This is a genomic window from Xylophilus sp., from assembly GCA_009914555.1.
In the GTDB taxonomy this organism is placed as follows: Bacteria; Pseudomonadota; Gammaproteobacteria; order Burkholderiales; family Burkholderiaceae_C; genus WNDY01.
Genome location: WNDY01000001.1, coordinates 111139 through 336035, shown reverse-complemented (window position 1 = coordinate 336035; position 224897 = coordinate 111139). Strand labels below are relative to the sequence as shown.

The 224897-nt window shown below is 70.7% G+C and carries 210 protein-coding genes and 10 pseudogenes (2 of these 220 only partly in view); 110 read left to right on the top strand and 110 right to left on the bottom strand.

The genetic code is table 11. The features are described from left to right. Positions 1-561, top strand: the final stretch of a protein-coding gene (locus tag GAK38_RS01635; protein ID WP_325340850.1) for an AMP-binding protein. The gene continues 993 nt to the left of window position 1, outside the view; the window shows 561 of its 1554 coding nt (coding positions 994-1554); its start codon lies off the left edge, out of view; it ends in the stop codon at positions 559-561. Positions 562-587: 26 nt separating this feature from the next. Here the strand turns inward: GAK38_RS01635 and GAK38_RS01630 are convergent, their stop codons facing one another. From GAK38_RS01630 to alr, 5 genes and pseudogenes are all read right to left on the bottom strand, one after another. After that, complete coding sequence (locus GAK38_RS01630) at positions 588-896, bottom strand: HigA family addiction module antitoxin (RefSeq protein WP_325340848.1); 309 nt, start codon at positions 894-896, stop codon at positions 588-590. Between the two features lie 26 nt (positions 897-922). Further along, a pseudogene (locus tag GAK38_RS01625) lies at positions 923-1164 on the bottom strand (type II toxin-antitoxin system RelE/ParE family toxin). A 131-nt stretch (positions 1165-1295) separates the two neighbouring features. After that, positions 1296-1763, bottom strand: coding sequence for a hypothetical protein (locus GAK38_RS01620; RefSeq protein WP_325340847.1), 468 nt, complete (start codon positions 1761-1763; stop codon positions 1296-1298). 86 nt (positions 1764-1849) lie between these two features. Further along, positions 1850-4159: an FAD-dependent oxidoreductase gene (locus tag GAK38_RS01615; protein ID WP_325340846.1), complete on the bottom strand. Its 2310-nt coding sequence runs from the start codon at positions 4157-4159 to the stop codon at positions 1850-1852. A gap of 74 nt (positions 4160-4233) precedes the next feature. Continuing rightward, positions 4234-5352, bottom strand: coding sequence for an alanine racemase (alr, locus tag GAK38_RS01610; protein WP_325340844.1), 1119 nt, complete (start codon positions 5350-5352; stop codon positions 4234-4236). Between the two features lie 140 nt (positions 5353-5492). Here alr and lplT point away from each other — a divergent pair, with 140 nt between their 5' ends. The 4 genes from lplT to GAK38_RS01590 all read left to right on the top strand — a co-directional run bounded on the left by lplT (position 5493) and on the right by GAK38_RS01590 (position 9465). Then, complete coding sequence (gene lplT / locus GAK38_RS01605) at positions 5493-6770, top strand: lysophospholipid transporter LplT (RefSeq protein ID WP_325340842.1); 1278 nt, start codon at positions 5493-5495, stop codon at positions 6768-6770. A gap of 69 nt (positions 6771-6839) precedes the next feature. After that, entirely contained in the window at positions 6840-7712 is an 873-nt protein-coding gene (locus GAK38_RS01600; protein WP_325340840.1) for a DMT family transporter, read from the top strand. 230 nt (positions 7713-7942) lie between these two features. Continuing rightward, positions 7943-8935, top strand: a complete 993-nt coding sequence (locus GAK38_RS01595) for a tripartite tricarboxylate transporter substrate binding protein (protein ID WP_325340838.1) — start codon at positions 7943-7945, stop codon at positions 8933-8935. 2 nt (positions 8936-8937) lie between these two features. Next, positions 8938-9465 carry a glutathione peroxidase gene (locus GAK38_RS01590; protein WP_325340836.1) on the top strand — a complete coding sequence of 176 codons (528 nt, stop codon included), beginning with the start codon at positions 8938-8940 and terminating at the stop codon, positions 9463-9465. A gap of 79 nt (positions 9466-9544) precedes the next feature. Here GAK38_RS01590 and GAK38_RS01585 read toward each other — a convergent pair whose 3' ends face one another. The 11 genes from GAK38_RS01585 to GAK38_RS01535 form a co-directional block, all read right to left on the bottom strand. After that, entirely contained in the window at positions 9545-10387 is an 843-nt protein-coding gene (locus GAK38_RS01585) for a ProQ/FINO family protein (RefSeq protein ID WP_325340835.1), read from the bottom strand. A 70-nt stretch (positions 10388-10457) separates the two neighbouring features. Beyond that, positions 10458-10910 (bottom strand): carboxypeptidase regulatory-like domain-containing protein, encoded by a 453-nt coding sequence (locus GAK38_RS01580; RefSeq protein WP_325340834.1) that lies wholly within the window; start codon positions 10908-10910, stop codon positions 10458-10460. 106 nt (positions 10911-11016) lie between these two features. Next, positions 11017-12261 (bottom strand): glycolate oxidase subunit GlcF, encoded by a 1245-nt coding sequence (gene glcF, locus GAK38_RS01575; protein ID WP_325340832.1) that lies wholly within the window; start codon positions 12259-12261, stop codon positions 11017-11019. A 23-nt stretch (positions 12262-12284) separates the two neighbouring features. Continuing rightward, a complete protein-coding gene (locus GAK38_RS01570; RefSeq protein ID WP_325340831.1) occupies positions 12285-13076 on the bottom strand; it encodes a YoaK family protein in 792 nt (263 codons plus the stop codon). A 15-nt stretch (positions 13077-13091) separates the two neighbouring features. Continuing rightward, positions 13092-14222, bottom strand: a complete 1131-nt coding sequence (gene glcE / locus GAK38_RS01565) for a glycolate oxidase subunit GlcE (RefSeq protein WP_325340829.1) — start codon at positions 14220-14222, stop codon at positions 13092-13094. A gap of 148 nt (positions 14223-14370) precedes the next feature. Further along, positions 14371-14640 (bottom strand): hypothetical protein, encoded by a 270-nt coding sequence (locus GAK38_RS01560; protein WP_325340828.1) that lies wholly within the window; start codon positions 14638-14640, stop codon positions 14371-14373. A 363-nt stretch (positions 14641-15003) separates the two neighbouring features. Continuing rightward, on the bottom strand, positions 15004-15951 hold the full coding sequence (locus GAK38_RS01555; protein ID WP_325340827.1) for an SMP-30/gluconolactonase/LRE family protein: 948 nt from the start codon (positions 15949-15951) through the stop codon (positions 15004-15006). A 77-nt stretch (positions 15952-16028) separates the two neighbouring features. Continuing rightward, on the bottom strand, positions 16029-18416 hold the full coding sequence (locus GAK38_RS01550) for a TonB-dependent receptor plug domain-containing protein (protein ID WP_325340825.1): 2388 nt from the start codon (positions 18414-18416) through the stop codon (positions 16029-16031). Positions 18417-18668: 252 nt separating this feature from the next. After that, positions 18669-20030 (bottom strand): ammonium transporter, encoded by a 1362-nt coding sequence (amt, locus tag GAK38_RS01545; RefSeq protein WP_325340823.1) that lies wholly within the window; start codon positions 20028-20030, stop codon positions 18669-18671. 40 nt (positions 20031-20070) lie between these two features. Continuing rightward, the gene (gene glnK / locus GAK38_RS01540) at positions 20071-20409 is read right to left on the bottom strand and encodes a P-II family nitrogen regulator (protein ID WP_325340822.1); all 339 of its coding nucleotides are present in this window, start codon (positions 20407-20409) and stop codon (positions 20071-20073) included. Positions 20410-20458: 49 nt separating this feature from the next. Then, positions 20459-21205 carry a TorF family putative porin gene (locus tag GAK38_RS01535; protein ID WP_325340820.1) on the bottom strand — a complete coding sequence of 249 codons (747 nt, stop codon included), beginning with the start codon at positions 21203-21205 and terminating at the stop codon, positions 20459-20461. A 205-nt stretch (positions 21206-21410) separates the two neighbouring features. On the opposite strand from GAK38_RS01535, the gene GAK38_RS01530 reads away from it, so the two are divergent. Together GAK38_RS01530 and GAK38_RS01525 are read left to right on the top strand one after the other, a co-directional pair. Further along, positions 21411-22943: a YifB family Mg chelatase-like AAA ATPase gene (locus GAK38_RS01530; RefSeq protein ID WP_325340819.1), complete on the top strand. Its 1533-nt coding sequence runs from the start codon at positions 21411-21413 to the stop codon at positions 22941-22943. A 126-nt stretch (positions 22944-23069) separates the two neighbouring features. Then, positions 23070-24140: a lactonase family protein gene (locus GAK38_RS01525; protein WP_325340817.1), complete on the top strand. Its 1071-nt coding sequence runs from the start codon at positions 23070-23072 to the stop codon at positions 24138-24140. A gap of 21 nt (positions 24141-24161) precedes the next feature. Here GAK38_RS01525 and GAK38_RS01520 read toward each other — a convergent pair whose 3' ends face one another. Genes GAK38_RS01520 through GAK38_RS01495 form a run of 6 tightly spaced genes read right to left on the bottom strand, consistent with a single transcriptional unit; the run spans position 24162 to position 29715 of the window. After that, a complete protein-coding gene (locus tag GAK38_RS01520) occupies positions 24162-25040 on the bottom strand; it encodes a methylglyoxal synthase (RefSeq protein WP_443089141.1) in 879 nt (292 codons plus the stop codon). Beyond that, entirely contained in the window at positions 25034-25723 is a 690-nt protein-coding gene (locus GAK38_RS01515) for a class II aldolase/adducin family protein (protein ID WP_325340813.1), read from the bottom strand. Before GAK38_RS01515 ends, GAK38_RS01520 begins: the two co-directional genes overlap by 7 nt. Then, a complete protein-coding gene (locus GAK38_RS01510) occupies positions 25720-26625 on the bottom strand; it encodes a GntR family transcriptional regulator (protein WP_325340811.1) in 906 nt (301 codons plus the stop codon). Before GAK38_RS01510 ends, GAK38_RS01515 begins: the two co-directional genes overlap by 4 nt. An 11-nt stretch (positions 26626-26636) precedes the next feature. Continuing rightward, on the bottom strand, positions 26637-27923 hold the full coding sequence (otnK, locus tag GAK38_RS01505; protein WP_325340809.1) for a 3-oxo-tetronate kinase: 1287 nt from the start codon (positions 27921-27923) through the stop codon (positions 26637-26639). Between the two features lie 17 nt (positions 27924-27940). Further along, positions 27941-29014 carry an isocitrate/isopropylmalate dehydrogenase family protein gene (locus GAK38_RS01500; protein WP_325340807.1) on the bottom strand — a complete coding sequence of 358 codons (1074 nt, stop codon included), beginning with the start codon at positions 29012-29014 and terminating at the stop codon, positions 27941-27943. 11 nt (positions 29015-29025) lie between these two features. After that, on the bottom strand, positions 29026-29715 hold the full coding sequence (locus GAK38_RS01495; protein ID WP_325340805.1) for an aspartate/glutamate racemase family protein: 690 nt from the start codon (positions 29713-29715) through the stop codon (positions 29026-29028). A gap of 104 nt (positions 29716-29819) precedes the next feature. Here GAK38_RS01495 and GAK38_RS01490 point away from each other — a divergent pair, with 104 nt between their 5' ends. From GAK38_RS01490 to GAK38_RS01470, 5 genes and pseudogenes are all read left to right on the top strand, one after another. Then, positions 29820-30821: a Bug family tripartite tricarboxylate transporter substrate binding protein gene (locus GAK38_RS01490; RefSeq protein ID WP_325340803.1), complete on the top strand. Its 1002-nt coding sequence runs from the start codon at positions 29820-29822 to the stop codon at positions 30819-30821. Positions 30822-30847: 26 nt separating this feature from the next. After that, positions 30848-31897: a porin gene (locus tag GAK38_RS01485; protein WP_325340801.1), complete on the top strand. Its 1050-nt coding sequence runs from the start codon at positions 30848-30850 to the stop codon at positions 31895-31897. A gap of 14 nt (positions 31898-31911) precedes the next feature. Then, positions 31912-32889: a Bug family tripartite tricarboxylate transporter substrate binding protein gene (locus GAK38_RS01480; RefSeq protein WP_325340799.1), complete on the top strand. Its 978-nt coding sequence runs from the start codon at positions 31912-31914 to the stop codon at positions 32887-32889. Between the two features lie 16 nt (positions 32890-32905). Continuing rightward, positions 32906-33751: an amidohydrolase family protein gene (locus tag GAK38_RS01475; protein ID WP_325340797.1), complete on the top strand. Its 846-nt coding sequence runs from the start codon at positions 32906-32908 to the stop codon at positions 33749-33751. 198 nt (positions 33752-33949) lie between these two features. Beyond that, a pseudogene (locus GAK38_RS01470) lies at positions 33950-34507 on the top strand (IS3 family transposase); the annotation flags it as partial. A gap of 7 nt (positions 34508-34514) precedes the next feature. Here GAK38_RS01470 and GAK38_RS01465 read toward each other — a convergent pair. After that, a pseudogene (locus GAK38_RS01465) lies at positions 34515-34676 on the bottom strand (IS30 family transposase); the annotation flags it as partial. On the opposite strand from GAK38_RS01465, the pseudogene GAK38_RS01460 reads away from it, so the two are divergent. Then, positions 34674-34991, top strand: a pseudogene (locus tag GAK38_RS01460) (transposase); the annotation flags it as partial. The pseudogenes GAK38_RS01465 and GAK38_RS01460 overlap by 3 nt on opposite strands. A 161-nt stretch (positions 34992-35152) precedes the next feature. On the opposite strand, the gene GAK38_RS01455 reads toward GAK38_RS01460, so the two are convergent. After that, a complete protein-coding gene (locus tag GAK38_RS01455) occupies positions 35153-35749 on the bottom strand; it encodes a GntR family transcriptional regulator (RefSeq protein ID WP_325340795.1) in 597 nt (198 codons plus the stop codon). Positions 35750-35940: 191 nt separating this feature from the next. Here GAK38_RS01455 and GAK38_RS01450 point away from each other — a divergent pair, with 191 nt between their 5' ends. From GAK38_RS01450 to GAK38_RS01440, 3 genes are read left to right on the top strand one after another with little or no spacing between them, the layout of a single operon-like run. Then, on the top strand, positions 35941-36693 hold the full coding sequence (locus tag GAK38_RS01450) for an SDR family NAD(P)-dependent oxidoreductase (RefSeq protein ID WP_325340794.1): 753 nt from the start codon (positions 35941-35943) through the stop codon (positions 36691-36693). 15 nt (positions 36694-36708) lie between these two features. After that, a complete protein-coding gene (locus tag GAK38_RS01445) occupies positions 36709-37902 on the top strand; it encodes an acyl-CoA dehydrogenase family protein (protein ID WP_325340792.1) in 1194 nt (397 codons plus the stop codon). Next, positions 37895-38953 (top strand): phosphotransferase family protein, encoded by a 1059-nt coding sequence (locus GAK38_RS01440; protein ID WP_325340790.1) that lies wholly within the window; start codon positions 37895-37897, stop codon positions 38951-38953. Before GAK38_RS01445 ends, GAK38_RS01440 begins: the two co-directional genes overlap by 8 nt. 90 nt (positions 38954-39043) lie before the next feature. Here the strand turns inward: GAK38_RS01440 and GAK38_RS01435 are convergent, their stop codons facing one another. The 7 genes from GAK38_RS01435 to GAK38_RS01405 form a co-directional block, all read right to left on the bottom strand. Then, positions 39044-40576 carry a SpoVR family protein gene (locus GAK38_RS01435; protein ID WP_325340788.1) on the bottom strand — a complete coding sequence of 511 codons (1533 nt, stop codon included), beginning with the start codon at positions 40574-40576 and terminating at the stop codon, positions 39044-39046. Further along, positions 40573-41862 (bottom strand): YeaH/YhbH family protein, encoded by a 1290-nt coding sequence (locus GAK38_RS01430; RefSeq protein ID WP_325340786.1) that lies wholly within the window; start codon positions 41860-41862, stop codon positions 40573-40575. The genes GAK38_RS01435 and GAK38_RS01430 overlap by 4 nt, the downstream gene beginning before the upstream one ends. Positions 41863-41886: 24 nt before the next feature. Next, complete coding sequence (locus tag GAK38_RS01425) at positions 41887-43809, bottom strand: PrkA family serine protein kinase (protein ID WP_325340784.1); 1923 nt, start codon at positions 43807-43809, stop codon at positions 41887-41889. Between the two features lie 221 nt (positions 43810-44030). Beyond that, a complete protein-coding gene (locus tag GAK38_RS01420) occupies positions 44031-44765 on the bottom strand; it encodes an ABC transporter ATP-binding protein (RefSeq protein ID WP_325340782.1) in 735 nt (244 codons plus the stop codon). Then, positions 44762-45508, bottom strand: a complete 747-nt coding sequence (locus GAK38_RS01415; protein ID WP_325340780.1) for an ABC transporter ATP-binding protein — start codon at positions 45506-45508, stop codon at positions 44762-44764. Before GAK38_RS01415 ends, GAK38_RS01420 begins: the two co-directional genes overlap by 4 nt. Continuing rightward, positions 45505-47349 carry an ABC transporter permease gene (locus GAK38_RS01410; RefSeq protein ID WP_325340778.1) on the bottom strand — a complete coding sequence of 615 codons (1845 nt, stop codon included), beginning with the start codon at positions 47347-47349 and terminating at the stop codon, positions 45505-45507. The genes GAK38_RS01415 and GAK38_RS01410 overlap by 4 nt, the downstream gene beginning before the upstream one ends. Before the next feature lie 70 nt (positions 47350-47419). Next, a complete protein-coding gene (locus GAK38_RS01405) occupies positions 47420-48580 on the bottom strand; it encodes an ABC transporter substrate-binding protein (RefSeq protein WP_325340891.1) in 1161 nt (386 codons plus the stop codon). 232 nt (positions 48581-48812) lie between these two features. Here GAK38_RS01405 and GAK38_RS01400 point away from each other — a divergent pair, with 232 nt between their 5' ends. The 3 genes from GAK38_RS01400 (at position 48813) to GAK38_RS01390 (ending at position 50415) form a co-directional block, all read left to right on the top strand. Next, the gene (locus tag GAK38_RS01400; protein ID WP_325340776.1) at positions 48813-48989 is read left to right on the top strand and encodes a hypothetical protein; all 177 of its coding nucleotides are present in this window, start codon (positions 48813-48815) and stop codon (positions 48987-48989) included. 98 nt (positions 48990-49087) lie between these two features. Next, positions 49088-49468 (top strand): hypothetical protein, encoded by a 381-nt coding sequence (locus GAK38_RS01395; protein ID WP_325340775.1) that lies wholly within the window; start codon positions 49088-49090, stop codon positions 49466-49468. A gap of 173 nt (positions 49469-49641) precedes the next feature. Next, positions 49642-50415: a ferredoxin--NADP reductase gene (locus GAK38_RS01390; RefSeq protein ID WP_325340774.1), complete on the top strand. Its 774-nt coding sequence runs from the start codon at positions 49642-49644 to the stop codon at positions 50413-50415. A 51-nt stretch (positions 50416-50466) separates the two neighbouring features. Here GAK38_RS01390 and GAK38_RS01385 read toward each other — a convergent pair whose 3' ends face one another. Next, a complete protein-coding gene (locus GAK38_RS01385; RefSeq protein ID WP_325340772.1) occupies positions 50467-51414 on the bottom strand; it encodes a YihY/virulence factor BrkB family protein in 948 nt (315 codons plus the stop codon). A gap of 189 nt (positions 51415-51603) precedes the next feature. On the opposite strand from GAK38_RS01385, the gene rpmH reads away from it, so the two are divergent. From rpmH to mnmE, 5 genes are all read left to right on the top strand, one after another. Then, on the top strand, positions 51604-51738 hold the full coding sequence (gene rpmH, locus GAK38_RS01380) for a 50S ribosomal protein L34 (protein ID WP_006299042.1): 135 nt from the start codon (positions 51604-51606) through the stop codon (positions 51736-51738). Positions 51739-51796: 58 nt separating this feature from the next. Then, entirely contained in the window at positions 51797-52246 is a 450-nt protein-coding gene (locus tag GAK38_RS01375; RefSeq protein WP_325340743.1) for a ribonuclease P protein component, read from the top strand. A 5-nt stretch (positions 52247-52251) separates the two neighbouring features. Beyond that, entirely contained in the window at positions 52252-52551 is a 300-nt protein-coding gene (gene yidD, locus GAK38_RS01370) for a membrane protein insertion efficiency factor YidD (protein ID WP_325340741.1), read from the top strand. Next, positions 52548-54260, top strand: coding sequence for a membrane protein insertase YidC (yidC, locus tag GAK38_RS01365; protein ID WP_325340739.1), 1713 nt, complete (start codon positions 52548-52550; stop codon positions 54258-54260). Before yidD ends, yidC begins: the two co-directional genes overlap by 4 nt. A 69-nt stretch (positions 54261-54329) precedes the next feature. Continuing rightward, on the top strand, positions 54330-55712 hold the full coding sequence (gene mnmE / locus GAK38_RS01360) for a tRNA uridine-5-carboxymethylaminomethyl(34) synthesis GTPase MnmE (RefSeq protein WP_325340738.1): 1383 nt from the start codon (positions 54330-54332) through the stop codon (positions 55710-55712). Between the two features lie 15 nt (positions 55713-55727). On the opposite strand, the gene GAK38_RS01355 is transcribed toward mnmE, so the two are convergent. From GAK38_RS01355 to GAK38_RS01340, 4 genes are all read right to left on the bottom strand, one after another. Further along, the gene (locus GAK38_RS01355) at positions 55728-56099 is read right to left on the bottom strand and encodes a hypothetical protein (protein ID WP_325340736.1); all 372 of its coding nucleotides are present in this window, start codon (positions 56097-56099) and stop codon (positions 55728-55730) included. 116 nt (positions 56100-56215) lie between these two features. Continuing rightward, on the bottom strand, positions 56216-56812 hold the full coding sequence (locus GAK38_RS01350) for a flavin reductase family protein (RefSeq protein ID WP_325340735.1): 597 nt from the start codon (positions 56810-56812) through the stop codon (positions 56216-56218). Positions 56813-56903: 91 nt separating this feature from the next. After that, positions 56904-57419: a hypothetical protein gene (locus tag GAK38_RS01345; RefSeq protein WP_325340733.1), complete on the bottom strand. Its 516-nt coding sequence runs from the start codon at positions 57417-57419 to the stop codon at positions 56904-56906. Positions 57420-57460: 41 nt separating this feature from the next. Beyond that, positions 57461-58882, bottom strand: coding sequence for a hypothetical protein (locus GAK38_RS01340; RefSeq protein ID WP_325340731.1), 1422 nt, complete (start codon positions 58880-58882; stop codon positions 57461-57463). Between the two features lie 167 nt (positions 58883-59049). Between GAK38_RS01340 and GAK38_RS01335 the strand changes: the two genes are divergently transcribed. The 3 genes from GAK38_RS01335 (at position 59050) to GAK38_RS01325 (ending at position 62078) form a co-directional block, all read left to right on the top strand. Beyond that, the gene (locus GAK38_RS01335; RefSeq protein WP_325340889.1) at positions 59050-60303 is read left to right on the top strand and encodes a solute carrier family 23 protein; all 1254 of its coding nucleotides are present in this window, start codon (positions 59050-59052) and stop codon (positions 60301-60303) included. A 135-nt stretch (positions 60304-60438) separates the two neighbouring features. Further along, the gene (locus GAK38_RS01330) at positions 60439-60861 is read left to right on the top strand and encodes a hotdog fold thioesterase (protein WP_325340729.1); all 423 of its coding nucleotides are present in this window, start codon (positions 60439-60441) and stop codon (positions 60859-60861) included. A gap of 272 nt (positions 60862-61133) precedes the next feature. After that, positions 61134-62078 carry a CysB family HTH-type transcriptional regulator gene (locus GAK38_RS01325; protein ID WP_325340727.1) on the top strand — a complete coding sequence of 315 codons (945 nt, stop codon included), beginning with the start codon at positions 61134-61136 and terminating at the stop codon, positions 62076-62078. Positions 62079-62103: 25 nt separating this feature from the next. Here the strand turns inward: GAK38_RS01325 and GAK38_RS01320 are convergent, their stop codons facing one another. Next, positions 62104-62880 (bottom strand): IclR family transcriptional regulator domain-containing protein, encoded by a 777-nt coding sequence (locus GAK38_RS01320; protein WP_325340726.1) that lies wholly within the window; start codon positions 62878-62880, stop codon positions 62104-62106. 131 nt (positions 62881-63011) lie between these two features. On the opposite strand from GAK38_RS01320, the gene pobA reads away from it, so the two are divergent. Next, positions 63012-64187, top strand: coding sequence for a 4-hydroxybenzoate 3-monooxygenase (pobA, locus tag GAK38_RS01315; protein ID WP_325340725.1), 1176 nt, complete (start codon positions 63012-63014; stop codon positions 64185-64187). A 44-nt stretch (positions 64188-64231) separates the two neighbouring features. Further along, positions 64232-65245 carry a Bug family tripartite tricarboxylate transporter substrate binding protein gene (locus tag GAK38_RS01310; protein ID WP_325340723.1) on the top strand — a complete coding sequence of 338 codons (1014 nt, stop codon included), beginning with the start codon at positions 64232-64234 and terminating at the stop codon, positions 65243-65245. Positions 65246-65260: 15 nt separating this feature from the next. Here GAK38_RS01310 and GAK38_RS01305 read toward each other — a convergent pair whose 3' ends face one another. The 6 genes from GAK38_RS01305 to GAK38_RS01280 form a co-directional block, all read right to left on the bottom strand. After that, positions 65261-66571 (bottom strand): HD-GYP domain-containing protein, encoded by a 1311-nt coding sequence (locus GAK38_RS01305; protein WP_325340722.1) that lies wholly within the window; start codon positions 66569-66571, stop codon positions 65261-65263. Between the two features lie 142 nt (positions 66572-66713). Next, positions 66714-68042 (bottom strand): glucarate dehydratase, encoded by a 1329-nt coding sequence (gudD, locus tag GAK38_RS01300; protein ID WP_325340720.1) that lies wholly within the window; start codon positions 68040-68042, stop codon positions 66714-66716. A 102-nt stretch (positions 68043-68144) separates the two neighbouring features. Beyond that, positions 68145-69164 (bottom strand): LacI family DNA-binding transcriptional regulator, encoded by a 1020-nt coding sequence (locus GAK38_RS01295; protein WP_325340718.1) that lies wholly within the window; start codon positions 69162-69164, stop codon positions 68145-68147. Further along, positions 69083-70570 (bottom strand): MFS transporter, encoded by a 1488-nt coding sequence (locus tag GAK38_RS01290; protein WP_325340716.1) that lies wholly within the window; start codon positions 70568-70570, stop codon positions 69083-69085. Before GAK38_RS01290 ends, GAK38_RS01295 begins: the two co-directional genes overlap by 82 nt. Positions 70571-70615: 45 nt before the next feature. Beyond that, positions 70616-71284 carry a hypothetical protein gene (locus tag GAK38_RS01285; protein ID WP_443089140.1) on the bottom strand — a complete coding sequence of 223 codons (669 nt, stop codon included), beginning with the start codon at positions 71282-71284 and terminating at the stop codon, positions 70616-70618. A gap of 122 nt (positions 71285-71406) precedes the next feature. After that, entirely contained in the window at positions 71407-72318 is a 912-nt protein-coding gene (locus GAK38_RS01280; protein WP_325340712.1) for a LysR family transcriptional regulator, read from the bottom strand. Positions 72319-72591: 273 nt separating this feature from the next. Here GAK38_RS01280 and GAK38_RS01275 point away from each other — a divergent pair, with 273 nt between their 5' ends. Together GAK38_RS01275 and GAK38_RS01270 are read left to right on the top strand one after the other, a co-directional pair. Continuing rightward, positions 72592-73278 (top strand): DUF2848 domain-containing protein, encoded by a 687-nt coding sequence (locus GAK38_RS01275; protein WP_325340711.1) that lies wholly within the window; start codon positions 72592-72594, stop codon positions 73276-73278. A gap of 23 nt (positions 73279-73301) precedes the next feature. Next, positions 73302-74651: an amidase gene (locus tag GAK38_RS01270; protein WP_325340709.1), complete on the top strand. Its 1350-nt coding sequence runs from the start codon at positions 73302-73304 to the stop codon at positions 74649-74651. Between the two features lie 24 nt (positions 74652-74675). Here GAK38_RS01270 and GAK38_RS01265 read toward each other — a convergent pair whose 3' ends face one another. The 3 genes from GAK38_RS01265 to GAK38_RS01255 all read right to left on the bottom strand — a co-directional run bounded on the left by GAK38_RS01265 (position 74676) and on the right by GAK38_RS01255 (position 76979). Further along, complete coding sequence (locus GAK38_RS01265; RefSeq protein WP_325340708.1) at positions 74676-75236, bottom strand: cob(I)yrinic acid a,c-diamide adenosyltransferase; 561 nt, start codon at positions 75234-75236, stop codon at positions 74676-74678. Positions 75237-75605: 369 nt separating this feature from the next. After that, positions 75606-76493, bottom strand: a complete 888-nt coding sequence (locus tag GAK38_RS01260; RefSeq protein ID WP_325340706.1) for an OmpA family protein — start codon at positions 76491-76493, stop codon at positions 75606-75608. Between the two features lie 42 nt (positions 76494-76535). Then, positions 76536-76979: a DUF4398 domain-containing protein gene (locus tag GAK38_RS01255; protein ID WP_325340705.1), complete on the bottom strand. Its 444-nt coding sequence runs from the start codon at positions 76977-76979 to the stop codon at positions 76536-76538. A 302-nt stretch (positions 76980-77281) separates the two neighbouring features. Between GAK38_RS01255 and GAK38_RS01250 the strand changes: the two genes are divergently transcribed. Then, on the top strand, positions 77282-77791 hold the full coding sequence (locus GAK38_RS01250; RefSeq protein WP_325340703.1) for a ferritin-like domain-containing protein: 510 nt from the start codon (positions 77282-77284) through the stop codon (positions 77789-77791). Between the two features lie 10 nt (positions 77792-77801). Next, positions 77802-78146, top strand: a complete 345-nt coding sequence (locus GAK38_RS01245; RefSeq protein WP_325340702.1) for a hypothetical protein — start codon at positions 77802-77804, stop codon at positions 78144-78146. Positions 78147-78236: 90 nt separating this feature from the next. Here the strand turns inward: GAK38_RS01245 and GAK38_RS01240 are convergent, their stop codons facing one another. Beyond that, entirely contained in the window at positions 78237-79133 is an 897-nt protein-coding gene (locus GAK38_RS01240; RefSeq protein WP_325340701.1) for a manganese catalase family protein, read from the bottom strand. 214 nt (positions 79134-79347) lie between these two features. On the opposite strand from GAK38_RS01240, the gene GAK38_RS01235 reads away from it, so the two are divergent. Then, positions 79348-80772: an FAD-binding oxidoreductase gene (locus GAK38_RS01235; RefSeq protein WP_325340699.1), complete on the top strand. Its 1425-nt coding sequence runs from the start codon at positions 79348-79350 to the stop codon at positions 80770-80772. Positions 80773-80784: 12 nt separating this feature from the next. On the opposite strand, the gene GAK38_RS01230 is transcribed toward GAK38_RS01235, so the two are convergent. Together GAK38_RS01230 and GAK38_RS01225 are read right to left on the bottom strand one after the other, a co-directional pair. After that, on the bottom strand, positions 80785-81549 hold the full coding sequence (locus GAK38_RS01230) for an SDR family oxidoreductase (protein WP_325340697.1): 765 nt from the start codon (positions 81547-81549) through the stop codon (positions 80785-80787). 30 nt (positions 81550-81579) lie between these two features. Then, on the bottom strand, positions 81580-82773 hold the full coding sequence (locus GAK38_RS01225; protein WP_325340695.1) for an MFS transporter: 1194 nt from the start codon (positions 82771-82773) through the stop codon (positions 81580-81582). 54 nt (positions 82774-82827) lie between these two features. Between GAK38_RS01225 and gcvA the strand changes: the two genes are divergently transcribed. The 7 genes from gcvA (at position 82828) to GAK38_RS01190 (ending at position 90337) form a co-directional block, all read left to right on the top strand. Beyond that, positions 82828-83787 carry a transcriptional regulator GcvA gene (gene gcvA / locus GAK38_RS01220; protein WP_325340693.1) on the top strand — a complete coding sequence of 320 codons (960 nt, stop codon included), beginning with the start codon at positions 82828-82830 and terminating at the stop codon, positions 83785-83787. Positions 83788-84264: 477 nt separating this feature from the next. Further along, on the top strand, positions 84265-84783 hold the full coding sequence (locus tag GAK38_RS01215; protein WP_325340691.1) for a sigma-70 family RNA polymerase sigma factor: 519 nt from the start codon (positions 84265-84267) through the stop codon (positions 84781-84783). Continuing rightward, positions 84780-85760: a FecR family protein gene (locus GAK38_RS01210; RefSeq protein WP_325340689.1), complete on the top strand. Its 981-nt coding sequence runs from the start codon at positions 84780-84782 to the stop codon at positions 85758-85760. Before GAK38_RS01215 ends, GAK38_RS01210 begins: the two co-directional genes overlap by 4 nt. 86 nt (positions 85761-85846) lie before the next feature. Next, complete coding sequence (locus tag GAK38_RS01205) at positions 85847-88324, top strand: TonB-dependent siderophore receptor (RefSeq protein ID WP_325340687.1); 2478 nt, start codon at positions 85847-85849, stop codon at positions 88322-88324. 8 nt (positions 88325-88332) lie between these two features. After that, positions 88333-89457 carry a PepSY-associated TM helix domain-containing protein gene (locus GAK38_RS01200; protein ID WP_325340685.1) on the top strand — a complete coding sequence of 375 codons (1125 nt, stop codon included), beginning with the start codon at positions 88333-88335 and terminating at the stop codon, positions 89455-89457. Then, entirely contained in the window at positions 89451-90131 is a 681-nt protein-coding gene (locus GAK38_RS01195; RefSeq protein ID WP_325340683.1) for a Fe2+-dependent dioxygenase, read from the top strand. Before GAK38_RS01200 ends, GAK38_RS01195 begins: the two co-directional genes overlap by 7 nt. Continuing rightward, complete coding sequence (locus GAK38_RS01190; protein ID WP_325340681.1) at positions 90131-90337, top strand: hypothetical protein; 207 nt, start codon at positions 90131-90133, stop codon at positions 90335-90337. Before GAK38_RS01195 ends, GAK38_RS01190 begins: the two co-directional genes overlap by 1 nt. Positions 90338-90423: 86 nt before the next feature. On the opposite strand, the gene GAK38_RS01185 is transcribed toward GAK38_RS01190, so the two are convergent. Genes GAK38_RS01185 through GAK38_RS01175 form a run of 3 tightly spaced genes read right to left on the bottom strand, consistent with a single transcriptional unit; the run spans position 90424 to position 94496 of the window. Further along, entirely contained in the window at positions 90424-91359 is a 936-nt protein-coding gene (locus GAK38_RS01185; protein WP_325340679.1) for a dihydrodipicolinate synthase family protein, read from the bottom strand. A 27-nt stretch (positions 91360-91386) separates the two neighbouring features. Then, positions 91387-92730, bottom strand: coding sequence for an MFS transporter (locus tag GAK38_RS01180; protein WP_325340677.1), 1344 nt, complete (start codon positions 92728-92730; stop codon positions 91387-91389). A 29-nt stretch (positions 92731-92759) separates the two neighbouring features. Further along, positions 92760-94496: an IlvD/Edd family dehydratase gene (locus tag GAK38_RS01175; RefSeq protein ID WP_325340675.1), complete on the bottom strand. Its 1737-nt coding sequence runs from the start codon at positions 94494-94496 to the stop codon at positions 92760-92762. A gap of 111 nt (positions 94497-94607) precedes the next feature. Here GAK38_RS01175 and GAK38_RS01170 point away from each other — a divergent pair, with 111 nt between their 5' ends. Continuing rightward, positions 94608-95606, top strand: coding sequence for a LysR substrate-binding domain-containing protein (locus GAK38_RS01170; RefSeq protein WP_325340673.1), 999 nt, complete (start codon positions 94608-94610; stop codon positions 95604-95606). Between the two features lie 32 nt (positions 95607-95638). Here the strand turns inward: GAK38_RS01170 and cynR are convergent, their stop codons facing one another. Further along, positions 95639-96535 carry a transcriptional regulator CynR gene (gene cynR / locus GAK38_RS01165; protein WP_325340671.1) on the bottom strand — a complete coding sequence of 299 codons (897 nt, stop codon included), beginning with the start codon at positions 96533-96535 and terminating at the stop codon, positions 95639-95641. A gap of 121 nt (positions 96536-96656) precedes the next feature. Between cynR and GAK38_RS01160 the strand changes: the two genes are divergently transcribed. The 3 genes and pseudogenes from GAK38_RS01160 (at position 96657) to GAK38_RS01150 (ending at position 99197) form a co-directional block, all read left to right on the top strand. Then, complete coding sequence (locus GAK38_RS01160; protein ID WP_325340669.1) at positions 96657-97850, top strand: muconate/chloromuconate family cycloisomerase; 1194 nt, start codon at positions 96657-96659, stop codon at positions 97848-97850. Positions 97851-97877: 27 nt separating this feature from the next. After that, entirely contained in the window at positions 97878-98171 is a 294-nt protein-coding gene (catC, locus tag GAK38_RS01155) for a muconolactone Delta-isomerase (protein ID WP_325340667.1), read from the top strand. A 42-nt stretch (positions 98172-98213) separates the two neighbouring features. After that, positions 98214-99197 (top strand): annotated as a pseudogene (locus GAK38_RS01150) (tripartite tricarboxylate transporter substrate binding protein). 87 nt (positions 99198-99284) lie between these two features. On the opposite strand, the pseudogene rocF reads toward GAK38_RS01150, so the two are convergent. Then, positions 99285-100159, bottom strand: a pseudogene (gene rocF / locus GAK38_RS01145) (arginase). A gap of 412 nt (positions 100160-100571) precedes the next feature. Beyond that, positions 100572-101162 (bottom strand): DNA-3-methyladenine glycosylase I, encoded by a 591-nt coding sequence (locus GAK38_RS01140; RefSeq protein ID WP_325340665.1) that lies wholly within the window; start codon positions 101160-101162, stop codon positions 100572-100574. Between the two features lie 239 nt (positions 101163-101401). Between GAK38_RS01140 and GAK38_RS01135 the strand changes: the two genes are divergently transcribed. Together GAK38_RS01135 and GAK38_RS01130 are read left to right on the top strand one after the other, a co-directional pair. Then, complete coding sequence (locus GAK38_RS01135; RefSeq protein WP_325340663.1) at positions 101402-101722, top strand: DUF1840 domain-containing protein; 321 nt, start codon at positions 101402-101404, stop codon at positions 101720-101722. A 99-nt stretch (positions 101723-101821) separates the two neighbouring features. Further along, positions 101822-102220: a hypothetical protein gene (locus GAK38_RS01130; protein WP_325340662.1), complete on the top strand. Its 399-nt coding sequence runs from the start codon at positions 101822-101824 to the stop codon at positions 102218-102220. Between the two features lie 21 nt (positions 102221-102241). Here the strand turns inward: GAK38_RS01130 and GAK38_RS01125 are convergent, their stop codons facing one another. Beyond that, entirely contained in the window at positions 102242-102514 is a 273-nt protein-coding gene (locus tag GAK38_RS01125) for an isochorismatase family protein (protein WP_325340660.1), read from the bottom strand. A gap of 78 nt (positions 102515-102592) precedes the next feature. Here GAK38_RS01125 and GAK38_RS01120 point away from each other — a divergent pair, with 78 nt between their 5' ends. Genes GAK38_RS01120 through GAK38_RS01110 form a run of 3 tightly spaced genes read left to right on the top strand, consistent with a single transcriptional unit; the run spans position 102593 to position 105832 of the window. Continuing rightward, on the top strand, positions 102593-103564 hold the full coding sequence (locus GAK38_RS01120; protein ID WP_325340658.1) for a c-type cytochrome: 972 nt from the start codon (positions 102593-102595) through the stop codon (positions 103562-103564). A gap of 22 nt (positions 103565-103586) precedes the next feature. After that, the gene (locus tag GAK38_RS01115; protein WP_325340656.1) at positions 103587-104186 is read left to right on the top strand and encodes a sugar dehydrogenase complex small subunit; all 600 of its coding nucleotides are present in this window, start codon (positions 103587-103589) and stop codon (positions 104184-104186) included. A gap of 2 nt (positions 104187-104188) precedes the next feature. After that, positions 104189-105832, top strand: a complete 1644-nt coding sequence (locus GAK38_RS01110; RefSeq protein WP_325340654.1) for a GMC family oxidoreductase — start codon at positions 104189-104191, stop codon at positions 105830-105832. 9 nt (positions 105833-105841) lie between these two features. Here GAK38_RS01110 and GAK38_RS01105 read toward each other — a convergent pair whose 3' ends face one another. Then, entirely contained in the window at positions 105842-106138 is a 297-nt protein-coding gene (locus tag GAK38_RS01105) for a hypothetical protein (RefSeq protein ID WP_325340652.1), read from the bottom strand. A gap of 98 nt (positions 106139-106236) precedes the next feature. On the opposite strand from GAK38_RS01105, the gene GAK38_RS01100 reads away from it, so the two are divergent. Beyond that, positions 106237-106950: a hypothetical protein gene (locus tag GAK38_RS01100; RefSeq protein ID WP_325340651.1), complete on the top strand. Its 714-nt coding sequence runs from the start codon at positions 106237-106239 to the stop codon at positions 106948-106950. A 12-nt stretch (positions 106951-106962) separates the two neighbouring features. Here GAK38_RS01100 and GAK38_RS01095 read toward each other — a convergent pair whose 3' ends face one another. From GAK38_RS01095 to GAK38_RS01080, 4 genes are all read right to left on the bottom strand, one after another. Continuing rightward, positions 106963-107349, bottom strand: a complete 387-nt coding sequence (locus GAK38_RS01095) for a YgiW/YdeI family stress tolerance OB fold protein (RefSeq protein ID WP_325340650.1) — start codon at positions 107347-107349, stop codon at positions 106963-106965. Between the two features lie 102 nt (positions 107350-107451). Continuing rightward, positions 107452-108819 (bottom strand): ATP-binding protein, encoded by a 1368-nt coding sequence (locus tag GAK38_RS01090; RefSeq protein WP_325340648.1) that lies wholly within the window; start codon positions 108817-108819, stop codon positions 107452-107454. Continuing rightward, positions 108816-109478: a response regulator transcription factor gene (locus GAK38_RS01085; RefSeq protein WP_325340647.1), complete on the bottom strand. Its 663-nt coding sequence runs from the start codon at positions 109476-109478 to the stop codon at positions 108816-108818. The genes GAK38_RS01090 and GAK38_RS01085 overlap by 4 nt, the downstream gene beginning before the upstream one ends. An 11-nt stretch (positions 109479-109489) precedes the next feature. Next, on the bottom strand, positions 109490-110440 hold the full coding sequence (locus GAK38_RS01080; protein ID WP_325340645.1) for a ketopantoate reductase family protein: 951 nt from the start codon (positions 110438-110440) through the stop codon (positions 109490-109492). Positions 110441-110609: 169 nt separating this feature from the next. Here GAK38_RS01080 and GAK38_RS01075 point away from each other — a divergent pair, with 169 nt between their 5' ends. After that, positions 110610-111419 (top strand): alpha/beta fold hydrolase, encoded by an 810-nt coding sequence (locus tag GAK38_RS01075; RefSeq protein ID WP_325340644.1) that lies wholly within the window; start codon positions 110610-110612, stop codon positions 111417-111419. On the opposite strand, the gene GAK38_RS01070 is transcribed toward GAK38_RS01075, so the two are convergent. The 8 genes and pseudogenes from GAK38_RS01070 to GAK38_RS01035 all read right to left on the bottom strand — a co-directional run bounded on the left by GAK38_RS01070 (position 111416) and on the right by GAK38_RS01035 (position 119653). Further along, positions 111416-112144: an alpha/beta fold hydrolase gene (locus GAK38_RS01070; protein WP_325340643.1), complete on the bottom strand. Its 729-nt coding sequence runs from the start codon at positions 112142-112144 to the stop codon at positions 111416-111418. The two genes, GAK38_RS01075 and GAK38_RS01070, sit on opposite strands and share 4 nt — an antisense overlap. A 47-nt stretch (positions 112145-112191) precedes the next feature. Further along, complete coding sequence (locus GAK38_RS01065; RefSeq protein ID WP_325340642.1) at positions 112192-113127, bottom strand: hydroxyacid dehydrogenase; 936 nt, start codon at positions 113125-113127, stop codon at positions 112192-112194. Between the two features lie 61 nt (positions 113128-113188). Next, positions 113189-114793 carry a galactarate dehydratase gene (gene garD / locus GAK38_RS01060; protein ID WP_325340641.1) on the bottom strand — a complete coding sequence of 535 codons (1605 nt, stop codon included), beginning with the start codon at positions 114791-114793 and terminating at the stop codon, positions 113189-113191. A gap of 51 nt (positions 114794-114844) precedes the next feature. Next, positions 114845-115870, bottom strand: coding sequence for an Ldh family oxidoreductase (locus tag GAK38_RS01055; RefSeq protein WP_325340640.1), 1026 nt, complete (start codon positions 115868-115870; stop codon positions 114845-114847). A 6-nt stretch (positions 115871-115876) separates the two neighbouring features. Beyond that, positions 115877-116596: pseudogene (locus GAK38_RS01050) on the bottom strand (ribonuclease activity regulator RraA). A 41-nt stretch (positions 116597-116637) separates the two neighbouring features. Next, positions 116638-117675: an alpha/beta fold hydrolase gene (locus GAK38_RS01045; RefSeq protein ID WP_325340638.1), complete on the bottom strand. Its 1038-nt coding sequence runs from the start codon at positions 117673-117675 to the stop codon at positions 116638-116640. Beyond that, positions 117675-118778 carry a Zn-dependent alcohol dehydrogenase gene (locus tag GAK38_RS01040; RefSeq protein WP_325340637.1) on the bottom strand — a complete coding sequence of 368 codons (1104 nt, stop codon included), beginning with the start codon at positions 118776-118778 and terminating at the stop codon, positions 117675-117677. The genes GAK38_RS01045 and GAK38_RS01040 overlap by 1 nt, the downstream gene beginning before the upstream one ends. A gap of 20 nt (positions 118779-118798) precedes the next feature. Continuing rightward, entirely contained in the window at positions 118799-119653 is an 855-nt protein-coding gene (locus GAK38_RS01035; protein ID WP_325340636.1) for a phytanoyl-CoA dioxygenase family protein, read from the bottom strand. A 230-nt stretch (positions 119654-119883) separates the two neighbouring features. Here GAK38_RS01035 and GAK38_RS01030 point away from each other — a divergent pair, with 230 nt between their 5' ends. The 4 genes from GAK38_RS01030 (at position 119884) to GAK38_RS01015 (ending at position 123818) form a co-directional block, all read left to right on the top strand. Next, entirely contained in the window at positions 119884-120870 is a 987-nt protein-coding gene (locus GAK38_RS01030) for a Bug family tripartite tricarboxylate transporter substrate binding protein (RefSeq protein WP_325340634.1), read from the top strand. A 55-nt stretch (positions 120871-120925) separates the two neighbouring features. Continuing rightward, on the top strand, positions 120926-121891 hold the full coding sequence (locus GAK38_RS01025) for a Bug family tripartite tricarboxylate transporter substrate binding protein (RefSeq protein ID WP_325340633.1): 966 nt from the start codon (positions 120926-120928) through the stop codon (positions 121889-121891). A 122-nt stretch (positions 121892-122013) separates the two neighbouring features. Next, the gene (locus tag GAK38_RS01020) at positions 122014-122772 is read left to right on the top strand and encodes a FadR/GntR family transcriptional regulator (protein ID WP_325340631.1); all 759 of its coding nucleotides are present in this window, start codon (positions 122014-122016) and stop codon (positions 122770-122772) included. Positions 122773-122843: 71 nt separating this feature from the next. Continuing rightward, the gene (locus GAK38_RS01015; RefSeq protein WP_325340629.1) at positions 122844-123818 is read left to right on the top strand and encodes a LysR family transcriptional regulator; all 975 of its coding nucleotides are present in this window, start codon (positions 122844-122846) and stop codon (positions 123816-123818) included. On the opposite strand, the gene GAK38_RS01010 is transcribed toward GAK38_RS01015, so the two are convergent. Next, entirely contained in the window at positions 123787-125487 is a 1701-nt protein-coding gene (locus tag GAK38_RS01010; protein ID WP_325340887.1) for a thiamine pyrophosphate-dependent enzyme, read from the bottom strand. The two genes, GAK38_RS01015 and GAK38_RS01010, sit on opposite strands and share 32 nt — an antisense overlap. Before the next feature lie 205 nt (positions 125488-125692). On the opposite strand from GAK38_RS01010, the gene GAK38_RS01005 reads away from it, so the two are divergent. The 3 genes from GAK38_RS01005 to GAK38_RS00995 all read left to right on the top strand — a co-directional run bounded on the left by GAK38_RS01005 (position 125693) and on the right by GAK38_RS00995 (position 129418). Further along, complete coding sequence (locus tag GAK38_RS01005; protein WP_325340627.1) at positions 125693-127291, top strand: aldehyde dehydrogenase (NADP(+)); 1599 nt, start codon at positions 125693-125695, stop codon at positions 127289-127291. A 68-nt stretch (positions 127292-127359) separates the two neighbouring features. Further along, a complete protein-coding gene (locus tag GAK38_RS01000; protein ID WP_325340625.1) occupies positions 127360-128310 on the top strand; it encodes a LysR substrate-binding domain-containing protein in 951 nt (316 codons plus the stop codon). A gap of 145 nt (positions 128311-128455) precedes the next feature. Beyond that, entirely contained in the window at positions 128456-129418 is a 963-nt protein-coding gene (locus GAK38_RS00995; protein WP_325340623.1) for a sulfonate ABC transporter substrate-binding protein, read from the top strand. A gap of 185 nt (positions 129419-129603) precedes the next feature. Here GAK38_RS00995 and GAK38_RS00990 read toward each other — a convergent pair whose 3' ends face one another. The 11 genes and pseudogenes from GAK38_RS00990 to GAK38_RS00940 all read right to left on the bottom strand — a co-directional run bounded on the left by GAK38_RS00990 (position 129604) and on the right by GAK38_RS00940 (position 137664). After that, positions 129604-130206, bottom strand: a complete 603-nt coding sequence (locus GAK38_RS00990) for a DUF937 domain-containing protein (RefSeq protein ID WP_325340621.1) — start codon at positions 130204-130206, stop codon at positions 129604-129606. A gap of 170 nt (positions 130207-130376) precedes the next feature. Then, entirely contained in the window at positions 130377-130631 is a 255-nt protein-coding gene (locus GAK38_RS00985) for a peptidoglycan-binding domain-containing protein (RefSeq protein WP_325340620.1), read from the bottom strand. An 11-nt stretch (positions 130632-130642) separates the two neighbouring features. Next, complete coding sequence (locus tag GAK38_RS00980; RefSeq protein WP_325340618.1) at positions 130643-131404, bottom strand: class I SAM-dependent methyltransferase; 762 nt, start codon at positions 131402-131404, stop codon at positions 130643-130645. Between the two features lie 13 nt (positions 131405-131417). After that, positions 131418-132353: a ParB/RepB/Spo0J family partition protein gene (locus GAK38_RS00975; protein ID WP_325340616.1), complete on the bottom strand. Its 936-nt coding sequence runs from the start codon at positions 132351-132353 to the stop codon at positions 131418-131420. Between the two features lie 19 nt (positions 132354-132372). After that, positions 132373-132900, bottom strand: a pseudogene (locus tag GAK38_RS00970) (RBBP9/YdeN family alpha/beta hydrolase); the annotation flags it as partial. A 29-nt stretch (positions 132901-132929) separates the two neighbouring features. Then, positions 132930-133691, bottom strand: a complete 762-nt coding sequence (locus tag GAK38_RS00965; protein WP_325340614.1) for a ParA family protein — start codon at positions 133689-133691, stop codon at positions 132930-132932. An 11-nt stretch (positions 133692-133702) separates the two neighbouring features. Next, positions 133703-134317 (bottom strand): LysE family translocator, encoded by a 615-nt coding sequence (locus tag GAK38_RS00960; protein ID WP_325340612.1) that lies wholly within the window; start codon positions 134315-134317, stop codon positions 133703-133705. Positions 134318-134387: 70 nt separating this feature from the next. Beyond that, positions 134388-135032, bottom strand: a complete 645-nt coding sequence (gene rsmG / locus GAK38_RS00955; protein WP_325340610.1) for a 16S rRNA (guanine(527)-N(7))-methyltransferase RsmG — start codon at positions 135030-135032, stop codon at positions 134388-134390. Further along, a complete protein-coding gene (gene mnmG / locus GAK38_RS00950; RefSeq protein WP_325340608.1) occupies positions 135029-136999 on the bottom strand; it encodes a tRNA uridine-5-carboxymethylaminomethyl(34) synthesis enzyme MnmG in 1971 nt (656 codons plus the stop codon). Before mnmG ends, rsmG begins: the two co-directional genes overlap by 4 nt. A gap of 213 nt (positions 137000-137212) precedes the next feature. Then, positions 137213-137482: a hypothetical protein gene (locus tag GAK38_RS00945; RefSeq protein WP_325340606.1), complete on the bottom strand. Its 270-nt coding sequence runs from the start codon at positions 137480-137482 to the stop codon at positions 137213-137215. Further along, the gene (locus GAK38_RS00940; protein ID WP_325340604.1) at positions 137479-137664 is read right to left on the bottom strand and encodes a DUF1328 domain-containing protein; all 186 of its coding nucleotides are present in this window, start codon (positions 137662-137664) and stop codon (positions 137479-137481) included. The genes GAK38_RS00945 and GAK38_RS00940 overlap by 4 nt, the downstream gene beginning before the upstream one ends. A gap of 269 nt (positions 137665-137933) precedes the next feature. Between GAK38_RS00940 and gstA the strand changes: the two genes are divergently transcribed. Beyond that, complete coding sequence (gene gstA / locus GAK38_RS00935) at positions 137934-138536, top strand: glutathione transferase GstA (RefSeq protein WP_325340603.1); 603 nt, start codon at positions 137934-137936, stop codon at positions 138534-138536. A 56-nt stretch (positions 138537-138592) separates the two neighbouring features. Here the strand turns inward: gstA and GAK38_RS00930 are convergent, their stop codons facing one another. The 3 genes from GAK38_RS00930 to tauA are packed head-to-tail and all read right to left on the bottom strand — an operon-like array spanning position 138593 to position 141214. Further along, positions 138593-139420, bottom strand: a complete 828-nt coding sequence (locus GAK38_RS00930; protein WP_325340601.1) for an ABC transporter permease subunit — start codon at positions 139418-139420, stop codon at positions 138593-138595. Continuing rightward, positions 139407-140201 (bottom strand): taurine ABC transporter ATP-binding protein, encoded by a 795-nt coding sequence (locus tag GAK38_RS00925; RefSeq protein ID WP_443089139.1) that lies wholly within the window; start codon positions 140199-140201, stop codon positions 139407-139409. The genes GAK38_RS00930 and GAK38_RS00925 overlap by 14 nt, the downstream gene beginning before the upstream one ends. Further along, positions 140198-141214, bottom strand: coding sequence for a taurine ABC transporter substrate-binding protein (gene tauA, locus GAK38_RS00920; protein WP_325340599.1), 1017 nt, complete (start codon positions 141212-141214; stop codon positions 140198-140200). The genes GAK38_RS00925 and tauA overlap by 4 nt, the downstream gene beginning before the upstream one ends. Positions 141215-141448: 234 nt before the next feature. On the opposite strand from tauA, the gene GAK38_RS00915 reads away from it, so the two are divergent. Further along, the gene (locus GAK38_RS00915) at positions 141449-142561 is read left to right on the top strand and encodes an alkene reductase (protein WP_325340597.1); all 1113 of its coding nucleotides are present in this window, start codon (positions 141449-141451) and stop codon (positions 142559-142561) included. A 57-nt stretch (positions 142562-142618) separates the two neighbouring features. Here GAK38_RS00915 and GAK38_RS00910 read toward each other — a convergent pair whose 3' ends face one another. Continuing rightward, a complete protein-coding gene (locus GAK38_RS00910; RefSeq protein ID WP_325340595.1) occupies positions 142619-143266 on the bottom strand; it encodes a hemerythrin domain-containing protein in 648 nt (215 codons plus the stop codon). Positions 143267-143602: 336 nt separating this feature from the next. On the opposite strand from GAK38_RS00910, the gene napE reads away from it, so the two are divergent. The 15 genes and pseudogenes from napE (at position 143603) to GAK38_RS00835 (ending at position 155418) form a co-directional block, all read left to right on the top strand. Continuing rightward, on the top strand, positions 143603-143782 hold the full coding sequence (napE, locus tag GAK38_RS00905) for a periplasmic nitrate reductase, NapE protein (RefSeq protein ID WP_325340594.1): 180 nt from the start codon (positions 143603-143605) through the stop codon (positions 143780-143782). Positions 143783-143784: 2 nt separating this feature from the next. Then, entirely contained in the window at positions 143785-144090 is a 306-nt protein-coding gene (locus tag GAK38_RS00900; RefSeq protein WP_325340592.1) for a chaperone NapD, read from the top strand. Beyond that, positions 144071-146566, top strand: coding sequence for a periplasmic nitrate reductase subunit alpha (gene napA / locus GAK38_RS00895; RefSeq protein ID WP_325340590.1), 2496 nt, complete (start codon positions 144071-144073; stop codon positions 146564-146566). Before GAK38_RS00900 ends, napA begins: the two co-directional genes overlap by 20 nt. Positions 146567-146585: 19 nt before the next feature. After that, complete coding sequence (locus GAK38_RS00890) at positions 146586-147071, top strand: nitrate reductase cytochrome c-type subunit (protein WP_325340588.1); 486 nt, start codon at positions 146586-146588, stop codon at positions 147069-147071. Between the two features lie 7 nt (positions 147072-147078). Continuing rightward, complete coding sequence (locus tag GAK38_RS00885; RefSeq protein WP_325340586.1) at positions 147079-147735, top strand: cytochrome c3 family protein; 657 nt, start codon at positions 147079-147081, stop codon at positions 147733-147735. After that, positions 147719-148417: a cytochrome c biogenesis heme-transporting ATPase CcmA gene (gene ccmA, locus GAK38_RS00880; RefSeq protein ID WP_325340585.1), complete on the top strand. Its 699-nt coding sequence runs from the start codon at positions 147719-147721 to the stop codon at positions 148415-148417. The genes GAK38_RS00885 and ccmA overlap by 17 nt, the downstream gene beginning before the upstream one ends. Further along, positions 148411-149082 carry a heme exporter protein CcmB gene (ccmB, locus tag GAK38_RS00875; RefSeq protein WP_325340583.1) on the top strand — a complete coding sequence of 224 codons (672 nt, stop codon included), beginning with the start codon at positions 148411-148413 and terminating at the stop codon, positions 149080-149082. Before ccmA ends, ccmB begins: the two co-directional genes overlap by 7 nt. Positions 149083-149092: 10 nt before the next feature. Further along, complete coding sequence (gene ccmC / locus GAK38_RS00870) at positions 149093-149857, top strand: heme ABC transporter permease CcmC (RefSeq protein WP_325340581.1); 765 nt, start codon at positions 149093-149095, stop codon at positions 149855-149857. A gap of 112 nt (positions 149858-149969) precedes the next feature. Next, positions 149970-150440: a cytochrome c maturation protein CcmE gene (gene ccmE, locus GAK38_RS00865; protein WP_325340579.1), complete on the top strand. Its 471-nt coding sequence runs from the start codon at positions 149970-149972 to the stop codon at positions 150438-150440. Continuing rightward, positions 150437-152451 (top strand): annotated as a pseudogene (locus GAK38_RS00860) (heme lyase CcmF/NrfE family subunit). The gene ccmE and the pseudogene GAK38_RS00860 overlap by 4 nt, the downstream one beginning before the upstream one ends. After that, complete coding sequence (locus tag GAK38_RS00855; protein ID WP_325340883.1) at positions 152448-152969, top strand: DsbE family thiol:disulfide interchange protein; 522 nt, start codon at positions 152448-152450, stop codon at positions 152967-152969. The pseudogene GAK38_RS00860 and the gene GAK38_RS00855 overlap by 4 nt, the downstream one beginning before the upstream one ends. Before the next feature lie 65 nt (positions 152970-153034). After that, positions 153035-153484: a cytochrome c-type biogenesis protein gene (locus GAK38_RS00850; RefSeq protein ID WP_443089138.1), complete on the top strand. Its 450-nt coding sequence runs from the start codon at positions 153035-153037 to the stop codon at positions 153482-153484. After that, complete coding sequence (gene ccmI / locus GAK38_RS00845; protein WP_325340577.1) at positions 153481-154773, top strand: c-type cytochrome biogenesis protein CcmI; 1293 nt, start codon at positions 153481-153483, stop codon at positions 154771-154773. The genes GAK38_RS00850 and ccmI overlap by 4 nt, the downstream gene beginning before the upstream one ends. A 152-nt stretch (positions 154774-154925) precedes the next feature. Next, positions 154926-155171, top strand: coding sequence for a hypothetical protein (locus GAK38_RS00840; protein WP_325340575.1), 246 nt, complete (start codon positions 154926-154928; stop codon positions 155169-155171). Beyond that, positions 155149-155418 (top strand): CopG family antitoxin, encoded by a 270-nt coding sequence (locus GAK38_RS00835; protein ID WP_325340573.1) that lies wholly within the window; start codon positions 155149-155151, stop codon positions 155416-155418. The genes GAK38_RS00840 and GAK38_RS00835 overlap by 23 nt, the downstream gene beginning before the upstream one ends. A gap of 246 nt (positions 155419-155664) precedes the next feature. On the opposite strand, the gene GAK38_RS00830 is transcribed toward GAK38_RS00835, so the two are convergent. Beyond that, positions 155665-157077 carry a sensor histidine kinase gene (locus GAK38_RS00830; protein WP_325340572.1) on the bottom strand — a complete coding sequence of 471 codons (1413 nt, stop codon included), beginning with the start codon at positions 157075-157077 and terminating at the stop codon, positions 155665-155667. Continuing rightward, the gene (locus GAK38_RS00825; protein WP_325340570.1) at positions 157061-157789 is read right to left on the bottom strand and encodes a response regulator transcription factor; all 729 of its coding nucleotides are present in this window, start codon (positions 157787-157789) and stop codon (positions 157061-157063) included. Before GAK38_RS00825 ends, GAK38_RS00830 begins: the two co-directional genes overlap by 17 nt. 106 nt (positions 157790-157895) lie before the next feature. On the opposite strand from GAK38_RS00825, the gene GAK38_RS00820 reads away from it, so the two are divergent. The 3 genes from GAK38_RS00820 to GAK38_RS00810 are packed head-to-tail and all read left to right on the top strand — an operon-like array spanning position 157896 to position 163593. Beyond that, positions 157896-159233, top strand: coding sequence for a TolC family protein (locus GAK38_RS00820; RefSeq protein ID WP_325340569.1), 1338 nt, complete (start codon positions 157896-157898; stop codon positions 159231-159233). Between the two features lie 29 nt (positions 159234-159262). Next, positions 159263-160486: an efflux RND transporter periplasmic adaptor subunit gene (locus GAK38_RS00815; RefSeq protein ID WP_325340567.1), complete on the top strand. Its 1224-nt coding sequence runs from the start codon at positions 159263-159265 to the stop codon at positions 160484-160486. Continuing rightward, the gene (locus GAK38_RS00810; protein ID WP_325340566.1) at positions 160483-163593 is read left to right on the top strand and encodes an efflux RND transporter permease subunit; all 3111 of its coding nucleotides are present in this window, start codon (positions 160483-160485) and stop codon (positions 163591-163593) included. Before GAK38_RS00815 ends, GAK38_RS00810 begins: the two co-directional genes overlap by 4 nt. 368 nt (positions 163594-163961) lie before the next feature. On the opposite strand, the gene GAK38_RS00805 is transcribed toward GAK38_RS00810, so the two are convergent. Both GAK38_RS00805 and GAK38_RS00800 read right to left on the bottom strand, forming a co-directional pair. Further along, on the bottom strand, positions 163962-165653 hold the full coding sequence (locus GAK38_RS00805) for a methyl-accepting chemotaxis protein (protein WP_325340564.1): 1692 nt from the start codon (positions 165651-165653) through the stop codon (positions 163962-163964). 233 nt (positions 165654-165886) lie between these two features. Continuing rightward, positions 165887-166789: a recombination-associated protein RdgC gene (locus tag GAK38_RS00800; protein ID WP_325340562.1), complete on the bottom strand. Its 903-nt coding sequence runs from the start codon at positions 166787-166789 to the stop codon at positions 165887-165889. 234 nt (positions 166790-167023) lie between these two features. On the opposite strand from GAK38_RS00800, the gene GAK38_RS00795 reads away from it, so the two are divergent. From GAK38_RS00795 to GAK38_RS00775, 5 genes are all read left to right on the top strand, one after another. Beyond that, positions 167024-167632 carry a Spy/CpxP family protein refolding chaperone gene (locus GAK38_RS00795; RefSeq protein WP_325340561.1) on the top strand — a complete coding sequence of 203 codons (609 nt, stop codon included), beginning with the start codon at positions 167024-167026 and terminating at the stop codon, positions 167630-167632. Positions 167633-167890: 258 nt separating this feature from the next. After that, a complete protein-coding gene (locus GAK38_RS00790) occupies positions 167891-168454 on the top strand; it encodes an acyloxyacyl hydrolase (protein ID WP_325340560.1) in 564 nt (187 codons plus the stop codon). Between the two features lie 871 nt (positions 168455-169325). After that, positions 169326-169856, top strand: coding sequence for a DUF4142 domain-containing protein (locus tag GAK38_RS00785; RefSeq protein ID WP_325340557.1), 531 nt, complete (start codon positions 169326-169328; stop codon positions 169854-169856). 196 nt (positions 169857-170052) lie between these two features. Continuing rightward, positions 170053-170934: a hypothetical protein gene (locus GAK38_RS00780; RefSeq protein ID WP_325340555.1), complete on the top strand. Its 882-nt coding sequence runs from the start codon at positions 170053-170055 to the stop codon at positions 170932-170934. 96 nt (positions 170935-171030) lie between these two features. Next, positions 171031-172233, top strand: a complete 1203-nt coding sequence (locus tag GAK38_RS00775; protein ID WP_325340553.1) for a Gfo/Idh/MocA family protein — start codon at positions 171031-171033, stop codon at positions 172231-172233. Between the two features lie 86 nt (positions 172234-172319). Here GAK38_RS00775 and GAK38_RS00770 read toward each other — a convergent pair whose 3' ends face one another. Then, on the bottom strand, positions 172320-173042 hold the full coding sequence (locus GAK38_RS00770) for a pirin family protein (protein ID WP_325340551.1): 723 nt from the start codon (positions 173040-173042) through the stop codon (positions 172320-172322). A 526-nt stretch (positions 173043-173568) separates the two neighbouring features. On the opposite strand from GAK38_RS00770, the gene GAK38_RS00765 reads away from it, so the two are divergent. The 15 genes and pseudogenes from GAK38_RS00765 to GAK38_RS00695 all read left to right on the top strand — a co-directional run bounded on the left by GAK38_RS00765 (position 173569) and on the right by GAK38_RS00695 (position 193099). Next, the gene (locus GAK38_RS00765) at positions 173569-175206 is read left to right on the top strand and encodes an ABC transporter substrate-binding protein (RefSeq protein WP_325340549.1); all 1638 of its coding nucleotides are present in this window, start codon (positions 173569-173571) and stop codon (positions 175204-175206) included. A gap of 127 nt (positions 175207-175333) precedes the next feature. Beyond that, positions 175334-176530 carry an LLM class flavin-dependent oxidoreductase gene (locus tag GAK38_RS00760; RefSeq protein ID WP_325340547.1) on the top strand — a complete coding sequence of 399 codons (1197 nt, stop codon included), beginning with the start codon at positions 175334-175336 and terminating at the stop codon, positions 176528-176530. A 15-nt stretch (positions 176531-176545) separates the two neighbouring features. Continuing rightward, positions 176546-178156: an ABC transporter substrate-binding protein gene (locus GAK38_RS00755; protein WP_325340545.1), complete on the top strand. Its 1611-nt coding sequence runs from the start codon at positions 176546-176548 to the stop codon at positions 178154-178156. Between the two features lie 22 nt (positions 178157-178178). After that, the gene (locus GAK38_RS00750) at positions 178179-179207 is read left to right on the top strand and encodes an ABC transporter permease (protein ID WP_325340543.1); all 1029 of its coding nucleotides are present in this window, start codon (positions 178179-178181) and stop codon (positions 179205-179207) included. Between the two features lie 13 nt (positions 179208-179220). Further along, positions 179221-180216, top strand: coding sequence for an ABC transporter permease (locus tag GAK38_RS00745; RefSeq protein WP_325340541.1), 996 nt, complete (start codon positions 179221-179223; stop codon positions 180214-180216). Next, a complete protein-coding gene (locus tag GAK38_RS00740; protein WP_325340540.1) occupies positions 180213-181982 on the top strand; it encodes an ABC transporter ATP-binding protein in 1770 nt (589 codons plus the stop codon). The genes GAK38_RS00745 and GAK38_RS00740 overlap by 4 nt, the downstream gene beginning before the upstream one ends. Further along, a complete protein-coding gene (locus GAK38_RS00735) occupies positions 181979-183703 on the top strand; it encodes an FAD-dependent oxidoreductase (protein WP_325340538.1) in 1725 nt (574 codons plus the stop codon). The genes GAK38_RS00740 and GAK38_RS00735 overlap by 4 nt, the downstream gene beginning before the upstream one ends. Position 183704: 1 nt before the next feature. Continuing rightward, positions 183705-184061 (top strand): 2Fe-2S iron-sulfur cluster-binding protein, encoded by a 357-nt coding sequence (locus GAK38_RS00730; protein WP_325340537.1) that lies wholly within the window; start codon positions 183705-183707, stop codon positions 184059-184061. Between the two features lie 29 nt (positions 184062-184090). Continuing rightward, the gene (locus tag GAK38_RS00725) at positions 184091-185134 is read left to right on the top strand and encodes an ABC transporter substrate-binding protein (protein WP_325340535.1); all 1044 of its coding nucleotides are present in this window, start codon (positions 184091-184093) and stop codon (positions 185132-185134) included. A 30-nt stretch (positions 185135-185164) separates the two neighbouring features. After that, positions 185165-186223: an aldo/keto reductase gene (locus GAK38_RS00720; protein WP_325340534.1), complete on the top strand. Its 1059-nt coding sequence runs from the start codon at positions 185165-185167 to the stop codon at positions 186221-186223. A 118-nt stretch (positions 186224-186341) separates the two neighbouring features. Beyond that, positions 186342-187244: pseudogene (locus GAK38_RS00715) on the top strand (LLM class flavin-dependent oxidoreductase); the annotation flags it as partial. Further along, positions 187241-188338 carry an LLM class flavin-dependent oxidoreductase gene (locus GAK38_RS00710; protein ID WP_325340533.1) on the top strand — a complete coding sequence of 366 codons (1098 nt, stop codon included), beginning with the start codon at positions 187241-187243 and terminating at the stop codon, positions 188336-188338. The pseudogene GAK38_RS00715 and the gene GAK38_RS00710, both read left to right, overlap by 4 nt. A gap of 70 nt (positions 188339-188408) precedes the next feature. Beyond that, positions 188409-189530: a sigma-54 interaction domain-containing protein gene (locus GAK38_RS00705; RefSeq protein WP_325340531.1), complete on the top strand. Its 1122-nt coding sequence runs from the start codon at positions 188409-188411 to the stop codon at positions 189528-189530. A gap of 160 nt (positions 189531-189690) precedes the next feature. Next, on the top strand, positions 189691-190809 hold the full coding sequence (locus GAK38_RS00700) for a sigma-54 interaction domain-containing protein (RefSeq protein ID WP_325340529.1): 1119 nt from the start codon (positions 189691-189693) through the stop codon (positions 190807-190809). 97 nt (positions 190810-190906) lie between these two features. Beyond that, positions 190907-193099 carry an EAL domain-containing protein gene (locus tag GAK38_RS00695; protein WP_325340527.1) on the top strand — a complete coding sequence of 731 codons (2193 nt, stop codon included), beginning with the start codon at positions 190907-190909 and terminating at the stop codon, positions 193097-193099. Here GAK38_RS00695 and GAK38_RS00690 read toward each other — a convergent pair. Then, positions 193096-196689, bottom strand: a complete 3594-nt coding sequence (locus GAK38_RS00690; protein WP_325340525.1) for an indolepyruvate ferredoxin oxidoreductase family protein — start codon at positions 196687-196689, stop codon at positions 193096-193098. The two genes, GAK38_RS00695 and GAK38_RS00690, sit on opposite strands and share 4 nt — an antisense overlap. Before the next feature lie 147 nt (positions 196690-196836). Between GAK38_RS00690 and GAK38_RS00685 the strand changes: the two genes are divergently transcribed. Next, a complete protein-coding gene (locus GAK38_RS00685) occupies positions 196837-197313 on the top strand; it encodes an Lrp/AsnC family transcriptional regulator (RefSeq protein ID WP_325340523.1) in 477 nt (158 codons plus the stop codon). 59 nt (positions 197314-197372) lie between these two features. On the opposite strand, the gene GAK38_RS00680 is transcribed toward GAK38_RS00685, so the two are convergent. The 4 genes from GAK38_RS00680 to dacB are packed head-to-tail and all read right to left on the bottom strand — an operon-like array spanning position 197373 to position 200497. Next, a complete protein-coding gene (locus GAK38_RS00680; RefSeq protein WP_325340521.1) occupies positions 197373-198491 on the bottom strand; it encodes an SGNH/GDSL hydrolase family protein in 1119 nt (372 codons plus the stop codon). Then, a complete protein-coding gene (locus tag GAK38_RS00675; protein ID WP_325340519.1) occupies positions 198488-198859 on the bottom strand; it encodes a BrnA antitoxin family protein in 372 nt (123 codons plus the stop codon). Before GAK38_RS00675 ends, GAK38_RS00680 begins: the two co-directional genes overlap by 4 nt. Then, positions 198849-199016, bottom strand: coding sequence for a hypothetical protein (locus GAK38_RS00670; RefSeq protein ID WP_325340518.1), 168 nt, complete (start codon positions 199014-199016; stop codon positions 198849-198851). Before GAK38_RS00670 ends, GAK38_RS00675 begins: the two co-directional genes overlap by 11 nt. A 20-nt stretch (positions 199017-199036) precedes the next feature. Next, positions 199037-200497 carry a D-alanyl-D-alanine carboxypeptidase/D-alanyl-D-alanine endopeptidase gene (gene dacB / locus GAK38_RS00665; protein WP_325340516.1) on the bottom strand — a complete coding sequence of 487 codons (1461 nt, stop codon included), beginning with the start codon at positions 200495-200497 and terminating at the stop codon, positions 199037-199039. Between the two features lie 69 nt (positions 200498-200566). Here dacB and tsaB point away from each other — a divergent pair, with 69 nt between their 5' ends. Continuing rightward, positions 200567-201241, top strand: a complete 675-nt coding sequence (tsaB, locus tag GAK38_RS00660) for a tRNA (adenosine(37)-N6)-threonylcarbamoyltransferase complex dimerization subunit type 1 TsaB (RefSeq protein ID WP_325340879.1) — start codon at positions 200567-200569, stop codon at positions 201239-201241. Between the two features lie 261 nt (positions 201242-201502). Continuing rightward, complete coding sequence (locus GAK38_RS00655; protein WP_325340514.1) at positions 201503-202579, top strand: alpha/beta hydrolase; 1077 nt, start codon at positions 201503-201505, stop codon at positions 202577-202579. 21 nt (positions 202580-202600) lie between these two features. On the opposite strand, the gene GAK38_RS00650 is transcribed toward GAK38_RS00655, so the two are convergent. From GAK38_RS00650 to minC, 11 genes are all read right to left on the bottom strand, one after another. Continuing rightward, positions 202601-202969, bottom strand: coding sequence for a RidA family protein (locus tag GAK38_RS00650; protein WP_325340512.1), 369 nt, complete (start codon positions 202967-202969; stop codon positions 202601-202603). 25 nt (positions 202970-202994) lie between these two features. Continuing rightward, entirely contained in the window at positions 202995-204449 is a 1455-nt protein-coding gene (locus tag GAK38_RS00645) for an N-acyl-D-amino-acid deacylase family protein (protein WP_325340510.1), read from the bottom strand. A 22-nt stretch (positions 204450-204471) separates the two neighbouring features. Next, on the bottom strand, positions 204472-205767 hold the full coding sequence (locus tag GAK38_RS00640) for a D-amino acid dehydrogenase (protein ID WP_325340508.1): 1296 nt from the start codon (positions 205765-205767) through the stop codon (positions 204472-204474). An 11-nt stretch (positions 205768-205778) separates the two neighbouring features. Then, positions 205779-206744, bottom strand: a complete 966-nt coding sequence (locus GAK38_RS00635) for a Bug family tripartite tricarboxylate transporter substrate binding protein (RefSeq protein ID WP_325340506.1) — start codon at positions 206742-206744, stop codon at positions 205779-205781. Between the two features lie 136 nt (positions 206745-206880). Beyond that, complete coding sequence (locus GAK38_RS00630; protein WP_325340504.1) at positions 206881-207765, bottom strand: LysR family transcriptional regulator; 885 nt, start codon at positions 207763-207765, stop codon at positions 206881-206883. A 213-nt stretch (positions 207766-207978) separates the two neighbouring features. Next, positions 207979-209427: a M81 family metallopeptidase gene (locus GAK38_RS00625; RefSeq protein WP_325340503.1), complete on the bottom strand. Its 1449-nt coding sequence runs from the start codon at positions 209425-209427 to the stop codon at positions 207979-207981. A gap of 129 nt (positions 209428-209556) precedes the next feature. Further along, complete coding sequence (locus GAK38_RS00620) at positions 209557-210522, bottom strand: Bug family tripartite tricarboxylate transporter substrate binding protein (protein ID WP_325340501.1); 966 nt, start codon at positions 210520-210522, stop codon at positions 209557-209559. Between the two features lie 134 nt (positions 210523-210656). Next, on the bottom strand, positions 210657-212501 hold the full coding sequence (locus GAK38_RS00615; RefSeq protein WP_325340500.1) for an amidase family protein: 1845 nt from the start codon (positions 212499-212501) through the stop codon (positions 210657-210659). 257 nt (positions 212502-212758) lie between these two features. After that, positions 212759-213019, bottom strand: coding sequence for a cell division topological specificity factor MinE (gene minE / locus GAK38_RS00610; protein WP_325340499.1), 261 nt, complete (start codon positions 213017-213019; stop codon positions 212759-212761). Positions 213020-213024: 5 nt separating this feature from the next. After that, positions 213025-213843: a septum site-determining protein MinD gene (minD, locus tag GAK38_RS00605; protein WP_325340498.1), complete on the bottom strand. Its 819-nt coding sequence runs from the start codon at positions 213841-213843 to the stop codon at positions 213025-213027. 31 nt (positions 213844-213874) lie between these two features. Beyond that, on the bottom strand, positions 213875-214633 hold the full coding sequence (minC, locus tag GAK38_RS00600; protein WP_325340497.1) for a septum site-determining protein MinC: 759 nt from the start codon (positions 214631-214633) through the stop codon (positions 213875-213877). On the opposite strand from minC, the gene GAK38_RS00595 reads away from it, so the two are divergent. The 4 genes from GAK38_RS00595 (at position 214632) to GAK38_RS00580 (ending at position 219010) form a co-directional block, all read left to right on the top strand. Then, complete coding sequence (locus GAK38_RS00595; RefSeq protein ID WP_325340496.1) at positions 214632-215255, top strand: hypothetical protein; 624 nt, start codon at positions 214632-214634, stop codon at positions 215253-215255. The genes minC and GAK38_RS00595 overlap by 2 nt on opposite strands. A gap of 68 nt (positions 215256-215323) precedes the next feature. Continuing rightward, positions 215324-216523 carry a threonine ammonia-lyase gene (locus GAK38_RS00590; protein ID WP_325340494.1) on the top strand — a complete coding sequence of 400 codons (1200 nt, stop codon included), beginning with the start codon at positions 215324-215326 and terminating at the stop codon, positions 216521-216523. A gap of 107 nt (positions 216524-216630) precedes the next feature. After that, a complete protein-coding gene (locus GAK38_RS00585) occupies positions 216631-216798 on the top strand; it encodes a hypothetical protein (RefSeq protein WP_325340492.1) in 168 nt (55 codons plus the stop codon). Between the two features lie 346 nt (positions 216799-217144). After that, positions 217145-219010 (top strand): phosphoenolpyruvate carboxykinase (GTP), encoded by a 1866-nt coding sequence (locus GAK38_RS00580; protein WP_325340491.1) that lies wholly within the window; start codon positions 217145-217147, stop codon positions 219008-219010. A gap of 180 nt (positions 219011-219190) precedes the next feature. Here the strand turns inward: GAK38_RS00580 and GAK38_RS00575 are convergent, their stop codons facing one another. Then, positions 219191-219619 (bottom strand): hypothetical protein, encoded by a 429-nt coding sequence (locus tag GAK38_RS00575; protein WP_325340489.1) that lies wholly within the window; start codon positions 219617-219619, stop codon positions 219191-219193. Positions 219620-219751: 132 nt separating this feature from the next. Between GAK38_RS00575 and GAK38_RS00570 the strand changes: the two genes are divergently transcribed. Continuing rightward, a complete protein-coding gene (locus tag GAK38_RS00570; RefSeq protein WP_325340487.1) occupies positions 219752-220729 on the top strand; it encodes a LysR family transcriptional regulator in 978 nt (325 codons plus the stop codon). Here the strand turns inward: GAK38_RS00570 and GAK38_RS00565 are convergent, their stop codons facing one another. Beyond that, positions 220730-220912 carry a hypothetical protein gene (locus tag GAK38_RS00565; RefSeq protein WP_325340485.1) on the bottom strand — a complete coding sequence of 61 codons (183 nt, stop codon included), beginning with the start codon at positions 220910-220912 and terminating at the stop codon, positions 220730-220732. A 269-nt stretch (positions 220913-221181) separates the two neighbouring features. Here GAK38_RS00565 and GAK38_RS00560 point away from each other — a divergent pair, with 269 nt between their 5' ends. Then, positions 221182-222093 (top strand): metallophosphoesterase, encoded by a 912-nt coding sequence (locus GAK38_RS00560; RefSeq protein WP_325340484.1) that lies wholly within the window; start codon positions 221182-221184, stop codon positions 222091-222093. Positions 222094-222127: 34 nt separating this feature from the next. Further along, positions 222128-222556, top strand: coding sequence for a universal stress protein (locus GAK38_RS00555; protein ID WP_325340481.1), 429 nt, complete (start codon positions 222128-222130; stop codon positions 222554-222556). Positions 222557-222665: 109 nt separating this feature from the next. On the opposite strand, the gene GAK38_RS00550 is transcribed toward GAK38_RS00555, so the two are convergent. Continuing rightward, the gene (locus GAK38_RS00550) at positions 222666-223292 is read right to left on the bottom strand and encodes a TetR/AcrR family transcriptional regulator (protein WP_325340479.1); all 627 of its coding nucleotides are present in this window, start codon (positions 223290-223292) and stop codon (positions 222666-222668) included. A 230-nt stretch (positions 223293-223522) separates the two neighbouring features. Here GAK38_RS00550 and GAK38_RS00545 point away from each other — a divergent pair, with 230 nt between their 5' ends. Beyond that, positions 223523-223948, top strand: coding sequence for a GNAT family N-acetyltransferase (locus tag GAK38_RS00545; RefSeq protein WP_325340477.1), 426 nt, complete (start codon positions 223523-223525; stop codon positions 223946-223948). Positions 223949-224047: 99 nt separating this feature from the next. On the opposite strand, the gene GAK38_RS00540 is transcribed toward GAK38_RS00545, so the two are convergent. Then, a protein-coding gene (locus GAK38_RS00540) for an NAD(+) synthase (RefSeq protein WP_325340475.1) crosses the window boundary here: on the bottom strand, positions 224048-224897 show its 3' portion. 1217 nt of this gene lie beyond the right edge of the window; 850 of the gene's 2067 nt are visible here — the last part of the coding sequence; its start codon lies beyond the right edge, outside the window — the gene reads right to left on this strand; its stop codon occupies positions 224048-224050.

Below are 224897 nucleotides of genomic sequence, written 5' to 3'. Positions count from 1 at the left end.
CTGCTCGCCTCGGCCGGCTGGCCCCAGACCACCGTGACACTTGCGATCCAGGCCGGCGACGGCGAACCCGCGCCGCCCGGCACGCCCGGCGAAGTGCTGGTGCGCAGCCCCACGGTCATGCGCGGCTACTGGAACAACCCCGGCGCCAGCGCCCAGGCCCTGACCGGCGGCTGGCTGCGCACCGGCGACATCGGTGTGATCGACGCGCGCGGCCTGCTGCATTTGAAGGACCGCAGCAAGGACGTGATCATCAGCGGCGGCAGCAACATCTATCCGCGCGAAGTGGAAGACGCCCTGCTCGCGCACCCCGGCGTGGCCGAGGTCGCGGTGGTCGGCACGCCGGACCGGGAATGGGGCGAGGCCGTGGTCGCCGTGGTGGTGCGGCGGCCGGGGATTGCGGAAGTGGATGAGGCGGCGCTGGATGCCGTCTGCCTGGAACGGATCGCGCGGTTCAAGCGGCCGAAGCGGTATGTGTTCGTGCAGGAGCTGCCGAAGAATGCGACGGGGAAGGTGGTGAAGCGCGCACTGAAAGAGTCTGTCACCCGCGCCGCCGGCTCATAGAAAGAGAACGGCCGCTCCGATGCCGATCACGCATGCGCCGCTTCCAGCGGCTCCACTTCGCTGGCGATCGCGCTGCCGTTGGCAATCTCGGCCACCCGCAGGTCATACATGCTTTGCAGGTTCAGCCACGACTGCGCATCGCCGCCGAAGCAGCGTGTCAGGCGCAGCGCCGTGTCCGCTGTGACGCCACGGCGGCCGAGCACGATGTCGTTCACCCGCGATGCCGGCACATGCAGCAGCTTGGCCAGCGCGTTGGAGCTGAGGCCCCACGGCTTCATGTAGTCCTCTTGCAGCACCTCGCCGGGATGCACCGGCCGCATTCCGTTCTGGGTCATGTTGGTGGCTCCTTTCGATCAGTCAGTCAGTGGTAGTCCACGATCTCCACATTCGCCGGCCCTTGCACCGTCCAGAGGAAGCAGATGCGCCACTGGTCGTTGATGCGAATGCTGTGCTGCCCCGCCCGGTCGCCCGACAACGCCTCCAGCCGATTGCCCGGCGGAGCACGTAGAAACTCGATCGTCGTAGCTGCATGCAGTTGGGTCAGCTTGCGTTCGGCAACCGTCTTGATGTTGGCGAACCGCGGCTCTTGCCAATGGCAAACAAGGCCTCGGTGTCCGCGCATTGGAAGGGCGCGAAGTGGAGAACGCCCTGCTGTCATCGACGGGCATGCCCTGACCATCACGCAACTTGGCATTCGCTGCAGGCTGAGCCGGGTCCGCGGCCACCCCGTACATTCATCGCGCACGACCGAGGCTTCGTCCGCGTCGACCGCACGGGAGGCGGCGCTGCCCAGGGAGGGCGTCGGCGATGCTGCTGTCGGCGGCGGCATCGGCCCCACCGAAATCGGCGGTGGCACCGCCGCCGGCGAAGTCGCCGCCACCGCCGGTGCGAATGGGTGGAGCGGCACTGCGGCCTTCCCCGCTGCGGCTGCCACCCGTAGGCACTAAGTCCAGCAGGTCGAGCGCATCCGTGGCATCGGCGCTGTCGTCCCTGTCGTCATCGACGAGCCGGCCGGCCCACCAGCGCAGCGCGAGCGTTTCCACGCCCAGCGCCCGCTGCACGGCCGAGGCGGCGAGCATGCCGCCGAGGGTGACGGCGCCGATGACCAGGCCGTGCAGGCGCAGGCTGTGGCGGCGGTGCAGGATCTGCTCCAGCCGCGACTGGGCCAGCCGCACGCTGCGCCAGGTGGACTGGTTGCGCATGGTGGATGAAGGGTTGGTTGGCTGGAATCGATGGTTCGAAGACAAGCAGGGCGGCAATGCCCCTGGCGAGAGGCCGCCGCGTCAGCTCAGCTCCGGTGCCTGCGCCGCACGGTGTCCACGGTGGCGGGTGGCGGCGCAGCCGCCGCGGCCTTGCCGAGCGTATCCTTCACCAGCGCATAGCCCTGCCGCTGGTTCGCGCGGACCGCCACGTCGGAAAAATCGTAGTCGCGCGAGGACGATTCCCCCTCGCTGCCCTGGCGGACGAAGCGCGTGATGGACATCGCCGCGCCGTCGCCCATCAGCTGGATATAGAGCGGGCGCTGCCGGATCTTGGCCTGGATCTGTGGATCGACCTGGCTCAGGATGTTGTCCACGAGGTCGCGGTAGGCCTCGGTCAGCTGCCGGAAGCGCAGGTCGCTGCGCACCCGTTCGGAATAGACGATCTCGTCGCGCCGGGTCATCACCTCGACCATGTTGGTGGGCAGGGGCCGCTGGCCGGCGAACAGGTCCACGATGTAGACGCGCTTGCCGTCGGGCCCGCAGCGGTCGATCACCAGGTCCAGCGGCGAATTGCTGACGATGCCGCCGTCCCAGTAGGCCTGGCCGTCGATCTCGGTCCACGGGAAGCCCGGCGGCAGGCTGCCGCTGGCCAGCACGTGGTCGGGGGTGAGGTCGTCCACGTAGCTGTCGAACACCTCCAGCTCGCCCGAGGCGACGTTCACGGCGCCAACGAGCAGCCGCACGGGGCTGGACTTGAGCCTGGAGAAGTCGACGTAGCGCGCGATCAGCCGGCGCATGGGCGCCACGTCGTAGAAGCTGGTCCAGCTCGTCGGCGGGGTGAACGTGGATTCGAGCGAGGGAAACCAGCGCGGACGGAAGAAGCTGGGGATGCCGCAGGCCACGATCTGCGCGGACGTCACCGCGCGGGCCGCCTCGGCGCCCAGCAGCGCCGGGGAGGCGACCGCCAGCTCGGACCAGAACGACTCCAGCGCCTCGGTGGCATGGCGCGGGTTGCCGGCGACGATGGCCCCGTTGAGTGCGCCGATGGAGATGCCGGCGACGATGTCGGGGAAGACGCCCTCCTCCTCCAGCGCCTTGACCACGCCGCATTCGAAAGCGCCCATGGCGCCGCCGCCCTGGAGGATCAGCACCGTCTGGGTGGATATCCTGCCGAGCGCGAAGGCCGGGTCGTGCAGCCGGGCCTTGTCGGCATGCAGGTTGACGCGGTAGCGGATCAGCCCTTCGATGCTGCGCGTTTCCTCCGCGGGGCGGCCGACGGACAGCAGCGCGCGGGGCACGTCGTCCTTGAGATAGATGAGCGCGAAGGACCGGGAGGCCAGCGTGCCGCGCGCGATGCGCTCGTCGGCCTCCTCCGGCGCGCCGAGCATGCTGAAGCTGATGTCGCCGATGTCGCAGAAGAAGTACGACACCTCGTCGTAGCGGCGGCGGCGGCCGAGCATGTTGAGCGCCGCGAGCCGGCCCTGCTTGACCGCGTTGTCCCAGTGCTCGATGTGCCGGCGGCGGCCGAACACCGGGTCCATGAGGCTGGTGACGTCGCCGGCCGCGAAGACGCTGGGCACGCTGGTGCGCAGCTGGTCGTCGACGATGACGAGCCCGTCGGCCAGCGCGATGCCGCTGCCGTCGAGGAAGCCGGTGGCCGGCGCCACGCCGATGCTGACCATCAGCAGGTCGCAGGGCAGGCGCCTGCCGGAGCGGGTCTCGACCTCGCGGATATGGCCGCTGCCGTGGACGGCGGCAATGGTCTCGCCGAGCAGCACGGTGGCGCCCAGTTCCTCGGCATGCCGCCGAAAGTAGGCCGAGACGCGGCCGGACTCCAGGTGCGGCAGCATCCGGTCGCGCTGCTCGATGATGGTGACCTGGAGCCCCAGCCCGATCAGCGTCATGGCGACTTCCATGCCCAGGAAGCTCGCGCCCAGCACGACGGCCTGCCGGGCGCCCGCGGCGATGTCGCGCCGCACGGCCTCGCCTTCGGCGATGCCGCGCAGGTGGTGGATGCCGGCGAGCCGGTGGCCCGGGGCGCCGAGCCCGACGCCGCCCGCGCCGGTGGCGATCAGCAGGTGCCCGTAGTGGTACTGCCGGCCGCTGGCGGTGGTGACGATCCGCCCGGCCACGTCCACCGCCACCGCTTCCTCGCCGAGGACGAGTTCGATGTCCTGCTCCGCATAGAAGCTGGCAGGGTGCAGCAGGATCTGATCCCGCGTGGCCTGGCCCTGCAGGAACCGCTTGGACAGCGCCGGCCGGTAATACGGCGCGCAGCTGTCGGCCGAGAGGATGGTGACCGAGCAGACGGCGTCTTCGAGCCGGATCTGCGCGGCCGCGGCGGCGGCGGCCCCGCCGCCGCCCAGGATGAGGTGATCGATCTGTCGCTGCGGCATGGCCGGTTCTTCCTTTCGCTGGATGCGCCCGGACGCATGATGCCGGGGAACCGGGGATGCCTTAGAACGTGCCCTCAAGCAGGCTCCGCGTCCACCGCGACAGGCACGCGCGGCGCGACGGCGCACATCAGCTCGTAGCCGACGGTGCCGGCGGCCTGGGCCACTTCGTCGATGGAGAGCACCGCGCCGTCGCGCGCCCGGCCCCAGAGCGTGACCTCGGCGCCCACGTCGGCCGGCCGGCCGGCGGCCTGCACGGGCGTGAGGTCGACGGCCAGCATGTCCATGCTGACGCGCCCGAGCAGCCGGGTGCGCACGCCCTCGACCAGCACCGGCGTGCCGGTGCCGCAGTGGCGCGGGTAGCCGTCGGCATAGCCGCAGGCGGCCACGCCGAGCCGCAGCGGGCCGTCGGCGGTGAAGCGCGAGCCGTAGCCGACCGTGTCGCCGCTGTCGAGCTGCTGGATGCCGATGATGCGGGTGGCCAGCGTCATGGCCGGCCGCAGGTCCCAGTCGGCCGCGCTGCGTTCGGGCAAGTCGGGCGACGAGCCGTAGAGCAGGATGCCCGTGCGCACCCAGTCGGCCCGCACGGCGGGCTGGCCGCCCTGGCGCAGGGTGGCGGCGCTGTTGGCGAGCGTGCGCTCGCCCGGCAGGTCGCGCGTGACCTCGTCGAACACGGCGAGCTGGCGGGCCGTGCCGCGCGGACCGTCGGCGTCGCTGAAGTGGGTGATGAAGCCGATCTCGCCGACCTGCGGCAGCGCGTCGAGCCGGGCCCAGGCGCTGCGCAGGCGGTGCGGCGCGAAGCCGAGCCGGTTCATGCCGGAGTTGAGCTTGAGGAAGACGCGCTGCGGCACCTGGGTCTTGTGGCGGGCCAGCCAGTCGATCTGCTGGTCGCAGTGCACCGTGTGCCACAGGTCCAGCCGCGAGCATAGTTCCAGGTCGCGCGGCTCGAACACGCCTTCGAGCAGCAGGATAGGGCCGCGCCAGTCGAGCGCGCGCAGGCGCCGGGCCTCGTCCAGGTCGAGCAGGGCGAAGCCGTCGGCCCCGCGCAGGGCGTCGAACACGCGCTCGATGCCATGGCCGTAGGCGTTGGCCTTGACGACCGCCCAGACCCGCGCGTCGGGTGCCGCGCGGCGCGCGCGCTCCAGGTTGTGGCGCAGTGCGGCGGGGTGGATGGTGGCGAGAATGGGGCGCGGCATGGGTGTCGAAGGCTGACGTGGAAGGCTGGGAATTCTGGCACTGGCGCCGCCAGGGTGCGTGATATAACCCGCTGTCCTCCAGCGAGACGCTCTCACCCCTACCAGGTCATCGGCGCCGCCGAGGCCCTTCAAGCCACTCGATGAAGCGCGGTTTCTACACGATCATGTCGGCGCAGTTTTTCAGCTCGCTGGCCGACAATGCGATGTTCATAGCCGCGATCGAACTGCTGCGCACCAGCGGCGCGCCCGAGTGGCAGCGCGCCGCGCTGGTGCCGATGTTCGCGCTGTTCTACGTCATCCTGGCGCCCTTCGTGGGCGCTTTCGCCGACGCGTTGCCCAAGGGCCGCGTCATGTTCATCAGCAACGCGATCAAGATTATCGGCTGCCTGCTGATGCTGTTCGGCACCCATCCGCTCCTGGCCTACGCGGTCGTGGGGCTGGGTGCGGCGGCCTATTCGCCGGCCAAGTACGGCATCCTGACCGAGCTGCTGCCGGCCTCCCAGCTGGTCAAGGCCAACGGCTGGATCGAGGGGCTCACGATCGCCTCGATCATCCTGGGCCTGCTGCTGGGCGGCCAGCTGATCGCGCCCACGCTGTCGTCGCACCTGCTGGCCATCGACGTGTCGTTCTTCGACACCGGCATCGACACGCCGCCCGAGGCGGCGATCCTGGTGCTGGTGTTCGTCTTCCTGCTGGCGGCCTGGTTCAACACGCGCATACCGCACACCGGCGTGGAGATGCGGCCGCTGCCGAGGAACCCGCTGGCGCTGCTGCCGGACTTCTGGACCTGCAACTCCCGCCTGTGGCGCGACCGGCTCGGACAGATCTCGCTGGGCACGACCACGCTGTTCTGGGGCGCGGGCGGCAATCTCAAGTACATCGTGCTGGCCTGGGCCGCGGTGGCGCTGCACTACAACACGACGCAGGCCTCGTCGCTGACCGGCGTGGTGGCCGTGGGCACGGCCGTGGGCGCGGTAGTGGCCTCGATGCGCATGCGGCTGGACCAGGCGACCAGGGTGATCCCGCTGGGCATCGCGATGGGGCTGCTGCTGGTGGCGATGATCTTCATCCACAACATCTGGATCGCCGTGCCCTTCCTGATCCTGCTGGGCGGGCTGGGTGGCTTCCTCGTGGTGCCGATGAACGCGCTGCTCCAGCACCGCGGCCACAACCTGATGGGCTCCGGCCGCTCGATCGCCGTGCAGAACTTCAATGAGCAGGCCGCCATCCTGGGGCTGGGCGCGTTCTACAGCCTGTCGCTCAAGCTGGGCCTGTCGGTCTACGGCGCCATCGTGGCCTTCGGGCTGGTGGTGGCCGGAGTGATGTGGGTCATGCGCCGCTGGCACCAGCGCAACGCGGACATCCACCGCGAAGAAATCGAGCATCTCCTGAGCATCGCCCGCAAGGACGTGCATTAGATAGAGCGGCGGGGCGGCCCGTGCGCGGCGCCTGCGCCGCTTTTTTCCCCCTCCTTTTTTTCTGTGCCGATGAGTCGTTCGCGGTCCGTGTCGTTCGCCGTGCTGGCGCTGCTGTTCAATGCCTTCGTCTGGGGCGTGTCGTGGTGGCCGCTGCGCGCCCTGCAGGCGCGCGGGCTGCATCCGCTGTGGGCGACGGCCGGCATCTACGCGCTGGCGCTGGTGGTGCTGTTCGTGCTGCGGCCGGGCGTGTGGCGGGCGTTCGCACAGTTCGGTGCGCTGTGGCTGCTGGCGATCGCCGCCGGGCTGACCAACCTGGGCTTCAATTGGGCGGTGACCACGGGCGACGTGGTGCGGGTGGTGCTGCTGTTCTACCTGATGCCGCTGTGGAGCGTGCTGCTGGCCTGGCCGCTGCTGGGCGAGCAGCCGCGGCCGGCCGGCCTGGCCCGCATGGCGCTGGCGCTGGCCGGCGTGGTCGTGGTGCTGAAGGCGCCCGGCGTGGACTGGCCCTGGCCCGAGAGCGGCGTGGACTGGCTGGCGATCGGCGCGGGCTTGTGCTTCGCGCTGACCAACATCCTGCTGCGCCGCCTGCATGCGGCGCCTGGACCGGCGCGCGCGGTGGCTATGTTCGGCGGCGGCACCGCGGCGGCCGCGCTGGTGGCGCTGCTGGGCACGGCGCAGGGCTGGGTCGCCGTGCCGCCGGCGCCGGGCTGGGGCTGGCCGGCCATCGGGCTGGTCCTGGCCGCGGCTTTCCTGCTGGGCAACATGGCGCTGCAGTACGGCGCCTCGCGGCTGCCGGCGCAGACCACGTCGCTGGTGATGCTGTCCGAAGTGCTGTTCGCCAGCGCCTCGTCGATCGCCGCCGGGGCGGCGCAGCCGGCGGCTCAGACCTACGTGGGCGGGGCGCTGATCGTGCTGGCGGCGCTGTGGTCGGCGCTGCGCTAGATACTCCCCGTGTAGTACCCTGCAAGCGCCCGTCTTTCGTGGAGTAAATGGCTATACCCCCCGATCTTTCGGTTGCTGCGGGACAGGGGCCGGTCGATGGCCGGCGGCGCCGCTGCCGCAGCGTCCGCAGATCCTGATACACAATGGCCGATGGTGAACGATGCGGTGGCACGCTTGACGCCGTCCGCAGGCCGGCCGGCCACCGACATGCAACCAACCCGAGACAATCCATGACAACACGCTCTTTTGCTCCTGCCCCCGTCTCCCGCCGCGCGCTGGTCGCCGGCTCCGGCGCTGCGCTGCTGGCCTCGGCCCTGCCGGCCCTCGCGGCCGACGCCTGGCCAACGCGGCCGATCCGCTTCGTCGTGCCGTTCTCGGCCGGCGGCGCCAACGACCTGCTGGGCCGCGCGGCCGCCGAGGGCGCGTCGCGCACGCTGGGCCAGCCGGTCATCGTCGACAACAAGCCGGGCGCCGGCGCGGTGCTGGGCACCGACCTGGTCGCCAAGGCCGCGCCCGACGGCTACACCTTCCTGATCAGCGCCGCGGGCGTGATCTCCAACAGCATGATCCGCAAGGTCGCCTACAAGGACAGCGACCTGGTGCCGGTGGCGCTGGTCGGCCTGGCGCCCTCGGTGATCGTGGTGCCGGCCAACTCGCCGTACAAGGACCTGAAGGACTTCGTCGCCGCGTCGAAGAAGGGCCCGGGCCTGCACTTCGCCACGGCCGGCACCGGCAGCACGCCGCACTTCGTGCAGGGGCTGCTGACCACCAAGTACAACGCCAAGCTCGACCTGGTGCCCTACAAGAGCGGCTCCGAATCGATCGCCGCGGTGCTGGGCGGCCAGGTGGACGCGACCTCCGAAGCCAGCATCGTCGTGCTGCCGTACCTCAAGAGCGGCAAGCTGCGCGCGCTGGTCACGACCTGGACGCAGCGCATCTCGGCCTGGCCCGCGCTGCCGACCGCGGCCGAGCTGGGCTTCCCCGAGATCCGCATCGCCCACTGGGCCGGCGTCCATGCGCCGGCCGGCGTGCCCGCGCCCATCCTCGACAAGCTGGCCGCCGCGGTCGATGCGGCGATGAAGGACCGGGCCACGGCCGAGCGCCTGCGCGGCCTGGGCATCGAGCCGATCGGCGGCACGCGCGCGTCGTTTATCCAGTTCGTGAACGAGGAGCGCGCCCGCCTGGGCGGCGTGGTCAAGGCCACGGGCATGAAGGAGGAGTGAGCATGGGCGCCGCGCCCGGGACCACTACCGCCTACGACTTCGAGGTCCGCGGCATCGACGGCAGCACGGTGCCGCTGGCGCAGTTCCGCGGCCGGCCGCTGCTGGTCGTCAACACCGCGAGCGCCTGCGGCTTCACGCCGCAGTTCGCGGGGCTGGAGGAACTGCACCGCACCTACGGCGGCCAGGGCCTGGTGGTGCTGGGCTTTCCGTGCAACCAGTTCGGCGCGCAGGACCCGGGCAGCAACGCCGAGATCCAGGGCTTTTGCAGCCGCAACTATGGCGTGGGCTTTGCCATGATGGAGAAGATCGACGTCCGGGGCGAGCACGCCGCGCCGCTCTACCGCTGGCTGGTGGACGAGAAGCCGGGCTTCCTCGGCACCAAGGCGGTCAAGTGGAACTTCACCAAGTTCCTGATCGGCCGCGACGGCCACGTGGTGCGCCGCTACGCGCCGTTCGACAAGCCGGCGCAGCTGGCGGCGGACATCGAGGCGGCGCTGGCTGCACCGATACCCCGGGTAGAACCCGCCTGAGCTGGGCGTCGATCGTCCGCATTGGCCGCATACCCCCGGGCACCAATTCCTCTCCTGCCGGGCGAGGGCGCAACACGGGTCATTGCGCGGCCGTTTCGGCGGCCGGTGCGCGCTTGCCGGCGCGCTCCAGCGCCTGGCGCACGGTGCGCACGTCCAGGCCGTACATGTCCGCGAAGGCTTCGGGCGACTGGCCGCTGGCGTCGAGCGCGCGCAGCACGGCCTCGTCCTTCGCGGCACGCACCGCGACTTCGGCCAGGGCCTCGTCCACCAGCGCGGTGACGGCCGCGTCGCGCGTGGCCACGCGCTCGGCATAGGCGTCGCGCGCCAGGCCCGAGGCCTCGACGTTGCGCACGATGCGGCGCAGCACCTGGGCGCGCAGCGCATCGCGCTCGGCCTCGGGCGTGCGGCCGACGCGGCGGCGCCAGAGCTCGACGCTGGCATGGTGTACATGCTCGGGCGCCAGCGCCTCGACCGGGTTGCCGGCCAGGTCGTGGCGCTTGCGGCCCTCGGCCACCACCTGGAGGTAGCGGGTGGAGCGGGCGTGCAGGCCCAGCGCGGCCTTGAGCGCGTCGCGCTCGAAGGCATCGGGATGCGCGGCCAGCAGGTCCTCGAAGATGCCGCGCTTGAGCGGCAGGAAATGGGCGCCGAACAGCCTGGGATACAGCTCGGCCAGCCGGTTCAGGGCCGGATGCGGCACGCGCGGGCTCTTCTCCGCCTTCTCCGCCTTGGCGGCTTGTGGCTGCGGCGGTTGCTGCTGCTGTGCGGCGGCTGCATCGCCGGCCGCCGCCCTGGCGCCGCCGCCCTGCCCGCCCCGGCTTCGGCGCTTGCGCGCAGGCGCGGCGCCCTCGGCGGCAGGAGCTGCCGCTTGCGGCGCGCCGGTGGATGCTGCGGTGTCGACGGGGGGCTCGGTATCGGACGTCATGGCCTGGCAGGAAAAGCGGGGAACAAACCCGCCATCATGCCACCATGCGCCGCGCCGGCGCGGCCCGGGTTCAGAAGCGGAAGTCCAGCGTCTGCGGCCTGCCGCTCGTGACCTGCACGCTGCGCTTTTGCGGCGCGCCCTTCTCGGGCGTGGCCTCGACCGTGTAGCTGCCGTTGGGCAAGTCGATCAGGCAGACCGGGCCGTCGGCGCGCAGCTGCAGCGCCTGGTTGCCCTTGGCGTCGCTGATGCGCACGGTGACGTTGGCCTGGTAGTCGCCGCCGGGCGCGGCGAACAGCAGCGACAGCGGGTGCTGCCGGGTGGCGGCGCGGAAAGCGGTGGACTCGTCGATGCCGATGCCGCCGCAGCGGTAGCGGGCCGAGCCTTCGCCGTGCAGCGGCGGCACGGCGGTGGGTTCGGCCGGCGGCGCGGGCTGGGCGAGGGCCAGCGTGCATGCGGCGAACGACGTGGCCAGCGAGGCCAGGGTGGCGGCCGTCAGCGGGCCCGGGCGGCAAAACGTGGTCATCGGCAGGCTCTCCAGTCTTGATGAAGAAGGGATCGTCGGTTGCCTGCAATCTTCGGCTCTTTTCCGGCACATCCGCTGCCGGACGCTTGCCTGCGTTGCTGCCGGATCAGGCCTTCGGCAGCGCCTCGTCCAGCACCTCGATCCAGTGCCGCACCGGCACGCCGGTGCCCGACTGCAGGTGCGTGATGCAGCCGATGTTGGCCGACAGGATGGCCACGGGTGCGATCTCCGCCAGGTAGGCGAGCTTGCGGTCGCGCAGCCGGTACGACAGCCCGGGCTGCAGGACCGAATAGGTGCCGGCCGAGCCGCAGCACAGGTGCGACTCGCTGGCGGCGGCGCGGATGTCGAAGCCCAGCGCGCGCAGATGCGTCTCGACGCCGCCGCGGATCTGCTGGCCGTGCTGCAGGGTGCAGGGCGGGTGGTAGGCGAAGACGCCGCTGGGAACGGCAAGCTGCTTGCCCTGCAGGCGCCCGGCGATGGCCAGCAGCAGCTCGGGCAGGAGTTCGCTCGGGTCGCGCGCCAGCGCTGCAATGCGCGCGGCCTTCTCCGCATAGGCCGGGTCGTGGCGCAGCACATGGCCGTAGTCCTTGACCATCGCGCCACAGCCCGAGGCGTTGACGACGATGGCCTCGACCGCGCCGGCCTCGACCTGCGGCCACCAGGCGTCGATGTTGACGCGCATCTCGTCGCGGCCGCCCTCGTGGTCGTTGAGGTGGAACTTGACCGCACCGCAGCAGCCGGCGCGCGGCGCGGTGAGCGTCTCGACGCCGGCCGCATCGAGCACGCGCGCCGTGGCCGCGTTGATGTTGGGCGCCATCGACGGCTGCACGCAGCCTTCGAGCGACAGCACCTTGCGCGCATGGCTGCGGCGCGGGCGCGCGCCGGTCGGGCGCGGCGCCGGCACCTTGGCCCGCACGGCGGTCGGCAGCAGGCCGCGCACGGCCTGGCCGAGCTTCATGGCCGGGCCGAACAGCGGCGAGGGCAGGCCCTCCTTGAGCGCCCAGCGCCTGGCCCGCTCGCCGGCCGGGCGGGGCACCTGCTCGTCGACGATCCTGCGGCCGATGTCGACCAGGTGGCCGTACTGCACGCCGCTCGGGCAGGTGCTCTCGCAGTTGCGGCAGGTCAGGCAGCGGTCCAGGTGCAGCTGCGTGGCGCGCGTGGGTGCCTGGCCTTCGAGCACCTGCTTGATGAGGTAGATGCGCCCGCGCGGGCCGTCGAGCTCGTCGCCGAGCAGCTGGTAGGTCGGGCAGGTGGCGGTGCAGAAGCCGCAGTGCACGCACTTGCGCAGGATGGCCTCGGCCTCCTCGCCCTCGGGCGTGCCGCGGTACTGCGGCGCGAGCTGGGTTTGCATGGTGGGTATCCGTTCTCGTGGGTTCAGTGGGACGAGCGGCGCCGCACGTACGCGCGCCGCCAGGCATACCAGATGGTGCGCAGCCGCCTGCTGTCGGCCGCCAGCGGCGGCAGCGACAGCGCCAGCAGCAGCATGGCCAGCGGCACCACCCAGACGAAGCCGATGTGCTTGAAGCCCGCGGCGCCGACGATGCCGCCGATGGTGAACATCGCCAGCAGGCTGCCGAAGAGGCGCAGCCGCGCCTGGTTGGCGCGCACCTGCCGCTCCGGCGGGCTGCCGGCGCGGTTCCAATAGAGCATCTTGCCGAGTTCGATGCCGAGGTCGGTCACCGTGCCGGTCATGTGGGTCGTGCGGATCTGGGCCGACGACATCTTGGTGACCACCGCGTTCTGCAGCCCCATGAGGAAGGACAGCAGCAGCACCGTGAGCGGCACTGAAAACGGCGTGTGCCAGGTCAGCGTGATCGCGCCCATGAGGCCGAACAGCAGCAGCAGCGCGGCCTCCAGCAGCAGCGGCAGCGCATAGCCGCTGCGCAGCCGGTGCTGGCGCGCCCAGTTCACCAGGATGGCCGTGGTGGCCGCGCCGGTCGTGAAGGCCAGCAGCGCGCCGACGGCGCCGAGCACCAGCGCCATGTTGCCGAGGACAAGGTTGTCGGCCACGGTCGAGACGAAGCCGGTCATGTGGGACGTATAGAGATGCACCGCGAGGAAGCCGCCGGCGTTCACCGCGCCGGCGTTGAACACCAGCAGCAGCCCGAGCGCGCGGTTGATCGACGGCGTGCGGTGGCGGCCGGTGAGCAGCAGCAGGATGCGCATGCCTCGCCGTGCGGGTCAGATCGCCAGCCCGGGGTTGAAGACGCCGTGCGGATCAAACTCGCGCCGCAGGGCCTCCTGGATGCGCCCGAGCGGCGCGGCTACCGCGTCGCGCCGGGCCACGCCGCGCGCGCCGCCGGGCGCGACGCGCCAGAGCGTGGCATGGCCGCCGGTCCGGGCCGCGGCGGCGCGCAGCGCACGGCCCGCGTCCGGATCGCCGCCGGCCACCGCATACCAGCGCTGGCCGCCGTGCCATTCGACGAGCGGCGCGCCGGCCGCCGCCGGCACGGCCAGCGCGGCGGCCGTCTGCGGTACCGACAGCCGCCAGATCGCCGCGTCTGCGCGCCGCGCGAACCACGGCAGCGTCTGCTCGCGCACCGCATGCCAGCCCTGCGCCGCCTCCTGCGGCGCCTCGACCGTGCCGCCGTGCGCGGCACAGAGCGCATGCGTGGCCGCGCCGACCGCCGCGACCGCGCCGCGCAGCCGCAGGCGCAGCACGCCGCGGCCGCCGCCCGCTTCCTCCTCCTCCCAGCGGCTGGCCGACAGCGGCAGCGGCCGCGCGCCCCAGCCGGCCAGCAGGCGCAGTGCCTCGTCCTGGCCGCAGCAGGCAAAGCGCAGCGTGGCCTCGGCCGGCGCCTGCGGCAGCACCTTGAGGCTGACCTGGGTGATGAGACCGAGCGTGCCGAACGCGCCGGCCATGAGCCGCGACACGTCGTAGCCCGCGACGTTCTTCATGACCTCGCCGCCGAACAGCAGATGCTCGCCGCGGCCGTTGACGAGGCCCAGGCCGAGCACGAAGTCGCGCACGCCGCCTGCGCTGGCGCGCGCCGGGCCGGCGAGCCCCGCGGCCACCATGCCGCCGACGGTCGCGCCGGGGCCGAAGTGCGGCGGCTCGAACGGCAGGCACTGGCCGGCTTCGGCCAGCAGCGCCTCGACCTCGGCCAGCGGCGTGCCGGCACGCACGGTCGCGACGAGTTCGCTGGGTTCGTAGCCGAGCACGCCGGCGAGCGGCGCGGTATCGAGCGGCTCACCCGCGGGCGGCGCGTCGAACAGGAAGCCTTTGGTGCCGCCGCCGCGGATGGCCAGCGGCACGGCGGCGGCCGCGGCGGCACGCACGCGGTCGATGAACGGGCGGAGGACGGAATCCATGACCTGCCCATGCTAACGGTGCGGCCCGCCGCAGCCATCGGGGGCGCCCCCGGCGCCGTTGATATTTTTGAATGTGCGGCGTGGCGTTTTTTGTCGCCCGACCGGCTTCGCTGACGCTCGACCATCTGTTCGGCACCGGCCCGCACGCTCAATCCACGCTGCCCGGCCGATGGACATGCATGCAGTTCGGAAATGCGAAGTCTTCGGCGATCCGGCTTGCGCGTTTCGCCTCGCTAGGCCGCAGCAGCTTCTGCAATGACGCTCGCGAACAGCCTTCGGCACCGTGCGCAAGCGCGGTGCCGAGACGACTTCTCGGATGGAACAGGCGGATGATGGCCGGACTGAGCCGCTGCTGCGTCGCGTCGGCATAGGGGCTTCCAAAGCGGTAGTCGCATCGGCCCTGGGTCGCATCGAACATACACGGCGACCACCTTGCCTGTGGCGTCGAGGTATTTCTGGCCTTGTTCCGCGTGTTGATCGTCTCGATCCGCTCGGCGGGCCCCGTCCTTCCGATCACGGTCTGGCCAGCGCCTTTGGTATCGACGTTTGCCCGCCTTCGCACGGCGATGCCGCTTGCGAAGCGTGTCTTCCAACGGAATGGAGGTGATCCTTGTCCGGCTGATGTGTCAGCAGACCGGGATGAGCGTACCGAGCTTCACGACGATGTTTCCGTAAATGCCTGGGAACCTCTCCGGGGGCGCTGCATGGTCGAACGCCGCAGGAAATAACGGTTGAGTTCGAGGCGGTCTTCAGCTGGCCGAAAGGCTCTTTTACTGCCCGGTCAACCGCGGAAGAGGTTCACCGGCAGCCCGGGCACGTCCACACGCAGCGACAGCACGCGGCCCGACAGGGGGAGCGCGGCCAGTTCCTGCGCGCTGCGGCCGTGGGCGGCCGAAGTGACGAAGAGCGTGCGGCCGTCCGCGCCGCCGAAGGCCGGCATCGTCGGGCAGCGCACCGGCAGCGGGTACTCGGCGGCCACGGCGCCGTCGGGCGACAGCCGCAGCACGCGCGCACCCTCGAACATCGCGACCCAGAGATGGCCCTCGGCGTCGACGGCCGCGCCATCGGGGCGGCCGCCATAGCCCGGGTCGCCCGCCTGCCAGCCCGCGGGCTTCGGGTCGAAAGCCCGCAAGAGCCGGCGGTTCGACAGCGCGGCGGTCTCCGCGTCGAAGTCCCAGGCATGGATCGCATGGCTCGGCGTGTCGGCCCAGTAGAGCGTGCGGCCGTCGGGCGACCAGGCGAGGCTGTTGGCCGTCAGCGCGCCGCCGACCTGCTCGCGCACCGCAGCCGGGCCGCTGCCGCGGGCGTCGATGCTGTAGAGCGCGGCGCGCGGCGCGTCCTTGGGCTCGTAGACGGTGCCGACCCAGAAGCGGCCGTGCGCATCGCACTTGCCATCGTTGGCGCGCGTGGTGGCCGGGTCGCAGGGAAGCACCGCGATGGAGTCGAGCGCGCCGCCCCAGACGCGCGCACGGAAGATGCCGCTGCGCAGCGCGATCACCAGGCCGCCGCCGTGGGCCGGCGCGATACAGCCGGGCTCGGACGGCAGGCTCCAGGCCTCGGCGCCTTCGCCGCGCGCATCGGCGCGCAGCAGGCGCCGGCCGGCGATGTCGACCCAGTAGAGGCGTCGTTCCCCGGCATGCCAGCACGGCGATTCGCCGAGGGCGCACGCCCCGGCGGCCAGAGGCGCCCAGTCGGACAGCAGCGTGGTGGGAGCGGTGTCGGCAGGCATGGAACGATTGTGTCGCAAACCTCGCTTTCCGGGGTATATGACCATTCCGCCTGACAAGCGCTGACTGGCGCTTTGTACTACCAGGTGTATGAGGCTCGTGCGTAGTAGAACCGGCCGCCGAAGCCGAACGGCGAGAAGGTGCTGTAGGGCGAGGTGCCGCCCGAACTCAGGCTGGAGCGCACCTGGTCCGGGTACTGGTCCGTGAGGTTGTCCACGCCCACCGTGAGCGTGAGCGCAGGCAGCACGCGCCAGCTGGCCGAGACGTCGAGCACCCATTTCGCGCCGAAGGTCTGGTCCAGCGTCGCATCGTTCTGCGGCGCGACGAAGCTGCCGTAGCGCGTGAGCTGGCCGCGCACCGAGAAGCGCTCGTGCGTGTTCTCCAGTCCCAGGCTGAGCTTGGTCTTCGGCGACGTGCGCGTCACGCGCTGGATGGTCTGCCGGTCGATCAGCGTCAGGCCGTTGGCCGTGAGCACCGCCGGGTTGGCCGCGATGTTGCGCACGCTGGCGTCGTTGACGTTGAGGCCCAGAGTGCCGGTGAAGCGGCCGGCCGACGCGGTCTTCCACTGGTAGCTGCTGACGATGTCGATGCCGCGGTTGCGCGTGTCCAGCGCATTCGTGAAATAGCGCGCGGCCGAGGCGTAGATGCCCTGCGCGGCCAGCTGCGCCTGCAAGGCGGAGGGCAGCACGAGGTTGCCGGAATACAGGATGCGGCCGTCGATGTCGATCTGGTAGACGTCGATGCTGGTCGTGAACTCGGGCACGGGCTGCAGCAGCAGGCCCAGGCTGAAGTTGCGCGACTTCTCGGCCTTGAGCGGCTGCGCGCCCAATGCACGCGCCGCGGCGGTGTTGACGCCGAAGGTGCCGGCGTCCAGCAGCGTGTTCACGCCGTTGACCACGATGTAGGTGGACTGCGTCAGGCTGTAGTTCTGCTGCGCGAGCGACGGCGCGCGGAAGCCGGTGGACACCGTGCCGCGCAGCGCCACGGACGGCGTGGCCTGCCAGCGCGTGGAGAGCTTGCCCGAGGTGGCGCCGCCGAAATCGTCGTAGTGCTCGGCGCGCAGCGCGGCCGAGGCGCTCCAGGCGTCGTTGAACTCGGTCTCCAGCGTGCCGTAGAGCGCGGTGTTGTCGCGCTTGAAGCGGCCCGCGTTCTGCGGCTGGATGCCCTGGAAGCCCTGGGCACCGCTGCCGGTATAGGACGCCACTTCGCCGGCTTCGAGCACGTAGCGCTCGTGGCGCACTTCGCCGCCCAGGCCCACGGTGAGCGGGCGCGGCAGCCAGCCGACCTGGAAGTCGCGCGTGAAGTCGGCGTTGAGGATGTCCTGCTGGCTTTTGAGCCGCCCGTCGTAGAAGCGCGTGGGGCTCGCGCTGCCCAGGCTCAGGTTCACCGAGTTCACGGTGTTGATCTTGAAATCGTTGTCGCCGTGGTTGTAGCTGACGTCCCAGCGCCAGCCGGCGGCGTCGCCGCGCAGGCCGACCACGAGCGCCTTGTCGGTCGTGGTGCTGTCGAGCTGCGGCAGAAAGCCCTGCGGGTAGAACGATGTGCGCAGCGTGCTGCCGCCGACGGCGGTGTAGGCGGTGCGCCAGGCCGCGGCGGAGTTGGTATCGCGCTGGCTCCAGGTGCCGAAGGCATAAAGCGTCGTGCCGCCGCCCAGCGGCAGCTCGCCGTTGAAGGCGAGCGCGCCCTGGTCGCTGTCAGGCTCGCCCTGGCGCGAGGTGACCTGGCCGTAGAGCGGCTCGTGGGGGTCGCGAAAACCGGCGCCCGAGCGGTTGGTGTAGTCCTGCCGGCGCTTCTCGGCCGTGATGCGCAGCCAGCCGCCGTCGCTGCCGAGCGCCACGCCGGTGTTGACGCTTGCGGTGAGCTGCCTGCCGTCGCCCTTGGAGTAGCCGCCGTAGCCCAGCGTGGCCGAGCCGCCGGCCGCGCCCTTGCGCAGGATGATGTTGATGACGCCGGCAATCGCATCGGAGCCGTACTGGGCCGAGGCGCCGTCGCGCAGCACCTCGATGCGCTCGATCGCCGAGATCGGGATCGCGTTGAGGTCCACCGGCGCGCTGCCGCGGCCGACCGAGCCGTTGACGTTGACCACCGCGCCGCTGTGGCGGCGCTTGCCGTCCACCAGCACCAGCACTTGGTCGGGCGAGAGGCCGCGCAGCTGCGCCGGGCGCGCCGCGTCGGTGGCGTCGGTGTTGGACGGGCGCGGGAAGTTCAGCGAGGGCAGCAGCCGCGCGAGCGCCGTGGCCAGCTCGGTCGTGCCGGTGGCTTGCAGGTCGCGCGCGGTCAGCACGTCGATGGGCGATTCGGACTGCACGCTGGTGCGCTGCGCGCGGGTGCCGGTGACGATGACCGAGTCGAGCACCGTGGGGCTGGAAGCCGCGTCCTGGGCCAGGGCGGGGATGCCGCCAGCGGCAATGCCGGCGACGAGGGCAATGCGCGCCAGCGGGGCCGGATGGCGGTCGTTCTTCTGCATGGTCGTGTGCTCCGTGACGGGGATGAACCCGCGCCGGCCCGGCTCGGCGGCCTCCCTCTCCGACGCGGTAGGCGCAGTCTAGGTTTCAGCCTGAAACACGACCAACGAAGAAAATCACATATTCAATCTTGTAGCGGCCCGGCGACAAGGAAAAAAGGGCCCGCCGGAGCGGGCCCAACATCCAGAAGAGACTCTCGCTGACTTGGCTTCTCCGGCGACAGGATGCCGCCGTCGATGCCAAACCTTTTCACCTCACCGGTTGTAGGCGGTTTCGCCGTGGGAGGTGATGTCCAGACCCTCGCGCTCGGCTTCCTCGGTCACCCGCAGGCCCAGCACCAGATCGGCGATCTTGTAGGCGATGAAAGCCACGACGCCCGACCACACGATGGTGACGATCACGCTCTTGACCTGCACCCAGAGCTGGTGGCCGATCGCATAGTCCGCCGCCTGCGTGCCGCCGAAGCCGGGGGCCGCGAACACGGCGGTCAGGATGGCGCCGACGATGCCACAGACGCCGTGCACGCCGAACACGTCGAAAGAGTCGTCCGCGCCGAGCAGCTTCTTGAGGCCGGTGACGCCCCAGAGTCCCGCCACGCCGGCGATCAGGCCGAGCACGATGGAGCCCACCGGCCCGACGAAACCGGCGGCCGGCGTGATGGCCACGAGCCCGGCGACGGCGCCGGAGGCGGCACCCAGCGCTGAGGCCTTGCCCTTGTGCACCGACTCGGCGCCGATCCAGGCCAGGGTGGCCGCGGCGGTGGCGAGCACGGTGTTGATGAAGGCCAGGCCCGCGATGCCGTTGGCCGCGCCCGCGGAGCCGGCATTGAAGCCGAACCAGCCCACCCACAGCAGCGAGGCGCCGACCAGGGTCAGGGTCAGGGAGTGCGGAGCCAGCGCTTCCTTGCCGAAGCCGATGCGCTTGCCGACCACATAGGCGCCCACCAGGCCGGCGATACCGGCGTTGATGTGGACCACGGTGCCGCCGGCGAAGTCCAGCGCCCCCTCCTTGCCCAGCAGGCCGCCGCCCCAGACCATGTGGGCCAGCGGCAGGTAGCTGAAGGTGAACCACAGGGCACCGAACAGCAGCACCGCGCCGAACCGAGCACGCTCTGCGAAGGAGCCCACGATCAGCGCCACGGTGATGGCCGCGAACGTGCCCTGGAACGCCACGAAGACGTACTCGGGGATCGTCGGCAGCGCGCCGGAGAGCGTGGCGGGGGCGATGCCCTTGAGGAACAGCTTGTCGAAGCCGCCGAAGAAGGTGCCTTCGCCGCCGAACGCCAGCGTGTAGCCGTACAGAGCCCACAGCACCGAGATCAGCGAGAAGACGACGAACACCTGCACCAGCACGGACAGCATGTTCTTCGAGCGGCCCAGGCCGCCGTAGAACAGCGCGAGGCCCGGAATGGTCATCAGGATCACGAGCAGCGTGGAAGTCAGCATCCACGACGTGTCGCCGGAATCGAGCTTGGGCGCGGGCGCGGCAGCCGGGGCCGCGGCGGGAGCCACTGCCGGCGCGCTGGCAGCAGGCTCGGCGGCGGCCTGGGCCAGGGCGGCGGTCCCTCCCGCCAGCAGAACCATGCCCAGGATCAGGGAAGCAAACAGTTTCTTCATGTCGGTTTCTCTTTGGATTCTTGGGGTCGTCCCGCTCGCGTCAGAGTGCGTCGCCGCCGGTCTCGCCGGTGCCGATGCGCACCACCTGGCCCAGGTCGAAGACGAAGATCTTGCCGTCGCCGATCTTGCCGGTGCGCGCGGCCGTCTCGATGGCCTCGATCACGCCATCGACCAGGTCGTCGGACACGGCGGCCTCGATCTTCACCTTGGGCAAAAAGTCCACGACGTATTCCGCGCCGCGGTACAGCTCGGTATGGCCCTTCTGCCGGCCAAAGCCCTTGACCTCGGTCACGGTGATGCCCTGCACGCCGATGGCCGAGAGCGCCTCGCGCACCTCGTCGAGCTTGAAGGGTTTGATGATCGCAGTCACCAGTTTCATGTTCGGTACCTCCTCGAGTGGAAAACGGTAGGGGCCGGCCGCCGGACGCTTACAGCGTCTTGGTCAGCGCGACGATCACGCGGGCCTTGTTGGCATCGCCGAAGAAATTCTTCCTGGTGGCGCCGACGACCGAGCCCGTCAGCGACAGGCCGCCGCCGAAGTCGTAGGCCGCGCCCACGCTGTAGTCGACGTAGTTCGGAATGCCGGGCACGGCATCCTTGATGCCGCTGGCGAAGCGGGTGTAGCCCACCGCGGCCTTGAGCGTCACGCTCGGCGCCACTTCCTGCGCGAAGGCCAGGTTGAAATAGCCGGTGTTGCGGCCCTTGTAGCCTGAGCCGGCGTTGTTGCCGGCCCAGCCGAAGTAGTCGTCGGAGACAGTGTGCGAATACTTGGCGGTGAGCGGGCCCCACGTGGCTGCGCCGTAGAGCTCGGCGGTGTTGCCGTTCTTGTTGCCGGGGTAGACGTAGGTGAGCGCGCCGACGTCGGCATCGATCTCGCCGGCCTTGAACTTGTAGCCGCCGTAGAAGTCGGATTCCACGCTGTTGCCGTCGAGCCAGTTGACGCTGGAGTTCCAGTTGCCGACGTACCAGCCGGTCTCGCCGAAGGTGTAGTCGAAGCCGCCTTGCAGCGCGGGCTTGACGGTCTTGTCGACCTTGCCGCGCAGTACGTCCTGATCCTGGCCCCGGAACTTGTAGTTGGTGGTGAGGCTGACGTTGCCGGTCAGCTGCGCGCTGGCCAGCGCCGGCAGGGCGGCAGCGGCGGCGATGGCCAGGGTCTTGACGAGGGTGGCAGTCATTCGTGCGCTCCTACTAAGTTGCTCGCTGGGGACGTTTCAGGAAGTACACAGCGGGTTAGCATGGAGCGTGCCAATCGGCCGCCACGCTCCGGCGCGATGATCGCCATGCCACATGCGCCGGCCCGTCCGCACGACGACGGTGCACGCCGGGCCGCCCGGGACGCGCGCACCGCACGAACGCACTGCATTGGGGAGAAAGAAGGGAATGAGTCTGTCTTTGGTGCAAAGCCGCGCCCTCCTGGGGCTGCAGGCGCCCGCGGTCACCGTCGAGGTGCATCTGGCCAACGGCCTGCCGAGCTTCACCCTCGTGGGGCTGGCCGACGTAGAGGTGAAGGAGGCGCGCGAACGGGTGCGCTCTGCGCTGCAGAACACGGGGCTGGAGTTCCCGCACAACAAGCGCATCACGGTCAACCTCGCGCCGGCCGACCTGCCCAAGGACTCGGGCCGCTTCGACCTGCCGATTGCGCTGGGCATCCTGGCGGCCAGCGGCCAGATCGACGGCAGCCGCCTGGCGGGCCACGAGTTCGCCGGCGAACTCTCGCTGTCGGGCGAACTGCGGCCGGTGCGCGGCGCGCTCGCCGCCAGCCTGGCGCAGCGCCATGCCGGTGCGGGCCATGCGCTGGTGCTGCCGCCCGGCAGCGCCGAGGAGGCTGCGCTGGTGCCCGATGCCACCGTCTACCGGGCCCGCCACCTGCTCGACGTGGTGCGCCGCTTCGCGCCGCCGGGAACCCCTGCGGCAGAAGACGAGGATGGCGATGGCTGGACCGCCGTGCGCGCCCGGGCCGCGCTGGCCGAAGGGCGCTATGCCGACCTGGCCGACGTCAAGGGACAGGCCGGTGCCAAGCGGGCGCTGGAGATCGCCGCGGCCGGCGGCCATGCGCTTCTTCTGAGCGGCCCGCCGGGCTCTGGCAAGAGCATGCTGGCCCAGCGCTTCGCCGGACTGCTGCCGCCGCTGACGGTGGACGAGGCGCTGCAAACCGCGGCCGTCGCCAGCCTCGGCGGCGGCTTCGCGCTCGACCGTTGGGGCCAGCGGCCTACGCGCAGCCCGCACCACACGGCCAGCGCCGTCGCGCTGGTAGGCGGCGGCTCACCGCCGCGGCCCGGGGAGATTTCGCTGGCCCACCATGGGGTCCTTTTCCTGGACGAACTCCCGGAGTTCCCGCGCCAGGCCCTCGAATCGCTGCGCGAGCCGCTGGAGACCGGCCAGATCACCATCGCACGGGCCGCGCAGCGTGCCGAATTCCCCGCGCGCTTCCAGCTGATCGCCGCGATGAACCCCTGCCCCTGCGGCTTTCTCGGCAGTTCCCAGCGCGCCTGCCGCTGCACGCCCGACCAGGTGGCCCGCTACCAGGGCAAGCTCAGCGGCCCGCTGCTCGAACGGATCGATCTGCATGTGGACGTGCCGGCACTGCCGCAGCAGGAGCTGCTGCAGGCGCCGCCGGGCGAAGGCAGCGCGGCGGTCCGCGCGCGCGTCGTGGCGGCGCGCGGCCGCGCGCTGGCCCGCCAGGGCCAGCCCAACCATGCCCTGCAGGGGCAGGCGATCGATCGCTGCGTGCTGCTGGATGCGGCAGCCGCGCAGTTCCTGCAGACCGCTGCGGCGCGGCTGGGCTGGTCGGCGCGCAGCACGCACCGGGTGCTCAAGGTGGCGCGAACCGTCGCCGACCTTGCCGCGAGCGAGGCCACGCTGCAGGCGCACGTTGCCGAAGCGATCCAGTACCGGCGCATGGCGCAGCACTGACCGCCGGCGGCTCACGCGTTCCAGCCGGGCGCCGGCCCGACCGGGGCGGTGCCGAACTCGGGTACAAACGCGGATCGCTGCGCCTCTGCCGCGCCTGTTCCGTCTCTCCCGCATGAAGGACCCTCCATGACCGCGTCGAAACATGCCTATGTCGGCTCCCGCACCACACGCGAGCGCCAAGCCCGCGGTGAAGGCATCAGCGTCTACGCGGTGGACGAAGAAACCGGTGCGCTGGACCGGGTGCAGCTGGTGGGCGGCCTGGCCAACCCCTCCTTCCTCGCGCTCGATGCGCCCAAGCGGCGCCTTTATGCCGTGCACGGCGACGGCAACGAGGTCAGCGTCTTCGCGGTATCGCCGGTGGACGGGACGCTGGAGTTCATGCAGCGGCAGGTCTGCGGCGGGCGCAACCCGGTGCATCTGGCGCTGGACCCGACGGGACGGTGGCTGCTGGTGTCGGACCACCTGGGCACGGACGGCGGCGGCTCGCTGCTGGTCATGCCGGTGCACGACGACGGCCGGCTGGGCCCCGTGTCCCAGCGCGTCGCGATGGCCGGCGAGCCCGGCCCGCACCGCAGGGAACAGCCCTTCGCCAAGCCGCATTTCAACCCGTTCGACCCCAGCGGCCGGTATGTGGCGGTTCCCGACAAGGGGCTGGACCGGGTGTTCGTCTTTCGCTTCGACGGCGGGACGCTGGCGCCCGCCGCGCCGCCAGGGGTCGGCACGCGGGCCGGGGCCGGGCCGCGGCACATCGCCTTCCATCCCTCCGCGCCGTTCGCCTACGTCGCCAACGAACTGGACTCGACCGTGACCGCGTACCGTTTCCATCGCGACAGCGGTGCGCTGGCGCCCCTGCAGATCCTGCCGACGCTCGACGACACGTTCACCGGCAACAACACGGCGTCCGAGATAGAAATATCCAAGGACGGGCGCAGCCTCTACGTGTCGAACCGCGGGGCCGACAGCATCGCGCTGTTCGATGTCGATGCCGCCACGGGCCGTCTGCGTTTTCGGGAAACGACGCCGTCGCGGGGCCGGACGCCGAGGTTCTTCGCCCTGGGCCTGGACGGCCGATGCATGTTCGTGCTCAACGAGGACAGCGACACCATCGAAGTCTTCCCCGTCGACCGCAGCACGGGCCGGCTCGGGCAGGCCACGCAGAGCATCCGCTGCGGCAGCCCGGTCTGCCTGGTGATGTGAGCGGGGCACCGCACGGCGCCCTCAGCTCCAGGTCTGCGCCCAGGCATACGCCATGGCCGGGGTATTGAAGCAGGCGGTTTCGTGGCTGGCGGAGCAGACGGCCCGCTCCAGCAGCTGGATGTCGGCCTCGTGCTGCCGGGCCACATGGACGTCCTCGAAGAACAGCACCTTCTGGCAGCGGCGGGTCAGCACCAACTCGGCGATCTGGGCATCGCCGCCGAGCGGCCCGCTCTGCAGCGGCCGGGCCCAGGGCTGGCCGTGCGGCCAGCCGCGGGCCCAGGCCATCTCGTTGAGCCTGCGGCCGGTGGTGCCGGTGGCCACGCGTTCGCGGGCGCACGACAGCAGCGCGAAATGCCGCGACGCGAACTCGACCATCGCGGGCTTGAGCGCGTCATGGGCGATCAGCGCGAGCGACTGGTCCTGCAGTGCCGGGATGCCGGCAGGCGCCTGGGAGCGCAGCGACACCCCCGTCGCACGCGCCTGCTCGACGGCCATCCATTCGATGGCCCCGGCCACGGTCAGCAGGAGCGGCTTCGCATGGACGATGCACTGCCGCTTGAGCGCCTGCGCTTCCGGGTACAGCGAGGACGGGTCGAGCGGATCCATCAGATAGACGGCGCCGGCCAGTTCCTCGGAAGGGTCGATGCCCCCAGCGATGCGCGAAACCATGCGCATGAGCCCGCCTTCGCGGCCGTACGGCAGGCACTGGAGCCCGGCGTGCCCCTGCAGCAGGCCGAGCCTCTCCAGCGCGTCGGCACAGCCGCCGACCGCCGCGATCCCGAGGCCCAGCAGACGGATGGCCGCCTCGCAGGAGCGCGCCCAGCGGGCCAGCCCGCCGTCGGCCGTCTGCCGGTGCAGGCGGTGCGCCGCCAGACCGAAGCGGCGCACCTGCGTCACCAGGAAGCCCCGAACGCCTGCCGCAGCTCTTCGATCGCAGCCTCCGGCAGCGGGGCGGCGGTCCGGCCCGTCATCTGCCACAGCCTCGCGGTCTCCTCGAGTTCCTCCAGCGTGGCCATCGCCTCCGCCGCGGAGCCGTGCCAGACGTTGGGGCCGAGCCGGTCCAGCATCACGGCGCGCAGCACAGTGCCGCGCCGGGCGTAGCCGGCGATCAGCCGCGCCACCTCGTCCGCCACCGCAGGTGCGCCGGGCCGCTGGTAGGCCACGAGCGGCACCCGGCCCACCTTCATCACGAAATAGGGCGTGATCGGCGGCAGCAGCTCGCCGTCGGCCACACCGGGCGCCTGGCCGGCCAGGGTCATCGCCACGAGATGGGTGCTGTGCGTGTGGATGACGCACCGCGCAGGCCGGCCCGCGTCGGCCGTCGCCTCGTAGATGCGGCGGTGCAGGGCGATCGTCTTGCTGGCGCGCGCGCCGCCGATCTGCACGCCCTGATCGTCCAGGCGCGCCAGCGAGGCCGGGTCGAGGAATCCCAGGCAGGCATCCGTCGGCGTGATGAGGTAGCCGCCCCCCTCCTCCGGAGCGAGCCGGATGCTGATGTTGCCCGCCGTGGCATGGACGTATCCGCGCGCGAAAAGGCTGGCGCCGACGCGGCAGATCTCGTCACGCGCTTGGGTTTCGTTCACGAGTTCTCCCCGACCTTGGTGATGCGCGCCATATTGAGGTGCTGGCGCATGAACTGGGCGGCTTCCATGCGTTCGCCACGCACCAGCAGCTCGATGAGCTGCAGATGCTCCTCGCACTGGCGGTGGAGGCGGCTGCGGTCGAGCCGCGTGCCGTACTCGACGATGCGCCGCATCTGGTTGACGTTGCGCAGCGCATCGAGCACGAAACGGTTGCCGCAGCCGGCCGCCACCGTCTCGTGGAAATGGCTGCCCGCCTGGAAGAGCTGCGCCGGCGTGCATTGTTCGATGCCGCCGTCCAGCAGGTCCTGCTGCTCGCGCCGGCAGCGTTCGAGTTCGGCCAGGTCCACGGCATAGCCGGGCTCGAGGATGGCCGCCGGCTCGAGCATCATGCGGAAGCGGTAGCTTTCGCGGTGCGCCTCGACGCTCGACAGCAGTCGCCGGAACATCCAGCCCCGGCCGGGCTTGCGGTCCACCAGCCCATCGCGCGACATCCGGTTGAGCAGGCGCTGGACCTGCTGGCGTGCCAGACCGTAGCGGGCCATCAGGTCTGCCTCCGTCACCTCCTGTTCCAGCAGCCCGCCGATGTGGTCGTGGGCGACCCGCAGGTACAGGTCTTCCAGCGACGGAACGGCCTCGGACACGGCGACGCCCGCGAGCTCGCGCGCCTCCATGGCCAGCTGGAAGCCCCGGTTCGGGCTGGAGGTCACCGCACCGGTGGATTCGAGGAACTGCAGCGCCTTGCGGACCGGCGAGCGGGAGACGCCGAGGACATCGCACAGGGCCTGCTCGGTGAGCCGGTAGCCCTTCGGCAGGCCCTCGCGCCGCGCCATCTCCAGGATCCGGCCCGCCAGGGTCGGAATCAGCGGGCTGACATTGGTCGCAGGAGCGGGCGCCGCGGCCATCGGGGCCGTCTTCATGGCGATGCCGGCGGCTGCAGCAGCGCGAACGCCCGGGTGAAGAAATCGGCGGACCCGAAGTTCCCGGATTTCAGGGCCAGGTGCACGCCCTGCGCCGCAGCGAACGGCGACTGCGCATGGCACCACGGCACGCCCGGCGCGATCTGCGGGCCGATGCGCATGCGGTCCACCTCCAGCGCCTGGACGCAGGCGCCGGCGGTCTCTCCGCCGGCCACGATCAACTGGCCCGCGCCCCGCTCCACCAGACCGCGCGCGATGGCGGACAGGGCGGCCTCGACGATTCCGCCGGCGCGCTCGGCGCCCACCTGCGCCTGCACCGCGCGCACCGCGTCGGGCTCGGCCGTGGCATAGATCAGCACCGGCTCGGCGCCGAGACGCGGGCCGGCCCATGCCAGGGCCTCCTGCACCAGGTCGGCGCCCTCGATCAGCCGCAGCGGATCGATCGCGAAAGCGGGGCCGCCGCGCTGCCGGAAATCGGCGACCTGGCCGTTCGTGGCGACCGAGCAGCTGCCGGAGACGATCGCCCGCGCGCCGCGCGCAGATGGAAGGCAGGAGGCCCCCTGGCCCGGGCGCACGCCGTAGTTCTGCGGCAGCCCGATGGCCACGCCCGAGCCGGCGGTCACGCGCGGCAGGTCCGCCAGCGCCAAGCCCAGCGCCATGAGGTCGGCATTGTCCATCGCATCGACGATGACCATCTGCACGCCTTCGCCGCGCAGCTGCGCCATGCGCTGCCGGATGGCATCCGCGCCGCGCCGCACGACGCTGTAGTCGACCAGGCCGACCCGCCGCGCGGTCTGCTGCTGCAGCACGCGCACCAGGTTCGAATCGGTCATCGGCGTCAGCGGATGGCTGCGCATGCCGGACTCCTGCAGCAGGACGTCGCCCGCGAAAAGGTAGCCCTTGAACACCGTGCGCCCGTTCTCGGGGAACGCGGGGCAGGCGATCGTGAAGTCGGTCCCCAGTGCATCCATGAGCGCATCGGTCACCGGCCCGATGTTGCCGGCCGGCGTCGAATCGAAGGTCGAGCAGTACTTGAAGTAGAACTGCCGCGCCCCCTGCGCCTGGAGCCAGTGCAGCGCCTGCACGGACTGCGCGGCGGCATCCGCCGCGGCGATGGTGCGCGACTTCAGCGCGATGACGACGGCGTCCACGTCCGCGGCGAGCGGGCCGCGCGGCACGCCCATCGTCTGGACGACGCGCATGCCGCCGCGCACGAGGTTGTTCGCAAGGTCGGTGGCGCCGGTGAAATCATCGGCGATACAGCCCAGATGGATCGTGCCCATGGCCGCGACGCCCTGCCTCAGGCGCCGGCGACGGCCCGGGCCACTTCGGCCGCGAAGGCCTTGCAGCCGATGGTGCCGCCGATGTCGGCGGTGCGCGTCTGCGGGTTCGCGAGCACCTTGTCCACCGCGGCCTCGATCGCCTTGGCGGCCTGCCGCAGCGCGTCGTCGCCGCGCTTGTCGCCGAGCCAGCCGACCATCATGGCGACCGACAGGATCATGGAGGTCGGATTGGCCTTGTCCTGCCCGGCAATGGTGGGCGCCGAGCCATGCTGGGCCTGCGCGCAGCACAGGGTGTCGCTCGCCATGATGGAGCCGGCCAGCCCCAGGCTGCCGGACAGCTCGCTGCACAGGTCCGAGAGGATGTCGCCGTAGAAATTGGTGGCCACGAGCACGTCGAAGCGCTCGGGCTCCTTGACCAGGTGAGCGGTCGAGGCATCAATCAGCAGGTCGTCGAGCTGCACGTCCGGGAAGTCCTTGGCCACGTGGCGCACGGCTTCGAGGAAGAGGCCGTCGGTCATGTGGAAGCTGTTGGCCTTGTGGATGGCGGTCACCTTCCTGCGCCGCGTGGCCGCCAGCTCGAAGGCCCGGCGCGCGATGCGCTCGCTGCAGTGGCGGGTGATCTTGCGGATCGACAGCGCCATGTCGGGACTGGGCATGACCTCGCCCCAGCCGCGCGTCATGTTGCGGTCCGGGTAGAAGCCTTCGGTGGCCTCACGCATGATGACCAGGTCCATGGACCTGCCTTCGCGCAGGTTCGACGGCAGGAACGGCCGGGTGCGCGCCGGGCGCACGTTGGCATACAGGTCCAGGCCGATGCGGTAGGCCGCGGACACGTTGCGGCCGCCCTGCTCCGGCGGGGGATAGTCGGCGTGCGACTGGGTTCCGAGGATGATGCCGTCGTACGTCTTGGAGCGCTCGAGCAGTTCGTCGCGGATGGTCACGCCGTACTTCTTCAGGCTGCTGAAGCCGAGGTCTTCGAAATCGAACTCGAGCGCGAGGCCGAAGCGGGCGCCGGAGGCCTTGAGCACCTCGACGGATGCATCGACGATTTCAGGGCCGATGCCGTCACACGGCAGAACGATGAACTTCATGGTTTCTCCAGTCAGCTTGGGAGGGATGAGGCGGGATCGACGGATTTCCTGAGCAGCCGCACGGCACTGTCGGGGCTGCTCAGCACGGGTAGCGAAGTGTCTGCGGCGATGCGCTCGCGCAGGTGCGCCATGGAGAACTGACCCAGCATCAGGATATCGCTGTCGCGCAGTTCCTGCGCAGCGGCGCCGACGAGGGCGTCGTGCTCCTGGACGCGCCCCTGCGCGAGCGCCTCCAGAGCGCCCGGCGGGCATGCGACGCGCAGGCTGCATTCGATGCCGCGGCGCCGCGCGATCGCCTCCAGCTCCTCGCGCATGCTGCCGACCGAGGGCGCGAAGCTGGAAACCATGCCGATGCGCCCGCTCCTGCCGAGCGTCGCGCAGGCGTCCAGCGCCTCCTCGAACATGGCTCCGTTGGGCTTGAGCGTCGGCACGCCGGCCTGCTCGGCGGCCGCCTCGATGGCCGCACCGAAGGCGGAGCAGGTGAACAGGATGCCGTCGGCCCCCGCCTGCGCCGCATAGCGCGCAAGCGCACCGAAGCGGGCTCGCAGGGCCGCGCCGATGCCGCCGGCGGCGACCAAGTCTGACGGCAGGCTGTCGTCGAGCAGGTTCATCCGGGCCGCCTGCGGCCACAGGCGCTCGAAAGCTTCCTGGACCGGGCCGACGGCCAGCGGCGTTGCATGTATTAAAGCAATTCTTGACACGATCTTTATAGATTCTATTCCCGGTTAGGGTTGGCACTGATTGTACTTAATATCCAATAGATACAATTAGGAAATCTACTCACTCAAGGCAGATAGGAGACGCGATGGCATTCACCCTCCCCTTTCTTCAACGCGCGGCCGGTGCGCTCGCGGCAGCGGTCCTCATGGTCCCCACCGCTTTCGCACAGTCCGCCGCAGGCGGCTACCCGGCCAAGCCGATCACGTTCGTGGTTCCCTATGCCGCCGGCGGCAGTTCGGACACGCGCTCGCGCCAGATAGCCAACAGGCTCTCCACCGCCTTCGGCCAGCCGGTGATCGTGGAGAACCGTCCCGGCGCGGGCGGCAACATCGGCACGGAATACATTGCCAAGGCCAAACCCGATGGCTATGTGATCGGCCTGGGCAATTTCGCCCCGCTGGCGGTCAACAAGGCCCTGTTCCCGCGGCTCAACTTCGATCCGGCCACCGACCTGACGCCGGTCGTGCTGATCGAGAAGGGGCCGCTCGTCCTGGCCGTCGGGCGCAACTCGCCCTTCAAGTCGGTCAAGGAGGTCATTGCCGCATTGAAGGCCAAGCCCAACTCCCTGAGCTTCGCCTCCGGCGGCATCGGCGGCTCGCACCATCTGGCCGGCGAACTCTTCAAGCAGAGCGCCGGCGTCGAGATGACGCACGTGGCCTACAAGGGCGGCGCGCCTGCCGGCAACGACCTGATGGCGGGCACCGTCGATCTGATGTTCGAATGGATCTTCGCGGTGATGCCCTACGTGTCGGGGCCGGAGCCCAAGATGCGGCCGCTGGCAATCACCGGCCCGCACCGCTCGCCGCTGCTGAAGGACGTGCCGACCTTCGACGAGCTCGGCATCAAGGGGATGGCGATCTCCAACTGGTTCGGCGTCGTGGCGCCGAAGGGGACGCCCGCGCCCATCGTGGCCAAGCTCAATGCGGCCATCAACGATACCCTGAAGGAGCCCGAGATGATCAAGGCGATCACCGCACTCGGCGACGAGGTCGCCGGGGGCACGCCGGAGCAGTTCGGTGCGTTCATCAAGGAAGAGACGGCGCGCTGGTCCCAGCTCGTGAAGCGCCACAACATCAAGCCGGAATGACGCGGGCCGCACCTCCAGGAGACAGCATGACCATCCGCACGACCTTTGCCGCCTGTGCCGCTGCTGCCGCGGGGCTGTGGCTCCCGCCGCTGTGCCATGCGCAGTCCTCCGTGACCCTCTATGGCGTGATGGACGTCACCGTCCGCCATGCCAGCAATGCGGCATCCGGCGGCGGCTCGCTGAACACCGTGGGCGACGGCTACTTCGGCGGCTCCCGGCTCGGCTTCAAGGGCTCGGAGAACCTGGGCGGCGGGCTGCGCGCGCTCTACATGCTGGAAATGGGGATCGACCCGTCGACCGGCTTGCTGCTGCAGTCCACCGCCGCGGCCAACTACGGCCAGGCGGCCTCGGCTTCCAGCCGCGCATTCGGGCGGGAGTCGTGGGTCGGCCTGTCCTCGGCCACCTGGGGCGCGCTGACCTTCGGCCGGCAATACACGCTGGCCCACCAGGCCGCCGCGCGCATCCAGCCGATGGGCAATCCCAACGCGGATGCCGTGATCGTTCTGAGCAACCACCACATGGCCCGGCAGGACAACATGGTGAAGTACGCCAAGGAGTTCGGCCCCTTCGACGTCGCGGGCAGCGTGACGCTGTCGGAAGGCAACGGCAGGGGCAGCGGCCTGTCTGCCGGCTACCGCGCCGCCGGGTTCGACGCGGTGCTGTACGGGCAGAACCTCTCGGCGGCGGCCGGCGGCGAGGTGCGCAGGATCCGCGGAGGCGGGGCGGCCTACCAGATCGCGCCGTCCTGGAAGGCCTTCCTGGCCTACATGACGCGCAGCCACGAGATCAGCCCGCAGCGCAACAAGGTCGCGACCGCGGGCCTGCACTACTACGCGACGCCCGCACTGACGCTGACGGCCAGCTACACCCACGACCGGCAAAACACCTTCGGCACCAATGCCTCGGGCAGGCGCCAGGTCGCCTGGCTGTCTGCCGATTACTACCTGTCCAAACGGACGGATCTGTATGCGGCCGTCGACCACAACAAGATCGGTGGCGGCTACGTCCTGCCCAGTTTCATGGCCACGCGCGGCTCCCAGACGGGCGTGACGGCGGGTGTCCGCCACCGTTTCTGATCGGAGCAAACCTCATGACTCCCCCATCCCTGGGGCGGCGCGCCCTGGTCGCGCTCGCGCTTTCCCTGCCGGTCGCCGCCTTCGCACAGCAGCCGGTCTATCCGGCCAAGCCGGTCCGGCTGGTCGTCCCATTCGCAGCCGGCGGTCCGAACGACGTGATGGCGCGCGTGCTGGCCAAGCGGCTGACGACCGATACCGGCCAGCCCTTCGTGGTCGACAACAGGCCCGGAGCCGGCGGCATCATCGGCACCGACGCCGTGGCGAAGGCCGCGCCAGACGGCTACACCCTGGGCTTCATCAGCGCCCCGTTCACGATGACGCCTGCGCTGCAGGCGAAGATGCCATACGACACGCTGAAGGACCTGGCGCCGGTGGCGAAGGTCGCCGAGTCGCCGATGGTGATGATGGTGCCGTCCACGTCCCAGTTCACCTCCGCCGGGGAACTCGTCGCATACGCCCGCAGCCATCCCGGGAAGATCACCTACGGCTCCGGCGGCATCGGCAGCACCCCGCACCTGAGCACCGAACTGCTCGCATCGGTCACGGGCGCCCGGTTCCTGCATGTCCACTACAAGGGCGGCGGCGAGTCGATCAAGGCGCTGATGGGCGGCGAGGTGGACCTGCTGATCGACAGCATCACCAGCACCGCGGCGGCCTTCGCTTCCGGCCGGATCAAGGGGCTCGGCATCGGCCAGGCCAAGCGCGCATCCCAACTCCCCGCCGTGCCGACCTTCGACGAGGCCGGCCTGGAGAAGTTCAAGGTGGAGCATTGGGTCGGCATCGTGGCCACGGCCAAGACCCCGCAGCCGGTGCTCGACGCGCTGCATGCCCAGGTCGAGAAGGCGCTGCGCAGTCCGGAGGTGGTGCAGAAGTATGAGGAGCTAGGAGCGCATCCGGTCCATGGCACGCCGGCCGACTGCGAGAAGTTCATCCACGAGGAGGTGGCGAAGTGGCAGCAGGTGGTGAAGAGCGCGAAGATCCAGCCGCAGTGATTCCCGAGGAAGCCCGGTGACAGGCCGCGTCTGCGACACCCACGTCCACGTCTTCGACGCCGAACGGTTCCCCTATGCCACGCCGCGGCGCTTCACGCCCGGCTATGCGGGCGTCGATCTGCTGCGCCAGCATCTGTGCAGGATCGGCGCGGGCCGCGTCGTCCTGGTGCAGCCGAGCGTCTACGGGCAGGATCACCGCTGCCTGCTCGATGCCCTGGCTTCCTTGGGCAGCGCCGGCCGCGGCGTGGCTGTGCTCGGCCCGCAAACCGATGGCACGCAGGTGGCCGCCCTCGACGCGGCCGGCGTGCGGGGCGCCCGCATCAACCTGGTCGTCGATGGCGCATCGGACGCCGGCCGCGCCCGGGAGGCGATCGCGCGCGTCTCGGCGCAGGCGCCACCGCACTGGCACATCCAGCTCCATGTCGACCTGCCGGTGATCGGGGCGCTGGAGGCGCTGCTTCTCGCGAGCCCCCGGCGCTTCGTCCTGGACCACTTGGGCCTGCCGGACGGGCCGTCGGCGCTCGGCTCCGCAGGCTGGCGCGCGCTGTGCCGGCTGGCCGGCACGGGCAAGGTCGCCGTCAAGCTGTCGGCCGCGTACCTCTGCGCGGCCGGCGATGGCGCGGCGCTGCAGCCGTTAGTCGCTAGCCTCGCCCGGGCGAATCCCCATGCCATCGTCTGGGGAAGCAACTGGCCGCACACCCAGGGCACGGCCCGCGCGGCCGGCGCCGATGCCGGTGACACCGAGCCGTTCCGCGAGGTCGACGACCGTGTCTGGCTGGCGCAATGCAGTGAATGGCTCGCCGCGCCGGGCCTGCCGGCCTCGGTGCTCGACGACAACGCCGAAGCGCTGTACGGGTTCTGAGCCTCCATATACCCTGGGTATATGTGACCTTGCCTCGATTTCACGTACGGCAAGAAGTTGTTAACTTCGAGCTATGGAGAAATCGAGATGACGGAAAAAGGACTGCCGAGACGGCAGTACACGCGGGATTCGTGATGGAGGCGGTGCGACTGTCGCAGACGGTGGGCAGCCCTGAAGCGGCCAAGCGGCTGGGAGTGCCGGTATCCGGTGAGCCAGCTCTGCCGGGTGCTCGCAGTCTCCCGCACGGGCTACTGCCAATGGCGAGTGAGGACGCCCAGCGCCCGGGTCCAGGCCAATGAGGCATTGGATTGCCAAGTGGCGGCCATCCACGCAGCCAGCCGCGGCAGCTACGGCCGCCCGCGCATCGCGCGGCAGTTGCGTGCCCAGGGCCAGGCGGTGGGCGGCGAACGCGTCCGCCGCAGTTTGCAGCGCCAGGGGCTGCGACCGGTGTATCGGCGCAGCTACGTGGTCACGACCGATTCATCGCATCGCCTGCCGGTGGCCGACAACCTCCTCGATCGTCGTTTCGAAGGCTGGCAGGCCAACCGCGCCTGGGTGGCTGACATCACCTATGTGGCCACCGGCGAGGGCTGGCTGTATCTGGCGGCCGTCATGGATCTGGCCAGCCGATCCATTGTGGGCTGGTCGATGGCCGAGACCATGGATGCCCAACTGGTTTGCACCGCCTTGAAATCGGCCGTCTGGCTGCGCTTACCACCTCCGGGCCTGCTGGTACATACCGACAGGGGCGGTCAAGGTGGATTCAACCGGTCGTCGCAACACCGGGTTGAGCCGCTGATTTTAGGTAGGCATTGAAAGCTTCAGCTGGTGTCCTCCAGCCCAAGGTTTTGCGTGGTCTGTTGTTCAATGTGGTGGCCACAGCCTGGAGCTCTTGCTCACCCCACCGGCATAGATCCGTGCCTTTGGTGATGCGGGCTACCAGGGAGTGCACAAGCGGGCCGACGCAAAGGACAGTGTCGAATGGCATGTGGCCATGAAGCCGGGAAAGCGGCGGAACCTGGACAAGGAGCACTCGGTGCAGGGATTGCTGCATCAGCTGGAGAAGCTCAAGGCCGGCATCCGGGCCAAGGTGGAACACCCGTTTCGGGTAATCAAGCGCCAGTTCGGGCACACCAAGGTGCGCTACCGGGGACTGAAGAAGAACACCGAGCAGCTCAAGACGCTGTTTGCGCTGAGCAACCTGTGGATGGTGCGCCACCGGCTGGCCGCTGGGGCATAGGTGCGTGCGCAGGGCGCCAAATGGCCTGGTGCGAGGTCGATGGGAAGTCATCGAGCGGTCCAGATGCGTCGTTCATGACGCCGCATGATCACTTGGCGATGAGGGCGCGCTGCAAGCACACCTCAATTCGATTCGTGCAGAGTTTTCTTAGCGGGCGGCGTTCACGGCGGCGGCGCGTTCTCCAGGATCGCCGCGCGGACGTTGCGTACATGGTCGCTGCCCGCCGCGTCGGCGGCCTCCTCGTCGCCCGAGACAACGGCCCGGGCGATGTGCCGGTAGTCGTCGAGCCTGAGCTTCTGCAACGTCGGCAGGCGGTGCTGCGCATGCACGATGGGCATGTGGATGGCGGGGAACAGACGCCGCAGCTCCTGGCTTCCGCTGAGCTGGAGCAGGGCCCGGTAGAAGTTCCTCCGGGCCCGGGAAAAGCCGCTGGCGTCCTGGCTCCTGTCGGCGGCGACGAGGTCCTTGACCGCCTGCCGCAGTTGTGCATTCCGGTCACGGCTGCGGCCGGCGCGCGCCGCCGACCGCGCCAGCAGGCCAGTCATGCGCTCGGCCACGTCGAGCACGTCCAGCGTGTCCTGCAGGCCGAGCGAGCGGATAACCGCGCCGCGGTGGCGCAGCAGTATCACGACGCCTTCGGCCGCCAGGCGCTGGAGCGCTTCCCGCACCGAATTGCGGCCCACGCCGAAGTGGGCGGACAGGTCGGCCTCGACCAGGCGCTGCCCCGGGATGAACGCCTGCGTGTCGAGGCCGCTCATGATTCCCGCGAAGACAACGTCCGATGCGCTCGGCGCCCCCTGGACTTCATCGAAGCCGGTCGCAGGCGAGGAGGCAGGGTTCTCGGTTGGCGCGCGGGAAGGCATGCCGGGATTGTCCGGCAATTCGTCCCTCTTTTCGGTAGGATGAAATTGTCCCACAATCGATGATCGATCTACTGAGGAGGTCCGCCATGGTCGAAGGATTTGCGCCGCTTGCCGGCAAGCGCGCGCTGGTGACGGGCGCCTCCGGCGGCCTGGGCGCGCATTTCGCCGAACTGCTGGCCCGCCATGGAGCCGACGTCGTGATCGCGGCGCGCAGGCTGGATGCCCTGGACGCCGTGGTCCGCAGGATCGGGGCCCACGGCACGGTGACCGCCATCCCGCTGGACGTGGCCGACGCCGCCTCGCGCGACGCCCTGGTGCGCCAGGCGGGCGCCGTCGACATTCTCGTCAACAATGCCGGCGTAGTTCGCGAGTCCGCGGCTCTCGACCATGCCGAGGCCGACTGGGACGCCGTGCTCGACACCAACCTCAAGGGCATGTTCTACCTGGCCCAGGCGTTCGCGCCCGGCATGCGCGGACGCGGCGGCGGCAGCATCGTCAACATCGCCTCCATCCTGGGCCTGCGGCAGGCTGGCGGCGTGGTGTCCTATGCGGTATCCAAGGCCGGCGTGATCCAGCTCACCAAGACGCTGGCGCTGGAATGGGCCCGCCACGGCATCCGCGTCAATGCGCTGGCGCCGGGCTACATCGAAACCGAACTCAACGGCGACTTCTGGCGGACCGAGGCGGGCAAGGCGCTGATCCGGCGCATCCCGCAGCGCCGCCTGGGGCGGCTGGAGGACCTGGACGGCCCGCTGCTGCTGCTCAGTTCCGACGCATCCCGCTACATGACCGGATCGGTGCTGACGGTCGACGGCGGCCATCTGGTCAGCACGCTCTGAGGAGGAGCCCTTCCCATGTTCACACCCTGCCCCACCGAACGCAGCCGCGCCATCGCGGAGCGCGTGGAAGCCTTCGTGCGCGAAGTCGTCGCGCCCTGCGAGCACGACTCGCGCGCCGGCGCCCACGGCCCCTCGGCCGACCTGGTCGCCGAGCTGCGCGCGAAGGCGCGTGAAGCCGGCGTGATGACGCCGCACATCCTGCCCGACGGCGAGCATCTGACGCAGCTGGAAACGGCCGCGGTGCTCAAGCGCTCGGGCCTGTCGCCGCTGGGTCCGGTCGCGGTCAACACCATGGCGCCGGACGAGGGCAACATGTTCCTGCTGGGCAAGGTGGCCACGCCGCAGCAGAAGCGCCGCTTCCTCGACAAGGTGGTGCGCGGCGACGCACGCTCGGCCTTCTTCATGACCGAGCCGGCGAACGACGGCGGAGCGGGTTCGGACCCCTCCATGCTGCAGACGACCGCGGTGCAGGATGGCGACGAATGGGTCATCAACGGCCGCAAGACGTGCATTACCGGCGCCGATGGCGCGGAGGTCGGCATCGTCATGGCCCGGACCGGCGGCGCCGACAAGGTGCAGGCCACCCTGTTCCTGGTGCACCTGCCGCACCCTGCCATCCGCATCGAGCGGGTGCTGGATACCATCGACAGCTCGATGCCGGGCGGCCATGCGCTGGTCGCGATCGAGAACCTGCGCGTGCCTGCCGCGGACGTGCTGGGCCAGGTGCACGAAGGCTTCCGCTATGCCCAGGTGCGGCTGTCGCCGGCGCGGCTTTCGCACTGCATGCGCTGGCTGGGCTCGGCCGCGCGGGCCCACGAGATCGCTTCCGGCTACGCCACCCGCCGCAAGGCGTTCGGCAAGCTGCTGGTCGACCACGAGGGCGTGGGCTTCATGCTGGCCGACAACCTGATCGACCTGCAGCAGGCGGCGCTCATGATCGACTGGTGCGCGGGCGTGCTCGACACCGGCTCGCAGGCCATCGCCGAAAGCTCGATGGTCAAGGTCGCGGTCTCCGACGCGCTGTTCCGCGTGGCCGACCGCTGCGTGCAGGTCATGGGCGGCTCCGGCGTGCTAGGCGACACCATCGTCGAGCAGGTGTTCCGCGAGGTGCGCGCCTTCCGCATCTACGACGGCCCGACCGAAGTCCACAAGTGGTCGCTGGCCAAGAAGATCAAGCGCGAAGCGCTGGCAGGAGGCGCCCGTGGCTGAGCATGACTTCGGCGGCACCACGCCGGTGCGCGAGCAGCATCGCATCGACGAGGCGGCGCTCGCGCGCTGGATGCAACGGAACGTGGCGGGCTACGCCGGCCCGCTGCAGGTGGACCAGTTCAAGGGCGGGCAGTCCAACCCCACCTACCGGCTGCGCACGCCCGGCGCCAGCTACGTGCTGCGCCGCAAGCCGCCAGGGGTGCTGCTCAAGGGCGCCCACGCGGTGGACCGCGAGGCGCGCGTCATGTCGGCCCTGGGCCAGGCGGGCTTTCCGGTCCCGCGCGTCCACGGCCTGTGCACCGACGACGGCGTGATCGGCAGCTGGTTCTTCGTGATGGACCTGGTGGAAAGCCGCATCTTCTGGGACGCCAGCTTCTACAGCGCGCCGCAGGACCAGCGCGCCGCCTGCATGGACGCGATGAACGCCACGCTGGCGCAGTTGCACCGCATCGACTACGCGGCGATCGGCCTGGCCGACTATGGCAGGGCCGGCGGCTACGCCGCCCGCCAGGTGGCGCGCTGGTCGCAGCAGTACCTGGACGATAAACGCGCCGGCCGGCATCCGGCCATGGACCGGCTGGTGGAATGGCTGCCCCGGCACCTGCCTGCGGCCGACGAGACCGCCATCACCCACGGCGACTTCCGCGCCGACAACATGATCTTCCACCCGAGCGAGCCGCGCGTGCTGGCGGTGCTGGACTGGGAGCTGTCCACGCTCGGCGATCCGCTCGCCGACTTCGCCTACAACGCGATGATGTTCCGCATGCCACCGGATATCCTGGGCGGCATTGCCGGGCTCGACCTGCGCGCCGCCGGCCTGCCCGACGAAGCGGCCTACGTGGCCGCGTACTGCGAGCGCACCGGCCGCGCGGGCATCCCGGACCTGGATTTCTACATCGCCTTCAACATGTTCCGCTTCGCCGGCATCCTGCACGGCATCCGGGGGCGTGCAGCACGGGGCACCGCGTCGAGCGCGGACGCGCGGGCCATGGGCGACCGCTTCGGGCGCGTGGCCGAACTCGCATGGCAGCAGGTGGAGCGGCTGGCCTGAGGCTCCGAAGTATCAGGCCATACCCCGGAAGGGTATATCCTGTATGTGCCCTTGGTTTGCCCGACAGGGGCACATAACCCCAGGGGGTATCTATGCACGCGGCGCAGCCGCCGTCCAGCGCCGCGCGACCGTGCCCTGGCTGCCCACGCTTTCCAGGTGCACGTCGAAGCCCCAGAGCCGGGCGACGTGCTTGAGCACCTCCTGCGCGTCGTCGGCCAGCGGGCGCTGGTTGTGTTGGGTGTGGCGCAGCGTGAGCGAGCGGTCGCCGCGCAGGTTCACGCTCCAAACCTGGATGTTGGGCTCGCGGTGGTTCAGGTCGTACTGGCGCGAGAGCGATTCGCGCAGCGCGCGGTAGCCGCTCTCGTCGTGGATGGCCGAGACCTCCAGCTCCGGGCGGCCCTGCTCGTCGCGGATGGCGAACAGGCGGAAGTCGCGCATGAGCTTCGGCGACAGGTACTGGCCGACGAAGCTCTCGTCCTTGAAGTTGCGCATCGCATGGTCGAGCGACTCGCGCCACGGCATGCCGGCCAGGTCGGGGAACCAGCGGCGGTCTTCGTCCGAGGGCTTCTCGCAGATGCGGCGCAGGTCGCTGAACATCGCGAAGCCCAGCGCATAGGGGTTGATGCCGCTGTAGCCGCGGTGGCCGGCCGGCGGCTGGAACACCACGCCAGAATGGGACTGGAGCCACTCCATCATGAAGCCGTCGGCCAGCCGGCCGCGGTCGTACAGCGTGTTGAGCAGCGTGTAGTGCCAGAAGGTCGCCCAGCCCTCGTTCATGACCTGGGTCTGGCGCTGCGGGTAGAAGTACTGCGCCACCTTGCGCACGATGCGCACCACCTCGCGCTGCCAGGACTCCAGCAGCGGCGCGTTCTTCTCGATGAAGTAGAGCAGGTTCTCCTGCGGCTCGGCCGGGAAGCGGCGCGCGGCCTCTTCGCTGGTGCCCGTGTCGCTGCGACGCGGCAGCGTGCGCCAGAGGTCGTTGATCTGCTGCTGGCGGTACTGCTCGCGCTCCTCGCGGCGCAGCTTCTCCTGCGCGAGCGAGAGTTTCTGCGGACGGCGGTAGCGGTCCACGCCGTGGTTCATCAGCGCGTGGCAGGAGTCGAGCAGATCCTCGACCGCGTCGACGCCGTGGCGCTCCTCGCACTCGGTGATGTAGTGCCGTGCATAGACCAGGTAGTCGATGATCGACGACGCATCGGTCCACATGCGGAACAGGTAGTTGCTCTTGAAGAAGCTGTTGTGCCCGTAGGCCGCGTGCGCGATCACCAGGGCCTGCATGGCCATGGTGTTCTCCTCCATGAGGTAGGAGATGCACGGATCGGAGTTGATGACGATCTCGTAGGCCAGCCCCATGTGGCCGCGCCGGTAGTTCTTCTCGGTGGCGATGAACTGCTTGCCGTAAGACCAGTGGCGGTAGATGACCGGCATGCCCACGCTGGCGTAGGCGTCCATCATCTGCTCGGCGCTGATGATCTCCAGCTGGTTCGGATAGGTGTCGAGCTTGAATTCCTCGGCCGTGCGGGCGATCTCGGCGTGGTAGGTCTCGATGAGGTCGAAGGTCCAGTCGGCCGGGCTCGGCAGCGGCTGGTGGGTCCGGGCCTCCGTGCGGGTCGCAATGCTCATGCCGGTGTCCCTTCCTTCTTGAACAGGTCGCGGAACACCGGGTAGATGTCGGACGCGTCCCCGACCTTGCGCATGGCGAAGTTGCTCGCCTCTTCCTGGAGCTGCGTGTACTCGTCCCAGAGGTTCTGCTCGGCCTCGGCCACCTGCACATAGGCGTAGTAGCGCACCAGCGGCAGGATCTGCTCGGCCAGCAGCTTGCGGCAGCGGCCGCTGTCCTGGTGCCAGTTGTCGCCGTCGCTGGCCTGGGCGCCGTAGATGTTCCACTCGCTGCTCGGGTAGCGCGCGCGGATGATGTCGTTCATCAGCACCAGCGCGCTCGACACCACGGTGCCGCCGGTCTCGGTGGCGTGGAAGAAGTCGTCCTCGCTCACCTCTTCGGCCTGGGTGTGATGGCGGATGAAGACGAGTTCGATCTTCTCGTAGTGTCTTGTCAGGAACAGGTAGAGCAGCATGAAGAAGCGCTTGGACATGTTCTTGCGCTGCTCGTCCATCGAGCCCGACACGTCCATCAGGCAGAACATGACCGCCTTGGCGCTGGGCACCGGCACGCGCACGCGGCTGCGGAAGCGCAGGTCGATCGGGTCGATCCACGGCACGTGGCGCGCAGTGCGGTGCAGCTCCTCGATGCGCAGTTCGGTGTCGCGGATCTCGCGCAGCACGATGGCATCGGCATCCGGCATGGCCTGGAGCTTCAGCAGCTGCTCCTGCAGCTGCCGCAGCTCGCGCCGCGCGTCGCCGCCGAGCGCGATGCGCCGCGCGAGCGCGCCGCGCATGGAGCGCACCACGTGCAGGTTGTTGGGCGTGCCGTCGCTCGTGAGCCCGGCGCGGTGGCTCTTCCACTCGGGCACCTCGGCAAGCTGGGTGCGCACGAGGTGCGGCAAGGCCAGGTCCTCGAAGAAGACCTGCATGAACTCCTCCTTCGTCAGGTGGAAGACGAAGTCGTCGTTGCCCTCGCCCTGGTCGCTGGCCTGCCCGCTGCCGGAGCCGCCGCCACCGCCGCCCTGCGGGCGCTGGATGCGGTCGCCGCGCACGTACTCGCGGTTGCCCGGGTGCACGTATTCGCGGTCGCCGCCCTGCGCATGGCCGAAGACCGGCTCGGACACGTCGCGCCTGGGCAGCGTGATGTCTTCGCCCTGCTCCAGGTTGCGGATGCCGCGGCCGCTGACGGCCTTGCGCACCGCATCGCGGATCTGGCCGCGGTAGCGGCGCAGAAAGCGCTCGCGGTTGCCGATCGACTTGTTCTTGCCCGACAGCCGCCGGTCGATGATCTGTTGCAGGGCTGCCATGCTCTCACCGTTCTGTGCGAAACGTCATGAACTCTTGCGCACCCGCAGGTACCACTCGCAGAGCAGGCGCACCTGCTTGGGCGTGTAGCCCTTCTCGACCATGCGGTTGACGAAGTCTTCGTGCTTCTTCTGCTCGTCGGCGCTGCTCTTGGCGTTAAAGCTGATGACCGGCAGCAGTTCCTCGGTGTTGGAGAACATCTTCTTCTCGATCACCGTGCGCAGCTTCTCGTAGCTGGTCCACAGCGGGTTGTTGCCGTAGTTGTTGGCCCGCGCGCGCAGCACGAAGTTGACGATCTCGTTGCGGAAGTCCTTGGGATTGCTGATGCCCGCGGGCTTCTCGATCTTCTCCAGTTCCGCGTTGAGCGACGCGCGGTCGAAGATCTCGCCGGTGTCCGGGTCGCGGTACTCCTGGTCCTGGATCCAGTAGTCGGCATAGGTGACGTAGCGGTCGAAGATGTTCTGGCCGTATTCGGAATAGCTCTCCAGGTAGGCCGTCTGGATCTCCTTGCCGATGAACTCGGCATAGCGCGGGGCCAGCAGCTCCTTGATGTAGTTGATGTACTTCTGCTCGACCTCGGCGGGGAACTGCTCGCGCGCGATCTGCTGCTCCAGCACGTACATCAGATGCACCGGGTTGGCCGCGACCTCGGTCGAGTCGAAGTTGAAGACCTTCGACAGGATCTTGAACGCGAACCGCGTGGACACGCCGTTCATGCCCTCGTCCACGCCCGCATAGTCGCGGTACTCCTGGATCGACTTGGCCTTGGGGTCGGTGTCCTTGAGGCTTTCGCCGTCGTAGACCTGGCTCTTGCTGAAGATGCTGGAGTTCTCCGGCTCCTTGAGCCGCGTGAGCACCGAGAACTGGGCCATCATCTTCAGCGTGCCGGGCGCGCAGGGCGCGGCCGCGAGCGACGAGTTGCGCACCAGCTTCTCGTAGATCTTGACCTCCTCGGACACGCGCAGGCAGTACGGCACCTTGACGATGTAGATCCGGTCGAGGAAGGCCTCGTTGTTCTTGTTGTTGCGGAACGCCTTCCATTCGCTCTCGTTGCTGTGCGCGAGCACGACGCCGTCGAACGGGATGGCGCCGAAGCCCTCGGTGCCCTTGAAGTTGCCTTCCTGCGTGGCCGTGAGCAGCGGGTGCAGCACCTTGATCGGCGCCTTGAACATTTCCACGAATTCGAGCAGGCCCTGGTTGGCCAGGCACAGGCCGCCGGAATAGCTGTAGGCGTCCGGGTCGTCCTGCGCATAGGTTTCGAGCTTGCGGATGTCGATCTTGCCGACCAGGCTGGAGATGTCCTGGTTGTTCTCGTCGCCCGGCTCGGTCTTGGCCACGGCGATCTGCTTCAACACCGACGGGTAGCGCTTGACGACCTTGAACTGGCGGATGTCGCCGCCGTATTCCTCCAGCCGCTTGACGGCCCAGGGCGAGAGGATGCGGTTGAGGTAGCGGCGCGGAATGCCGTATTCCTTCTCGAGGATCGGGCCGTCCTCGTTGACGTCGAACAGGCCGAGCGGCGACTCGTTCACCGGCGAGCCCTGGGTCGCATAGAACGGCACCTTCTCGATGAGCTGCTTGAGCCGCTCGGCGATCGAACTCTTGCCGCCGCCCACAGGGCCGAGCAGGTAGAGGATCTGCTTCTTCTCTTCGAGCCCCTGCGCGGCATGCCGGAAGTACGACACGACCTGCTCGATCGCGTCCTCCATGCCATAGAACTCGCGGAACGCCGGGTAGATCTTGATGACCTTGTTGGCGAAGATGCGCGAAAGGCGCGGGTCGTTGCGCGTGTCGACGACTTCGGGCTCGCCGATCGCCGCGAGCATGCGCTCGGCCGCCGTGGCATAGGCCTGGGGCTCGCGCTTGCAGATGTCCAGGTATTCCTGCAACGAAAGAACTTCTTCGCGGGTGCGCTCGTACCGCGCGGCGAAATTGCTGATCACATCCATCCAACACCTCCATACATTCACGGGGCGCTGCGCCGCGGGCCGGCTGGAATGCCCGCGAGGCAGGACTGCTGTTCTCGGAGTCCAGTATGCAAGGACTGTGCCCCTGCCGCAACCGAGCCCCTGCTATTGGACTGCGATTGCGGCGCGGGAGTTTCAGGGTATCCGATGTCATCCGCACAAAGCGGTTTTACATATGCGGATCGCGCAATCGCGTGCTTTTCCTACACGCCCAGGAGTGTGACGCGCGCAGCCGTGGCACCCCGGAACGCGGCCATGGAGTCCGCATGGCGGACCTGGCCTTTTTCGAGCACGACGACCCGGTCGGCCACGCGTTCGGCGAAGCCCAGGTTCTGTTCGCACAGCAGCACGGCCACGCCGTTGCGCTTGAGCGCGAGGATGGCCTCAGCCATCTGCGCGACGATGAGCGGCGCGACGCCTTCCGACGGCTCGTCGAGCAGCACGAGGTAGGGGTTGCCCATCAGCGTGCGCGCTACGGCCAGCATCTGCTGCTCACCGCCGCTCATGCGGGCGCCAGGACGCGTGGGCATCTCGCCGAGGTTGGGAAAAAGCCGATAGAGCCGCTCGGGCGTCCACACCGGCACGGGCGTGCCGTCGGGCCATGCGCGCGGCGGCTGGCGGCCCACGTCGAGGTTCTGCGCGACCGTGAGGCCGGTGAAGACGCGGCGGTCTTCCGGCACGTAGCCCAGGCCGCGGCGCGCGGCCTCGAACGGCTCGCTGCGCGACAGGTCTTGGCCCATGAAGCGCACGCTGCCGCGGCGGCGCACCTCCAGCCCGATCAGCGCCTTCAGCGTGGTCGACTTGCCGGCGCCGTTGCGGCCCATGAGCGCGACCACCTCGCCGCGCCGCACGGCGATGTCGATGCCGAACAGCACCTGCGCGGCACCGTACCAGGCGTCGAGCCCGCGGGCCTGCAGCAGCACGTCGTCCATGGTCATGCCGCGCCTCCGAGATAGACGGACTGCACCTGCGCGTCGGCGCGCACCTGCGCCGGCGGACCTTCGGCGATCGTCCGGCCGCGGGCCAGCACCAGCACGCGGTCGGCATGGGCGAAGACCACGTCCATGCTGTGCTCGGTGAACAGCACGGCGATCTGCCGCGCGCTCGCGATGCGGCGCACCTGCGCCATGAGTTCGCCGCGCTCGGCCGGCGCCATGCCGGCCGTGGGCTCGTCCATCAGCAGCAGGCGCGGGCCGTGGGCCAGCGCCAGGGCCAGCTCCACGCGCTTGACGTCGCCATAGGCCAGGGCGGCGCAGGGCGCGTCGGCCTGCGCGCGCAGACCGGCCACATCGAGCAAGGCGAGCGCGTCGCCGCGCCGGTAGCCGGCCGCGCGGCGCCAGGGCGCCCAGGCCCGGCCGTCGGCCGACAGCAGCGCCATCTGCACGTTCTCGGCCACGGTGAGCGACCCGAAGGTCTGCGCGACCTGGAAGGTGCGGCCGACGCCCTGCCGCCAGACGGCGCGCGGCGGCAGGCCGGCGATCTCGCGGCCGGCGAGCCGCACCGAGCCGGCATCGGGCTTCAACTGTCCGCCGACCATGTTGAAGGTGGTGGACTTGCCCGCGCCGTTGGGCCCGATCAGCGCCAGCATTTCGCCGGCCGCGACCGCGAAGCCCACGCCATCGACCGCGAGCACGCCGCCGAAGGATTTGCGCAGGCCCCGGACCTCCAGCACCGCCGTCATCCGCGCCTGCGCGCCGCGAGCTGCTTGAACCCGCCGGCGATGCCCTGCGGGAACAGCAGCACCAGCAGCAGGAGGGTGCCGCCGAGCACGGCGCGCCGGTAGTCGGTGCTGCGCGCGATGCTGTCGTGCAGCCAGGTGAACACGGCCGCGCCCGCGAGCGGCCCGGCCAGCGTCTGCACGCCGCCGAGCAGCACCATCGCCAGCGCATCGACCGAGCGGCCGACCGACAGCGCCTCCGGCGAGACACCGCCCTTGGAGAACGCGAACAGCGCCCCGGCCACACCGGCGAACAGACCCGCCACCGCAAAGCCCATCCACTGCGTGCGCCGCGCGTCGATGCCGATGGCCTCGGCGCGCAGCGGTGCGTCGCGCACCGCGCGCAGCGCATGGCCGAACGGCGCGAACAGCAGCCGGCGCAGCGCCAGCACGCCGGCCGCGGTGCAGGCCAGCGCGAGCAGGTAGAACGCGCCCGGCGACTGCAGCCAGGCGGCCGGCCACACGCCCGTGAGGCCGTTGCTGCCGCCGGTGAACGCATCCCACTGGAAGCAGACGGCCCAGGTGATCTGCGCGAAGGCCAGCGTGAGCATCGCCAGGTACACGCCCGCGAGGCGCACGCAGAACCAGCCGCAGAGCAGCGCCGCCTCCATCGGCCAGCCGGCCGCGCGCACCAGCAGCGCCGCCGCATAGGCGCCGATGCCGAAGTAGGCCGCATGGCCGAACGAATGCATGCCGGCCGGCCCGATCAGGAAGTGCAGGCTGGCCGCGAACAGCGCGGCCACCAGCATCTCGGCGCCCAGCACCAGCAGGTAGGGCGACTGCGCAGCCGCCAGGGGCAGCAGTGCCAGCGCGACGAGCCCCGCGGCCCAGGCGATGCGCGCGCGCGGGCCGGCGCGGCGCAGCGGCGGCTCGGACCCGCCCGGCGCGCGCGGCGCGGGCTGCGGTTTGCCGCGCAGGCCCCAGGGCCGCAGCACCAGCACCACGGCCATGACGAGGAAGGCGGCCGCCAGCGTGAGCTTCGGAAACGCGACGGCCACGCCGAAGACATCCACCACGCCGAGCCAGATGCACAGCGCCTTGAGCTCGGCCACCAGCAGCGCGGCCGCGAAGGCGCCGCCGATCGAACCCATGCCGCCCACGACGACGACGACGAAGGCCGAGCCGATGGTGGCCAGGTTCATCTCCAGGCTGGCCGGCTCGCGCGGCAGCTGCAATGCGCTCGCCAGCCCGGCCAGCGCCGCGCCGAGCGCGAATACGCCGGTGAAGAGCCACGCCTCGTTGATGCCCAGCGCGCCGGCCATACCGCGGTCCTCGGTGGCGGCGCGCACCAGCAGGCCCCAGCGGGTGCGAACCAGCAGCAGGTGCAGGCCGAGCCAGACCAGCGGGCCGACGGCGATCAGGAACAGGTCGTAGACCGGAAAGCGCCGCTCCAGGATCCGCACCGCGCCTTCGAGGCCGGGCGCGCGCGGGCCCAGCAGTTCCCCGGGGCCCCAGTGCCAGAGCACCGCGTCGCGGATCACCAGCACCAGCGCGAAGGTCGCCAGCAGCTGCAACAGCTCGGGCGCGCGGTAGATGCGGCGCAGCAGCACGATCTCGACCGCCGCGCCGAGCGCGCCGCAGGCCAGCGCCGCCAGCGGCAGCGCGGGCCAGAAGCCCCGGCCCGCGCCCAGCGCCTCGGCCAGCGACCAGGCCGCGTAGGCGCCGACCATGAACAGCGAGCCGTGCGCAAAGTTGACGATGCGGGTGACGCCGAAGATCAGCGACAGCCCGACCGCCACGAGGAACAGCGAGGACGCGCCCGCCAGGCCGTTGAGCAGCTGGACGAGAAGAGCAGCAAGGTCCATAAGGATTTTGGGGGGGGTATATCCCCACAGTGCTCCAAGAATATGCACTGTGGACGAATACTCCCCTGATCTATTCCTTGCGCCAGGCCTTGATGTCGGCGTCGGCGGGCTGGAACTTCGCGCCGTCCTGGTACTTGAAATCCACCATCACGCCCTTGCCGCCGTCGTTCTTCGTGCGGCCGACGTAGGCGCCCATGGTGGACTGGTGGTCCTGGGCGCGGTAGACGATGGGGCCGAATGGCGTGTCCACGCGCAGGCCGCGGAAGGCGGCGATGAGCTTTTCGGTGTCGGCCGAGCCGCCGGTCCTGCGCAGGCCCGCGGCGATCGAGGCGATGGCGTTGTAGCCCACGACCGAGCCAGCGCGCGGATAGTCCTTGAAGCGCGCCTGGTAGGCGTCGAGGAAGGCGCGGTGCTCGGGCGTCCGGATGGCATACCAGGGGTAGCCGGTGACGATCCAGCCGTCGGGTGTCTCGGCCTTGAGCGTATCGAGGTATTCCGGCTCGCCCGACAGCAGGCTGACCACCGGCCGCTGCTCGAACAGGCCGCGCGTGTTGCCCTCGCGCACGAACTTGGCCAGGTCGGCCGCGAACAGCACGTTGAAGATCGCGTCGGGCTTGGCGTCGGCCAGCGCCTGGGCGACGCTGCCGGCATCGACCTTGCCGAGCGGCGCGGCCTGCTCGGCGACGAATTCCACACCCGGCTGGGCGGCGGCCAGCAGCTTCTTGAACGTGGCCGCGGCCGACTGGCCGTATTCGTAGTTCGGGTAGACGATGGCCCAGCGCTTCTTCTTCAGCGCGGCGGCCTCGGGCACCAGCATGGCGACCTGCATCCAGGTCGAGGGGCGCAGGCGGAAGGTGTAGCGGTTGCCGTTCTCCCAGACGATCTTGTCGGTCAGCGGCTCCGAGGCCAGGTAGAAGCGCTGCTTCTGCCGCGCGAAGTCGGTCAGCGCCAGCCCCACGTGCGACAGGAAGGCGCCGGTCAGCACGTCGATCTTCTCGCGGGTGTACAGCTCCTCGGCCGCGCGCACCGCGTCGCCGGGGTTGCCGTTGTCGTCGCGCACGACCAGCTCCAGCGGCCGCCCGCCGATGCCGCCGGCGGCATTGACCTGGGCCACGGCCAGCTCCATCCCCTTGCGGTAGGGTTCGAGGAAGGCTGGCTGCGCCTTGTAGCTGTTGATCTCGCCGATGCGGATCGGGCGGCCGGCGGCCGGCTGCGCACGGGCGGCCGGCACAGCCGCGGCCGCCGCAGCCAGCAGCAGGGAGCGTCGTGTCGTCTGTCTCAAGGAGAACCTCGCTTGTTGCATGGATGGGCATGCGCGGGTGGGACACCCTGCACGGGCGCTATTGCACCACGGGACACCGGCCGCGGCCGGCTGCGCCTCACGGATCGCCGCCGTCGGCCACGGCCTGGCCGGGGTAGGTCAGCGCGTCCGCGGCCAGGAGTCGCCGGGCCGCAGCAGCCCCATGACGGCCACGGCCAGCCCCTGCTGCGCACCGTTGACGGCCACATCCACCGTCTGGGGCTTCGTGGCTGCCTGCGGACCCGCGGGCGGTGCGGCGGCGGCGCTGGGCATCGGCCTGGCCGACCGGGTTCTCACCGTGCTGACGGCAGCCGGCGTGACGGCGGCGGTCGCGACCTAGCTGCTGTGGATGGCCCGCCAGGCCCTGCGCCGGCCGGCGGACCGGGCCCGGCGGAAGCGGCGCCCCAGGCGACGCTGCGGTCGGTCTGCCTGCGCGCCATGCTCAACAGCCTGCTCGATCCGCAGGCACTGCTGTTCTTCGCCGTCTTTCTGCCGCCTTTCGCCGGCCCCGGCAAAGGCCCGGTGGGGCAGCAGCTGGTCGTGCTTGGCGGCATCCGGGCCGCGCTGGGCACCGTGTTCCATACGCTGCTGGGCGAAGCGCCGCTCACGGCATTCGCCTCGGCCTCCACGCACCTGCAGGCCAAACGGCAGTTCCGCAGATGGTACGGCGGATACCACGTCGTGGTATCGAAAGTGGAGCGAGCATGCGGAGACGGGTCGCTGGAGCACTTCGTGCCCGACTCCCGGCGGCCGCGGACCGCGCTGATCCCGGGCGCAGAACGCGGCCCTGCGCAACCTTCATATAACCACATGCGCTAAGCAGCCGAGGCCTTCTCCGCGCGAGCGTGCGAAAATGCCGACCCTCGCGCACCGGCCGCCGGCCCTGCCGCGGACTGCTTCCAGCCAGCTGCCGCCGCCTTCCAGCCCTCTCGTTTCGTGCGCGCGCCGCGAGCCACCGTCCCCGTCGCCCACTTCCATCCTGCTGCCAGACCATGAGTGCCTTCAACGAAGAACGCGTCCTCTCCGTCCACCACTGGACCGACCGCCTGTTCTCCTTCACCACCACGCGCGACGCCTCGCTGCGCTTCTCCAACGGCCACTTCACCATGATCGGCCTGAAGGTCAACGGCAAGCCGCTGCTGCGCGCCTACAGCATCGCGAGTCCGAACTACGAGGAGCACCTGGAGTTCCTCAGCATCAAGGTGGACGACGGCCCGCTGACCTCGCGGCTGCAGCACATCCAGGTCGGCGACACGATCATCGTGGGCAAGAAGCCCACCGGCACCCTGCTGACCGACTACCTGCTGCCCGGCAAGCGCCTGTGGCTGCTGGGCACCGGCACCGGCCTGGCGCCCTTCCTGTCGGTCGCGCGCGACCCCGAGACCTACGAGAAGTTCGAGAAGGTCATCGTGGTGCACGGGGTGCGCCAGGTCGACGAGCTGGCCTACAGCAAGCTCTTCAGCGAGGACCTGCATGCGCATGGATTCCTCGGCGAGATCGTGAAGGACAAGCTCCTCTATTACCCCACGGTCACGCGCGAGCCGTTCCGCAACCAGGGCCGCATCACCGACCTGATCGAAAGCGGCAAGCTCGCGAGCGACCTCGGCCTGCCGCCGATCACCGCGGCCGAGGACCGTGTGATGCTCTGCGGCAGCCCGGCGATGCTCAGCGACCTCAAGCACCTGTTCGAGGCCCGCGGCTTCAAGGAGGGCAACACCACCACCCCCGGCGACTTCGTCGTCGAGCGCGCGTTCGCAGAGAACTGATCCTCCTTGGGGTATAGGCTGGAGGCGGGTGCCGGTCGCCCGCGTTAGCCTCTACCTCCGAGGGGTATCGAGCCACGCCTGTTTTCGCGCCCGGTGCAGCGCCTGCCCGTCCTCGAACGCGCGGGCGCAGGCCGCGGAGAACAGCACCACCGCGGCCGAGAAGTAGATCCACACCAGCACCACGACCAGCGAGCCGGCCGCGCCGTAGGCCGAGACGACCGCCGCGGTCGACAGGTAGATGGCCAGCAGGTGCTTGCCTGCGGTGAACAGCAGCGCACCCACGGTGGCGCCGCCCACCAGGTAGCGCAGCCGCGGATGCCGGCCGCCCGACAGCCGCATCAGCGCGGTGAACAGCGCGACGATGATCGCGATCGACACGCCCTCGTTGACCAGCCGCACTACGTCCTCCAGCATGAAGCGCGCGGTCGCCCAGCGCTCCACCACGGCCAGCACCGTCGTCACCACCAGCGACGCCAGCAGCAGGATGCCCAGCATCAGGATGTAGACCATGCCGCGCAGCCGCTGCCAGGCGCTGTACCACCACTTCGGCGCGGGCATCTCCGCGCGGCCGTGGTGCCACACGCGCTGGAAGCCGGCCTGCAGCTCGGCGAACACGCCGGTCGCGCCCGAAGCCAGCAGCACGAAGGCAATCACCGTCGCGGTGATGCCCTCCGACGGCGCCCGGGCGCTCTCCAGCGCCTGCTGCACCACCTCGGCGCCCTTGTCGCCGATCACCAGCCGGGCCTGCGCAACCAGGTTGCTGGCCACGAAGCTGCGGCCCACCCACCAGCCCAGCGTGGCCACCAGCAGCACCAGCATCGGCGCCAGGCTCAGCATGCCGTAGAAGGCCATGGCCGCGCTCATGCGCAGGCCTTCGGCATCGATCCACAGCTCGGTGGCCCGCACCGGCCACAGCTCCTGCAGGCGGCCCAGCACGGTGGCCGGGCGCGGCGCAACCCGCGTGACGGCGGGGGCGGACGGCCGGGACGGCGGCGGCATGGGCATGCCCGCATTGTGCCGCCGGCTCCCGTCGCGGTGGTCGGGCATTGCCATCCACCCATGGGGCTGCGATAATCGCGGATTTCCCTGAAAGCCGTTTCAGGGCAATGGGACGCGGGCCGCGCATGCGGACACCAACCCACGGGCCGCACGGAACCCCTTTCCCCGCTTTCTCCAGGAATATCGAACATGAAACGCACCTACCAGCCTTCCAAGATCCGCCGCGCCCGCACCCACGGCTTTCTCGTCCGCATGAAGACCCGCGGCGGTCGCGCCGTGATCAATGCACGCCGCGCCAAGGGCCGCAAGCGCCTCGCCGTTTGAGCCTTCCCGGCCGAACGCTGGCGCAGCGCGCCACGTGGTCCGGGCAGGATATGGCAGCGTGCACCGGCTGAAGACGCGACCGCAGTTCCAGGCGGCCATGGCGGGCGGCACGATCGCGCGCACGCCGCATTTCGCACTGCACCGCCTCCTGCTGGCCGACGGCGCCGCTGCCGCAGCAGCCTCCCCCTCCGATCCCGCGACAGGGCCCGGCTCCTTGCCACCGCAAGAGCCGCAGGCCCTGTTCGGCATGCCGGCCGTCTGGCTCGGCGCGCTGGTGCCCAAGCGCTGGGCGCGCCGCGCGGTCACGCGCAACGCGATCCGGCGGCAGATCCATGCGGTGGCGCACGAATACGAGGCCGGCCTCGCGCCTGCGGCCCACGTGGTGCGCCTGCGCGCGGCTTTCGACCGCACCGAATTCGTGAGCGCCCGCTCCGAACGGCTGCGCCTGGCGCTGCGGGAGGAACTGCACCAGCTGTTCCGCCGCGGCACCGCGGCGCCGAAGGGCTGAAAGCGATGCTGCGCCGCCTGCTGGTCGGACTGGTCCGCGGCTACCGGCTGCTGCTGAGCCCCTGGGTCGGCAGCGCCTGCCGCTTCGAGCCGACCTGCTCGGCCTATGCGATCGAGGCGCTGGAGCGCCACGGCGCGCTCGGCGGCAGCTACCTCACCCTGCGCCGGCTGGCGCGCTGCCAACCCTGCTGCGCCGGCGGGCACGATCCGGTCCCGGCGACAGCGGGGCTGTTTTCCCGGTGGGGGCTCTCGGCCGGCACGCGCTGTGCCGGCGAGCCTCCTTCCTCTCCCGAGAAGTCTTCATGAACGACATCCGCCGCACCATCCTCTGGGTGATCTTTGGCTTTGCGCTGGTCCTGCTGTGGGACAAGTGGCAGGTCCACAACGGCCACCAGGTCACGTTCTTCCCGGGCACGACGGCCAGTGCGCCCGCAGCGCCGGGCACGCCGGCCGCCCCGCCCGCCGCCGCAGGCGATGCCTCCGTGCCGACCAGCACGGCCGCCGCCAGCGGCGCCGCGCCGGCCCAGCCGGGCGCGATTCCGGACCCGGCCGCCGCGCCGGCCGCGACCGCGCATGAGCACACCACCGTCTCTAGCGACGTGCTGCGCCTGACCTTCGACAGCGAAGGCGCCACCCTGGTCCAGGGCGAACTGCTGACCCAGGCCGACTCTGCCGACCCGAAGCGGCCGGTGACCCTGTTCGACGAGAGCGTGCAGCGCGTCTACCTGGCCCAGACCGGCCTGATCGGCGGCAGCTTCCCGACCCACAAGACGGCCTTCACCGCCGTGCCGGGTCCGCGCACGCTCCAGGCCGGCGAGGACACGCTGACCGTTCGCTTCGAATCGGCCGACCTCGGCGGCGTCAAGCTGGCCAAGGTCTACACCCTGAAGCGCGGCTCCTATGCCGTGGCGGTGCGCCACGAGGTGACCAACACCGGCGCCGCGCCCGTGTCGCCGCAGCTCTACCTGCAGCTGGTGCGCGACGGCAACAAGCCGCCCGGAGAATCCTCGTTCTATTCCACCTTCACCGGCCCGGCGGTCTACACCGAGAGCCAGAAGTACAAGAAGATCGAGTTCAAGAACATCGAGAACGGCAAGGCCAGCATCGAGCACGAGGCCGACAACGGCTACGTCGCAATGGTGCAGCACTACTTCGCCTCGGCCTGGCTGCTGGCGCAGGGCGTCAAGCGCGAACTGTTCGTGCGCAAGGTCGACACCAACCTCTACGCCGTCGGCATGATCACGCCGCTGGGCGCCGTCAACCCCGGCGAGACCAAGACGGTCGACGCCCAGCTGTTCGCCGGCCCGCAGGAGGAAAAGCGTCTCGAAGCGCTGGCCCCGGGCCTGGAGCTGGTCAAGGACTACGGCTGGCTCACGATCCTGGCCAAGCCGCTGTACTGGCTGCTCGACCAGCTGCACAAGGTGCTGCACAACTGGGGCTGGTCCATCGTCGCGCTGGTGCTGCTGCTCAAGGCCGCGTTCTACTGGCTCAACGCCAAGGCGTATGCCAGCATGGCCAAGATGAAGGCGATCAACCCGCGCATCCAGGAGCTGCGCGAGCGGCTGAAGGACAAGCCGCAGCAGATGCAGCAGGAGATGATGCGCATCTACCGCGAGGAGAAGGTCAACCCGATGGGCGGCTGCTTCCCGATCATGATCCAGATCCCGGTGTTCATCGCGCTGTACTGGGTGCTGCTGTCGAGCGTCGAGATGCGCGGCGCGCCCTGGATCCTGTGGATCCGCGACCTGTCGGCACCCGACCCGTTCTTCATCCTGCCGGTGCTGATGACGCTGTCGTCGCTGCTGCAGACCGCGCTGAACCCCGCGCCGCCGGATCCGATGCAGGCCAAGCTCATGTGGATCATGCCGCTGGCCTTCAGCGTGATGTTCTTCTTCTTCCCGGCCGGCCTGGTGCTGTACTGGATCACGAACAACCTGCTGTCGATCGCGCAGCAGTGGATCATCAACACCCGCATGGGCGTGCCGCCGCAGTTCAACCTGCCGAAGTTCAGGTAGCCGGCGCCCCGGGGGTATACCTCGGTGGCGGGCGAGCCATAAGCGTTGCCAACGGATGGAGGCCAGAGTATGTTAGCCCGCCACCATGACCCCATCGCTGCCGTCGCCACCGCCCCGGGGCGCGGCGGCGTCGGCATCGTCCGCATCTCGGGCCGCGGCCTCGGCGGCCTCGTGCAGGCGCTGCTCGGCCGCACGCTACGCGCGCGCGAGGCGACCTACCTGGCGTTCAAGGACGGCGCCGGCCAGGCCATCGACCACGGCCTGGCGCTGCACTTTCCGGCGCCGCATTCGTACACCGGCGAGGACGTGCTGGAGCTGCAGGCCCACGGCGGGCCGGTCGTGCTGCAGCTGCTGCTCGCGCGCTGCCTCGAAGTCGCCGCCGGCGGCGTGCTGCCGGCGCTGCGCGTGGCGCGGCCCGGCGAATTCACCGAGCGCGCCTTCCTCAACGGCAAGCTCGACCTGGCCCAGGCCGAGGCGGTCGCCGACCTGATCGACGCGAGCACCGAAGCCGCGGCCCGCAGCGCCGGCCGCTCGCTCTCGGGCGCCTTCTCGCAGGAGGTGCATGCGCTGCGCGACGCGCTGGTGCACCTGCGCATGCTGGTCGAGGCCACGCTGGACTTTCCCGAGGAGGACATCGATTTCCTGGAGAAAGCCGATGCGGCCGGCCAACTGCACAGACTCCAGCAACTGCGCGACGGCGTGGCGCAACGCGCGCGCCAGGGCGCGCTGCTGCGCGAGGGCATCACCGTTGTGATCGCCGGCCAGCCCAACGCCGGCAAAAGCTCGCTGCTCAACGCGCTCGCGGGCGCCGAACTCGCCATCGTCACGCCGATCGCCGGCACCACGCGCGACAAGGTGACGCAGACGATCCAGATCGAAGGCGTGCCGCTGCACGTGGTGGACACCGCGGGCCTGCGCGAGAGCGAGGACACGGTCGAGCGCATCGGCATCGCCCGCGCCTGGGCCGAGATCGCCGCGGCCGACGCGGTGGTCTTCCTGCGCGACTTGACGCGCGCCGGCGACGCCGACGCGCAAGCGGCCGACGCGGCGATCGCCGCGCGGCTGCCGCGCGGCGTGCCCGTCGTCGAGGTCGGCAACAAGCGCGACGCCGTCGAAGGCGACCTGCCTGCGCCGGCCCAAGGCGGCCTGCACCTGTCGGCCCGCACCGGCGAAGGACTGGACGCGCTGCGCCGCCGGCTGCTGGACATCGCCGGCTGGCAGTCCGCGCCCGAGGGCATCTACATCGCGCGCGAACGTCACGTGCAGGCGCTCGCGCGCGCCGGCGAGCACCTGTCGGCCGCCGCGCTGCACCTGCATTCGACGGTGCCGGCGCTGGACCTGCTGGCCGAGGAACTGCGCCTGGCGCAGAACGCGCTCGGCGAGATCACCGGCGAATTCACGTCGGACGATTTGCTGGGGGTGATCTTCTCGAAGTTCTGTATCGGGAAGTAGGCGCGGGCGACGTGGTCAGCTGCCGGCCTTGTCCAGCCTGTGCGGCGTCCAGTCGTTGCCGGCGCGGGACTGCGCCTGCTGGATCAGCCCGTCGAGCACCTCGGCCGGCACCACTTCGGCGAAGCGCTCGCGCAGCGTCGCGTCGAGCGCCACCGTGCCGCCCTGCGGCTCGAGCGTGTCGCCCGTGGCCTCGGACGGCGTGGTCGTCTCGATCTCTTCGTAACGGGTGGCGAACCAGCGCCAGATGGCCGCCTTCTGCGCCGCCGGCTCGGCCGCGCGCAGCCAGCCGTCGTTCGGCTCGAAGCGCGGCGCGTTCACGTCGCCCGCCTCGGGCGGCAGTTCGATGTGGCGGCCGTCGGTGAGTTCGTCGCTGGCAATGAGGGTCATGGTCGGGCTCCCTGGATGGATCGATCGTCCTGCGATCCGTCGTTATGCGCCGGGCCCGCCTGCCGCGCTGTAGGAAGCCGCCGGAAATCGCGGTGGGCGCGCCCGGGCTCCGGCGTTCAGAGCATGCCCGGGCGGAACAGGCCGCGCCGGCTCACCGTGCGGCCCGCGACGACGAACCGGCCGTCCCCCGTGTAATGCACCGTGCGCGGATGCTTCGGCGTGCGGGCCACGTGCGCCTTGACCACTTCGAGGATGAAGAAGTCGTAGCGGTCGACCAGCGCATCGTCGTGCAGCCGGCATTCGAAGTTCGCATGGCATTCGGCCACCAGCGGCGCGTCGACCTCGCCGGCCGGCGCGGCGGTCAGGCCGAAGGCGGCGAACTTGTCCACCTCGGCGCCGCTGCTGTTGCCGACCTTGACCACCGTGTCCAGCAGTGCCATCGTCGGCAGGTTGATCACGCACTGGCCGCTGTCGCGCACCATGCGGTGGCTGTGGTTGGACGAGGCAATCACGCAGCCGACAAGCGACGGGGTGAATTCCATCACCGTGTGCCAGCCCATCGTCATGAGGTTGTCGCGGCCGCCGTGGCGCGAGGAGACCAGGACGATGGGGCCGGGTTCGAGGTAGCGGCGAACGTCGGCGACGGGGAAGTCGTGCTTGCGCGGCCCGGTGCGACGGCGCGCGGCGGAAGCGGCGGGGCGATCGGAGGGCATCGGACCATGCTAGGGCGGCTGGCGCGGGAGGTTGCGACACGACGTTGCATCCTGCGGGGCGCAGGCAGGCCGGCACCCGCCGCCGCCGCACTCATCCCGGCCGGCCGAACCCGCCTTCCACCCAGGCCCCGCCGGCGGCCGCCGTCAACCGGAAATCCGGTCGCACGCGCTCGCGCGCCACCTGCGCGCCGCTGGCATCCGTCGCGCTGAGCCATGCATGAGGGTCGTTCTCGTCGGGCACGATGTCCAGCGCCAAGGTGTAGCGGGCGCCGTCGGCAGCGGTGACGTCGAACTGCCGGTGCAGGCGCGCGTGCAACTGCTGCTCGTGGCGGCGGATGACTTCGCTGGCGGTCTTGACGAGCGTGTGGAAGGCCGGCGCGTCGAGCGGCTTGGGGTTCTTCTTGTCGCGGCCCATGGTCCACGGGCCGGTCAGCGCGGGTTCGGGGCCGCCGTCGCGGTGCATCTCGACGGCCCAGCCGTCGTCCTCCTCGTTCTTGACGATGCGGGCGCGCCAGCCGCTGTCGTGCCAGAGCAAGGCGGTGTGGATGGCGGCCGGGCTGTCGTCTGCGCCGGCGAATGCGTTGGGGTCGTCGATGTCAGGGGGCATGGGCCGATGGTAGTCGCCCGTCCCCGGGGCGGGTGCCGCGGTCACTGCCCGGCCGGGGCACTGCGCTGCCGGCGCGCGGGCGGGGGCGGCTTTGCATCGTCGCCGCCGAAGATGCGCCGCACCGTCTCGCCGATGCGCGCGCCCAGCGCCGTGCCGATGCCCGGCGCAATGGCGGTGCCCACGGCCGCGCCGGCGATGGCGCCCGGCGGCAGCGAGAGCGTGGGCTGGGATACCGTGCCGCCGAATTCGAGCGGCACGCCGACGACACCGTCCACCAGGTCCACCGCCACGTCGCCCTTGAGCCGCCGGTCCTGCACGACCGCGCTGCCGGTGGCGGTCAGCACGCCCGAGGTGGCCCGCAGGCCGCTGTAGCGCACGATGGTGCCGCCGCGGTCGGCCTGGGTGTCGACCGTGCCGTCGAGCCGGTCGAGCGGCGTGCTGCCGCCGCGCTGGCGCCCCGCGCTCTTGACGGCCTGCTCCAGGTCGAAGCCGCGCAGCGTCGCTGGCGCCATGTGGAAGCGGGTGCGGCTGTGCAGCGAGCGTGCCAGCGTGGCCGGGCCGTCGCCCTGCGCATCCAGGTCGGTGTGGCCGGCGGCCCGGCCGTCGACCAGCGAGCGTCGGCCGAAGGCGCCGAGCAGCTGCGGCACGTCCACGCCCTGGAAGTCCACCGCGCCGGTGATGCGCCAGCGCGGCCGGCCGCCGGGCGCGGTGCGGCCGCCGGCGGTGACTTCGGCGCGCCAGCGGTCGGCCTCGGGCGATTCGCGGGTCAGGACCAGGCGCGTGGGCGTGGCCGCACCCGGCCGCTCCAGCCGGGCGTGGCGCGGGCGCCAGCCGGTGTCGAAATCGGCCTCGCCCGCGTAGGCGAGCGCGCGGCCGCGCCGGCCGATCCAGCGCAGGTCGGTCCAGGCGGCATGCTCCAGCGGCACGGCCGCCAGCCGCAGGCCCCACGGCAGGCCGGCCGCGCCCTGCGGCAGCTGGATGCGGAAGGTGGAGAGCGTGCGCTGCGGCACGTTGGCGTTGTCGACCGTGAGTTCGGTCAGCGCGACCTCGCGCCGCCCGAGCAGCTGGGCCCAGCGCGCCCGGGCGGTGATGCGGGCGGCGGTGAGCGGACTGGTGGGCGACGGCGTGCCGGCCGTGGAGGCCGGGCCTGCCCCCTCGTCCTTGCCGTCGTCTTCGCCGTCTTCACCACCATTCCCCGCCCGCCCCGCGCCCTGCCCGGCCGCGCGCACGTCGGTCAGCACCAGCGTAGGCTGGGGCCGCAGCGTCCAGTGCAGCGCGCCGATGGTGACCGGCTGGCCGAGCAGGGCCGAAGCCTCGGCCTCCAGACGGCGCGCCAGTTCGTCGTCGCTGGGCAGCCACCAGGCGACGGCGCCCGCGGCCCCGGCGATCAGCGCGAGGACGATGCCGGCGGCGATCCAGCCGGCATGGATGCGGCGTTGGGGAGAGGGGGCGGGGGTCGGCACGGGCGCGGTGGAAGGCGGGAGGGAGCCGCAGGAGATCGTCCGCAAACTTACCCCGGGCCGAGTCTCTACACTCCCGCCCGTCACATCCCCTCACAAAACAGGAGCGCGCCGTGCCGCCAACAGAAGATCCGTCCCCACCGTCCACCCCCTTCGTCCGCTGGCGCGAGGTGCGGCCCGCGCCGGGCGCGGTCGTCGCGCCCGACGAGCGCCTGCCCTGGGGCCAGACCGCGGCGATGGGCCTGCAGCACGTGGTAGCCATGTTCGGCGCGACGGTGCTCGCGCCGATCCTCATGGGCTTCAACCCAAACCTCGCGATCCTGATGAGCGGCATCGGCACGCTGATCTTCTTCGCGCTCACGCGCGGGCGGGTGCCGAGCTACCTCGGGTCGAGCTTCGCCTTCATCGGCGTGGTGATCGCGGCCACCGGCTACGCGGGCCAGAGGCCGAACGCCAACACCGCCGTGACGCTCGGCGGCATCGTGGGCTGCGGCGTCGCCTACGTGCTGATCGGCCTGCTGGTGCAGGCCGCCGGGACCGGCTGGATCGAGCGCTTCATGCCGCCGGTGGTGACCGGCGCGATCGTCGCGGTGATCGGCCTGAACCTCGCGGCCGTGCCGGTCAAGAACATGGCGCAGGGCAACTTCGACGCCTGGATGCAGGCGCTCACCTTCCTGAGCGTGGCCGCGGTGGCGGTGTTCGCGCGCGGCATGCTGCAGCGGCTGCTGATCCTGGCCGGGCTGGTGCTGGCAACGGTGTTCTATGCACTGCTGACCAACGGCCTGGGGTGGGGCCGGCCGGTGGACCTGTCGGGCGTGGCCGCGGCGGCCTGGTTCGGCCTGCCGGTCTTCACCGCGCCCGCGTTCAGCGCCCACGTGCTGCTGCTGATCGTGCCGGTGGCGGTGATCCTCGTGGCCGAGAACCTGGGCCACCTGAAGGCGGTGACGGCGATGACCGGCCGCAACCTCGACCCCTACATCGGCCGCGCCTTCATCGGCGACGGCGTGGCGACCATCGTCTCGGGCGGTGTGGGCGGCACCGGCGTGACCACCTATGCCGAGAACATCGGCGTGATGGCCGCCACGCGCATCTACTCGACCGCGGTGTTCGTGGTGGCCGCGGCCATCGCGGTGCTGCTGGGCTTCTCGCCGAAGTTCGGCGCGGTGATCCAGGCGATTCCGCTGCCGGTGATGGGCGGCGTCTCGATCGTGGTGTTCGGCCTGATCGCCATCTCGGGCGCCAAGATCTGGGTCGACAACCGGGTCGACTTCTCGCGCAACGACAACCTCGTGGTCGCGGCGATCACGCTGATCGTCGGCACCGGCGACTTCACGCTGAAGTTCGGCGACTTCGCGCTCGGCGGCATCGGCACCGCGACCTTCGGCGCGGTCATCCTCTGGGCGCTGCTGGGCAGGCGCGGCTGATACTCCTCGGTCTGGGGTCTTCTAGCGCGCGTTTTCTCGGCGCTACAGGGGTATACCCCTGAGTCGCACAGGTGGCTGCACGGCCTGCCGCAGCTGCCGACAATGGCAGCCCTTCGACCCTGAAACAAGAACGCCATGCCCATCTGGACGCAGCCCATCAGCATCGACCTCCTCAACGCCTCGGGCGCCGACACCGCCATCAGCCACCTGGGCATCGAGATCGTGGAGATCGGCGACGACTTCCTGCGCGGCCGCGTGCCGGTGGATGCCCGCACCCGCCAGCCCTACGGCCTGCTGCACGGCGGCGTCTCGGTGGTGCTGGCCGAAACGCTGGGCTCCATCGGCGCGGTCTATTCGGTGCCGCCAGGCCACCGCGCCGTGGGGCTGGACATCAACGCCAACCACCTGCGCGCCGTGACCAGCGGTTGGGTGACCGGCACCGCGCGCCGCGTGCATGCCGGCCGCACCACCCAGGTCTGGCAGATCGACTTGGCCAACGAGGCAGGCCAGCTGACCTGCGTCTCGCGCATCACGATGGCCGTGCTCGCTCCCCGCTGAGCCCCCCGCCGCGCGGCGCATATCCATGCTCCGCATTCTTCGTTCGCCAGTCCCGGGGCGGCACCTACATTGGCGCCCATTCCCGCCCATTCCCGCCCATTCCCGCCCATTCCCGCCCATTCCCGCCCGTCAAGCCCGCCGCTGCAGCCGCCGCGGCGGGCTGTCGTGCGTCCGGCAAAGATAATTGAGCCATATCAAACCAACGATTCGGTCGTTTGAGGCATAAGAGGCCCGTCTAATAATCTGTTTGGTTATTTGGAAAGCGGTTTGATATGAACTTTCAGCAATTGCGCTCCGTCCGGGAGACCGTGCGCTGCAGCTTCAACCTGACGGAAGTGGCCAACGCGCTGCACACCTCGCAGCCCGGCGTGAGCCGGCAGATCCGGGAGCTGGAGGAAGAACTCGGCATCGAACTCTTCGTGCGGGCCGGCAAGCGGCTCACGGGGCTGACCGAGCCCGGCGGCCACGTGCTGCCGATCATCGAACGCATCCTGCTCGACAGCACCAACCTGCGCCGCGCCGGCCAGGAGTTCGTGGCGCAGCAGAGCGGCAAGCTGTCGATCGCGGCCACGCACTCGCAGGCGCGCTATGCGCTGCCCACCGCCGTGCAGGAGTTCCGCTCGCACTTTCCCAACGTCAAGCTCAACCTGCACCAGGGCTCGCCCAAGCAGATCGCCGAGATGCTGCTGTCGGGCGAGGCCGACGTGGGCATCGCCACCGAGGCGCTGACGCAGTACGACGACCTGGTCGCCCTGCCCTGCTACCGCTGGACGCATTCGGTGATCGTGCCGCCGGGCCATGCGCTGCTGGACGAGCCGCTGACGCTGGCGCGCCTGGCCGAGTACCCGCTGATCACCTACGACATGGGCTTCACCGGCCGCTCGCACATCGACGAGGCGTTCGCGCACCAGCACCTGTCGCCCAACATCGTGCTGAGCGCGATGGACGCCGACGTGATCAAGACCTATGTGGAGCTGGGCCTGGGCGTGGGCGTGGTGGCCTCCATCGCCTACGAGGCCGAGCGCGACCTGCAGCTGCGCGCCATCGACGCGGGCGCGCTGTTCGGCATCAACCTGACCAAGCTCGCGGTGCGCCGCGGCAGCTACCTGCGCGGCTACGTCTATGCGTTCATCGAGTCGTTCGCGCCGACGCTCACGCGCGCCGTGGTCGAGCAGGCCCTGAGCGGTACATCGAGCAGCTCGCTCTACGACATCTAGTGCCCGCCGATGCGGCACGCTGCGGCTAGAGCAGCGTGCGCATCTCGCGTGCGGCTTCGATCAGCACTGGCAGGTAGTCCCGCTGCAGCTGGACGTCGTCGGCCGGCGCGCCGGCACCGAAGACCACGTTCAACGCGGCCACCGCGCGGCCTTCCATGTTGCGCAGCGGAACGGCCAGCGCCTTCACGCCGAGCTCGTGTTCGTCGCGGGCCAAGCACCAGTCGTTGCGCCGCGCCTCGGCGATCTGGCGGCGCAGGTCGGCGATGCGCGTGGTGGTCGTGGTCGTCAGCCGCGCCAGGGTGCGCCCCGCCAGCCAGGACCGCAAGGCCACCGGCTCCATCACCGCGAGCAGCATGCGCCCCGTGGATGTGGCATGGGCCGGCAGCCGCGCGCCCAGGTGCAGCCCGTAGGCCGTGACCCGCTGCGGCGCCCCGTACACGCCGCTGCGCGCCACGATGACCACCTCGTCCTCGTCCAGCACCACGGCCGAGAAGGATTGCTGCGTGGCCGCGGCCAGCTGGTTCAGCGTGGGCTGCACCACGCGTGGCAACCGCGCCGAAGCGAGGTAGCTGCCGGAGAAGCGCAGCACCTTGGCCGACAGCCAGAAGTAGCTGCCGTCGGTCTCCAGATAGCCCAGGTGGGCCAGCGTGAGCAGATGCCGCCGGGCCGCGGCGCGCGTGAGGCCGGCGCGCTGCGCCGCCAGCGTGGCGTTGAGCCGCTGGCGCTCAGTGTCGAAACTCTCCAGCACGGCCATGCCCTTGTCCATGCCCGCGGTGAAATCCGCCGCTGCCATTGCCGCCATGCGCCACGTCTCCTTTGCGCGGTGATCGCGCAACGCATCCGATATTCGCACAGAACCCGCCGTTTCTTGCTTTGCATCAAACGGCCGCCGTCCTATCGTGCGGCGCATAGATTCACAACGGAGACACGATCGTGCGGACCCCCATCGCAATCATCGGCGCCGGCCCGGCCGGCCTGCTGCTCGGCCAGCTGCTGCATACGGCCGGCATCGACAACGTGGTCATCGAACGCCAGACCGCCGAGCACGTGCGCAGCCGCATCCGCGCCGGGGTGCTGGAGCAGACGACCCTCGACCTGCTCGACCGGGCCGGCGTCGGGCGCCGCGCCCGCGAGGAAGGCCTGCCGCCCGACGGCATCGAACTGCTGTTCGAGGGACGGCGCCACCGCATCGACCTGCACCGGCTCTCGGGCGGCAAGCGGGTCATGGTGTACGGGCAGACCGAGGTGACGCACGACCTGATGGAGGCCCGCGCCGCGGCCGGCCTGACGTCGGTGTACGGGGCCCAGGACGTGCAGCTGCACGATATCGACGGACCGCATCCGTCGGTTAGCTTCTTCCAAAACGGACAGCGCACGACGCTGCAGTGCGATTTCATCGCCGGCTGCGACGGCTACCACGGTGCCAGCCGGCGCGCGGTGCCCGCCGCTGCGCTGCGCACCTACGAAAAGGTCTATCCCTTCGGCTGGCTCGGCGTGCTCGCGGATGTGCCGCCGGTTTCCGACGAACTCATCTATGCCCATACGCCGCGCGGCTTCGCGCTGTGCAGCATGCGCAGCGCGACACGCAGCCGCTACTACCTCCAGGTGCCGGCGGAGCAGAAGGTGCAGGACTGGACCGAAGCGGCCTTCTGGGACGAGCTGCGCCTGCGGCTGGACCCGGAGGCGCGCGAGCGGCTCGTCAGCGGGCCGGCGCTGGAGATGAGCATCGCGCCGCTGCGCAGCTTCGTCGCCGAGCCGATGCGCTTCGGCCGGCTGTTCCTGGCCGGCGACGCGGCCCACATCGTCCCGCCGACCGGTGCCAAGGGGCTGAACCTGGCGGCCTCGGACGTCGGCTTCCTGTTCGACGCCCTGACCGACCACTACCGCGAGCACAGCACCGCCGGCATCGACCACTATTCGCAGCGCTGCCTCCAGCGCGTCTGGCGGGCCGAACGCTTCTCGTGGTGGTTTACCTCGCTGATGCACCACTTTCCGGAGACCGGCGCGTTCGGCCAGAAGCTGCAGGAGGCGGAACTGGGCTATCTGGTCGGGTCCGAAGCCGCCGCTGCCGCACTCGCAGAGAATTACGTCGGCCTGCCACTGGCCTGAACCGCCTCGCTTCCCACCACAAAAGATTCGACAGGAGACACACCATGACCCATCCATTTCCTTCCCTCTCGGCTGCATGGACCCGGCGCCGCCTCATGGCCGCCGCAGGCCTGCTGGCGGCCCCGGCCCTGCATGCCCAGCCGGCCGGCGGCAGCGGCTTTCCGGGCAAGCCGGTGCGCATCATCACGCCGTTCCCGGTGGGCGGCGGGCCCGACGGCACGGCCCGCGTCCTGGCCGACCGGCTGTCGCGCACCTGGAACCAGCCGGTGCTGGTGGACAACCGGCCCGGCGGCAACGGCTTCATCGCCATCGAGGCGTTCAAGCGCGGCGCCAAGGACGGCACCGACATCATTCAGCTCGACAACGTGCACCTCGCGGCCTACCCGGCCCTCTTCAAGAAGCTGCCCTACGACGTGAACGCGGACTTCGATCCGCTGGTGCCGCTGTTCCGCACCTATTTCTTCATCACGGTGGCTGCCAACAGCCCCTACAAGACGGCCGGCGACCTGATCGCCGACGCGCGGGCGCGGCCGGGGCAGCTCAACTACGGCTCCTGGTCCATCGGCAACCCGGTGCACCTGGGCTCCGAACTGCTGGCCGCGCAGACCGGCACCCAGATGCAGCACGTGGTCTACAAGGAGACCACGCAGCTCTACACCGCAGTGGCCAACGGCGAGCTCAGCTTCGCGCTGGGCACCAGCGGCACGGCCGGGCCACTGTTCCGCGCCGGCAAGGTGCGGTTGCTGGCCGTGGCGGCGCCCCGGCGGGTCGCGGGCTTCGAAAGCGTGCCGACCGTGGCCGAGTCCGGTGGCCCGGCCAACTTCGTGGTAAGCGGCGGGAACGTGCTGGCCGTGCCGCGCGGGCTGCCTTCCAGCGTGACCGGCACACTGCGCCGCGACATCGCCCAGGCGCTGGACACGCCGGCCGTGCACGAAAAGTACGCCAGCTTCGGCTACGAGTCCTTCCCGCAGACCCCCCAGCAGTTCGCGGCCTTCCTGCAGGACGAGCAGAAGCGCTTTGGCGACGTGATCCGCAACGCGCGGATTGCCGTGGACTGAAAGAACGTGGCGCTGCTAGGGCAGCCAGAGCGTGTCGAGGTTTTTGAACTTCCACACGTCCGGGTCCTCCAGCGCCGTGATGCGGTCGCGGCAACTCGGCGCCGACCGGTCCACCACCTCGGCAACGATGGGTTCGCTGGTCAGCGTGGAATAGAAGACCCGCACCTTGGGCGCCAGCAGCGAACCGCTGCCCGCACCCATCACCACCGCCAGCCGGCCCGAGCGCAGCCGCACCAGTGCGCCGCTCGGGTAGATGCCCACGCTTTTGAAGAAGGCCTGCAGCACCGCCGGATCGAAATGGCCGGTCCAGCCGTGCATGCGGCGCACCGCCAGGGCCGGGTCCCAGCCGCGGTTGTAGGGCCGGTTGGACGTCACGGCGTCGTACACGTCGCAGACCGTGCCCATGCGCGACGGCAGCGTGATCGACCCGCCGGCCAGCCGGTGCGGGTAGCCGCTGCCGTCGAACTTCTCGTGGTGGTGCAGCACCACGTCGAGCACGGCGTCGGGCGCGGTGCCGTGGCTGCGCAGCAGTTCCCAGCCGGCTTCGGCATGGCCGCGGATGACGGCGAATTCCTCCTCGGTCAGCCGGCCGGGCTTGTTGAGGATCTCCATCGGCATCTGCGCCTTGCCCATGTTGTGCAGCAGGCCGGCCAAGCCGGCCTGGCGCTGCAGGTCGGCCGGCAGGCCGAGCCGGCGGCCCAGCGCGACCATGAGCGCGCAGACGGCCACCGAATGCAGGAAGGTGTGGTCGTCGGCGCGCTTCAGGCGGGCCATGCCGATCAGCGCCTCGGGATGGCGCTCGACCGAGCCGGCGATGTCCTCCACCAGGGCCATCGCCTCGGCCGAGCGGATCGTCCGGCCCATGCGCAGTTCGTGGAACATGGCCGCCACCGCGTCGCGGCCGTGGGCGCAGATGCGGCGGGCGTCGTCGAAATCCTTGGCGGGGCCGGCCGCGCGCGCAGCCGCGGCCGGCGCCTGCGCCGTCGGGGCGGCCGCCTCGTCGGGGATGGCGTCGGCCGCGTCCTCGGCGGCGTCGCCGTCATCGCCGCCGCCGGCGACGGGCGGCGTGGGCTGGGGCGGCACGCCGGCCACGTCGAGCCCGCGGGCGGTGTCGATCCAGAGTTCGCCGATGCCGCTGGCGCGGATCGCCTGCAGGGTCTGCGCGTCCCCGACCAGGAAGGCGGTGCGCCAGAACGAATGGTTGATCCAGGCGCCGGCGAAGCGCTGCACGAACATGCCTTCGCGCAGGTCGGCCACGGGAATGCGGCGCAGGGTGCCCGCCGGGCCGTCGGCCGGCGTCTGGGTGCGGGAGAAGAGGTTGAGCATCGCCGGTTCAGTGCGGGGCGATGCCCCGGCCGGCCGCCATGGTAGGACATCGGCGTAGGCGGCCGGGTCTGCCGCCGTGGAGGCGATGATGCGGCCGCGCGCGCGGGCCGGCAATGCGTGGTCTTCCCGGGGGCCGCCCTGCTCAGCGCACCAGCGCGGGGCGTTTGGGGTCGAACTTCCAGCCCGGCACCAGGTACTGCATGGCGGCCGCGTCGTCGCGCGCGCCCAGGCCGTGCTGCAGATAGAGCTGGTGCGCCTTTTCGACCTCGGCCATGTCGAGCTCGATGCCCAGGCCGCCCTTCTTCGGCACCTGCACGTAGCCGCCTTCGATCCTGAGCGGCTCCTTGGTGAGGCGCTGGCCGTCCTGCCAGATCCAGTGGGTGTCGATGGCCGTGACCTTGCCGGGCGCGGCGGCGCCGACGTGGGTGAACATGGCGAGCGACACGTCGAAGTGGTTGTTGGAGTGCGAGCCCCAGGTCAGGCCCCAGTCGCGGCAAGTCTGGGCCACGCGCACCGAGCCGGCCAGGGTCCAGAAGTGCGGATCGGCCAGCGGGATGTCGACCGACTGCAGCGCGAGCGCATGGACGAACTGGCGCCAGTCGGTGGCGACCATGTTGGTGGCCGTCGGCAGGCCGGCTGCGCGGCGGAACTCGGCCATCACCTCGCGGCCCGAGAAGCCGCCTTCGGCGCCGCAGGGGTCCTCGGCATAGGCCATCACGCCGTGCAGGTCGCGGGTGAGGCGGACCGCGTCCTTCAGCAGCCAGCCGCCGTTGGGGTCGAGCGTGACGCGCGCCGCGGGGAATCGCGCGTGCAGCGCGCGGATGGCCTCGACCTCGTCCTCGCCGCGCAGCACGCCGCCCTTGAGCTTGAAGTCCTGGAAACCGTAGCGCGCCTGCGCGGCCTCGGCCAGGCGCACGATGGCCTCGGGCGTGAGCGCCTCCTCGTGGCGCAGGCGGAACCAGTCGTTGTCGGCATCGGGTTCGCTGCGGTACGGCAGGTCGGTCTTTTTGCGGTCGCCCACATAAAACAGGTAGCCCAGCATCTGCACCGCGTCGCGCTGCTGGCCCTCGCCGAGCAGCGCGGCGACCGGCACGCCCAGGTGCTGGCCCAGCAGGTCGAGCAGGGCCGATTCGATGGCCGTGACGGCATGCACCGCCACGCGCAGGTCGAAGGTCTGGAGCCCGCGGCCGCCGCTGTCGCGCTCGGCGAAGGCGGCCTGCAGGCGCTGCAGCAGGCCCAGGTAGCTGCCGACCGGCTGGCCGACGAGCAGTTCGCGCGCGTCTTCGAGCGTCTGGCGGATCTTCTCGCCGCCCGGCACCTCGCCTACGCCGGTGCGGCCGTCGCTGTCGGTCAGCAGCACGAGGTTGCGGGTGAAGAAGGGGGCATGGGCGCCGCTCAGGTTGAGCAGCATGTCGTCGTGGCCGGCCACGGGAATGGCGCGCAGGTCGGTGATGAGGGGGCTGGAACTCATGGCGGTTGCGTTGGGCAAAAAGGAGGCGCCGACGTCGTCAGGCGACGCAGGATTGTTAACGATAACAAATCGGAATGCAATGCCGTGAAGAGTGCATCGACGCTACGCGCTGCCGCGCGCCACGATGGCGAAGCCCACGTCGTGCACCGCGCTGGCCAGCGGCTCGTCCTGCATGCGCTGGAGCAGCAGCGCGGCGGTCAGCTCGCCGATGCGCTGGCCGTCGATGCGCACGGTGGTCAGCGCGGGCTCGGTGTCCTGCGCGAGCGCGAGGTCGCCGAAGCCGACCACCGCCATTTGGCCGGGCACCGCGACGCCCCGGGCCTGGGCCTCGATCAGTACGCCGAGCGCCAGCATGTCGGAGCTGCAGAGGATGCCGTCCACCGCGGGCGCGCGCTCCAGCAACGCGCGCAGGCCGCTGCGGCCGGCGCCCAGCTGGGCCGGGGCCGGCACGAGGCACGGCGCGGCCACCGTGGCGCCGAGCGACTCGGCCTGCGCGGCGAAGGCCCGGGCGCGGCGCAGCGAGCGGGCGTCGTCGCCGCCGATCACGGCGAGCCGGCGGCGGCCGCGCTCGGCCACGAGGAAGCGCGCCACGGCCGCGCCCACGGCTTCGTGCGAGAAGCCGACCAGCGTGTCGATCGGCTCGGGCACCAGGTCCCAGGTTTCGACCACCGGGATGCCGGCGGCCAGCACCTTGCGGCGTGCCGCGGCGCTGTGCATGACGCCGGTGAGCACGATGCCGTCGGGCCGGCGCGCGAGGATCTGGTCGAGCAGTTCCTCCTCGCGCGCCTCGCTGTAGCCGGTCTGCCCGACCATGAGCTGGTAGCCCTGCGCGGCCAGCGCCGAGGTCAGCATCTCGATGGTCGGCAGGAAGATCGGGCCCGACAGCGTGGGCACCAGCGCGGCCACCAGGCGCGAGCGGCCCATGCGCAGGCCGTTGGCCAGCCGGTTGGGCACGTAGCCGGTGGCCGCCATCGCCGCCTTGACCCGCGCCAGCGTGTCGGCGCGCAGCGAGTCCGGATGGTTGATGGCGCGCGAGACCGTCATGGTCGAGACGCCCGCGGCGCGGGCGACGTCGACCACGGTGATCTGCAGGCCGCTCGGGCGGCGGGACGAAGGGGACATGGAGCGGATCGCGGGAACGGAGGTGCCGGTGTGGTGGTCATTGTCCCGGAACCTCCGCATCCCGCGGGCGGGCAGCGAACCGCCGCCTCCCGCTCCAGCGGCTTGTGCGCCGTCACCCGGGCCGCGAATAGCGCGACGGCCGTCACCAGCAGGGTGAACACCACGTACGCGGAGATGGCCAGCGTCGAGCCCGTCGCCTTGAAGACGGAGGCAATGATCAGCGGCGCGAAACCGCCGCCGACGATACCGGCAAGAGTATAGGCCAGCGACGCGCCTGCATAGCGCACCCGGCCAGGGAACTGTTCGGTCACGAAGGCGGCCTGCGGGCCATACATCATCGCGTGGATCAGCAGGCCACCCACCACGGCCAGGCAGATCGTCAGCGGCTGGGCATGGTCCATCAGAAAGAAGAACGCGAAGGCCCACACCATGCCGAGCAGCGCACCGGCGATGTACACCGGCCGGCGGCCCCAGCGGTCCGACAGCTTGCCGAAGAACGGCACCGCCAGCGCATTGACCACGGCGCCCACCATGGTGGCCATCAGCGCCGTCGGCCGCGACAGGTGCAGCACGGTGGTCACATAGGTCAGCGTGAAGACGACCACCAGCGCATACAGCACATCGGAGCCGATGCGCGAGCCACCGGCGATCAGCAGGCGTCGCCAGTGCTGCACGATCACGTCTTTGATAGGGGTCTCGGCCGTGGCTTCGGCCTTTTCCATCTCCAGGAACACGGGGGTTTCTTCCACGCCGCGGCGCAGCCACAGGCCGAACAGCACCAGCGCGACGCTGGAGAGGAACGGGATGCGCCAGCCCCAGCGCAGGAAGTCCTCCGAGCTGAGCCAGGCGGACACCAGGGCGATGAAGCCGGTGCCGATCAGCGTGCCGCACGACGGGCCGATCTGCGTGAACGACGCATTCCTGCCGCGCTCGTCGGGCTTGCCGTGCTCCATGGAGATCAGCACCGCGCCGGCCCATTCGCCGCCGAGCGCCACACCCTGCACGAAGCGCAGCGCCACGAGCGCCACCGGCGCCCAGACGCCCCAGTGGGCATAGGTCGGCAGCAGGCCCATCAGGCCGGTGGTGAAGCCCATGATGACCAGCGTGGCCACCAGCACGAAGCGGCGGCCGAGCCGGTCGCCCAGGTGGCCGAAGACGAAGCCGCCGAGCGGCCGCGACACGTAGCCCACGGCGTAGGTCGAGAACGCCAGGATGGTGCCGGTGATCGGATCGAAGGACGGAAAGAAGACCGCGTTGAAGACCAGCGCGGCCATCAGGTTGTAGACCGTGAAGTCGTACCACTCCAGGGTGGTGCCGATGGAGCTGGTCATGGCCAGCCGCCGCATCTTGCGGGCGACCGCGTCGGCCGGCACGGCGGCTGGCACGCTGATGACATTTCCGTTCATTTCAGATCCCGTGGTCTAAAGCGAGGTGGATGCGAGTGGGCGCCGTCAGGCCAGGTCGGCGGAATGCAGCTTCCAGCCCAGCGACAGCCGCCATGCCTCGGCGGCGTCGGTGTCGAAAATCCCGCTCGCGGCGCCGATGGCCGCATCGATGGCATCGGCCCGGCTGGCTTCGACCGCAAACATGGGATGGAGCTGGCGGCCGTCGGTCGATTCCTTGGGCAGCGGCGTGCTCAATGCCGTGTCCGGAGACAGCAGATAGGACTGCACGAAGCCGTCGATATCTGCGATTTTCTTTCCGATTTCCAGCGCGCGATCGCGCAATATCTGCGCCGGAGTTTCGAGCGGCAGAAAGATCACCGCCAAATGGCTTCCCGATCCGAAACCGGTGACGGACTGCACCGCGCAAACCCGGCGGATCGGATCGCGCATGCGGCCGAGATTCTCGACCGACCAAGGCGTCTGCCGCTGGAACGCCGCGGGGTAGGCTTCGGTTTGGAAGGCGCCGAGCGACTCGGTCCTGTAGAGGCCGAGGTATTTACGGCCGCCCCCCGCCGAAAAATAGCGCGCACCCGAAATAAATCCGGGTATTCTCACGCGCTCTTCGACATGCTCGCTGTCGTACCAGCGATTGAAATCGGCATCGTCCGCAGCATCCACGTCGGATGCCACGAAAAGCAGGCCATTTTCTTGCACGGAGGAAGCATTATTTGCCATGTCGATTGACCGCACCCGTTGATTTAGACCGTCCAATCTTCAAACGCATCTTCCGCAGCCACAAACGATTAATTCTTTGCCGTCGCCCCCACTATTTCTTGTCGCCGGATCAGCAGAAACCCTTACGCCGCAGCGCCCGCGGCTGGGGTATCCAGACCGGAGGTGAACTGGTCCGACACCCGGCTGGCCAGCTCCGCCACCAGACGGATGGCATCCGACCCTGCCGCGTCCAGGTAGCTCACCACGATGCGCTGCGGCGGCACCGGCCGGTCCGATGCGATGATCTGCAGCTCGCCGCGCTCCACGTATTCGTCGATCGCCGGCAAGGGCACCAGTGCCCGCCCGAAACCGTGGGTGACCAGCCGGGCCAGCGCCGCGATCGAGCTCACGCAATGCACCTTGCCCACCGGGATGCCGGCTTCGCGGTAGAGTCCCTTGAGGGCCTCGTGCGGCTGCGATCTCGGGCTCATGGTCAGCACCGGCTCGCGCAGGATCTGTTCCACCGGCAGCGGCCCCTCGCCGCACGGGCGGCCCACCCAGCCCATCTTCATCGGCAGGCAGGGCATGTTGACGATGCCGGGCTCGCCCAGCGGATCGGTCTGCAGGGCAATGTCGAGCGCGCCTTCGCGCAGGCCGCGGTGCAGCGCGCGCGTCGTCTCCGACGTGATCTGCACCTCGACGGCCGGGTAGGTCGACTGCAGGTTGGTCAAAAAGGCCAGCAGCCAGGTGTGCACCACCGTCTCGATCGCGCCGATGCGCACCAGGCCCGACACCTCGCGCTGTGGACGGCCCAGCGAGACGATCTCGCGGCGCAGCTCCATCAGGCGGTCGCCGTACTCCAGCAGGCGCATGCCGACCGGCGTGATGCGCAGCTCGCGCGCATCGCGCTCGAACAGGCGCGCACCGATGTCCTGCTCCAGCGACGCGATGCGGTTGGCCACGGCCGCCTGCGTGATGTGCAGGCGCTCGCTCGCCGCGCGGAAGCTGCCGAGCCGCGCGGACCACAGGAACGCTTCGACGAAGCGCGTATTCATCCGTTCACCATCATCGAGTCTCACCATCCTGGTGCGTGGGCGCACCATTCATCGCCCGCGATGGGCAAAGTGCGCCAACTTGGGCCATTCCGGGCGCCTGTGCAATCCCGACTTGCCCGGGTTTTCCCCAGGAGACAGGCAAATTTCGCACCCGTGCTGCACGGAGATTTCTTTCGCGCACGCAAAGAAAAACTTGCTGGACGCTGCCGGGGCGCGCTCGAACAATTCCCGCGGACCGGCACACCGCCTTCCCCACTCTCCGACCCCCACCCCATGCGCCTGCATTTCGATCTGCAGATTCCGGAGCAAGCTTCCGAATCGATCACCGTGGACATCGACCAGTTCGTCATCGCCGGCTGGGCCGGCCGCGACCTGGCAGCCATCGAGCACCACATCGAGGAACTGGCCGCGCTCGGCGTGCCCCGCCCGAGCGCCGTGCCGCTGTACTACCGCGTCGCGGCCAACCAGCTGGTGCAGGAAGAGCGCATTCAGGTGGTGGGCGGCGATTCGTCGGGCGAGGCCGAGGTGCTGGTGTTCATGCACCGCGGCGAGCTGCTGGTCAGCCTGACGTCGGACCACACCGACCGCCGGCTCGAATCGCACAGCGTGGCCCTGTCCAAGCAGGCCTGCCCCAAGCCCGTGGCGACCACTGCCTGGCGCCATGCCGACGTGGCCGCGCACTGGGACCGGCTGGAGCTGTATGCCGAGATCGAGAAAGACGGGCAGACGCGCGTCTACCAGCACGGCCCCCTGGCCGGCCTGCGCACGCCGGCCGACCTGATCGCGGGCCACTGGGATGGCGGCGTCCTGCCCGCCGGCACGGCCATGAGCTGCGGCAGCGTGGCGGCGCAGGGCGGCATCCGCCCGGCGGCCGCCTTCGCCATGGAGCTGCGCGACCCCGTGCGCCGGCGCGTCCTGCGGCACCGCTATGCCACCGATGTGCTGCCCCACGTCGCCTGATCGCTGATACCGTCACGCCCACCATGACCTTCTCCATCACCGAACTCCAGACCCGCCTGAGCCGGGGCGAGACCACTTCCGCCGCCCTGGTCGACGAGGCCCTGGCCCGCGCGGCGGACCCGGCCGGCGAAGGCGCGCGCGTCTTCACCCTGCAGGACCCGGCGGCCGCGCGCGCGCAGGCGGCGCTGTCCGATGCGCACCGCGCCCGGCACGGCGCGCGCTCGCCGCTGGAAGGCCTGCCGGTGTCGATCAAGGACCTGTTCGACGTGGCCGGCCAGGTCACGCGCGCCGGCTCCCGCGTGCTCGACGGCGCCGCGCCCGCCGCCGCCAACGCGGCCGCGGTGCAGCGCCTGCTCGACGCGGGTGCCGTGCCGGTGGGCCGCACCAACATGACCGAATTCGCCTATTCCGGCGTGGGCATCAACCCGCACCACGGCACGCCGCTGGGTCCGTGGGACCGCACCACCGGACGCATTCCGGGCGGCTCGTCCTCGGGCGCGGCGGTGTCGGTGAGCGACCGCATGGCCGTGGCCGGCCTGGGCACCGACACCGGCGGCTCGCTGCGCATACCGGCGGCCCTGTGCGGCCTGGCCGGCTTCAAGCCGACGGCGCGACGGGTGCCGCAGCGCGGCACGCTGGCACTGTCGCGCCAGCTCGATTCGGTGGGTGCCATGGCTCCCACCGTGGCCTGCTGCGCGGCGGTGGACGCGGTGCTCTCGGCCACGGCCGGGCGCAGCCTGCAGCCGGCTGCGCTGCGCGGCCTGTCGCTGGCCACACCGACCACGCTGGTGCTCGACCGCATGGACGCCACCGTGGCTGCGGTCCACGACCGCGCGCTGGCCCGCCTGTCGGCCGCCGGCGCCACGCTGCACGCGGTGGAAGTGCCTGAATTCCTGGAGCTGGCGCAGATCAATGCCCAGAGCGGCTTCACCGCGCTGGAGGCCTATGCGGCGCGCGCCGGCGACATCGCCGCGGCGCCCCAGCAGTTCGACCCGCGCGTGTTGAGCCGCGTGCTCAAGGGCCGGAACGCGAACCTGGCCGACCTGCTGGCGCTGCTGGCGCGCCGGCAGGCCTGGACCGAGGCGGTGGAGGAGCGGCTGGCCGGCTTCGACGCCTTCGTCTGGCCGACGGTGCCGGTCGTCGCCCCGCCGCTGGCGCCGCTGCTGGCGTCCGACGAACTGTTCGGCGACACCAACCTGCTGCTGCTGCGCAACCCCACGCTGGTCAACTTCGTCGACGGCTGCGCGTTGTCGATCCCCTGCCACGAGGCGGGCGGTGCCCCGGTCGGCCTGTCGGTCGCGGCGCTGCACGGCCGGGACGAGCGGCTGCTGTCCATCGGCCTGGCGGTGGAGGCCCTGCTGGCCCCGCACTGAAGGGCCAATTTCCGAGGCGGCGCGTCAGCCGCCGCGCGCCAGCCGCTCGCTCTTCCAGTACACGTCGCCGCCGTCCGTGCGGTTGAGCACGCGCGCCAGCACGAACAGCAGGTCCGACAGGCGGTTGAGGTACTGGCGCGGCGCGTCGTTGACGGCGGCCTCGGCCGCGCCCAGCGCGACCACGCTGCGCTCGGCGCGGCGGGCCACGGTGCGGCAGACGTGCGCCTGCGCGGCGGCGCGGGTGCCGCCCGGCAGGACGAATTCGGCCAGCCGCGGCAGCGCGGCGTTGTGGTGGGCCAGCGCCGCGTCGAGCTGTGCGAGCGCGGTGGGCTGCAGCAGCGTGAAGCCGGGGATCGACAGCTCGCCGCCAAGGTTGAAGAGCTGGTGCTGCACGTCGACGAGCAGCGCGCGCACCGCGTCGGGCAGCGGCTCGCACAGCAGCAGGCCGATGTGGGCGTTCAATTCGTCCACGTCACCCAGGGCCTGCGGCCGGGCGCTGTCCTTGCGCACGCGCGTGTTGTCGCCCAGGCCGGTGGTGCCGTCGTCTCCGGTGCGGGTGGCGATCTGGGTGAGGCGGTGGCCCATGGTGCGGAGGCGCTCTGTCGCGCGTGGTGGCGGAAAGAGGCGGGATTATGCGGCGGCGAGCGCGGCGTCGATGGCCGCGCGGCGGCAGCGGCGTCTACACCAACCCAACACCACGCGCGCGCAGGGGCGCGGGCCACCAGGAACCGGACCTCGACAAGCGCCCGCAGGGCGCCGCGGGGGCATGCTCGAAGTCACCGGCGAGCCGGTGCCGGGGGTCTACAGCTCCCGCGACGGGGTGCGCGCGACGATGACCCCGCACGGAAGAGTGATGGTATACCCACTCAGTCATATGCCCACAGCGCGCATCTGTTGCACGCTGCAAGCATATACCCCCGAGCAACCTGTACCGGCACACGGAAGCGCCGCGTCTTATCGCCCGCGCAGGTTGCCGTTCTCGTCGGCGATCACCACCTCGACGCGGCGGTTCAGCGCCCGGCCTTCGTTGGTGCCGTTGTCGGCGACCGGGTAGGCCTTGCCGTAGCCGCGGGCGTCGATGCGCGAGGCGTCCACGCCGCGCTGGACGAGCGCGCTGCGCACCGCCTCGGCGCGGCGGCGCGAGAGGTCGTCGTTGTACTGCCCGGAGCCGACCGCGTCGGTGTAGCCCTCCACCAGCAGCCGGCGCTGCGGGAACTGGCGCAGGAAGCCCGCGAGCTTGTCCAGCCGCGGGCCGGCTGCCGGCAGCAGCTCGGACTTGTCGAAGGCGAACAGCACATCGCCCAGCGTGACCAGCAGGCCGCGCTCGGTCTGCCGGGCCTCGATGTCGCGCAGCTGGGCTTCGAGCTGGCGCACGCGGTCCTGCGCGGCGCGGGCCTGGGCGCCCTGCACGGCGGCGAGCTGCGTGGCGCTCTGGGCCTGGGCGCGGGCGCGCTCGGCCTCGCGGGTGCGCTGCTCCAGGCGCAGGCGGTCGGTGTCGCTGCCGGCGGTCTTGATCTCGTCGTCGGCGCGGCGCTGCTGCGCGGCGTTGCGGGCGATGGCGGCGCGCTGCGAGGCGATGTAGGCCAGATGCGTGGTCTCGGCGTCGTCATGGTCCTTGTTCCAGACCTGGTCGGCGCGCTGCAGCGCGTCGCGCGCGGCCTTGAGCTCGACCGGTGCGCGGCTGACCACGTCCGGGTCGCTGCCGGTGGAGGCCACAGTGTTGCGGGCGTCTTCCAGCGCGACGTTGGGGCCGATGCTGCCGCAGGCCGACAGCAGCACGGCGGTGGACACGGCCGCGGCCAGCGCGGGGAGGCAGCGGAAGGAGGGATTCGTCGTCGTCATGGTGTGGTGCTTCCTGGTGGGAGGGCGGCGGCGGGCCGCGGGTCAGGGAACGGGGCGCACGGGCACGACCGCCGGCGGCGGCGGGACCGGCACGGCCACGGCGGCGGGCGCGGCGGCGTTGCGGTTGATTTCGTCGTTGAGCGCGCGCAGGCCCTCGCGCACCTTGGCCAGCGCCTCCTGGCTGCGCAGCGCCGCGCCACGCGATTCGGTCACCTGGGCGTCGACCTCGGCCTCGGCGGCCAGGCGGCGGGCATAGTCGTAGTCGCGGTTGCCCGCGGCCTGCTCGGCGCGCAGCAGCTTGTCGCGGGCCAGCTGCAATTCGACCGGCGCGCTTTCCACCGCGGCGGGCGCGGCGGCGGCACGCTCGACGGCACTGCGGGCCAGGGCGAGCTGGCTGGTGGGGGCGTCGCGGCTGGTGGCACAGCCGGCCAGGGCGGCCAGGGCGGCCGCGGCCACGCCGAGGCGCAAGGTGGTCGATGGGTTCATGGCGTCGCAGGCTCCTCGTCAGGTGAACGTCCGCGCAGGGGACGGCGGAACTGCGGCGCAGCCTAGGCACCGATCAGCAGCGCGCGGGCCGGCCGCGGCCGCGCCGCCTCGTGCGGCCGGGCCCGCGGCCGCCGTGCGCTGCCGCCTACATCTGCGCTGGCCGATGCGCCGCCGTCCTACAACCCGCTTCGCCATCGGTCCGCAGATGCGGGCGCGGCGCCCTCGGAAGACTCGGTGTTGGGGACGACGGCGCCATCCGGTCATGACCCCCCCACCCTCCCATCCCATTTCAGGACATGACCATGGAACAAGCCCGCAACGAAGTGCTCGACTGGCTGCGCGATGCGCATGCGATGGAGCAACAGGCCGAACAGATGCTCTCGGCCACGGCCGAACGCGTCGAGCACTACCCCGAGCTGCAGGCCCGGCTGCGCAGCCATCTGGAGGAAACCCGCGGCCAGGCCCGGCGGCTGCGCGCCTATCTGGAGGCGCACGGCGGCGATACCTCCCTGGTGAAGGACGTCACCGGCCGCGTGGCGGCCTTCGCCCAGGGCGTGGGCACGATGGCCGCCGGCGACGAGGTGGTGAAGATCGCCCTGGCCTCCTATCACTTCGAGCAGCTCGAGATCGCCTCATACCGCATCCTGCTGGCCGCGGCCGAGCTGCTGCAGGACGAGGACCTGCGCGCGGTGAGCGCAGGCAATCTGGCCGAAGAAGAAGCGATGGCCGCCTGGCTGCTCGAACAGCTGCCGTCGATCACCCGGCAGTATCTGCAGCGCAGCGAAACCGGCGGCTTGCCGGCCAAGCGCTGACGGGTGCGGCATGACCAGTCCGAGCGGTCCGTCGACCCCCGACGGCCAGGACGGCGCACCCCGCGCCGCACGCGCGCAGGAAGCGGTGCGCCGGCCCGACCTGCATCCGGCTTCCAACGAACCCCGCCGCGCACCGGCCGGCCCCGGCGCGCGGTCCGACCAGCCGGCCGGCGCCCATGCCGACGGCGGCGCGGACGGGCAGTCGCTGAACCCCGGCGACGAAGCCCCGCCGGGCCAGGCCGGCACCGGCGAGAACGTCTGTCCGCAGTGCGGCGGCAGCGGCCGCGCCGGGGCGGCGGCCTGCCCGACCTGCAGCGGATCCGGCAAGGTGGTCAGCATCGTGGGCGGCGCCTGAGGCAGGCGCTGGCGGCAGCTTCACTTCCCCATGGAAAGCAAAGCGGCCCGTCCGGCACGGGACGGGCCGCTTTCCTCGCCGGCGACGCACTCAGCGCTGGGCTGCGTTGCCGGAGCCCAGCGCGCCGAGTTCGGCGCCCGTGGTCGGATCGGACTGCGGATCCGATGCAGTGCGCGTGGCGAACGCGGCGACCACCGCCACCTCGTCGGGCGCCAGCTCCACCGTGGGCAGGCCGGTGCCGCCATCCACCGCCACCTGCCGCTCGCGGTCGGAGACGATCTCGAACTTCTCCGGATCGTTCCACGGACCGGGCACCGCCTGCGGGTCGCCCTGCGACATGTCGAAGTAGATGCTCTCGAAGCGCGGGTCGGGCGGCAGCTTGCCCGGCGGGAAGTTGCCTTCGATCGAATACAGCGCCTTCTCGAACGACTTCAGGTGCGCGATCTCGCGCGTCATCAGGAAGGTCAGCGCGTCCTTCACGCCGGGGTCGTCGGTCAGCGCGATGAGCCGGTCGTAGACGATCTTGGCGCGGGCCTCCGCGGCAATGTTGCTGCGCAGGTCGGCCGTGGGGTCGCCGATGGTGTCGATATAGGCCGCCGTCCACGGCACGCCGGCCGAACTGGTCAGCGGCGTGCCGCCGCCGTAGAGCACCTGCGTCACATGGCTGTCGTTGCCCGCGCCGGTGATGCGGCGGTAGGTGTCGGCCTCGGTGTCGACCGCCTCGGCCAGCCGGCCCTTGGCGCCGCGGTTGAGCATGGCGACGATGCTGCCGATGACCTCCAGATGGCTGAGCTCCTCGGTCGCGATGTCGTAGAGCATGTCGCGGCGACCCGGGTCTTCTTCCGACAGGGCCTGGGTGAAGTAGCGGGTGGCCGCGGCCAGTTCGCCCTGCGGCCCGCCGAACTGCTCGAGCATCAGGTTGGCCAGGCCGGGGTTGGTGCCGCCGACACGGACGGTGTACTGCAGGCGCTTGTTGTGTGCGAACACGGGGAACCTCCTGGGGAGTGAGAGGGTTGTGGGGAGGGCCAGCGTCCGGTGCGCGCAGTCCTGCGCCCTGTAGGCGGCAACGGATGGTGCTTGTGCGCGGCGATCGCCCCGGCGGCGCAATTCGTATCCGGCCCACGCGCGGCCGGGCGCAAAATATGCGCTTTACCCGCATGCCGCCGCGCGCCCCACGAACGCTGGGCGGCAGAGACCGCCGATGAACGCTCCCACCGACCCCGCCCACCTCGTTCCCACCGTCGCCCAGCGCACGGTGCCCGCCGCCCTCATCGACGCGCTGCGCGAGCGCTTCGGCGCGCAGCTGTCGACCGCGCAGGCGGTGCGCGAGCAGCACGGCCGCGACGAGTCGCCGTTCGCCGTGCCGCCGCCGGCGGCCGTGGTGTTTGCCGAAAGCACGCAAGACGTGGCCGACGCGGTGGCGCTGGCTGCGCGCCACGCGGTGCCGGTCATCCCCTTCGGCGCCGGCTCGTCGATCGAAGGCCAGCTGCTCGCCGTGCAGGGCGGCATCAGCATCGACGTCAACCGCCTGAACCGCGTGCTGGCCGTGCACGCCGAGAACCTGACGGTCACGGTACAGCCCGGCGTCACGCGCAAGCAACTCAACGAGGAACTGCGCCACCAGGGCCTGTTCTTCCCGATCGACCCGGGCGCCGACGCCTCCATCGGCGGCATGGCCTCCACCCGCGCCTCGGGCACGAACGCGGTGCGCTACGGCACCATGCGCGAGAACGTGCTGGCGCTCGAAATCGTGACCGCCGCCGGCGAAGTCGTGCGCACCGGCACGCTGGCCAGGAAAAGCAGCGCCGGCTACGACCTCACGCGCCTCATCGTCGGCAGCGAGGGCACGCTCGGCGTGGTGACCGAAGTCTCGCTGCGCGTCTACCCGCTGCCCGAGGCCATCTCGGCGGCGGTCTGCTCCTTCCCGAGCATCGAGGCCGCGGTGCGCACTACCATCGCGGTCATCCAGGTCGGCGTGCCGATCGCGCGCGTCGAGCTGCTCGACGCCAACACGGTGCGCATGGTCAACGCCCACAGCAAGCTCGGCCTGCGCGAGGAGCCGATGCTGCTGATGGAATTCCACGGCTCGCCGACCGGCGTAAAGGAACAGGCAGAACTGGTGCAGGAACTGGCGGCCGACCACGGCGGAAACGACTTCGAATGGGCCCACACGCCTGAGGAGCGCACCCGCCTGTGGACGGCGCGGCACAACGCGTACTTCGCCGGCGTGCAGTCGCGCCCCGGCTGCCGCGTGGTGACCACCGACGTCTGCGTGCCGATCGCGAGGCTGGCCGACGCGGTGCTGCTCGCCGTGGCCGAGGCCGAAGCGGCCGGCCTGCCCTACTTCCTCGTCGGCCACGTGGGCGACGGCAACTTCCACATGGGCTACCTGATCGACCCGGCCTCCGATGCGGAGCGCACCGTGGCCGAGCGCCTCAACCACGCGCTGGTCGAGCGGGCCATCGCCGCGGGCGGCACCTGCACCGGCGAGCACGGCATCGGCCTGCACAAGATGGCGTTCCTGCCGGCCGAAGCCGGGGCCGGCGCGGTGGAGCTGATGCGCACGATCAAGCGCGCGCTCGATCCGCAGAACATCATGAATCCGGGCAAGATCTTCGCGCTGTAGCCACCCTTCTTCTCACTTGCCGCCGGTGGCGTCGAGGAAGGTGCCGGTCACGAAGGAAGCCTCGGCGCCCGCTAGCCACAGGATGGCCCGCGCCACCTCTTCGGGCTGGCCGCCGCGGCCCATGGGGATCGTGTCCTTGACGCGGTCCACCCGGCCCGGCTCGCCGCCGCTGGCATGCATGTCGGTATAGATGTGGCCGGGGCGCACGCAGTTCACGCGGATGCCTTCGCGCGCCACCTCCCTGGCCAGGCCGGTCGTGAACGTCTCCAGCGCACCTTTGGAGGCCGCGTAGTCGACGTATTCGTGGGGGCTGCCGAGCCGCGCCGAGGCCGAGGACACGTTGACGATGGCGCCGCCGCGCCCCTGGTGGCGGTGGGACATGCGCCACACCGCCTGCTGCGCGCACAGCATCGGGCCGATCGCATTGACGGCGAAGACGCGCTGCAGCCGCGCGAAGTCCAGCCCCTCCAGCCGCGACTGCCGCGCCAGCACCGCGGCGTTGTTGACCAGCACGTCGAGGCTGCGGCCGAACGCGCGGTCGACGGCTTCGAACAGCGCCGCCACCTGCTGCGGATCGGCGCTGTCGGCGCGAACCGCGAGCGCCCGGCGGCCGAGCGACTCGACATCGGCGACGACGGCCTGCGCCGCGGAGTCGCTGGCGACGTAGCTGATCGCGACGTCGTAGCCCTGCCGGGCCGCGAGCCGCGCCGTCGCGGCGCCGATGCTGCGGCTCGCGCCGGTGATGAGGATCAGGGGTGCGTTCGGCAAGGCATTCATCGGGACGAAGCTCCAGGGGAAGGTGGCGGCTCACGGTCGCGCGGCCCGCGGCAGCCGACGGTGCAGCGCCCATGCCAGGGGAATGATCGCCACCGCCGTCGCCGCCGCGGCCAGCGTCGCGGGCCGGATGCCGACCTGGTCGCCCAGCAGCCCGTAGGCCACCGGCGCCACGGCGCCCGAGGCGATGACGCCGGTGTAGAACAGCGCAAAGGCGCGCTCGGTGCCGCCGGGCGGCGCCAGGTCCGGCACGGTGCCGTACAGCACCGACGAGGTGCCGTTGAGCATCGCACCGAGCAGCGGCAGCAGCACGAGCGCCGGGCCCAGCGGGCACAGCAGCACGGCGACGATGCAGACGGCGGTGCCGCCTTCTGTGGCGAACACGGTGCCGACGACGCCCAGGCGCTCGCCGAGCCAGCCGCAGACGAACTTGCCCGCCGCGCCGCCGATGAACAGCAGGGCCAGCGCCGTGCCCAGCATCGGGGCCGCAATGCCCTTGTCCTGGAGCAGGAACGGCAGGAAGGTCAGCACGCCCATGCGCACGCCGGTGTCGAGCACGCCGATGGCCAGCAGCAGGCGAAAGCCCCGGGCGGACGCGGGCCGGCCGCCGTCGGCCGCAGGCCCCGCCGCCGGGGCGCCATCCGGCAGCGCAGGGAGGAAAAGTGCGATGCCCACGGCCACCAGCGCGCCGAGGGCGGACACCGCCCACAGCGCATGGCGCCAGGGCATGGCGGCCACCAGCAGCGACAGGGCCGCCGGCAGCGCCGCCTTGCCGAGGTCGCCGGCGAAGTTGTAGACGCCCAGAGGGCCGCGCGCGCCGCTGCCGTAGGCACGCGACACGGCGCCGGAGGCCAGCGGATGCTGGGTGCTGGAGCCGCTGCCCGACAGGGCCAGCGCCGCGCACAGTCCCAGCAGGCTGCCGCTCGTGCCGGCGGCCGCATAGCCCGCCGCCGCCAGCAGCGTGCCCGCCGCCAGGGTGGCACGGCTGCCGGTCCGCCGCGCGAGCCGGCCGGCCGGTATCTGCAGGCAGGCCATGGTGCCGGCGTAGATGCCGCGCAGCATGGCCAGCGCACCGAACCCCAGGCCGAACTCCGCCTGCCAGACCGGCAGCAGCACGTAGACCATGTCGGTGTAGCCGTCGTGCAGCGCATGCGCCACGCAGGACAGCCACAGCACCCGGGTGCGGGCAGGCGCGGGCGGCGCGGCGGCGCGCGGAATCGATGTCATCGGTCGATGCTAGGGCGGCGCCGGCGAAACCACCACCGACTTAATATCGCGCCAATGGAGAGAAAAAGTCACGCTGGATCACCCGCCCAGCCGCCACATGCGGAGCGCGGCCGGCTGCCGCCGCTCAATGCGCTGCGCGGCTTCGAGGCGGTGGCGCGGCACGGCAGCTTCGCCGCCGCCGCGGCCGAGCTGAACGTGACCCACTGGGCCGTCGGCAAGCAGATACGGCTGCTGGAGGACTGGTTCGGCAAGCCGCTGTTCGAACGCCGGCCACGCGGTGTGCAGCTCACCGACGAGGGCGCCGCCCTGCTGGCCGACGTGGGCAAGGCCTTCGACGGCCTCGCGGCCGGCGCCGAGCGGCTGCGCCACCGGAGCGCCGTGCGCCGCGTCTCGGGCGTGGTGCGGGTCAATGCGCTGGCAAGCTTCGCGCTGTGCTGGCTGATTCCGCGGCTGGCCGACTTCGAGTCGCGCTATCCCGACATCGAGGTGCGGCTGTCGACCAGCTCGCGCCGGCTGCGCTATGTCGGCGATGCGTTCGACGTCGGCGTGCGTTCGGGCCCGGAGACCGCGGCGGGGCTCCGGTCCACGGCGCTGATGGCCGACCTGCGCCTGCCGGCCTGCAGTCCGTCGGTGCTGCAGCGCCACCCGATCCAGGCGGTGGCGGACCTGCGCAGCCACACGCTTCTGCATTCCACGAGCACCCGCGCCGCCTGGGCCGGCTGGCTGCAGGAGGCCGGCGCGCCGGGCCTGCGGCCGGCGCGCCACCTCGACTTCGACCACGTCTACCTCCAGCTGGGCGCGGCCGTCGAGGGGCTGGGCGTGACGCTGGCGTCGCTGCCGCTCATCGAGCGCGAGATCGCCACCGGCCGCCTCGTGTGCCCGCTCGCCGGGCCGGCCTGGCGCGGCCCCGACTACACGCTGGTCGTGGGCGACGACCGCGCTGGCGACACGGCCGTGGCCGCGTTCACGCAATGGATCGCGGCCGCCGCCGCCGTCAAATACCCCCCGGCATGAGTGCCCATGGCGCCTGCCAGCCGGCCGCTGTCGGTGCATACCCCCCGCCCGGCGCGGCGCGGTGCGACGGAGAAACCATGCCCACGATCAGAGGTGCACCGGATCCGCGGGACACCATGCCCCCGGGCAAGGCCATCTCGCCATAACGTGCCAACGTCGTAGCTGGAGGAAAAGCCCATGCCGTGGTTGGCAAGACGGTTGCTGGTGGCTCCATCCGTGGTCGCGGGAGGGCTCGTCTCGCGCGAGGCCCCACGCTTCTGAATCGTCGCGATGACCGTCGGCCTGGTGTTCGTGGTGCTGACCGCGGTGGTCGGCATGTACTTCCCCGCACTGCGCCTGTGGCACCGGCGCGGACGAAGGTGCCCCGACGCCTGAACGGCCTGCGCTTCGGCCGGGCGCGCCGACCATCGGCACGGCATCCGCGTCTCCAGATGCTATGATGAGAAAAGCTCTCATTCCATAGACCGCTGGCTCACCATGGACCGCCTGCCCACGGCAGAGCGCACCATCGCGCAACTCTTCACCGACTACCACCCCTGGCTGCTCGCCCGCGTACGCAGGAAGCTGTCCAGCCGGGCGGATGCCGGGGACATCGCGGCCGAAACCTTCGTGCAGGTGGTCCGGCACCCCGATCCGGGCAGCATCCGCGAGCCCGAAGCCTTTCTGACCGTCGTCGCCAAGCGGCTCGTGTGGCGGCTGCTGCGGCGCCGCGACCTCGAGGAGGCCTATCTGGAGCATCTGCGGCACCACGCGCCGCAGGCCGGGCCGTCCGCGGAGGAGCGGCTGGTCGTGATCCAGACGCTGCAGGCGCTGGACCGCTGGATGCAGGACCTGCCGGCGGCCGTGCGCCTGGCTTTCCTCTTCAGCGCCGTGGACGGCATGGAGCACGGCGAGATCGCGCGGCGCCTGGGCGTGTCGGTGCGGACCGTGGGCCGCTACGTGGAGCGCGCGCTGCTGCGTTGCGTGGCCGAACGCGCCTGCGGAGCGGGCCGGTGACCGCGCCGCAGGCGCTGCTCCAGCGCGCCGTGCGCTGGAAGGTGCGGCTCATGTCGGGCCAGGCCACACCGCAGGACCATGCCCAGCTGCTGCGGTGGCGCCAGGAGGCGCCCGCCCACGAGCAGGCCTGGCTGGCCGTGGAGGCGAGCCTGGCGCAGGAACTCGGCGCACTGCAGTCCGTCGTGCGCCGCCATGCCTCGCAGGCCGATGCGGTGCGGGCCGTGCTCGGCGCCCGCGCCCCGCGCCGGCGCGACATGCTGCTCGGCGTCGCGGGCGGTGGCATCGCGGCCGCCTCGCTGGCCATCGCCCTGTGCCACGAGGGCCAGCATCAGGGCGGGCTCGCCGACGCCGCCACGGCCGTGGGCGAGCGCCGCACCGTCGCGCTGCCGGACGGCTCGCGGATCGAACTCGACGCCCGCTCGGCCGTGGACCTCGCCGTCGGCCCGGCACGGCGCGCGCTGTGGCTCGAACGGGGCCGCCTGTGCGCGGAGGTGGCCGCCGGCGACGCCGCGCTGCGGCTGCGCCTGGGAGCGTGCACTGCGGAGGTCGCGCCAGGGCAGACCGCCACCCTCCTGGCCGCGCGGCAGTCCGGCCGCGCCACCGTCGCCTGCCTCCACGGTGCACTGGCGCTGCAGGCGCATGGTTGCCGGTGGCCGCTCCATGCCGGCGACGGCCGGCACATCGACGACGGCCGCGCACCGGCCGCGATGGAGCCGGGCCAGGTGCGCGCGGCGGCGGCCTGGCGCCGCGGCATGGTCGAGGCGCTCGACGAGCCGCTGGGCGAGGTCGTCGAGCAGCTGCGCGCCTACCACGCCGGCTGGATCCGCGTCTCCGGCCGCGCCGCCGCCCTGCGCATCCAGGGCGTCTGGCCGCTCGGCGAGCCGCTGCACACGCTGGAGGTCATCGCCCGCACGCTGCCGATCGCGGTGCGCAGCTACGGCAGCTGGCTCGTGACCATCGACACGGCCGAAATGTAAATATACGTAAAATTCTGTCCGGTCCGGCGGGGCGGCGGCGGCGGCGCGGCACTGGGAAGGAAAGCACCTCTTTTTTCCTTTCCACCATGTCCAGCAGATTTCCCCTCGCCTCTTCCTGCATCGCCTCGGTCCTCGCCGTCTCGACGCTCGCGCCGGCCTTCGCGCAGACCGCCGCGTTCCAGGACTACGACGTCGCAGCCGGCCCCCTGGGCGAAGTGCTCAATGCGATCGCTGCGGCTTCCGGCCGCAGCCTGACGGTCCTGCCCGGGCTGACGCGGGGCCGCACGGCCGGCGCGGTGCGCGGCCGCTTCACGGCCGAGCAGGCGATACAGCGGGCGCTCGCGGGAACGGACCTGGTCCTGGTGGCCGGGCCGCGCGGCGAGCTTTCCGTCGCGTCGCGGCCTGCGGCCGGGCGCAGCGCCGCCGCCCCGGGCGCGGACGCGCCCACGCTGGCGCCGGTCACGGTGGTGGCCGCGGCGCCGCAGGAGAGCTACCAGCCGGTGGCCGCCGCCTCGCCCAAATTCACGGCCGAGCTGCGCGACACGCCGCGCACCGTGTCGGTCGTGCCGCGGCAGGTCATTGAGGACACCGGCTCGACCTCGCTGCAGGACGTGCTGCGCACCACGTCGGGCATCACCTTCGCAGCCGGCGAGGGCGGCGTGCCGCTGGCCGACCGCCCGGTCATCCGGGGCTTCAACTCGACGTCCAACATGCTGGTCGACGGCATGCGCGACATCGGGGCGCAGACGCGCGAAGTCTTCAACCTCGAACAGATCGAGGTGTTCAAGGGGCCCGATTCGGCCTACTACGGGCGCGGCGGCGGCGGCGGAAGCATCAACATGGTGAGCAAGCAGCCGCGCCGCGAGAACTTCGCCGTCGGCGAGCTGACGGCCGCCTCGTCCAGCAGCGGGCGCGCCACGCTCGACGGCAACTGGGCGCTCTCGCCCACCGCCGCGCTGCGGCTCAACGTGCTGGGTGACAAGGGCCATGTGGCCGGCCGCGACCGCACGGTGGACTACAACAAGTTCGGCTTCGCGCCCTCGCTGGCGCTGGGCCTGGGCACGCCCACGCGGGTCACGCTCAACTACTACCACCTGGAAGACCGGGGCATGCCCGACTACGGCATCCCGATCGACCCCACGACCGGCGCGCCGAGCCGGCAGGCCGACCGCCATGCGTTCTACGGCCTGAAGGACCGGGACTTCCGCAGCACGCGCACCGACATCGGCACGCTGGCCATCGAGCACGACCTGGGCGCGGGCTGGACCGTGCGCAACATGACGCGCAGCGGCCGCTCGATCAACAGCTACCTCGCCACCGCGCCCAACGGCGCATCGCCGCTGTACGCGGAGGTCAACCTGGCAGGAACGCTCCAGGGCACGGTGTTCCGCCAGGCCAAGTCGCAGTGGACCCGCACCGACACGCAGGCCAACCAGACCGACGTCTCCGGCGAGTTCCGCACCGGCGCGGTGAACCACAGCATCGACGCGGGCCTGGAATTCAGCCGCGAGCGCTGGACCGTGGACGGCTGGACGGTGAGCAGCAGCAATGCGAGCGCCGCGGTCCAGTCCGGCTCCGAGCCGCAGTGCGCGGCCTATCCCTCGCTCTTCGCATCGTACGACTGCACCAGCCTCTCCAGCCCGAATCCCTATGACGCCTGGAGCGGGACGGTCGCGCGCAACAACAATCCCACCTTCTACCGCACCGAGACGAAGGCCGCCTACGTCTTCGACACCATGAAGCTCACCGAGCAGTGGCTGGTCAACGCCGGGCTGCGCTGGGACAGCTACCGCACGCGCAGCGCAAACCTGACGGGGCCGATCGCGCAGCAGAGCGACGACTTCCTCAACTACCAGGCCGGCGTGATCTACAAGCCCGCGCGCAACGCGAGCATCTACGCCAGCGTCGCCAGCGCATCGACGCCGGCCGCGCTCGGCACCAGCGACTACGACAAGGTCAGCGCGAGCAACCGCGCGCTCGAGCCGGAGCGCAGCGTCACCTACGAGATCGGGACCAAGTGGGACGTGCTCGACGAGAAGCTGTCCCTCACCGGCGCGGTCTTCACCACCGACCGCAAGAACGCGACGGTGCAGGTCGACGCGACCACGTCCGAGCAGGTGGGACGCAGCCGCGTGCGCGGCTTCGAGCGGGGCGCCGCGGGCGCCATCGTGCCGGCATGGAAGGTGTTCGCCGGCTACACCTACCTCGACAGCGAGATCACGCGAGGCGCCTACAACGACAGCAACGTGGGCAAGCCCTTGGCCGACACGCCGCGCCATTCCTTCAGCCTCTGGAGCACCTACCGCCTCGGCGGCGGCTGGTCGGCCGGCGGCGGGGCGTACTTCGTGGACAAGCGCTACGGCACGGCCTGCGACCGGGACGGCTTCGCTCCGGCCTACTGGCGGTTCGACGCGCAGGCCGAGTGGAAGGTCAACGAGAAGCTCAGCCTGCGCCTGAACATCCAGAACCTGTTCGACAAGCTCTACTACACCAAGGTGCACTACTTCATGGGTGTGCCCGGCCCCGGCCGCTCGGCGGCACTGACCGCCGTGCTGCGCTACTGAGGCCGGCGATGCGTTCGCGCACGGTCGCGCGATGGCGGTCCGTCCACGAGTGGACGAGCCTGGCCTGCACGCTCTTTCTGCTGCTGCTGTGCCTCACCGGCCTGCCGCTGGTCTTCCACGACGAGATCGACGGCTGGCTCGACGATGGCCCGGCCGCCGCGCCGCCGGCCGGGCCGGCGGCCGCGCCGGACATGGACCGCGTCGTGCAGGTGGTGCGCGAGGCCTATCCCGACCGGCCGGTCCAGTTCGTCGTCTGGCTGGAGACGCCGGGCCGCTTCCGCGTCGGGCTGGCCCGGCGCCCCGGGCCGCCCGGGCAGCAGCAGAAGCCCTTCGTGCTCATCGACGGCACGACGTACCGCATCCTCGGCGAAACCTGGAGCGAGAAGGACTGGCGCAACGGCGGCGTCCTGTCGGTGCTGCTCATGCTGCACACCAACCTGCTGCTCGGCCAGGGCGGCCAGCTGTTCCTCGGCGCGATGGGCCTGCTGTTCCTGGCCTCGCTGGTGTCCGGCGCGGTGCTGTACGGACCCTTCATGCGCAAGCTGGCCTTCGGCACCGTGCGCGCCGACCGTTCGCCGCGCGTGGTCTGGCTGGACCTGCACAACCTGATCGGCATCGCGGCGCTGGCATGGATGGCGGTGGTGGGCCTCACCGGCGCGGTCAACACGCTGGACACCGTCGTCTTCGGCGCGTGGCAGCGGCACGTGGCCGCGCAGCTGCGCAGCGAGTACGCCGCGGCCGCGCGCGTGCGGCAGCCGCAGGAACTGCAGCGGGCGGTGACGGCGGCCACGGCGTTCCTCGCGCACCAGGAGGTCTCCTTCGTCGCGTTCCCGGGCTCGATGTTCGCCACACCGGTGCACTATGCCGTCTACCTGCGCGGCGATTCGCCGCTGACCTCGCAGCTGCTGCATCCGGTTCTGGTGGACGCGCGCGACGGCCGGCTGGTCGACGTCGGTGCCCCGCCGTGGTACCTGTGGGCGCTCGAAGTCTCGCGGCCGCTGCATTTCGGCGACTACGGCGGCCTGCCGATGAAGGTCCTCTGGGCCGTCCTGGACCTGCTGGCGATCGTGGTGCTCGGCAGCGGCGTCTACCTGTGGGTGGCGCGGCGGCGCGGGAGAATAGCGCCATGCTGATCGAGATTCCCGAAGTCTTCACCGCGGCCGAGGCGGCCGGGATGGCGCGCCGGCTCGACGCCGCGCCCTGGGTGGACGGCAAGGCCACGGCCGGCGCCCAGTCGGCGCCCGACAAGCGCAACCGCCAGCTGCCCGAGGACCATCCGCTGGCGCGGGAGCTGGGCGAGCGCATCGTCGAGCGGCTGACGCACAACGCCGTCTTCGTCGCCGCCGGGCTGCCCAAGACCATCTTTCCGCCGCTGTTCAACCGCTATGAGGGCGGCGAGGCGTTCGACTACCACATCGACAACGCGGTGCGCATCGTGCGCTCGCGCGGCCAGCGCGTGCGCACCGACCTCTCGGCCACGCTCTTCCTCAGCGAGCCCGACACCTACGACGGCGGCGAACTCGTGGTCGAGGACACCTACGGCCCGCGCAGCGCCAAGCTGGCCGCGGGCCACCTGCTGCTGTACCCGGGCACCAGCATGCACAAGGTCAACCCGGTCACGCGCGGCGTGCGGCTGGCCTCCTTCTTCTGGATCGAGAGCCTCGTGCGCGAGGACAGCCAGCGCACGCTGCTGCTGGACATGGACGTGGCGATCCAGCAGCTGACGCAGACCGGCGCCGACCGGCGCTCGCTGATCCGGCTGACCGGCGTGTACCACAACCTCCTGCGCCGCTGGGCGGATATGTGATGCCGCGCAGCCACACGAGCGGCCGGGCGGCCTTCTGGCCGACCTGGCGCATGCCTGTCGCGCTGGCGGTGCTCACCGCCCTGGGCCTGCTGTGCGCCCTGCTGGGCACCGGCGGCTGGCACGTTGCAGCGTGGTGCGCGCTGGTCGGGCCACCGGCCGTTTGCATCGCCGCGCTGCTGCGGGCGCGGCGGCAGCCGGGGCGCTGAACAGCGCCCTCGCGCGCCAGTGAAATACCCCCTGCCCTACGGGCCTGTAGCACGCGAATCGAAAGAGCTACAGCCTCATACCCCCGTCATTGTGCCCAGCGCAGGGCCAGCGCGTCGAGCCGGCGCGCGATGTCGACCAGCTCGGCCCGCGTGGCCGGGTGGATCGCGGGCCAGGGATGGCGCGGCGCCTCGCAGGCAATGATGCCGCCCTCCTTCATCAGCGCCTTGGCCGCGAGGAAGCCGGCCTGTCGGTTCTCGTGGTTGATGAGCGGCAGCCAGCGCTGGTAGGCCGCGAAGGTCGCGTCCGCGTCGCCCGCCGCGTGCGCGTCGAGGATGGTGCGGATGCCGTCGGGAAAGCCGCCGCCGGTCATGGCGCCGGTGGCGCCGGCCGCCAGGTCGGCCAGCAGGGTGATGGCCTCCTCGCCGTCCCACGGGCCTTCGATGGCGTCGCCGCCCAGGCGGATCAGCTCGCGCAGCTTGTTGGCCGCGCCCGGCACCTCGATCTTGAAGTACGCCACCTGCTCCAGCTCGCGTGCCAGGCGGGCGAGGAACGGCGCGGACAGCGGCGTGCCGGCGGCCGGCGCGTCCTGCACCATGATCGGGATCGCCAGCGCATCCGACAGGCGGCGGAAGAAGTCCTCCACCGCCGCCTCGGGCACGCGGAACGTGGCGCCGTGGTAGGGCGGCATCACCATCGCCATGGCCGCGCCCTGGCCCTGTGCGCGCAGGCTGCGGGCGATGCAGACATCGGTGCTGAAATGCGTCGTGGTCACGATCACCGGCACGCGGCCGGCCACGTGCTCCAGCACCGTGCGGGTCAGCACCTCGCGCTCGTCGTCGGCCAGCAGGAACTGCTCGGAGAAGTTGGCCAGGATGCACAGGCCGTCGGAGCCGGCGTCGATCATGAAATCGACCGCGCGCTTCTGGCTCTCCAGGTCGAGCGCGCCGGTCTCGGTGAAGGTGGTCGGAACGACCGGGAAGAGGCCGCGGTAGCGCGGCGTGCGCGGGGCTGCTGGGGACATGGATCGGGAAGGAAAACGGGAAAGGAATCAGCGGGCGGCCGCGGCGCGCGGCGCGGCCGGCAGCGCGGCGCGCACCACGTAGGCCATCACCACGGCGAACAGCAGCACGGCGGCCAGGAAGTACAGGCCGGCGGCCAGGCTGCCCGTGGCCTCCTTGATCAGGCCGATGCCGTAGGGGCCGAGGTAGCCGCCCAGGTTGGCCAGCGAGTTGATGGTGGCGATGCCCACGGCCGCGCTGGCGCCGGTGAGGAATTCACCGGGCAGCGCCCACACCACGGCCTGGATCGGATAGATCGAGAAGGCCGACAGGCTGATGAACAGCAGCTGCAGCACCGGCGACCGGACCCAGGCGCTGAGCGCCAGCGTGAGCGCGGCGGCGGCCGAGACGACGACGATGTGCATGTGGCGCTCGCCGTGCCGGTCGGAGCTGCGCGGCACCAGCAGCAGGCCGGCGACGGCGAACAGGTACGGGATGGCCGAGAGCAGGCCGACGGTGGCGTCGCCCACGCCGAACTGCTTGATGATGGTCGACAGCCACAGCGACAGGCCGTAGATGGCCAGCGGGAACGGCAGGAACAGCAGCGCCAGCAGCAGCACGCGCCGGTCGGCCAGGGCGCGCAGCGGGTTGCCGTGCACGGGTTCCTTCAGGCCGTAGGCGGCGGCGTCGGCGGCGAGTTCGCGCTCCAGCCAGGCGCGGTCGGCCGGCGGGAACCAGGGCGCGCGCGCCGGCGTCTCGGGCAGGATGCGCAGCGTGGGCAGGGTCAGCAGCACGGCGGGCAGGCCGGCCACGACGAAGAGCGTCTGCCAGTTCGACAGGCCGAACAGGCCGCCGGTGGACAGCAGCCAGCCGGCGATCGGGCCGGTGATGATGAGCGCGGCCGGCTGGGCCAGCACCAGCAGGCCGATGATGCGCGCGCGGTGCCGCAGCGGGAACCACTTGGTCAGGAAGTACAGGATGCCCGGATAGAGCCCGGCCTCGGCCGCGCCGAGCAGGAAGCGCGCGACGTAGAAGTGCGTGGCGTTGGAGATCAGCGCCATCGCCATCGTGATGACGCCCCAGGTGAACAGGATGCGGGCGAACCAGCGCCGTGCGCCGAAGCGCTCCAGCGCCAGGTTGCTCGGCACCTCGCAGAGGAAGTAGCCGACGAAGAACAGCCCCGCGCCCAGCCCGTAGGCCGCGTCGCTGATGCCCGCGGCCGCGTTCATGTGCAGCTTGGCGAAGCCGACGACCGAGCGGTCGATGTAGGCCACGATGTAGATCAGCGCGAGGAACGGGATCAGCTTGCGCACCAGCAGGCCGATGATGCGGGTCTCTTCGTTCGGGGTGGCGGCCGGCGCGGGCCGGGCCGCCGGCGTGGAAATGCTGCTCATGGCGTGTCGTCTCCTGTGTTGTGGTGAGCTCAGTGGGAGTGGCGCGGTACCGCGTGCCCGCGGCAGCCGACGAGGAAGTCGAGGTCGCAGCCCTCGTCGGCCTGCAGCACGTGGTTCACGTACAGCTTGCGCCAGCCGCCGTCGGCCGGCGCGGCCAGGGGCTGCACGTCGGCGATGCGGCGCGCCAGTTCCTCGTCGGGAATGTCCAGGCGCAGCGTGCCGGCGTCGCAGTCCAGCTCGATCCAGTCGCCGTCGCGCACGGCGGCCAGCGGACCGCCGGCCGCGGCCTCGGGCGCCACGTGCAGCACGACGGTGCCGTAGGCGGTGCCGCTCATGCGGGCGTCGGAGATGCGCACCATGTCCTTCACGCCGGCGCGCAGCAGCTTGGGCGGCAGGCCCATGTTGCCGACCTCGGCCATGCCCGGGTAGCCGCGCGGGCCGCAGTTCTTGAGCACCAGCACCGAGCTGGCATCCACGTCGAGCGATTCGTCGACGATGCGCTCCTTGTAGTGCTCCAGGTTCTCGAACACCACGGCGCGGCCGCGGTGCTTCAACAGCGCGGGCGTGGCGGCCGAGGGCTTCAACACCGCGCCGCGCGGCGCGAGGTTGCCGCGCAGCACGCGGATGCCGCCGTCGGCGATCAGCGGGTTGGACAGCGGGCGCACCACCTCGTCGTCGGTGATGGGCGCGTCCTGCACGTTGCTCCAGAGGCTCGCACCATTGACGGTGAGCGCCTCGGGATGCGGCAGCAGGCCGGCCTCGCCCAGGCGGCGCAGCACGGCGGGCAGGCCGCCGGCGTAGTAGAACTCCTCCATCAGGAAGCGGCCCGAGGGCATCAGGTCGACGATGGTCGGCGTGTCGCGGCCGATGCGGGTCCAGTCCTCCAGCGCCAGCGGCACGCCGATGCGCCCGGCGATGGCCTTCAGGTGGATGACCGCATTGGTCGAGCCGCCGATGGCCGCGTTGGCGCGGATGGCGTTCTCGAACGCCTCGCGGGTCAGGATCTTCGACAGGCGCAGGTCCTCGTGCGCCATCTGCACGATGCGCCGGCCCGACATATGGGCCAGCACGTAGCGGCGTGCGTCCACCGCCGGGATGGCCGCGTTGTGCGGCAGCGTGGTGCCCAGCGCCTCGGCCATGCAGGCCATGGTCGATGCGGTGCCCATGGTGTTGCAGGTGCCGGCCGAGCGCGACATGCCGGCTTCGGCCGAGAGGAACTGGTGCAGGTTGATCTCGCCGGCCTTGAGCGATTCGTGCAGCTGCCACACGGCGGTGCCGGAGCCGATGTTCCTGCCGTCGAGCTTGCCGTTCAACATCGGCCCGCCGGAGACGACGATGGCCGGCACGTCGCAGCTGGCCGCGCCCATCAGCAGCGCCGGCGTGGTCTTGTCGCAGCCGGCCAGCAGCACGACCGCGTCGATCGGGTTGCCGCGGATGGCCTCTTCCACATCCATCGCCGCGAGGTTGCGGGTCAGCATGGCCGTGGGGCGCAGGTTGGACTCGCCGTTGGAGAACACCGGGAACTCCACCGGAAAGCCGCCGGCCTCGTAGACGCCGCGCTTGACGTGCTCGGCGATCTTGCGGAAGTGGGCGTTGCAGGGCGTCAGCTCCGACCAGGTGTTGCAGATGCCGATGACCGGGCGGCCGTCGAATTCGTGGTCCGGGATGCCCTGGTTCTTCATCCAGCTGCGGTACATGAAACCGTTCTTGTCGGCGGTGCCGAACCATTCGGTGGACCGCAGCTTGCGTTTCGGTGTCGTCGTCATCGTGGTCGCTTGGAGGGGAGTGCTGGCGGCGGAGTGTAGATATCGCTTTGTTATCCTTCCAATGAAAACTCGGCCGTTTTCGATATCGTTTTGAGCATTCAGGAAAACCCCATGGACAGCCCTTCGCCGGTTTCTTCCGAGCCCTGGTACCTGCGCTCGCGCCTGAAGATGCGCCACCTGCTGCTGCTGGTCGCGCTCGATGAGGAAGGCAACATCCACCGCGCGGCCGAGGTGCTGTCGGTGACCCAGCCGGCCGCGTCGAAGATGCTGCGCGAGCTGGAGCAGATGCTCGACGTGCCCCTGTTCGAGCGCCTGCCGCGTGGCGTGCGGCCGACCGCCTACGGGCAGGCGCTGATCCGCCATGCGCGCTTCGTCGTCGGCAGTCTGGCCCAGGCGCGTGAGGAGGTGCAGGCCCTGCGCAGCGGCGCGCTGGGCCAGGTGGCGGTGGGCGCGATCACCTCGCCGGCCGTCGGCCTGCTGCCCGAGGCGGTGGCCGCGCTCAAGCGCGCGCAGCCGGGTCTGCGCGTGGCGCTGGAGATCGAGAACAGCAACGCGCTGCTGGAGCGGCTGGCGCAGGACAAGCTGGACCTCGTGGTCGGCCGCCTGTTCGCCGAGCACGACAAGCTGCGGCTGCGCTATGAGCCATTGGCCTTCGAGCCAGTCTGCGCCGTGGTGCGCCCGGACCATCCGCTGCTGGCCGCGCGGGCGGACCTGGACCTAGCCGCCGTGGCCGGCGCGCCGTGGATCGTGCCGCCCGCGGGCAGCGTGCTGCGGCATCGCTTCGAGCTGATGTTCCAGCGCGCGAGCCTGGCGCCGCCGACCGACGTGGTCGAGACCTCCGCCCTGCTCTTCCTCACCCGCATGCTGGAGCACGGCGACATGCTGGCCGTGCTGACGGTGGAGGTGGCGCGCTACTACGCATCGCACGGCATGCTGGCCGCGCTGCCGCTGGAGCTGCCCTGCCACATGGACGACTTCGGCATCATCACGCGCACCGACCGGCTGCTGTCGCCGGCGGCCGAGCGCATGGTGGAGGCGCTGCGCAGCGCCGCGCACGGCGTGTACGGTGACCCATCGGCCGCGCCATCGGCATACTCCCAGGGTATCTAGCCGGTGGCTGGCAGATATGGTGCGCTATGGGCCTATACCCCCCTTTCCAGCCGCTCGATCGACGGTCCGAGCCGCGCCGCGAACTCCCGCGCGGCCGCGCTGCGCGACGCTCCCCGGCGCCACAGAACGCCGGCGCGGCGCACAGTGGCCGGCGCGGTCAGCGCGATGGCGCGCATATCGCTGCCGGCCTGCGCAGCCGCATGCTCGGCCGCGATCGTGGCCAGCGCACCCTGGCGGCAGGCATGCAGCAGGGCACCGACCGATTCCATCTCCACCCGCACCTGCGGCCGCACGCCGGCCTCGGCGAAGGCCGCGTCGATCATGCGGCGGGTGGCGAAGCTCGGCGGCAGCAGCGCGAGCGGCACGTCGGCCAGCGCGGCCAGGCGCAGGGAGCGGCGGCCGGCCAGCGGATGGCTCTCATGCACCACGAGCTGCAGCCGCTCCTCGAACAGCGGCTCGGCCTCGATCTCCTCGCGCGCCGACGGATGGAAGACAACGCCCAGGTCGAGCCGGCCGGCGATCAGCAGCTCCTCGATCTCGCCGGCGCGCAGGTCGCGCACGGTGACGCGCACGTTCGGATAGGCGGCATTGAACGAGGCCACCGCGTCCGGCACGAAGTGCATGAGGAAGGTCGGTATCACGCCCACCGTCAGCACGCCCGACTGCAGGCCCGCCAGGTCGGCCAGCGCCATGCGGCCGGCCTCCAGCTCCTGCAGGGCGCGGGCCGCATGCGCGCGGAACACCGTGCCGGCCTGCGACAGCCGCAGGCCGCGGCCCACGCGGTCGAACAGCGCCACGCCGAGCTCGGCTTCGAGCTGTCGCAGCCCGTGCGACAGCGTGGACTGGGTGACGTAGAGCGCATCGGCCGACTGCGTGAGGTGCTCGGTCTCGGCGACGCTCAGGAAGTAGCGGAGCTGGCGGATTTCCAAGGGTTTCCCTAGTCGATCATTCCATTCGATGATATCGAACGATCGGTCCGATATTTACCATTGGATTCACATGGCGGGTTGCGCCTATCGTCGCGGCTTTTCCCAGACTCCCGCAGCTTCCATGGCTTCCACTCCCGCGGTGCGCATCGAACGCATCGAGGCCCGCATTCTCGACATCCCGACGATCCGGCCGCACAAGTTCTCGTTCGGCGCCATCAGCCGGCAAAGCCCGGTGGTCGTGCAGCTGTGGCTTTCCGACGGCGCCACCGGCTTCGGCGAGGCCGCGACCATCGGCGGCCCCTCGTGGAACGAGGAGTCGCCCGAATCCATCCTGCACGCGGTCCGGAGCTACCTGGCGCCGGCTGTCACCGGCCAGGACGCCGCCCGCTTCGAGGCGCTGCTGCAGCGCATGGACGCCGTCTGCAAGGGCAACGCCTTCGCCAAGAGCGCGGTCGAGATGGCCGCGATCGACGCCGCGGCCCGCAGCCGCGGCCTGCCGGCCTGGCAGCTGCTGGGCGGCAAGCTGCACGCGAGCCTACCGCTGGCCTGGACGCTGGCGAGCGGCGACTCCACCCGCGACATGGAGGAGGCCGAGCGCATGATGGCCGCCGGGCGCCACCGCATCTTCAAGCTCAAGATCGGCGCGCGCAGTGCGGCCGACGACGTGGCCCACGTGAGCCGCATCGCCCGCGGGCTCGACGGCCGCGCCAGCCTCACCGTGGACATCAACGAGGCCTGGGACGGCAACACCGCGCGCCGCTGGATCCCGGAGCTGGTGGACGTGGGCGTGACGCTGTTCGAGCAGCCCGTGGCGAAGTGGAACGTCGAGGCCCTGCACCAGGTCACCGCCGCCGCGCCGCACCGCGCGCTGGTGATGGCTGACGAGACCGTCTGCACGCCACAGGACGCGCTGCTGCTGGCGCGCCGCAACGCGAGCCATGTGTTCTCGCTGAAGGTCGCCAAGCACGGCGGCCTGCTGCGCACCCGCGCGGTCGCGGCGATTGCCCAGGCGGCCGACATCGGCTGGTACGGCGGCACCATGCTGGAGACCTCGCTCGGCAGCGCCGCCTCGGCCCATGTGTTCGCCACGCTGGACGGCACGCACCACAACTGCGAGCTGTTCGGCCCGCAACTGCTGGCGGACGATATCGTGGCCGAGCCGATGGCCGTGCGCGACTTCGCGCTGCAGCTGCCCGACGGCCCAGGCTTCGGCGTGGAGGTGCTGCCCGAACGCCTGGAGCGCTTCGACCGCACCCGCGCCGGGCTGCAGCCGGTGCACGTCGACCTGGGCCGCGGCGGCACCACCACACACTGATCCACTTTTTTGCAGGAGCAAGACCACATGCTGTACCTCGTTCGCATGGACGTGCGCATTCTCCACGACCTTCCGGCCGCGCAGGCCGACGAGATCAAGGCCCGCGAGAAGGCCTATTCGCAATCGCTCCAACGTGACGGCCGCTGGCGCCACCTGTGGCGCGTGGTCGGCGAATACGCCAACTACAGCGTGTTCGACGTGAAGTCGCACGACCCCCTGGACACGCTGCTGTCGCAGCTGCCGCTGTTCCCGTACATGGAGATCAAGGTGACGCCGCTGGCCGACCGCCCGTCGTCCATCGTGCAGGAGCGCAAGGCCTGAGCGCCCCCTTTTTCCCTTTCCGACCCGATCCGACCCGACCGCATGACGACCAAGAGAACCCTTCTCGCCCTCGCCGCCGCACCGCCTTCGCACCTGCCGCCTTCGCGCAGGACGCCGCCGCCCGCTGGCCCAACAAGCCGATCAAGTGGGTGGCGCCCTTCCCGCCGGGCGGCGCGATGGACGTGATCGCCCCCACGCTGGGCGATCGCGCCGCGCGCACGCTGGGCCAGCCCTTCGTGATCGAGAACCGGCCCGGCGCTGGCGGCAACATCGGCGCGGACTACGTGGCCAAGTCGCCGGCCGACGGCTACACGATCATGATCACCTCGATCGGCATGGCCACCAACAAGTGGCTCTATGGCAGGCTGAGCTACGACCCGGTCAAGGACTTCGCCCCGATCAGCCTGCTGGCCGTGGTGCCCAACGTGCTGGTGGTCAACGCCGCCGCCAACCCCGACAAGTCGGTCAAGGACGTGATCGCCCATGCCAAACGCGAGCCCGGCAAGCTGACCTATGCGTCGGCCGGCAACGGCACCTCGATCCACCTGGCCGGCGAGGTGTTCGCCTCCAGCGCCGGCATCAACCTGCTGCACGTGCCGTACAAGGGCAGCGGTCCGGCCATCACCGACATACTCGGCGGCCAGGTCGACCTGATGTTCGACAGCATCACCTCGGGGCGCCCGCACATCCAGTCGGGCAAGCTGCGCGCGCTCGGCGTGACCAGTGCCAGGCGCTCGGCCACGCTGCCCGACGTGCCCACCATCGCCGAGGCCGGCGTGCCGGGCTACGAGGCTTCGCCGTGGTTCGCGGTGTTCGCGCCGGCCGGCCGGCACGCCGCCGGCCATCGTGAACAAGATCAGCGCCGCGCTGCTGGCCGCGATGAAGGAGCCGGAGACGGTCAAGCGCTTCGAGGGCATCGGCGCCGAGCCCATCGGTACCACGCCGCAGCAGCTAGCCAGGCACCTGGACACCGAACTCGCCCGCTGGGGCAAGGCGATCCGGGAACGCAACATCAAGCTGGACTGACGCGGCTCAGACACCGGCGCCGGGCGCGGCGACGCGGCGCACCAGGGTGCGCTTGCCGAACAGGCTCTCGACCAGATCCACCGCCAGCTAGGCGGTCTGGTTGCGGATGTCGAGCGCCGGGTTCAGCTCCATGATGTCGAGCGAGGCCAGTGCGCCGGTGTCGGCGATTATCTCCATGCAGAGCTGGGCCTCGCGGTAGCCCGGGCCGCCGCGCACCGTGGTGCCGGTGCCGGGCGCGATGTCGGGGTCGAGGAAGTCGATGTCGAAGCTCAGGTGCAGGTGCACGCCGGGGCCGACCTCCTGCAGGGCCCGGCCCATCACGGCGCGCATGCCTAGCTCGTCGATGGCGCGCATGTCGTAGACCTCCATGCCGCGCTCGGCCAGCAGCAGCTTCTCGGCCGCGTCCACGCTGCGCAGGCCGATCTGGCAGAGCTGCTGCGGCTGGATCGCCGGACGCTCGCCCGACAGGCGCGCGAGTTCGGCCGACCCCAGGCCCAGCAGGCTGGCCACCGGCGTGCCGTGCACGTTGCCGGTGGTCGTGGTGGCCTGGGTGTTGCAGTCGGCATGGGCGTCGAGCCACAGGATGCGCAGCCGGCGGCCCTGCCGGCGGCGGTGGCCCGCCACGGCGCTGATCGATCCGTTGGCCGGGTGGTGGTCGCCGCCCAGCAGCACCGGCAGGTGGCCGTCGTGCAGCGCGGCGCCGACGGCGTCGTGCACCAGCCGGCTCCAGGCGATGCACTCGGGCAGGTTGCGCAGACCGTCCTGCGGCGGGCTGCCGGGATGGTGGTGCGGGCTGGCCAGGTTGCCCCGGTCATGCACGTCCAGGCCCAGCCGGCCGGCGCCGGCCCGAGGCCGGCCACGCGCAGAGCGTCCGGCCCCATCGAGGCGCCGCGCCGGCCGGCGCCGGCGTCGGTGGGCGCGCCGATCAGCGCGACGGAGGAAGGCAGGTCGATCATGGTCATGGTGACTCCTGAGATTCAACCCCAGCCTAAGAAAAGCCGGTGCGATCCGGTGTCAGCGGACGCCGCGCAAGGGCCGCCCCGGCGCGCCGGCGTGGGCGCGCCGGCGTGAAGCCGCAGTCCCTCACCCCTTCTTCCCGCATCGCGCAGCGATGCGAGAGCAGGGAAGAGCGGCGGAGCCGCCCGGGGGTTGTCGCTGTCGCTTCGCGATCAGCCGGGCGCAGGCCTCGGCGACGAGGAATTCGGTGGTGGCGGAAGAACCAGGTTGGCAGGCCATGGCACACCTCCTTCGCGTTCGTGCCGCCAGCTTTTCAGAAAGCAGCTCGCGTGAACAGAGGGGTTGCGTGGCATACACATACTTCCCGGACACCACCATCGAAGCCGTTGGTCTATGCCGACACTGACGATATACCCCTCAATGGTTCGGCTGAGTGATGCAGCCGTGCAGGTGGTCGTCCACCAGCCCGCAGGCCTGCATCCAGGCATAGACGATGACCGGCCCGACGAACTTGAAGCCCCGCGCCTTGAGCGCCTTCGACAGCGCCTGCGACTGCGGTGTCTCGGCCGGCACGTCCTTCGCCGAGGCCCGGCGGTTCACGATGGGTGCGCCGTCCACGAAGCTCCAGACGAAGGCGGCGAAATCCTCGCCGCGCTGCTGCATCGCGAGGTAGGCGCGCGCGTTGCCGATGGTCGCCTCGATCTTGGCGCGGGCGCGAACGATGCCGGCATTGCCCATCAACCGCTCCACATCGGCCGGGCCGAAGGCCGCGACCTTCACCGGGTCGAAGCCGGCGAACGCAGCGCGGAAGGCGTCTCGCTTGCGCAGGATGGTCTGCCACGACAGCCCGGCCTGGAAGCCGTCGAGCATCAGCTTCTCCCACAGCGCGCGGCTGTCGTGCTCGGGCACACCCCATTCGGTGTCGTGGTAGTGCTGCATCTGCGGATCGCTGCCGGCCCAGGAGCAGCGGATGGGAACCGGGGCGGAAACGGTGGTGGAGGCGGTCACGGCAGCGTGGAGGCAATAGCAGGCGGGTCAGCTTAGCACCCCGCTTTCGCCGGCGAAGCGCGCGGCCTGCGCCTGTGTAAACGAATGGCAAAGCCAGAACTTTTCGGCCGGCGACGCTGTCCTACTTGGCGTGCGGCGACAGAGGCAGCCCTCCTACTTGCGAGACTGCGGCGGCGGCGTACTGTTGAGTTCCGTTCTCCCGAATTTGCACAGCAACGAAGAAAGAAAGACACAACACCATGTTCAAGTTCACTTCCCGCGCCACCAACGACGTTCTCTTGCTCGATTCCAGCGCCGACCAGCTGCTGCGGATCATCGGCAAGGACCACACGCCCCAGGGCGTGGTCACCGTCGACCAGATTCCCGGCGCCATCGCCGCCCTGCGTGCCGCAGTGGCCCGCGACGAGGCGCACCACCACCTGGCGGGCGAGAATGCCGACGGCTCCAGCCACCATGCGCATGCCGAGGACAGCATCACGCTGCGCCAGCGCGTCACGCCGCTGATCGACATGCTGCAGCGCAGCGCAGCCGAGCGCAAGGACGTGGTCTGGGGCGTGTGACCCCCGCCGTCGCCCAGCCTTGGGCAGATTGAGCGCCGCGTTGCGGCGCCCTGCGGCCGGCAGGTGCCTGGTGCGACACTCGGCGTACCTGCCGCGTCCATGAACCTGCCTTCCTTCCCCATCCGCACCGAATGCCCGCCCGGCGCCTGCGTTTGCGAACGCGAGGCGCTGCTGGCCGCGCCGCACGGCGACCTGCGGGTGCTGCGCCTGACGCGCGCCGAGGAACTGCGGCTGGTGGAGCGGCTGGAGAACCTTGCCAGCCTCGCCGACCTGCGCCGCATCGAGGCCCGCATGGCCGACCAGCTGGGCATCCACCTGCGCATCACCGCCAGCCCGAACGAGGTCCGCAGCCTGCGCGGCATCGTAATCCTGGTGCTGGAGCAGCCGGGCCTGTGCAAGAAGACCCGGCAGGCCATTCCCTCCGCCATCCGCAGGCGCATGGAGCGGGTGCCGCAGATCGCGTTCGATCTGCTGGACGAGGACGGGCTGTTCGGCTGAACTCCGCCCTGTCCTGGGCGCTCAGCGACCCTGCGCCAGCAGGTTGTGCGTGGTGATGAGGCTGCGGTAGTCCGGGAGCTGCACGCCGGCCCGGGTCATGCGGTTCCATGCGGCGTCGCGGGTCATGGGGTCGAAGGTGCCAAACGCATCGGTGATGACGCACACGTCGAAGCCTCCCTCAATGGCCGAGAGCGCCGGGAAGGCCACGCAGACCTTGGTGACCACGCCGGCGATGATGAGCTGCTTCCTGCCCGTGGCCTCGACGGTGTTGGAGACATATACCCCATAACGCATTGATCGATGGCAAGGCAGACGCGCGGCACGCGCTCGTGTGCGCACATGCCACACAGCCTGCGGTGTGGCAATGACTTCGTGCAGGAACCCTTCCCGTTCAACATCCGCGTCTCGATGGCGGTGTGGAACGCGCTGTACCTGAAGGACCAGCGCTTCGTGCCGGACGCGGGCAAGACGCCCGAGTGGAACCACGGCGCCTACCTGGTCAACGGCTTGGCCCACTGCGCCACCTGCCACACGCCGCGCAACGCGCTGATGGCCGAGGACGACAGCCGGTTCCTGGCCGGCGGCTCGCTTGGCACTTGGTATGCGCCCAACATCACGTCCGATGCCACCAACGGCATCGGCGGCTGGAGCGAAGCCGAGCTGGTGCAGTACCTCCAAACCGGCCGCGTCGCGGGCAAGGCCCAGGCCGCCGGCCCCATGGCCGAGGCCATCGAGCACAGCCTGCAGCACCTGCCGGACGCCGACCTGAAGTCCATCGCCGTCTACCTCAAGCAGACCGCGGCCGTGGGCGGCACCGAGGCCCAGCCGCGCTACAGCTATGGCACACCCGACGTGAAGAACGAAGAAGCGCTGCGCGGCGCCACGGGCACCGTGGACGCCGGCTGGCGCATCTTCAGCGGCAGCTGCGCCGCCTGTCACCAGGCCACCGCCAACGGCACGGGCAACGGCGAATACCCCTCGCTGTTCCACAACACCGCGACCGGCGCCAGCCAGCCGGACAACCTGATCGCCACCATCCTGCACGGCGTGGACCGCACGGTGGAGGGCCACGCCCGCTTCATGCCGGCCTTCGGCGATGCGGCCTCGTTCACCGACCGCCTGAGCGACCAGGACATCGCCGACGTGAGCAACTACGTGCTCACCCAGTACGGCAACCCGGCCACCGCCAAGGTCAGCGCGTCGGACGTGGCCGTGCTGCGCGCCGGCGGCAAGCCGCCCTTCCTCGCGCAGGTGCGCCCGCTGATCCTGCCGGCCCTCGTGGTCGTCGTGCTGGCGGTCATCGCCTTCGCCGTGCTGCGCGGGCGCCGCAAGCAGTCCGCCTGATCCGGCCCGGAGCCCGAAGACCATGAACGACACCCCCTCTCCCTCGACCTCCGTGCCCGCAGGCGTCTCGCGCCGCACGCTGATCGGCGGCGCCGCGCTCACCGGCGCGGCCCTGGCCGTCGGCGGCACCGCCGTGCTCGGCACCCGCAACGCCTTCGCCGCGGCCGTCTCGTCGGAAGACTTCCTGCGCCTGTCCGAATTCGTCACCGGCGGCAAGTCGCTGACAGCCGGCCTGGCCGCGCGCTACCAGGCGGCTCTGGCCCGCCACGACAAGGCGTTCGACGAAGCCGCCGCGGCCCTGCAGCGCCATGTGGCCGAGACGAAGCCCGGCAGCATCGACGAGCTGGTCGCCCAGCCGGACCTGGACCCGGCCCTGCGCAAGACCGTCACCCAGATCGTCTCGGCCTGGTACCTCGGCGTGGTCGGCGACGACAACGGCGTGGAACTCATCAGCTATGCCAACGCGCTGATGTACCGCCCGACCGAAGGCGCGGTCGTGATCCCGTCGTACGGCGGCGGTCCCGACTCGTGGGGCGACAAGCCCCAGCTGAGCGCCGCTGCCGCGGCCCTGGGCGTGCCCGCAGCATCCACCGACGCCAACAATCAGAAGAAAGGCGCCTGACGATGGCCAGCAGCAACAGCACACAGTACGACGCGGACCTGATCGTCATCGGCTCTGGCGTCATGGGCGGCATCATCGGCAGCCGCCTGGCCAAGGCCGGCAAGTCGGTCATCATTCTCGAAGCCGGCCCGCGCGTGAAGCGCGCCGACATCGTCGAGACCTATCGCAACGCGCCGGTCAAGCTCTCGCTGGCCAACATGAAGGCCCAGGGCTCGGGCTCGCCCTTCCCCAACCCGCCGCACATTTCCTCGACCTACGGCGACTACCTGCAGAACGTGGGCCCGGTGAAGTACCCCGCCAAGTACCTGCGCGTGGTCGGCGGCACGACCTGGCACTTCGGATCGGCGCTGTGGCGCATGATCCCCAACGACTTCAAGCTCAAGAGCCTCTATGGCCGCGGCCGCGACTGGCCCATCGGCTACGACGAGCTGGAGTCCTACTACTGCGAGGCCGAGGCCGAGCTCGGCGTCTCCGGCGTCGATGGCCAGGACGAAAGCGGCCACGGCGGCGAGGCCCACCCGCCGCGCTCGCAGCCCTTCCCGATGAAGGGCTTGAACGAGCCCTACTTCATGAAGCGCGTGGCCGAGATGCTGAAGCCCGGCGGCTACAACCCGGTGATCGAACCGCACGGCCGCGCGAGCCGCCCGTATGGCAACCGCCCGGTCTGCGCCGGCAACAACAACTGCAACCCGGTCTGCCCGATCGGCGCCAAGTACGACGGCTCGATGCACATCGACGCGGCCGAGCGCGCGGGTGCCAAGCTGCTCGACAACGCGGTCGTCTACCGGATCGAGGCCGGCGACGACGGCAGGATCACCGCGGTGCACTACAAGAAGCCCGACGGCACCTCGCACCGCCTGACGGCACGCCACTTCGTGCTGGCCGCCTACGGCATCGAGAGCCCCAAGCTGCTGCTGATGTCCACCTCGGAGAAGTACCCGAACGGCATCGCCAACTCGTCCGACCAGGTGGGCCGCAACCTCATGGGCCACACCGGCATCAGCATGAACATCATGATGAACGAGGACGTGTGGCCGGGCCAGGGCCCGACCGAGCTGCTGGTCTACCTGAACTACCGCGACGGCGCCTTCCGCAAGGACATCCCCAGCTACAAGACCAAGTTCCGCAACACGGTTCCGACCTCGCAGATCGCCTCGGGCCTGCTGGCCAAGGGCGTGGTCGGCACCCAGCTCGATGCCGAGATCCGCCGCCAGTCGGCCCGCTCGCTGAACGTGGCCGTGGACTTCGAGACCGAGGCCCTGCCGCAGAACCGGATCGTGCCGAGCAAGAAGAAGGTCGACGCCATCGGCATCCCGGTGCCCGAGATCTATTACAGCGTCAACGACTACTGGAACGCCGGCCGCGACTTCGCCGTGCCCGACCTCCAGCGCATGGCCAGGCTGCTCAACGCCGACATCCTGAAGATGGACACCGCGCACCAGGACCGCCAGCACATCATGGGCACGACCATCATGGGCGACGACCCGAAGGACTCGGTGGTCGACCGCGACTGCCGCACGCACGACCATCCGAACCTGTTCATCGCCGGTACCAGCGTGATGTCGTCGTCCTCGTGCATGAACCCGACGCTGACCGGCGCGGCCCTGAGCGTGCGCATCGCGCAGCAGCTGCTCAAGGAAGTCTGAGCGCCGGCCTCAGGCCCCGCTGGCGCAGGTGCTTGCCGCGCGCCGGCGGCCGAAGACCCCCCAGCTCAGCGCCGCCGTGATCCAGGCGGCGATGCCGCCGTAGAGCATGACCCAGCCGAAGCCCTGGGCGAGCGCCGCATGCGCCAGCGCCTGGAGACATTCCGCCAGATGCTGCTGCGTGTGGTAGCGGCGGTGCGGCTCCGCATAGGCCGCCAGCAGCGCCGACTGCACGGCGCGGCCATCGCCACGGGCAGCCAGCCCCTGCCAGGCCCGCAGCCAGGATCGCGCGAAGAGGTGCTGGGTCACGATGCTTTCCTCGGAACACGGTCTGAGAGCCGACGACGGAGCCATGATGCAGGTAGAGTGCCGGCTCGCCAAGGCCTCTTCACCTCACCCTGCCCGCCATGACTCCCCTGTCGTCCGAACTGCGACGCCTCTACCTCGTTCCGTCCACCGACAGCGCTGCGGATGCCGCGCCGATCGACCGCGCAGGACGCGTGCGCGCCCTGGTCTTGGAGCTGGCCGGACCGGCGGACTGGGATCTGCTCGCCCCGCTCTGGCGGGAGGTGCAGGCGGAGCTGCACCTGCCGGCGCCCGGCATCGCCGTCTCGGGCACGGATGCGCTGCAGCTGTGGTTCTCGCTAGCCGAGCCGGTGCCGGCCGCGCAGGCCCATGTCTTCCTGGAGGCGCTGCGGTCGCGCTACCTGCCGCAGGTGGACAGGCGGCGCGTGCGGCTCTGGCCCGCGGCCGATGGCGCGGTGCATGCCGCGCCGGTGCCGGCGCCGCAGGCCGGCACGGACCACTGGTCGGCCTTCATCGCATCGGACCTGCCGGCCGTATTCGCCGACACGCCCTGGCTCGACATCGAGCCCAGCGAGGAAGGCCAGGCGGCGCTGCTGCGCGCGTTGCGCGTGACCAAGCCGGCCGAATTCGCAGAGGCGCTGCAGCGCCTGGCACAGGGCGCTGCGCCACCGGCGCCCCCTGCCGCACGCATCGCACCAGCCCCCGGAACCGTCGACGACCCGCGCCGCTTTCTGCGATCGGTGATGAACGACGGCGCCGCGCCACTGGCCTTGCGCATCGAAGCCGCCAAGGTGCTGCTGCAGCACGGAGGCTGAGGCCTCGGCCGCTCAGGGCAGCCGCCGCAGGCTCTGCACCTCCACCTCGAGCTTGCGGAAGTCCTTGTCGACCTCGCCGACGATCTCGACACGCTGGTCGGCACCGATGGCCGCGTCCGGCGGAAAGCGCTTGGGCGAGATCTCGACCGGCACCTGGCCGGTGGCGTCGCCGAAGAGGTAGTGCTTGCCGCCCTGCGACGACAGGATGCGGCCCTGCAGCCGGACGATCTGGTCGTCATGGGCCGACGCACGCAGCTCCTGCACCGTGAGGTGCGGCACTGCGCTGGGCCCCGTGTAGACGCCAGGCGCCGGCACGGCGGCCGGGGCCGGCGGCTGGGCGTGGGACTGGCTGGCGAGCAGTGCGACGACGAGGCCGCAGGCGATCAGGGAGAACTTCATGGCAGGTTCCTTCGATGGTGTGGAGGGAGCGATGCACCGGCCGATGCCGGTGTGCATGGCCTCGATTGCAGCGGCCGAACCTGAAGGCTTCCTGATGTGTCGCTACCCGCCGGGGAAGTCCAGGACCACGCCCAGCCCCAGCCCATCGAGCCCCGGCTCGAACGACAGCGTGGCGCCGTGCAGCACCGCAATGCGCGCCACGATCGACAGGCCCAGGCCATTGCCGGTCTGGCCGCTGCCCAGGCTGCGGAAGAAGCGCTCGCCCAGCCGCGCACGGTCGGCCGCCGGCACGCCGGGGCCGCGGTCGCGCACGGCGATGCGGCAGCCGCCGTCCGCAAGCGGCAGAGCCTCGACCACGACCGGCCCTTCGGCCGGCCCGTAGCGCAGCGCGTTGTCGAGGACGGTGCGCAGCGCCGTGCGCAGCAGCTCGGGGTGCGCGCGCAGCTTCGGCACGCGGCCATCGACGCGCACGTCGGCCCGCCCGTCCTTGCCGGCTTCGCGGCCCAGCGCATCGAGCAGGGCCGGCAGGTCCACCGTTTCGCGCGGCAGCGTGGCCGGGTTTTCCGGGTCCAGCCGGGCCAGGGCCAGCAGGCCCTCGACCAGGGCGGTGCAGCGGTCGACCTCGTCGCGCAGCGATTGCAGCGTGACCGTGCCGGCGGCCGGCGCGGCGCTGCCTTGCTGCTGCTGGCGCTGCATGAGCTGGATGCGCATGCGCAGCGCCGCCAGCGGCGTGCGCAGTTCGTGCGCGGCATCGGCGGTGAAACGGCGCTCAGCCTGCAGGGCCTGCGCAAGCCGGTCGAGCACCAGATTGAGCGACTGCACGATGGGCTGCAGTTCGCGCGGCTCGCCTTCGGTGGGCACCGGCGCCAGATCGGCGGCGGACTTGCCGCCGATGCGCTGCGCCGTGGCCTCAATGGGCCGCAGCAGCCGGCGGATGATCCACCAGCAGAAGGCGGCCAGCAGCGCCAGCAGCGCCAGCGCGGGCCACAGCAGCGCCCCGGCCACCTCGGTGAGCAGGTCCATGCGCTTGGACCAGGGCTGGCCCACCTGCACCTGGAAGTCGTAGCCCCTGGCCCGCGCGAGGTACACGCGCCAGGCCTGGCCATCGACCCAAACGTTGCGGAACGCGCTGCGCTTGTCGAACTCGGCCGAGAAGGGGTGCGCCGGCGCGTCGCTGGCACGGCGCAGCATGCGACCGCCCTCGCCGACGATCTGGTAGTACAGCCGCAGCTTGGCCGGCTCGCGGTGCTCGTCGCGCTCCAGCACGCCGGGCGCCTGGGGCTGCTGCAGCGACGCACCCAGCACCAGCGTGAGCCGCGCCGTCTCCTTGAGCGCATCGTCGAACACGTCGCTGGTCTCGTGCCAGGAGACGTAGACGATGATGCCCAGGCTCACCGCCCACACCAGCACGCTGGCGCCAAGGATGGATGCGATCAGCCGGCGGCGCAGCGAATAGGCGGCCTTCCTCATGCCGGCGCCAGCCCGTAGCCGTGGTTGCGCACGGTGGTGATGAACCGGGCGCCGAGCTTCTTGCGCAGGTTGGAGATGTGGACCTCGATCGCGTTGCTCTCAACCTCCTCGCCCCAGCCGTAGAGCGCCTCCTCCAGCTGCGCGCGGCTGAACACCTGGCCGCTGCGGCGCATCAGCGTCTGCAGCACGGTGAATTCGCGCGCCGTCAGCGGGACCGGCACGCCGTCGAGCGTCACGCGCTTGGCGGCCGGGTCCAGCGCCACCGCGCCGTGGCGCAGCAGCACGGGCGCCACCGTCGCCGCACCGCGGCGCAGCGCAGCGCGGATGCGGGCCGACAGCTCTTCCAGATCGAAGGGCTTGACCAGGTAGTCGTCGGCGCCCAGGTCCAGTCCTTCGATGCGGTCGGCCAGCGCATCGCGCGCGGTGATCAGCAGCACCGGCAACGGCTCGCTGCGAGCACGCAGGGCGGCCAGGATGGCGTCGCCGCTCGCGCCCGGCAGGCCGCGGTCGAGCACCAGGCACTGGTAGTCGTGGGTCCGCAGCGCGGCGTCGGCCAGGTCGCCGTGGTCCAGCCAGTCGACCGCATAGCCGTCGAGCTGCAACCAGGACTGGATCGTGCGGCCAAGGCTGGCGTCGTCTTCGACGAGGAGGATGCGCATGGGCTCCGAGCCTACCCGCGCGACGCTGGTGCGCCTTCGACCAGCTTGACCGCAACCCAGAGCAGCCGGTTCACCGGCACTGGAACGCCCAGCGCCTCGCCGCGCCGCACCACATAGCCGTTGAGGTGGTCGATCTCGGTCGGCCGGCCGCGCGCGAGGTCCTGCGCGGTAGAGGAATGCTGGCCCGCCATCGTCCCGGCGATGGCGCGCACGTTCGCGCGGACATCGCCGGGCACCTGCACGCCATCGGCCCGCGCCACGGCCAAGCATTCGTCGACGATGCCGTCGAGCACCGCGGGCACCGCCGCATGGCCCTGCGCCAGGGGGCCGTAGGACAGCCGCGTGAGGGCGGAGAGTGCGTTGTAGGCGCAGTTGACCACCAGCTTGGCCCAGAGCGCGCCGCGCACGTCGGGCACGACCTCGCTCGGAATGCCGGCCGCGCCGAGCTGGCGCGCTGCCTTCTGCGCGGCGGCCGACGGCGGGCCGATGACCAACTCGCCGCGGCCGTGGTGGCGCACCCGACCCGGCGCCGGCAGGCTGGTGGCCACGTAGACCACGGCGGCGGCCACCGTATGCGCGGCACCGAGCACGTCGCGCACCCGCGCGTCGTTGTCCACCCCGTTCTGCAGCGTGAGCACCAGCGCGCCAGGCCGCAGGTGCGGCGCGATCTGCGCGGCCGCGGCCTCGGTATCGGTGGACTTGACGCTGAACAGAACCACATCGGCCCCGGCGACCGCGGACGGAGCGGTATCGGCCCGCAACGGCACGGTGCCGGTGAACGCGGCGGACTCCACCTGCAAGCCGCCCTGGTCCGCGATCGCCTGCACGTGGGCCGGGCGGCCGATGAGCGTGACGGCGTGGCCGGCGCGCGCCAGCAGCGCGCCGAAGTAGCTGCCGACGGCGCCCGCGCCCATGACGGCGAAGGACAGCGGCGGCGAAACGGGGGACACGGCAGTGGTCATGGGCGTGGGACTCCTGGAAGCCGCCGATGATGCACCGGCCCGGTCCGGCGCGCGCCCGGTCCGTAGAATTCCGCGCCATAGCCCGGATGCATCGCTGTGAGCGCCGCACATACTCCCGCTCTTACCATCTCACAGCACGCCTGTTTCGGCCACTAGAGAGATATACCCCATGCCAGAACCAGCCGCCACCGACCACTGGATCGCCACGCCCGCGGGCCGGCTGTTCGCCCGCGCCTGGACGCCCGCGCAAGGCGAAGGCGCCGCGCCGGTGCTGCTGTTCCACGATTCGCTCGGCTGCGTGGCGCTGTGGCGGGACTTTCCGGCGCGGCTCGCACAGCGGCTGGGCCGGCGCGTGGTGGCCTATGACCGGCTCGGCTTCGGCCGCTCGGACGCACATCCCGGCCGGCTTGGTGCGGACTTCATCGACCACGAGGCGGCCACGGCCGTGCCGGCGCTGCGCGCCGCGCTGGGCCTGGAGCGCTTCGTGGCGCTGGGCCACAGCGTGGGCGGCGCGATGGCCGTCACGGCCGGGGCCGCGTCCGGCACTACCGGCTGCGAAGCGGTGGTGACGGTGGCCGCGCAGGCCTTCGTGGAAGACCGCACGCGCGACGGCATCCTCGCGGCCGCGCAGGCGTTCGCCGACCCGGAGCCGTTCGCGCGGCTCGGCAGGCACCACGGCGGCCAAGCCCGCTGGGTGCTGGAGGCCTGGACGCAGACCTGGCTGTCGCCCGCCTTCGCCGGCTGGACGCTGGAGCCCGCGCTGCGCCGGCTGCGCAGCCCGCTGCTGGCGCTGCATGGGGACCGCGACGAATACGGCTCGGCCGCGCATCCGCAGCGCCTGGCCGCGCTGGCCGGCGGGCCGGCGCGCGCCGTGCTGCTGGAGGACTGCGGCCACATACCGCACCGCGAACGGCCGCAGGCGCTGCTGGATGCGGTGGCCGGCTTCCTCGCCAAGCCCCGCGATGGATCGAGCGGCTAGCGGCCGAGCCAGCGCCGCAGCGCCGCGCTGGTCTCGCGCGGCTGCTCCATCGGCGGCAGGTGGCCGCAGGCGGCGAAGCGGTGCAGGCGCGCGCCGGGGATCTTCTGCTGCATCGCCTGCGCTTCGGCAGGCGGGGTAAGCACGTCGCTGTCGCCCACGCAGACCAGCGTGGGCACGGCGATGGCGGGCAGCAGCGGGCGCGAATCGGGCCGGTCCAGGATGGCCTGCTGCTGGCGCAGGTAGGCGTCGCTGCCCACCCGCAGCGCCATCGCCTTGACCTCGTCGCCCACAGGGCCGCCGACGTGCGAGGCATGCACCAGCTGCGGCAGCAGCCGGTCGGTCACGCCGGCGAAGCGGCCCTGGCGGATCGAGTCGATGCCGGCCTGGCGCTGGGCACGGCGCTCGGGGCTGTCGGGGCTGGCCGTGGTGTCGACCAGGGCCAGCCGCGCCACGCGGCCCGGCGCCTGGCGCAGGATCTCGAAGGCGACGTAGCCACCCATCGACAGCGCCGCCAGCGCGAAGCGCGGCGGCGCGCTGGCAAGCACGCGGCGCGCCATGGCGGCGATGCTGTCGTCCTGCGTGAGGTCGGCGATCCAGGGCTCGGCGATGTCGGCCAGGTCGTGCGCCTGGTCGCGCCAAAGGCGGTCGTCGCAGAGCAGGCCGGGGAGGAGGACGAGGGGGATGCGGGTGTGTGCAATCTCGGAAGTGGCGGAAGTCAGCGTCATCGTCCCGATTCTGCGCGGACCGCCGTCGTCGCTGCGCGCTGGAGGCCTCAAGCCGCGGCAGTCAGGCCGAGGTGCCTGACGATGTTCTCGGCTGCACCCACCGCCATGCCGCGCAGGCCCCGGTCCGTGGTACCGCCGACGTGCGGGGTGAAAAGCGTGCGCGGCGTGGTCAGCCACGCGGAATCGGGCGGCAGCGGTTCGTCGACGAAGCAGTCCAGCCCCAGGTAGATATCGCCGGACACCAGCCGCGCGCGCATGGCTGTCTCATCCAGCAGGCCGGCGCGCGCCGCATTGATGACGATGGCGCCTTTGCGCAGCCTGCCGATGCGGCTTTCGTCCAGCAAGCCGCGTGTGGAGTCGTCCAGCGGGCAATGGAGCGTGACCACGTCGCTGCGGGCGATGAGTGCGTCGATGTCTTGCACCCGCACAGCGCCGTCGGGAATCCGCGAAGCGTCGAGGTAGGGCTCGCACACTGCCACCTGCATGCCGATGCCGAGGGCGAAACGTGCCACGCGGCCACCGATAGAGCCGCAGCCGACCACGCCCAGGGTGCGGCCCGCGAGCTCGGTGCCGAGGTAGCCGTCCTTGTCCCAATGGCCCTGGTGCATGCGCTGGTCGAGCCAGCTCAACTGGCGGGCGATCGCGAGCATCATGCCGAGCGTGTGCTCGGCCACGGCTTGGCTGTTGGAGCCCAGCGCCGGTAAGGCGGCGATGCCCAGGCTGCGTGCGGCCGCCGTGTCGATGGCGTCCATGCCCACACCATGGCGCGCCACCACGCGCAGGCGCGGCGAAGCCAGCAGCACGCGCCGGGTGATGCTGCCGTAGCGGGCCAGGATGGCGTCGGGCCGCTCTTGCCGGCAGACCTCCACAAGGTCGTCCTCGGCGACTTTCGCGCCGGTGTAGACGAGGCGATGGCCCGCCAGCAACGCTGCTGCGTCGGGGTGGATCTGCGTTTCGGTGATCAGGACGGTTGCGGGTGCCATGGGCCGGACGGGTGATGAAACGGTTGGAGTGGGATGAAAAGGGTCGACCGCGCCGCAGCGCTCAGGTGACCGGCGCCGGGTTGAAAAGAACGAGGGCATTGTGCAGCTGCCACTGCTCCGCCCAGGTCTTCCTGCGGCCGCTGGCTACGTCGAGCATCAGGCGAAAGAGCTCCCAGCCCACTTCCTCGATCGAGGCTTCTCCGTCGGCGATGCGCCCCGCATTCACGTCCATCAGGTCGTGCCAGCGGCGGGCGAGGTCGGTGCGGGTCGCCACCTTGATCACCGGCACCTCGGCCAGGCCATAGGGTGTGCCACGGCCGGTGGTGAAGACGTGCAGGTTCATGCCTGCGGCCACCTGCAGCGTGCCGCAAACGAAATCGCCCGATGGCGTCGCCGCGTACACCAGTCCGCCGCGGATGCCTTCGGACCGCAGCCGCTGCCCCGGCGACAGCACGCCGGTGATTGGCGCGGTCCCCGACTTGACGATGGAGCCCATCGCCTTCTCGACGATGTTGGAGATGCCGCCCTGCTTGTTGCCGGGCGAGGTGTTGGCACTGCGGTCCGTTTTGCCGCGCGAGAGGTAGGCGTCGTACCAGGCCATCTCGCGGACCAGCGCGGCCGCGACCTGCGGCGTGGCGGCGCGCGATGTCAGCTGGTCGATGCCGTCGCGCACCTCGGTGACCTCGGAGAACATCACCGTCGCGCCGGCGCGGATCAGCAGGTCGGTGCAGAAGCCGACAGCCGGATTGGCCGTGGCTCCCGAGAACGCATCGCTGCCGCCGCACTGGACGCCGACGACCAGGTCGGCCGCCGGGCACGGCTCGCGGCGGCGCCGGTCGAGGCGGCGCAGATGGTGCTCGGCCTGGCGCAGGATGGCGTCAATCATCGACTGGAATCCCACGTGCTGTTCGTCCTGCAGGCAGACCACGTCGAGCGCCTGTGGATCGGCATCGCCATCGGCGGGGTCCTGGGGATGGATCTGCGCAAGCGTGCCGGGTGGCATGAGACGCTCGGGCTGCAGCTTCTCGCAACCCAGGCTCACCACCATGACCTCCGCGCCGAAGTTCGGATTGAGGCTGATGTTGCGCACGGTCCGGATCGGTATGGCGGCGTCCGGAGCGTCGATGGCCACGCCGCAGCCGTAGCCGTGCTCCAGCGCCACCACGCCGTCCACATTCGGGTACTTCGGCAGCAACTCGCGGCGGATGCGGTCCACCGCATGGCGCACGACTCCCGAAACGCACTGGACGGTGGTGGTGATGCCCAGCAGGTTGCGCGTGCCCACCGTCCCGTCGGCGTTGCGGTATCCATCGAACGTGTAGCCCTCGAGCCTGTCGAGGACAGGCCGGGGAGCGGTCGACACCGGCAGGTCGTGGAGCGGCTGCGCACCGGGCATGTCGAGCACGCGTTCGTGCACCCAGCTGCCTGCCGGCAGGTCCTGCGTGGCGCGGCCGATGACCACGTTGTAGCGCCGCACCTCGGTGCCGGTGGGCAGGTCGGCCAGCGCGACCTTGTGGCCCTGCGGAATGCGCTCGCGCAGGACGGTGCCGTCATTCAGCCTGCTGCCGGCCGGCAGCCCTCCGTCGTTGGCGACGATGGCGACGTTGTCTTCGGCGCGCATGCGGATCACATGGGGCGAACGCGGCAAGGAGGGTCGAGAGTTCATCGTGGAGGCGTCGAGCGGAAAAGCGGTTTTTCGGTGGTGTGTGGCCGGCCGTCACGGCGCGGTTTCGAGCAACTGTTCGAGCTGCGCCAGGAGTGCGGGGGACAGTGCGACGCCATCGGCCACCGCCGCGCGCCGCAGGGCGAAGCGGCGCGCGCCCGGCAGCCGAGCGGCGCCGCTGGCCTGCGCCGCGACGACGAAAGCATCGACACGCTCGACGTAGGTGGACGCTCCCGCCAGCGCGCCGGGGTCGATCGCCAGGAAGGCTTGGCCGATGGATGCGTGCGTCCCTTCCACTTCGTAGAAGGGACGCGTCTCGGCGCTCAGGGCTGCGCCGGTAAGGGCGGTGCACAGCAGCTCGAATGTCAGCGCCAGCATGTTTCCCTTGACGCCGCCGGCCGGAAACAGCGTTCCCGCCAGTGCGGCTTCGGCGTCGGTGGTCGGCTGCCCTGCAGCGTCCAGCGCCCAGTCTTCCGGGATGGGCTGGCCCGCCCGGGCTGCTTCCAGGATCTGGCCACGCGTGACGGACGTCATCGCCATGTCGACGACGATCGGATCCTGGCCAGGCCGGGGAAAGCAGGCGGCCACAGGGTTGGTGCCGAGCACGGCCGATGTACCGCCCCACAAGGGCATGGCTGCCGGCGCGTTGGAAAAAGCCAGCCCGACCAACCCCGCGTCCGCGACCGGCTCCAGCGTCAGCCCGAGCGCACCTGCGTGGGAGGAGCGCGTAACCCCCACAAAGGCGGCGCCGTACCGGCGGGCCAGCGCGACGGCGGTGTCGACCGCGAGCTCGCAGGCCGCATACGCCAGGCCATGGCCGGCATCCACCAGGGCAGTGGCACCGTGCGAACGGATCACGGCCGGCAGCGCGGCGGCTTCAAGCCTGCCGCTGTCCAGCAGTGCGCAATACTGGGATATGCGCGACAGGCCATGGGTACCGATGCCGGCGACTTCAGCCTGCACCAGCGCCTTCGCGGCGCTGCGCGCGACCGCGGGCGGGACGCCGCGCGCGGCGAACACGCGCGCAGCCATCCCGATCAGATAGTCCAGGTCCCATGTGCGGGAAGCGGGCACGCCCATGGTCGGTCACCGGCCCCGGTTCGTGCGCCAGGCGGCAAAGTCCACCAGCGTCTGCTCGTCGGTGGCGGGGTAGAGGCCAAGGATCGATCTTCCGGCATGGACCTGCTCGGTGACGAAGTCCTCGAATGCGGTCATCTCCACGGCCTCGTCCGCGATCTCGTCGGCCAGGTGGGCGGGAATCACGATGACGCCGTCGTTGTCGCCCACGACCACGTCGCCAGGGAAGACGGGCGCGTCGCCGCAGCCGATGGGCTCGTTGATGGCAATGGCCTGGTGCAGCGTCAGGTTGGTCGGTGCGGAGGGCCGTTGGTGGTAGGCGGGAATGGTCAGCGTGGCGATTTTCGCCGAATCGCGGAAGCCCCCGTCGGTCACCACTCCCGCGACGCCGCGCTGCATGAGACGGCCGACCAGGATGCCGCCTGCGGACGCTGCGCGCGCGTCCTTGCGGCTGTCCATGACGAGCACCGCGCCCGGCGGGCATTCCTAGACCGCCTTGCGCTGCGGATGGGCGCGGTCCCGGAAGACCGCGAGCCCGTTGAGATCCTCCCGCGCGGGCATGTAGCGCAGCGTATAGGCTTCGCCGACCATGCTCTCCTTCAGCGGGTGCAGAGGTTGGACGTTCTGGATGAACTGCTGGCGAAAGCCGCGCTTGTAGAGCGCGGTGGCCAGCGTTGCCGTGCTTACGGTCTTGAGCTTGGCGCGAATGGTCTCATTGAGTATGGTCATGGTGGGCAGGCGTTGGAAGAAAGAAGCAAGAGAAGGTGCGCTCAGGCCGCGAGCAGGGCTCCCGCATGGCGATTGAGCAGCGCGGCCGCTTCGGCATCAGCCGCGGAAGCGGCCTGGTGTCCGCGGTGTGACGGCAGCTTCAGCCAGCGCGCCCGCGGGATGGCCGCCGCCACGGTGCGGGCCGCGTCCGACGGGTTGTAGAGATCGAGCGGCGCCGCGGCCACCAGGCACGATGCGCTGATGGCACGCAGGGCCGCTTCGGTGTCGCCGCCGAAGCCGGGCGTCTGCCCCAGGTCGTGCTGGTCATAGGCCCAGGACTGGTAGATCCAGTCGAGCGGTTCCGGTCCTTCCGCATGGCGCTCGTCGCAACGCCGGCGTATCCAGGCAATGGCCTCGTCGCCGCTGGCGAACTGTGCTCCGATGCTCTCGGGCGTGCGGCCGCTCACGAGCTGCATCAGGGGGACCCAGGCATCCCATGGACGTCCCGAATCCAGCGCGCGCAGCAACGCCCGGCGCGCCGTCTCATTGATGACGACGGACCAGGGATGGGTCTTGGCCATCGGCGTCATGGCGATGACGCGCTCCACCGGCTGCGGCAGGCTCACCGCCCACTGCAGCGCCTGCATTCCGCCCATCGAGGCGCCCGCCACGGCATGGAGCCGGTCCACGCCCAGAGATCGCAGCAGTCGCGACTGGCTCTCGACCATGTCGCGGATCGAGAAGCGCGGGAACGCCATGCCCGGCTGCGTGGCCGAGTTCGATGGGGAGCTGGACAGGCCGTTGCCCAGCGCGTCGACCGCAATCACGGTGTAGCGCGCGGGATCGAAGGCCCGCCCTTCGCCGATCATGGAATCGAGCCGGTGGTGCGACGTGCCGATGGCGCAGAGCACCAGCACGACCTTGTCGCCGCGCCGCGGCGCCGGGCCGCTGTCGGCACGGTGGACGACATAGCCGATGCGGCAGTCCTGCAGCGTCTGGCCGTTTTCCAGCGGCAGGTCGCCGATCGCAGCTTCCTGGTGCGGCCGGTCGATCCAGCCGTTCTGGAGGACATGACCGCGCTGTGCGGGCGGACTCGGCATCAATGCTCCATCATGAGAACGGCCCGCACCACGTCGCCCCGCGCCATGGCCTCGAAGCCGTCGTTGATGCGCGCGAGCGGCAGCCGCAGGGTGATGAGTTCATCGAGCTTGAGCTTGCCCCGCAGATACAGGTCGCACAGCCACGGAAAGTCGCGCCTGGGACGAGCCCCGCCGTAGCTCGACCGGATGGAAGTCTTCTCGCCCATCATCGAGCCGAAGCGAAGCGACACGCGCTTGTTCACGTCCACCTTGCCCAGCATGACGGTGTAGCCGCCCGGCCGCGCGAGGTCGTACATGAGCTGCATGGCCGGCTCGCCGCCGGCGCATTCGAACACGTAGTCGGCGCCGCGCCCCGCCGTGAGCGACTGCGCCATGCCGGCGGGGTCCTCCCCTGCCAGCACGCAGTGGGTCGCACCGAAGACGCGCGCCATCTCGAGCTTTTTCGGATCGATGTCTACCGCCAGGACGACGGCTGCCTCTTCGAGCGCCGCCGCCTGGATGGCGTTGAGGCCGACAGCCCCGCAGCCGATGACGGCGACGCTGCTGCCGGCCTCGACCCGGGCCAGCCGCGACACGGCGCCCACGCCGGTCATCACCCCGCAGCCGATGAGGCAGGCGCGGTCGAACGGCATCTCGCGGGGAACGCGGATCGCACCGCTTTCCGGAACGATGCAGTACTGCGCATGGGACGACACCACGGAGAAGTGGAACAGCTCGCGGCCGTTCAGGCTGAGACGCGACGTGCCGTCCAGCAGATGGCCTTGCGGCTGGTGCGTCTTGAACGGCTCGCACAGGATGGGCTGGGCGCGGTCGCAGTAGTAGCAGTCGCCGCAGTGCGGCTTCCAGGAGCAGACCACATGGTCGCCCACGGCCACATGGCGCACCGCCGAGCCGATCCGCTCGACAACGCCGGCCCCCTCGTGGCCCAGCACGATAGGGAGCGGATAGCGCAGCGACCCCTGCATCACCTCGAGGTCGGTATGGCAGAGCCCGCTGGCCTGGATGCGCACGAGCACATCGCCAGGCTGCAGGTCGCCGGCGGAAACCCGCTCGATGGCGAGCGGCTCTCCGATGTGCCGGAGGACGGCGGCGTCGAATTCCATGTGTGTCGGGTGCGCTTTCTTCAGACCGTGGTCGCGGACGCGTCCTTCTGATGGCGTCCGTCCTGGGCCGCGCCGGCATAGATCACCTTCATGCGGCGCTCCAGCACTTCCTTGTGATGGGCCACGGCATCCGGATGCATATCAGCCTCCGGGGCGCGCTCCAGGTCGTAGTAGCCGAAATCGTCGACCCCGCGCACCAGTGTGGCGCTGTCGCGTACTCCAGGCTCGCTGGGCAGCGAAGTCGGCATGTAGCGGATGGCGAAGCCCACACGGCGGATGTCGGAGGTGTTGGGCTCGGACCCGTGGACGATGAGCACGTCGTGCAGCGACATCTGGCCGGGCCGCAACACCACGTCCACGGCGTCCTTCTCGTCGACCTCGGCGGCGATCTCCTGGCCGCGCGTCAGCATGTTGTCCGAGCCGAACTTGTCCTCGTGCGGCAGTTGCTGCATGTGCGTGCCGGGCACGACGCGCATGCAGCCGTTGTCACGGATGGACGGCGTGAAGGCTACCCAGGCCGTCAGCACGTCGGGTCGGCCCAACCCCCAGTAGGTGGCGTCCTGGTGCCACGAGACGAAGCCCGGCGTCCGCGCGTTCTTGGCGAAGAACTGCGATGCGCGACACAAGATGTTGGGGCCCAGGATGCTTTCGACCGCATCGAGGATCTTCGGGTGCCGAACGATTTCGTCGAGCCATGGGAACAGCAGGTGCGGCTTGAGGAAGCGAGCCGGCAGTGGAGAGCCGTACCGGGCCTCGATCGCCTCCAGGCGTCGCAGCGAATCGGCGGCCTCGTCGGCCGTCAGCACATCGATGGGGAAATGGATGCCGGCGCGGCGGTATTGCGCGACGACCTCGGGGGACAGGCTGGCAGTCATGGAACTCCTCGGCGTTGTGTTCGGTCAGGCGTTCACATGTTAGCCAAGTTGATCCACTTGTCAATTTATAGAAGCAGGGAAAACGATAGTTCAGCATGCAACTAGCTGATTTAACAATGATTTTTTGCTTCTCAGTCCAAACTCATTGCCAATCTAATTTGACATGTATTGGATTTTTTATAGCATGTAAATGCATTTTTGATTCCCATCAACCCACGACGAGACATCCGATGTACCGCTCCACTTTCATTCGTCTGCTGCCGGCATTCGCAGCTGCTTTCTGGGGCGCCACCGGCGCGGCTGCTCCGGCCAAGGACGATCTTTCGGCTAAGCCGGTAACCTGGGTGGTGCCCTTCGCCGCAGGAGGGACGTCGGACATCCTGGCCCGCGTCATCGGCCAGAAGCTGGGGCCGGCGCTCGACACGACCGTAGTGGTGGAGAACCGTCCCGGCGCCGGCGGAAACATCGGCTCGGCCTTCGTGGCCAATGCGAAGCCTGATGGTCATACGCTGGTCGGAGGCACGATCAGTTCGCATGCGATCAACGTGAGCCTTTACCCCAGCATGCCGTATGACCCGGTCAGGTCTTTCGAGCCGATCACGCTGATCGGCACCCTGCCCAACGTGCTGGTAGTGAAGGCGAGTTTCCCCTACCGGACGGTCAAGGACGTCGTGGATGCGGCCAAGGCGCGGCCCGGCAAGCTCACCTTCGGCTCGTCGGGCAGCGGCACGTCGCAGCACCTGTCGGGCGAGCTGTTCAAGTCCATCGCGCAGGTCGACATGACGCACGTGCCCTACAAGGGTGGTACCGGCGCGACCACCGACCTGCTCGCCGGCAACATCGACCTCAACTTCGAAAACATCGTCGTGGTCGCCCCGCTGATCAAATCGGGGCAGTTGCGTGCACTCGGCGTCCCGTCCGCACAGCGGTCCAGGCTCATGCCCGACGTTCCTTCTCTTGCAGAAGCCGGTCTCGCGGGTTACGAGATCGTGTCGTGGCAAGCCGTGTTCGCACCGGCGGGCACGCCCGCGCCGATCGTCCAGCGCCTGTCCACCCAGATCGGGCGCATCCTTGCCGAGCCAGAGGTGAAGCAGCGGCTGTTCGATCTCGGGATGGAGCCCTCGGGTATGAAGCCGGCCGAGTTGCGCGCCTACCAGCACGCGGAGGTCGAAAAGTGGGCAGCCCTGATCAAGGCCCGCAACATCCGCATGGACTGATCGCACATCCACCGCCGACGTTCCGGAGATAAGCGCGATGAAGCTCCAACTCCGTATGGTCACGCTGGCCGCCCTTCTGGCGACCTCGACTCTCTTCTGCGCGCTGGCCCGCGCGCAGGCCAGCTATCCGGACAAGCCGATCCGGTTCGTCGTTCCGTTCACTCCGGCCGGCTCGGTGGACATCATCGCGCGCGTCGTCGGCCGCAAGCTGGAGGCCCGCTTCGGCGTGCCCGTCATCGTGGACAACCGCACCGGCGCCGGTGGCACCATCGGGACCGAAGCCGTCGCCAAGGCCGCGCCAGATGGCTACACCTTCGTGGAGGGAACCCAGGCCACGCATGCGGCCAACAAAGCCCTCTACCAAGTCTTGCGATACGACCCGGTGGGCGACTTCGAGCCAGTACATGGCCTGATCGCCATGTCCGGCATCTTTGCCGTGCGCGGCGAAAGCCCTTTTAAGACGCTGAAAGACTTCGTCGACCATGCGAAGACCCGGCCCGGCCAGCTGTCGTTCTCGTCCGGCGGCGTCGGCACCGGTGGGCACCTCATGAACGAGCAGTTTCAGAACGTCGCTGGCATCAAGCTGATGCATGTGCCGTACAAGGGCAGCGCACCGGCTGTCGCCGACATCGTGGGCGGCCAGATCGACGCGGGCCTGGACTTCTCCAGCGTCATGGGCGAGTTCATCCGCGCCGGACGGCTGCGGCCGCTGGCCACCACCGGGCAACAGCGCCTGGGCATGTTCCCCGACGTTCCCACCTTCGCCGAGGCGGGATACCCCGCCGCGACCGCGACCGCATGGGTCGCACTCTTCGCGCCCGCAAAGACGCCGCCGGCCATCGTCGGGAAGGTGCAGCGAGCTGTCGCGGACATCGCACAGTCGGCCGACGGCAAGAAGACCATCGCCGAGATGGGCGGCGTACCGCTGATGCTTGGCGGGGCTGAGCTGAAGTCCTTCGTGGCGGCCGAGGGCGCCAGGTGGCGCGACATCGTGCAGAAGTCCAGCGCCTCGGCGCAATAGAAGAGACTACGACGCAAACGCGTTCGATATGATCCCGGCACGGTCGGACCGCGCCTGCGGTGGCACCGGCCCGCTCATGGCTTCGGCGCCGCTGCCAACAGTGCTGACGGCCGGGATTACGCATGCCCACATCGAATACCGATTCCCGCCCCTACCTGCTCGAGAAACCCGGCCTTCAACTTGTGCGGGGAAGCCGGGCGCGTCTGAGCGACCAGATCTACGGCCAGATCTTCGACCAGATCGTGGCCGGCCATCTGCGCGTCGGCGCGCAGCTCCCGTCGGAGAAGGAACTGTGCGAGCAGGCCGGCGTGTCGCGACCGGTGGTGCGCCAGGCGCTGCTGCGCCTGAAGGCCGATGGATTGATCACCTCGCACCAGGGGGCTGGATCGTTCGTCACCCACCAGCCAGCCGCCCGGATCAAGACGTTCGCCGCGCCCCAAGACATGGCCGGCTTCCTGCGGTGCCTCGAAGCCCGGATCACCGTCGAAGGCGATACTGCCTATTGCGCGGCCGAACGGCACACGGAGCAGCAACTGCAGGGCATCCGCGTCGCACATGCGCGCTTCGCCGAAAGCACGCAGGCCGGACAGCTGTGCCCCGAGGAAGACCTGGCCTTCCATCGCGCCATCGCCATCGCCAGCAACAACGACCTCTACGTCACGATGCTCGAAGGCATCCACGAAGCGGTCCTGGGCTTTCAGAAGCTGGTCTACAACATGAAGCGGAGCACGAGCATCCGCCGCATGCATTTCGTGGTCGACGAGCACGCCTCCATCCTGGCGGCCATCGCCAGCCGGGACGGCAGCCACGCGCGAATCGCGATGCACTACCACCTGCTGCAGACGAGGCAGCGGTTGCTCGACCGCAACGCTGCCCACTGAGCCGCGTTTCCTCGGCCGCCCCAAGTGCAGGCACAGGCTGGTTCCATCACGCCTTGCCGCAGGATTGCCCAATGAACTCCGACGACCTCGCCTTCTTCACCCTCGTGGCCGATGCCGGCAGCCTCTCGGCCGCCGCCCTCGCCGGCGGGCTCGACACCTCCACCGTGAGCCGGCGCATCGGCCAGCTGGAGAAGCACCTGGACGTGCGCCTGTGCCGCCGCAGCGGCCGCGGCATGGCGCTGACGGTGCAGGGCGAGACGCTGCTCACCCATGCGCGCCAAGTGCAGCAGGCCCTCGCCGCCGCGCGGGAAGCGGTGGCCGGCGACGCCCGCCAGGGGCCGGCGCGCATCCGCATCGCAGCGCAGCCGACGATCGCGCTGACGCTGTTCGGCGACCTGTTCCATGCGCTGCAAGCGCGTTTTCCGGCGAGCCGGCTGCAATTCGGCGAGGGGCTGGCCAGCTCCATCCTGGCCGACCTGCAGGCCGGCACGGTCGACATGGCCGTGCTGTACCGGCCCGAGTACCCGGGCGCCGTGGCCTATGAGCCTCTGCTGCTGGAGCGGCTCTACCTGCTGGCGCCGCCCGGCTACGCGATGACGATGACGCAGGCCCGCCTCGATGCCGACGGCCTGGCCGGCGTGCCGCTGGTGCTGCCGAGCACGCACCACGGCCTGCGGGTGACGGTGGAGGCGATGGCCGCGCGCCGCGGCTTCACGCCGCTGGTCGCGCTGGAGAACGACAGCTCCAACGCGCTCACGCTGGAGCTGGTGCGCAAGGGCTGCGGCTGTACCGTGCTGCCGCTGGCCGCCGCGGCCGCGGAGATCGCGCAGGGCCGGCTCCAGGGCTTCGCGCTGCCCGGCGACGATGCGGAGCGCTGTGTCTGCCTGGTGCTGGGCCGCAGCGCGATGGAGGCGCGCAACCTCTGGGCGCTGGCCGCGCTGGTGCGCGAAGTGGTCACCCGGCTGGCCACGAGCGGCGCCTGGCTGGGCGCGCGGCCGGTCAAGCCGCCGAAGGCTAGGCCTGGGCGAGCCGCGCCACCGGCGTGATCTGCTGCGGGTCGGTGACCAGTTCGATCACCGCAGGCCGGCCGGCGGCGCGAGCGCGGGCGAAGGCGGCGGGGAAGGCGCTTTCGTGCTCCACGCGCTCGGCATGTGCGCCGAGCGCCTGGGCGAGCGCGACGAAGTCGGGGTTGGCCAGGCGCGTGGCCGAGACGCGGCCGGGGTATTCGCGCTCCTGGTGCATGCGGATGGTGCCGAGCATGCCGTTGTTGACCACGAGCACGATGACGGCCGCGCCGTACGCGGCTGCCGTGGCCAGCTCCTGCGGGTACATCATGAAGCAGCCGTCGCCGGCGAAGCAGACCACGTCGCGCTCCGGTGCGGCGAGCTTGGCCGCGATGGCCGCGGGCAGGCCGTAGCCCATCGCGCCGTTGGTGGGGCCGAGTTCGGTGCCCAGGCTGCGGTAGCGGTAGAAGCGGTGCAGCCAGACGGTGTAGTTGCCGGCGCCGTTGGTCAGCACCGCATCGTCGCCCAGCGTGTCGGCCAGGTGGGCAACGACGGCGGACAGTTCCACGCCGCGCAGCTCGGCGCTGCGGGCCAGCGGCGCGTTGTGGGCCGCGTAGGCGGCGCGCGCGGCGGCCGTCCAGGCGCTCCAGCGGCGCGGGCCCGGCTCGGCCGGCAGGGCGGCGAAGGCCGCGGCGGCGCGGGCGACCGAGGCGTTGACGGGCAGGTCGGCCTGGTAGACGCGGCCCAGCTCCTCGGGGTCCGCATGCACGTGCACCATGCGCTGGGCCGGGCGCGGACTGCGGATGATCTCGTAGTTGCCGGAGGTGATCTCGGCGAGCCGGCTGCCGATCACGATCAGCAGGTCGGCCTCGCCCACCGTCCTGGCCAGCGCGGGCGAGACGCCCAGGCCGAGCTGGCCGACGTAGTGCGCATCGCGGTTGTCGAGCACGTCCTGGCGGCGGAACGAGGCGGCCACCGGCAGGTCGTGCGCGGCGGCGAAGCGGCGCAGGTCGTCCTGCGCCTCGGGCGTCCAGCCGGTGCCGCCGACGATGACCAGCGGGCGCTCGGCCTCGCGCAGCAGCGCGGCCAGCGCCTGCGGTGCCGCGGGCTCGGGCGCGGCCTCCGAAATGCGCACCGGCGGCAGGTCGGCCACTTCGGCCGCACCGAACAGCACGTCCTCCGGCAGCGCGACGACGACCGGGCCGCGCCGGCCCGAGAGCGCGACGCTGAAGGCGCGGGCCACGACCTCGGGAATGCGGCGGATGTCCTCGATCTCGGTGGCCCACTTGGCCAGCCCGCCGAAGACCTGGCGGTAGTCCACCTCCTGGAAGCCCTCGCGCTCCTTGATGTTGGTGGCGACCTGGCCGACGAACAGGATCATCGGCGTCGAATCCTGCTTCGCCGTGTGCACGCCGTTGGCCGCGTGGGTGGCGCCGGGGCCGCGCGTGACGAAGGCGATGCCCGGACGGCCGGTGAGCTTGCCGTAGGCGTCGGCCATGTTCGACGCCGCGCCCTCGTGCCGCGTGACGATGGTGCGGATGCTGTCGTGGTCGGCCAGCGCGTCGAGCACCGGCAGGTAGCTCTCGCCCGGCACGCAGTAGATGGTGTCCACCTGGTTGCGGCGCAGGGCCTCGACCAGGATCTGGCCGCCGTTGCGGCGCGGGGTGTCGGTGGAAGGGGCGGCGGATGGGGCGGTGGCGATGTTGGTCATCGCGGAGCAGTATCCCCGCAGCTGCCGGTCGGTGGAAGGCATCCGGCACAGAGCTGGTTTTCGCTGAATGCAAACCTCGGGATTCTTCGGGGGCTTACAGTGCCAGGTTCCGCGCGCCCGGGGGTGCGTGCTGCAGCGCAGGCCTATCGCGACCTGCCGTGGCTACCCAGATCAGGCCTCTTTTCCGTTCATCCAGGAGAACTCCATGACGACCACCATCACCGGCGAAATGCTCATCGGCTCGCAAGCCGTGCGCGGCACCGAGCGCACCCAGCGCGCCTACAACCCCGCCACCGGCCAGGAGATCGACGAGCCCGTGTTCGGCCTGGGCGGCCAGGCCGAAGTCAACCGCGCGGCCGAGCTGGCCCGGGCTGCCTTCGACTCCTACCGCGCGCTGCCGCTGGAAAAGCGTGCCGCCTTCCTCGAAGCCATCGCCGAGAACATCCTGGCGCTGGGCGACACGCTGATCGAGCGCGCCAACGCCGAAACCGGCCTGCCCGCGGCCCGCCTGCAGGGCGAGCGCGGCCGCACGGTCGGCCAGCTGCGCCTGTTCGCCCGCGTCGTGCGCGACGGCCACTTCCTGCATGCCACGATCGACCCGGCCCAGCCGGAGCGCCAGCCGCTGCCGCGCGTGGACCTGCGCCTGGCCCGCATTCCGCTCGGCCCGGTCGCCGTGTTCGGTGCCAGCAACTTTCCGCTGGCCTTCTCGGTGGCCGGCGGCGACACCGCCTCGGCCCTGGCCGCCGGCGCACCGGTGATCGTCAAGGCCCATGCGGCCCACCTCGGCACCTCCGAGCTGGTCGGCCGCGCCATCCAGAAGGCGGTGAAGGACCTGGGCCTGCCCGAAGGCACGTTCTCGCTGCTCGTGGGCGCCGGCCGCTCGCTCGGCGAAGCGCTCGTGGCCCACCCAGCCATCAAGGCCGTCGGCTTCACCGGCTCGCGCCAGGGCGGCCTGGCGCTGGTGAAGATCGCCAATGCCCGCCCGGAGCCGATTCCCGTCTATGCCGAGATGAGCAGCATCAACCCGGTGTTCCTGCTGCCCGCCGCGCTGGCCAGCCGCGCCGAGGCCATCGGCCGCGGTTTCGCCGACTCGCTCACGCTGGGCGCCGGCCAGTTCTGCACCAACCCCGGCCTGGTGCTCGCCATCGACGGCCCGGACCTGCAGCGCTTCGTTGATGCGGCGTCGGCTGCCATCGCCGGCAAGCCCGCCGCCACCATGCTGACCCAGGGCATCCACGAGGCCTACACCAGCGGCGTGGCCAAGCTGGCCGCCGTCGACGGCGTGACCCAGGCCGCCCAGGGCCAGCCGGCCGGCGATGCGCCCAACGCCGCCCAGGCCGGTCTGTACGTCACCGACGCGCAGCGCCTGCTGTCGTCGGCCGACCTCGAAGGCGAGATCTTCGGCCCCACATCGCTGGTCGTGCGCGCCCGGAGCATCGACGAGCTGATCCAGGTCGCCGAGCACCTCGAAGGGCAGCTGACCGCCACGCTGCAGGTCGACGCCGGCGACTACGCCGATGCCCGCCGCCTGCTGCCGGTGCTGGAACGCAAGGTCGGCCGCATCTTGGCCAACGGCTTCCCGACCGGCGTGGAAGTGAGCCATGCCCAGGTGCACGGCGGGCCGTTCCCGTCGACCTCCAACGGCGCCTTCACCTCGGTCGGCGCGAGCGCCATCGACCGCTTTCTGCGCCCGGTGGCCTACCAGGACCTGCCGGACGAACTGCTGCCGCAAGCCCTGCAGAACGCCAACCCGCTGGGCCTGTGGCGCCTGGTGGATGGCGAGGTGAAGAGCCCGGGGGCCTGACCCCCTTCGCCCGGGCAGCCCGGGTCGCGCCTGTCGGGCGCCACGCACATGCCAGAATCCCGGGCTCCATGGCCTATGCCCCACCGCACCGTCCGCCGCCGCTGCACGCGGTGCGCGCCTTCGTTGCCGCGGCACAGCACCTGAGCTTCACCCGCGCGGCGGCCGAGTTGCACGTGACCCACAGCGCCATCAGCCGCCAGGTCAAGGCGCTGGAGGCGCACCTGGGCACGGCCCTGTTCGAGCGCCGCGTGCGCCAGGTGGTGCTCACGCCGGCGGGCCACGCCTTCCAGGCCGAGGCCGCGCCGGCGCTGGAGCGCATCGCCGCGGCGGCGCGCCAGATCGCCGGCGGACCGGACGACGCCGCTGCCGACGCGCGCACCGTGCGCATCAATGTGCGGCCCTCGTTCGCGGTGCGCTGGCTGATACCGCGGCTGCCGGACTTCGTCGCCGCCCATCCGCGCATCGCGCCCAAGGTGCTGACGACCACGGCCGCGCCGGCCCGTGCGGCCGATGCCTTCGACATCGCGATCCGCCGCGGCACCGGCGGCTGGCCCGGCGACTGGCTGCTGCAGCCCTTTCTGGAAGACGCCGCCGTGGTCGTCGGCGCGCCCGCTCTGCTGGCCGCCAGGCCGGTGCCGCAGGCGCGTGCCGCGGCCGGCCATGTGCTGCTCGATGCGCGCAGCCGCAGCGGCGACTGGGACGACTGGCGCCGGCTGCATGGCGGCGCGCGCCAGCGCCCCGCCGGCCGGCTGGCGCTGGACCACCTGCACTTGGTGCTGCAAGCCGCGGTCGACGGCCTGGGCCTGGCGATGGCGCCGCTGTCGCTGGCGTCGCACGACCTGGCGGCCGGCCGGCTGGTCGCGCCGCTGCCGGCGCTGCGGCTGCCGCTGGCGCGGCACTACTACGCGGTGGCGCCGGGCGCGCCGGCCGAAGCCACGGTGTTCGCCCGCTGGCTGGAAAGCGCGGCACAGCGCGACTTCGATATACAGACCCCAGTAGGCCTCCACAACGCCGGATGATCGCGCACTGTAGGCTCATACTCCCTGCGCTGCATGTCAGTGCGGTAGCATATCCAAGTAAGTATTCGTTCCTTGGTCACTGGCGCGCGGGCTTTTAGACTGCTCCGCGTTTTTCACAACCGCCATCGAGAGGAAGGAACCCGCCATGTCTCACCCCCGCCAGAAGATCGACCGCCGCCGGCTGCTCGCGCTTGGCGCCGCCGCGCTCACCGCCGGCGCCGCCCTGCCGCTGTATGCCCAGGCCGGCAAGACCACGCTGCGCATCGGCTACCAGAAGGCCGCCAACACGCTGGTGCTACTCAAGACCAAGGGCACGCTCGAAAAGCGCCTGGCGCCGCTGGGCGTGGACGTGAAGTGGGCCGAGTTCGCGGCCGGGCCGCAGCTGCTCGAAGCGCTCAACGTCGGCTCGGTCGACTTCGGCTACGTCGGCGAGGTGCCGCCGGTGGTGGCGCAGGCTGCGGGCGCGGACTTCGTCTACGTGGCGTATGAAGTGCCGTCGCCCGAGGCCGAGGGCATCCTGGTGCCGGCCAATTCGCCGCTGAAGTCGGTGGCCGACCTCAAGGGCAAGAAGCTCGCGTTCAACAAGGGCTCGGACGTGCACTGGCTCGTGGTCAGCGCGCTGAAGAAGGCCGGCATCGCCTACAGCGACTTCACGCCGGTCTACCTGCCGCCGGCCGATGCGCGCGCCGCGTTCGAGAAGGGCGCGATCGACGCCTGGGCCATCTGGGATCCGTTCCAGACCGCGGCGCAGAAGCAGGTCGGCGCGCGCCGGCTGACCAGCGCGGTCGGCATCGTGCCGCGCCACCAGTTCTTTCTGGCCGCGCGCCCGTTCGCCCAGGCGCACGGCGACGTGCTCAAGGCCGTGCTGGAGGAAGCCGGCCGCGAAGGCCAGTGGATCCTGGCCAACTACCACGAGGCGGCGAAACGGCTGTCGGCCGTGCAGGGCCTGGAGGTGGACGTGATCGAGACGGCGCTGAAAAACTACAAGCACGTCTACAAACCGATCGAGCCGGGCGTGCTGGTGGAGCAGCAGAAGATCGCGGATGCGTTCCACGAGCTCAAGCTGATTCCGAAGCCGATCAAGGTCACGGACGCGGTGCTGAAATGACAGGCAGGCAAGGCCCCCTCTTCGAGCACCATGGGAGCCTTGCCCGCCGCCGCGACATCCGTCCCACTGTCTTCAGGCAGGACTTTCGCCGCAGCTCGGCGGCCGGCGCGGTCTCGTTGGCCTGCCGCTGGATGTCGCGCCTTATTGAACGACCGTTGTGCGCCTCGATGGCAAGCTCGCAGTCTTCACTTCCTTCCGAACAGGCCGCCTCCGATCTTCGCGAGATCGCCCAGGTCGAGCCTGCCGTCGCCGTTCTGGTCGAATATCGAACCCAGCAGCCCACCGAGTCCGCCCTGCTGCTGCGCATGGGCCCGCTCCTGCCCTAGCAGGCCACCCAGGCCGCCGGCGTCCAGACCGCCCTGGCCCACGCGCTGCGCGATAAAGGACAGCACGATGGGCGCCAGCAGCTGCAGCAGCTGGCTGGCGCGGCCGCTGTCCAGGCCGGTCGCTTGGCCCAGGCCCGCTTCGGCCTGCGGACGCGCGCCGCCGAAGATGTGGCCCAGGATGTCCGCGCCGCCGCCCTGCCCGCCCAGCACCGAGCCGAGCAGGCCGCCGAGGTCGAAGCCTGCGCCTGTCTGGTGATCGCGCTGCAGCGCACCGAGCAGCGCCTGCGCGCCCTGCGGCTGGGCGGTGTTGTTGCCGAGGGCGCCGAGCAGCAGCGGCAAGGCTGCACCGACAGCCTGCTCGGCCTGCGGCGTGCCGATGCCGAGCTGCTGCCCGATCTGTTGCAACGGCGCTCCTTGCAGCTGGGAGAAGAGTTGGTGGGCGAGGCTGGTCGGCTGGTTCATGGCGGCTCCGGGATCGGTGGACGGAAGAAAGGGCCACATCGTAGACGGTGGCGGCGACGGCACGGCGCAGGGCGCGCGCGTCCGATGCGGCTTTCCCGAAAGGCCAGGGGTATATGCCTTGAATGCGCGAAAACCGAGCGTATTAGACATATACACCAGCCGGTATTAGATCAATGCTTGCTGAGTTCGGCGCTGGTCGCGGCATCCAGGCGGCCGGTCTGCGGCAGGTTGTGGTCCTTCTGGAAGAAGCGCAGTGCGTCGACGGTCTTCCCGCCCGAAACGCCGTCGACCGTGCCGGCGTTGTAGCCGAGCTGGCTGAGCTTCCTGCGCGGCCTTGAGCGAGATGCCCACGCCGCCGCCCAGCAGGCTGCCGAAGCCGCCCCAATCCGTTTGGAGGCGCCGCCTTTGGAGGCCGCGACCTGCACGCCCGAGCTTCTTACATACCGGACGCATCCGGTGCAGGCGCTTGCGCTGCGATCCGGTAGACCCAGACGGGGCGGCCCCCGGCCAGCATCCCTCGGGCCTGCGGCTGCCGCCCCGCTGCCTCGAATTCGAGACTGACGAGCCAGCCGCCGGCCGCCATCTCACGGCTGGCCTTCTGCCAGGCGCGTTTCATGCTCTCGGGCCGCTGGAACAGGTAGACCAGCGCATGGCCCGACCAGTCGGCGCGCCAGAGGTCGCCATGCCGCACGCGCGCCCAGGGACAGCGCAGCGCACACAGCCAGCGCAGCGGCCAGCTCCCTTCGATGCCGTGCAGGCGGGCCTGGGGATAAGCCCGCCGCAGCGCGCGCAGGCCGTCGCCCAGGCCGCAGCCGGCATCGAGCACTGCGGCCCCCGGCGGCAGCGGCGCCACGGCCGGCAGGCCGTCGAGCGCGCCCGGGGGCGTGGGGAACAGCGGCGCGTCGCGCCAGGCATGGACCGGATAGACCAGCAGCAGCAGGCCCAGCGCCACGAGCCAGACCCAGGCGGGAATCAGCGCCAGGCCGCCGCCGAGTATGGCGAGCGACAACGGAAAACCGGCAGCCACCAGGCCGCGCCGCCACCAGCTGCGCCCGCCGAGCGGGCTCAGCGCGGCGCTGGCGGCACAGCCGGCCGCCAGCGCCCACGGCAGTGGCACGGTGCGCGCCGCCCCGAGATAGGCCGCCCAGGCGGCACCCCAGGCCAGCAGCGCCGGCAGCGGCCAGAGGCGGTGGAGCATGCCGGCCGCGATGTCAGGAAGCGGATGTGCCCCGGAGCCGTTCGATTAGGCCGTTGAGCGCGTCCAACGAGCCGAAGGCGATGGTCAGTTCGCCCGATTCCTCGATGCGGCCGCCGGCGCGCTTGGTGCGCTTCTTCACGCGGATATCGACCTCGGCGGCGAGCAGGTCGGACAGCTCCTCCTCCACCCGCGTCCAGTCGCGCGGCTTGGCGTCCTGCTTCGGCCGCGGCGATGACGTCAGGCTGAACTCGGCACCGATCTTGTTGACCAGCGCTTCGGCCGTGCGCACCGAGAGGGACTTGGCCGCGATCTGGTTGGCCGCAGTGATCTGCGCCGCCCGATCCAGGGACAGCAGTGCGCGGGCATGGCCCATGTCGATGTCGCCGGCCATGAGCATGGTCTGCACCGGCTCGGCCAAGTTCAGCAGGCGCAGCAGGTTGCTGGCGGCGCTGCGCGAGCGGCCGACGGCCTGGGCCGCGCGCTCATGGGTCAGGCCGAACTCCCGGACCAGCCGGGCCAAGCCCTGGGCCTCTTCGAGCGGGTTGAGGTCTTCGCGCTGGATGTTCTCGATGAGCGCCATCGCGGCGGCGGCCTCGTCCGGCACGTCGCGCACCAGCACCGGCACGGCGTCCAGGCCGGCCAGACGGGCGGCGCGGAAACGGCGTTCGCCGGCGATGATCTCGTACCTGCCGGCGCTGTCGCCGCTGGCCAGACGGCGCACCAGGATGGGCTGCATGATGCCCTGTGCCTTGATCGACTCGGCCAGTTCGTAGAGCGCGCCCTCGTCCATGCGGGTGCGCGGCTGGTAGATGCCGGGGACCAACTCGGCCAGCGGCAGGGTGCGCGGCGCACCCTCGTCGGCCGGCGCGGCTACCGGGGTATCGCTGGCCTGTGGGCCAAGCAGTGCTTCCAGGCCGCGGCCCAGGCCCTTGGGTTTCTTGATCGCCATATGTGGATGGTTGTTCTAGGAGGAGTTCCTGCAACAGCGCACGGCCCTGCGACCAGTCGCCCAGGTTCGAAGCGGCGTTGACGTGGCCGTGGGCACCGATATCGGCGAAGCGTGCACCCCAGGCATCGGTCAGTTCTTGCGCCCGCTGCGGGGTGCAGTAGGGATCGTCGCTGCTGCTGGCTACGATGGACGGGAACGGAAGGCGCTGGCGCGCGATCGGCGTCCAGCCGGGGATCAGCGGCGCCAGGTCCGGCCGCTCGACATCGCCCGGCGCCACCAGCAGCGCGCCGCGGACCTGGTGGGTGTTGCGCGAATGGGCGGCCCAGGCAGCCACCAGGATGCAGCCCAGGCTGTGGGCCGCGAGCACGACCGGTCCGGGCGCGTCGACCAGCACCTCCTCCAGCCGCGCGCTCCAGTCGCCGCGCAGCGGGTGGAACCAGTCGTGCTGCTCCACGCGGCGGTAGCCGTACAGGGCTTCCCAGGTGGTCTGCCAATGGCCTTCGGTGCTGTTCTGCCATCCGGGCAGCGTGAGGACGGTCGTGCTCATGGGGGCGTGTTCCACGTGAAACATCAGGCTCAGCCGCGCCGCACCATCTCGCGGGCGAACTCCACGAACGCCTGGCTGCCCTTGGCCTGCGGATCGAACACCACGCCGGGCAGGCCGTAGCTCGGCGCCTCGGCCAAGCGCACGTTGCGCGGGATGACCGTGTCGAACACCTTGTCGCCGAAGTGCGCCTTGAGCTGGTCGCTGACCTGCTGCTGCAGGGTGATGCGGCTGTCGAACATCACGCGCAGCAGACCGATGATGACCAGGTCCTTGTTGAGGTTGGCATGGACCTGCTTGATGGTGTTGACCAGGTCGGTCAGGCCTTCGAGCGCGAAATACTCACACTGCATCGGCACGATCACGCCCTGCGCGGCGCACAGGCCGTTGAGCGTCAGCATCGACAGGCTCGGCGGGCAGTCGATCAGCACGAAGTCGTAGTCTCCTGCCACCTCGGCCAGCGCCTGCTTCAGGCGGCGCTCGCGGTTCTCCAGCGTGACGAGTTCGATCTCCGCGCCCGACAGTTCGCGGTTGGCGCCCAGCACCTGGTAGCCGCACTGCCCGGCCGCCACGGCCGATTCGCGCACCGAGGCCTCGCCGAGCAGCACGTCGTAGACCGAGCGCTCCAGCGCCCGCTTGTCCACGCCCGAGCCCATCGTCGCATTGCCCTGCGGGTCCAGGTCCACCATCAGCACGCGCTGGCCGATAGCGGCCAAGCCGGCGGCGAGGTTGACGGTGGTGGTGGTCTTGCCGACGCCGCCCTTCTGGTTGGCGATGCAGAAAATCTTGGGCATCTATCGGTTCTTCATGTGGACAGGGCGAGCCGCAGGCCGAAGCCCACAAGGCAGAGGCCGGCGATCTTTTCGAGCGCCCGGCCGATCCACGGGTTGGCGCGCAGCCGGGCGGCGAGGACATGGGTCAGCAGCACGGCCGCCAAGCCATACAGGAAGGTGAGGGCAGCGATGGTCAGCGCCATCGCGCCGAAGGTCGCGGCGCCCGGATGGCGGGCCGGGTCGACGAACAGCGGGAAGAAGGCCATGTAGAACACGATGGCCTTGGGATTGAGCAGCGTGATCAGTGCGGCCTGGCGGAAATAGTGCCGCGGCCGGATGTTCAGCACCGGCCCCTGCCCCGGCTTGGCGGCGAGCATGCGACAGCCGAGCCAGGCGAGGTAGGCCGCGCCCAGCCACTGCACCGCATGGAACGCTGCGGGATAGGCCGCCAGCAGCGCCGCCAGGCCGGCCACGGCGCACCACAGCAGCACCTGGTCGCCAGCGATGATGCCGAAGGTGGCCGCCAGCCCTGCGCGGATGCCGCCCTTGCCGGTCGACGTGATGAGCGCCAGGTTGCCGGGACCGGGGATCGCGAGGAAAAGGATGACGGCGGCCACGAAGGCGCCATAGTCAGCTACGCCGAACATCTGGGTGCGTATGGAGCGTGGCGAAGGAAGGCGCCGAGTTTACGCGACACCCTGCCCTCGCCTACCAAACTCAACGCAACCAGACGATGCAGCGTTCGGCGTCGAGTTGGGGAACCGTAAGCTGTTCCACGTGGAACACTGCCACGCCGGCCGGCAAAGCGGCGATTTCTTCCGTCGGACGCTTGCCTTTCATCGCGAGCCAGACACCTTGGGGCGACCGGGCCTGGCGCGACCAGGTCACGAAGTCGGCCAGCGATGCGAAGGCCCGGCTGCTGACCACGTCGTAGTCCTGACCGGCCAGCGTCTCGACCCGCGCATGGATGCCGCGCAGGTTGGGCAGGCGCAGCGCGGCCGCAGCCTGCTGGAGGAAGGCAGCCTTCTTGGCCACCGTGTCCACGCAGTGCACCTGCAGCTGTGGCAGGCAGATGGCGAATACCACGCCGGGCAGGCCGCCGCCCGAACCGACGTCCAGCAGGCGGGCGTCGGTGCGCCCGGCCAGATGCTTCTGCAACGGCGGCACAGCGGCCAAGCTGTCGAGCAAGTGGTGGGTCAGCATCTCGGCCAAGTCGCGCACGGCCGTGAGGTTGTAGACCTTGTTCCACTTCTGCAGCAAAGCCAGATAGTCGAGCAGCGCAGCGACTCGGCCGTCGTCCAGCCGCAGGCCGAGCTCATCCAGACCCTGGCGGAGCGGCGCCTCGAGCGCCTGCGCCGTCACACCGCAACCTCGTCGGCGCTGCGTTCGTCCTGCCCGCCGAAACCATGGAAGCGCCCGCGCTTCAGATGGATCAGCAGCAGCGAGATGGCGGCCGGGGTCACGCCCGAGATGCGGGACGCCTGGCCCAGCGTTTCCGGCCGGTGCTTCTGCAGCTTCTGCCGCACCTCGAAGCTCAGTGCCGTGACCTGCCGGTAGTCCAGCTCCTCGGGCAGGCGCAGGTTCTCGTAGTGGGCGGCGCGCTGCACCTCGTCCTTCTGGCGGTCGATGTAGCCCGCGTACTTGGCCGCGATCTCGACCTGCTCGATCACGGCACGGCCGAAGTCGGTCTCGCGCGTGACCTCGCTCTGCGCATACCTGCCGCCGTCGAGCGAGACCAGGCTCTCGTAGTTCACATCGGGCCGGCGCAGCAGGTCGCCGAGGTTGTATTCGTGCTCGATGGCCTTGCCCAGCACGCGCTCGGACTCGGCAGCCGGCAGGTTGCGCGGGTTCACCCAGATCGACCTGAGGCGTTCGGTTTCACGTGAAACAGCATCGCGCTTGCGGCTGAAGGCGTCCCAGCGGGCGTCGTCCACCAGGCCCAGGCGGCGGCCGGTTTCGGTGAGGCGCATGTCGGCGTTGTCCTCGCGCAGCTGCAGGCGGAACTCGGCCCGGCTGGTGAACATGCGGTAGGGTTCGGTCACGCCCTTGGTGATGAGGTCGTCCACCAGCACACCCAAATACGCTTCATCGCGCGCCGGCACCCAGGGCGCGTCTCCGCGGGCGGCCAGCGCCGCGTTGGCGCCGGCGAACAGGCCCTGCGCCGCTGCCTCCTCGTAGCCGGTCGTGCCGTTGATCTGGCCGGCGAAGAACAGGCCCCGGATCTGCCGTGTCTCGAAGCTGCTCCTGAGCGCGCGTGGGTCGAAGTAGTCGTATTCGATCGCGTAGCCCGGCCGCAGGATGTGGACGTTCTCCAGCCCCTTCATGCTGCGCACCAGCTGGTACTGGATGTCGAACGGCAGGCTCGTGGAGATGCCGTTGGGGTAGTACTCGTTTGTCGTCAGGCCTTCGGGTTCCAGGAAGATCTGGTGGCTCTCCTTGTGGGCGAAGCGGTTGATCTTGTCCTCCACGCTCGGGCAGTAGCGCGGGCCCACGCCCTCGATCCTGCCGGTGAACATGGGGCTGCGGTCGAGGCCGCTGCGGATGATGTCGTGCGTGCGTGCGTTGGTGTGCGTGATCCAGCACGGCACCTGCCGCGGGTGCATCGTCGCGCTGCCGAGGAAGCTGAACACCGGCAGGTGGCCTTCGTTCACGCCGCCCGGCATGCCGTCGCCCGGCTGCTCCTCGCACAGGCTGAAGTCGATGCTGCGGCCGTCGATGCGCGGCGGCGTACCGGTCTTCAGGCGCCCTTGTGGCAGTGCCAGTTCCTTCAGGCGCGCCGACAGCGACACCGCCGGCGGATCGCCCGCGCGGCCGGCCTGGTAGTTGTCCAGGCCCACATGGATTCTGCCGTCCAGGAAGGTTCCGGCCGTCAGCACCACGGTGCGGCCGCGGAACGCGATGCCGACCTGTGTGACGGCGCCGGCCACGCGGTCGCCCTCGACGATCAGGTCGTCCACCGCCTGCTGGAACAGCCAGAGGTTGGGCTGGTTCTCCAGCCGCCGGCGGATCGCCGCCTTGTACAGGATGCGGTCGGCCTGCGCCCGGGTGGCGCGCACCGCCGGGCCCTTGCTGCTGTTGAGGATGCGGAACTGGATGCCCGATTCGTCGGTGGCGATCGCCATGGCGCCGCCCAGCGCGTCCACCTCCTTGACGAGGTGGCCCTTGCCGATGCCGCCGATCGAGGGGTTGCAGCTCATCTGGCCCAGCGTCTCGATGTTGTGGGTCAGCAGCAGGGTCTGGGCGCCCATGCGCGCCGCGGCCAGCGCGGCCTCGGTGCCGGCATGGCCGCCGCCGACGACGATGACGTCGAATTCCTGGGGATAGATCATGGTGGTCCTGGCAACGCCCGTGGCGTCCGCGTTTCAGTCGAAGGCACAAGGCAAAGGGAAACGCCCGCCTCAGGCACGGCAGACGCGTCCATCATCGCTGGCGCGCCGCTGGAAGATCGACATGGAATCCGGGAGGGGGCGGGGGAACCCGCGATTTTACCGGGGGCGACCCGGCGCTGCCATGGATGGCCTGCGGCCCCGGGGCCGGTCAGGCTACCAGGCGTAGCCAAAACGGCGGGGCACGACGGCGGCGGCCGCGCCCTGCCACAGGCGCGCGGCGCCATAGGGGGCCAGCGGGCCGGTCGGCAGCATCTGCCGGCGCGCAGGCCGGGTGCGGATGCGGCGGATGGGCTCGGCCGGCGGTGCGCCCTCGGCCCACCAGTCGGCGGAGGTCACGGCCAGCACCCTGGCGACGTGGTCGCGCGGTGTCGGCGCGGTATCGTGGCGCAGGCCGGCCGATGCGTCGTGCTTCGGCAGCCTCACTTGAGCGTCTTCCGGACGGCGCCCACGCCCAGGGCGGCGAGCACGACGAAGACCACGGCCACGATCAGGAACAGGCCGAACAGGATCTTGGCGATGCCGGCCGAACCGGCGGCCACGCCGCTGAAGCCGAGCGCACCGGCGATGAGCGAGATGATGGCAAAGATGATGGCGTACTTGAGCACGGCCGCTTCCTCCTGGATGTTGGGGAAGGCAGGGGGCGGCTGTCTGCGGCGGCGCGGCCTGCCGTTCCACGTGGAACCCGCCAGCTGCCGTGTCGTCGGGCGCCCTCGCCTTTCGGATGGACTGGATCGTAGGCAGCCGGCCGGCCGCGGCCCATCGGGCACCGGCGCCTGCCGCTGTAGGACGGCATCCGATCTGCCGCCGCGGCCGGCGCAATGCGGCTAGCATGCTTGCCAGCCTTTTTCCTGTCCAGCCCTCCTCCCTGCACGCCATGAAGCTCTACTACTCCCCCGGCACCTGCGCGCTGTCCCCGCACATCGTCCTGCGCGAGTCGGGCATCGCCTTCGAACCGGTGAAGGTCTCGCTCAAGGACCACCAGTACGCCGACGGCCGCGACTACTACGAGATCAACCCGCTCGGCTACGTGCCGGTGCTGGAGCTCGACGACGGCACCCGGCTGCGCGAAGGCCCGGCCATCGTGCAGTACATCGCCGACCGGGCGCCGCTGAAGAACCTCGCGCCGGCCAGCGGCACGCTGGCGCGCTACCGCGTGCAGGAATGGCTGGCCTTCATCGGCACCGAGATCCACAAGACCTTCTCGCCGCTGTTCTCGCCCGCGACGCCGGCGGACTACGCGGCCACGCTGCGCACCCGGCTGCGCAGCCGCTTCGAATGGGTGGACGACCAGCTCGCCGGCCGCGACTACCTCGGCGGCGAGCACTTCGGCGTGGCCGATGCCTATCTGTTCGCCGTGAGCAACTGGGCGCCGCGCCTGGGCGTGGACCTGGCCGGCCTGCAGCACCTACAGGCCTGGCGCGAACGGGTCGCCGCCCGCCCGGCGGTGCAGGAAGCGCTCAAGGCCGAGCAGGCCTGAGCGACATACTCCCGGCTAGATGAGCTGGCAGCGCGTATTCCATGCGCGCCAGCGGCTCATACCCTCCCCTTCCACGGCACGAGCCGCGCCTCGGCCCAGCGCATCAGCAGGTCGAAGCTCCAGGCCACGGCGCCGATCACCAGGATGCCGGCCACCACCAGGTCGGTGCGCAGGAAGTTCGAGGCGTTGAGCACCATCTGCCCGACGCCGACGGTCGCGGCCACCATCTCGGCGGCGACCAGCGTGGTCCAGCCGAAGCCGATGGCGATGCGCAGGCCCACGAGGATCTCCGGCAGCGCCGCCGGCACCACCACGTGCCAGACCGCCTGTGCCCGGCTTGCGCCGAGCGAGGCCGCGGCATGCAGCTGCTCCACGCTCGCGCTCTTCACGCCGGCGCGCGCGGCCAATGCGATCGGGGCAAAGCAGGCCAGGAAGATCAGCAGGATCTTGCTGGTCTCGTCGATGCCGAACCAGATCACGATCAGCGGCAGGTAGGCCAGCGGCGGCAGCGGCCGGTAGAACTCGATCGGCGGGTCGAACAGCCCGCGCGCCACGCGGCTCACGCCCATCGCGATGCCCACCGGCACGCCGACCACGGCCGCGAGCGCGAAGGCGCCGAACACGCGGATCGCGCTCCACCGCAGGTGCGCCAGCAGCGGCTGGCCGCCCTGGATATCGCCGCGCCAGGCGTCGCGCAGCGCCTTCGCGACCGCCTCGGGCGCCGGCAGGAACAGCGGCGGCACCCAGCCGAGGTGCGTCGCCAGCCACCACAGCAGCGCCAGCGCAGCGATGCAGGCGGTGCTGATGCCGCGCGCCGAGCCGCCGCCCAGTGGCCGGTAGGGCGCGACCTCGGGCAGTTCGCCGGGCGCCTCAGGCTTCGGCATGGGCAGGCGCGATCCAGTCGAGCACGCGTTCGCGCCAGGCGATGAAGTCCGGGCTGGACTTGATCGCCCGCGCGCCCGCGCCGGCCAGCCAGGCGCGGCCGAACGGCAGCGCATGCTGCTGCGCGATGCGGCCGGGCCGCGGCGTCATCACCACCAAGCGGGAGCCGAGGAACAGCGCCTCCTCCACGTCGTGGGTGATGAAAAACACCGTCTTGCCGGTGCGCTGCCACAGCCGCAGCACCAGTTCCTGCACCGATTCGCGGGTGAAGGCGTCGAGCGCGCCGAACGGCTCGTCCATCAGCAGCACCTGCGGGTCGCTGGCCAGCGCCCGCGCGATGCCCACGCGCTGCTGCATCCCGCCCGAGAGCTGCCACAGCCGTGCCTGCGCGAAGTCGGCCAGGCCCACGGCGGCCAGCTGCTCCAGCGCCGCGGCGCGCCGCGTTTCACGTGGAACGCCGCGCAGTCGCAGGCCCAGCGCCACGTTGTCGACCACGTCGAGCCAGGGCATCAGCGCATGCTTCTGGAACACCACGCCGCGCTCCGCGCCCGGCCCGCTGACCGGCTGGCCGCCCAGCGTGATGCGCCCGGCCGAGGCGGGCGTGAAGCCGGCGATGCAGTTGAGCAGCGTCGTCTTGCCGCAGCCCGAGGCGCCGAGCGCCACGACGAACTCGCCGGCCGGGATGTCCAGGCTCACGTCGCTCAGCGCGAGCACGCTGCCCGCGCCCGCATAGCGCACGCTCAGGCGTTCGACCGACAGGACGTGCGGCTGCGGCGCAGTCACTTGGCGCGCGCCGCCCAGGCCGGGTTCACGCCGACGGAATAGTCCGGCAGCACCGTCTGGATCGTGCCCTGCTCCTTGAGGAAGGCGGCGGTGGCCGCGAGCGATTTGGCGACGACGGAATCCCTGCCGCCGCCCAGCCATTTCGGCGACGCCTGCTCGGCCGGCGGCACGAAGGCATAGAGGGCCAGGCTCGCCGGCACGGTCGGCGCCTCGGCGCCGCTCCACTTGGCCACGGCCTTGACCTGCGGCGACCCGGCCGACCAGGCGGCCTTGTTCGCCGTGTAGCTCCGGTTGGCGTCGGCCAGCACCTGCACGAACTGCGCGAGGAAAGCGTCGTTCGCCCTGGCGAAGGTCTTGTTCACCGCCAACGCGTCGAAGGTCGCCTTGCCGGTCTTGGCAGCGATCTGGCCCGAGGTGATCAGCACCTTGCCGCTCTCCTTGGCCTTGGCCAGCACCGGGTCCCAGACGAAGGTGGCGTCGATGTCGCCGCGCTGCCAGGCCGCGAGGATTTCGGGCGGCCGCAGGTTGAGGATCTGCACGCTCTTCGGATCGACGCCCGCGTCCTGCAGGGCCACCAGCGCATGGAAGTGCGTGGTCGAGACGTACGGCAGGCCGATCTTCTTGCCCTTGAGGTCGGCCAGCGTGTTCACGCCCGAGCCGTTGCGCGCGACCAGCGCCTCGGCGTCGTTGATGTTGTCGAGGATCCAGAAGATCTCGATCGGCACGCCCTGCGACAGGGCCGCTGCGAAGGGCGAGGAGCCGGCCTCGCCGATCTGGATCGCGCCCGAGGCCAGCGCGCGCACCACTTCGGCGCCGCTGCCGAGCTTGCGGTAGGTCACCTTGTAGCCGGTGCGCTTCTCGACCTCCTGCGTCTCCTGCGCGTAGCGCCAGGGCACGACCATGTCCTGGTAGCCGATGACGACCTCCTTGGTCTGCGCCGCGGCGGCGCCGGCGAACAGGCCTGCGGCGGCGGCGAGCGCCGCGCGGCGGGAGATGCGGATACGAAGCGTCATGGATTCCCTCCAGCGATGAAAAGGGAAAAATTCTAGGAACGCGCCGCCGCCGCGCCTTGCGACACTTGGGTGCTTGCTTATCCGCGATGCGCATAAGCGGGCACTGCTGTTGTGCGCTAGCACAGAGCGCTTGCCCTTGCAGCCTCCCCGCCTGCTGCGCAAAACGCGGGCTTTAATTACGCTCGGGGCTGTCCCCTTCCTTCTCCCCCCTTGCGCAACGAAAGCGAACCATCTATGACCACTCTCTACGATCCCCTGAACGCCGGCAGCCTGCACCTGGCCAACCGCGTGGTGCTCGCGCCGCTCACGCGCAACCGCTCGCCCGACGCCATCCCGCAGCCCATCACCGCGACCTACTACGCCCAGCGCGCCACGGCCGGCCTGCTGATCACCGAGGCGACCGCCATCAGCCACCAGGGCCAGGGCTATGCCGACGTGCCGGGCCTCTACGGCACCGAGCAGCTCGACGGCTGGAAGCAGGTGACCGACGCGGTGCATGCGAAGGGCGGCACGATCGTCACCCAGCTCTGGCACGTGGGCCGCATCTCGCACACCGACCTGCAGCCCGACAACGACGCACCTGTCGCGCCCTCGGCCGTGCAGGCCCAGAGCAAGACCTACCTGGTCGATCGCAAGACCGGCGCCGGCCACTTCGCCGCCACCTCCGAGCCGCGTGCGCTGGGCAGCGAGGAGATCCCCGGCATCGTCCACGACTACGCCGCCGCCGCGCGCAACGCGGTGGAGACGGCCGGCTTCGACGGCGTGGAGATCCACGGTGCCAACGGCTACCTGATCGACCAGTTCCTCAAGACCGGCGCCAACCGCCGCACCGACGACTACGGCGGCAGCATCGAGAACCGCGCGCGCTTCCTGCTCGAAGTCGTGCGCCGCGTGGCCGACGCGATCGGCGCCGGCAAGGTCGGCATCCGCCTGTCGCCCGTCACCCCGGCCAACGACATCGTGGACGCGGACCCGCAGCCGCTGTTCGAGCACGTCGCGCGGCAGCTCGCGCCGCTCGGCCTGGCCTACATCCACGTGATCGAAGGCGCCACCGGCGGCCCGCGCGAACTGCCCGACCGCCCCTTCGACTACGAACGCTTCAAGAAGGCCTACCGCGACGCCGGCGGCCAGGGCGCCTGGATCGTCAACAACGGCTACGACAAGGAACGCGCCGAGCAGGCCGTCGCCAGCGGCCATGCCGACGCCATCGCCTTCGGCAAGCCCTTCATCTCCAATCCCGACCTGGTGCGCCGCTTCCAGGAGAACGCGCCGCTCAACCCGTGGGACCAGTCCACCTTCTACGGCGGCGGCGAGAAGGGCTACATCGACTATCCGGCGCTGGGCTGAACGTCCACAGGCTTATACACCGGGCAGGATGAGGCCAACAGGCTCATTTAGCAGGCGTTATGGCTTCATACTCCCCGCGGATGCAGCTTCGGCGGCCGGCGTGCGCCACGCCAGGCCGGCCTGCACGCCGGCCGCCAGCGCCTTCGGCGCGCGCTGCGCGATCCGGGTGAACAGCCGGTCGTAGGCCGGATCGCGGTCCGCGCCCAGCGGATCGACCTGCGCGGCGAACGCGGCATCGAGCACCGCCCAGTCCTGGGGCCCCAGCAGCTCGCAGGCGATCGGCAGCAGCACGACCTCTTCGAGCCGCATGTGCTCCAGGTAGAACTCCACGTAGCGCCGCGCCGCGTGGACGAAATCGGCCCGCCGCGGCTCGCCCAGCAGTTCCCAGGCCAGCAGCCGATGCTGGAGCGCCCGCACCTCCGCCTCGCCGTCGATGTGCTCGCGCTCCAGCTGGCCGATCACCTCCATCGTGTCCGGCGCCAGCCGGGCGATGCGCGGGAACAGCAGGTCCGACTCCTTCGGATGGTGCTGCCGCTCGGGGAATTCGTCGATGTAGAACAGCATCGCCCGCAGCGTGTCGAAGTATCCCTCGGGCCGGTCGCCCGGCCCCTCGTCGGCCAAGTGCAGGAGCGCGCGCAGCACGGCGGCGAGGGTGGCGTGCTCCTCGCGGATAGCGCGCAGGCTGGGGTGGTCGGTCGGGGGCATGGCAAACGGGCGTCCAACGGCGCTTTCTGAGGGGCTAAGCGACCAGCGTGCCAGGTCGGCGACGCGGTGCCGTGATGTGGATCAATCTCCGGCGCGCTCTATCGTCCAGGCAGCATACCGGCCGCCGGAAAATCTCCATGCACGCTGCGCTGTGCAACGCGTGCAACACAATGCAATTGCCGCGCCCCCACAACAATTGACACAAGTCAAATAAATACGGTCGAGTGCACCCGAACGGAGCATTTCTTGACTTTTGTCATGTGACCGCCGTACCGCCCCTGGTACAACCTGAGCACACGGCCGGGCTGCCCCACAGCCACAGCGCTGGAGACCACGATGCTCCGTACCCTCTTACATCTCCCCCCCAATGCGCCCCCTTCCACGCGGAAGGAAGAACTGCGCAGCTTCGTCTTCCTCGCCATCGTCATGGTGCCGATCCTCTCGGTACTGACGATCGCGAGCTATGGCTTCGCCGTCTGGATCTACCAGATGTTCGCCGGCCCCCCGGGCATGTAGCGATGCACGGCATTCCTCCAGACAAGGAAGAACTGCACATCACGAGCCTCGTCGTGCATGCCCAGCCGGGCGATGCGCAGGCGGTCGACGCGTTCATCACCGCCCTGCCCGGCGCCCGCATCCATGGATCGGACGCCAACGGCAAGCGCGTGGTCACGCTCGAAGCGCCTTCGGCCGCAGCCATCGTGGACCTGGTCTCGGCGATCCAGCAGGCGCATGGCGTCATCAATGTAGCGATGGTGTACCAGCACGCCGAACCGCTCGAATCCCTGAATACGGAGATCCCCAATGTCGACAACCCGACGTGATTTCGTGCGGCAGTCCGCCGCCGCCGCAGCCGGCACCGTGGCCGGCATCCCCATCGCCGAGGCCCAGGGCACCGGCAACAGCTATGCCGACGCCTCGCAGCTGACCTGGTCGAAGGCCCCGTGCCGCTTCTGCGGTACCGGCTGCGGCGTGACCGTGGCCGTCAAGGACAACCGCGTCGTGGCCACCCAGGGCGACCCGGAGGCCGAGGTGAACCGCGGCCTCAACTGCGTCAAGGGCTACTTCCTCTCGAAGATCATGTACGGCGCCGACCGGCTGACCACGCCGCTGCTGCGCATGAAGAACGGCCAGTACGCCAAGGACGGCGAGTTCCAGCCGGTCTCCTGGGACAAGGCCTTCGACGTGATGGCCGCGCAGTTCAAGAAGGTGCTCAAGGAAAAGGGCCCGACGGCCGTGGGCATGTTCGGCTCGGGCCAGTGGACCGTCTGGGAAGGCTACGCCGCGTCGAAGCTCATAAAGGCGGGCTTCCGCTCCAACAACCTCGACCCGAACGCGCGCCACTGCATGGCCTCGGCCGTGACCGGCTTCATGCGCACCTTCGGCATGGACGAGCCGATGGGCTGCTACGACGACATCGAGGCCGCCACCGCCTTCGTGCTCTGGGGCTCCAACATGGCCGAGATGCACCCGGTGCTGTGGACCCGCGTGACCGACCGCCGCCTGAGCGGCCCGAACGTCAAGGTCGCCGTGCTCTCGACCTTCGAGCACCGCTCCTACGAGCTCGCCGACATCGAACTCACGTTAAAGCCGCAGACCGACCTCGCGATCCTGAACTTCATCGCGCACCACATCATCTCGACGAACCGGGTCAACAAAGACTTCGTCAACAAGCACACCAACTTCAAGCTCGGCAACGCCGACATCGGTTACGGCCTGCGCCCGGAGCATCCGCTGCAGAAGGCGGCCAAGAACGCCGACGATCCCAACGGCTCCAAGCCGATCACGTTCGACGAATACGCCAAGTTCGTCTCGACCTACACGCTGGACTACACCGCCGACCTCACCGGCGTGCCCAAGAACCGGCTGCTCGCGCTCGCCGAGCTCTATGCCGACCCGAAGACCAAAGTCGTCTCGTTCTGGACCATGGGCTTCAACCAGCACACGCGCGGCACTTGGGCCAACAACCTCGTCTACAACATCCACCTGCTGACCGGCAAGATCGCCAACCCCGGCAACAGCCCGTTCTCGCTGACCGGCCAGCCGTCGGCCTGCGGCACCGCGCGCGAGGTCGGCACCTTCTCGCACCGCCTGCCGGCCGACATGGTGGTGACCAACCCCGAGCACCGCGCCCACGCCGAGCACATCTGGAAGCTGCCTGAAGGCACCATCCCGGCCAAGCCCGGCTACCACGCCGTGCTGCAAAGCCGCATGCTCACCGACGGCAAGCTCAATGCCTACTGGGTGATGGTCAACAACAACCTGCAGGCCGGCGCCAACCTCATGAAGGAGGGCTACAACGGCTACCGCAACCCGGCCAACTTCATCGTCGTCTCCGACGCCTACCCGACGGTCACCGCCGTCGCCGCCGACCTGATCCTGCCGAGCGCGATGTGGGTCGAGAAGGAAGGCGCCTACGGCAACGCCGAACGCCGCACCCACTTCTGGCACCAGCTGGTCAACGCGCCCGGCGAGGCCCGCTCCGACCTCTGGCAGCTCATCGAGTTCTCCAAGCGCTTCAAGGTCGAAGAGGTCTGGCCCGAGGCGCTCATCGCCAAGCAGCCCGAGCTGCGCGGCAAGACGCTCTACGACGTGCTCTACCGCAACCGCCAGGTCGACAAGTTCCCGCTCGAGGACGTCTCCCCGGACTATGCGAACGCCGAAGCCAAGGCCTTCGGCTTCTATGTGCAAAAGGGCCTGTTCGAGGAATACGCCACCTTCGGCCGCGGCCACGGCCACGACCTCGCGCCGTTCGACGACTACCACCAGGCCCGCGGCCTGCGCTGGCCAGTGGTCAACGGCAAGGAGACGCGCTGGCGCTACCGCGAAGGTTCCGACCCCTACGTCAAGGCCGGCACGGGCTACCAGTTCTATGGCAACAAGGACGGCAAGGCCAACATCTACGCCCTGCCCTACGAGCCGCCGGCCGAGGTGCCGGACCAGGAGTTCCCGTTCTGGCTGTCCACCGGCCGCGTGCTGGAGCACTGGCACTCGGGCTCGATGACGCGCCGCGTGCCCGAGCTCAACCGCGCCGTGCCGCATGCGCTGTGCTACATGCACCCCGAGGACGCCGACGCGCTCGGCGTGCGCCGCGGCAGCGAGGTCGAAGTGGCCTCGCGGCGCGGCAAGATGCGCACCCGCGTGGAAACGCGCGGGCGCAACAAGCCGCCGCGCGGCCTGGTCTTTATCCCCTGGTTCGATGCGAGCCAGCTCATCAACAAGGTCACGCTCGACGCCACCGATCCGATCTCCCTGCAAACGGACTTCAAGAAGTGCGCAGTCAAGATCGTGAAGGTCTGAGCCGCGAGGAGCATCGGACATGACCGCCTTTTTGCGACGCCTCGCCCTCTTCCTGTTCCTGTGCGCCACCGCCGCGGTGGCCCAGCAGCAGCCCCAAACCGGCCGCACGTTCATCGACGCGGCGCGCGGCCCCACGCCGATCACCGAGTCGACCAAGCCTCCGCTGCTCGGCAACTCGGTCAACGACGACGTGCGCCGTACCCGCAACTATGCGATGCAGCCGCCGGTCATCCCGCACCGCGTGGACGGCTACCAGATCGACAAGAACTTCAACAAGTGCATGGACTGCCATGCGCGCTCCAAGGTCGAGGTGTCGCAGGCCGTGCCGGTCAGCATCACCCACTACATGGACCGCGACGGCCGGGTGCTCGGGCAGATCTCCACGCGACGCTACTTCTGCATGCAGTGCCACGTGGCGCAGGAGCCGGTGAACCCGATCGTGCCGAACACCTTCCAGGACATCGACACGGTGATCCAGCGGTCATCGGGGACGAAGGCGAAGTGAGCCGGGCATGCTGAATCTTCTCAAGCGCTACTGGCTGGTGATCCGCCGCCCGAGCGTCCACTTCAGCCTGGGTTTTCTCACCATCGGCGGCTTCATCGGCGGTGTCATCTTCTGGGGCGCCTTCAACACGGCCATGGAACTCACCAACACCGAGAAGTTCTGTACCGGCTGCCACGAGATGCGCGACAACGTGTTTGCCGAACTCAAGAGCACGATCCACTACACCAACCGTTCGGGCGTGCGCGCCGTGTGCTCGAACTGCCACGTGCCGCACAACTGGACCGACAAGATCGCCCGCAAGATGCAGGCGTCCAAGGAGGTCTGGGGCAAGATCTTCGGCACGATCAACACGCGCGAGAAGTTCCTCGACAAGCGCCTGGAGCTCGCGCAGCACGAATGGGCGCGGCTCAAGGCCAACGACTCGCTCGAATGCCGCAACTGCCACAACTACGACTCGATGGACTTCACCCGCCAGAGCGTGCGTGCGCAGAACATGCATTCGACCTACCTGGCCAACAAGGAGAAGACCTGCATCGACTGCCACAAGGGTATCGCCCACCGGCTGCCCCACGTGCCGCCCGGTGAAGCGCCCACCGACACCCCCGGCCAGATCCCGCCCAAGGCCGATGCGCCGCTGCGGGTCGGCGATGCCAAGCCCTCATGACGACGGCCTGCGGTTGGCCGCCGCAGGGGTGCGCTGCCGGCGCGGCGGCCGCAACGTGCTGCCGCTGGTGGACTTCGACCTGCGCGCCGGACAGGTGCTCGAACTGCGCGGCGCCAACGGCAGCGGCAAGACCAGCCTGCTGCGGCTGCTGGCCGGCCTGACGCCCGCCTCCGCCGGCGAGCTGCACTGGAACGGGCGCCGGCTGCGCCCTGTCGATGCCGGCTACGCGGCGCAGATGGCCTACCTCGGCCACTTGAACGGCCTGAGCCCGCACCTGAGCGCCGCCGAGAACCTGCGGCTCGGGCTGCGGCTGTCGGGCGGTGCGCCGGCCGAGGCCGTGCCCGCGGCGCTCGCCACCTGGGGCCTGGCCGCGCTGGCCGGCCAGCCGGTGCGCCGCCTGTCGCAGGGCCAGCGCCGGCGGCTCGCCCTGGCGCGGGTGACGCTCGGACAGCGCGCGCTCTGGCTGCTCGACGAACCCTATGCCGCGCTGGACCGCGCGAGCGAAGACCTGCTGGACGCGCAGCTGACCGCCCATCTGGAACACGGCGGCGCCGCGGTCATCGCCACCCACCGCCCGCTCGGCGTGCCGGCCACGATGCTGCGCACGCTGCAGCTCGACGCGCTGCCGCAGCCGTCGCCGGCCGCGCCGCCGCCCGAGGACGTGGAGGCCTTCGCATGCTGACCGCCGTCTTCCAGCGCGAATTCCTGGTCGCGCAGCGCCGCCCTTCCGACGCGCTCAGCGGGCTGGTCTTCTTCATCCTCGTCGGCAGCTTGTTCCCGCTGGTCATCGGGCCGGACGCCGCGCTGCTGCGCGCGATCGGCCCCGGCGTCGTCTGGGTCGCGGCGCTGCTGGCGGTGCTGATCTCGTTTAACCGCCTGTTCGAGCCGGACCTGGCCGACGGCAACCTCGAGCAGTGGCTGGTCTCGCCGCATGGCCTCACCGGACTCGTGGCCGCAAAGATCGCCGCGCACTGGTGCATCACCTGCGTGCCGCTGATCGTGGTCGCGCCGCTGCTGGCGCTGCAGTACGGCCTGCCGGCCGAGACCGTCGGCGTGCTGGTGCTCGCGCTGCTGCTCGGCACGCCGACGCTCACGCTGGTCGGCGCGCTCGGCGCCGCGCTCACGCTGGGCCTCTCGGGCCACGTGCTGCTCGCGCTGATCGTGCTGCCGCTGGCCGTGCCGCCGCTGGCCGTGCCGCCGCTGGTGTTCGGCTGCGCCGCCGTGGCCGCCAGCCAGCAGGGCCTGCCCACGGGCGCGCACCTGAGCCTGCTGGGCGCCTGCCTGTCGCTGGCGGCCTTCCTCGTTCCCTGGGCCTGCGCCGCGGCGCTGCGGCTGGCGCTGGAATAAGCGAACCCTCATGAGCATTCACATACAGACTTCATCGCTGCGGCCTGCCGCCCACCGCCACAGCGGCGGCTGGCGCCGGCTGGCCTCGCCGGTCGTCTTCCATGCCTTCGCCGGCCGCTGGATCCCGTGGTTCGCCGCGGCCGCGGTGCTGCTGGCCATCGCCGGCCTCTGGCTCGGCTTCGTCGTGGCGCCGACCGACCACCAGCAGGGCGAGGTCTACCGCATCCTCTTCCTGCACGTGCCGGCGGCCTGGATGTCGATGTTCCTCTACCTCGTCGCGGCCTTCCATGCGGCCGCCGGCCTGGTGCTGCACACGCGGCTGTCGCCGCTGCTGTCGCGCGCGCTCGCACCGACGGGCGCGGTGTTCACCGTGATCGCGCTGTGGACCGGCGCCGTCTGGGGCAAGCCCACCTGGGGCACCTGGTGGGTCTGGGACGCGCGGCTCACCTCGGAGCTGATCCTGCTGTTCCTCTACCTCGGCTACCTCGGCCTCGTGTCGGCCATCGAGAATCCGCAGCGCGCTGACGGCGCCGGCGCGATCCTGCTGCTGGCCGGCGTGGTCAACGTGCCGATCATCTATTTCTCGGTGCAGTGGTGGAGCACGCTGCACCAGGGCGCGTCGATCCGCCTCGACGCCGCGCCGTCGATGACGCACACCATGCTCGCCGGCCTCGTCTGCATGGCGCTGGCCTGCTGGGCCTACAGCATCGCCGTGGCCCTTGCGCGCACCCGCTGCCTGATCGAGGAGCGCGCGGCACTGGAACGACAGCCATGACGACGACCCACGCTTTCTTCCTCCTGCTCGCCTGCGGCGTCTCGGGCCTGCTGCTGGCGGCCGAGGTGCTGCTGCTGTGGCGCCGCTGCCGGCGCACCCGGGACGCACGGCCATGACGCCCCGCAAAAAACGCCTGCTGTTCGTCGCCCTCGGCCTCGCGGCCGTGGGCACCGCGACCGCGCTGGTGCTCAACGCGCTCAACAGCAACGTGATGTTCTTCTACAGCCCGAGCCAGATCCGCGCCGGCGAGGCGCCGCGCCATGCGGCCTTCCGCCTCGGCGGCCTGGTCGAGCCCGCATCGCTGCGCCGCATGCCCGACGGCATGGAGGTGCGCTTCACCGTCACCGACGGCGCCGTCAGCATTCCGGTGCACTACCGCGGCCTGCTGCCCGCCCTGTTCCGCGAAGGCAAGGGCGTGGTCGCGGCCGGCCGGCTCCAGCAGGAAGGCGCGCTGTTCGCCGCCACCGAGGTGCTGGCCAAGCACGACGAGAACTACATGCCGCCCGAGGCCGCCGCGGCGATGAAGCAGGCGCACGACCGCAAGACCGGCACCGTGCTGCCCGCAGGAGCGAGCGCACCATGATTCCCGAAATCGGCGTCTTCGCCCTCGTGCTCGCGCTGCTGGTCGCCATCGTGCAGGCCACGCTGCCGCTGGCCGGCGCGACCTGGGGCATCGCGAGCTGGATGCGGCTCGCGCGGCCCGCGGCCGTGCTGCAGTGCGCGCTGGCCTGGCTCGCGTTCGCCTGCCTGGCCGACGCGTTCCTGGCGGACGACTTCTCGGTGCGCTACGTCGCGTCGAACTCGCATTCGCAGCTGCCGGCCATCTACCGCTTCGCGGCCGTCTGGGGCGGCCACGAGGGCTCGATGCTGCTGTGGGAATGCCTGCTCGCGGGCTGGACCATGGCGGTCGCGCTGCGCAGCCGCCAGCTGCCTGCGGCCTATGCGGCGCGTGTGATCGCGGTCATGGGCTGGATCAGCGTCGGGCTGATCGTGTTCCTGCTGCTGCTGTCCAACCCGTTCGAGCGCATGCTGCCCGCGCCGCCCGAGGGCGCGGACCTGAATCCGCTGCTGCAGGACCCGGGCATGGTGCTGCATCCGCCGCTGCTCTACATGGGCTATGTCGGCTTCTCGGTCGCCTTCGCGTTCGGCATCGCCGCGCTGCTGTCGGGCGAGCTCAACGCGGTCTGGGCCCGCTGGTCGCGCCCGTGGACGCTGGCCGCCTGGGGCTTCCTCACGCTCGGCATCCTGCTGGGCAGCGCCTGGGCCTACTACGTGCTGGGCTGGGGCGGCTGGTGGTTCTGGGACCCGGTGGAGAACGCCTCGTTCATGCCGTGGCTCGTCGGCACCGCGCTGATCCATTCGCTGATCGTCACCGGCCAACGCGGGGCGTTCCGCAGCTGGACGGTGCTGCTGGCGATCGCGGCCTTCTCGCTGAGCCTCATGGGCACCTTCCTCGTGCGCTCGGGCGTGCTGACCTCGGTCCACGCGTTCGCGGTGGACCCGGGGCGCGGGCTCTACATCCTCTGCTTCATGGCCTTCGTGGTCGGCACGTCGCTGCTGCTGTTCGCCTGGCGCGCGCCGACCGTGGGCCTCGGCGGCGTGTTCGCGCTGCTGTCGCGCGAGACGCTGCTGCTGGTCAACAACGTGCTCTTCAGCGCGGCCGCGCTCGCGGTGCTGATCGGCCGCTCTATCCGCTGCTGCTCGACGTGCTCGGCGGCGACAAGATCTCGGTCGGCCCGCCCTACTTCGAGGCGGTGTTCATCCCGCTCGTGGTGCCGGCGCTGGTGCTGATGGGCGCAGGCCCGATGGCGCGCTGGAAGCGCAGCACGCTGCCCGAGCTGCGCACGCAGCTGCGCTGGGCCGTGGCCGCCAGCGGCGCGAGCGCGCTGCTGCTGGGCTGGCTGCTGCCGCTCGGCGACGATGCGGCGTGGAAGCCGTCCACCGCGTTCGGCCTGCTGCTCGCGGCCTGGTGCGTCTGCAGCACGCTCGCGCACGCCGGCAAGCGGCTGGGCAGCGGCGGCGAGGCCGGCACGCCGTGGCACCGGCGCGCCGCGCGCCAGCCGCGCAGCTGGTGGGGCATGGTGCTGGCCCACGCGGGCATCGGCGTGTTCATCTTCGGCGCCACGCTGGCCACCGGCTTCGAGAGCAAGCGCGAGCTGACGCTGGCGCTCGGCCAGCCGGTCACCGTGCAGGGCTTCGAATTCCGCATCACCGGCTTCGACGACGTGGCCGGCCCCAACTACGACGCCCAGCGCGCCCAGGTGCAGGTCAGCCGCAGCGGCCGGCCGCTGCGCGTGCTCCAGCCCGAGAAGCGCCGCTACCGCGCGCAGGAGATGCCGCTGTCGCAGGCCGCGATCGACACCGGCCTGCTGCGCGACCTGTTCGTCGCGCTCGGCGAGCGCATCGACGAGCGCAGCTGGACGGTGCGCATCCAGGTCAAGCCGTTCATGGCGTAAATCTGGCTCGGCTGCCTGCTGATGGCCGCCGGCGGCCTGCTCGCGGTCGCCGACCGGCGCTACCGCGTGGCCGCGGCGGTGCGCAAGGCGAGGGCCGCGCTGCCGCCGCTGGCCGCCGACGGACAGGGGGCCGCCTGATGCGCTTCCTGCTGCCGCTCGGCGCCTTTCTGGTGCTGGCCGTGGTGTTCGCGCTGGGCCTGCAGCGCGACCCGCGCGCACTGCCGTCGGCCCTGCTCGACCGGCCGGCGCCCACGATCGACCGGCCGCTGCTGCACGCGCCGCAGCAGCGGTTCGACGTGGCGCAGATGCGCGGCCAGGTCTGGCTGCTCAACGTCTGGGCCTCGTGGTGCGGCCCCTGCCAGGAGGAGCTGCCCGCCCTCAAGGTGCTGGCCGCGCGCGACGGCGTGCCGGTCTACGGCCTGAACTACAAGGACAAGGACGGGCCCGCGCTCGCGCTGCTGGCGCGCGCCGGCAACCCCTACGTCGCCTCGGCCGTGGACGCCGACGGGCGCATCGGCATGGACTTCGGCGTGCAGGGCGTACCCGAGACCTTCGTGATCGATGCGGCCGGCCGCATCCGCTACCGGCACACCGGGCCGGTCAACACCCAGGTCTGGCAGGCGCAGCTCCTGCCCGTCATCAGGAGTCTTCGGTAATGTCTCGATACGGAGAGTATGGTCCTGTAGCGCTCTATGGAAAATCGCTGTGGAGCAGTACCCATGTGGGTATATGGCGCGGTGCGCTGGCCGCCCTGCTGCTGGCCGCCGCGTCCTGGGCCGCGCGGGCCGACGCCGCGCTCGACGCGCGCGAGCTTGCGCTGGCGGAGCAGCTGCGCTGCGTCGTCTGCCAGAACCAGACCGTGGCCGAGTCCAACGCGCCGCTGGCCGCCGACATGCGCCGCGAGATCCGCACGCAGCTCGCAGCCGGCCGCAGCGACCGGGACGTCGTGGCCTTCTTCGAGCAGCGCTACGGCGCCTTCGTGCACTACGTGCCGCCGTTCCAGCCGTCGACCTGGCTGCTCTGGGGCGGCCCGTTCATCGCCGCGCTGGCCGGCCTGTGGGCGCTGCTGCGTGCACTTCGCCGGCGCGGCGCCGCGGCCGAGCCCGCCGTGCTGACCGATGCGCAGCGCGCACGCGCGCAGGCGCTGCGCGACGGGGAGCCGCTGCCATGACGACGCCGATCGGCCCCCTGTGGCCGCTCTGGGCCGCCGCCCTCGCCCTGCTGCTGACGGTGCTGGCCGCGCTGATCTGGCCGCTGCTCGCCGAGCCGCAGGAGCCGCCCGCGCCCGACGCCGACGCCAGGGCCCGCCTGCTCGCCCTGTACCGGGCGCAGCGCGAGGAACTCGAACGCGAGTTCGACCGCCAGACCGTGGCGCCGGGCGACCGCCAGCAGGCGCTCGACGAACTGGACCGCGGCCTGCTCGAAGACACCGACCGCCTCGCGGCCGCGCCCCCCACGCCGCTCGATCGCCCACGGCACCGCCGCGTGGCCGCGGCGCTGCTCAGCGCACTGCTGCCGCTGGCCGCGCTCGCGCTCTACCTGGAGGTCGGCGATCCGAAGGCCGTGGCCCTGCTGGCCGCAGGCACGGCCGGCGGCGACCATGCCGCCGCGGGCGCCGACGTCGACACCATGGTCGCGCGCCTCGAAGCGCGGCTGCGCAGCGCGCCTGACGACATCGAAGGCTGGCTGGTGTTGGCACGCTCGCGCGAGGCGCAGGAGAACTACGCCGCCGCGTCCGAGGCCTACCGCACCGCCGTCGACCTGGCCAGGCGCCAGAGCCTGCCGGCCGAGTTCCAGGCCCGGCTGCTGGCCGACCTGGCCGACGCGCTCGCATCGAGCCGCAACGGCGCGCTCGACGGCCCGGTGCAGGCGGCGCTCGACGAGGCGCTGAAGCTCGACGCCCACCAGGCCAAGGCGCTCGCGCTGGCCGGCGCCGCGGCCGTGCGGCGCGCCGACATCGATGCCGCGCGCACCCACTGGCAGCGCCTGCTGGCGCTGCTGGAGCCCGGCTCCGACATCGCGCTGCGGGTGCAGAGCGACATCGCCCGCCTCGACAAAGGCGCGCCCGCGCAGGCAGCGGCCCCGGCCGCGCCGCCGAAGCCGGCGGCGCGCAGCGCGGCAGGCATCGCCGGCACCGTGCGGCTCGCGCCCGCGCTGGCGGCACGCGTGCAGCCCGGCGACACACTCTTCATCGTGGCCCGCGCCGCGCAGACCGGGCGGGTGCCGGTGGCCGTGCTGCGCCTGCCGGCCGACCGGCTGCCGGCGGCGTTCGCGCTCGACGACAGCCATGCCATGTCGCCCGAGCTGCCGCTGTCGCGGTTCGACGAACTCACCGTCGAGGCCCGCATCAGCCGCAGCGGCAGCGCCCAGCGCCAGGCCGGGCAGCCGATCAGCGCGCCGCAGGCGGTGCGCCGCGGCAGTACCGGCGTGGCCATCATGATCGACGCCGTGGAGCGTTGAGTCCACCGCAGCGCAGCGTCACGCGGAGCCGGTGCGTGGGCTGAAGGCCCAGGTACCTGAAGACAAAAGGCACACACTCGCCTACCATCGGCTCCGTGAAGCCTTTCCGGTGGAACCCGGAGAAGAACGCCCTGCTCCGATCGGAGCGCGGTGTGTCCTTCGAAGCCGTCGTCGTGGCCATCGAAGCCGGCGGTTTGCTGGACATCCTGGCCCATCCGAACGTGGACCGATACCCAGCGCAGCGCATCCTGGTCGTTGCCTGGGACTGCTATGCCTACCTGGTGCCTTTCGTCGAAGAAGACACCCATTACTTCCTCAAGACCATCATCCCGAGCCGCAAAGCCACCCGCGATTACCTTCACGGAGCAACCCCTCATGACAGCACCGACCGACCATGAAGAACGCAGCATCCTCGAAGCCTTCGAGCGGGAAGAATTCCGCTCCGTCGCTTCGGCCGGCGAGCGCGCCAAGTTCAAGGCCGCCGCGCGCGCAACCGCCGTCAAGGACCGGCGGGTGAACATCCGCCTGTCCTCAAGCGACCTCAACGACATCCAGGTCCGGGCACTTGCGGAAGGGATTCCGTACCAGACGTTGATCGCGAGCGTTTTGCACAAGTATGTGACAGGACAACTGACAGAGCGGTAAGGGTCCTATCCATGGCACGCGCTCCGTTCAATGTTCTGGTGATCCCCCACCGTATCACTTCCGCCGGACCTGCCTTCTGCGTGCTCCGGCGTGCAGATGGCGAACTGTGGCAGTTCATCGCGGGATGGACTCCGATGGCTGGGCTTCGACGAAGCTCATGCCTTGCTGAATTGGGACTCGAACCGCGTGGCTCTGTGGGAACTGAGGCAGCGCCTCTCGGACAGCGCCGCCTTCTGAAAGCGGCTTCTACGCCTGCGCAGCAGGCCCGAACACCAGCTCCACCCGCAGCCCCGGCGCCGCATCCGCCAGCGCCAGCCGCGCGCCGAGCAGCTCCGCGTAGCGCGCGACGATCGCGAGCCCCAGCCCCGCGCCCTCGCCGAGCCGCTCGCCCTGGCGACCCTGGGCCCAGCGGGTGAGCAGCTGGCGCTGCTGCTCGGGCGCGATGCCGGGGCCGTTGTCGGTGACCGACAGGACGATGCGGCCGTCCCCGGGGCGCTCCAGCGCGACGGTGATGTGCGGCGCCATGCCGCCGTCCATCGGCCGGCCGTAGCGCAGCGCGTTGTCAAGCAGGTTGCCGAGCACGCCTTCGACCAGCAGCGGCTGGGCCTGCACGACGACCGGCTGGTCCAGGCCGCGCGCGTCGATATCCACGCCGGCAGCGTCGGCGCGCGGCAGCAGGCGCAGCACGGCATCGCGGGCCAGTTCGTCGAGCGCAACCAGCTCCTGCGGCATGGCGCCGCGGGCCTCGTCGGCCAGGGCCAGCGCGAGCAGCTGGTCGACCAGATGGCTGGCGCGCGCCTCGCTCTGCACGATGCCGGCGAGCTGCTCGCGCCAGACCGGCGGCTCGCCATGCGCCAGGCCGTAGCTGGCCTGGGCGCGGATGCCGGCCAGCGGCGTGCGCAGCTCGTGGGCGACGTTGCCGGCGAATTCGCGCCGGGCCTGCACGCCCTGGCCCACACGGGTCAGCAGATCGTTGACGGCGGCTTCGAGCCGGCGCACGTCGCGCGTGGGCGCCTCGACGGCGACGGGCGCCAGGTCGCGCGCATCGCGCTGGTCCAGCGCCTGCTGCAGGGCGGCGAAGGGCCGCAGGTCGCGCTGGATGGCCTGGCGCAGCCATACGGCCAGCATCAGCAGCAGCGCGGCCTGCGAGACGACCGAATACAGCAGCACGTTGCGCAGCAGCGCGCCTCGGCTGCGCGTGGTCTGCGCGGTGACGACCTCGAAGACCTGGGGCGATTCCAGCCGCAGCCGCACCGCGCGCAGCGCCCGGCCGTGGTACTGGATGTCGGAGAAGCGGTAGGCGTCGTCGTCGGTCGGCGGCGGCGCCGGCAGCGCGGCGTTGCCGGCGATCTGCGAGCCGTCCGCGCGCAGCACCGAGAAGTACACCGTCTCGACCTGGTCGAACAGCACCGAGCGCACCTCGCGCGGCGTGAGCGCGAATTCGAGCGACTGCTCCCGCAGCCGCACGCTGGCCGCCACGGCATAGGCATCGTCGAGCAGCGAACGGTCGAAGGCGCGTTCGGTGGCCGCGCGCGCCAGCATGACCGAGACGATGGTGCCGGCGAACCAGGTCAGCGTCAGCGGCACCAGCACGTGCTGGGCCAGGCGCGAACGCAGCGACGGCAGCCGCGGCGCGGAGGGCTCATTCAATACTGGCACCCGTACCATCGCCTGGCGCGCAGGATGCGACGGCCTCCAGCATATACCCCAGTCCTCGCAGGGTGCGGATGCCGGCGCCCCCGGCCAGCTTCTTGCGCAGGCGCGAGATGAAGGCCTCCAGCGCGTTGTCGCCCAGCGTGTGGTCGTCGAAGCCCGAGAGCTTGTCCGACAGCAGGCGCTTGCTGACCACGCGGCCCGGCGGCGAGGCCAGTTCCCAGAGCACCTCGAACTCGCGCGCCGGCAGCTCCAGCGGCGCGCCGCGCAGCGTGAAGCGGCGCGCGCGGCGGTCGAGCACGAGCGCGCCCACGCTGGTCTGGTCGTCGGCGCCCTGGCTGCGGCGGGCCAGCGCGCGCAGCCGGGCCTCGACCTCGGCCAGGTCGAAGGGCTTGCCGAGGTAGTCGTCGGCGCCGGCGTCGAGCCCGACGATGCGCTCCTCGGTGCGGTCGCGCGCGGTCAGCACCAGCACCGGCGTGCGGTCGCCGCGGGCGCGGGCGGCGCGCAGCACGGCCAGGCCGCTGGCCAGGGGGCTGCCGGGGGAGCCATCGGCCGGCAGGTTCAGGTCCAGCAGCACCGCATCGAAGGGCTGCACGCTCCAGAAATGGTGTGCATCGGCCACGGAGGTGGCGGCATCGACGCGGTGGCCGGCATCGCGCAGGCTGCGCAGCATCACGCGGCGCAGCACGTCATCGTCTTCCACGACCAGGATGCGCATGGGGCAGGCGGGAGCGGCAGCGGCTCGGAAAGAAGGGGTTGATACGCAGTTCTACGCAGCGCCACGGTCAGGCACCGGTCAGGCCCGTACCGCGATAAACGCGCCCATGAGCATACGACAGTTGTTTCTAAGCGCCGGCGCGGGCCTCGGCCTCGGGCTGACCCTGGCTCTGACGCCGCCCTCCGGCTGGGCGCAGACCGCGCCCGCTGCGCCGGCACCCGCCACCCCGATCCCCGCCGCGCTCACGCTCGGCCAGGCGCTGGCCGCCGCGCGCGGCAATTCGGACGTCATCATCGCCCGCCGGGCGGCCGAGGCGGCCCGCGCCGATGTGCGCGCGGCCAACCACGCGCCGCTGCCCACCCTGACCGCGCAAGCCGAGTCGATCGATCTGCAAAACGGCGTCGGCGCCGGCAATGCGCTGACCCGCAAGCGGGTGGACAAGTCCCTCGGCATCGACTGGACCTGGGAGCGCGGCAACAAGCGCGCCCTGCGCACGCTGGCGGCCACGCGCAACGCCGAGGCGGCCGAGGCCGACGTCGAGGACATGCGCCTCCAGCAACTGCAGGCCACGCTCGCCGCCTATGTCGACCTGCTGGCGGCGCAGGAGCGCGAGCAGGAAGTGGCGGCGATCGCCGAGGGCAACAACCAACTCGCCCGCTCCGCCACCCGCCGCGTGCAGGCCGGCGACCTGGCCGTGCAGGAAGCCGCCCGCACCGCCATCGAGGCGCAGCGCGCCGCCGGCGACGTGCAGTCGGCCGTGCTCGACCGCCAGCGCGCCGCGCTGGCCCTGGCGCAGTTCACCGGCGGCAGCGTTCCGGCCCGCGCCGACGCCGACGCCTGGCAGCGCCTGCTGGCCGCCCAGGGCGGCGGCGCGTCGGACCTGGACATCGTCTCCTTCGTCGAATCCACGCCCGAGGTGCGCGCCGCGCTGGCCCGGGTGCAGGCCGGCCAGGCCGCGCTCGACAACGCCCAGGCGCTGAAGAAGACCGACCTGACCATCGGCACCAGCGTGCACCACTACCCCGGCACCTCCAACCGCATGGTCGACGTGCGCGTGTCCATGCCGCTGCAGTGGGGCTACGGCTACGAAGGCGAGATCGGCCGCGCCCAGGCCGAATACGCCCAGGCGCAGGAAGCGCTCGACAAGGCCCGCCGCGTCGCCACGCTGGATCTGCAGCGCCTGCGCCAGGAGGCCGACACGGCCGCCGCCCGCGCCGCGCGCTACGACACCGGCATCCTGCCGCAGGCCCGCCAGGTGGCCCAGAGCGCCGAGCTGGCCTTCCAGCGCGGCGCCAGCTCGCTGACCGACCTGCTCGACGCGCGCCGCACGCTGCGCGCCACGCTGCTCGAAGCGCTCGACGCCCGCGCCGACCAGGCCAAGGCCGCCGGCGCCTGGCTGCTGCGCACGCGGCCCCAGGCCCTGACCGACACCAACGCCCAATGACCCGAATCTCTCACCGGATGAAGCCCGCCATGGCCCTCGCCCTGCTCCCCGCCTCCGCCCTGCTCGCCACCGCCGTCGCGCTGGGCGCTGCCGCCCTGCTCGCCGCCTGCGGCGACAAGGCCGAAGCTCCCGCCGCACCGCCCGAGGCCGCGCCGCCGATCGTGCAGAACAACCAGCTGCGCTTCCCGCCCGGCCACCCGCAGCTCGCGCTGCTCGGCACCGCCGAGGCGCGCGCCGCCGGCGAGCTGACCGTCGAGCTGCCCGCTCGCCTGGTCTGGAACGAGGAGCGCACCGCGCGCATCTACCCGGCCTTCGCCGGCCGCGTCACCGCGATCAAGGCCGACGTGGGCCAGACCGTGAAGGCCGGCGCGCCGCTGGCGCTGCTGGCCTCGCCCGACTTCGGCGCGGCCCAGGCCGACACCGCCAAGGCCCGCGCCGATGCGTCGCTGGCCCAGCAGAACCTGCGCCGCCAGCGCGAACTGCTCGACGCCGGCATCGTCGCGCGCAAGGATTTCGAGGCAGCCGAGGCCGACGCCGCGCGCGCCCAGGCCGAGGTCGCGCGCGCCCAGGCCCGCACCAGCCTCTACGGCGGCGGCACGGCGGTCAACCAGCAGCTCGCGCTCGCCGCCACGATCGGCGGTGTGGTCGTGGCCCGCAACGTCAACCCGGGCCAGGAACTGCGCACCGACGGCGGCGGCGACCCGGTCTTCGTCGTGACCGATCCGAGCACGCTGTGGGTGCAGATCGACGCGCGCGAGTCCGACGTGGCCGCGCTGCGCCCGGGCGCCCCGTTCGCGCTGGTCGTGCCGTCCTATCCGGGCGTCACCTTCCAGGGCCGGGTCGCCGCGGCGGCCGACTTCATCGACCCCGGCACCCGCACCATCAAGATCCGCGGCGTGGTGGCCAACGCCGACCGCCGCCTGAAGGCCGAGATGCTGGCCACCGCCCGCGTGCAGGAGGGCTTCGGCGACGGCGTGGCGATTCCTTCCGACGCGGTCACGCTGCGCGGCACCGACCATGCCGTCTTCGTGCAGACCGAGCCCGGCGTGTTCGAGCCGCGCACCGTCGAGATCGGCCATGAGGGCCCGCGCGAGGTCATCGTCACCAAGGGCCTGAAGGCCGGCGAGAAGGTGGCCGCGCAGAACGTGCTGCTGCTGGCGCGCCAGTTCCAGGTCGCGCAGGAAGAGGCCGGCGGCACCGATGCCGCGGCCGCCGCCAGGAAGGCCGAGAACGGCAAGGAAGCCGCACGATGAAGCGCCTGATCCAATCCGCGCTCCACCAGCCGCTGTTCGTGGTGCTGGGCGTGCTGCTGTTCGCGCTCGCCGGCGTGATCGCATTCAAGAACCTGTCGGTCGAGGCCTTCCCCGACGTGACCGACACCCAGGTCACCATCATCACGCTCTACCCCGGCCGCGCGCCGGAGGAAGTGGAAAAGCAGGTCACGCTGCCGATCGAGGTCGCGCTCGCGGGCCTGCCCAACTCCATCCGCGTGTTCTCGCACACGCAGTTCGGCCTGTCGTTCTCGGTCGTTACCTACGACGACGCGGCCAATGTCAACGTGGTGCGCCAGCAGGTGGCCGAGCGCCTGTCCAGCGTGGACCTGCCGCCCGGCGTACAGGCCGAGATCGCGCCCAACGCCACGCCGGTCGGCGAGATCATGCGCTACCGGCTCAAGGCCGACGGCCTCTCGACCACCGACATCCGCACGATCGAGGACTGGACCGTCGAGCGCGCGCTGCGCCAGGTACCCGGCGTGGCCGACGTGGTCGCGATGGGCGGCGCCATCAAGCAGTACGAGGTCCAGCCCGACCTCGACCGCCTGCGCGCCTACAAGCTCACCTTCCAGAACCTGCTCGACGCGCTCGGCCGCGGCAATGCCAACGCCGGCGGCAGCTACGTGGCGCAGGGCGCGCAGCAGTACACCATCCGCGGCCTGGGCCTGCTCCAGTGCCCCGAGGACATCGGCCGCATCGTGCTGGCCTCGCGCAACGGCACGCCGGTGCTCATCCGCGACGTGGCGCAGGTCAGGATCGGCGCCGTGCCGCGCCTGGGCGTGGTCGGCCAGGACAACGACGACGACGTGGTCACCGGCATCGTCATCATGCGAAAGGGCGAGAACCCAAGCGTGGTCTTGAAGGGCGTGAAGGACAAGATCGCCGAACTCAACGCGCGCGGCCTGCCGCCGGGCGTGCAGATCGTGCCGTTCTACGACCGCACCTGGCTCATGGAGAAGACCCTGACCACCGTGTTCCGCAACCTCGTCGAGGGCGCGGTGCTGGTGTCGATCGTGCTCTACATCTTCCTGTCGAACCTGCGCGCCAGCCTGGCGGTGGTGGTCGTCATCCCGCTGGCGCTGCTGTCCACGTTCATGGGCTTGAAGATCATGGGCGTGCCGGCCAACCTGCTGTCGCTCGGCGCCATGGACTTCGGCATCATCGTCGACGGCGCGGTGATCGTGATCGAGAACATCATGCACCGCCTGGCCGAGCAGGGAGAGATCGAGGACGAGCGCGAACGGCGCGAGACCATCATCGACGCGGCCAACGAGGTCGGCCGGCCCACGCTGTTCTCGATGCTCATCATCATCGCGGCGCACATCCCCATCTTCGCGCTGCAGCGCCACGAGGGCCGCATCTTCCAGCCGATGGCGCTGTCCGTCACCACGGCGCTGATCGGCTCGCTGGTCTTCTCGCTCACGCTGGTGCCGCTGCTGGCCTACTGGATGCTCAAGCGCGGCCTGCCGCACGGCGACAACCGCGTGGTGCGCGGCGCCAAGCGCTTCTACGCGCCGGTGCTCGACTGGGCGCTGGAGCGCCGCCGCACCGTGTTCATCGCCGCGCTCGCGGCCTTCGCGGTGTCGATCGGCGTCGCCTCGCGGCTGGGCTCGGAGTTCCTGCCCGAGCTCAACGAAGGCACGACCTGGGTCAACTTCACGCTCTCGCCCAACGTGTCGAGCGACGAGACCACGCGCATCCTGCGCATGGCCCGCCGCGCGCTGCTCACGATCCCCGAGGTGCGCACCACCGTCTCGAAGGCCGGCCAGCCCGAGGACGGCACCGACCCCAAGACCATCTCGATGGTCGAGATCTTCGTGGACATCAAGCCCGAGGACCAGTGGAGACAGGGCATGACCCGCGAGAAGATCACCGAGGAGATGAACCGCGTGCTCTCGGCCATCCCCGGCGTGGACCCGGCCTTCTCGCAGCCGATCCGCGACAACGTGCTCGAATCGATCTCGCAGATCAAGGGCCAGATCGTCATCAAGCTCGCCGGCGACGACCTGGCCGAGATGAAGCGCGTCACCGACGCCATCGCGCGCGAGGTCAAGCAGGTGCGCGGCGTCGCGCGCGCCGAAATCGACCGCGACGGCCAGGTGCCGCAGCTGCTGATAGACATCGACCGCGACCGCGCGGCGCGCTATGGCCTGAATGTCGGCGACATCCAGGACGTGATCGAGGCCGCGCTCGCCGGCAAGGCCGCCACCAGCCTCTGGGAGGGCGAGCGCAAGTTCGCCGTGGCCGTGCGCCTGCCGGCCGACGAGCGCGCCATCGCCAACCTGCCGCGCACGCCGATCCCCACGCCCGACGGCGGCTACGTGCCGCTGGGCAGCGTGAGCACGATCCGCGAGGCCACCGGCGCGATGAACATCGCCCGCGAGGCCGGCCGCCGCACGACGGCCATCGGCATCTTCATCGCCGGGCGCGACATGGGTTCGGTCGTGGCCGACATGAAGAAGCGCGTGGCCGATCACGTGAAGATCCCGCCGACCTACCAGGTCAACTGGTCCGGCGAGTTCGAGAACCAGGAGCGCGCGATGAAGCGCCTGTCGGTCGTCGTGCCGATCTCGCTGCTCTTGATCTTCGTGCTGCTGTTCGACGCCTTCAAGTCGATCAAGACCGCCTCGCTAATCCTGCTGAACGTGCCGCTGGCGCTGATCGGCGGCTTCATCGCGCTGTGGATCTGCGGCATTGCGCTGTCGGTGTCGGCGGCGATCGGCTTCATCGCGCTGTCGGGCCAGGCGGTGTTGAACGGCGTGGTGATGCTCTCGGTCTTCCAGCAGCTGCGCGCGCAGGGACTTTCCGTGGTCGAGGCGGTGCGCGAAGGCTCGATGCAGCGGCTGCGCACGGTGCTGATGACGGCGCTGCTGGCGATGCTCGGCCTGCTGCCGATGGCGCTGTCGCACGAGATCGGGTCGGAGACGCAGCGTCCGCTGGCGGTCGTGGTGATCGGCGGGCTGGTCACGGCGACGCTGCTCACGCTGGTGGTGCTGCCGGCGCTGTATGTCGCCTGGTTCGGGCCGCGCAAGGGACGGCCGGATCCGCAACAGCCGCAGCATGCGCCTGCGGTGCTGCCGGAGTAGTCAGTCGCGGCAAGGGGCGGGGGCTTTGTTGCACAAACCACCCCGCGCAGCCTGGTCGGCTCGCCGCGTGAGTGATGCGAAACGAGCCGAGCAGCGCTACAAGACCACCAACTGGACGAGCTACAACGCGGCGCTGAAGACCAGAGCCCCGCCAGCTTCAAGGTCAGGGTCGTGGGCACAGGCGGCACCACCTGGACCCATTCTGGTTCCTCGACGGTTTCCATGTCGCCATGGCAGGCGCCGGCGGTCCCGCCGCGCGATGGCAGGACCGTTCGCCGCCCGCCTGCCGCCCGGCATCTATACTGGCCCCGTTGCCTTTCGGCAGCGCCTGTCCATCGCCCGCTTCCGGACCATACCCCCTAGGGATTCTACGCCCCGCCCAGCAGCGGCTGCCGCTGCAGCGGCCCGCCCAGCACCGCCGCGCCGCCGTCATGGACGGCGCCGCCCGGCAGCGCGACCGGCGACGCGCCGCCGTACTGCTGCAGCTGCGCCGCGTCCAGCCGGAACTGCCGCACGACCTCCGCCAGCCGCGCGGCCTGTTCGCGCAGCGACTCGGCGGCGGCGGCCGACTCCTCGACCAGCGCGGCGTTCTGCTGCGTCATGCGGTCGATCTCGCCGACCGACTGGTTGACCTGGGCGATGCCGCCGCTCTGCTCGGCCGCCGCCGCAGTGATCTCGCCGATGATGTCGGTCACGCGCTGCACGCCCGAGACGATCTCCTGCATCGCGCGGCCGGCGTCCTCGACCTGGCGCACGCCGCCGTCCACGGCCTGGGTGCTGGTGCCGATCAGGCCCTTGATCTCCTTGGCCGCCTCGGCGCTCCTCTGCGCCAGGCTGCGCACCTCTCCGGTCACGACGGCGAAGCCGCGGCCCTGCTCGCCGGCGCGCGCGGCCTCCACGGCGGCGTTGAGCGCGAGGATGTTGGTCTGGAAGGCGATGCCGTCGATCACGCCGATGATGTCGTTGATCTTGCGGCTCGACGCCGAGATCTCGTGCATGCTGCTGACCGCCTGGCCCACCACGGTGCCGCCGCGCATGGCCGCCTGCGAGGCGGTGGCGGCGAGCTGGTTGGCCAGCTGGGCCGACTGCGCGGTCTGCTGCACGTTGGTGGTGACCTGGCCGATCGAGGCGACCGTCTCCTGCACGTTGGCCGCGGTCTGCTCGGTGCGCGAGGACAGGTCGTGGTTGCCCGAGGCGATCTCCTGGCTGGCGGTGGCGATGTTCTCGCTGGCGCCGCGCACCTGGGCCACCAGGCCCGCAAGGCCGGCGCGCATGCTCTCCTGCGCGCGCTGCAGGTCGGCCACTTCGTCGCGGCCCTCGGCGTCGGCTTCGGCACTGCGGGCCAGGTTGCCTTGGGCGATGGCCAGCGCGGTGCGGCGCGCGGCCTCCAGCGGCCGGCAGATCGAGACCATGTTGAGCAGCGTGAGCGGCACCACGACGAGAATGGTCAGCAGCACCGCAGCGACGAACAGCCACTGCGTCTGGCGGGCGATGGCGCCCTCCTGCCGGACGGCTTCATCGACCTGGCCGCGCAGGCTGGCTTCGAGCGCGCCGAGCAGCTTGTCGGCCTCGTCGAACTGGGCCACGGCCCGCGCGCTCATGCGGTTGGCGGTGGTGGCCGATTCATAGCCGCTGGATTCCAGCTGGTTGGCGATCGAGTCGAACTGCTCCTGGTAGGCGCGCAGTTTGGCTTGCAGGCTGCGCACCAGCCCGGCATCGGCTGCGGAGGCCGTCCCGGCGATGCCGCTGCCGGTCTTGTCGGCCTGCTGCAGCGCGGCGTTCCAGTCGCCGTGCAGCTTGCGCACCGCCTCGGTCTTCTCGTACTGGATGACCATGTCCTTCTCAAGCAGCCGCACCTGCGCGAGCTGGCTGCGCAGCGTGTTGAGCTGTTCGGTGTGTGCATACGACTTGCCGACGAACTCCTCGCTGAGCCCATGGATGCGGAACATGCTGAGCATGCCGACACCTCCCAGCAGCGCGAGCAGCAGCAGCACCACGGCGATGGCGCCCAGCATGCGAAAGCGGATCGTGAAGGAACGCCTCAACGGAATCAGCCTCATGTTTCGTCTCTGTCTCGGATAGGAAAAAGAAAGGGCGCACCGCACGCCGGGGGACGCGGCTGCGCCCACCGGCCAGTGTGCCAGACTGGGAAACATTTGCTCGCATGTCCGAGCGACGAACCGTGATCGGGCTCAAACGCCGGCAGCGCAAGGCGTACCACTTTTCCGCAGAATACTGTCCAGGATATCTTTCCAATGCTGGCGAATCATGCCCGCTTCCGAGACATACCCCGTCAGACCTCTGTGCGATCGGTCTCGCCGCCGAGCGCAGCGATCAAATCCGGCAGCAAGCCGGTCAGCTCGCCGGTGGCGATGGCCACATCGGCGTCGAAGCCGCCGTCGTCCGCCTTCCTGTCTTCGAACACCACGTCCTGGAAGGCCAGCTTCTTGAGCTGCAGTCCCTCGGTCAGGATGAACGACAGCCGGTCGTCCCAGGTCAGCGCGAGCTTCGTGGGCAACTTGCCCTGCTCGATGTGCACGCGAACCTCGTCGATGTCGAGCGGGTGCTTCGAATAGCGCACCACGGCCTTGGACTCGTCGGCGGCTTTGAGCTCGCATTCGCGGTCCACGCTGAAGCCCGCGGGCGGCTCCTGCGTCGTGAGCCATTCGGACATCGCCGCCTGAGCCGAGACCTGGGTGTCGAGCAGCGAGAGCGCGAGCCCCGGCGGCGCATGCTCGACCAGCGTGCTCACGATCTCGTCGGCGCGCGACTGGCCCGAGGCGCCGACGATCAGCCAGCGCGCCTCCAGGTCGATCCACACCAGCACCGAGCCCTGCTTGGTGAAGGCCATCGGCAGCAGGTCGAGCTTGGCCTCCTCCCTGATTTCCTTCATCTCCTTGCGCCCGGGCTTGCGGCCGGTGTCGCGCTCGATGCGTGCGGCGCGCTCCTCGGCGCGCTTCTTGAGCACCGACGACGGCAGCGTCTTGGTTTCCACGGTGTACTTCAGGATCCACTGCCCACCGACCGACTCGACCAGCGGCCCGTGCGGCTCGCCGCGCGGCTCGGTCCAGCCGGTGGACTTCTCCTGCGTGGCCGTGCATTCGGCAAAGCGCGCCTTGCCGGCGGCCTCCTCCATCTGCTCCAGCGTAGCGGTCCAGCCGGGCTGGATGCGGTAGACGATCACATTCTTGAACACAGCGGGAAAACCTCCGACGGACGGACTGACTGACAAACGAACCCAGCCTGCCATTGTCCCCTGGCGGCCGCCGTCCGCCGCCGTACGCCGCCGTACCCGTGGGGATGCTTTTCTTTACATAGCCACACGACAGGCTCATGGGCGGGATACATCCGCCGCCGACACTTGCCCCAACCCGGCAGCTTTCACCCATTGGGGTTCCCAGGCCGGGGGTCATCCCGAAAGGACACTCTCATGAAGCCGATCCATCACCGTCTTGCCGTCGCCGCCCTGTTCGCCGGCATCGGCGCCAGCGCCTTCGCCCAGCCTGCCGCCGAGCAGGCTGCACCCCCGCCGCCGCCGGCCCAGCAGCAGCAGTACCGCGTGGTCCAGCCTGGCCGCGGCGTGCAGATCGATCCGCGCCAGCGCGCCGAGGAACACTTCGCCCGCAAGCTCGATGTGCTCAAGACCCGCCTGCAGCTCACGCCCCAGCAGGAAGGCGCCTGGGCGCAGTACACCGCCGCCATCCGACCCGCCGCACCGCCGGCCGACGGTGCCCGCCGCTTCGACCCCCGTGAATTCGAGAAGCTGACCACGCCCGAGCGCCTGGGCCGCCTGCGCGCGCTGCGCCAGGAGCACAGCGCCCGCGCCGAACAGCACGAGCAGGCCGTGCGCACCTTCTACGCCGCCCTGAACCCGGCGCAGAAGAAGGTCTTCGACCTCGAATCGCTGCCGCACCACCACCACCCGGACTTCCACCACGGCGGCCCCGGCCCGTTCGACCAGGGCGGCCCCTTCGGCCACGGCGGAGAGCACGGCCCGCATCCGGCCGATGGCACGCCGCCCGCCCCGGCCCAGCGCTGACGGCATCCGCCCCCGCGCGCATCCTGGCGGCCCCGGCCGCCGGCCCTTTCCAGGGCCGGCGGCTTTTTTTGCGTTTGCGCAGAGGACTCCGCTTTCCCCTGTGCACAAGGTAGGGCATCGCCGTGGCGCCTGCGCCAGCTCGCGCAACATCTCTACACTGGCCGCCACCGGTTCGGGACCACCATGCGCTGCTCACCCCGCTCCTTCGCGCAGCAGCCGGCACCGCCCCCTGTCCGGCCTACTTCAACTGGAGAAACCATGCACAACAAAAACTACGTGGTCGCGGCCCTGCTGGCCCTGGCCACGCTGGCCGGCAGCGCCCATGCCCAGCAATCCCCCACCGCCCCGGGCTACGGCCTGCATGTGCAGTACGGCTCGGCCGAGCACGGCACCGATTCGTACACCATCGGCGTGACCAAGCCCTGGGACTGGCAGACCGGCCTCTGGGGCACCCAGGTTACCGGCTACTGGGACCTGTACGGCAGCCGCTGGCAGATCGACCAGCGCCTGGACCGCGACCACACCTGGCTGATCGGCCTCACCCCCGCCTTCCGCGTGCGCTTCGACGAAGGCCGCTCGCCCTGGTTCCTGGATGCGGGCATCGGCATCACCGCGACCGACCACCTCTACCACACCCAGAACAAGAAGTTCAGCACCGCCTTCAACTTCTCCGACCACCTCGGCGTGGGCTACAGCTTCGGCGCCGCGCGCGAGCACGAGATCCAGCTGCGCCTGAACCATCTGTCCAACGCCTCGATCAAGAAGCCCAACCCGGGCGAGAACTTCGTCCAGGTCCGCTACGCCTACCACTTCGGTTCCTGACGCGGCCTTGCGCCGAAGGGACTGCAGGCCTTATCCACCGCCTGCCCCAACCACCCCGCCGGGCGCAAGCCCTGCGGGGTTTTTTCTTGCCTGCGACCGATTCCGGCCTTACAGGAAAAGTCTGTGGATAACTGCCGCGCAAGTATTCTGTTATCCACAGGCCGGGAGGCCGCGCCGGATTTTTCCCCATTCGCGGTCCAGCGGCAGCCTGTACGGCTCCACAGAGGTGTGCGGAATGCAAGTGCTTGTCTTCATTGGAAAAAGTCGAATTGTCCACAGATCGGTGCCGCTTCTACTACTACTACTATTTTGAAATAACAGAGATAGAGAAGAAGTCAACGAGGCCCCAGACCTGCTCCGCTCGTCCGCGTTGCGGACCTTGCAGCACGGAACCGGCACGTCCGGAGGCATCAAGGTCGGCTGGACGCCGCCTTCCGGACCCCGTGCGGACGCGGTGACGCACAAACCTGTGGATAGCTTTCGCACAACAGCCGGCTTATCCACAGACTTCGGCATTGCCGCCGAGTTGTTCCGGTTCGGAGAACGCCGGCAGATGGCCTCCGTCCACAGCGTTGGGGATGTCCCAAGCCCGCGTCTCGACAATGAAAAACGGAGTTATCCACAGAAGATGGCGGCTTCTACTACCACTACTATCTTGAAATAAAAGACAAGAGGGAAACCCGGCCGGCAGCCACCCAGGCCGACCACTGCGCGCTCGCATGTCCTACGGACAGGCGCGGCCCGCGCCGGCATGGTGCCGGCGCGGGTCCCTCCATAGTGGCCCGCAGCCGGTTTCCACCTGCGTGGCGCCGGCATGCTCCCTGTCTCTTCTGTCTTCCAACAACCAACCAACGTCCAGAGGAAGTTGCAAATGGCCATCCTTCGCAAACACCAGCTCGCCGTGCTCGCCGTCGCCGCCCTGTCGGGCGCCGCCTGGGCGGCCGGTGCGCTCGACAAGGGCGACACCAAGTTCGTCGAAAACGCGGCCAAGGCCGGCCAGTACGAAGTGCAGGCCGGCCAGATCGCCGCCTCCAAGGCCAGCGACCCGGCCGTCAAGGCCTTCGGCGAGACCCTGGTCAAGGACCACACCGCCGCCAATGACGAACTCAAGCAGTTCGCCGCTTCCAAGTCGGTCACCCTGCCGACCGAACTCACGCACCACCAGCGTTCGGAGATCGACAAGCTCAACAAGCTGTCGGGCCCCGAGTTCGACCGTGAATTCATCAAGCAGACCGGCGTGAAGGACCACAAGGACACCATCAAGGACTTCGAGAAGGCCGCCAAGAACGCCAAGGACCCGGACCTGAAAGCCTGGGCGGCCAAGACCGCGCCGACGCTGCGCGCCCACGAAGACCAGGCCAAGGGTCTGGAAGATCAGATCAAGAAGAACAAGAAGTCCTGATCCGGGCGGCCATCGTGCAAGCCCCGCCGGCCGCCGCGCCATGCAGGCGGCCGGCGGGGCTTTGTCCTACGCGCGGGCATCCGATCGCCTACATCCCCCTTGCCGACACGCGGGTAGCTTGAGCGTCGTGCCCTCCCTGAGCCGCCACTCACACCGTGAATGGCGACATTCAATTTCTTTCTGAAAGGATGCCAGCATGAGCTCTCGTGATTACGAACGTGGTTCCCGCCAGCAGGGCGGCTATGCCGAGCAGAACGACGACCAGCGCGGCAGCTGGCGCGGCGATAACGGCGGCCAGCAGTCCGGCTATGAGGCCGGCAGCCGCCATCGCCAGCAGGGCGGCGGTGACTACGGTGGCGGCGGCCGCTATGGCGGCGAGTCGGGCCGCGGCTGGGGCGACGACGAGCGCGGCGGCGGCCGGGGTGGCTATGGCGGCTACGGCGGCGGCGAAAGCGGCCGGGGCGGCGGCCAGCGCCGGTTCGAAGGCGGAGGTGGCGACGAAAGTCGTTTCTCCGGCCAGCACGGCGACCGAGGCGGCTACGGCCAGGGTGGTGGCTACGGCGGCGGCTACGAAGGCGGCGGCCGTGACAGCTGGCGCACCGGCCGTGGCGGCGGCGACTTCGGCGGATCCTCCCGGGGGGGCGGCTGGGGTGGCTACGGCGGCGGCCAGGAAGGCGGCTACGGCGGTCGCGAGCGCAACGAACCCGGCCGCAGCAGCTACGGCTACGACGCCGACCAGGGCTATGGCGGCTACCAGGGCGGCGCACCCCAGCGCGGCCAGCACCACGACCCGGACTATTCGCAGTGGCGCAACGAGCAGCTGCGCAACCTCGACGACGACTACGAAGCCTGGCGCAAGGAGCGCTATGCGAAGTTCTCCGACGAATTCAACAGCTGGCGCTCCAGCCGCAGCGGCTCCGGCACCAGCGGCCAGAACACCGGCAGCCAGAGCGCGTCCGGTGCGTCCGGTGGCAGCCACGATGCCCAGCACGCGGCGGGAAGCGGTTCGTCATCGTCGTCGTCCGGCGGCGGTTCGACCGGCGCCTCCTCCACGTCAGCGGGCAAGGCGAGCAAGTAGCGCAGCGGGCTTCTTCTGCGGCAGGGCAGTCCCCGGTGGCTGCCCTTCTTTTGAGCGACACCGTTGCCTCTCCACGAGAAAAAAAGCGGCCCGGCCATGACCTCCACGTCTCCCGTACCCGCCGGCGCATCTCCGCAGCGCCGGGATCTGCCGGGCCCGAGTCCGGTCGACAGCGGTGCCGTCGAGCAGGGCCGCGTGCGCTTTCCCCCCTGGCGCGGCGAAGCCGACCGGCCGGCCGGCGACCCGGTCGCGCCGCTGGCGCCGGACAAGCGGGTCGGCTTCGCCGTCGTGGGGCTCGGCCGGCTGTCGCTCGAACAGATCCTGCCGGCCTTCGGCGCCAGCCGGCTGGCGCGGCCGGTGGCGCTGGTCTCCGGCTCGCCCGAGAAGCTCAAGGTGGTCGCGCAGCAGTACGGCATCGCCGCCGGCGACTGCCACGGCTACGACGGCTTCGAGCGGCTGCGCGACAACCCGGCGGTGCAGGCCATCTACCTCGTGCTGCCCAATGCGCTGCACCGCGAATTCACCGAACGCGCCGCGGCCATCGGCCTGCACGTGCTCTGCGAGAAGCCCCTGGCCACCAGCGCGGCCGACGCGCGGGCCATGGTCGACGCCTGCAGCCGTGCCGGGGTCAGGCTCATGGTCGCCTACCGCATCCAGTACCAGCCGCACCACGTCCGCGCCCGCGGCTGGGTGCGCGACCAGACCTTCGGCCGGCTCGTGGGCATCCAGTCGGTCAATGTGCAGACCGTGCATGCCAACGCGGCGCAGCAGTGGCGCCACAAGCAGGCGCTCGCGGGCGGCGGCGCGCTGCCGGACATCGGCCTCTACTGCCTGAACACCGCGCGCTTCGTCAGCGGCGAGGAGCCGCGCGAGGTCTATGCGCAGATCCATACGCCCCAGGGCGACGACCGCTTCGCCGAGGTGGAGCAGACCGTGTCCTTCATGCTGCGCTTTCCCTCGGGACTGATCGCCAACTGCTTCACCAGCTACGGCGCGCGCGAGGACAAGGCCCAGCGCCTGAACTTCGCCGAGGCCGCAGTCGACATGCCCGACGCCTTCGCCTACGAAGGCCAGCGCCTCTTCATCGGCCGGCTGCGCAACGGCGCCGCGGTGCGCGACGAAGTGGTGCTGCCGCATGCCAACCAGTTCTCCTGCGAGATCGACCACTTCGCCGACTGCGTGCGCAACGGCAAGCCGCCGCGCACGCCCGGCGAGGAAGGGCTGCGCGACCAGGTGCTGATCGAGCGCATCTACGCCTCGGCCGCCGAGGGCCGGCGGCTGCCGGCGGCCGACCTGTAGGGCGGCCCTCCATACCTGGGGGAGAAGGTCCCTGTACCGCGCTTTACAAGAGCGCTATAGAGAAATACCCTTGTCCCCGCAGCCGGTCACAGCATCGGCAGCTCATTCGGCCGCAGGTCGAACACCAGCACCTCGGCCTGCCGGCCGCCGGCGAAGCGCAGCACCTCCTCGCCGCGGATGCGGGCGCCGTCGCCTTCGCCGAACGCCTGGCCGTTGACCGCGACGCTGCCGCGCGCCACGTGGACATAGGCGTACCGGCCCGGCGCCAGCCGCAGTTCGGCGCGCTCGTCATCGCCGTCGAACCGGCCGGCGTAAACGCGGGCGTCCTGGTGCACCCGCAGCGATCCTTCGTCGCCTTCGGGCGAGATGATCAGGCGCAGCCTGCCGCGCTTCTCGGCCTCGCTGAAGTGCACCTGCTGGTAGCGCGGCTGCACGCTCTGGCGGGCCGGCACGATCCAGATCTGGAGGAAATGGACCGCCTCGGTCGCCGAGTGGTTGAACTCGCTGTGGCGCACGCCGGTGCCGGCGCTCATCATCTGCACGTCGCCCGGGCGAATCACCGAGCCGGTGCCCATGGAGTCCTTGTGCTCCAGCGCGCCTTCCAGCACGTACGAGAAGATTTCCATGTCGCGGTGCGGATGCGCGCCGAAGCCCTGGCTCGGCGCCACGCGGTCGTCGTTGATGACCAGCAGGTCCGAGAAGCCCTGCTGGCGCGGGTCGCGGTAGCCACCGAAGGAGAAGGTGTGGCGCGATTGCAGCCAGCCGTGGTCGGCGATGCCGCGGTCGTGGGCCCGGCGGAGTTCGATCATGCTCTTCTTCCTTTCCTGCATTCGATAGGATTCACCGCTGTCTCGCTGGTTGGCCGATGCTGTCCAGCCGTGGCGTGAAGAGAAGTTTGCGCCTGTCGACGCCGCCGTGGCTGAAGATTTTGAGACAGCTTGCTCGGAGTTTTCGACGGTCGGATTTCATCGCTGATCCATTCGCCGTCTGCCGGACACCCGTCCAGAGCCCGCCTGCCCCGTTCGCAGCAGCGTGGCGCCGGCCTGCTCCATGCGCTCGCAGGCGCAGGGCTGCTGAAAATCAACCATGCGGCTTGCCTGTCGTGCCGCATCCAAGCCGGCGGCGTCTGCGGCGCGGTCATGCAGGCGGCGCGCTTGCATATACGGCATCTGAGCTTGCCGTCCACCACGGCCGACGGGCGCTGCTGCCGCAGCACCGGATCTGGTTGATTTCGAGCGCCGTTGCTGCACAGGCAGCGGCACGCCGCGCCGGACCCGCCGGCCGCGACAGGGTGCGCGGTGCGCGGGCACGTCGCCTGCTTCTGCAGTGCACACCATGCCCCAGCCTTTCCATCCCACGACGTTGGACCGCCGCCGCTTCGCGCTCGGCGGCCTCGGCGCGGCCGCCGGCCTGGGGTTGCCGCCGGCAGCGCGGGCCGCTGCCGAGGCGCCGGTGCGCGGCGGCACGCTGGTGCTGGGCCCGGGGCCGGAACTGACCACGCCGCTGACCAGCGCGGTGACCACCGCGGGGCTCGCGCAGCTGGTCTCCGGCAAGATTTTCGACGGCCTGCTGACCTACGACGCGCAGCTGCGCCCGCAGCCGCAGCTGGCCACGTCGTGGCAGCAGTCGGGCGACGGCCGCACGCTCACGCTGCGCCTGCGCGAGGGCGTGAAGTGGCATGACGGCCAGCCGTTCACCTCGGCCGACGTGGCCTTCTCGCTGCTCGAAGTGTGGAAGAAGTACCACGCGCGCGGCCGCTCCACCTTCGAGGCCGTCGAGGCGGTGGACACGCCCGACCGCCACACCGCCGTGCTGCGCCTGTCGCGGCCCGCGCCCTTTTTGCTGATTGCACTGAGTTCGGGTGTGGAGGCGCAGGTGATCCCGCGCCACGTCTATGGCGGCGGCAGCCTGCTGACCAACCCGGCCCTGAATGCGCCCGTCGGCAACGGCCCGTTCCGCTTCGTGCGCTGGGAGCGCGGCAGCCAGATCGTGCTGGAGCGCAACCCCGGCTACTGGGATGCACCGCGCCCGTATCTCGACCGCCTGGTGCTGCGCTTCTCGTCCGACGTGGCGGCCAACGCCGCGGCGCTGGAGACCGGCTCGGTCCACCTGATCGGCTTCGCCGCCGTGCCGCTGTCGGACGTGCGCCGGCTCGAAGCCAATCCGGCGCTGGCTGTCAGGCGCGAGCCGCTGAGCTACACCACCGGCGTCAACGTCCTCGGCTTCAACCTCGACCGTCCGGTGTTCAAGGACGTGCGCGTGCGCCAGGCTTTCGCCCATGCGATCGACCGCGACGCCATCGTGCGCAACATCTGGTTCGGCGAGGCCACGGCCACCGATTCGCCGATCCCGCCGGCGTTCAGGGACTTCTACAGCGCCGACATCCCGCACTACCCGTTCGACCTGAAGCGCGCCGAGGCGCTGCTGGAGGAAGCCGGCCTGCCGCGCAAGGGCCGCGGCGTGCGGTTGAGCGTGTTCAACGATCCGGCCCCCACCGGCCCGCTCGACGTGGTCGGCCAGCAGCTGCGCAGCAACCTCGCCAGGATCGGCGTGGACCTGCGCGTGCGCACGCAGGACTTCGGCGAGTACGTCAACCGCGTCTACACGCGGCGCGACTTCGACACCGTGCTCGAAGGCGCCAACGTCGGGCCGGACCCGAGCATCGGCATCCAGCGCTTCTACTGGTCGAGGAACTTCCAGCCCGGCGTGGCGTTCTCCAACGGCTCGCATTACGACAGCGCCGAGGCCGACCGCCTGCTCCAGGCCGCGCAGACCGAGAACGACCCGGCCCGCCGCCGCGAGGTGTTCGCCCGGTTCCAGCGCCGGGTGCAGACCGACCTGCCGCGTATCCCCATCCTGGCGCCGCACGGGCTGATCGTCCACCAGCGCCGCGTACGCGGCCTGCCGCCCATCGACGCGGCCACCAGCAACCTCGCCGGCGTCTGGCTCGCGCCGAACGGCTCGCCGGCATGATGGATACACCCCTTTGTACCATCGGATTGTCGGCGCGTTGCAAGCGCATGCAGTACCTTCCTGGCCGGAGTATCCGATCCGCGCCGTCTTTTCCTCCATCGACCGCCATCCGCCCCGGAGCCCGCCCATGAGCGACGCCGCCATCGCTATCCCGCCTGAAACCATCCTGCCCGGCAGCGCCCCCCAGGGCGCGATCCAGCGCGCCCGCGCGCCCAGCGAGTTCCCCGACAGCCCGCTGTCCCGGGCCTTGCGGCAGCCGCTGCTGCTCGGCCTGTTCCTGAACCTCCAGGACATCCAGCGCACCACCTTCCCCACCTCCAACACCTGGACCTTCGACTACAACAGCCGCATCGTCCAGCAGGGCGAGGCGCTGGGCTTCGACCTCGCGTTCAGCCGCACGCAGTGGCTGCCCAAGGGCGGCTACGACGGCGAGGCGTCGCTCGACTCGTTCATCGCGCTGGGCGCCATGGCGGCGGTGACGAAGTCGATCCTGCTGATCTCGACCATCCACGTGCTCTACGGCCCGCTGCATCCGCTGCACATCGCCAAGTACGGCGCCACGCTCGACCACATCGCCCGCGGCCGCTGGGGCATCAACATCGTGACCGGCCACCGCGCCATCGAGCACGAAATGTTCGGCTGGCAGCGCATCGCGCACGATCACCGCTACGAGCTCGCGGCCGAGCTGTTCGACGTGGTCGAGACGCTCTGGAGCAGCGACGAGAACTTCTCCTTCAAGGGCCGCCAGGGCTGGACGGTGCACAACGGCTTCATCACGCCCAAGCCGCTCTACGGCCGCCCAGTGCTGGTCAACGCGACCGGCTCGGACGCCGGCATCGACTTCGCCGCCAGGTATTCCGACATCGTCTTCATCACCAGCCCGGGCGGCTCGGGCATCAAGGCGGCGCTGGCCATGCTGCCGGCCCACACGGCGCAGATCCGAGCGGCCGCCACGGCGCAGGGCCGCACCGTGCGCACGCTGATCAACCCGGTCATCGTGAGCCGCGACACCGAGGCCGAGACCGAAGCCTACGTCAATGCCATCGTCGGCGGGCGCACCGGCCACCTGTTCGGCAACCACCAGTACGACAGCGACGCCCACGCCTGGCGCGGCCGCAAGGAAGGCACGCGCGACACCGGCCGCGGCCTGGGCGGCAACATCGAGATCGTCGGCACGCCCGAGCAGGTGGTCGAGCAGCTCATCGCGCTCAAGCAAGCCGGCATCGACGGCGTGCAGCTCGGCTTCTTCGACTTTGAGAAGGACCTGGCCCACTTCGGCGAAAGCATCCTGCCGCTGCTGAAAAGCGCCGGCCTCCGTCTCTGACCGCGCATCACCGCCATGAGCCTTCTCTCGCGCCGCCATTTCATCGCCGCGCCGGCTGCCCTGGCCTGGGGCGCGTCCGCCCACGCCGCCGAAGCCGCCACGCCGCAGCGCGGCGGCACGCTGGTCATCGGCACCGGCCGCGAGCCGCCGGGCCTGACCAGCGCGCTCACCACCGCCGGGCCCACCCAGCTCGTTTCGGGCAAGGTGTTCGACGGCCTGCTGAGCTACGACGCGCAGCTGCGCCCGCTGCCGCGCCTGGCCACCAAGTGGGAGACCAGCGCCGACGGCCTCGCGATCACCTTCCACCTGCGCCCCGGCGTGAAGTGGCACGACGGCCAGCCGTTCACCTCGGCCGACGTGGCGTTCTCGCTGCTGGAGGTGTGGAAGAAGTTCAACGCGCGCGGGCGCAGCATCTTCCTCAACGTGGAGAAGGTCGACACGCCGTCGCCCACCGTGGCCGTGCTGCGCCTGTCCAGGCCCGCGCCCTACATCCTCGGCGCGCTGTCGGCCATCGAATCGCAGGTGATCCCGCGCCACCTCTACGCGGGCGCCGACGTGCTCGCCAATCCGCGCAACAACGCGCCGGTCGGCACCGGCCCGTTCCGCTTCGTGCGCTGGGACCGCGGCCGCCAGCTCGTGCTGGAGCGCAATGCCGACTACTGGGACAGGGACCGACCCTGGCTCGACCAGATCGTGTTCCGCCAGATCACCGACCCGGCCGCGGCCGTGGCCGCGCTGGAGACCGGCGCGATCCATATCGCGGGCGAGGTACCGCTGTCGGACGTGGCCAACCTCGCGCGCAACCCGCAGCTGGCGGTGCACCGCCGCACCCAGCCTTCGACCACCGGCATCGCCGCCATCGAGTTCAACCTGGAGCGCCCGCTGTGGCGCGACGTGCGCGTGCGCCAAGCCATCGCCCATGCGGTGGACCGCAACTTCCTGGTGAAGAACATCTGGCACGGCTATGCCGAGGCCACGGATGCGCCGATCCCCTCGGCCTTTCCGGCCTTCCACACCACCGACGTGCCGCACTACCCGTTCGACCTTCAGCGCGCCGAGGCGCTGCTCGACGCGGCGGGCTTGAAGCGCGACGGCCGCGGCACGCGCCTCGCGTTCACGCTCGACCCCAACGCGGGCAGCTCGCAGACGCTGGTGCAGGCCGCCCAGGTCCTGCGCGCCAACCTCGCGCGCATCGGCGTGCGGGTGGACGTGCGCATCCAGGACTTCGGCGAGTTCATCAACCGCGTCTACACCCGGCGCGACTTCGACGCCTCGGTCTACATGGCCAACGCGGGCCCGGACCCGGCCATCGGCACCCAGCGTTTCTACTGGTCGAAGAACATCCAGCCCGGCGTGGCCTTCAGCAACGGCGCGGCCTACCGCAGCGCCGAGGCCGACCGCCTGCTGGAGATCGCCCAGTACGAAACGAATGTGGAACGCCGCCGCGCGATCTACACCCAGTTCCAGCAGCTGGTGCAGACCGACCTGCCCAAGATCCCGCTGGTCGCGCCCGAGGCGGTGGTGGTCGCGCGCAAGGGCCTGCGCGACTTCCTCGACCCGGCCGACGGCACGCTGGGCAACTTCGCCGGCGCCTGGATCGCCCGCGACGGCGGCTCGCCCGCATGACGTTCTGAAAAAGGGGGTCGCCATGTCCGCCGTCCTGCCGCCCTCGTCCACCGATTCGCTCCCGCTGCTGCACCGCGTGCTCGGCTGGCTGCGCGCCCTGCGCCGCCCGCTGTGGCGCGCGCTGCCCACGGCGCTCGGCGTGGTCATCCTCAACTTCGCGCTGCTGCAGGCGGTGCCGGGCGACGCGGTCGATGCGCTCGTGGCCGAATCCGGCTCGGCCACGGCCGAGACGACGGCGCTGCTGCGCGAGCGCTACGGGCTGGACAAGCCAGCCGTCTCGCAGCTCGGCGACTACCTCGGCCACCTCGCGCACTTCTCGCTCGGCTATTCGCCGCGCTACGACCTGCCGGTGATCGACCTGATCCTCGCGCGCCTGCCCAACACGCTGCTGCTGATGTCGCTGTCGCTGGCGATCTCGCTGGCCTTCGGCATCCTGTTCGGCGCGCTCATGGCCACCTGGGCCAACCGCTGGCCCGACCGGCTGCTGTCCTCCATCTCGTTCCTGCTCTATTCCACGCCGGGCTTCTGGATCGGGCTCATGGCCATCGTGCTGTTCGCGGTGCACCTGGGCTGGCTGCCCAGCGGCGGCGACGGCACCGTGGGCGTGGACCTGACCGGCTGGGCGAAGCTGGCGGACACGCTGCGCCACGCCATCCTGCCCGCGGCCACGCTCTCGACCTTCTACGTCGCCGTCTATGCGCGGCTCACGCGCGCCGCGATGCTCGAAGCACAGACGCAGGACTACGTACGCACCGCGCGGGCCAAGGGCCTGCACCCGGCGCGCGTCACCTTCCGCCACGTGCTGCGCAACGCGCTGCTGCCGGTGACCACCGTGGCCGGCACCCACCTGGCGGGCCTGCTCGGCGGCGCGGCGGTGGCCGAGACGGTCTTCAGCTGGCCCGGCATCGGCCGCCTCACGCTCGAAGCGGTGCAGGCGCGCGAATACCGCGTGCTGCTCGGCGTGCTGCTGCTGTCGTCCTTCCTCGTGATCGCGGCCAACATCCTGATCGACCTGCTGCATGCGCGGCTCGACCCCCGCATCCAGAACTAGGAACGCCCCCTCCATGTCCACTCCCCTCTACGGCGACGACGCCGCGGCGCGGCCCGCGTCGTGGCGCAGCCAGCTCGCCGGCGCCCTGCTCGGCGGCGTGCTGCGAAAACATACCCGCGCCAGTACCAGCCCACACTGCCCGACGGGCAGGCGCTCATGGCGGGACCAGTGGCCAGTATTGGCCGCGCTGCTGCGCAACCCGGCGGCCATCGTCGGCCTGGTGCTGCTGGCGCTGATCGTCTTCGCCGGGCTGTCGGCCGACTGGTTCTTCCCCGGCGACCCGCTCGACATCGTGGCCCAGCCGCTGCTGCGCCCGGGCGAGGACCGGGCGTTCTTCCTCGGCACCGACTTCCTCGGCCGCGACATCGCCGCGGGCCTGGCCCACGGCGCGCGCGTGTCGCTGCTGGTGGGCATCACGGCGGCGGTCGTCGGCGTCACCGTCGGCACGCTGATCGGCGCGGTGGCCGGCTACTTCGGCGGCAGGGTCGATGCGGTGCTCAACTGGCTGATCGAGATCTTTCAGACCACGCCGTCGTTCCTGCTGGTCGTGGTGATCGTGTCGATCACGCAGTCGTCGCTCGAAGTCATCGCTGTCGTCATCGGCCTGACGACCTGGGAGACGGTGGCGCGGCTGATCCGTGCGCAGTTCCGCGCGCTGCTGGGCAGCGACTTCGTGCTGGCCGCGCGCAGCATCGGCTTCGGCCACCGCTGGATCATCTTCAAGGAGATCCTGCCGAACGCGCTGCCGCCGATCGTCGTGACCGCCTCGGTCATGGTGGCCGGCGCCATCCTCATGGAATCGTCGCTCGCCTTCCTCGGCGTGGGCGACCCGAACAAGGTCAGCTGGGGCAGCATGATCGGCGGCGGGCGCGACATGCTGCGCACCGCGTGGTACCTGACCGCCATTCCGGGCCTCGCGCTCGTGGTCACCGTGTTCAGCCTCAACCTCGTGGGCGACGCGCTGATCGAGGCGATGAACCCGCGGCTGCGCGGGAGGGTCACGGTATGAACGCGGTCCTCAAGCCGGCCAGCGCGCCGCTGATCGCGGTCGAGGACCTGAAAGTCTCGTTCGGCACGCACCAGGCCGTGCGCGGCGTGAACTTCGAGGTCGCGCCGGGCGAGACGCTCGCGCTGGTCGGCGAATCCGGCTGCGGCAAGTCGACCACCTCGCTCGCGATCCTGCGGCTGCTGCCGCGCAATGCGCACGCCAGTGGCCGCATCGCCTTCGGCGGGCGCGACCTGCTGGCCCTGGACGAGAAGGCGCTGCGCGGCGTGCGCGGCAACGAGATCTCGATGATCTTCCAGGAGCCGATGACCTCGCTGAACCCGGTGCTCACGATCGGCGAGCAGATCACCGAGGTGCTGCGCACGCACCAGGGCCTGAACCGCTGGCAGGCGCGCGAGCGCGCCATCGCGCTGCTCGACCGGGTGAAGATACCGAACCCGCAGCGCCGCATCGACGACTACGCCCACCACCTCTCGGGCGGCCAGCGCCAGCGCGTGATGATCGCCATCGCCGTGGCCTGCCAGCCGAAGCTGCTGATCGCCGACGAGCCCACGACTGCGCTCGACGTGACCATCCAGGCCCAGATCCTGGAGCTGCTGCGCGAGTTGAGCGAGGAGTCGGGCATGGGCCTCTTGCTCATCACCCACGATCTCGGCGTCGTCGGCCAATGGGCCGACCGCGTGGCCGTGATGTACGGCGGCGAGGTGCTCGAATCCGCATCGGCCGAGCGCATCTTCTCGGCCCCGTCGCACCCGTACACGCGCGGCCTGCTCGGCGCCTCGCTGCGGCTCGACGCCGACCTGCACTACCGGCAGGTCGCGCTGCCCGAGGTGCGGGTGCGCGGCGACGCGGACCACCGCGCCTTCACGCTCGAAACCCACGGCGTGCCCCCGACCCGGGCGCCGGACCCGCAGGCCGCGCCGCTGCTCTCGGTGCAGGATCTGCGCACGGTGTACGACACGGCCCACGGTCCGGTCGCGGCGGTGGACGGCGTGAGCTTCGACATCCGCCCCGGCGAGACGGTCGGACTGGTCGGCGAATCGGGCTGCGGCAAATCGACGCTGAGCAAGACGCTGCTGCGGCTGCTCCAACCCGAGAGCGGGAAGATCGTGCTCGAAGGCACGGACCTCGCGCCGCTCGACGAGCGCGCGCTGCGGCCCTGGCGGGGCCGGGTGCAAATGGTGTTCCAGGACCCGTACGGCTCGCTCAACCCGCGCCACCGCATCGGCGACATCCTCGACGCCGCGCTGCGCGTCAACGGCGTGGCCGACCGCACCGAACGGCGCCAGCGCATCGCCGACATCCTCGACCGCGTGGGCCTGCCGGCCGCGGCGGTGGACCGCTGGCCGCACGAGTTCTCGGGCGGCCAGCGCCAGCGCATCGGCCTGGCCCGCACGCTGGTGCTGCGGCCCTCGCTGGTGATCTGCGACGAGCCGGTGTCCTCGCTCGACGTGTCGGTGCGCGCGCAGATCCTCAACCTGCTGGTGGAGCTCAAGGAAGCGTTCGACCTGTCCTACCTGTTCATCTCGCACGACCTGTCGGTCGTCAAGTACATGGCCGACCGCGTGCTGGTCATGCATGCCGGCCGGATCGTGGAACGCGGCGACCACGACCGCCTCTGGGCCGAGGCGCAGCACCCGTATACGCAGACGCTGATCCGCGCCGTGCCGAGCCCGCGCTTCGCGCCGCCGCCGCTGGTGGAAGAGACGGCACCGGCCTGGTTCCACGAGCCGCTGCCGCCCGTGTACCTCTGGCAGTTCGCCATATGAGCACGCCCTGGGACGTCATCGTCGTCGGCGCCGGCGCGGCCGGCCTGGTCGCCGCCTGGCATGCGCGCCAACAGGGCGCGTCGGTGCTCGTGGTCAACAAGGGGCTGGTCGGCCGCAGCGGCGCCACTATCACCTCGGGCGGCGGCATCTCGGCGGCGGGCAGCACGCTGCGGGCGCTGGGGCTCGACGTCGATGCCACGGACACCGAGGAAACCTTCTTCCACGACACGGTGCGCGCCGGCTCCTTCCTCAACGACCAGCGCCTGGTCGAGGCCATGGTCACCGGCGTCGGCGACGAGCTGCGCCGCTACATCGCCGCGGGCGTGAAGTTCCGCGTCAACAAGAAGGCGCCGGGCCACAGCAGCGGCCGCGGCATCCACATCAGCGGCCCCGACATGCAGAAGGCCGTGACCGACGACGCGCTGGCCGCAGGCGTGCAGTTCCGCGAGGACTTCCAGTCCACCGCGCTGCTCACGCGCGACGGCGCGGTCGTCGGCGTGGCCGGGCTGGACCGCCGCACCGGCGAGGCCGAGGCCCTGCACGGCCATGCGGTCGTGATCGCCACCGGCGGCACCACGTCGAACTGGCACCTGCGCACCGCGCCCGAGGAACTCTCGGGCGAAGGCCATGCGATGGCGCTGGATGCCGGCGCCTCGCTGATCGAGATGGAGCTGCTCCAGTTCCTGCCCTGCTGCCTGGCGGCGCCGCCCATCTGGCGCGGCCTGCAGTTTCCGTGGATCCTCGGGCCGCAGGGCGGCCTGCGGGCCTGGCTGCTCAACCGCTACGGCGAGCGCTTCATGGCCCGCTGGGACCCGGAGCGCATGGAGCTGGCCACGCGCGACGTGGTCAGCGCCGCCTGCGCGGCCGAGGTGGTCGAAGGCCGCGGCAGCCCCAGCGGCGCGGTCTACCTGTCGTGGAAGCACCTGCCCGACGACATCCTCGACCACTACCCCACCTGGTCGAAGTCGGTCACGCCCGACTGGCACTGGCAGGGCTTCGACATGAAGCCGCTGATCGAGCGCATCCGCGCCGACCATGCGGTCGAGGTCATGCCCGCGGCCCACTTCTCGCTCGGCGGCATCCGCGTGGATGGGCACGGCGGCACCGGCGTGCCGGGCCTGTTCGCCGCCGGCGAGGCCACCGGCGCAGTCCACGGGGCCAACCGCCTGTCGGGCAACGCCGGCGCACAGGTGCTGGTGCAGGGCAAGCGGGCCGGTGTGGCTGCGGCACGCGATGCGCGGGAGCGCCGCGCGGATGGCCGCGCCGACAACCTGGAGCAGGCCTTCGATGCGATCCATGCGCCGTGGCGCAACGCGGGCCGCGACGGCGTCGTTCCGTACGAACTGAAGGACCGGCTCACGCAACTGGCCGAATCCACGCTCGGCGCCGCGCGCAGCGGCCCGGCGCTCGAAGCCGCGCTGGCCCGGCTGCAAGCGCTGGCCCGCGACGAGCTGCCGCGCCTCGCGCCGCGCGACACCGCCCGCGTCTGGAACCGCGACTGGAGCGATGCGCTCGAAGTGCGCGCCGCCGTGCCGGTGCTCGAATCGGCGTTGCGCGGCGCGCTCGGCCGCCCCGCGTCGATCGGTGCGCACCAGCGGCACGACCTGCGCGGCGTGGCATCGCAAGGCACGTTGCGGCACAGCATCGTGCGCCGCAGCAGCGATGGCGATCTTTCCCTGACCCACGAAGCCGTGCGGCACGATCTGCTGCAGCCCGCCTGACATGCGCATCCACCTGACCCTCTACCGCGACGGCGCGCCGCGCCGCATCGACGTGGATCTGCCGCCCGCGCGCGAGGCCGGCCTGGGCCTCACGGAGTGGGAAGGCGCCAGCGTCAGCACCGCCTTGCAGGTGCTCCAGCGCACGCTGGACCCGCGCATCGGCTACGTGCTGTCGTGCCGGCGCGGTTTGTGCAAGGTCTGCGCGATGCGCATCGACGGCGAGGTGCAGACCGCCTGCACCGTGCCGCTGCACGACGGCATCACGATCGAGCCGGCCAAGGAGCGGCTTGCGCTGCTCGACACCGTGGTCGAACTCAGCCTGGTACGCAAGGCCCGCGCGCCGGCGGCCCCCCATTGATCCACCGTTTTCGCCCAAGGAGCCTTCCGATGTCCGCCGTCCTCGCACCTTCGCCTGCCACCGAACTCTGGTACACCCGCTGCCCGGTGCCCACCGCCTCCGGCATCGCCCAGCACAAGCGCTGGCTGCACGGCGAGTTCGCGCGGCAGGGCATCCGGCTCGCATCCATTCGCGCCTCGCAGGACCGCGCGGTGCGCGAATCGCACTTCCGCCACAGCCTGACCGGCAGCTTCCGCGAAGGCGGCAACGTGCCGCCGATCTGGACCCGCGCGCGCGGCCAGGACACGGCCGTCGTCGCCATCACCTGGGTCGACGAGGAACAGCTCGTGCTCGTAAGGCCCGACAGCGATATCCACAACGCGCCCGACCTGCGCGGCCGCAAGCTCGGCATCGTGAAGAAGGAAGCCAGCGACCTCGTGGACGTGGGCCGCGCCGAGGGCCTGCGCGGCCTGACCACGGCGCTGAAGATCCATGGCATCGCCCGCGACGACGTGCGGTGGGTGGACCTGCCTGCAGCCGAATGGGAGCTGCGCGAAGGCGCCGATGCCAGCCGCCGCGACGTCGCCACCGAGGCGCTGCTCGCCGGCGCGGTCGATGCGATCTTCATCAAGGGCGCGCGCAGCGCCGCCGCGCTGGAGCGCGGCCTGCGCCCGGTCTTCAACATCAACCGCGAGGCCGACCCGCTGCTGCGCCTGAGCGCCGGCTCGCCGCGCCCGGTCACGGTGGACCGCGCGACGCTGCGCGACCACCCGGACCTCGTCGCCCGCTACCTCGCCGTGCTGCTGAAGACCGCCGAATGGGCGCGCACCCACCCGGACGACGTGGTCGCCACCATCGCGGCCGAGACCGGCGCCACCGAAGCCGCCGTGCGCCAGGCGTTCGGCCCGCGGCTGCACGAAGCCTTCGAGCCGCAGCTCTCCGACGTCTACGTGCAGGGCCTGCGCGCGCAGAAGGACTGGCTGCTGGCCGAGGGTTTCATCCCGGCCGACTTCGACCTCGGCGCCTGGATCGACCCCGCCCCGCTGGCCTCGGCGCGCGCGCTGGCCGCGCAGGTCGAACTCCGGGCAGACTGAATTCCCTCAACCCACCCAGCGATCCCTTCCATGAGCGCATCCTTCGACTACCGCAGCCTCGGCCGCAACGGCATCAAGGTCTCCCCGCTGACCCTCGGCACCATGATGTTCGGCGGCCAGACCGACGATGCCACCGCCCAGCGCATCGCCGACCGGGCCTTCGAGCAGGGCGTGAACTTCATCGATACCGCCAACGGCTACAACAAGGGCCAGTCCGAGGTTGTCGTCGGCCGGCTGATCGCGCCGCGCCGCAGCCAGTGGATCCTGTCGACCAAGTTCGTCAACCCGAACCCCGGCGCCACCGGCCCGAACGACAGGGGCGCCTCGCGCCACAACGTGATCCAGTCGGCCGAGGCGAGCCTGAAGCGCCTGGGCACCGACTACATCGACCTGCTCTACCTGCACCGCGAGGACCACCACACGCCGATCGCCGAGACCGTGCGCGCGCTCGGCGACCTGATCCGCGCCGGCAAGATCCGCAGCTACGGCCTGTCCAACCACCGGGCCTGGAAGCTCGCCGAGTTCAGCCGCACGGCCGACGCGCTCGGCGTGGACCGCCCGGCCGCCAGCCAGCCGCTCTACAACCTCGCCAACCGCCAGATCGAGACCGAGCACCTGCCTGCGGCCGACTACTACGGCATCGGCGTCGTGCCCTACAGCCCGCTCGCGCGCGGCGTGCTCACGGCCAAGTACGCGCCCGGCGAGACGCCCGGCGCCGACACCCGCGCCGGCCGCAACGACAAGCGCATCCAGCAGACCGAATGGCGCCCCGAGTCGCTCGACCTCGCCCAGCGCGTGAAGGAGCACGCCGCGGAACGCGGCATCTCGGCCGGCCAGTTCGCGCTGGCCTGGGTGCTCAACAACCGCCTCGTCACCTCGGCCATCGCCGGCCCGCGCACGCTGGAGCAGTGGGACGATTACATCCCGGCGCTGCAGTACGCCTTCACCGCCGAGGACGAGGCCTTCGTCGACAGCCTCGTGGTCACCGGCCATTCGTCCACGCCGGGCTACAACGACCCGAGCCATCCGGCACACGGCCGCCAGCCGCGCAACGGCGCGGGCTACACGGCGCCCACGCTCGCGGCCTGAGGGGCGGGCGCATGCCGAGCGACCGATGAGTCTGGAGTTCTTCTGGAACCTGCCGACCGAGCAGGCCCAGCCGGCCGGCGCCGGCGCACTGCGGCACTGAACCAACGCCGCGCGTGCGGCCGAGCTCGCCGGCTTCGACGGCCTGCTGCTGCCCAGCGGGCCGCGCCGGCCCGACGCCTGGCTGCTCGCGGCGACGCTGGCCGCGCAGGTGCGGCGCATCCGCTTCCTCGTCGGCCTGCGGCCGGGCTTCGTCCTGCCGGCCGTGGCGGCGCAGCGCGCGGCCACGCTGCTGCAGATCGCCGGTCCCCGGCTCGCGTTCGGCGTGCTCGCCGGCACCGACACGGCCGAGCACCGCACCTACGGCGACGTGGTCAACCACGACGACCGCTTCGCACGGGCCGGCGAATTCCTCCAGGTGCTGGCCCAGGCCTGGAAGGGCCGCGGCGCCGGCGGCGGCTTCGCGCACGAAGGCGCGCACTACCGCATCGACGGCGGCGGCCTCTACCGGCCGCCGGCCGAGCCGCTGCCGCCGCTCTACATCGGCGGCGGCACGCCTGCGGCCGAGCGCGTGGCCGCCGTCCATGCCCAGGTCTACTACCACTGGGCGGCCGCGCCCGCGATCTTCGCCGCCCGGCTGCGCCGCGTGGCCGACCTGGCCGCCGCCGAAGGCCGCAACCTGCGCTTCGGCGTGCGCGCGCACCTGGTCGCGCGCGAGACCGAGGCGCTGGCGCGCCGTGAACTGGACAGGGTATCCTTCCAGAGTCCCCGTGTGGCGAGTGCTGCGGAGATATACTACGAGGTATCGCCGGGCCTGTGGACGGCGGCCGGCAGCGGCCGCGCCATCCTGGTCGGCAGCCATGCCCAGGTGGCTGCACGGCTGGAGACGCTGCACGGCCTGGGCGCCGACAGCTTCATCCTGTCGGCCGACGATGCGCTGGACGACCCGCTGCGCATCGCCGAGGAAGTTCTTCCGCTGGTGCGCGCCGCGCGCCCCGCCGCCACCGCACCGACCGCTCCATGACCGCAGCCACCCCCCGCGCGCGCCCGCGCTTCTACTGGTACACGCCCACGCGCGGCGACAGCCGCCTGCTCATCGAGAGCGGCCGCGGCCGCCGGCCCGGCCTGCTGCGGCAGGCCGGCATCGACTACGTGCGCCAGCTCGCCGGCGTGGCCGAGGCGGCGGGCCTCGAAGGCATCATGCTGCCCACCGGCGTCGCCACCGAGGACGGCGGCCTGCTGGCCGCGGCGCTGGTGAACGACACGCGCCGGCTGCGGTTCATGGTGTCGTTCCGCGCCGGACCCGAGCTGCCGACCCACTTCGCCCAGCGCATCGCCACGCTCCAGCAGCTCTCCGGCGAGCGCATCCAGGTCTGCCTGTTCAACGGCTCGGAGGAGGAGCAGCGCTCCTACGGCGACTTCACCGACCACGACGTGGCCTACGAGCGCGCCGGCGAGTTCATCGCCATCGCCCGCGCGCTCTGGCGCGGCGAGCCGGTGCAGCATGCCAGCCGCCACTACCTGGTGGACTGCCGCACCGCCGGCGGGCTGCCGGCAGCGGTCGGTCCCACGCCGCGCATCCATGCCTTCGGCATCTCGGCCGGCGCCGACGCCCTGGTCGCGCGCCACGCCGACGTGCACATGCTCTGGGGCTGGCCGCCCGCGCTGATCCGCGAGCGCGTGGCCCGCACCCGTGCGCTCGCCGCCGAAGCCGGCCGCAGCATCGATCTGGGCCTGCGCCTGAGCGTGATCGCCCGCGAGACCGAGGCCGAGGCCTGGGCCGAGGCGCAGCGCCTGCTCGACGCGCTGCCCGCCGGCGTGATCGACCAGGCCCAGCGCGAGCTGGCGCGCTGGCAGTCCACCGCCATGGCGCGCATGCAGGCGCTGCACGGCCACGGCCGCATCCGCGGCCTGCGCGAGCTGGAGCTGCACTTCAACCTCTGGCTCGGCTCGGCGCTGGTCGGCGGCATGGCGAGCTTCGTCGGCTCCTACGCCCAGGTGGCCGAGCGCATCGCCGAGTACGCCAACATCGGCTTCGGCACCTTCGTGCTGTCGGGCTATCCCAACCTGGAAGCGTTGAACCGGGTGGGCGAGCACGTGCTGCCGCGGATCGCATAAGCAAAGCCGCAATCGTTTCTTCAAGACCGCGATCGCAGCCCGTACATTGCCGCCGCAGGACTTTTGCGCCATGCCCGACCACGTCCAGCCTTCCGCGCCGCCGCCGGCCACGTCCCCCGGGCGGGCGGCGGCGGCGCGCGGCGCGCGCGACCCGTTCGACGGCATCGCCCGCAGCGGCGCGCCGGTGCTCATCACCGGCGAGACCGGCACCGGCAAGGAAGTCACCGCGCGCCGCATCCACGCGGCCAGCGGCCGGCGCGGGCCGTTCATCGCGGTCAACTGCGGCGCCTTCAGTGAAAACCTGGTCGACGCCGAACTCTTCGGCCACGAGGCCGGCGCCTTCACCGGCGCCGAGTGCGCCCGCGCCGGCTGGTTCGAGGCCGCGCAGGGCGGCACCCTCTTCCTCGACGAGATCGGCGACCTGCCGCTGCACCTGCAGGTCAAGCTGCTGCGCGTGCTGCAGGAGAACCAGGTCGTGCGCATCGGCGCACGCCGGCCGCTGCCGGTGGACGTGCGGCTGATCGCCGCCACCAACGTGGACCTGGCCCGCGCGGTCGAGGCCCAGCGCTTCCGCGCCGACCTGTATTACCGGCTCAATGTCGCGCCCATCGTGCTGGCGCCGCTGCGCGAGCGGGTGGACGAGATCCTGCCGCTGGCCCGCCGCTTTGTGGAGCGCCATGCGGCCGAGCGGCCCGGCGCAGCGCCGGTGCGCCTGTCGGAGGGAGCCGCAGCCGCGCTGGAAGCCTACTGCTGGCCTGGCAACATCCGCGAGCTGGAGAACGTGGTGCAGTTCGCCCTTATCGTCTGCCAGGGCGGCGAGATCCGCACGGACGACCTGCGGCTGATCCACGATGCCGGCACGCTGATCGCCGGCGGCGACGCGCCGGCGCCGGCCGCTGCGGGCGACGCCGAACCGGCGCCGGCCGCCGCCGCGGTCCCCGGCGGCGATGGCGCGGACGGCGCCTACGACCATCTCGCCCAGTCCATCGCCTCGCTGATCGACGCGCGGCGGCCCCGGCTGTTCTACGGCATCGAGGAGCTGCTGGTGCGCACCGCCTACGAGAAATGCAAGGGCAACCAGGTCCAGGCTGCGCGCCTTCTGGGCATCACGCGCAACACCATGCGCACGCTGCTGCGCCGCTTCGGCCTGATCGACGAGCTGCCGCGGCGGCCGGCCGGCACCGTCCATTAGCGGTGGCCCCGGCGGCAGCTTATGCAGATTTCGCCGCTCCAAATTCGGCATTCGCTGCTGCTTTCCGAGCAGCCGTTCCTATAATTCTTCTGCTGCCCCAACAGCAGCAGCATGGCATTTCGGCCATGCCGGCCGCGGAGCGCCGCCGCCCTCTCCGCCCATGGTCACCACCACGACGACCTCCCTGCCCTCCGCACCGCAGAAGATCCTCACGCTGCCGCATTCCGAATCGCTGGCGCTGTCGATCCGGGCCAAGGCGTTGGTGTTCAACGACCCGCAGTCCGAGCAGCTGCTGCGCCAGGTGGAGCAGGTGGGCGCCAGCCATGCGACGGCGCTGCTGATTGGCGAGACCGGCACCGGCAAGGAACTGGTGGCGCGCCACATCCATGCCTGCAGCCAGCGCGGCGGCCCGTTCGTCGCGGTCAACTGCGGCGCGTTCAGCGAGAGCCTGATCGACGCCGAGCTGTTCGGCCACGAGAGCGGCGCCTTCACCGGCGCGAGCCATGCGCGCGCCGGCTGGTTCGAGACGGCCCACGGCGGCACGCTGTTCCTCGACGAGATCGGCGACATGCCGCTGGCGCTGCAGGTCAAGCTGCTGCGCGTGCTGCAGGAGCGCCAGGTGGTGCGCCTGGGCGCGCGCCAGCCGATTCCCGTGGACGTGCGGCTGATCGCCGCCACCAACGTCGACCTGACCGAGGCGGTGCAGGCCGGCCGCTTCCGCGCCGACCTGTTCTACCGCCTGCACGTGGCCGTGCTGCACCTGCCGCCGCTGCGCGAGCGGCCGGGCGACATCCTGCCGCTGGCGCGCCACTTCGCCGACATCTACCGCAGGAAGCTTGGCCTCAACGCGGCGGCCGGCGGCTCGGGCTTCAGCGCCGCAGCCGAGCAGGCGCTGCTGGCCTACGGCTGGCCCGGCAACATCCGCGAGCTGGAGAACGTCATCCACTACGCGATGATCGTGTGCCGGCGCGACACGGTCGAGCGCGAGGACCTGCGCCTGCCCCACGGCGCCAGCGCAGCCGCCGCGGGCGGCGAGGCCCGGCCGCCCGCCGGCGACCCGTTCGGCGCCATCCAGCATGCGCTGCGCCAGCTGCTCGACCGCAAGCAGCCCGAGCTCTACGAGGCGCTGGAGGCCCTGGTCGTCAGGACCGCCTTCGAGCACTGCGGCGAGAACCAGGGCCGCACCGCGCGCGAGCTGGGCATCTCGCGCAACATCCTGCGCGCCCAGCTCAAGCGCTTCGGGCTGCTCGGCGAGCGGCTGATCCTGCCGGTGGACTGAAGGCCGGCCGCCGGGGGCGCGCAAACCACAGGTGGAGTGCCGCGGAGGGCGTCGCTATGATGGTCGCGCAGACCCGCCCAGACCACCAGGAGCCCCCGTGGAGGATGCCGACGCCCCCTGTTCCGCCGACCCCTCGGCCGGCGGCGGATGGGCGTCGGCGGCGGTCGGCGCCACCGATGCGGCGGTGATGGTCGTCGATGCCTCCTGGGCCATCACCTGTGTCAATCCCGGCTTCACCCGCATGCTGGGCTGGACGGCCGACGAAGTGCTGGGCCGGCAGGCGACCTGCCTGATGGGTTACGGACCCTCGGAAGGCGCGAACGACGGCCACCGCAGCGCGCTGCTCGCCGGCCGGGCCCTGCTGCGCGAGCGGGTGGTGTCCGGCCGCGACGGCCGGCGCTGCTGGGCGCGCATCCATGTCAACCCGATCGCCGGACCCGACGGCACGCTGCAGGCCGCGGTGTCCGTGCTGGTGGACATCACCCGCGTGAAGATGTTCGAGGCGCTGCAGCGGCGCGCGCTGGAGGCCATGGCCCGCGACTGCCCGCCGGCCGAGGTGCTGGACCTGCTCTGCCGCGAGGTCGAGCGCATCGTGCCCGAGGTGATCGCGTCGATCCTGGAGGTGGATGCGCAGGGCCTGCCGCACCCGCTGGCCGGCCCGAGCCTGCCGGCCGCATACTCGGCCGCGCTCGACGGCGTGGCCATCGGCCCCAAGGTCGGCTCCTGCGGCACGGCCGCCTGGCGGCGCCAACCGGTGCTCGCGTGCGACATCGCCACCGACCCGCTCTGGGAGGACTACCGCCACCGGGTCCTGCCGCTGGGCTTGCGGGCCTGCTGGTCCACGCCCATCCTGTCCAGCCAGGGGCAGGTGGTCGGCACCTTCGCGTTCTACTACCGCGACCGCGTCGGCATGCAGCCCGACCCGTTCCTCCAGCAGCTGGTGGATGCCTGCATCCACCTCTGCGCGCTGGTCATGGAGCGCGAGCACACCCGCCGTCGCATCCGCCAGCTGGCCTTCTACGACGGCCTGACCGGCCTGCCCAACCGCAGCCTGCTGCTGGCCCAGGCCGACCAGACGCTGGCGGCCGGCGACCACGACGGCGAGGGCCGCGCGCTGCTGTTCATCGACATCGACCGCTTCAAGCAGGTCAACGACTCGCTCGGCCATCCGGCCGGCGACACGCTGCTGCGCATCGTGTCCAGGCGCATCCAGGCGCAACTGCGGCCGTCGGACCTGGCCGGCCGGCTCTCGGGCGACGAGTTCGTGGTGCTGCTGTCGCCCTGCGACAAATCGCATGCCGCCCATGCGGCGGAGCGTCTGCAGGCGGCGCTGCTGGCGCCCTGCGACGTCGCGGGCACGGTCCTGTCCTGCTCGGCCAGTGTGGGCGTGGCCGTCTTTCCGAACGACGGGCGCGACATCCAGACGCTGCTGCACCGTGCCGACCTGGCCCTGCACCAGGCCAAGGCCGGCGGGCGCGGCGGGGTGCGCTTCTTCAGCGCCGACATGAACCGCCAGGTGCTGGACCGGCTCACGCTCGAATCCGCGCTGCGCGAGGCCCTGCACAGCGGTGGTCTGCAGCTGCACTACCAGCCCCAGGTGCGCCTGCACAACCGCCGGCTGTATGGCGTGGAGGCGCTGGCGCGCTGGCGGCACCCGCAGTTCGGCGAGATACCGCCGATGCGCTTCGTCCCGCTGGCAGAGGAATGCGGCCTCGTCACCGAACTGGGCCACTGGGCGCTGGACGAGGCCTGCCGCCAGCTCGGCGGCTGGCGCAGCCGCGGCGTCGTGGTGCCGACCGTGGCGGTCAACCTGTCGGCCACCAGCTTCCACCAGCCCGACCTGCCGCGGCGCATCGCCGCCACGCTGGCCCGGCACGGCCTGGCGCCGCGCGACCTGATCCTGGAGATCACAGAGAGCGTGCTGCTCGACACGCATCCGTGCACGCTGGAGACGATCAACGCCGTCCATGCGCAGGGCGTGCGGCTGTCGATGGACGACTTCGGCACCGGCTATTCGAGCCTGAGCTACCTGCGCCGCCTGCCGGTGAGCGAGCTCAAGCTCGACCGCAGCTTCGTGGCCGACCTGGAGACCGACCCGGCCGCCCAGGCGCTCAGCAGCGCCATCCTCGGCATCGGCCGCAGCCTGGCCCTGACCGTCGTGGCCGAGGGCGTGGAGACGCAGGCCCAGAACGCCATCCTGCGCGCCCAGGGCTATCCGGTGGCCCAGGGCTACCTGTTCTCGCAGCCGCTGCCGGCCGCGGACTTCGAGCGCTGGCTTTCCGGAAGCTAGGCCGCTGCCTGCGCGGTTGCCGGATGGCGCCAGCGCTGCTTCAGCGCCGCCCAGCGCGTGCGGGCCGCCGCGAGGTTGCGCGCCTTCACATGGCCGTAGCCCTTGATCTGGTCGGGCAGGCTGGCGATCTCGACCGCCAGCGCATGGTTGTCCGCCGCCAGCGACGGCAGCAGCTCCTCGATGGCGGCGCGGTATTCGCCGACCAGGGCGCGCTCGGTGCGGCGCTCCTCGGTGTAGCCGAACGGGTCGAACGGCGTGCCGCGCAGGCCGCGCAGCTTGGCCAGCACGGTGAAGGCCGTGCCCATCCAGGCGCCGAAACGGCGCTTCTGCAGCTCGCCGCGCGCGTTCCGCTTCGCCAGCAGCGGCGGTGCGAGGTGGTAGGCCACGGTGTAGTCGCCCTCGAACTGCGCGGCGATGCGCGCGCGGAAGGCCGGGTCGGCCTGCAGCCGCGCGACCTCGTACTCGTCCTTGTAGGCCATGAGCTTGAACAGGTTGCGCGCCACCGCCTCGGCCAGCGCGTGGCGGCCCAGCGGCGCCTCGGCCGCGCGCACGCGCTCGACGAAGGCGCGGTAGGTGTCGGCATAGGCGGCGTTCTGGTAGGCGGCGAGGAAGTCGGCGCGGCGCGCGACCATCCGCTCCAGCGTCTCGCGCGGCCGCAACTGCACGACCTGCGCGGGCCGGGCGGTGCGCTCCACCGCCGCCAGGTCGTGCGCCGCGTGGCGGCCCCAGGCGAAGGCTGTCTTGTTGGCCTCGACCGCGACGCCGTTGAGCTCGATCGCGCGCAGCAGCGCGTCGCGCGTGAGCGGAACCCAGCCCTTCTGCCAGGCGTAGCCCAGCATCATCGGGTTGACGTAGATGCTGTCGCCCATGAGCCGGGTCGCCAGCGCCTCGGCGTCGAGGCTGCCGATGGCGTCTGCCCCCACCGCGCCGGCGATGGCCGCGGTGCAGCCCTCGGCCGGGTTCTTCCAGCCGGCGTCGCGCACGAAGCCCGCGGTCGGCGCGCCGTGGGCATTCAGCGCCACGCGGGTGCGGCCGGCGCGCATGCGCGCGAGTGTTTCGGCACCCGCGCCCACGAGCGGGTCGCAGGCCAGTATGAGGTCAGCGTCGGCGGTGCCCACGCGCGTGGTGAGGATCCTCTCCTGGGTATCGGCGACAAGCACATGGCTCCAGGTCGCGCCGCCCTTCTGCGCGAGGCCGGCCGCGTCCTGCGTGACGATGCCGCGGCCTTCGAGGTGCGCGGCCATGCCGAGCAGCTGGCCGATGGTGATCACGCCGGTGCCGCCGACGCCCGCGACGACGATGCCCCAGGCGCCGCCGTGACCGGCGAGGTCCGGCAGCACCGGGTCGGGCAGCGCGCCGAGGTCGTCCGGCTGCGGCGCCTTCGCTGCGGCCTGCCTGCGCAGCTGCCCGCCCTCGATGGTGACGAAGCTCGGGCAGAAGCCCTTGAGGCAGGACGTGTCCTTGTTGCAGCTGCTCTGGTTGATCGTGCGCTTGCGGCCGAACTCGGTCTCCAGCGGCTCGACCGCGAGGCAGTTGCTCTGTACACCGCAGTCGCCGCAGCCTTCGCAGACCAGGTCGTTGATGACCACGCGCAGCGCCGGGTCCACCGCGGTGCCGCGCTTCCTGCGGCGGCGCTTCTCGGTGGCGCAGGTCTGGTCGTAGATGATGACCGTGGTGCCCTCGATCTCTCGGAACGCACGCTGGATGCCGTCCAGCGCGTCGCGGTGGTGCACCGCCACGCCGGCGGCCAGCGGCGCGCCGTCGTACTTGTGCGGGTCGTCGCTCACGATCACCAGCTTCTTCACGCCTTCGGACACCAGGCTGTTAATGATCTGCAGCACCGAGTGCCCCTCGGGCCGCTCGCCGACCTGCTGGCCGCCGGTCATCGCGACCGCGTCGTTGTAGAGGATCTTGTAGGTGATGTTCACGCCCGCCGCGATGGCCTGGCGGATCGCCAGCAGCCCGCTGTGGAAGTAGGTGCCGTCGCCGAGGTTGGCGAACACATGCTTCTCGTTGCTGAACGCCTGCTGGCCGACCCAGGGCACGCCCTCGCCGCCCATCTGGGTGAAGCCGATGGTGGCGCGGTCGGGCATCCAGGTCGCCATGTAGTGGCAGCCGATGCCGCCGAGCGCGCGCGAGCCCTCGGGCACGACGGTGCTGGTGTTGTGCGGGCAGCCGGCGCAGAACCACGGCACCCGGTCGGCGCCGGCCGGGCGCGTCGCGGTCGCGGTGGCCAGGGCGCGTTCCTGCGCATCGAGCACGGCGATGCGGGCCTGCACCCGCGCGGCCAGCGCCGGGTGACCGGCCAGCAGGCCCAGGCGCTCCAGCCGCTGCGCGACGGCGCGGGCGATCAGCGCGGGCGACAGATCGGCATTAGCGCGCAGCAGCGTGTGCGCCGTCGGGTTGGGCATGCTCCATTCGCCGCCGGTGAAGTCGCCCTCGGCCTCGCCGAACTTGCCGAGCACGTTGGGCCGCACGTCGGGCCGCCAGTTGTAGAGCTCTTCCTTGAGCTGGTATTCGATGACCTGGCGTTTCTCCTCGACCACCAGGATCTCCTGCAGCCCGGTGGCGAATGCGCGCGTGAGCTGCGCCTCCAGCGGCCAGACCACGGCCACCTTGTGCTGGCGGATGCCCACGGCGCGGCAGGCCGCATCGTCGAGTCCCAGGTCGGCCAGCGCCTGGCGCATGTCGTTCCAGGCCTTGCCGCTGGCGATCAGGCCGAGCCGGTCGCGCGTGCCCTCGACCACCGTGCGGTTCAACCCGTTGGTGCGGATGTAGGCCAGCGCGGCGTACCACTTGTAGTGCATGAGGCGCGCCTCCTGCTCCAGCGGCGGGTCGGGCCAGCGGATGTGCAGGCCGCCCTCGGGCATCTCGAAATCGTCGGGCAGCACGATGTTCACGCGGTGCGGATCGATCTCCACCGTAGCGCTCGATTCGACGATCTCCTGGATCGTCTTGAGCCCCGACCACACGCCGGCGAAGCGGCTCAGCGCGAACGCATGCAGGCCCAGGTCCAGGATCTCCTGCACCGTCGCCGGGAAGAACACCGGCAGCCCGCAGGCCTTGAAAATGTGGTCGCTCTGGTGCGCGGCCGTGCTGCTCTTGGAGATGTGGTCGTCGCCCGCGACCGCGATCACGCCGCCCAGCGGCGTGGTGCCGGCCATATTCGCGTGCTTGAACACGTCGGAGCAGCGGTCCACGCCCGGGCCCTTGCCGTACCAGATGCCGAACACGCCGTCGTACTTGTTGCTGCCGGGCGGCGCGAAGCCGAGCTGCTGCGTGCCCCAGAGCGCGGTGGCCGCCAGCTCCTCGTTCACGCCGGGCTGGAACACGATGTCGTTGGCCTGGAGGAACTTCTGCGCCTTCCACAGCGCCTGGTCGTAGCCGCCGAGCGGCGAGCCGCGGTAGCCGCTGACGAAGCCGGCCGTGCGGTGGCCGGCGGCCGCATCGCGCTGGCGCTGCAGCATCGGCAGGCGCACGAGCGCCTGCACGCCGGACATGAAGGCGCGGCCGTGGTCGAGCGCATAGCGGTCATCGAGGTTCGCGGTTTCGAGCGCGCGGCGGATGGGGTCGGGCAGCGGGGCGTTCATCGTGCTTGTCTCCGGTCGTGGAGGGCGCCTGCCGGCGGCGGCGCCCGTTGTGGAGATCAGTTTAGGCAGGAAGCGCCGAACGGTCCTTGCTTTCTTTGCCTGCCGAAGGGCATTCTGGGAAAGAATCTTGCCAAAACGGAGATGCAAATGGACGAACTCGACCGCTACGACATCGCGATCCTGCGCGCGCTGCAGGCCGACGGCCGCCTCAGCAACGCCGAGCTGGCCCAGCGCGTGGGCCTGTCGGCCGCGCCTTGCTGGCGCCGCGTGCGGGCGCTGGAGACGTCGGGCTTCATCACCGGCTACCGGGCCGAGATCGACCGCCGCCGCATCGGCCTGGGCGTGCTGGCCTTCGTGCGCATCGACGCCGAGCGCAACACCGGCGACGCCACCCGCGCGCTGGAGGAGGCCCTCCGCGCGCTGCCCGAGGTGATCGGCTGCCACTACATCAGCGGCGCCGGCACCTTCGAGCTGCAGGTCGTGGCGCCGGACCTGGACAGCTTCTCGCGCTTCGCGCTCGGGCAGCTCATGAACCTGCCGAACGTCGGCGACATCCACACGAGCTTCTCGCTCGGCGAGGTCAAGGGCGCCACGGCGCTGCCGCTCGGGCATCTCGAAAAGTAGGGGGTATAGCTCTATAGTCCTTTCATATCAGGCGCCATGAAGCTATCCCCATAGGGGTATCATTTCCAGCCGGCCTGCTGCAGCGTCCGCTCCACCAGCTCGCCGAGCAGCTGATGACCATACGGCGTCGGATGGAAGCTGTCGGAAAAAGCAAAGCTCTTCCACCAGTCCGCGCCGCCGCCCGCGCCGGCCGGCGGCGTCCGGGCCGAGAGCGCCGCAGCGGTGCAGGCCGGAAGGCTGTAGACCGGCAGCCCGTCGCCGCCGGTGCCGGTGGCCGGGCAGGCGGCATCGGTCGCGTTGGTCAGCCCGTAGGCCGCGGGGCTGGCGGCCTGGGCATCGAGCGCGGCATGGAAGTCGGCGATCCGCACCCGGGCGCTGCCGGCAAAGCGCGCCGCGAGCTCGGCGTTGAACGCATCGACCCAGGCATCGGCCAGGGCTTGGACCCGGGCGCTCGCCGCGCCGCCGGCGCTGGCGGCGACGGCCGCCAGCAGCTGGCGCACGCGCGGCGTGCGAGTGATGGCCGGCATGTTCAGCACCACCACGCGCTGCGCCCCGGCGCCGGCCACGCCTGTCTGGATCGCCGCGGCGAACCGGGCCGCCAGCGCCTTCATGTAGGCCGTGCCCAGCGCGCCCGCGGCCTGCGGGCCGCCAGCGAGCCCGGCGTCCACGGCGGCCGGGTCGAGCAGGGAGCCGAGCAGGCTGCCATAGCTCGCGCCCGCATCGCCCGACACGCGCAGGTAGGCGCCGAGCAGGTCGGCCGCATCGTTGCCTCCGCCGTCGATGAGCACCAGGTCGCCGCTGCCGAAGCCGCGCGCGCGGGCCGCGTCGATCTGCTGGAGGATCGCGGTCGGCGCGGCCGGCGCCGAAGGGTTGTTGATGCGCCCGCCGCCGACCGCATGGCTGGTACAGGCCGCCTCCGTGTCGAACGCGGTACCGGCAAAGCGGTAGTACGGACACAGCAGCAGTCCATAGCCGGCGGCCACCCGCTCGGGCCAGATGGCGGTGGAGCCGCTGCCGGTGGCCGCCGTGCCCTGCACCGTGAACTTGTAGCCGAAGGTGCCGCTGTCGGCCAGGCTGTCGCCGATCACCTTGACCGAGGAGACCGGCGGCAGGGACGGCGATCCGCCACCCCCACCACAGGCGGCGGCGAGGCAGGCGGCGGCGAGGAGCGCGATCATCGCAGGGCGGAGCGGACGGGCATGGCGGGCGGTCTCCGCGGAGTGTCGCGCGATCGTAGGCCTCGCCCCGCCCGGCGCTGCTGGAGCCGACCCGCAGCCAGGTCCGCCTTCAATGCCTCGTGGACCCGCGTCTGCCAGCCCGGGCCGCTGTTGCGCAGGGCATCCACGAGTTCGCTGTCGAGCCGGATCGCCACCTGCGTCTTGGTGCCGGAGCCGGCCGGGCGGCCGCGCTTGGCGCGGCAGGCCGCGATGCCGGCGCGCAGCTCCTCCTGCATCGCAGGGCGGTCGTCCTCGTCGACGCCGTGCCAGACGGGGTCCCGCTCCGGCGGCAGGGCCCGAACGGCTTCCAGCACCTGTTTACCTGCCATCGAATTCGTTTTCGAGCCAGGCATCGCAGAGTTCCTTTTCCTGTCTGCTTGCGTGCCGGAAGCCGATCACGCGCGCTGCACCGCCGCGCCCGGCATGCGCCACCGTCAGCACGGCGAGAAAGCCGAGTGCGCAGGAAATCGACACGGCCCGAGGCATCGCGAATGATTGTGGATGCATTAATTCGCAGTGTCGCTGCCGACCCAATCGACCAGCGCGTCGAACACCGGCCGCAGTCCGTTGGCGTTCGGATGGTTCACGATCGCGACCACCACGTAGCGCCGGCCGCTGGCCGCGTGCACGTAGCCGGCAATCGCCGCGGCGTCGCGCAGGCTGCCGGTCTTGAGGTGGGCCGCGCCGCTCCAGCGGGCCTGGCTGCGCTTGAGGGTGCCGTCCACGCCGGCGATCGGCAGCGAGGCGATCAGCTCCGGCATGGCGGGCGTTGCCCAAGCCACCTGCAGCATGCGGCCCAGCGCGGCCGGCGCCACCTGCGCGTCCCGGCTCAGGCCGGCGCCGTTGTCGATCAACGGCACCGGCAGGTCGGCCGCGATGCGGCTGCGCCACCACTGGGCCAGCACCTCGCGCGAGGCGTCGAAGCTGCCGGTGCCGCGCGCCTGCAGGCTCAGCGTGAGGAACAGCTGCTGCGCCATCACGTTGTTGCTGAACTTGTTGATGTCGCGGATCACCTCGGCCAGCGGCGGCGACGCGGCCGTGAAGACCGGCTGCAGCCCGGCCGGCACGCGGCCGTCGCGCACGCGGCCGCGCAGCTCGCCGCCGGTCTGGCGCCACAGGCCTTCAATGGCGCGGGCGGCGAAGGTGTCGGGCGCGGGCGGCGCGATCGGCCAGGCGCGCTCGCCGCAGGCGGCCGGGTAGCTGCCGGCGAAGCCGATGCGCGCCGGGTCGGCCAGGCTGGCCTGCAGCTGGCCGCGCCAGTCGCCGCAGGCCTCGGCCGACAGCGGCACGGCCGCGGGCGCGGCCAGGCCGGCCAGCGGCGGCTCGACCGACACCCGGGCCACGCCGGCCGCGCGGTCGGGGATGAAGTCGAGGACCAGCGAGCGGTAGTTGACCAGCAGCGCATCGGGCGCGGCGTTGTAGGGCTTGAACGGCTCGCCGTCGAAGCCGGCGGGGTCGTGCGGCGGCAGGCTGAAGGCGCTGCGGTCGAGCACGATGTCGCCCGCGATCGTGCGGATGCCCTGCGCCTGAAGGCGGCGCAGCAGCAGCCACAGCCGCTCCAGCACCAGCTTGGGATCGCCGCGGCCCTGGATGTAGACGTTGCCCTGCAGCACGCCGCCGGACACCGGGCCGTCGACGTACACCGGGGTGTTCCACACGTAGGCCGGCCCGAGCAGGTCCAGCCCGGCATAGGTGGTGACCAGCTTCATCACCGAGGCCGGGTTGGCCGGCACCTGGGCGCGCCAGGCCAGGCGCGGCGCGGCGCGCGGGCCGGCCTGCGCATCGGCGACCCAGACGGAGAGCGCCTCGCGCGGCAGCCGGGCGCGGGCGAGCGCGGCTTCGACCTCGGGCGGCAGCGCCGCCGTCTGGGCCTGCGCCGGCTGCCAGCCGGCAGTCCACAGAGGCAGGAGAAAAAGAGCGTGGAGGCAGGCAGCCCGCAGGCGCCGCGCGAGGGTGGGCGATGGCATGCGCGCGAGTGTAGGGGCCGGGCCGCGGCCGATAATCGGCCGATGTCCGACGTTCCCCCGCCGCCCCGCCTGCGCCTGCTCGCCTTCGACACCAGCACGGAGCGGCTGTCGATCGCCGCCGTCGGCCCCGACGGCGTGGTCCACGGCCATGCAGGCGCCGGCGGCGCCCAGGCCTCGGCCCAGCTGCTGCCGGCCATCCGCGCCGTGCTGGCGCAGGCGGGGCTTGCGCTGCACGAGTTGGACGCCATCGCCTTCGGCCGCGGGCCCGGCTCGTTCACCGGCCTGCGCACCGCCTGTGCCGTGGCCCAGGGCCTGGCCTGGGGCGCCGGGCGGCTGGTGCTGCCCATCGACACGCTGCTGGCGGTGGCCGAGGATGCACGGCTGCGCCACGGTACGACCCGGGTGGTGGCCGCGCTCGACGCCCGCATGGACGAGGTCTACACCGCCCGCTACGCCTGGGACGACGCCGCCTGGCGCACCGAAGGCCCGTTCGCCCTGCTGGCGCCCGAGGCCGTGGCGGCGCCGGCCGGCTATACGCTGGCCGGCACGGCGCGCGCCGCCTATGGCGACCGCCTGGCGCCCGGTGCGCCGGGCGTGCCGGCCCTGCCCACGGCCGACGCGATGCTGCGCCTGGCCCCGGCACTGCTCGCCGCCGGCGGCGCGGTGCGCGCGCAGGACGCGCTGCCGCTCTACCTGCGCGACAAGGTGGCCGAGACGACGGCGGAGCGGCTGGCGAAAAAGTAGCGGCGCATCCGCAACGCCGCTGCGGCCTCGGGGCCGCAGCCGCAGCAGCCCCGGACGACTGCGACGGGAGCGGAGGGGCGGACGGGGAGGACATGGGATTCCGCGCGGTGTGTGCTGCAAATGATGAGAAGCATTCGTACGATCCACAGCCGGGCCGGAGTTGCCGGACTACGCCGATGTCGGCAGTGGCCGACACACGCCGCGCGGGATGCCGGCCAGAGTGCGCCATCGCCTTTCCCATCCGCTCCAAAGGAACATCCCATGGCCTTGACCACCAGCACTGCCGACGATGCCCGCAACCACGCCCGCGCCCCTGGCGGCGACCCGAACCCGGTGGTCAACGCCATCGCCAACACCGTCACCGGCCTGCGTGCCGACGACGACATGGCCGAGCTGCTGAAGGTGTTCGACAGCTTGGAGCCCCAGGCCATCGAGAAGCTCGATCCGGCCAACGCCCGCCGGCAGCCGACCATCGCCGACGCGGTGAAGGCGCTGCTCCAGCGGCAGCACCGTCCGACCGACCCCGAAGCCCTGGTGCCCGGCGTGACCAGCCGCGACACCACCATCACCGCCTCGCGCGGCACGGTGCTGCCGGTGCGCATCTACACGCCCTCGGGCCACGGGCCCTTCCCGGTCGTGGTGTTCTTCCACGGCGGCGGCTGGGTGATCGCGGACAAGGACGTCTACGACGGCGGCGCCCGCGGCATCGCCAAGGAGGCCCAGGCCATCGTCGTCTCGGTCGACTACCGGCAGGCGCCGGAGCACAAGTTCCCCGCCGCCTGGGACGACGCGGCCGACGCCTACGCCTGGACCGCGGCCCATGCGGCTGAACTCGGCGGCGACCCGGCGCGCGTGGCGCTGGCCGGCGAGAGCGCCGGCGGCAACCTGGCGGTGGCCACGGCGATCGCCGCGCGCGACGCCGGCCTGCCCACGCCGGCCCACGTGCTCACCGTCTATCCCGTGGCGCAGACCAGCCTGTACACCGAATCGGAGCTGGCCAACGCCGTGGTCAAGCCGCTGAACCGGCCGATGGTGAAGTGGTTCGTCGAGCACCTGATCCGCTCGGAGGACGACCTGAAGGACCCGCGCCTCCAGCTCATCGAGGCCGACTTGGCCGGCCTGCCGCCGGTGACCATCATCAACGCCCACATCGACCCGCTGCGCAGCGACGGCGCCAAGCTGGAGGACGCACTGCGCCGCGCCGGCGTGCCGGTGGAGCGGCGCGACTACGACGGCGCGACGCACGAGTTCTTCGGCGCCGCGCCGGTGGTGGAGAAGGCGCGCCAGGCACAGGCGTTCGCCGGCGAGCGGCTGCGCGCCGCGTTCGGCGCGGTCTGACCGCCGCGGAGGCGGGTGTCCTCAGCCGACCCAGGCCTGGACTTCCACCTCCACCCTGGCCGCGCGGTTCAGCACGGCCTGCACCGTAGACCGGGCCGGCAGGTGCTCGCCGAAATAGCGGGCATATTTTTCGTTGAACGCGGCGAAGTCGCCGAGGTCGGCCAGCCAGACGGTGGTCCGCACGACATCGGTGCGACCGGCTCCGAGCTCGGCGAGCGCCGTATCGATCTGCTGCAACACCGCCCGGGTTTCGACGCGGATTTCGCCTGTGACGGGTCGCCCCTCGGCATCCGCCGGCAGCACGCCGGACAGGAACACAAAGCCGCCCGCCTTCACGGCGCGCGACAGCGGCAGCGGCTTGGCGCTGGGGTAGCGAATGATGGAAGCCATGGTCGATGCAAAGTCAGAAATGGGATCAGAGGACCGGCGTGCGGCGCAGCACCTGGCCGCTGCGCGCCCGGGTGTGCGTGCCGTGCAGGTAGGCGACGACGCCGTTGACCACCACTGCGTCGATGCCCTCGGCGGGTGCGACCGGGTTGTCATAGTCGGCCACGTCGCGCACCGTCTGGGCATCGAAGACGGTGATGTCCGCACGATGCCCTTCGGTAATCGCGCCGCGGCCTTCCAGGCCAAAGACCTGTGCGGTCAGCCCGGTCATCTTCCACACGGCCGTCTCCAGGGGAAACAGGCCGATGTCGCGGCTGTAGCGGCCCAGCACGCGCGGGAACGTGCCCCACAGCCGCGGATGGGGCCGCTCGCCGGTGGGGATGCCGTCGGAGCCGACCATCGTGGGCTCGAAGGCCAGGATGCGCTGAACGTCGGCCTCGTCCATGCTGTAGTAGATGGCGCTGGCCGGCTGCAGGCGCCGCGAGGCCTCGACCCGCGAGACGCCCCATGCGTCGGCGATGTCCTGCAGATCCTTCCCCTGAAGCTCGGGGTGTGCTTCGCTCGACGCGATGGTGATGCGGCCCTGCAGGCGTTCCTCGTCAAGGTGCAGCATGGTCGAACTGGCGGTGTAGGGGTAGCAGTCGAGGCTCACGCACTGGCAGCGCATCTCTTCCTCAATGCGCCGCAGCGTGGCCACCGATTTGCCGAAGTTGGCCTGCCGCATGTGCTTGTGGTGCGACAGCAGCACCGGTGTGCCGACCTCGCGGCCAATCTGGAAGGTTTCTTCCACCGCCTCCATGCACCGGTCGGCCTCGTTGCGGATGTGGGCCACGTAGAGCGCGCGCCGGGCGGCCAGCGGGCGCGAGACGGCGATCACCTCGTCCGTGGTCGCCGCGGCGGCCGGCGGGTAGTAGGTACCGGTGGACATGCCGACCGCGCCGGCGGCCAGCGCCTCTTCCAGCAGCGCGCGCATGGCGGCCGCCTCGTCCGGCGTGGCGGGCCGGTCCAGGTCGTCCATCACGATGGTCCGCAGGTTGGTGTGGCCCACCATCGGCACCACGTTGACCGCCGGCGGGAGCGCCTCCAGCGCGTCCAGATAGGCGCGGAAGGTGGTGAAGCGCCCACCGCCGCCGGCATCGAGCAGCTTCAGCGGCATCGGCAGCTCGGCGCCTGGACGCAGCGGCGCTGCGCTGATGCCGCAGTTGCCGGTGACCACGGTGGTGACGCCCTGCGATATCTTGAAGGGCACGTCCGGTTCGGAGATCAGCGCCTGGTCGTCGTGCGTGTGCGAATCGATGAAGCCGGGCGCGACGATCCGGCCGGTGGCGTCGATCGTCTGCGCGGCGGTGCAGCCGCGCAGGTCGCCGACCGCGGCGATGCGCCCGCCGCGGACCGCGACATCGGCCGCAAAGCGCGGACGGCGCGTACCGTCGATGACGGTGCCGCCGCGGATCAGGAGGTCGTAGTGGTTCGTCCCGGTCATTGCTTTCCTGTCCGATGAGGGGTCAGGCGGCGTCGAGCAGGTCCACCAGGCGGCGGGCCGATCCGAAAGCCAGGGTCAGGCCGAGTGCGCCGTGCCCGATGTTGAGGAAGACGTTGCGGCGCGGCGAGGGGCCGACGATCGGCACCGAGGTCGGCGTCGCAGGCCGCAGGCCGGCCCAGGGTTCCACGGCGTCGAGGTCTACCGCGCTGCCGAAAGCCTGCCGCGTATGGTCCGAGAGTTCCCGGATGCGGCGCGCATCGACGCGGGCGTCGTACCCACCGATCTCGGCCACGCCGGCCACGCGCAGCCGCGCGCCGATGCGCGCGTACACCACCTTCCTGCCGGCGTCGGTCACGCTCACGTGTGGCGCGCCGCAGGGCTCCCGGACCGGCACGGTGATGCTGTAGCCCTTGAGCGGATAGACCGGCACCGGAAAGCCGAGCTGGCGCGCCATCGCGGCGCTGGCCGGCCCGGCGGCGATCACCAGGCCGTCGACTTCGCGCACGCCGGCGTCGGTGACCAGGTGGGTCACCTGGTCGCCGGTGCGCCGGAACTCCCGCACCGCGGTGCCGAGCACGATGTCCACGCCCTGCGCCTTCAGATGATGTTCCAGGTCCCGGCACAGCGCATGGCTGTCGATCGCGCATTCGCTGGGCGTATGGATGGCGCCCGCGATCTGTCCGCGCAGGCGCGCCAGCGCCGGTTCGATGCGCAGGCATTCGACCTCGCTCACGGCCGTCTGCAGCGGGCCGCAGGGCGCCTGCAGCGCGAGCTGTGCCCGGGCCTTGTGCAGTGCGGCATCGGTTGGCAGCAGCACCAGCTTGCCGTGGCGGCTGAAGCTCAGCGCTTCGGTGTCCGCATCCGCCAGCCAGAGGTCTGTCTCCTGGCGGCTCAGCGCGCCCAGCGCCAGCAGCGCCAGCGAACCGGCATGCGCACGCGATGCCCGGCAGGCCAGCAGGAACTGCAGCATCCAGCGCCACTGGGCGATGGAGGCGCGCGGCACGATCTTCAGCGGCGCGCTGCGGGCGAACAGCAGCTGCGGCAGCTCGGCCAGCAACCCGGGCTGGGCCAGCGGAGCCACATAGCCATAGGACAGCTGGCAGCCGTTGCCGAAGCTGGTGCCCCGGCCGACGTCGGACGCGGCGTCGAGCACCGTGACGGAGCGGCCCGAGCGCCGCAGCGCAGCGGCGGTGGTCAGCCCGACGATGCCGGCGCCGATGACGGTGACGTGGCCGAACCGGCCCGGGGGGTGCTGCGGGCCGGCCGTCCAGTAGCGCTTGGCCGATGGCGCCGCCCCGGTTGGGGAGAGTGCGGCCATGGCGCGGTCCATCAATCGACCTTGGCGCCGCTCTTGCGCACGATCTCGCCCCACTTCAAGCGCTCGGACTGGATCAGGCGGCGAAAGTCCTCGCTGCTGCCGCCCATGGGCATAAACGAAAGCTGGCCCAGCTGCGCGCGCACCTTCTGATCCTGGAGGATCGCATTGATCTCGCGGTTCAGGCGCGACACGATGTCGGCCGGCGTCTGCGGCGGAGCGACCAGGCCGCCCCAGGCCTGCATCTCGAAACCCTTGACACCCGACTCGTCGAGCGTCGGCACGTTCGGGAACTGGAGCGAGCGCTCCCTGGAGGTGATGGCGATCGCACGGACCTTGCCGCCAGCCACGGACGGTCCGACCGAGGCGACGTTGTCGAACAGGAACTGCACGTTGCCGCCCATCAGGTCGTTGATGGCCTGAGGCGCCCCTTTGTAGGGTACGTGCTGGCTGGCGATGCCCGTCATCGACTTGAACAGCTCGGCGCCCAGGTGTCCCGAGGTGCCGGTGCCGCCCGAGCCGAAGGAGGTGGAGTCGGGGTGTGCTTTGGCATAGTGGATCAGGTCGCCCGTGGTCTGGATCGGCAGGTCCTTGTTCACCACGAGCAGGCTGGCCGAACTGGCCAGGGCGACCACCGGCACGAGTTTGGCCGGTTCGTACGGCAGCCTGGAGAACAGGTGCTCGTTGGTGGCCAGGGTGGCGTTGTTGCCGTAGCCGATTGTGTAGCCGTCCGGCGCCGCGATACTGACCGCCTGCATGCCGATGTTGCCGGCCGCGCCCGGTCGGTTGTCGATGACGACGCTCTGGTCCAGCCGCTTGGCCAGCTCGTTGCCGAACAGGCGCATGAGAATGTCGGGGCTTCCGCCGGCGGCGGACGGCACCACGACGCGGATGGGGCGGTCCGGCCACGCGGCATGCGCGGCGGGCAGCACGCAGGCGAGCAGGGAGGCCAACAGCAGGCGGCGAGAGGTGGGCGTCATCACGGGTCCTGGATCGCTGGGAGAGGAAGGTCCTCGGTCCGGCGCAGTATCCGCAGCCTCTGCATGCCGCACCAGCGAAAAAAAACCGCTGCGGTAGTCGTGAAGGAATAGCGCGTCTGCCTTGCGCCTGGCGGCGTCAGCTGGCCGCGCCGAAGCGCTTTCGCAACGTGGCGACGAACGCGTCGAAAGCCTGGCTGCGCACCGAGGAGGACGCATGGATTGCCACGGCGTCTACCGCCACGACCGGCTCCAGCGGCCGTGCCGGCAGGTCCTGTGCCACCGCGCGGGCCGTCAGCTCGTCGACCAGCGCGAAGCCGAGGCCCTGGCGAGCCAGCGCAGCGGCAACATAGTAGGTCCGTGTCTCGATCGCCGGCGGTGGCATCGGCACCTGGAGCTGCTCGCAGACATCGCGGATCCGCTGGGCCAGCGGGTCGCTGCCGCCGATGCCGATCCAGGCGTTCATGTCCAGTTCGGCGAGCCGCACCGCGCCGGACTGCGGAGGGCAGCTCGGCGGCCCAAGATGCACCCCGCGGACCTGCCCCAGCCCGATGCGATCGAGCCCCTGCTTGAGCGGCATGTCGAAGCAGATGCCCAGGTCCACTTCGCGGGCGAAGACCTGCTCGGCCAGCGCATCGCCGTTGTTGGTGAGGATTTCGACCGACACGCCGGGGCAGCGCCGGCGGAAGGCGTCCACCGCGCCCGGCAGCAAACTCAGGCCCAGGCTGGGCAGGCAGCCGATGCGCAGATGGTCCTCGGGGTTGCGCTTGAGGTTGCGCGCCAGCCGCTGGACGTTCTCGGCCTGGGCGAACAGCAGGGTGGTCTGCGCGAACAGCTGTTCGGCCTCGCGCGTGCGCACCAGCCGGCCCTGCACCCGCTTGAACAACGTGAGCCCCAGGCTGTGCTCGGCCTGGGCCAGCGCCTTGCTGGCCGCGGACTGCGAGAGGTTCAGCAGATCGGCTGCGCCGCTGACCGAGCCGGACCGCATCACGGCATGGAAGATTTCGAGGTGGCGCAGACGCATGACAGGCTCAAGAGAACAGATCGGCATCCGGGCAGAGCATGCATGCGGCGTGCCCGGTCGCAGCCATTCTTTCCGCAATCGCGACGGGCGTGCACCCGGGATTGCCGGGGGACAGCGAGGCCCTCCGTCGTGTCAAGCGTGGTTGTGCGCTCCGGTGGAATGTGGCCCGGGCTCCGTCCTCGGACTTTCCGCGGGGGAAGCGGCGTGGCCGGCTCAGCCGCCGGTGATGGGCCACTTGGGCATGCGGGCCTTGCGGTACGGCAGCCGGTCGTAGCGCGGCGTGGCCGAGCCCGGCGCGCCCACGTAGAGCACGCGGGTGGATATCTGCGAGAACGAGGCGACGAAGTGCTGGGCCGACTTGACGACCACCACACGCTGGCCGGCGAGGTCGCAGCCCAGCCCGGTGAACACGTCCACGTTGAAGGCCTGCACCCGATGGGAGACCAGCACGCAGGAGATGCCGCCGAACTGCACCAGTGCGGCGTCGCCTGCCGGTACCGGCTCGCCGGACGGCCCGGTCATCACATGGGCGCGTCGGAGGGCCAGCACCCGGCAGTCCACGTCCAGAGGGTCGCCCGACATCGGGCTGATCTTGCCGCCGATGCGCAGGGCCAGGCGGGCGCCCTCTCCGGCCTCGAAAGCGATCTGCGCCGCGACCGGATCCCACAGCGGGCCCACGGCGACGCCGTCGATGCCGCGCTCCACCATGCGCCGCAGGATGAAGGTGGAGTCGCCCGACGCGCCGCTGCCGGGGTTGTCGGAGCGGTCAGCCAGGATGGCGGGTGTGGCGCCCGGCAGCAGCGCGGCGTCCAGCGCCTCGTCGATATCCAGATAGCGCACCCTCAGCTGCTCGCGCGCAGCTATCAGTTCCTCGGCCAGTCGCCGGGCGAGGGCCTGGGCAGCGGGGGCGTCGCCATCGGTGTAGACCAGCATCTTGGTGCCCATGTCGGGGACGTCGCCGGTGGCGAAACCCTGGATGGCGGACAGCGAGAGCACGCCGTCGTGGTTTTCCATGGCCAGGAGCCTGTCGGCGAACGAGCGGCCGGGATCGCGCGACGTGTGGATCGGTACCACCATGCCGGTGTCGGCCACGGCGGCCACCGGGCGGATCTCGCCCCGGTACGCGCGGGCGCACAGCTCCACCAGGTCCGCCGCGCGGGCCAGGATGTCGGTGTGCGGATACTCCTTGTAGGCCACCAGCACGGTGGCCTGCGCCACCATGGCCTCGCTCAGGTGGGCGTGCGGGTTTAGCTCGCAGCCGATGACGGCGCGGGACCCCGCGATCGCGCGCACGCGGGTGATGAGGTCGCCCTCGCAGTCGTCATAGCCGTCGGCCACCATGGCGCCGTGCAGGCCGAGCAGGACCACGTCCACCGGCAGCGACTTGCGCAGGTCCGACAGCAGCTCGTCGCGCAGCGACTCGTAGGCAGCGCGGGTCACCAGTCCGGAGGGCTGGGCGTTGGCGAACAGGCCTTCCAGCACCGTCCAGCCTTCCTTGGGCGCCCGTTCCCGGGCGACGAACAGGGGACCTGCGTAGCGCGACATGGCCGCCGGGTGCTGGCCGCCAGGGTGGTAGCCGGCGGAGCGGAATGAGTCCAGCCCGGTGGGCAGGGGTGAAAAGGTGTTAGTCTCGGTGCCGATGCCGGCGCAGAAAACGCGCATGTTCCGCTTCCTTTCTAGCGATGTCCTGTGGCGTGCACCGGCGCGCGATGCGCGGCGGCAGGCAGGCCGCTGGTGCCCGCGGTGCGGCAGTCTCCTCCCGCCGCCGGCTGTGCATGGCCAGGGACGCTTTCAGTCCACCTTGGCGCCGCTGCGCCGCACCACCTCGCCCCACTTGATCCGCTCGCTGGCGATCAGGCGCTGCAGGTCGGCAGGGCTGCCGCCGACGGCGTTGGTGCCCATCTTCTGCACCTGTGCGGCGAAAGCCGGGTCCTGCACGGCCTCGTTCACGATCCGATTGATGCGCTGCACGATCCCGGCCGGCGTGCCCGGCGGCGCCACGATGGCGCCCCAGGCCGACATCTCGAAGCCCTTGACGCCTGCCTCGTTCATGGTCGGCACATCGGGGAAGAGTGGGCTGCGCTCCCGGGTGGTGACGGCCAGCGCGCGCAGCTTGCCGCCTGCCACGTGCGGTCCCACCGACGACACGTTGTCGAACAGGAACTCCACCCGTCCGGCCATCAGGTCGTTGATGGCCTGCGGTGCGCCCTTGTAGGGGATGTGCTGGGCATCGATGCCGGCCATGTGTTTGAAAAGTTCCGCGCCCACGTGGCCCGAGGTGCCGGTGCCGCCGGAGCCGAAGGACATGGCGCCCGGCCTCTGCCTGGCCAGCTGGACCAGATCCTGTACCGTTTTCGCCGGGGAATCGTTGTTGACCACCAGCAGGCTGGCAGCGCGGGTGAGCTGCGCCACCGGAACCAGGCGGGCCGGGTCGTATGGCAGCTTGGAGAAGAGGAACTCGTTGGTGGCCAGCGTGGCGTTGTTGCCGTAGGCGATGGTGTAGCCGTCGGGCGTGGCTGTCGCCACGGCCTGCATGCCGATGTTGCCGGCCGCGCCCGGCCGGTTGTCGATGACGACGGGCTGTCCCAGCTTGGCGGCCAGCCGGTCGCCGAAGAGGCGCGCGGCGATGTCGGGCGCGCCGCCCGCGGCGGCCGGCACGATGAAGCGGATGGGGCGGTCGGGCCAGGCGGCATGCGCGGCGGGCAGCGTGAAGGCGAACAGGCAGGCCAGCAGCAGGCGGCGGGAAGTGGATGTCATCACAGGTCCTGGATCGCGGGAAGGGAGGTTCGTCGGTGCGTTGCAGTATTCCCGGCATGCATGCCGCGTGCCAGAGAAAAAAGGCGGCCGAGGTAGTCGCGGAGGAATAGCGCCCTGCCGCCAGTGCCGGCCGCTTACCGGGCGTTGTCGAACCGCACTGCAACCGCACCGCCGCCCAGCGGACGGGCGCGGGTGACGAGCTGCACGAACAGGTCGCCGCGTTCCAGCGCCTCGCGGTCGGCCGCGGTCAGCGGCAGCCGGTCCGCGGCGCGGTCGGCGCCGCCACGCAGCAGCACGGCCGACACGGCGGTCGGCTGTCCCTGCCGGCCGCGCTGGAGCACCAGCGCCACCACATCCGCGGCCGCGGGCCCCTCAATGCGCGCGCCATAGACCAGCGTGGCCGTCGGCGCGTCATAGCGCAGTTGCACAACGGCTCGGGCTTTATCGCCGGCGCGGGCGGTCAGCACAGCCTGCTGCGGCGCTGGCGCGCGGCCCCGCTCCAGCGGCGGCGTGCTGAAGGGCGCCTGGCGCGGATGGCGCTGCTGTTCCCAGGCGTAGGCATAGCCGAGCAGCTGCGGCTCGGTGAACGGTGCGCTCAGCAGCTCCAGGCCGGCCGGAGTGCCGCCGGGCACGAAGCCGGCGGGCAGCACGACCGCCGGCAGGCCGGTCGTGGCGCTGAGCTGGCAGGTCGCGCCGCGCTGGGGCTCGCCCAGCGGCGCAGGCCGCCGCTGCAGCGGCGGGTAGGCCAGCGCGTCCAGCTTCAGCCGGGCCAGCGTCGCCAGGATCTCCCGGCGCGCGGCCTCGCGCCGCTCCAGCGTCTGCCGGTACTCGGGCGTGTCGCGCTGCTGCGGCTGGTCGCGCAGGCGCAGCACCGCCTCCAGCTGCTGGTGGACCAAGCCGCTGTCGAGGATCTCGGTCAGCGAATGCAGGGGCGCCGTCGGCTGGGCCTGGAGGTAGTCCGCGAGCTGGAACTTGAACTCATGGGCGATGCTGCTGGTGTCGCGCAGCAACTCGTCGAGCTGCGGCAGATCGACCTCGGTGACCTCGGCGCCCAGCGCCTTCATCGCGTCGAGGGCGGCGCGCACCGCGGCGTTGACGTCGGCGTCCTCCGGATCGGTGCCGAACAGCTGCTTGAGCATGCCGATGCGGGCGCCGCGCAGGGCGTCGGGCCGCAGCCGGGCGCGGTAGCCCGGCTGCGCCTGCCCCGCAGCAGCACGGGTCGCGCCGTCCGCAGGATCGACGCCTGCCATCGCATCGAGCAGCAGCGCGGCATCGGCCGCCGACCGCGCAAGCGGCCCGGGGATGTCCTGCGACGACGACAGCGGAACCACGCCCGCGCGGCTGACCAGGCCCATGGTGGGCCGCACGCCGACCAGGTTCTGGTTGGCCGCGGGGATGCGGACCGAGCCGCAGGTGTCGGTGCCTACGCCAGCCGCCGCGAAGCTGGCGGCCACCGCCGCGGCGCTGCCGCCGCTGCTGCCGCCCGGCACGCGGCCCAGGTCATAGGGGTTGCGCGTGGCGCCGCTGAGGGACGAGACGGTGGTGATGCCGGCCGCGAGTTCGTGCAGTGCCGTCTTGCCGAGGATCACCGCGCCCGACTGGCGCAGCCGCTCGACCACCGTGGCATCGCGTGCCGGCTGCAGGGTGGCCAGGCCGAGCTTGCCGCCGCTGATCGGCATGTCGGCGGTGTCGAAGTTGTCCTTGACCAGCACGGGGATGCCATGCAGCGGGCCGCGGGGGCCGCGCTCTGCGCGTTCGCGGTCGAGCGCCCGGGCATCGTCGAGGGCGTGGGGGTTGAGCGTCAGCACGGCGTTCAGCGCAGGTCCGGCCCGGTCGTAGGCGCGGATGCGGTCCAGGTAGGCCTGGACCAGCGCCTGTGAGGTGACCTGGCCGGCGGCCTGCGCCGCCTGGAGCTCGTCGATCGATTTCTCGTGCACCTCGAAAGGCATCGCCGCTGCCGCATACAGGGCATGCAGCATGAACGACGTGCCCAGAATGAATCGGTGGACGGGCCGTCCGGATGTGCCGCGCATGGGCATGTTGCTGCTCCTCGATGGTGGTTCTGCGCCGCCTCTGCCGGACGGCGGCGCAAGTATCGAGGGAGGACCGCCGCAGATCGAATGAAATATCCCGCACGGGGTATTCCAAAAAAATGCAATACCCCCTGGGCGTATTGGCCCGCAACCTGCGAATGATGCGCGCTGTGGACCTATAGACAGGGGGGTATATGAGGCGTCTACTTGACCACGTCCGGCAGCTCGATCTTCACTTCGAGCACCTCGAGGTCGTCCTGGCGCTCCAGGTTGACCTTGATGTCGTCGGCGCTGATGGCCACGTACTTCGAGATCACCGCGACCAGCTCGCGCTGCAGCTCCGGCAGGTAGTCCGGCCGGCTTCCGCCGCGCCCGCTGCGCTCGTGGGCCAGGATGATCTGCAGCCGCTCCTTGGCGACGCTGGCGGTCTTCTTCTCCCCGAGCAGGAACGACAGCAGCGACATGGCGCTCACCTCCCGCCGCCGAAGATGCGCTTGAAGAAGCCGGGCTTGGCCGCCTCGACGAAGCGCAGCGGCCGGTCTTCGCCGAGGAATCGGGCGATCACGTCCTTGTAGGCTTCCGACACGTCGGAGCCGGTGGAGTGGATCGCCGGCACGCCCTGGTTCGACGCCTGCAGCACCGCCTCCGACTCGGGGACCACGCCGATCAGCGGAATGCGCAGGATGTCCTGGATGTCCTCCAGCGACAGCATCTGGCCGTCCTCCACGCGGTGCGGGTTGTAGCGCGTGATGAGCAGGTGCTCCTTGATCGGCTCCTTGCCCTCGATCGCGCGCTTGGTCCTGCTGCTGAGCATGCCGAGGATGCGGTCCGAGTCACGCACCGACGACACCTCGGGGTTGGTCACCACGAGCGCCTCGTCGGCGAAGTGCATGGCCAGCAGCGCGCCGGTCTCGATGCCCGCGGGGGAGTCGCAGACGATGTAGTCGAAGCCCTGCGCGTCCAGGTCCTTGAGCACCTTCTCGACGCCTTCCTTGGTCAGCGCGTCCTTGTCGCGCGTCTGCGAGGCCGCGAGCACGAACAGGTTGTCGACCTGCTTGTCCTTGATCAGCGCCTGGCCGAGGTTGGCCTCGCCCTGGATCACGTTGATCAGGTCGTAGACCACGCGGCGCTCGCAGCCCATGATCAGGTCGAGGTTGCGCAGGCCGACGTCGAAGTCGATCACCGCCGTCTTGTGCCCGCGCAGGGCGAGGCCGGAGGCAAAGCTGGCGCTGGTCGTGGTCTTGCCCACGCCGCCCTTGCCGGAAGTCACCACGACGATCTTGACCATGTTGTTGCGAGTCCTTCGTGTGTGTGTTGCTCTACAGGGTTTCGAAGAGGATCTTCTCGCCGTCCAGTCGGATCTGGGCGGGCTTGCCGGCCACCTCGGGCGGCAGCGGCGTCTCGCTGGTGCGGTAGATGCCGGCGATGGAGACGAGCTGCGGCTCCAGGCAGGTGGTGAAGATGCGCGCTGCGGTGTTGCCGCGCGCGCCGGCCAGGGCGCGGCCGCGCAGCGGCGCATACACGTGGATGTGGCCGTCGGCGATCACCTCGGCGCCGAAGTTCACCGCCGCCAGCACCACCAGGTCGGCGCCGCGCGCATAGACCTGCTGGCCCGAGCGCAGCGGCTTGTCGACCACGACCGTGCCCGGGCCGGCCACGGGCACCTCGACTTCGATTTCACGCACCACTTCGCGCACGACCTCCACCTCGCGCACCACCTCGGCCGGGCGCGGGGCGGTTTCGGCCGCCTCGCTGCCATCGGCGAGGCCGGCGGCGCGGGCGGCCGCGCGCTGGGCCTCGGTCGCGCCGCGCACGGCCACCGGCAGCGTGCCGTGGCTGCGCAGCAGCGCGGCGAGCGCGACGAAGTCGACCGCATGGGCCTCCTCGGGCGGGAGCTGGGAGAGGTCGACCACGACCGGATCGAAGTCGAAGAAGTCGGGCGTCTCGCCCAGGCGCCGCTCCAGCGACGCGGCGATGTCCGAGAGGTCGGCGGTCCGCAGCACCACCGCGATCAGCGGCAGCGTGGCGCTCTTGAGATCGAAGCTGGCGCGGGACTGCCCGGTGGTTGCAACGGCCATGAAGGATGTGCGGCAGGTCTGCAGCGAACGAAAAATCCGCGAAGTGTACCGTGCATGCCCGCAGCTGCAGACGGGCGGCGTGTTACGAAATCCGGCCGCCGCCGGGCAGCGCCGCCCGGGCATGGCCGCAGAGAGTCCGATGAATTCTCATTTGCTCGGTCCGTCCGCCTTGCCCGAGCCCGTGGCGCCGCCGCCCGATGACTGTCATTCCGACCCTGCCGCGCGCAGCTACGCCACCCCCGCCGGCCCGCTCGGCGCGGCGCTCAACCGGCTGGGACAGGAATCGGATACGCTGATCACCTTCGTCCCCGAACTCGTTGCGGGCGTGCAGACATCTGGCGCGCGCGGCAGCCTGACCGCGGCACAGGCACTGGCCGCGCTGCTGGCAGGCACCCACCTCGAAGCGGTGCACGACGCCAGCGGCACCTATGTCAACGAAGCCTTCGCCTCCATCGACCACGCCCTGGCCAACGGCTGGAAGGCGCGGCCAGCGCGAGGCAGGATACCGGCGCTTGCCCTAGCCGTGGCGCGGCCCGTGCCAGGGACGCCTCGCCCGGCAGGACGGCGGTCAGGGCCGACGTATCGACGGCACGATCACGAGAGCAGGCCGCCATCGCCCTAGAGGAAATCCTGGCTGCGCTGCGCCGCCGGACCGGACCAGGGGCGGTGTCGTCGATCCACAATGGGACCATGCTCGCCCTCCCTGACATCGAAGCCGCCGCCGTCCGCCTGCGCGGCCAGGTGCTCGACACGCCCTGCGTCGAGTCGCGCACGCTGTCGCAGGTGACCGGCGCGCAGGTCTTCCTCAAGTTCGAAAACCTCCAGTTCACTGCCTCGTTCAAGGAGCGCGGGGCCTGCAACAAGCTCGTGCAGCTTTCGCCGGCCGAACGCGCGCGCGGCGTGGTTGCGATGAGCGCGGGCAACCATGCGCAGGGCGTGGCCTACCACGCGCAGCGCCTGGGCATCCGTGCGGTAATCGTCATGCCGCGCTTCACGCCCGGCGTGAAGGTGGAGCGCACGCGTGGCTTCGGCGCCGAGGTGGTGCTGCACGGCGACACGCTCGACGCGGCGCGGACCCATGCCTACGAACTGGCGGCGCAGCAGGACCTCGTCTTCGTCCATCCCTATGACGACGAGGCCATCGCGGCCGGCCAGGGCACGGTCGCGCTGGAAATGCTCTCGGCCGTCCCGGGTCTGGACGCCCTGCTCGTGCCGGTCGGCGGCGGCGGTCTGATCGCGGGCATCGCCACGGCGGCCAAGGCGTTGCGGCCCGGCGTCGAGGTCATCGGCGTGCAGACCGTGCGCTTCGCCGCGATGGTCGATGCAGTGCGCGGCACGGCGCATCCGTTGGGCGCCAGCACGATCGCCGAAGGCATCGCCGTGGGCTCGCCCGGCGCGATCGCGCAGGAGGTCGCCACGCGCCTGGTGGACGACTGGCTGCTGGTGGACGAGGGCGACATCGAGCAGGCGGTGCTGATGCTGCTGGAGATCGAGAAGACGCTGGCCGAAGGCGCCGGTGCGGTCGGCCTGGCCGCGCTGCTGCGCCACCCGGAGCGCCTGCGCGGCAAGCGCGTGGGCGTGGTGCTGTCGGGCGGCAACATCGATCCGCTGCTGCTGGCGGCGCTGATCGAGCGCGGCATGGCGCGCTCGGGCCGGCTGGCGCGCATCCGCGTAGGCGCGCGCGACGTGCCGGGCGTGCTGGCGCGCATCACGGCCACGGTAGCCGACGCGGGCGCCAACATCGAGGAGGTGCACCACCAGCGCGCCTTCACCGCGCTGGCCGCGCAGAGCGTGGAAATCGAGCTGGTGCTCCAGGCCCGCGACCATGCCCATGTGGCCGAGGTGCTGGCGCGCCTGCGCGCCGCCGGGCTGGAGGCGGCTTTGCTGTGAGGGCCCCGCACCTTGTATGGCAAGTGGGCATTGCCCCATGCGCGGCGCCGCCCCGGCTGCACCTAGAATCCGTGCATTCCCGGCCGCGCTGGCCTCATGAGGAACCCATGGTCCATCCCGTCCCCCCGAGCAACGACGAAGTCCGCGCCCAGATCGCGCAGGAACAGGCGGCCGACACCGTCGAGTCGGTCGTGCCGCTGATGCCTATCGTGCTGCCGCTCGCCGGCGGCGTGCTGATGTTCCTGCTCGCCTTCATCGCGATTTACATGGCCTGAGCCCGTCGTCGGGCTCCCCGGCAGACCGAGCCAGCCGGCGCCCCCGCGGCGCGGGCTGGCTTTTTCGTTGGCGCCTGCTGCACCCAGTTGCCGAGGACGCATAACCCCATGCTTTTTTTGCATGAAATAGGGGTGTAACGGAGAGACATCGGAAAGCCCCCTTCATAAAATTGTCATCTTGGCCTGATCGTCCGCCGCCTTGCGCCCGCGGACGGCCGTTCCGAGACGGCAGGAAGCGGCGTGGCGCATGCGCCACGCTTCCGCAGGCCCCCCGGTCAGTGCCCGGCGCCCCTTCAGGAAGGAGGCGACGGGGCGACGATTCAGCAACTTGATGGAGCCTCGACCGATGAACGCCCCCACCCTCCAGGGTCTCAACCTGAAGACCCCCTCGTACGTCAAGAATCCCAGGCTCATCGCCTGGGTCGCCGACATCGTCGCGCTGACGCAGCCGGACGACATTCACTGGTGCGACGGCAGCGACGAGGAATACGACCGCCTCTGCGAGGAACTGGTCGTCGCCGGCACCTTCCAGCGCCTGAACCCTGCCAAGCGCGCCAACAGCTTCCTCGCCCGCACCGACCCGAGCGACGTCGCCCGCGTGGAAGACCGCACCTTCATCTGCTCCGAGCGCCAGGAAGACGCCGGCCCGACCAACAATTGGAAGGCCCCGGCCGAAATGCGCGAGACGCTGCAGCCGCTGTTCGCCGGCAGCATGCGCGGCCGCACGCTCTACGTCGTGCCGTTCTCGATGGGCCCGCTGGGCTCGCCCATCGCCCACATCGGCATCGAGCTGTCCGACAGCCCCTACGTGGTCGTCAACATGAAGCTCATGACCCGCATGGGCAAGGCGGTCTACGACGTGCTCGGCGTCGACGGCGAATTCGTGCCCTGCGTGCACACCGTGGGCGCGCCGCTCGAACCGGGCCAGAAGGACGTGGCCTGGCCCTGCAGCAAGACCAAGTACATCGTCCACTACCCTGAGACGCGCGAGATCTGGAGCTACGGCTCGGGCTACGGCGGCAACGCGCTGCTGGGCAAGAAGTGCTTCGCGCTGCGCATCGCCTCGACCATGGGCCGCGCCGAAGGCTGGCTGGCCGAGCACATGCTCATCCTCGGCGTGACCAACCCCGAAGGCAGGAAGTACCATGTGGCCGCCGCCTTCCCGAGCGCCTGCGGCAAGACCAACTTCTCGATGCTGGTGCCGCCCGCCGGCTTCGACGGCTGGAAGGTCACCACCATCGGTGACGACATCGCCTGGATCAAGCCCCAGGCCGACGGCTCGCTGCGTGCGATCAACCCCGAGGCCGGCTACTTCGGCGTGGCCCCCGGCACGAACTACCACACCAACCCGAACTGCATGGCCAGCCTCGACCGCGACGTGATCTTCACGAACGTCGCGCTGACCGACGACGGCGACGTCTGGTGGGAAGGCATCGAGAAGGACACCGGCGCGCTGCCGGACCACCTGATCGACTGGCGGGGCTTGGACTGGACGCCCCAGATCGCCAAGGAAACCGGCGCCAAGGCCGCCCACCCGAACGCCCGCTTCACCGTGGCCGCCACCAACAACCCGGCCCTCGACGACGCCTGGGACGACCCGAAGGGCGTGAAGATCGACGCCTTCATCTTCGGCGGCCGCCGCTCCACCACCGTGCCGCTCGTGACCGAGGCCCGCACCTGGACCGAAGGCGTCTACATGGCCGCCACCATGGGCTCGGAAACCACCGCTGCCGCCTTCGGCCAGCAGGGCGTGGTGCGCCGGGATCCGTTCGCCATGCTGCCCTTTGCCGGCTACAACATGGCCGAGTACTTCCAGCACTGGCTGGACCTGGGCAAGAAGCTCTCGGCCGCCGGCGACGCCGCGCTGCCGAAGATCTACACGACCAACTGGTTCCGCAAGGACGAGGCCGGCAGGTTCGTCTGGCCGGGCTACGGCGAGAACATGCGCGTGCTCAAGTGGATCATCGACCGCATCGAGGGCGATGCGAAGGGCAGCGAGAACCTGTTCGGCGTGACCCCGGCCTACCAGGAAATCAACTGGACCGGCCTGGACTTCAGCGCCGCCCAGTTCGACACCGTGACCAGCATCGACCGCGCCGCCTGGCAGGCCGAGCTCAAGCTGCACACCGAGCTGTTCGAGCAGCTCAGGCACGGCCTGCCGGCCGAGCTGGAAGCCACGCGCGCCAACCTGGAGCAGCGCCTGGCCGCCTGATCGGGCAGCGCCGAAGGCAACGAAGCCACCGCGCCGCAAGGCCGGTGGCTTTTTGCATGGCGAGCATGGAATGCGGGGCGGGCCGGCGACAAAAAAGCCGCGGCATCGGCCACGGCTTCGAAGCGTGTGTTCCTCCGTGGGTTGCGCGGCCAGCGGGGCTGCTGCTGCGCAACCGACCGATCAGTACATGCGGCCCAGGTCGCGGGCGGCGGCGCTCATCGCGCGGCTGATGTCGGCCATCACGCGGGCGTCGGTCTGGGCCAGCGCCCAGATCTGGCGGTCGGCTTCGGCCTGGCGGCGGGCTTCCTTCCAGGCGGCGACGCGGCTGCGCACGCCGGCGGCCGCGCGGCGGGTCGGTGCGGCCAGCAGGGCCAGGCCGGCGAATGCCACGGCCCACAGGGCGATCCAGGCGGCCAGCAGGTGGCCGTCAGTCCAGGACTGCACCACTTGCGTGGCGACGACCAGCAGCGCCGCGACGACGGCAGCCAGCAGCAGGGCGGCGGAACCACGCCCACCGCGCAGGCCGGCACGCAGCGTGGCGCCCGCCTGTTCGAAGCGGACGACGCCGGGATGTTGCAGGGGATAGGAGGTATGGACGAAGCTGGACATGGCGGTGACTCCTTGCGATACCGGGGCGATCTGCGCCGGGGATGGTGGAATATTAGGGTTTACCCCAGGTTTCCTCTACTTTATCTTTTGGATGGTGTGCATTCACCAGCCGAATGAATTACCGTCGAGCCCATGGTCGCGCCGCTCAACTTCCGCACCCTGGACCTGAACTTGCTGCGCGTGTTCGACGAGGTCATGGCCGAGCGCAGCCTGACCCGCGCGGCACGCAACCTGTCGCTGACGCAGCCGGCAGCGAGCAACGCGCTGCGCCGCCTGCGCGAGTCCCTGGGCGACGAACTGGTGCGCCGCAGCGGCCGGGGGCTGGAGCCCACGCCACGGGCGCTGGCCCTGTGGCCGGTGGTGCGGCACGCCTTGCAGGATTTGCAGGAGTCGCTGGCACCCGGCGAATTCGTCCCGGCCGAGGCCGAGACCAGCTTCGTGCTGGCCATGGCCGACGCCACCGCCTCCTCGCTGATCCCCGGGCTCGTGCGCATCATCGAGACCGAGGCGCCGGGCGTGACCATCCGCACCCTGCCGCTCGGCACGCGCGACCCGCGCAGTCTGCTCGACGGCGAGGCGGCCGACATGGCCATCGGCTACTTCCCGGCCGTGGTGTCGGACCTCACGGCCCACAGCCAAGCCGGCGAGGCGGTGGCCTTTGCCCACCAGCGGCTCTACAGCGGGCACTACGTGTGCGTGATGCGGCGCGGCCACCCTTGCGCCAGCGAGCCGCTGACCGTGGACCGCTTCTGCGCGGCGCGCCACTTGCTGGTGAGCTATTCAGGCCGGCCCTACGGCTTCATCGACGAGGCGCTGACGTCCATCGGCCGGGAGCGTCACATCGTGCTGACGGTCAACCAGTTCTTCACCGCCGGGCGGGTGGTGTCCAGCTCCGACTTGCTGACCGTGCTGCCGCGGCACTTCTTCGACGTGATCGGGCTGGGCCAGCAGCTCGTCTGGCGCGAACTGCCGCTGGACCTGCCGGCGGTCCATGTGGATGCGATCTGGCATCGCCGCTCCCACCACAACCGCGCCCACCAGTGGCTGCGGCAGGCGATCGCGCGGTCCGCCGGGCCGGAAATCGCCCGGGCGGAATCCGCCGATTCCTAGTTAACGGACCACGCGCAGGTAGGCTTGCGCGGCTTCGCGCAGCTCGCGCGCGGCGTAGATGTCGTGGCCGGCCCGCGCCTCGGCGCGCTCGAACAGACCGTTGGGAATGCCTCCGGCGTTCGCCGCGGTGCCTGAGCGGACGGCCTGGAACTGCTGGAAGAGACGGGCAAAAAGGGCAGACATACGATCGCGCCGGACAGGCGCCTCCCGGTCATGACGATGGATCGAAGTTTAGGGTTTTCCCTAATCCATGCAAGGGGGATGACATGCCGCTTGTGCATGGGCGCTGCGGGCCCGGGGTATGGAGCGCGCCGCAATCCAGCGCGGCCTTCCCTCATACTCCTGGGGATAAGTTTCCAATATAAGCCTATTATCGGTGCACAAGGCTTATACCCCTCCATCTAACAAATGCTGACGCCCGTCGCGGCGCATTGCGTTTGCGTGGCCGATCCATGCGCCTGCAACTCCTGTCCGACCTCCATCTCGAAACCCAGCCCGACTTCACTGCCGAGCCGGCCGCTGGCGCCGACCTGCTGGTGCTGGCCGGCGACATCGGCTCCTACCAGTCGGGTTCGCTGCTGACGGACGGGGATTTCGGGCTGGCGCGCTTCTCGCCGCTGCCGCAGTACGCCGGCTGGCCGGTGCCGGTGCTCTACCTGCCGGGCAACCACGAATACGACGGCCAGGATTTCGACGAAGCCGCCGCCCGCCTGCGCCGCACCTGCGACCGGCTCGGCATGGTCTGGCTGGACCGTGCATCCCTGGAGACCGATGGCGTGCGCTTCATCGGCACCACGCTTTGGAGCGACTTCGACGCCCTGGCCGTGCGCGAGCCGCCCGCGCGCCAGTTGCGCGCCCGTGGCAAGGCCTTCCGCGCGGCCGACTACTACCTGGAGAAGACGGGCACCACGCGCGGCGGCGCGCCGATGCTGTCCGAAGCGGTGCGCGCCGAGTCGCTGGCCTGCCAGGCTTGGCTGCGCGACGCCCTGGCGCGGCCCTTCGGCGGCCCGACGGTGGCCGTCACCCACTTCGCGCCCAGCCTGCGCAGCGCCGATCCGCGCTACGGCCTGGTGCCAGGCACGGCTGGCTTCTGCAATGCGCTCGACGGGCTGCTGCCTTTGGCCGACCTCTGGCTGCACGGCCACCTGCACTGCCACATCGACTACACGGTCGACACCGTAGGCGGCCGGTCCTGCCGGGTGGTCGCCAACCCGCTGGGCTATGCCGCCAAGGGCGAGCGGTCCGGCTTCGACATGCATCGCCTGGTCGAGGTGCCGCGCAGCCCCACACCGCCGGCCGGCGCACCCCGCGGCACCGGTCTTGACCTGCATCAAGCCGCCGCCCGGCCTTCGGCCTTACGCTGAAGGCGTTCCCCCGAAAACCCAGGAGCATCCTTCCATGAGCAACATCCTCCTCGCCATCGACGGCAGCGCATACACCAAGAAGATGCTGGCGTACCTGGCAGCCCACGACGCCCTGCTCGCAGCCGACAACAACACCTATACCGTGCTGAACGTGCAGTCCGCGCTGCCCAACCGCGCCCGCGGCGCCCTCGGCAAGGAGGTGGTCGAGAGCTACTATGCCGACGAGGCCGCCAAAGTGGTCAACCCGGTGGTGAAGTTCCTGGCCCGCCACGGCATCGAGGCCAAGGTCATCACCAAGGTCGGCAACGCCGGCGAGACGATCGCCAAGACGGCCGACGGCTGCAGGTACGACCTGCTGGTCATGGGCTCGCACGGCCACGGCGCGCTCGGCACGCTGGTGCTGGGCTCGGTGACCAACCAGGTGCTTGCGCGCAGCAAGGTGCCGGTGCTGCTGGTGAGGTAAGAGACAAACCTCCCGAGCGGCTTCTCCGCTCCCCCTCTCTTGCGCTGCGCTGCGTGCCCTCGCGGCACGCAGGCGGCGCCCTGGGCGGGCCGGGCATGCGGCGCCGAGGTCACCGCGCCTTCAGGCCGTCGAAGCAGGTGACCAGCACGCGCTCGACGATCTCTTCGCGCGCGTAGCGGCCGGTGGACTGCAGCAGCTCCAGCATCGGGTCGGCCGAGCGCGCATGGATGGCGCAAAGCACCACCTCGGCCGGCCAGCCGGCGGCGAGGTGACCGCTGGCCTGGGCCTCGGCGATCCAGCCGAGCACGCGCTGGTTCACCGCGGCCAGGGCGCTCTGGTAGTCCTCGCAGGCCGCGAGCGGCTCGCGCAGGCTGGAGTTGCGGCTGGGCAGCAGCGGCATCGCGTCGTCGAGCTGCAGTTCCAGCGAACGGCGCACCAGCGCCCACAGCCGCTCGATGGCCGGGCGGCCGTCGTCGAGGCTGCGCACAAAGGCGTCCATGCGCCGCGCGATGTGGGCCATGGCCGCGGCGCACAGCTCGTCCTTGCCGGGAAAGTGCTTGTACAGGCTGGCCTTGGCGATGCCGACGGCATAGGCCACGTCGTCCACGGTCATAGCGTCGAAGCCCTTCTCGCCGAGCAGGCGGCTGGCGGCATGGACCAGCGCCTCCTCGCGCTGCTGGTGCATGCGGGCCTTGAAGCTGCCTTCGCGGGCCGGCGGTGGGGTCGTGGCGATCATTGTTGGAATGGTTATGGGACTGGACCGACTTTTTTATAACCGAACGGTCATTCTTTCAATCGGGAAGTCACCGCACGGGGCAGCAGCCGTTCCGCCGCGTGGCAGGAGAAACCCCAGCCGGTTTCTGAGAGTAGCCGAATGTCACCGAGGGGCCTGTGCCTATATTCATGGAATATCGTGTTCCCGGCGATCATTGCCAGGCTCCGCCTCTTGTTGCCATCACTATGACTATGACGATCAAGGACGTCTCCAACCGATTGCATGAACAAGCCATGCAGGAAATACTTTCCCGCGCCGTCGGCTATCCGACGACCGAAAAGCTCGGGAGTATCGCGAGCAGGTATTCGTCGGATCCTGCATACCGCGCCTTTGCGATCTTCGACGCGGAACTGCCGGTCGGCGTCATCGGTATCGAATTTCGATCCCCGGCACGCTGCCGGATCCTGCACATCGCGGTTTCGCCATCGTTGGAGCGAGCCGGCATCGGGCGGCGCCTGATCGAGCGGGTCCGCGATATCAAGGGGCTCGAGGAGTTGGATGCGCAAACGCATTCGGGCGCCGTGCCGTTCTACCGGAGTTGCGGTTTTGCGGTCACTTCGCGGGGAGAGCTGTACCCTGGCGTCGAACGATTTTCCTGTTTCTGGCGTTCGACCTGATCGGCGGTTGCGGTACATGTCGCAGGAGGCTCTCGCAACACATGAAGTGTCGCGAAACCACGAATTGCGACAGAACGCGCGGCATTCGATCCGCCGACTTCAGTCCGGCACCTGTCCCAGCTCCGCGATCCACACCGCCGCCTCCGAATCGCTCGGCGCCCGCCAGTCGCCGCGCGGCGAGAGCGATCCGCCCGAGCCGACCTTGGGCGCGTTGGGCACGCAGCTGCGCTTGAACTGGCTGGTCTTGAAGAAGCGCCAGAGGAAGGTGCCCAGGTGTTTCTTAATCTGGCCCAGCGTGTATTCGTTGTGCGCCGGCAGGTCGCCGGGCCACACGCCGCTGCCGCGGTCGCCCCAGGCCGCGAGCGCCAAGTAGGCCACCTTGCTGGGCCGGAAGCCGTAGCGCAGGATGTAGTAGAGGTGGAAGTCCTGCAGCTCGTAGGGGCCGATCGCGTCTTCCGTCTTCTGCGCCGGCTCGGCGCCCTGCACCTTGGCATCCTGCGGCACCAGCTCGGGGCTCACCTCGGTGGCGACGATGTCGCGCAGCACGGCGCTGCCGGCCGCGCCCAGGATGTCCTGCTGCGCCACCCAGCCGACCAGGTGCTTGATGAGCGTCTTGGGCACGCTGGCATTGACGTTGTAGTGCGACATGTGGTCGCCCACACCGTAGGTGCACCAGCCGAGCGCGAGTTCGCTCAGGTCGCCGGTGCCGGCGACTATTCCCGAGTGGAAGTTGGCCAGCCGGAACAGGTGGCTGGTGCGCTCGCCGGCCTGCACGTTCTCGAAGGTGATGTCGTAGACCGGCTTGCCGTCGTGGAACGGGTGGCCGATGTCCTGCAGCATCTGCAGGCAGCTCGGGCGGATGTCGATCTCGCGCGCGGTGCAGCCGATGGCCTCCATCAGCCGGTGCGCTTGCTGCAAGGTGCGCCCGCTGGTTGCGAAGCCCGGCATG

Excerpts from the sequence above, each read along its gene's own strand:
- GAK38_RS01270 (WP_325340709.1), top strand. The coding sequence starts at position 73,302 with ATGACCTTCTCCATCACCGAACTCCAGACCCGCCTGAGCCGGGGCGAG.
- GAK38_RS00915 (WP_325340597.1), top strand. The coding sequence starts at position 141,449 with ATGACCACTCTCTACGATCCCCTGAACGCCGGCAGCCTGCACCTGGCC.
- GAK38_RS01615 (WP_325340846.1), bottom strand. The coding sequence starts at position 4,159 with ATGCCGCAGCGACAGATCGATCACCTCATCCTGGGCGGCGGCGGGGCC.
- yidD (WP_325340741.1), top strand. The coding sequence starts at position 52,252 with ATGCTGCGCCGCCTGCTGGTCGGACTGGTCCGCGGCTACCGGCTGCTG.
- GAK38_RS01420 (WP_325340782.1), bottom strand. The coding sequence starts at position 44,765 with ATGACCATGGACGACGTGCTGCTGCAGGCCCGCGGGCTCGACGCCTGG.
- ccmI (WP_325340577.1), top strand. The coding sequence starts at position 153,481 with ATGACGACGCCGATCGGCCCCCTGTGGCCGCTCTGGGCCGCCGCCCTC.
- GAK38_RS01195 (WP_325340683.1), top strand. The coding sequence starts at position 89,451 with ATGCTGATCGAGATTCCCGAAGTCTTCACCGCGGCCGAGGCGGCCGGG.
- ccmB (WP_325340583.1), top strand. The coding sequence starts at position 148,411 with ATGCTGACCGCCGTCTTCCAGCGCGAATTCCTGGTCGCGCAGCGCCGC.
- GAK38_RS01305 (WP_325340722.1), bottom strand. The coding sequence starts at position 66,571 with ATGCTCAACCTCTTCTCCCGCACCCAGACGCCGGCCGACGGCCCGGCG.
- GAK38_RS01600 (WP_325340840.1), top strand. The coding sequence starts at position 6,840 with ATGAGTCGTTCGCGGTCCGTGTCGTTCGCCGTGCTGGCGCTGCTGTTC.
- GAK38_RS00960 (WP_325340612.1), bottom strand. The coding sequence starts at position 134,317 with ATGTTCGGCGTAGCTGACTATGGCGCCTTCGTGGCCGCCGTCATCCTT.
- GAK38_RS00555 (WP_325340481.1), top strand. The coding sequence starts at position 222,128 with ATGAGCAACATCCTCCTCGCCATCGACGGCAGCGCATACACCAAGAAG.
- GAK38_RS01135 (WP_325340663.1), top strand. The coding sequence starts at position 101,402 with ATGTTCAAGTTCACTTCCCGCGCCACCAACGACGTTCTCTTGCTCGAT.
- GAK38_RS01500 (WP_325340807.1), bottom strand. The coding sequence starts at position 29,014 with ATGAAGTTCATCGTTCTGCCGTGTGACGGCATCGGCCCTGAAATCGTC.
- GAK38_RS01035 (WP_325340636.1), bottom strand. The coding sequence starts at position 119,653 with ATGACTGCCAGCCTGTCCCCCGAGGTCGTCGCGCAATACCGCCGCGCC.
- GAK38_RS00705 (WP_325340531.1), top strand. The coding sequence starts at position 188,409 with ATGCCCGACCACGTCCAGCCTTCCGCGCCGCCGCCGGCCACGTCCCCC.
- garD (WP_325340641.1), bottom strand. The coding sequence starts at position 114,793 with ATGAACTCTCGACCCTCCTTGCCGCGTTCGCCCCATGTGATCCGCATG.
- GAK38_RS00545 (WP_325340477.1), top strand. The coding sequence starts at position 223,523 with ATGACGATCAAGGACGTCTCCAACCGATTGCATGAACAAGCCATGCAG.
- GAK38_RS00890 (WP_325340588.1), top strand. The coding sequence starts at position 146,586 with ATGACCGCCTTTTTGCGACGCCTCGCCCTCTTCCTGTTCCTGTGCGCC.
- GAK38_RS01510 (WP_325340811.1), bottom strand. The coding sequence starts at position 26,625 with ATGGCCGCGGCGCCCGCTCCTGCGACCAATGTCAGCCCGCTGATTCCG.
- GAK38_RS00815 (WP_325340567.1), top strand. The coding sequence starts at position 159,263 with ATGGCCCTCGCCCTGCTCCCCGCCTCCGCCCTGCTCGCCACCGCCGTC.
- GAK38_RS01205 (WP_325340687.1), top strand. The coding sequence starts at position 85,847 with ATGTCCAGCAGATTTCCCCTCGCCTCTTCCTGCATCGCCTCGGTCCTC.
- GAK38_RS00720 (WP_325340534.1), top strand. The coding sequence starts at position 185,165 with ATGAGCGCATCCTTCGACTACCGCAGCCTCGGCCGCAACGGCATCAAG.
- GAK38_RS01330 (WP_325340729.1), top strand. The coding sequence starts at position 60,439 with ATGCCCATCTGGACGCAGCCCATCAGCATCGACCTCCTCAACGCCTCG.
- GAK38_RS01130 (WP_325340662.1), top strand. The coding sequence starts at position 101,822 with ATGAACCTGCCTTCCTTCCCCATCCGCACCGAATGCCCGCCCGGCGCC.
- minE (WP_325340499.1), bottom strand. The coding sequence starts at position 213,019 with ATGTCGCTGCTGTCGTTCCTGCTCGGGGAGAAGAAGACCGCCAGCGTC.
- GAK38_RS00565 (WP_325340485.1), bottom strand. The coding sequence starts at position 220,912 with ATGTCTGCCCTTTTTGCCCGTCTCTTCCAGCAGTTCCAGGCCGTCCGC.
- GAK38_RS01385 (WP_325340772.1), bottom strand. The coding sequence starts at position 51,414 with ATGCCGCCGCCGTCCCGGCCGTCCGCCCCCGCCGTCACGCGGGTTGCG.
- GAK38_RS01095 (WP_325340650.1), bottom strand. The coding sequence starts at position 107,349 with ATGAAGTTCTCCCTGATCGCCTGCGGCCTCGTCGTCGCACTGCTCGCC.
- GAK38_RS00640 (WP_325340508.1), bottom strand. The coding sequence starts at position 205,767 with ATGGCCGCACTCTCCCCAACCGGGGCGGCGCCATCGGCCAAGCGCTAC.
- GAK38_RS01560 (WP_325340828.1), bottom strand. The coding sequence starts at position 14,640 with ATGTTCGATGCGACCCAGGGCCGATGCGACTACCGCTTTGGAAGCCCC.
- GAK38_RS00575 (WP_325340489.1), bottom strand. The coding sequence starts at position 219,619 with ATGTCCAGCTTCGTCCATACCTCCTATCCCCTGCAACATCCCGGCGTC.
- GAK38_RS01415 (WP_325340780.1), bottom strand. The coding sequence starts at position 45,508 with ATGACGGCGGTGCTGGAGGTCCGGGGCCTGCGCAAATCCTTCGGCGGC.
- GAK38_RS01055 (WP_325340640.1), bottom strand. The coding sequence starts at position 115,870 with ATGGGCGTGCCCGCTTCCCGCACATGGGACCTGGACTATCTGATCGGG.
- GAK38_RS00765 (WP_325340549.1), top strand. The coding sequence starts at position 173,569 with ATGCCCCAGCCTTTCCATCCCACGACGTTGGACCGCCGCCGCTTCGCG.
- tauA (WP_325340599.1), bottom strand. The coding sequence starts at position 141,214 with ATGACGCTTCGTATCCGCATCTCCCGCCGCGCGGCGCTCGCCGCCGCC.
- GAK38_RS00740 (WP_325340540.1), top strand. The coding sequence starts at position 180,213 with ATGAACGCGGTCCTCAAGCCGGCCAGCGCGCCGCTGATCGCGGTCGAG.
- GAK38_RS00560 (WP_325340484.1), top strand. The coding sequence starts at position 221,182 with ATGCGCCTGCAACTCCTGTCCGACCTCCATCTCGAAACCCAGCCCGAC.
- GAK38_RS01485 (WP_325340801.1), top strand. The coding sequence starts at position 30,848 with ATGACCATCCGCACGACCTTTGCCGCCTGTGCCGCTGCTGCCGCGGGG.
- GAK38_RS00995 (WP_325340623.1), top strand. The coding sequence starts at position 128,456 with ATGTCTCACCCCCGCCAGAAGATCGACCGCCGCCGGCTGCTCGCGCTT.
- GAK38_RS00835 (WP_325340573.1), top strand. The coding sequence starts at position 155,149 with ATGACAGCACCGACCGACCATGAAGAACGCAGCATCCTCGAAGCCTTC.
- GAK38_RS01225 (WP_325340695.1), bottom strand. The coding sequence starts at position 82,773 with ATGACATCGATTCCGCGCGCCGCCGCGCCGCCCGCGCCTGCCCGCACC.
- GAK38_RS00710 (WP_325340533.1), top strand. The coding sequence starts at position 187,241 with ATGACCGCAGCCACCCCCCGCGCGCGCCCGCGCTTCTACTGGTACACG.
- GAK38_RS01010 (WP_325340887.1), bottom strand. The coding sequence starts at position 125,487 with ATGACCAACATCGCCACCGCCCCATCCGCCGCCCCTTCCACCGACACC.
- GAK38_RS01230 (WP_325340697.1), bottom strand. The coding sequence starts at position 81,549 with ATGAATGCCTTGCCGAACGCACCCCTGATCCTCATCACCGGCGCGAGC.
- GAK38_RS01595 (WP_325340838.1), top strand. The coding sequence starts at position 7,943 with ATGACAACACGCTCTTTTGCTCCTGCCCCCGTCTCCCGCCGCGCGCTG.
- alr (WP_325340844.1), bottom strand. The coding sequence starts at position 5,352 with ATGCCGCGCCCCATTCTCGCCACCATCCACCCCGCCGCACTGCGCCAC.
- GAK38_RS00655 (WP_325340514.1), top strand. The coding sequence starts at position 201,503 with ATGGCCTTGACCACCAGCACTGCCGACGATGCCCGCAACCACGCCCGC.
- GAK38_RS01355 (WP_325340736.1), bottom strand. The coding sequence starts at position 56,099 with ATGACCCTCATTGCCAGCGACGAACTCACCGACGGCCGCCACATCGAA.
- minD (WP_325340498.1), bottom strand. The coding sequence starts at position 213,843 with ATGGTCAAGATCGTCGTGGTGACTTCCGGCAAGGGCGGCGTGGGCAAG.
- GAK38_RS01585 (WP_325340835.1), bottom strand. The coding sequence starts at position 10,387 with ATGACGTCCGATACCGAGCCCCCCGTCGACACCGCAGCATCCACCGGC.
- mnmG (WP_325340608.1), bottom strand. The coding sequence starts at position 136,999 with ATGATCTATCCCCAGGAATTCGACGTCATCGTCGTCGGCGGCGGCCAT.
- GAK38_RS01020 (WP_325340631.1), top strand. The coding sequence starts at position 122,014 with ATGCCCACATCGAATACCGATTCCCGCCCCTACCTGCTCGAGAAACCC.
- GAK38_RS00645 (WP_325340510.1), bottom strand. The coding sequence starts at position 204,449 with ATGACCGGGACGAACCACTACGACCTCCTGATCCGCGGCGGCACCGTC.
- ccmE (WP_325340579.1), top strand. The coding sequence starts at position 149,970 with ATGACGCCCCGCAAAAAACGCCTGCTGTTCGTCGCCCTCGGCCTCGCG.
- GAK38_RS01285 (WP_443089140.1), bottom strand. The coding sequence starts at position 71,284 with ATGGCAAATAATGCTTCCTCCGTGCAAGAAAATGGCCTGCTTTTCGTG.
- GAK38_RS01265 (WP_325340708.1), bottom strand. The coding sequence starts at position 75,236 with ATGGGCCACCGCCTCACCCAGATCGCCACCCGCACCGGAGACGACGGC.
- GAK38_RS01550 (WP_325340825.1), bottom strand. The coding sequence starts at position 18,416 with ATGCAGAAGAACGACCGCCATCCGGCCCCGCTGGCGCGCATTGCCCTC.
- GAK38_RS01040 (WP_325340637.1), bottom strand. The coding sequence starts at position 118,778 with ATGGAATTCGACGCCGCCGTCCTCCGGCACATCGGAGAGCCGCTCGCC.
- GAK38_RS00680 (WP_325340521.1), bottom strand. The coding sequence starts at position 198,491 with ATGATCGCGCTCCTCGCCGCCGCCTGCCTCGCCGCCGCCTGTGGTGGG.
- GAK38_RS00675 (WP_325340519.1), bottom strand. The coding sequence starts at position 198,859 with ATGGCAGGTAAACAGGTGCTGGAAGCCGTTCGGGCCCTGCCGCCGGAG.
- GAK38_RS01085 (WP_325340647.1), bottom strand. The coding sequence starts at position 109,478 with ATGCGCATCCTCCTCGTCGAAGACGACGCCAGCCTTGGCCGCACGATC.
- GAK38_RS01255 (WP_325340705.1), bottom strand. The coding sequence starts at position 76,979 with ATGAACCCATCGACCACCTTGCGCCTCGGCGTGGCCGCGGCCGCCCTG.
- GAK38_RS00885 (WP_325340586.1), top strand. The coding sequence starts at position 147,079 with ATGCTGAATCTTCTCAAGCGCTACTGGCTGGTGATCCGCCGCCCGAGC.
- GAK38_RS00730 (WP_325340537.1), top strand. The coding sequence starts at position 183,705 with ATGCGCATCCACCTGACCCTCTACCGCGACGGCGCGCCGCGCCGCATC.
- GAK38_RS01410 (WP_325340778.1), bottom strand. The coding sequence starts at position 47,349 with ATGGACCTTGCTGCTCTTCTCGTCCAGCTGCTCAACGGCCTGGCGGGC.
- GAK38_RS01350 (WP_325340735.1), bottom strand. The coding sequence starts at position 56,812 with ATGCCCTCCGATCGCCCCGCCGCTTCCGCCGCGCGCCGTCGCACCGGG.
- minC (WP_325340497.1), bottom strand. The coding sequence starts at position 214,633 with ATGGCCGTTGCAACCACCGGGCAGTCCCGCGCCAGCTTCGATCTCAAG.
- GAK38_RS00550 (WP_325340479.1), bottom strand. The coding sequence starts at position 223,292 with ATGATCGCCACGACCCCACCGCCGGCCCGCGAAGGCAGCTTCAAGGCC.
- GAK38_RS00825 (WP_325340570.1), bottom strand. The coding sequence starts at position 157,789 with ATGCGCATCCTGGTCGTGGAAGACGATGACGTGCTGCGCCGCGTGATG.
- GAK38_RS00590 (WP_325340494.1), top strand. The coding sequence starts at position 215,324 with ATGCTCGCCCTCCCTGACATCGAAGCCGCCGCCGTCCGCCTGCGCGGC.
- glcE (WP_325340829.1), bottom strand. The coding sequence starts at position 14,222 with ATGGATTCCGTCCTCCGCCCGTTCATCGACCGCGTGCGTGCCGCCGCG.
- GAK38_RS00690 (WP_325340525.1), bottom strand. The coding sequence starts at position 196,689 with ATGAACGCCCCGCTGCCCGACCCCATCCGCCGCGCGCTCGAAACCGCG.
- GAK38_RS00820 (WP_325340569.1), top strand. The coding sequence starts at position 157,896 with ATGAGCATACGACAGTTGTTTCTAAGCGCCGGCGCGGGCCTCGGCCTC.
- GAK38_RS01395 (WP_325340775.1), top strand. The coding sequence starts at position 49,088 with ATGCTCAACAGCCTGCTCGATCCGCAGGCACTGCTGTTCTTCGCCGTC.
- GAK38_RS00760 (WP_325340547.1), top strand. The coding sequence starts at position 175,334 with ATGAGCGACGCCGCCATCGCTATCCCGCCTGAAACCATCCTGCCCGGC.
- GAK38_RS00685 (WP_325340523.1), top strand. The coding sequence starts at position 196,837 with ATGGACGAACTCGACCGCTACGACATCGCGATCCTGCGCGCGCTGCAG.
- GAK38_RS01125 (WP_325340660.1), bottom strand. The coding sequence starts at position 102,514 with ATGCGTTATGGGGTATATGTCTCCAACACCGTCGAGGCCACGGGCAGG.
- GAK38_RS00570 (WP_325340487.1), top strand. The coding sequence starts at position 219,752 with ATGGTCGCGCCGCTCAACTTCCGCACCCTGGACCTGAACTTGCTGCGC.
- GAK38_RS01170 (WP_325340673.1), top strand. The coding sequence starts at position 94,608 with ATGGACAGCCCTTCGCCGGTTTCTTCCGAGCCCTGGTACCTGCGCTCG.
- GAK38_RS01455 (WP_325340795.1), bottom strand. The coding sequence starts at position 35,749 with ATGAGCGGCCTCGACACGCAGGCGTTCATCCCGGGGCAGCGCCTGGTC.
- GAK38_RS01185 (WP_325340679.1), bottom strand. The coding sequence starts at position 91,359 with ATGTCCCCAGCAGCCCCGCGCACGCCGCGCTACCGCGGCCTCTTCCCG.
- GAK38_RS01435 (WP_325340788.1), bottom strand. The coding sequence starts at position 40,576 with ATGAGCATTGCGACCCGCACGGAGGCCCGGACCCACCAGCCGCTGCCG.
- GAK38_RS00900 (WP_325340592.1), top strand. The coding sequence starts at position 143,785 with ATGCACGGCATTCCTCCAGACAAGGAAGAACTGCACATCACGAGCCTC.
- GAK38_RS00795 (WP_325340561.1), top strand. The coding sequence starts at position 167,024 with ATGAAGCCGATCCATCACCGTCTTGCCGTCGCCGCCCTGTTCGCCGGC.
- GAK38_RS01530 (WP_325340819.1), top strand. The coding sequence starts at position 21,411 with ATGAGTCTGTCTTTGGTGCAAAGCCGCGCCCTCCTGGGGCTGCAGGCG.
- glcF (WP_325340832.1), bottom strand. The coding sequence starts at position 12,261 with ATGCAAACCCAGCTCGCGCCGCAGTACCGCGGCACGCCCGAGGGCGAG.
- GAK38_RS00750 (WP_325340543.1), top strand. The coding sequence starts at position 178,179 with ATGTCCGCCGTCCTGCCGCCCTCGTCCACCGATTCGCTCCCGCTGCTG.
- GAK38_RS01110 (WP_325340654.1), top strand. The coding sequence starts at position 104,189 with ATGGCCAGCAGCAACAGCACACAGTACGACGCGGACCTGATCGTCATC.
- yidC (WP_325340739.1), top strand. The coding sequence starts at position 52,548 with ATGAACGACATCCGCCGCACCATCCTCTGGGTGATCTTTGGCTTTGCG.
- ccmA (WP_325340585.1), top strand. The coding sequence starts at position 147,719 with ATGCCAAGCCCTCATGACGACGGCCTGCGGTTGGCCGCCGCAGGGGTG.
- GAK38_RS01580 (WP_325340834.1), bottom strand. The coding sequence starts at position 10,910 with ATGACCACGTTTTGCCGCCCGGGCCCGCTGACGGCCGCCACCCTGGCC.
- glnK (WP_325340822.1), bottom strand. The coding sequence starts at position 20,409 with ATGAAACTGGTGACTGCGATCATCAAACCCTTCAAGCTCGACGAGGTG.
- GAK38_RS00775 (WP_325340553.1), top strand. The coding sequence starts at position 171,031 with ATGACCTCCACGTCTCCCGTACCCGCCGGCGCATCTCCGCAGCGCCGG.
- gstA (WP_325340603.1), top strand. The coding sequence starts at position 137,934 with ATGAAGCTCTACTACTCCCCCGGCACCTGCGCGCTGTCCCCGCACATC.
- GAK38_RS01280 (WP_325340712.1), bottom strand. The coding sequence starts at position 72,318 with ATGAATACGCGCTTCGTCGAAGCGTTCCTGTGGTCCGCGCGGCTCGGC.
- catC (WP_325340667.1), top strand. The coding sequence starts at position 97,878 with ATGCTGTACCTCGTTCGCATGGACGTGCGCATTCTCCACGACCTTCCG.
- GAK38_RS00580 (WP_325340491.1), top strand. The coding sequence starts at position 217,145 with ATGAACGCCCCCACCCTCCAGGGTCTCAACCTGAAGACCCCCTCGTAC.
- GAK38_RS01295 (WP_325340718.1), bottom strand. The coding sequence starts at position 69,164 with ATGTCCCCTTCGTCCCGCCGCCCGAGCGGCCTGCAGATCACCGTGGTC.
- GAK38_RS00780 (WP_325340555.1), top strand. The coding sequence starts at position 170,053 with ATGAGCTCTCGTGATTACGAACGTGGTTCCCGCCAGCAGGGCGGCTAT.
- GAK38_RS01025 (WP_325340633.1), top strand. The coding sequence starts at position 120,926 with ATGGTCACGCTGGCCGCCCTTCTGGCGACCTCGACTCTCTTCTGCGCG.
- GAK38_RS00725 (WP_325340535.1), top strand. The coding sequence starts at position 184,091 with ATGTCCGCCGTCCTCGCACCTTCGCCTGCCACCGAACTCTGGTACACC.
- GAK38_RS01235 (WP_325340699.1), top strand. The coding sequence starts at position 79,348 with ATGAACGCTCCCACCGACCCCGCCCACCTCGTTCCCACCGTCGCCCAG.
- GAK38_RS01325 (WP_325340727.1), top strand. The coding sequence starts at position 61,134 with ATGAACTTTCAGCAATTGCGCTCCGTCCGGGAGACCGTGCGCTGCAGC.
- GAK38_RS00785 (WP_325340557.1), top strand. The coding sequence starts at position 169,326 with ATGGCCATCCTTCGCAAACACCAGCTCGCCGTGCTCGCCGTCGCCGCC.
- GAK38_RS01630 (WP_325340848.1), bottom strand. The coding sequence starts at position 896 with ATGACCCAGAACGGAATGCGGCCGGTGCATCCCGGCGAGGTGCTGCAA.
- GAK38_RS01015 (WP_325340629.1), top strand. The coding sequence starts at position 122,844 with ATGAACTCCGACGACCTCGCCTTCTTCACCCTCGTGGCCGATGCCGGC.
- mnmE (WP_325340738.1), top strand. The coding sequence starts at position 54,330 with ATGTTAGCCCGCCACCATGACCCCATCGCTGCCGTCGCCACCGCCCCG.
- GAK38_RS00700 (WP_325340529.1), top strand. The coding sequence starts at position 189,691 with ATGGTCACCACCACGACGACCTCCCTGCCCTCCGCACCGCAGAAGATC.
- GAK38_RS00980 (WP_325340618.1), bottom strand. The coding sequence starts at position 131,404 with ATGCTCCACCGCCTCTGGCCGCTGCCGGCGCTGCTGGCCTGGGGTGCC.
- GAK38_RS00585 (WP_325340492.1), top strand. The coding sequence starts at position 216,631 with ATGGTCCATCCCGTCCCCCCGAGCAACGACGAAGTCCGCGCCCAGATC.
- GAK38_RS00975 (WP_325340616.1), bottom strand. The coding sequence starts at position 132,353 with ATGGCGATCAAGAAACCCAAGGGCCTGGGCCGCGGCCTGGAAGCACTG.
- napE (WP_325340594.1), top strand. The coding sequence starts at position 143,603 with ATGCTCCGTACCCTCTTACATCTCCCCCCCAATGCGCCCCCTTCCACG.
- GAK38_RS00595 (WP_325340496.1), top strand. The coding sequence starts at position 214,632 with ATGAAGGATGTGCGGCAGGTCTGCAGCGAACGAAAAATCCGCGAAGTG.
- GAK38_RS01000 (WP_325340625.1), top strand. The coding sequence starts at position 127,360 with ATGGCCTATGCCCCACCGCACCGTCCGCCGCCGCTGCACGCGGTGCGC.
- GAK38_RS01075 (WP_325340644.1), top strand. The coding sequence starts at position 110,610 with ATGCCAGAACCAGCCGCCACCGACCACTGGATCGCCACGCCCGCGGGC.
- GAK38_RS00805 (WP_325340564.1), bottom strand. The coding sequence starts at position 165,653 with ATGAGGCTGATTCCGTTGAGGCGTTCCTTCACGATCCGCTTTCGCATG.
- GAK38_RS01525 (WP_325340817.1), top strand. The coding sequence starts at position 23,070 with ATGACCGCGTCGAAACATGCCTATGTCGGCTCCCGCACCACACGCGAG.
- otnK (WP_325340809.1), bottom strand. The coding sequence starts at position 27,923 with ATGGGCACGATCCATCTGGGCTGTATCGCCGATGATTTCACCGGCGCC.
- GAK38_RS01200 (WP_325340685.1), top strand. The coding sequence starts at position 88,333 with ATGCGTTCGCGCACGGTCGCGCGATGGCGGTCCGTCCACGAGTGGACG.
- GAK38_RS01450 (WP_325340794.1), top strand. The coding sequence starts at position 35,941 with ATGGTCGAAGGATTTGCGCCGCTTGCCGGCAAGCGCGCGCTGGTGACG.
- GAK38_RS01080 (WP_325340645.1), bottom strand. The coding sequence starts at position 110,440 with ATGACCACTGCCGTGTCCCCCGTTTCGCCGCCGCTGTCCTTCGCCGTC.
- GAK38_RS01245 (WP_325340702.1), top strand. The coding sequence starts at position 77,802 with ATGACCAGTCCGAGCGGTCCGTCGACCCCCGACGGCCAGGACGGCGCA.
- GAK38_RS01620 (WP_325340847.1), bottom strand. The coding sequence starts at position 1,763 with ATGCGCAACCAGTCCACCTGGCGCAGCGTGCGGCTGGCCCAGTCGCGG.
- GAK38_RS01115 (WP_325340656.1), top strand. The coding sequence starts at position 103,587 with ATGAACGACACCCCCTCTCCCTCGACCTCCGTGCCCGCAGGCGTCTCG.
- GAK38_RS00635 (WP_325340506.1), bottom strand. The coding sequence starts at position 206,744 with ATGACGCCCACCTCTCGCCGCCTGCTGTTGGCCTCCCTGCTCGCCTGC.
- GAK38_RS01275 (WP_325340711.1), top strand. The coding sequence starts at position 72,592 with ATGCGCCTGCATTTCGATCTGCAGATTCCGGAGCAAGCTTCCGAATCG.
- GAK38_RS01590 (WP_325340836.1), top strand. The coding sequence starts at position 8,938 with ATGGGCGCCGCGCCCGGGACCACTACCGCCTACGACTTCGAGGTCCGC.
- GAK38_RS01070 (WP_325340643.1), bottom strand. The coding sequence starts at position 112,144 with ATGACGCTGACTTCCGCCACTTCCGAGATTGCACACACCCGCATCCCC.
- GAK38_RS01180 (WP_325340677.1), bottom strand. The coding sequence starts at position 92,730 with ATGAGCAGCATTTCCACGCCGGCGGCCCGGCCCGCGCCGGCCGCCACC.
- GAK38_RS00810 (WP_325340566.1), top strand. The coding sequence starts at position 160,483 with ATGAAGCGCCTGATCCAATCCGCGCTCCACCAGCCGCTGTTCGTGGTG.
- GAK38_RS00615 (WP_325340500.1), bottom strand. The coding sequence starts at position 212,501 with ATGCTGCATGCCCTGTATGCGGCAGCGGCGATGCCTTTCGAGGTGCAC.
- GAK38_RS01445 (WP_325340792.1), top strand. The coding sequence starts at position 36,709 with ATGTTCACACCCTGCCCCACCGAACGCAGCCGCGCCATCGCGGAGCGC.
- GAK38_RS00625 (WP_325340503.1), bottom strand. The coding sequence starts at position 209,427 with ATGCGCGTTTTCTGCGCCGGCATCGGCACCGAGACTAACACCTTTTCA.
- GAK38_RS01480 (WP_325340799.1), top strand. The coding sequence starts at position 31,912 with ATGACTCCCCCATCCCTGGGGCGGCGCGCCCTGGTCGCGCTCGCGCTT.
- GAK38_RS01425 (WP_325340784.1), bottom strand. The coding sequence starts at position 43,809 with ATGGATGTGATCAGCAATTTCGCCGCGCGGTACGAGCGCACCCGCGAA.
- GAK38_RS01190 (WP_325340681.1), top strand. The coding sequence starts at position 90,131 with ATGCCGCGCAGCCACACGAGCGGCCGGGCGGCCTTCTGGCCGACCTGG.
- GAK38_RS01310 (WP_325340723.1), top strand. The coding sequence starts at position 64,232 with ATGACCCATCCATTTCCTTCCCTCTCGGCTGCATGGACCCGGCGCCGC.
- GAK38_RS01160 (WP_325340669.1), top strand. The coding sequence starts at position 96,657 with ATGGCTTCCACTCCCGCGGTGCGCATCGAACGCATCGAGGCCCGCATT.
- GAK38_RS01535 (WP_325340820.1), bottom strand. The coding sequence starts at position 21,205 with ATGACTGCCACCCTCGTCAAGACCCTGGCCATCGCCGCCGCTGCCGCC.
- GAK38_RS00930 (WP_325340601.1), bottom strand. The coding sequence starts at position 139,420 with ATGCCGAAGCCTGAGGCGCCCGGCGAACTGCCCGAGGTCGCGCCCTAC.
- GAK38_RS01290 (WP_325340716.1), bottom strand. The coding sequence starts at position 70,570 with ATGAACGGAAATGTCATCAGCGTGCCAGCCGCCGTGCCGGCCGACGCG.
- lplT (WP_325340842.1), top strand. The coding sequence starts at position 5,493 with ATGAAGCGCGGTTTCTACACGATCATGTCGGCGCAGTTTTTCAGCTCG.
- GAK38_RS00745 (WP_325340541.1), top strand. The coding sequence starts at position 179,221 with ATGTCCACTCCCCTCTACGGCGACGACGCCGCGGCGCGGCCCGCGTCG.
- GAK38_RS00650 (WP_325340512.1), bottom strand. The coding sequence starts at position 202,969 with ATGGCTTCCATCATTCGCTACCCCAGCGCCAAGCCGCTGCCGCTGTCG.
- GAK38_RS00965 (WP_325340614.1), bottom strand. The coding sequence starts at position 133,691 with ATGCCCAAGATTTTCTGCATCGCCAACCAGAAGGGCGGCGTCGGCAAG.
- GAK38_RS01100 (WP_325340651.1), top strand. The coding sequence starts at position 106,237 with ATGACTCCCCTGTCGTCCGAACTGCGACGCCTCTACCTCGTTCCGTCC.
- GAK38_RS01030 (WP_325340634.1), top strand. The coding sequence starts at position 119,884 with ATGTACCGCTCCACTTTCATTCGTCTGCTGCCGGCATTCGCAGCTGCT.
- dacB (WP_325340516.1), bottom strand. The coding sequence starts at position 200,497 with ATGCCATCGCCCACCCTCGCGCGGCGCCTGCGGGCTGCCTGCCTCCAC.
- GAK38_RS00910 (WP_325340595.1), bottom strand. The coding sequence starts at position 143,266 with ATGCCCCCGACCGACCACCCCAGCCTGCGCGCTATCCGCGAGGAGCAC.
- GAK38_RS00630 (WP_325340504.1), bottom strand. The coding sequence starts at position 207,765 with ATGCGTCTGCGCCACCTCGAAATCTTCCATGCCGTGATGCGGTCCGGC.
- GAK38_RS01490 (WP_325340803.1), top strand. The coding sequence starts at position 29,820 with ATGGCATTCACCCTCCCCTTTCTTCAACGCGCGGCCGGTGCGCTCGCG.
- GAK38_RS00620 (WP_325340501.1), bottom strand. The coding sequence starts at position 210,522 with ATGACATCCACTTCCCGCCGCCTGCTGCTGGCCTGCCTGTTCGCCTTC.
- GAK38_RS01250 (WP_325340703.1), top strand. The coding sequence starts at position 77,282 with ATGGAACAAGCCCGCAACGAAGTGCTCGACTGGCTGCGCGATGCGCAT.
- GAK38_RS00990 (WP_325340621.1), bottom strand. The coding sequence starts at position 130,206 with ATGAACCAGCCGACCAGCCTCGCCCACCAACTCTTCTCCCAGCTGCAA.
- GAK38_RS01260 (WP_325340706.1), bottom strand. The coding sequence starts at position 76,493 with ATGACGACGACGAATCCCTCCTTCCGCTGCCTCCCCGCGCTGGCCGCG.
- GAK38_RS00770 (WP_325340551.1), bottom strand. The coding sequence starts at position 173,042 with ATGATCGAACTCCGCCGGGCCCACGACCGCGGCATCGCCGACCACGGC.
- GAK38_RS01400 (WP_325340776.1), top strand. The coding sequence starts at position 48,813 with ATGACGGCCACGGCCAGCCCCTGCTGCGCACCGTTGACGGCCACATCC.
- GAK38_RS01555 (WP_325340827.1), bottom strand. The coding sequence starts at position 15,951 with ATGCCTGCCGACACCGCTCCCACCACGCTGCTGTCCGACTGGGCGCCT.
- GAK38_RS01345 (WP_325340733.1), bottom strand. The coding sequence starts at position 57,419 with ATGCCCCCTGACATCGACGACCCCAACGCATTCGCCGGCGCAGACGAC.
- gudD (WP_325340720.1), bottom strand. The coding sequence starts at position 68,042 with ATGAGTTCCAGCCCCCTCATCACCGACCTGCGCGCCATTCCCGTGGCC.
- GAK38_RS01320 (WP_325340726.1), bottom strand. The coding sequence starts at position 62,880 with ATGGCGGCAATGGCAGCGGCGGATTTCACCGCGGGCATGGACAAGGGC.
- GAK38_RS01005 (WP_325340627.1), top strand. The coding sequence starts at position 125,693 with ATGACGACCACCATCACCGGCGAAATGCTCATCGGCTCGCAAGCCGTG.
- GAK38_RS01570 (WP_325340831.1), bottom strand. The coding sequence starts at position 13,076 with ATGCGCATCCTGCTGCTGCTCACCGGCCGCCACCGCACGCCGTCGATC.
- GAK38_RS00790 (WP_325340560.1), top strand. The coding sequence starts at position 167,891 with ATGCACAACAAAAACTACGTGGTCGCGGCCCTGCTGGCCCTGGCCACG.
- ccmC (WP_325340581.1), top strand. The coding sequence starts at position 149,093 with ATGAGCATTCACATACAGACTTCATCGCTGCGGCCTGCCGCCCACCGC.
- amt (WP_325340823.1), bottom strand. The coding sequence starts at position 20,030 with ATGAAGAAACTGTTTGCTTCCCTGATCCTGGGCATGGTTCTGCTGGCG.
- GAK38_RS01215 (WP_325340691.1), top strand. The coding sequence starts at position 84,265 with ATGGACCGCCTGCCCACGGCAGAGCGCACCATCGCGCAACTCTTCACC.
- GAK38_RS01390 (WP_325340774.1), top strand. The coding sequence starts at position 49,642 with ATGAGTGCCTTCAACGAAGAACGCGTCCTCTCCGTCCACCACTGGACC.
- GAK38_RS00670 (WP_325340518.1), bottom strand. The coding sequence starts at position 199,016 with ATGCCTCGGGCCGTGTCGATTTCCTGCGCACTCGGCTTTCTCGCCGTG.
- gcvA (WP_325340693.1), top strand. The coding sequence starts at position 82,828 with ATGGAGAGAAAAAGTCACGCTGGATCACCCGCCCAGCCGCCACATGCG.
- GAK38_RS01430 (WP_325340786.1), bottom strand. The coding sequence starts at position 41,862 with ATGGCAGCCCTGCAACAGATCATCGACCGGCGGCTGTCGGGCAAGAAC.
- rpmH (WP_006299042.1), top strand. The coding sequence starts at position 51,604 with ATGAAACGCACCTACCAGCCTTCCAAGATCCGCCGCGCCCGCACCCAC.
- GAK38_RS01090 (WP_325340648.1), bottom strand. The coding sequence starts at position 108,819 with ATGAGGAAGGCCGCCTATTCGCTGCGCCGCCGGCTGATCGCATCCATC.
- GAK38_RS01065 (WP_325340642.1), bottom strand. The coding sequence starts at position 113,127 with ATGGCACCCGCAACCGTCCTGATCACCGAAACGCAGATCCACCCCGAC.
- GAK38_RS01045 (WP_325340638.1), bottom strand. The coding sequence starts at position 117,675 with ATGCCGAGTCCGCCCGCACAGCGCGGTCATGTCCTCCAGAACGGCTGG.
- GAK38_RS00755 (WP_325340545.1), top strand. The coding sequence starts at position 176,546 with ATGAGCCTTCTCTCGCGCCGCCATTTCATCGCCGCGCCGGCTGCCCTG.
- napA (WP_325340590.1), top strand. The coding sequence starts at position 144,071 with ATGTCGACAACCCGACGTGATTTCGTGCGGCAGTCCGCCGCCGCCGCA.
- GAK38_RS01175 (WP_325340675.1), bottom strand. The coding sequence starts at position 94,496 with ATGACGACGACACCGAAACGCAAGCTGCGGTCCACCGAATGGTTCGGC.
- GAK38_RS00735 (WP_325340538.1), top strand. The coding sequence starts at position 181,979 with ATGAGCACGCCCTGGGACGTCATCGTCGTCGGCGCCGGCGCGGCCGGC.